We start from the raw sequence: 225,186 nt of genomic DNA on the forward strand, positions 1-225,186 counted from the left end.
CCACCAGGCTTTCGTACTCGGCAAACAGCACGGCGATGATCGCCTGCTTGTTGGGGAAGTGGTAGTACAGGTTACCCGGGGAAATCTCCATGTGCGCCGCAATATGGTTGGTGCTGACGTTACGCTCGCCCTGCTGGTTGAAGAGTTCGAGGCTGAACTGGACGATGCGTTCGCGGGTTTTTATGCGTGGGGCCATGGGCGTGGGCTTTAATTCAGAAGGCTGGCGTGCATCTTACGTTCTATCCCCCCGGGGATAAATCGCCACTGGCGCAGGAGGGCAATTGACATTTTAGAGCATAAGCTCTAAAAAACTAGCCACCTTACAAAGACGGAGCCCGTCCATGTCTGCCGAAATCGCTTACCTGCAGGATTCCCTTCAGCAACAGGACGAGCTGCTTGAGCTGTTCGAAGCCCAGCGCCGGGCCTTTGCCGCCAACCCGATGCCCCCCGCAGCGCAGCGCCAGCAATGGCTGAAGGCACTGCAGGAACTGCTTAACAACGAGCGCCAGGCCCTGATCGATGCCATCAGCCAGGACTTCAGCAACCGCAGCGCCGACGAAACCCTGCTGGCCGAGCTGATGCCCAGCCTGCACGGCATCCACTACGCCAGCAAACACCTGAAGAAATGGATGAAGCCGTCCCGCCGCGCCGTGGGCCTGGCCTTCCAGCCGGCCTCGGCCAAGGTGGTCTACCAGCCCCTGGGGGTGGTCGGGATCATAGTGCCGTGGAACTACCCGCTGTACCTGTGCATGGGCCCGCTGGTGGGGGCGCTGGCCGCCGGCAACCGAGTGATGCTCAAGCTCAGTGAGTCCACCCCCGCCACCGGGCAACTGCTCAAGCAACTGCTGGCCCGGGTCTTCCCCGAGGACCTGGTGTGCGTGGTGCTGGGCGAGGCCGAGGTGGGCATGGCGTTTTCCAAGCTGCGCTTCGACCACCTGCTGTTCACCGGCGCCACCAGCATCGGCAAGCACGTGATGCGCGCCGCCGCGGAAAACCTGACCCCGGTGACCCTGGAACTGGGCGGCAAATCCCCGGCCATCGTCTCCAGCACCGTGCCCCTCAAGGACGCTGCCGAACGCATCGCCTTCGGCAAGACCCTCAATGCCGGGCAGACCTGCGTCGCCCCGGACTACGTACTGGTACCGGAAGAGCGCGTCGGCGCCTTTGTCGAAGCCTATCGCCAGGTGGTGCGCGGTTTCTTCCCGACCCTGGCAGACAACCCCGACTACACCGCCATCATCAACCAGCGCCAGCTGGCGCGGCTCAACGGTTACCTGAGCGACGCCACCAGTAAGGGCGCGCTGCTAGTGCCACTGTTCGAGCAGAACCAGGAACGACGCCTGGGCCACAGCCTGCTGCTCAATGTCAGCGATGACATGACCGTGATGCAGGACGAGATCTTCGGCCCGATCCTGCCCATCGTGCCCTACCGGACCCTGGACCAGGCCTTCGCCTATATCACCCAGCGTCCGCGCCCGCTGGCGCTGTACTACTTCGGCTACGACAAGGCCGAGCAGCAACGGGTGCTCAACGAAACCCACTCCGGCGGCGTGTGCCTCAACGACACCCTGCTGCATGTGGCCCAGGACGACCTGCCGTTCGGCGGCATCGGCCCTTCCGGCATGGGCCACTACCACGGGCATGAAGGCTTCCTGACCTTCAGCAAGGCCAAGGGGGTGTTCATCAAGCAGCGGTTCAACGCCGCCCGCCTGATCTACCCGCCGTATGGCAAATCGATCCAGAAGCTCATCCAGAAGCTGTTCATTCGTTAACCAGTACAACGCCGGGTAATAACAACAATGACCCCTAGCCTGTCTGAAACACCCGCGCTGTCACGGCGCGGCCTGCTGAAAATCGGCCTCTGCGCCAGCGCTTTCCTGGCCACTGCCGGGCTCGGCGCCAGCCTCAGCGGTTGCTCCGCCAGCACGCCCGCCAGCGGTTTCACCATGCTGCGCAGCAATGACCTGCCGTTCCTGCGGGCGCTGATCCCGGTGATGCTCGAAGGCGCCGTACCGGCGGACAAGATGCCCGCCGCCATCGAGGGCACCCTGGCCAATCTGGACAACGCTCTCAATCACCTGTCGACCGAGATGTTCAAGCTCACCCAGCAGCTGTTCGATGTACTGGGCATGGCGGTCACCCGCGGCCCGCTGACGGGGATCTGGGGCAGTTGGGAAAACGCCAGCGCGGATGACATCCGCAATTTCCTCAGCCGCTGGGAAAACAGCTTCCTGGCCCTGCTGCGCATGGGCCATGCCTCGTTGCTGCAACTGGTGATGATGGCTTGGTACACCCGGCCCGAGTCCTGGGCCCATTGCGGTTATCCAGGGCCACCGAAGGTCTGACCGGCCTTTGTAGCCGCTGCCACAGGCTGCGAACGAGCGGGACGCTCGCGTGGCACTGGGGGTTCGGCTGCAGATCGTCAAGCAAGGCCCTGGGGGCCTTTTCGCAGCTTCGCAGGCTCAGCAGCGGCTAAAGTGGATACGCGCCGAGCCATCAATAATAAGAGAGCACCCGATATGCCTGTACCTGATCTGTTCCGCGAAGGCCTGAATCGTGGCTGGAAAACCTACAACGGCTCGCAGTTGGAGCAGGACCTGACCCTGGAAGCCGATGTCGCCATCATCGGCAGCGGCGCCGGGGGCGGCACCACTGCCGAGATCCTCAGCGCCGCCGGCTACAAGGTGCTGCTGATCGAAGAAGGCCCGCTCAAGACCAGCGACGACTTCAAGATGCTCGAAGACCAGGCCTACACCAGCCTCTATCAGGAAGGCATCGGGCGCATGAGCAAGGATGGCGCCATCACCATCCTCCAGGGCCGCGCCGTGGGCGGCACTACCTTGATCAACTGGACGTCCAGCTTCCGCACGCCTGACCCGACCCTGGAGCACTGGGCCCGTGAGCACGGGGTGGTGGGCCACAGCTCGGCCGAAATGGCGCCCTGGTTCGAGAAAATGGAACAGCGCCTGGGCGTCGCGCCCTGGGTCATGCCGCCCAACGCCAACAACGACGTGATCCGCAAGGGCTGCGAAGCCCTGGGCTACAGCTGGCATGTGATTCCGCGCAACGTGCGCGGCTGCTGGAACCTGGGCTACTGCGGCCTGGGCTGCCCGACCAACGCCAAGCAGTCGATGCTGGTGACCACCATTCCGGCGACCCTGGAGAAAGGTGGCGAGCTGCTGTACCTGGCCCGGGCCGAGCGCCTGCAAATAAAGGACGACAAGGTCACCAGCCTGCAATGCCAGGCCATGGACGCCCGCTGCGTGGCCCCCACCGGGCGCACCATCACGGTCAAGGCCAAGCATTACGTGCTGGCCGGTGGCGGCATCAACAGCCCGGCCCTGCTGTTGCGTTCCGATGCGCCGGACCCGCATTCGCGGCTGGGCAAACGCACCTTCCTGCACCTGGTCAACTTCTCCGCCGGGCAGTTCGACGAGGTGATCAACCCGTTCTACGGCGCGCCGCAGTCGATCTATTCCGACCACTTCCAGTGGCAGGACGGCACCACCGGCAAGATGTCCTACAAACTTGAAGTGCCGCCCCTGCAGCCGGCCCTGGCCAGCACCCTGCTGGGCGGCTTCGGGCCGCAGAGCGGGCTGTCCATGGAGCAACTGCCCCACACCCACGCCATGCTTGCCCTGCTGCGGGACGGCTTTCACCCCGACAGCACCGGCGGCAACGTCGAACTGCGGGGTGACGGCACCCCGGTCCTCGACTATCAGGTTTCACCCTACGCCTGGGACGGACTGCGCCGGGCCTTCCACAGCATGGCCGAGATCCAGTTCGCTGGCGGCGCCAAGGCGGTCAAGCCGCTGCACAGCGATGCACGCTTCGCCAAGAGCCTCGACGAAGTGCGGGCGCAGATCGACGGCCTGGACCTGGCCCTGTACCGCACCCGCCTGGGCAGTGCCCACGTGATGGGCGGTTGCGCCATGGGCGAAGATCCGAAAACCGCGGTCACCGACAGCCTCGGGCGCCACCATCAACTGCACAACCTGTCGGTCCACGACGGCTCGCTGTTTCCCACCAGCATCGGCGCCAACCCGCAGCTGTCGGTCTATGGGCTCACGGCGCAATTGGCCAGCGCCTTGGCGGAGCGCCTGAAAGCAGTGTGAAAAAGTGGGATATTCTCGTCGTCTATAGTGCTTTCTTCCCTAAAAGGCGACTTGGCCGACCGGGAAGGCTGCGATACCATCCGACTCCCCAACGGATTCCCGCCAGGACGACGCGATGAACCGAGTGTTGTACCCAGGTACCTTCGACCCTATTACCAAGGGCCATGGCGATCTGGTCGAACGCGCTTCGCGCCTGTTCGACCATGTGATCATCGCCGTTGCCGCCAGCCCCAAGAAAAACCCGCTGTTCCCCCTGGAGCAGCGCGTGGAACTGGCGCGCGAGGTGACCAAGCATCTGCCCAACGTTGAAGTCGTCGGTTTCTCCACCCTGCTGGCGCATTTTGCCAAGGAGCAGAACGCCAATGTCTTCCTGCGCGGCCTGCGGGCGGTTTCGGACTTCGAATACGAATTCCAGCTGGCCAACATGAACCGCCAGTTGGCCCCGGACGTGGAAAGCCTGTTTCTCACTCCGTCGGAGCGCTACTCGTTCATTTCCTCGACCCTGGTCCGTGAAATCGCTGCTCTGGGCGGTGATATCACCAAGTTCGTGCACCCGGCGGTCGCCGACGCGCTGACCCTGCGCTTCAAGAAATAAGCCGCGCGGCCCCGCACCGGGGCCCTCGCCTGACGTCAGCCATCGCGCCCGCGTGCACTGTGGGCGTCAATACGGCACAATTGCGCGCATTCGTTTTTACATGCCCGGGCCTGCCGCCCAGGCCGGAGTACCCCATGTCCCTGATCATCACCGACGATTGCATCAACTGCGACGTCTGCGAACCCGAGTGCCCTAACGCGGCGATTTCCCAAGGCGAAGAGATCTACGTCATCGATCCGAACCTGTGCACCCAGTGCGTCGGCCACTACGACGAGCCGCAGTGCCAGCAGGTGTGCCCGGTGGATTGCATTCCGCTGGACGAAGCCCGCCCGGAAACCGAAGAAGAGTTGATGGCCAAGTACCGGAAGATCACCGGCAAGGCTTGAGTGATATGGCGCCCTTTAGGCTCCCACAAACACCTGTAGGAGCCGGCTTGCCGGCGAAGCTTCTCAGCTCTGGCAACGCGGGCAATAGACACTGGCCCGCTGGCCCAGCTTGATTTCCCGCAGCCCGGTGCCGCAGACCTTGCAGTTCTCCCCGCCACGCCCGTAGACGAACAGTTCCTGCTGGAAGTAGCCCGGCTGACCATCGCCACCGATAAAGTCGCGCAAGGTGGTGCCGCCGCGCTCGATAGCGGCCGCCAGGATGCGTTTGATCTCGATCGCCAGCTTCAGGTAGCGCGCCCGGGAAATCCCCTTGGCTTCGCGGCGCGGGTCGATGCCCGCGGCGAACAGCGCCTCGGTCGCATAGATATTGCCCACCCCCACCACCACCGCGTTGTCCATGATGAACGGCTTGACCGCCATGGAACGTCCGCGGGACAGCTGATACAGGCGCTCGCCGTCGAACAGGTCGGTCAGCGGCTCGGGCCCCAGGCGCACCAGCAATTCGTGATTCAGCGGGTCGTGGCTCCAGAGCATGGCGCCAAAGCGCCGCGGATCGGTGTAGCGCAGGGCCAGGCCGGACTCCAGCTCGATATCCACATGTTCGTGCTTGGCCGCCGGCAGCCCAACCTCCACCAGACGCAGGTTGCCGGACATTCCCAGGTGGCTGATCAGGGTGCCGACTTCGGCATTGATCAAAAGGTATTTGGCCCGCCGCTCCACCAGCACAATGCGCTGCCCGGACAGGCGCACGTCCAGATCTTCGGGGATCGGCCAGCGCAAGCGCCGGTCACGGACAATGACCCGGCTGACCTTCTGGCCTTCCAGATGCGGCGCGATTCCACGCCGGGTGGTTTCGACTTCCGGTAATTCAGGCATATGCGCCCCTGGTACTCATCGCGAAATGAACGATCAGTGCGCGCCCAGCTCGCGCACGGTTTCCTTGAGGTTCTCGAAGTCGTAGTCCGACAGGCCGACATAATCGAGAATCAGGTGGCCGATGCTGTTCCACTCGTGGTCTTCCACCTGGTTGCCCAGCACCCGGTAGGACGCGCAGATGTGCTCGGCCATCTTGAGGATCGCCAGCAGGTTCTTCAGCTGGCTGTTGCGCGAGGACTCGTCGCTGAAGATCGCCAGGGCGTTGTGGTGGTTGGCAATGGCGTTGGTCACGTGCTCTGGCAGGCGCCAGGACTTGGCCGTGTAGTAGCCGACCACCGCGTGGTTGGTATTGAAGGCACGGTTTTCCGTGTCCACCACCCGCTGCTCCGGGCCGGCGCTGCCGTAGGCCTCTTCCAGCACAGTCATGTAGTCGGGGAAGCGCTTGAGCATCAGCGGCACGCCGCAGTCATGGAACAGGCCCAGGGCATAGGCCTCGTCCACGGCCTGGGAGCCGGTGCGCTTGGCCAGGGTCAGGCAGGTCATGGCCACATCCTGGGCGGTGTCCCAGAAGCGGTTGAGGGTGACGATGGTTTCATCGCTCATCTCGCCCTTGATCGACTGCGCATTGATCAGGTTGATGATCGAACGGCTACCCAGGAGATTCACCGCCCGCTGGATCGAAGCAATCTTGTTGCTCAGCCCGTAATACGGTGAATTGACGATCTTCAGCAACGCGCCGGACAGGCCCGGGTCCTGGGAGATCAGCTTGGCGATCACCTCCAGATCGGGATCGGGCATGTACTGCTCCATCTGCAAATCCACCATGATTTGCGGTTGGGGCGGCACGCTGATGCCTTGCAGGGCCTGTTGAATCTGTTCGGCTGATAGCTCTTGGGACATAAGTACACGCTCTGGGTGAGCCGGGGATTCTAACCTCTAACACGGGAATGTTGGGCGACCGGACAGGAACTTTACCCAATGGTTGCGGCAAAGGGCTCCCGCCGCAGGTCCATTGGCCATCGCTTGCGCCCCGCGACGGGGTATAATCGCGCCCTTTTTTCCGGAGCGACGTCATGTCCCTGCCAAGCCTGCGCCTCAAAGCCAACGCCGATCGCCGCCTGCGCGCCGGCCACCTGTGGGTCTACAGCAACGAAATCGATGTAGCCGCCACCCCTCTGCACGGCTTCAAGGCAGGCGACCAGGCAGTGCTGGAAGCCGCCGGCGGCAAGCCCCTGGGCGTGGTCGCCATGAGCCCGAACAACCTGATCTGCGCCCGCCTGCTGTCGCGCGATGCCAAGCTGGCCCTGGACAAGTCGCTGCTGGTGCACCGCCTGAACGTGGCCCTGTCCCTGCGCGAGCGCCTGTTCGACAAACCGTTCTACCGCCTGGTGTACGGCGACTCCGACCTGCTGCCGGGCCTGGTGGTCGATCGTTTCGGCGACATCCTGGTGGTACAGATCGCCTCCGCGACCATGGAAACCCACAAGGACGACATCATTGCCGCCCTGACCCAGGTGCTCAAGCCCAGCGGCATCCTGTTCAAGAACGACTCCGCCGCCCGTGACGCCGAAGGCCTGGGACGCTACGTCGAAACCGTGTTCGGCCTGGTGCCGGAGTGGGTCGCCCTGGAAGAGAACGGCGTGAAGTTCGAAGCCCCGGTGATCCAGGGCCAGAAAACCGGCTGGTTCTACGACCACCGCATGAACCGTGCCCGCCTGGCGCCTTATGCCAAGGGCAAGCGCGTGCTGGACCTGTACAGCTACATCGGCGGCTGGGGCGTGCAGGCCGCGGCCTTCGGCGCCAGCGAAGTGTTCTGCGTCGACGCCTCGGCCTTCGCCCTCGACGGCGTGGAGCGCAACGCCGCGCTGAACGGCTTTGCCGAGAAAATGACCTGCATCGAAGGCGACGTCTTCGAAGCCCTGAAGGAACTCAAGGCCAGCGAAGAGCGCTTCGACGTGATCGTTGCCGACCCGCCCGCCTTCATCAAGCGCAAGAAAGACCTGAAGAACGGCGAAGGCGCCTACCGCCGCCTTAACGAGCAAGCCATGCGCCTGCTCAACAAGGACGGCATCCTGGTCAGCGCTTCGTGCTCGATGCACCTGCCCGAAGACGACCTGCAGAACATCCTCCTGACCAGCGCCCGCCACCTGGACCGCAACATCCAGCTGCTGGAGCGCGGCGGCCAGGGCCCGGACCACCCGGTACACCCGGCCATTCCGGAAACCCGCTACATCAAGAGCATCACCTGCCGCCTGCTGCCCAACAGCTGAGCCACTGCCTGCCCAGGGACGCCACAGCATCCCTGGGCAACCGCTCGAGCGCCTCGCTCCCCTCTCGCCTCTCGCCGCCCGGGCCATTGGATAACACAGGGAAACCCGCGCCCATATATCTATGATCCATCAAAGTAACTAGCCAATATCCTACAGTGCTCTAGGCAATCACTTACCTAATAGCTACTTGATTCCTCTCTATTGCTGTCTACTCTTCGGAAGTCGCTTAGGAAGCGACATTCATTCAAATCGTTTAGGAGCAATAACAATGAAAGCTATCTCCCTCGAATCGAAAAAGATCGCCAACCTGGCTTGCCTCGCAGCGGCTAAATCCCGCTAAGTAATTGATGAACTGGGGAGTGCCGGCTACCCAGCTTCATCTTTGGTCAAGTTCAGAGCTTTAAAAGAACATGCAAATAAACCCGAACTTTTTCATACTTGCCCGCCCGCCCTTCACTGTTATCTGGAACTATAAAGATCACACTCAGTTCGAACTGGACTCGATCTATTCCACACGCCTCATACAACTTGTCGAAGACCCTTCGCAGTATGACGACAAGAATGAAATAGATAGTGCATTCGCCGCCGCCGGGCTCCTGTCCAACGAGACTTTCGAGCCGCTTGAATGGGGCTGGGATGAACTGTCGCGGATCTTCCACATCGGCACCAAGAACCTGCCCTTCGAGCAAGTGCCCCAGGATATTCATGAGTGGTCCGCCCAATACCTCGAGCATTGCGATCAGGTACTGGACACCCCGGCCCCCTCAGCCCGCTTTGCCGAAACCTCCCACAATGGTCTGATCCGCCTGCCCGCGCCGGTACTGGAAACCGCCAGCTCCCTGAACCAGGTGCTGCTGCAGCGCAAGACTTCACGCTCCTTTTCCCAGCAGGCCGTGGCCCTGGAAGAGCTCAGCACCCTGCTCTACCTGTCCCTGGGCTACCTCAAGGAACGGGAAGCCGACACGGACGAGACCGTCCCCAAAGCCCTGCGGCCAAGGCGCAGCAGCCCTTCCGGCGGTGGCCTGAACGCCTGCGAGGGTTACGTCTATGCCGCCAGGGTCCGCGGCCTGGAGCCGGGCCTCTATTACTACCACCCGGAGCTGCACGCCTTGCGGCCCGTGCACCCGCTTCCCGAAGAGCCCCTGGGCCTGCTGCTGGCTGGCCAGCACTTCGTCAACGAACTGCCCCTGGGCCTGTTCCTGACCTGCCGCTTCGACAAGCTGTGGTGGAAATACGAACACTCCCGGGCCTACCGCATGGCCTATGTCGAGGCCGGGCATATCTCGCAAACCTTCCAGCTCGCGGCCACTGCCCTGGGCCTGGACACCTGGCTGACGGGAGCCCTGAGCGACGAGCGCGTGGAGCAATTGCTGGGGCTGCAGGACGCCGCGGAGCAGCCGCTGTTCTTTGTCGGCTGCGGCCAAGGTGATGGCCAGGTGCAATGCAAGGAACTCAAGGCCCTGATCGAACAGCGGGAGCGCGAACAGTAATGCACCCCGCCGCATCGTCCAAAGAGGCCCCGGCAGGCCGGCGTCCCTACTCCCTCGGCGACTGGGACAACCGCTCCGCGGTGCGCTCGCGCAAGAGCAGCTACCAGCTACCGCCCCACAGCGAGCTCGCACAGGAACTGCAGACCCGTGACTGGTTTCCGCCGGCCTTCATCCCCTACTTCGCCGACCCGGCCGTCCAGCACGCCGGGAGGACGGTACAGCAGCGCCTGGCGGCCAACCACCTGGTGTACTTCCTGCACTACACGACGATCCTGGAGCACAAGATCGTCAACCGCTCGGTGGAAACCCTGATCCACGGGGAACTGGCGATCGAGCTGCCGGAGACGATGAAAATCGCGGCCCTGCAGTTGTATACCGACGAGGGCTATCACGCCCTGTTCTCCTTCAAGCTGGCGGAGCAGGTGGCGAATGGTTACGCCATGCCAGCCTGGCAGCCACTGCCCAGGCGCATCCGCCTGATGCACGACCTGCTGGCCCGCTGCGCCGATTCTCAACGGCCCCTGGCCTGGTTCCTGCTGGGTTTCGTCTCCGAAACCATCATTGCCAAGGAGTTGCTGAGCATCACCGATGACGGGCTGGTGTCCACGGTCTACCAGATGTTCAGGGAGCACCTGGAAGACGAGGCCCGGCACAGTCGTTATTTCAGCGAAGTGTTCGACTATGTCTGGGCACGACTGTCGCCGCAGCAGCAGGTTTTTTCCGCCAGCCAACTGATCGATATCATTTTCATCTTCGCTGCCGTGGACCAGGAGTGGCTGAGCGCAAGCCTGAACGAGGCCGGCATTCCCCTCGCCGCGGCACATGCCGCCATCCACAGCCTGATTCAGCCGAGTGCAGAAGTGCTGCGCGCCCGCTCGATCGCCGGCGCCACCCTGCAAGCCATGAGGCGCGCAGGTTTCTTCGAGCACGATGACAACCGCCGACTCTTCACCCAGACGGGACTGATCGATGCCTGAAATCAGGGATGACTCTGCCTCCACGACCAGGAAGGTCGGCGCCATCGTCTTGCTCATGGCCATGGTCATGCTCGGGGTGTTCCCGATCGACGTGCTCTTGCCTTCTTTTCCTGCACTGTCCCAACACTTTGCTACCAGCGCCGCCGACATCGCCCTGTCCGTCAGCCTGTTCGCCATCGGCATCTCGATGTCCCAGTTGCTGATCGGCCCGCTGTCGGATGCCCTGGGCCGCAAGACCCTGCTGCTGGCCGGCATGGCCGTCTCGGTCGGCGGCGCTCTGGGCTGCGTCTGGGCCAGGGACTACAACTGGTTTCTGGTGTTTCGCGTGGTCCAGGCACTGGGCTGTGGCTGCTTCGTGCTGTCCCAGGCGCTGGTCCAGGACCTGTTCGTCGGCCAGGAGCGCGACCGCCTGCGGATCCTCATGGTCACCGCCAGCGGCCTGTGCATTTCCCTCTCGCCCCTGGCCGGGACCCTGCTGCAAAGCCTGATGGGCTGGCCAGGTAGCTTCTATGTGTTCAGCGCGATTGCCGTCCTGGTGTTTCTCAAGGCGCTGGTCACCCTGGAAAACCCGCCGATCGTCAGGAGCGGCCCGCGCACCGGCATCCTCCAGGCCTACCGACGGGTCTGCAGCAACTTCAGTTTCGTCGCCTACTGGCTGATCTCGGCCATCGTCTTCGCTTGCCACTTCTCGTTCATCGTGGTCTCGCCGCTGATCTTCCTGGAGCAACTGCAGCTCAGCAGCTACGAGTTTTCCCTGACCCTGCTGCTCTACGGCGCGGCCTACGTGATTGGCGGGGTGGTAGCCGGGGTGCTCAACAAATACCTGGAGCCCGGCACCCAGATCATTACCGGGTTGTGCCTGATCTTCCTCGCCGGGCTGGTCATGCTGTTGTTGGCCAGCCAGTTCGGCCTGTCCATCAGCACGGTGCTGGTGCCGATGATCATCTGTACCGCCGGCACCACCATCACCCGGCCCGCCGCCACGTCCAGGGCCATGGAACTGTTCCCGGACAATGCCGGCGCCTCGGCCTCGGCCGGCAACACGCTGATTTTCGTCATGGGCGGGCTGATCAGCGCCGTGATCAACCTCAGCGACAGCGACCTGCAGACCACCCTGGCCCTGAGTTTCATCGCCCTGAGCAGCGTCGGCCTGCTGGTCAACCAGCGCATCAGCCGCCGCGCCCGGAACCTGCGCCTGGCCTGAAGCCCGGATTGGCCCGGGTCCTGGTGGCCATCAGGCGGTTGTGGCAGCTCCCTCGCTGAAACGGGCCAGCCCGCGGCCAGTCAGGCACAGGCCAAGGGAGAAGGCCAGGGTCGGGCCGGCAAAGAACAGCAGGGACATCCACCCGCTCTTGAAAGGGTCGAGATGACGGTAAGCGAGCCACAGCTCGAACAGCTTCAGCACCAGCCAGGGCCATGGCAAGGCCAGCACCAGCCAGAGGACATTGCCCAGCAGGCGCCGGCCCAATCGTGCCCGCCCTTGCACCCGGCTCACCACAGCCACGGCGACCAGCAGCCCGGCCGCCACGCAGTACTCCATCCGTGGGCTGGAGGGTAGCTCGTCATACAGCCGTACCAGCCCCGCCGCCCCCAGGCCCAGCAGCAACATGAGCCCCCAGGTGCGCCACTGGTGCTGCTGCCCGGCCAACATTTGCACCCCCCCGCCGCCCACCAGTAGCGCAGCGCCCGTTGCGACAATGCCCAGGCCGGACCAATCGCTGTACAACACCAGCCACATCAGCAACAGCCCCTGCAGCAGGCCGACGCCCAGGCAGAACTTGAAGGATTGCAGAGTCGCGGACATTCCAGCTCCATTGGAAGGTAATCGAAGGGCGGCGAGTCTAAACCAGGATGGCAGCGTCCGGTGATATCCAGGCAATCAATGCCACAGAGCGGCCCCGGCATTCCTTCCTGACGCCAGCGGTGTAGAATCGGCGAATTCATCGCCAGTCATCCCCCGGCGGGTTTATGAGCTCAGGCTGAGGCGCGCGGCGATCCCGCGGCGTCATCGGCAGCTTTCGGACACACGGCCATTTCTGAGTGTTCCCAAGGTCAATAGAAGCTCACTCCCCATTTGTTACCTGATTAGCCGCCCGGAGTGCTCCATGCCTGATTACCGCTCGAAAACATCCACCCATGGCCGCAACATGGCCGGCGCCCGCGCCCTGTGGCGCGCCACGGGGATGAAAGATGCCGACTTCAAGAAGCCGATCATCGCCATTGCCAACTCCTTCACCCAGTTCGTCCCGGGGCACGTGCACCTGAAGGACCTGGGCCAGTTGGTGGCCCGTGAGATCGAACGCGCCGGTGGCGTGGCCAAGGAATTCAACACCATCGCCGTGGACGACGGCATCGCCATGGGCCACGACGGCATGCTGTATTCCCTGCCGAGCCGCGAGATCATCGCCGACTCCGTGGAATACATGGTCAACGCCCATTGCGCCGACGCCATCGTGTGCATTTCCAACTGCGACAAGATCACCCCCGGCATGCTGATGGCCGCCCTGCGCCTGAACATCCCGGTGATCTTCGTCTCCGGCGGCCCGATGGAAGCCGGCAAGACCAAGCTCGCCAGCCATGGCCTGGACCTGGTGGACGCCATGGTCATCGCCGCCGACTCCAGCGCTTCTGACGAGAAGGTTGCCGAGTACGAGCGCAGCGCCTGCCCGACCTGCGGTTCGTGCTCCGGCATGTTCACCGCCAACTCCATGAACTGCCTGACCGAAGCCCTGGGGCTCGCCCTGCCGGGCAACGGTTCGACCCTGGCCACCCACAGCGATCGCGAAGAGCTGTTCCTGCGGGCCGGGCGCACCATCGTCGAGCTGTGCCAGCGCTACTACGGCGACAACGACGAGTCGGTCCTGCCGCGCAACATCGCCAACTTCAAGGCGTTCGAGAACGCCATGACCCTGGACATCGCCATGGGCGGTTCCACCAACACCATCCTGCACCTGCTGGCCGCCGCCCAGGAAGCCGAGATCGACTTCGACCTGCGGGACATCGATCGCCTGTCGCGCCACGTGCCGCAGCTGTGCAAAGTGGCGCCGAACATCCAGAAGTACCACATGGAAGACGTGCACCGCGCCGGCGGCATCTTCAGCATCCTCGGCGAACTGGCCCGTGGCGGCCTGCTGCACACCGACCTGCCCACCGTGCACAGCAAGAGCATGGCCGAAGGCATCGCCCAGTGGGACATCACCCAGACCAGCGACGAAGCCGTGCATCACTTCTTCAAGGCCGGCCCGGCGGGCATCCCGACCCAGACGGCGTTCAGCCAGTCGACCCGTTGGGACAGCCTCGACGATGACCGTGAAAACGGCTGCATCCGCAGTGTCGAGCATGCCTACTCGAAAGAAGGCGGCCTGGCCGTGCTCTACGGCAACATTGCCCTGGACGGCTGCGTGGTGAAGACCGCCGGTGTCGACGAGTCGATCCATGTCTTCGAAGGCAACGCCAAGATCTTCGAGAGCCAGGACAGCGCGGTGCGCGGCATCCTCGCCGACGAGGTGAAGGAAGGCGACATCGTGATCATCCGTTACGAAGGTCCGAAAGGCGGCCCGGGCATGCAGGAAATGCTCTATCCGACCTCCTACCTGAAGTCCAAGGGCCTGGGCAAAGCCTGCGCCCTGCTCACCGACGGCCGCTTCTCCGGCGGCACCTCGGGCCTGTCCATCGGCCACGCCTCGCCCGAAGCGGCAGCCGGCGGCGCCATCGGCCTGGTGCAGGACGGCGACAAGGTACTGATCGACATTCCCAACCGCTCGATCAACCTGTTGGTCAGCGACGAGGAACTGGCGGCCCGCCGTGTCGAGCAGGACAAGAAAGGCTGGAAACCGGTGGAAGCGCGCCCGCGCAAGGTGACCACCGCGCTGAAGGCCTACGCCCTGCTGGCCACCAGCGCCGACAAGGGTGCGGTGCGCAACAAGGCCATGCTCGACGGCCTGTGATCGTAGCCCGCCAATGAAAATGCCCCGCCAAGTGCGGGGCATTTTTTTTGACCTAGCCGGCGCTTGCGCTGGCAGCCTGGCCCCGTAGGAGCCGGCTTGCCGGCGAAGGCAGCGTTGAACCTTGCATCGCCCTTGACCGCGCCTTCGCTGGCAAGCCAGTTCCTGCAGCAGCATTCAAGGTGGTGGCGCCGCCGCTGAAGCGGTGCCGGGAGCTCAAGGCATGCGTTCGCCCAATTGCCCGCGCAGGAAGCGATACAAGCCATCGGCGCTCTTGCGATAACCATCGGCGGTCAGGTGGATCAGGTCGTTGCGGGCCAGGTCGCTGCCCTGCCATTTGCTGATGGAGCAGTCCCCCCCCATGAACGCCTGCCAGTCCCAGAACAGGGTGCGACTGTTCTTCGCCACGTCCTTCTGGATCTGGATGATCTGCCGCAACGGCTGGGGCTGGGAGGCCGCGCAACTGCCAGCATTGCGACGCTTGATGGAATCCGGCGGCCCCACCAGCAAAATCACGGTCTTGGGCAGGTTCTTGCGCAACAGCGCGACCTTCTCCTGCAACTGGCTGCGGTACAGCTGCAGATCCAGGTCGTCGTCGAAGGCTTCGTTGGTGCCGTAGGCCAGCACCACCATGTCCGGGCGCAGGGCCTTGAGGGCTTCCAGCCAGCCGGGCTGCCACTTGTCCAGCACGTCCAGGCGTGCACCGTTGATCCCCAGGGCGGAATAGATCACCCCGGCGCTCTTCTGCCCGAGGATGTTCCAGCCGCCCAGGGCCAGTCCCTGGTTGCTGGCCACGTTCAGGTCCAGGGGCAGGGTCAGGTTGTTGAACGGCGGGCTGAAGCGCCATTGCCCCCCCGTAGCGGCCAGCATGCGGCTGCTTTTGTTGAGGTTGTCCCGGGCGGTCAGGGTGCTGTTGCTGGACGCCTGGTACAGCGCGGAAATCCGGTACTGCTGGTTGCTCGGCTGGCGTTCGGCGATATGCACCCGCGCGCCTGGGGTCAGGGGCAGCGACAGGTAGCCGCCCAGGGGAAACTGGTTGCTCTGCTGGTTGCGTGCCGATACCAAGGACCACTGGCGCTTGGCGGCGCCGAGAATCACCCGCTCATAGCGGGTGCCGGGCACCGGCGTGGCTGCCACGAAACCGATGCCGCCATCGCCGTATTGCGCCTGCAGCAGGCGCCGCACCTCACCGCTGAACAAGTCGGCGGCGGTGTGGGAGTCGCCCAGTTGCACAATGGTGATGGGGGTGCGGTTGGAAGTGCTGAATTTGCGTGCCAGCAGCGCCAGGTTCGGGTCGGTCCCGGTGGTCAGGACTTTTTTCGCCTTCATCCCGGACTTGGCCAGCGCCGAAGCGGGAGTGGCCTGGACCTCGGTGGTCGGGCTGCAACTGCTCAGCAAGGTGATGCCCAGCAACAGCGCAATGCCTTGCAGTCGCCCCATAGTCAGTGCTCCGTCAATTGTTGGCTGGGAAAGTTGATCAGCGAGATCACACGCTCAGCGATCAGCTTCTGCCCAGTGGTGGTGAAATGGATACCGTCGTCGACCCGGGTCTTGACCTTCTTGCCATCGCCGGTGGTGCGGTAATAGGAGAATTCGTCGCTCTGGTAACCGAGAATCTCGTTGGCCGAGACGTAGTGCTGGTGGTACTGCTCGATCTGGCCCTTGTACAGCTGGCTCAGGTAGGCCATGGCTGTAGACAGCTTGGGCTTCTCCATGTTCGGCGGCCCGACCCAGATCACCTGCACATTATGCGCCTGGGCGGTGTCGAGGATCGAATCGATGCGCTGGCGATAGGCTTCTTCCCAGTCCGGGGTCTTGAAGCGCAGGAACGGCTTGCCCTTGACCACCGGCATGTCCCAGGGGTCGTTGGGGCCGAGGAAAATCACCATCAGGCGAATGTTGGGGTTGCTGGCCAGGGTGCTTTCAACCGTCTTGGGCCAGTTGAAAAAGCTCGGGTAGGCAAGGCCGGTGCTCTGCTTGCTGAGGTTCAGGCTCTTGACGTTGTAGCGTTTGCGCAAGGTGTTGGCCATGTGTGGCGCCACGCCCTGCATCAGGGAATCACCGACGAAGAACACTTCATCCCCGGTGGCCAGGCTGGCCTTCAGAGGCGTGGTTGCCCCCGGCTCGACCTTGGGCGGATGGCTGACCACCGGGGCCACGGCCACCGGCTGCGGGTGCACTGCAGCCGGCGCCTGCGGAGCGGGATGCACGGGGGCCGGATGCACCGGCGCAGCATGGTCGGTCGCAACCGGCGCAGGTACGGGCGCAGACACCTCGGCCAGCGTAGGCAAAGGAGGCAGCTCTTGCTCCGCGGCGGCCTCGGCCACCATCACCTGGCCGGTAAAGCTGCCGACAAAGGCCACCCGGGCATTTTCCAGGGCCTGGTTGAGTTGCGCGCCAAAGCGCCACTGCGGGTTCTGCGACAACCCCGGGACCTCGCAGTCGTCGTGGTACTTCTGCTGGCAGTAGAGGCGGATCGACTGCTGGTTGAACCACACCAGCAGCAGGCTGGTGACCACCAGGGCGTAGAAGACCTTGGCCGCGCTACCGAGGCTGATCGACAAGGGCGAACGGTTAGAAACTGGCATAGATGAACCCCGGCACGCCCGACGGAGAGGCGAAGATGACCACGCAGATAAACAGCCCCAGCGGCACTGGATAGAACAGCCACGGCAAACCGGTGGCGGCATCGAACAGGCGGCGCAGCAGCGCCACGATCCGTGGGTAGAACGCAACGAACAGCAGGCAGCCCAGCAGGCTGGCGCCGCCGCCGAGCAGGCCGCCCAAGGACAGCTCGCCCAGGCCCTTGAGCATGTCCATGGCATCGGACAGGGTCGCGCAGCGGAAGAAGATCCAGGCGAACGCCACATAGTGGAACGTCAACAGCCGCGCCATGAGGTCGGCGCCGATCCAGCTCGGCCCCCGGGCCAGCAGCGGGCTGCACAGCTTGTACAGGGCCAGGCCGATACCGTGCAGCGCGCCCCAGATAATGAAGTTGGCGCTGGCGCCGTGCCACAGGCCGGAAATCAGCATCGCCAGCAGCATGTTCAGGTTGCCGCGCCACACCGGGCCACGGTTGCCCCCCAAGGGGATGTACACATAGTCACGGATGAAGGTCGACAGGCTGATGTGCCAGCGGCCCCAGAATTCCTTGAGGTTGCGCGCCGCGTAGGGGTAGTTGAAGTTCTGTGGCAGGCGGAAGCCCAGCAGCAGGGCGATGCCCGTCACCAGGTCGGTGTAGCCGCTGAAGTTGAAGTAGATCAGGAACGAATAACCGTAGACCGCACGCAGGATCTGCTCGGCAGAATAGGCCACCGGGCTGTCGAATACCGGGTCGACCCATTCGTTGGCCAGCCAGGAACTGAGGAAGAACAGCTTGACCACCGCCACCGCGATCAGGCCCAGGGCGCGCTGCGGCTCCAGCACCTGGCGCAACTGCGGCGGGTTGATCTGCGCCAGCATGGGAATCGCCCGGTTCACCGGACCGGCGATCAGGCTGGGGAAGAAGGCCAGGTAAAGCGCCAGGTCGAAGGGCGAGCCCGGGGTCAGCTCACGGCGGTTGATCGACACCAGGTAACTGACCGAGTGGAAGGCATAGAACGACAGCCCCACCGGCAGCAGCACCTCCAGCAGCGGCAGCGACACCTCGACACCGAACTGGGCGAAGGCGTTCTGCACCGTACTGGTGAAGAAATCCTGGTACTTGAACAGGTAGAACGCTCCGAGCACCAGCAGCAGCATCAGTCCGTTGACCCAGCCGCGCCCGGGGTAACGCTGGCTCAACAGGCCGAGCAGGTACACCAGGGCCGTGTAGCCCAGCAGGATGTAGAGGAAGTTCAGGCTGAAGCTGGCAAGGATCGCGTAACTGGCGACCAGCAGCAGGACGTTCTGCAAGCGCAGGCTGAAGCCCAGGCCCCAGTACAGAACGAAGAACAGGATGAAGCAGAGGCCGAATTCGATCGAGAGATAGCTCACAACGTAGTCCATTACGTGCAGTCGGGGACAAACCCGGCACAAGGGAGAGCAGGCGGGGGGATGGGAAACGGACGCGATTATGGCAGAGGGGGTTTGGCAGTCACAAGTTGAAACATTCTCCGCCTATAACGGACGCCGGCTCCGCACCGAACGACAGACACCCCTTGCAGGAGCTGGCTTGCCAGCGAAGGCGTCCGCGAGGGCGACGCCCGGCCCAATGGCCTCTTCGCCGGCAAGCCGGCTCCTACAAATAGATCGCCGGCCTACCGTAGGAGCTGGCTTGCCAGCGAAGGCGTCCGCGAGAGCGACGCCCGGCCCAATGGCCTCTTCGCCGGCAGCCGGCTCCTACAGAGGGGCGGTGTAGCGGGCAGGCTTACTGGATGTCTTCGGGCTTGACGATCACCCAGTTCTTGTCGGCAGTCACCGGCAACCCTTCCTTGGCCTGGGCCGCGGCGTGCTTGGCGATCATGCCGTTGAGCTGGGTCATGTACTTGTCCTTGCGGTTGATCCACAGGTGAATGCCGCCCTTGGCCACGTCAACATCGTGGAACAGCATGTAGCCGTCGCTGGTGGGGGTGTCGCCGCCCACCAGCACCGGTTTCTTCCACTCGTCGATGTAGGTCAGGATCGCCGCATGCTTGCCCGCCATCCAGGTGGCCGGGGTCCACAGGTAGGGGGTCAGTTCAAGGCCGAGGTTGGCCTTCTCGTCATATTTGCCTTCGCTGATCTGCTTGCGCGCGGTGGTCAGGGCGCCAGTCTTGCGATCCTTGAGCAGGGTGGTCACGCCGATGACGTTCTGCGGCTTGACGTTGTAGCCGTACTTGGGATCGGCGGCGACCATGCGCACCAGCTCTTCGGAGGCGGCGGTCATCACATAGACCTCGATACCGTTCTCCATCAGCTTGTTGTACAGCTCGACCTGGCCGGTGAAGACCTTGGGCGGGTTGACCTCGATGGTCTTGACCACATCACCGTCGTAATAGGTGCTCGGCACCGGCTTGCCGGAAGCCATCAGCTCATCGACATAGCCCTTGAGCTCCTTGAGGGTAAAGCCGGAGAACACCTGGGCGACCCAGGGGTAGCAGACCATGTCGTCGATTTCACAGAGGCGGTAGTAGTAGCTGAACAGGCTTTCCTTGTGCTCGGCGGTGTCCTTGAACGGGATCAGCTTGAGCGACGGGTCAAGCGTGTCGCGGGTAATCAGGCCCTTGTTTTCCATGAAGGGCAGCAGGGATTCTTCCAGGTCGTAGCGGTAACTGGTGTTGTCCATGTCGAACACCGCGTAGTTACCCTTGTTGGCATTGGCCGCGATCATAGCGTCCAGCTGCTTGGCCTGTTCCGCGGGCCAGTGCTTCAACTCGGTGGCCAGGGCCTGGCCGGCGAGGCCCAGGCAGAGTGCGACTGCGAGCAATTTCGGAGCGAGTTTCATCGGCGGTTTTCTCCCTGAGTGAAAGCCTTCGACGCTAACAAATCCCTGTGACAGTTCTCGTCTCCACGCGACCGCTTGCGTCCCGTAAGCGCCAGCCACATGCGCCTGAACGTCAATCGCTTATTCCAAAAACGACAGTTGCCATGCGATATCGTTATTAATTCAATAGATTTCAAGCTGTTAGGCTTGCCGGTTCGCAATCGCCCTGAGCCGCGATTGGCACAAGCCTTATCGGAGCCCCAATGAATCTGCCGCTGTTCCTCAACCTGCTGGTGTTCCTGGCCTTGCTGCTGGGCCTGGCACAAACCCGCCATACCACCTGGAGCCTGGCCAAGAAAGTCCTGCTGGCCCTGGTGCTGGGCGTGGTCTTCGGCATCGCCCTGCACAGTATCTACGGCGCCGGCAACCCGGTGCTCAAAGCCTCCATCGCCTGGTTCGACCTGGTGGGCAACGGCTACGTGCAATTGCTGCAGATGATCGTCATCCCCCTGGTGTTCGCCTCGATCCTCAGCGCCGTGGCCCGCCTGCACAATGCTTCGTCCCTGGGCAAGATCAGCTTCCTGACCATCGGCACCCTGCTGTTCACCACTGCCATTGCCGCGCTGGTGGGCATCGGCCTGACCAACCTGTTCGGCCTGACCGCCGAAGGGCTGGTGGCCGGCACCCAGGAAATGGCCCGCCTGCAAGTGATCCAGAGCGATTACGCAGGCAAGGTGGCCGACCTCAACGTGCCGCAGCTGCTGCTGTCGTTCATCCCGCAGAACCCCTTCGCCGACCTGGCCCGGGCCAAGCCGACCTCGATCATCAGTGTGGTGATCTTCGCCGCCTTCCTCGGCGTCGCGGCGCTGCAGCTGCTCAAGGACGATGCCGACAAGGGCCAGAAAGTGCTCAACGCCATCGACACCCTGCAAGCCTGGGTGATGCGCCTGGTGCGCCTGGTGATGAAGCTCACGCCCTACGGTGTGCTGGCGCTGATGACCAAGGTGGTGGCCGGTTCCAACCTGCAGGACATCATCAAGCTGGGCAGTTTCGTGGTGGTGTCCTACATCGGCCTGGGGCTGATGTTCGTGGTCCATGGCCTGCTGGTGGCACTGGCCGGGATCAACCCGCTGCGCTTCTTCCGCAAGGTCTGGCCAGTGCTGACCTTCGCCTTCACCAGCCGCTCCAGCGCCGCCAGCATTCCCCTGAGCATCGAGGCCCAGACCCGGCGCCTGGGCATTCCCCAGTCCATCGCCAGCTTTGCCGCCTCGTTCGGCGCCACCATCGGCCAGAACGGCTGCGCCGGCCTGTACCCGGCCATGCTGGCTGTGATGGTTGCCCCGACCGTGGGCATCAACCCGCTGGACCCGCTGTGGATCGCCACCCTGGTGGCCATCGTCACCCTGAGTTCCGCCGGCGTTGCAGGCGTGGGCGGCGGCGCGACCTTCGCCGCGCTGATCGTACTGCCGGCCATGGGCCTGCCGGTGTCTCTGGTGGCGCTGCTGATTTCCGTGGAGCCGCTGATCGACATGGGCCGCACCGCGCTCAACGTCAGCGGTTCGATGACCGCAGGCGCGATCACCAGCCAGGTGATGCAGCAGACCGACAAGGCGCTGCTGGACGCCGATGAGCACGAAGAACTGGCTCAGGCCTGATTGATCTCTTCGCCGGCCCGCCGGTTCCTTCGGGAGCCCGGCTGGCTGGCGGAGCGCTCAGCGCTTCTCCCACACCTCGAAGCTGTACGCCGGCTTGTCCCCTTCCGCCGGGTTCGGCACCTCTGACACCCGCTTCCACTGTTGCTCATCGAATTCCGGAAACCAGGCATCGCCCTGCGGATTCAGCGCTACCCGCGTCAGGTACAGGCGATCCGCCTGCTCCAGCCCCTGGCTGTAAAGCTGTGCGCCACCGATCAGCATCAGCTCGCTGGCGCCCTGCTCCAGTGCCCACTCCTCGGCCCGGGCCACTGCCGCCTCCAGGGAGGGGTAGACCTCGGCACCTTCGAGCACCAGGCCGGTCTGACGACTGACCACGATATTCAACCGCCCCGGCAACGGCCGGCCGAGAGAATCCCAGGTCTTGCGCCCCATGATGATGGGCTTGCCCAGGGTGGTGGCCTTGAAGAATTTGAAATCCCCCGGCAAATGCCAGGGCATGCTGTTGTCGACGCCGATCACGCGGTTTTGTGCGAGGGCCGCGATCAGGCTGAGAGGGAGAGATTTTTTCATGCCGACGAGGATACCAGAGGACCAGGACCTGGCAACGTACCCCGATCCGCGCTGCAGCAGTTATGCTCAGCGCACTTTTGAGCGATGGAATGACGCGTGACTGCACTGACTCCCCTGCAACGCCTGTGGCTGACCGAAACCGTGCGCCTGCGCGAGGAACACGCCGGCCCGCTGGAAGATCAGGAAGCCAATCGCCTGGCCCGCAACCAGGGCGGCGACCTGGCGACCCGGATCCAGAACCGCGCCCTGTGGCTGGCCCAGCGTGACGGCCTGCACAGCGCCCTGCTGCACTGGCACCAGGGCGCACGCCTGGCCCTGCTGGCGCTCTCGGTTCTGGCGGTGATCAGCGGTGCCGGCCTGGCCTTCAGCGCCCTGGGCAGCACCCAGCAACCGGTGAACGTGTTCTGGGCCCTGGGCAGCCTGCTGGGAATCAACCTGATCCTGCTGCTGAGCTGGCTGGCAGGCCTGCTGTTCGCCGGCGAGCACGGCGCCAGCCTGGGCCGCCTGTGGCTGTGGCTCAGCGAGAAATTCTCCCGCGATGCCAAGGCCGCGCAGTTGCCGCCGGCCCTGCTGCTGTTGCTGCAACGGCGCAAGCTCAACCGCTGGGCCCTGGGCAGCCTGATCAACGGCCTGTGGTGCCTGGCCCTGTTCAGCGCCGTGGTCATGTTGCTGTTGCTGCTGACCACCCACCGCTACAGTTTTGTCTGGGAAAGCACCCTGCTGGGCAGCGATGCCTTCGTGGCCATTACCAACACCTTGAGTGCCCTGCCCCGTGGCCTGGGCTTTGGCGCGCCGAGCGTGGCGAGCATCCAGGCCAGCACCCGGGATGTCTACAACACCGAACTGATCCGCCAGTCCTGGGCCATCTGGCTGGTGGTGCTGGTGACGATCTACGGCGTGCTGCCGCGCCTGCTGCTGATGCTGTTCTGCCGCTGGCGCTGGAAACACGGGCAGGCGCGCCTGCAACTGGACCTCAACCTGCCGGGCTACGCCCAATTGCGTGAGCGCCTGATGCCCAGCAGCGAGCGCCTGGGGGTCAACGATGCGGCCCCCGAGCAGTTGCACCGGGTCGAAGGCGGCGTCAGTGCCCAGGACAGCAGCGGCGCCCTGCTGGTGGCCATCGAACTGGACAACCAGCGCCCCTGGCCGCCGCAACTGCCCGAGAGCGTCAAGGACGCCGGCATCCTCGACAGCCGCGAGTCGCGCAGCCGCCTGCTGGAGCAGATGAGCCGTTTCCCCCCGGCGCGCCTGGTGATCGCCTGCGACCCGCGGCGCTCGCCGGACCGAGGCAGCCTGGGGCTGATCGCCGAACTGGCGCGCAACGCCAGCGCCACCCGGGTCTGGCTGCTGCAAGCCCCGCCCGGCCAGGCCCTGGACGCCGATCGCCTGGGCGACTGGCACAGCGCCCTGCACCAGCTGCAGCTGCCCTTCGCCGATTGCGCCCCCCTCGACTGGCTGGAGAACGGTCATGACTGATACCCGCCACAAGCCACTGAAACTCGCCGTGGTCGGCCACACCAACGTCGGCAAGACCTCGCTGCTGCGCACCCTGACCCGGGACGTGGGTTTTGGCGAGGTTTCCCATCGCCCCAGCACCACCCGGCATGTGGAAGGCGCCCGCCTTTCGGTGGATGGCCAAGCCCTGCTGGAGCTCTACGACACCCCCGGCCTGGAAGATGCCATCGCCCTGCTGGATTACCTGGAGCGCCTGGAGCGCCCGGGCGAACGCCTGGACGGCCCGGCGCGGATGGCGCGGTTTCTCGACGGTAGCGAGGCTCGCCAGCGCTTCGAACAGGAAGCCAAGGTCCTGCGCCAGCTGCTGGCCTCGGACGCCGGCCTGTATGTGATCGACGCCCGCGAGCCGGTGCTGGCCAAGTATCGCGATGAGCTTGAAGTGCTCACCGGTTGCGGCAAGCCGCTGCTGCCAGTGCTGAACTTCGTCAGCAGCGCCGACCAGCGCGAAGGCGACTGGCGCGATGCCCTGGCCCGCCTGGGGCTGCACGCCCTGGTGCGCTTCGACAGCGTGGCGCCACCGGAGGACGGCGAACGGCGCCTGTATGAAAGCCTGGCGCTGCTGCTGGAGCACGCACGCCCGGCCCTGCAACGCTTGATCGACGACCAAGAGGCCCAGCGCCTGGCCCGCCAGCACAGCGCAGCGCGGCTGATTGCCGAGCTGCTGGTGGACTGCGCCGCCTGCCGCCGCAGCGTAGCCAGCGACGCCCAACAGGAACAACAGGCCATAGGCGAACTGCGCCAGGCCATCCGCCAGCGCGAGCAGCGCTGCGTCGAGGCCTTGCTCAAGCTCTACGCCTTCCGCCCCGAGGATGCGTCGGCCAGCGACCTGCCGCTACTGGACGGGCGCTGGGGCGACGACCTGTTCAACCCGGAAACCCTCAAGCAACTGGGGGTGCGGGTGGGCAGTGGCATCGCCGCCGGAGCCGCGGCCGGCGCTGGGGTGGATTTGCTGGTGGGTGGCTTGACCCTGGGGGCCGCGGCGCTGGCCGGGGCTATTGCCGGCGGCGCCCTGCAAACCGCCCGCAGCTACGGCAGCCGCCTGCTGGGCAAACTCAAGGGCCAGCGCGAGCTGACCGTGGACGACAGCGTGCTGCGCCTGCTGGCCCTGCGTCAGCGCCAGCTGGTACAGGCCCTGAACCTGCGCGGGCATGCGGCCATGGACAGCATTCGCCTGGCCACGCCGGAGGACAAGAGCTGGCGCGAAGGCAAGTTGCCAGAGGCCCTGAACAAGGCCCGGGCGCACCCGCAGTGGTCATCGCTCAACCCGCAGAAGCGCCTGAGCCAGGCCGAGCGCCAGGAGCAGATCGAGGCGCTGGCTCAACATCTGCTGTAGCCGCTGCCGAGCCCGCGAGGCTGCGCAAAGGGCCGCAGGACCTTCAACAACCCCAAAAGCGGCACCTGCTGCGGAGCCGCTCGCAGCCTACGGCAGCGGCTACAAAAACCAAGCCTGTACCCGCTAAAGCAATGCCAGCGCCTTGTCCTTGAGCACCTGCAAATCCATCACCGGCACCCACATTTCCTTGGCCTGCTCGTCCCAGTGGCGCATGCGCAAACTCACCGCCCACAACGGGTCGAGTTCGAAGGCTGCCGCCTCTGCCGCGCTCATCACCCCACCCTGGTATTCCAGGGTGCGCCGGCTGGCTTCGCTCAGCCGCTGGTAATAACCGGGGTCCTTGAAGGTCAGGTAGCGCTTGGCCTGGACGTGGTATTCCACCAGCCGCGCCAGGCGTTCGCTGAAACCCGCCCGGCGCAGGTAGTCCGCCCCCAGGCGCTCATGGCTGACCACGCCGAAGCCGCCCATGTTCTCGGCATCCTGCTGGCAGATATGCCCGATATCGTGGAAGAACGCCGCCAGCACCACCTCGTCGTCATAACCTTCCGCCAGGGCCAACTGAGCAGCCTGGGACATGTGCTCGATCTGCGACACCGGCTCGCCGATGTAGTCGCAGTCGCCGAAACGCTCGTACAGGCCGAAGACCTCGTCGACCACCTGCTGTCGCCGCTCCATCACGCTTCCTCCAGCAGTCGGGCGATATTGCCCTCGGCCATGGCCGGGCCAACGCTCATGCCGACCCCGGTGTGCATCAGGGCCACATGGACCCCGGGGGCCGCCTCCAGGAAGGAGAACGGCGCCGGGCCGCGCGCGCCGTAGACACCCTGCCAGCGCTCCACCACCCGGACCCTGCAACCCAGGGTCTGCTCGGCCAGTTCGAGCAGCCAGTTGTCCACCTGTTCAGCATTGAACGGTGAAGGATCGCTACCGTAATCGTGGGAATCGCCGATGATCAGCTCACCGTAGGGAGTCGGGCTTATCAACAAGTGGATACCATGCTCGTGCAGATGGGGCGCCTCGCGCAGAATCTGCGTTTGCACCGCGGCGGCTTCCGGCAGGTCGGCGAAGGCCCCGTAGTGCACGCAACTCAGACCGGTCAGCAAGGCATGTTGCAGGTTGAGATTGGCCTCGGGCCGCGCCCGGAGCATCTGCAAGCGGCAGATCTGTGGCTGCAAGGCAGCGATCTGATCCGCCAGTAGGGTCTGATAATCGTGCCCCGAACACAGCACGATCCGCGGCGCGTGGAAGTTGCCGGCGGTGCTGCGCAACTGGCCCGGCTGGATATCCCGCACCAGGGTCGAGAAGTGAAACTGCACCCCCAGGTCCCGGCGCAGGTAGTCGATCAACTGCGGGATCGCTTCACGGGAATACAGCTGCTGGTCGTCCAGGCCGTGCAAGGCCGCCCGGTGATGGCGGAACTGGCCGCCGTACAGATCATTCAGCGCCGCGCCCTGGAGCAGCTCGACGCGGTAGCCGTGCTCCAGCGCACGCCCGGCGCAGAAGGCTTCGAGCAACTGCTCCTCGGCTTCACTGCGGGCGAACAGGAAAGAGCCGTTGCGCTTGAGTTGCAGGCCCGCCAACTGCTGCCAGTCGGACCAGATCTCGCGGCTGGCCCTGGCCAGCTCCAGCATGGTGCCCGGCGGCTGGCCGGTGACCAGGGCCTGACCGAAGTTGCGCACCGAAGCGCCCAGGGGCGTGGCGCTGCGCTCGAAAACGTGCACCCGCAGACCGCGTTTGGCGGCGGCATAGGCATGGGACAGGCCCAGGATGCCGGCGCCGACGATCAGCAGATCGCTGTGATTGGTCATGAGTTGTTTCCTGGATGGGGAGCGCCTTCGCCGGCAAGCCGGCGAAGGCGATTGATCGGCTACTGCTTGGCAACCTTTTCCGACTTGCCGTCATAGCGCTTGCGCCATTCGGCGAGGATCTCGTCGCGGTTCTTCGAGGCCCAGGCAAAGTCGTTCTTGATCAAGCGCTGCTCGTAGTCGGCCGGCAGTTCGGTCTGCGGCTTGGCGATGCCCGGCTGGGCCAGCACGGCGAAGTTTTCCTTGTACAGCTCCATGGCCTCGGGGCTGGCGGAGAAGTCGGCGAGTTTCTTCGCCGCCTCTTCATGAGGCGTGCCCTTGATCACCGCGGTGGCTTCGATTTCCCAGCCCAGGCCTTCCTTCGGCAGGACGATGTCCAGCGGCGCGCCCTGGCGCTTGAGCTGCACGGCCGGGTACTCGAAGGAGATGCCAATCGGGAATTCACCGGCGGCGGCCAGCTTGCAGGGCTTGGAACCGGAGTGGACGTACTGGCCGATGTTCTGGTGCAGCTCATCCATGTACTGCCAGCCCTGCTTCTCGCCGAAGGTCTGCAGCCAGGCGCTGACGTCGAGGAAGCCGGTGCCCGAGGAGGCCGGGTTGGGCATGACGATCTTGCCCTTGTACTCGGGCTTGGTCAGGTCCTGCCAGCTCACCGGCTTGGTCAGGCCCTGCTTTTCGGCCTCCACGGTGTTGAAGCAGATGGTGGCGGCCCAGACGTCCATGCCGACCCAGGCCGGTGGGTTGGCGGCGTCGCGGTAGTTCGGGCCGATCTTGCCCAGATCCTTGGGCGCGTAGCTTTGCAGCATGCCCTGCTGGTCGAGGATCGCCAGGCTGGACGCGGCCAGGCCCCAGACCGCATCGGCCTGCGGGCGGGCTTTTTCCGCCAGCAGTTTGGCGGTGATGATCCCGGTGGAGTCACGCACCCACTTGATCTCCACGTCCGGGTTGGCCTTTTCGAAGGCTTGCTTGTAGGACTTCAGTTGCTCGGCTTCAAGGGCCGTGTAGACCGTCAGCTCGGTTTTCGCAGCAAAGGCGTTCAGGCTGACAGCAGAGAGGACGGCAGCGGCAAGAGCCAGGGGCTTGAACATGGTGCGGTTCCTTAGTGAGTGCAGATCAGAGTGGGGGTGGGTGAAGCGCATCAGTGGCCCGGCGTGCCCTGGCGCCAGGCCTGGGAACGGCGCAGCAGGCCGCGCGAAGCCCAGGCCAGGAGCAGCGAGACGCCGGCCGAAGTGAACAGGATCAGAGTCGACATCGCCGCGGCACCGCCGACGTTGCCGGCGTCGTCCATGTTCAGCACGGCGACGGCGGCAAGGATGGTGTCCGGGCTGTAGAGGAAGATCGCCGCCGACACCGTGGTCATGGCCGAAACGAACAGGTAGCGCACGATATCCAGCAGCGCCGGCAGGCAGATCGGCACGGTAACCCGCAGGTAATGCCGGTACAGCGGCGCCTTGAGCGACAGCGCGGCCGCCTCGAATTCGGCATCCAACTGACGCAGGGCGGTGGTGGCGGTCATCTGCGCGGTGGTCAGGTAGTGGGCGATGGCGCACACCACCAGCAGGGTCATGGTGCCGTAGAACACATGCAGCGGGTTGCCATTGAGGTTGAAGAAGAAGACGTAGCCCAGGCCCAGCACCAGCCCGGGCACCGCCATGGGCACGAAACTGAGCATGCGCAGCGCCAGGTTCAAGCCGCGCTGGCCGTTGGTCTTCTCCATCAGGTAGGCGCCGGTAAAGATCACCACGCTGCCGATCAGCGCCGTGCACAGGGCCATGGTCAAGCTGTTGCGGTAGGCCAGCCAGCCACCGCCGGCGGTGTCGTTGAACTGGTAGTGGTTCAGCGACAGCGACAGGTTGTAGGGCCAGAATTTCACCAGCGACGAAAACACCGCCATGCCGAACACCAGCAGCAGGGCCGCGCAGATCAGCAACACAATGGCCAGGTAGCAGCCATCGCGCAGCCGCGACGGCGCTGGCTTGAATACCTGGGCACGGCCGCTCATGGAGTCGCCATGGCGCCGGCGCAGCCAGGCGTCGACACCGAAGCTGAACAGGGCCGGCAACAGCAGGACCATGCCGATCAACGCGCCGCGGCCGAACTGCTGCTGCCCCACCACCGCCTTGTAGGCTTCCAGGGCCAGCACCTGATAGTCGCCACCCACTACCACTGGCACGCCGAAGTCGGTGATGGTCAGGGTGAACACCAGGCAGAAGGCGGCGAACACCGCCTGCCGAGTGGCCGGCCAGGTGATACTGCGAAAGGCCTTGGCGGGGCTGGCGCCCATGCTCGACGCGGCGTCGAACAGCCGCGCGTCCGCCAGGGACAGCGCCGAGAGCAGGATCATCAGGGCATGGGGAAAGGTGTAGATGACCTCGCCGAGGACGATGCCCCAGAAGCCGTAGATGTTCTCGGCGAACAGGCCACGCAGCATCCCCTGATTGCCAAACAGATAGACCAGGGCAATGCCCGGGAGCATCGACGGCGCCATCAGCGGCAACAGCGACAGGCCGCGCCAGATGCCCTTGCCGGGAATCAGCGTGCGTTGCAGGGCGTAGGCGAACAGGTAGGCCAGGGGCACGACGATAGCGGCCACACTGAGGGAGACTTTCAGGCTGTTGCCCAGCAACCAGTGGAAGTTTTCGCTGGCCACCAGCTCGCGAGCCGCCAGCCAGCCTCCACCCTGCCCGGCCTCGGCGCTGAAGCCGCGCCAGAAGATCGCCAGCAGGGGCAACAGCACCGCTACACCCAACAGGACCAGAAGCAGGACCTTGCCGCCGACGACAAAAATACGGTCGCCGATCTCGGCACGAGAAGCCTGGCGCGCCAGCTTGGCAGGTAGCGGCAGGGACATTGGCACGCTCATCTTAGGCAAACACCTGAAGGCTGCGCGGCGGCAAGGCGACCCAGATGTCCTGGGCGCCCAGACGCGGCATGGCTTCCGGGGCCAGCTCGGCCAGCAGCGCATGCCCCGGCAGCTCGTTGAGTTCGAAGCTCATGCGGCAGCGATTGCCGAGGAAAGTGATCTCGCGGACCTTGGCCGGGAACAGGTTTTCCTCGTGCACCAGCGGATTCACGCTGATGGCTTCCGGACGGCAGAACAGCCGGCCCGAGGCGGTCTTGGCCGAGCCGTCGGCCAGGCGCACATTCATGCCGCCAACCTGGGCATGGCTGTCGCTGTTGCGACTGAAGGGTAGCCAGTTGCCCTGGCCGACGAATTCGGCGACGAACGGCGTGGCCGGACGGTCGTAGATTTCCTGGGGCGTGGCGTACTGCTCGACCTTGCCGTTGTTCATCACGGCAATGCGGTCGGCCATCAGCATGGCTTCGTCCTGGTTGTGGGTAACCATCAGGGTGGTGATCCCCAGGCGCCGCTGCAGCTGGCGCAGCTCGGTGCACAGGTGCTCGCGGACCCGGGCGTCCAGGGCCGACATCGGCTCGTCCAGCAGCAGCAACGACGGCGCCGGTGCCAAGGCACGGGCCAGGGCCACGCGCTGCTGCTGGCCGCCGGACAGCTGGCCGGGGTACTTCTTCTCGCTGCCGGTCAGCCCCACCAGTTCCAGCATCTGCGCCACGCGCTTGCGCGCTTCTTCGCGGCCACTGCCGGACAGGCCGTAGGCGATGTTGGCTTCTACCGTGAGGTTGGGGAACAGCGCGTAGGACTGGAACAGGATCCCGTAGTCCCGGGCCTGGGGCGCGAGCAGCGACACGTCCCGATCCCCGAGGTACAACTCGCCCTGGTCCTGGCGCTCCAGGCCGGCGATGCAGCGCAGCAAGGTGGTCTTGCCGCAGCCGGACGGCCCCAACAGGCACACCAGCTCCCCGGCGGCGACGTCCAGGGACACGTTATCCAGCGCGTTGAAGGCACCGAAGCGCTTGTGGATACCGCGCACCTTCATCGGCGCACCGGGGTTGCTCAGGGCAGTTGCAGCACAGTTGTTCATGGACGCACCTCATCTAGCAGATGAGGCAAATCCTAGAGTTGCAATGCGTCGGTCATATGGCAGTAAGGCAAAAACGACCGATAGTGGTATTCAGGGATTTGGGTTCACTTGTGAATCATGTGCTCACGAAGGCATCGGCATGGCCGATGCAGATCTTTCAGGCGGGAGCCATTTCCTGGGCCAGGCCGAGAAAGGCGGCGGGCAGGCGCGCGTTCTTGCGCTCCTTGAGGCAATACAGGTACTCGGCGATCTGCGGCGCGTTTTCGATGGTCAGTACCCGCAGCTGCGGGTCGTGGGGCACTTCCTGGCGGGCAATGATGCTGATGCCGATATTGCGCAGCACCGCCTCGCGGATCGATTCACGGCTGCCGATCTCCAGCAGCGGACCAAAACTGACGTTGGCGTTCTTCAGCAGACCTTCGGTGAGGCTGCGGGTGGTGGAGCCGGGTTCGCGCATCAGCAGCGTATGCCCGGCCAGGGCGTTGAGGGGCACGTGATCCAGCGCTGCCAGGGGGTGGTTGCGGTGTACCGCCAGCACCAGCGGGTCGCTGCCCAGCACCCGACGGACCAACCGCGAATCCTCCAGCAGTTGCGAGGAAGCGGCCACATCCACCCGATAGTCTTCCAGCGCCTCCAGGACCTGCTGGGAGTTGCCGATTTCCACCGAGACCTCCACCTGGGGCAGACGCTGGCGAAAAGTCTTCACCAGATCGAGGATGTAGTACGGCGCGGTGGCGGCGATGCGCAATGTGCCCTGCACCTGCCCGCAGTTGCGCAGGAAGAATTCGATGTCCGACTCTTTCTGCAGCAGCTCCTTGACCATCGGCAGCAAGCGCGCGCCCTCATCGCTCAGGCTCAGGCGGCGACCGCCTCGGTAGAACAGCTCCACCGCGTACTGGCTCTCCAGGTTGCGGACCTGGGTAGTCACCGTGGGCTGGCTGAGGCCGAGCTTCTTCGCCGCCTGGGTAATGCTGCCCAGGCGGGCGACCATGTAAAAAGCCTTCAGCTCGGCACTCAGCACAGGGTTCTCTCGTTGCTTATTTGCGCAGCAGGCGCAGACCGTTGAACACCACCAACAGGCTCACGCCCATGTCGGCGAACACTGCCATCCACATGGTGGCCAGCCCGGCAAAGGTTACCCCAAGAAAGATCGCCTTGATGACCAGGGCCAGGACGATATTTTGCTTGAGCACCACCGAGGTCTGGCGCGACAGGCGGATAAACGCCGGGATCTTGCGCAGATCATCGTCCATCAGGGCCACATCCGCGGTCTCGATGGCAGTGTCGGTGCCCGCCGCAGCCATGGCGAAACCGATTTCGGCGCGGGCCAGGGCCGGTGCGTCGTTGATCCCGTCGCCCACCATGCCCACCCGGTGGCCCTGGGCGTACAGGTCTTCGATGGCCTGCAGCTTGTCGGTGGGCAGCAGGTCGCCCCGGGCCTGGTCGATACCCACCTGGGCCGCGATGGCCTGGGCGGTATGCGGGTTGTCGCCGGTGAGCATCAGGGTCTTGATCCCCAGCTCATGCAATTGCTGGATGGCTTCGCGGCTGGATTCCTTCACCGTATCGGCCACGGCGAACAGCGCCAGCGGGCCATTGCGGTCCAGCAGCAGGACCACGGTCTTGCCCTGCTTCTCCAGGGCGAAGAGTTTTTCTTCCAAAGCCGGGGAGCACAGGCCCAGCTCTTCCACCAGACGATGGTTGCCCAGGTGGTACAGCTCGCCGTTGATCTCGCCGCGTACGCCTCGGCCGGTCAGGGCCTCGAAGTTATCCACAGGGTGCATGGCCAACTGCTTATCCACAGCCGCCTGGGCAATGGCCAGGGACACCGGGTGGTCGGAACGCCCCGCCAGGCTTGCGGCCAGGGCCGGGGCGGTGTCCTGGGCCAGCGGGTCCAGGGACAGGAAGTCGGTCTGTACCGGCTTGCCGTGGGTGATGGTGCCGGTCTTGTCCAGGGCCAGGTAGTCGAGCTTGTAGCCGCCCTCCAGGTAGACCCCGCCCTTGACCAGGATGCCCTTGCGCGCGGCAGCCGCCAGGCCGCTGACAATGCTTACCGGGGTGGAGATCACCAGGGCGCAGGGGCAAGCCACTACCAGCAGCACCAGGGCGCGGTAGATCCAGTCGAACCAGACGCCGCCCATGAATAGCGGCGGAATCAGCGCCACCGCCAGGGCGAAGGCGAATACCGCCGGGGTGTAGATTTTCGAGAAGCTGTCAACGAAGCGCTGGGTCGGAGCCCGGGCGCCCTGGGCCTGTTCCACAGCGTGGATGATCCGCGCCAGGGTCGAATTGTTGGCGGCGGCAGTCACTCGGTATTCCAGGGAGCCGGCCTGGTTGATGGTGCCGGCGAAAACCTTGTCGCCTACAGTCTTTTCCACCGGCAGGCTTTCACCGGTGATCGGCGCCTGGTCGATGGTGGAGTTGCCGGACACGACCTCGCCGTCGAGGCCGATGCGCTCGCCGGGACGCACCCGCACCAGTGCGCCCAGTTCGACGCTTTTCGCTTCCTGTTCGCTCCAGTTGCCGTCTGCCTGCTGCACCGTAACCCGTTCCGGGGTCATCTGCATCAGGCCGCTGATGGCGTTGCGCGCCCGATCCAGGGAACGGGCCTCGATCAATTCCGCCACAGTGAACAGGAACATCACCATCGCCGCTTCCGGCCATTGGCCGATCAGCACGGCGCCGGTCACGGCGATGCTCATCAGGGCATTGATGTTGAGGTTGCGGTTCTTCAGGGCGATCCAGCCCTTCTTGTAGGTGGTCAGGCCACCACTGAGGATCGACACCAGGGCCACCAGGGCAATCACCCAGTCGGGCGCGGCATTGGTGAAATGGATGACCTCGGCAGCCAGCGCGCCGATACCGGACAGGGCCAGCGGCCACCAGGGCTTCTTCACGGGCGCTGCGGCAGGCGCGGCTTGGTCACCCTCCTGTTCCAGGGGTTCGGCGTGCATGCCCAGTGACTTGACCGCCTCGATGATAGGCGCGGTGCTCGGCAGGTCGTGGGTCACCCCCAGCACGCGGTTCATCAGGTTGAACTCCAGCGCCTGGACCCCGGCCAGCTTGCCCAGCTTGTTCTGGATCAGGGTCTGTTCGGTGGGGCAGTCCATGGCTTCGATGCGAAAGCTGCTCAAGCGCGCGCCGGCGGTCGGGGTCTCGCTCAGGGTGACCCTGGACGGCGCCAGGTCGGCGGAACCGCAGCAGGATGCGCCGTGGGCGGCATGATCGTGTGCCTTGACCGGCTGCAACTTGCCCGCGGGCGCATGGGAATGGCTGTGGCCATGGCTGTGATCGTGATCGTGATCGTGATCGTGATCGTGATCAGCCTGGGGCTGCTGATCCGCGGTTTTGCGCGGGCTGTGGAGAGAATCGCTCATTAGGGTCCCTTCCGAATTAAGGTGCTTGTTGCCAAGTGAACACCCTGTAGCCACTATAGGGTCAAGCACCCATTCGGAGACGACGGCAATGAAGATTGGCGAACTGGCGAAACTCACCGACTGTCAGGTCGAGACCATCCGTTACTACGAGCGCGAAGGGCTGCTGCCGGAACCGGCCCGCAGTGAAGGCAACTATCGCCTCTACACCCAGGCCCACACCGAGCGCCTGACCTTTATCCGCAATTGCCGCAGCCTGGACATGACCCTCGAGGAGATCCGCAGCCTGCTCAACCTGCGCGACAGCCCCCAGGACCAGTGCGCCAGCGTCAACGCCCTGATCGACGAACATATCCATCACGTCAAGGCACGCATCGACGGCTTGCTGGCCCTGCAGGAACAACTGCTGGACCTGCGCCAGCGCTGCAGCGAGGGCCCGGACCTTGAGCACTGCGGAATTCTCCAGCGCCTGGAAGTCAGCGGCTCGGTGGCCCCCAATGAGAGCGAGCCCTCCCATGTCGGGCGCAGCCACGGGCACTGAACCCCTGGCGCGGTTTCAGGCGCCGCGCCGAACGCTGGCCGTCAGCCGCAGATAAGCCCCTTCGAGGATTGCCAGCAGCCGCTGGTCCAGTTGCTGCCAGGCCAGCCCCTGGCGCACCAGCCAGGCGCTGAGCCCTCCCACCAGGCAGCCACCCAGAATGTCGAAAGGGAAATGCACGCCCAGGTAGACCCGTGCCCAACTCACCAGGAGCGCCAGGCCCAACATCACCAACCCGGTCTTACGCAGGCTGGCCAGGATCAGCGCGAAAGCCATGGCGAACATGCCACTGGCGTGGTCGCTGGGGAAAGACGCCCCGGGCGCGTGGGCGAGGAAGTTCTGACCCAGGCCGATCATGAACGGCCGCGGATGGAACCACAGCTCACGGACCAGCAGGTTGCAGACCAGGGCCAGGACAATGCTCAGGCCGGTGAGCAACACGATCATGCGCTGGCGGCGCTCGCCGAAAACCCAGAACACCACCAGCAGCAGCGGCACGCTGAGTACCACCCATTGCGCGAGGAAAACCGCCAGTGCACGTATTGGCATGGACGCCCCGGCACTGGCGTTGATGGCCAGGAACAGGCTGTGATTGAGTTCTTCCATTCGGGGCTCACGTTGAATGCCACAAGGACCACACCCCGCACCTGGCAGGACCGCTACTCAGAGCGTAGCTGGCCGCCGGGCACAGCCATGCCCGGAACGGCTCCGGGCACAGGTCGATAATGGCAACAGGATCAATCGACAAGGGCCGCGCGGCCCTTGCTGCAGTAGCTGGATGCTCAGACCGCCATCGGCGCCGTCATGGGCGCGTGGTGCTCATAGCCTTCCAGGGAGAAGTCGCTCGGTTCGATCAGCTCCAGCCACTCCGGCTGGTAGACGCCGGTCTTGGCGAACTCCGGCACACGCTCGGAAATCACCAGCTTGGGCATCGGGAACGGCTCGCGCTTGAGCTGTTCGTTGAGCATGTCCAGATGGTTTTCATAGACGTGGGCATCACCGATGAAATAGGTGAACCAGCGCGGCGTGTAGCCGGTCAGGCGACCGATCAGGCTCAGCAGCGCAGCACCCTCGGTGAGGTTGAACGGCGTGCCCAGGCCCAGGTCGTTGGAGCGGATGTAGAGGGTCAGGGAGATTTCCCGGGTCTCGACATTGGGGTGGAACTGGTACAGCAGGTGGCACGGCGGCAAGGCCATTTCATCCAGCTGGGCGCAGTTCCAGCCGTGGAACAGGATCCGCCGGCTGCCCGGGTCGTTGATGATGGTGTCGACGCACTGGCGCACCTGGTCGATGGCCTTGTACAGCACCACGTAGCCCTGGCCGTCTTCCTCGCCCGCGGCGATCTGCCGGTAGCCCTGGCTCAGCGCCAGGTCGATGGCCGCCTGGTTGCTGGTCTTGATCTGTTTGTAGGCCGGCCACTTGCGCCACTGCACGCCGTAGATCTCGCCCAGGTCGTCGTCGCCCTGACGGAACGGGTTGGCCAGCCACTGGGCGTTTTCGTTGGCGTTCTGGTCCCAAACCTTGCAGCCCAGCGCACGAAACTCGGCGGCGTTGTTCACCCCGCGCAGGAAGCCGACCATCTCGCCGATGGCCGACTTGAAGGCCATCTTGCGGGTGGTGATGGCCGGGAAACCTTCCTTGAGGTCGTAGCGCAGCATGGCCCCGGGGAAGCTGATGGTGTTCACACCGGTGCGGTTGGCCTGCTTGGTGCCGTTGTTGATGACGTGGGCCACCAGATCAAGATATTGCTTCATGAATTACCTGCATCCTTGAACCCGGGGCACGCCCCGGGGTTCGAATTTATTGCGCCGCGCTCTTGGCCGAAGCGCGATGATAAGCCAGCCAGATCAACCCCAGGCCACCGAGAATCATCGGCACGCACAGGACCTGACCCATGGTCAGCCAGTTCCAGGCCAGGTAGCCCAACTGGGCGTCCGGCACCCGGACGAACTCGACGATGAAACGGAAGATCCCGTAGAACAGGGCGAACATACCGGAAACCGCCATGGTCGGCCGTGGTTTGCGCGAGAACAGCCAGAGGATCAGGAACAGCGCCACGCCTTCCAGGGCGAACTGATACAGCTGCGAGGGATGGCGCGGCAATTGCGCCGGATCGCTGAACGGCGGGAACACCATGGCCCAGGGCAGATCGGTGGGCTTGCCCCACAATTCAGCGTTGATGAAGTTGCCGATGCGCCCGGCACCCAGGCCGATCGGCACCATCGGCGCGACGAAATCCATCAGCTCGAAGAAGGTCTTGTTGTTGCGCTTGCCGAACCACCAGGCCGCCAGCATCACCCCGATGAAACCACCGTGGAACGACATGCCGCCCTTCCACACTTCGAAGATCAGGGTCGGGTTGGCCAGGTAGGCACTCAGGTCATAGAACAGCACATAACCCAGGCGACCACCGACTATCACCCCCATGGACATCCAAAACACCATGTCCGAGAGCTTCTCCTTGCTCCAGGTCGGATCGAAACGGTTCAGGCGACGCGACGCCAGCAACCAGGCACCGCCAATGCCGATCAGGTACATCAGGCCGTACCAGTGGATTTTCAGCGGGCCGATGGCCAGGGCCACCGGATCAATCTGCGGGTAAGGCAGCATTGCGACTCCTCGTAAGGGTTAGAACTTCAGATTCCCGGGGCAAACTGCCAGCCCAGGATTAAGCCAGGATTGCGTCACCACTCAGAACAGGAAGCTGAGCCCCACGCAGAACAGTAGCGCGGCGAACATGCGTTTCAACAGGCGTGGCGACAGTTTGTGGGCCAGGCGCGCGCCGATGCGGGCGAACACCATGCTGGTCAGGGCAATGCCCAACAGGGCCGGCAAATAAACGAAACCGAGACTATGGGCCGGGAGCTGCGGATCATGCCAGCCCAGAATAATGAAACTTGAGGCACTGGCCAGGGCAATGGGCAAACCGCAGGCCGATGAGGTAGCCACCGCCTGCTGCATGGGCACGCTGCGCCAGGTGAGAAAAGGCACGGTGAGGGAGCCCCCGCCAATGCCGAAGATCGCCGAGGCCCAGCCAATCACACCGCCGGCGGCCGTCAGGCCCAGCTTGCCGGGCACCTGACGGCTGGCCTTGGGCTTGAGCTCCAGGGTCATCTGCAGGGCCACCACGAGGGCAAACACACCGATGATTTTCTGCAGGTGCGGGCCGGAGATCGCCTCGGCGGTCAGTGCGCCGAAACCGGCGCCCAGAAGGATACCCACGGTCATCCAGGCGAAGATAGGCCAGCGCACAGCGCCACGCCGATGGTGCTCGCGCACCGCATTGACCGAGGTAAAGATGATGCTGGCCAGGGAGGTGCCGACCGCCAGATGAGTCAGCACCGAGACATCGAAGCCTTGCAGGGTGAAGCTGAACACCAGCACCGGGACTATGATGATCCCGCCGCCCACGCCGAACAGCCCGGCCAGCACGCCCGCACAGGCGCCCAGCAGCAGATAGAGCAGAAATTCCATGGGAGCATCCGAAAAATAGATCGGCATGGTAACGGAAGCGCCGCCCCGGACTCCACTGAATGGCGATGGATACCCGCCGGATCTGTGCGTAAAGTGGGCAAAACACACAGGGGGCCACCTTAATGTGCTTGATCGTTTTCGCCTGGCGGCCGGGTCATGCTCAGCCACTGATCGTCGCGGCCAACCGTGATGAATTCTACGCGCGGCCGAGCCTGCCCCTGGGGCAGTGGCCGGAACTGCCGCAGATCCACGCCGGTCGCGACCTGGAAGCCGGCGGCACCTGGCTCGGGGTCGGCGCCGAGGGCCGCTTTGCCGCCCTGACCAATATCCGCAACCCGCACCAGCCTCCGGCGCGGCGCTCGCGGGGTGAACTGGTGGCGCGCTTTCTCGCCGGCGACGTGCCCCTGGATGATTATTTGCGCGATGTAGTCGGGCGCTCGGTGGAGTACGCCGGGTTCAACCTGCTGTTGGGCAATGCCGAGCAACTGTGGCACTACAACGCTCGGGACCCGCAGCCGCAACAGCTGGAGCCTGGGGTCTACGGCCTTTCCAATGCCGGGCTGGATACGCCCTGGCCCAAGCTGCTCAAGGCCAGGGCGGCATTGCAGGAGGTGTTGCATGATCCACAGCCCCAGGCACTGCTGGCGCTATTGAGCGACCCGCAGACAGCACCCTTCGCCGACCTGCCGGACACCGGCGTGGGCTTGGCCACCGAAAGCCTGCTGTCCAGCGTGTTCATCGCCAGCCCCAGCTACGGCACACGAGCCAGCACGGCCCTGATCGTCCACGCCGATGGCTCGCGGCATCTGCTGGAGCGCAGCTTTGGCCCCTATGGCGGGCATCTGGGAGAGGTCGAACTGAAGGTCTGAAGCGTTCCCCGGCACGCCGACTCCCACGAACGCTTCTGTAGGAGCCGGCTTGCCGGCGAAGAAAACAACCCGGTTACAGGGTCTTGCTCGAAGCCGGATTGATCATCCGCGCCAGCCCGAGTTTCTTCAGCGCCAGTTGCAGCGAACTGTGGATAACTTGCGGGTTGTCGATGGTCATCATTTCCGCCAGCAGTTCCTTGGCCTTGGTCATGCTGACCTGACGCAGCATCCACTTCACCTTCGGCAGGTTGGTGGCGTTCATCGACAAGCTGTCGAAGCCCATCGCCATCAACAGCACCGCCGCCGCCGGATCACCGGCCATCTCGCCGCAGATGCTCACTGGCTTGCCTTCGGCATGGGCATCACGCACCACGTTCTGCAGCGCTTGCAGCACTGCCGGGTGCAGGTAGTCGTAGAGATCGGCCACCCGTGGGTTGTTGCGGTCCACCGCCAGCAGGTACTGGGTCAGGTCGTTGGAGCCCACCGAGAGGAAGTCCACCTGGCGCGCCAGTTCCTTGGTCTGGTACACCGCGGCAGGGATTTCGATCATCACCCCCACTGGCGGCATCGGTACGTCAGTGCCTTCATCGCGCACTTCGCCCCAGGCCCTGTGTATCAAGTGCAAGGCTTCTTCCAGCTCGTGGATGCCGGAAATCATCGGCAGCAGGATGCGCAAATTGTTCAGGCCTTCGCTGGCCTTGAGCATCGCCCGGGCCTGTACCAGGAAGATCTCCGGGTGGTCGAGGGTCACGCGGATCCCGCGCCAGCCAAGGAAGGGGTTGTCTTCCTTGATCGGGAAGTACGACAGCGACTTGTCGCCGCCGATGTCCAGGCTGCGCATGGTCACCGGTTGCGGGTGGAAGGCCGCCAGTTGTTCGCGATAGATCGCCAGCTGTTCCTTCTCGCTGGGGAAACGCTGGTTGATCATGAACGGCACTTCGGTGCGATACAGGCCCACGCCTTCGGCCCCGCGCTTCTGCGCCCGGGCTACATCGGCCAGCAGGCCGGTGTTGACCCACAGCGGCATGCGATGGCCATCGGGGGTAATGCAAGGCAGGTCGCGCAGGGCATCCAGGCCCTGGGCCAGTTGCCGTTCTTCTTCCACCACATCGGCGAACTGCTTGCGCAGCACGTCGCTGGGGTTGGTGTAGACCTCGCCGTGGTAGCCGTCGACGATCATCTGGATGCCGTCGACCTTGGAGTACGGCAGGTCCACCAGGCCCATCACCGTCGGGATGCCCATGGCCCGGGCCAGGATCGCCACGTGGGAGTTGCCCGAACCCAGCACCGAGACCAGGCCCACCAGCTTGCCTTCCGGCACTTCGCCGAGCATGGCCGGGGTCAGTTCTTCACTGACCAGGATGGTGTTGTCGGGATAGACCAGGGTCTGCTGGCGCTCTTCCTGCAGGTAGGCCAGGAGCCGGCGGCCTAGGTCCTTGACGTCCGAGGCCCGCTCGCGCAGGTAGGCATCGTCCATCAGTTCAAAACGGTTGACGTGATCGGTGACCACCTGGCGCAACGCGCCCTGGGCCCATTGCCCGGTCTTGATCACGGCCTTCACTTCACTGCCCAGGGAGGCGTCGTCAAGCATCATCAGGTAGACGTCGAACAGCGCGCGCTCTTCAGGGCGCAATTGGGTGGCGAGCTTTTCCGACAGCGCGCGCATATCGGCCCGCACCCCTTCCAGGGCGCTCTTGAACAGGGCCAGTTCGGCATCGATGTCGGTGACGTGCTTGTCCGGCACCACATCCAGGTCGGCTGGCGGCAGCATCACCACCGCGCTGCCCACCGCCGCGCCGGGCGAGCCCGGTACGCCGACGAACTTGGCTTCCTGAATGCCCTTGCCCTGGCGACCCAGGCCACGGATCGAACCGGTGGCCTCGGCATGGGCGATAACCCCGGCCAGTTGGGCGCTCATGGTCACCAGAAAGGCTTCTTCGCCTTCGTCGAACTGGCGGCGCTCCTTTTGCTGGATAACCAGCACGCCCACCACCCGGCGGTGGTGAATGATCGGCGCACCGAGGAACGAGGCGTAACGCTCCTCACCGGTTTCGGCGAAGTAGCGATAGCGCGGGTGGTCGGCGGCGTTTTCCAGGTTGAGGGGTTCTTCGCGAGTGCCCACCAGGCCTACCAGGCCTTCGTTGGGCGCCATGCTGACCTTGCCGATGGAGCGCTTGTTCAAGCCCTCGGTGGCCATCAGGACGAAACGGTTGGTTTCCGGGTCCAGCAGATAGACCGAGCAGACCTGGCTGCCCATGGCCTCTTTGACGCGCAATACAATAATCCCCAACGCCGCCTTGAGATCCTTGGCGGAGTTAACTTCCTGGACGATCTTGCGCAGCGTATTGAGCATGGCTCGGGGTCGAACTCCGTCGTCAGTCGCGCACTAGCAGGCGCGGGGCAAGCTCTTTGAGAGCGCGGCGATACACTTCGCGCTTGAATGTCACCACCTGGCCCAACGGATACCAATAACTGACCCAGCGCCAGCCATCGAACTCCGGTTTACCGGTCAAATCCATCCGCACCCGCTGCTCGTTGGAGATCAGGCGCAGGAGAAACCATTTCTGCTTCTGGCCGATGCACAGCGGTTGGCTGTGGGTCCGGACCAGACGCTGCGGCAAACGATAGCGCAACCAGCCCCGGGTGCAGGCGAGAATTTGCACATCTTCGCGCTCCAGCCCCACTTCTTCGTTCAGCTCGCGATACAAGGCGTCTTCCGGCGTCTCATCGGGGTTGATTCCCCCTTGAGGAAACTGCCAGGCATCTTGATTGATACGGCGAGCCCATAGCACCTGTCCGGCATCATTGGTCAGAATGATCCCGACATTGGGGCGGAAACCATCGGGGTCGATCACGGCTACAACCTCGCAAACGCATGTCGCCGCATTGTTCCACAAAGCTTGGGAATGCAGCAACGAGGCTGCTTACCTTATGTGCACTCTTGTGAAAAGACCGTATTCTGGGCACCTTTTTCCGCGACTTTTCAGCGAGTAACTGCAATGCGCCTGGCTTTATTCGACTTGGACAACACGCTTTTGGGCGGCGACAGCGACCACGCCTGGGGCGACTATCTGTGCGAGCGGGGCTTCCTCGACGCCGTCGCCTACAAGACCCGCAACGACGAGTTCTATCAGGATTATCTGGCCGGCAAGCTCGACAATGCCGCCTACCTGAACTTCTGCCTGGAAATCCTCGGCCGCACCGACATGGCCGTGCTTGAAGAGTGGCACCGCGACTTCATGCGCGACTGCATCGAGCCGATCCTCCTGCCCAAGGCCCAGGCCCTGCTGGACAAGCATCGCGCTGCCGGCGACAAGCTGGTGATCATCACCGCGACCAACCGTTTCGTGACCGCGCCGATCGCCGAACGCCTGGGCGTGGAAACCCTGATCGCCACCGAATGCGAAATGCAGGATGGCCGCTACACCGGGCGCAGTACCGATGTACCGTGTTTCCGTGAAGGCAAGGTCACCCGCCTCAACCGCTGGCTGGAAGAGACCGGCCATAGCCTGGAAGACAGCTACTTCTACAGCGATTCGATGAACGACCTGCCCCTGCTGGAGCAAGTGACCACCGCCGTGGCCGTTGACCCGGACCCGAACCTGCGGGCCGAGGCCGAGAAACGTGGCTGGCAGGTCATCAGCCTGCGCGACTAGACAGCTCGCCGGCGGGCCGGCTGTAGGCGCTGGCTTGCCAGCGAAAAAACCTACGCCGGCTTGGCCACCATCAGATAGAAAATCGCCATGAAGGCCAGGAACGCCGGCCAGCCCAGGGCAAACCACCAGCGCATATAAAGGGTTGCCCGCAGCGGCATCGGCGTCCCGTCCTGCAGGGCCTGCTCGGCTATCTTGTGCACTCGGATCTGCAACCAGACCACCGGCAGCCAGCACAGCCCCGCCACCACATACAGCCCCAGGCTCCACATCAGCCACGCCTGCTGCAGCGACCAGCCTGCCAGGTGCACCAGCCCCAGCCCGCTCAACGGCTGGAACACCGCCGTGGTGGCGGTAAAGGCCCAGTCGGCGAACACCAGGTGCTTGAAGGTCACGGCAATCACTTCCACCCGGCCACTGCGCCAGGCCCGCAGGGCGTAATAGGCCGACCCCGCGCCGAGGCCGAACAGCACGGTGGAGGACAGGATATGCAGGGTTTTCAACAGCAGGTAAGCGCTCATTGGCGGGGTTCGGTCCACAGCAGCCATAGGGTCGCCACCATCAGCACCAGGTTCTTGGCGACGGCGGCATAAGGGTCAAACCAGAAGTGCGGCAGGATCAGGCTGATGATCAGGGTGTAGCCGAGCATCAGCCCCAACTGCGCCTGCAAGGCCCGCCGGCGCCAGCGCCGCAGCAGCAGGCCGACACCCAGCAGCGCATCACAGAGTGAACCGCCGATCACCGCCAGGGCCGCCCAGACGCCCTGCACGCCAGCCTCGGCCATGATCCGCAGGCCCCAGTCGTAACCCGGGCCAATGCACACCAGCGCGGTACCCAGCCAGATCAGCACCATCACTGCCAGCAACAGGGGGCGCAGGGCCAGTTGGGTGCTTTGCGCCGCCTGCGGCCAGTCCTGCAAGCGGGCCGCCAGCGGCGCCGCGTGATACCCGCAGACCGAGGCCAGCACCTGCGGATCCGCCAGGTTGTCGTGGCGGGCCATGGCCAGGCTCTGCCGGTTCAAGGCTCGCCAGCCCAGGCGATCGCCAGCAGCGGCCACCAGCCGCAGCAAGACCGCTGGCAGCTTGAAATAGCGCGCCGGGGCCCAGCCCTGGGCCGACCGCAGGCGATCGAGCAGTTGCGCCATGGTCATGCGTTCCGGGCCGACCAAGGGCAGAACCATGGATTCCTGCGGCCACTGCCTGAGCAGCGCCAGCACCGCGGCACTCAAGTCCTCTATATGCAAGGGCTGCATCTGCGCCTTGGCGGACAGCAAGGGAATCAGCGGCCAGGGCGACAGCCTCGTCAGCCAGCCACTGCTGGCACCGCCAGCGCCGAGCACCAGCGAGGGCCGCAGCACCACCGCCGGTACCCCCAACTGCAGCAGGTAATCATCCGCCGCCGCCTTGCTGGCAAGGAACGGCACTTGAGGCAGGATCCCGGCCCCCAATGCGGAAATCTGCAGTACCCGCACGCCCCGGGCCGCCGCCAGATCGAACAGCGCGCGGGTACCCAGGTCCTGGGTCAGGCTCAACGCCCGCGCATCAGTGCTCAACAGCCCCGCGGCGTTGATCAGCAGGTCGGTGTCGGCAGGCAGGGCAAAGGGCTGGGGCTCGCGGCCCAGGCAATCGAGATCCAGCTGGCGCCACTCCACCCCGGGCAACCCCTGGGGCTGAGGGCGACGGCTGGTGGCAATCAGTTGATGGCCGGCAGCGTGCAATGCCGCCAGCAGATGACGGCCGACAAACCCTGTGGCCCCCACCAGAACGACCTTCATGGCAATCCTTGAGAGTTAGACTGGCTTGGCGCCCATAAGACCGGCAATGGTCACGAAACATGCGGCGCTGAACACCGCCAGCACCAGGGTGAACGCCAGGCCGCTGGCAACCTTGGCCACCCGCAGGCGGTTGAGGCGCACCATCAGCCACAGCCAGGCCAGAGCCCCCAGGGTGTAGAGCACACTGGAACCCAGGACCCAGGTCTGCCCCAGCGGCCAACCCACCAGATGCACCAGCCACCAACCGCTGAACGGCAATGTCAGCATGCCCAGCGCCAGCAACAACCAGCCGAACAGGCCCGGACGGTGCAGCACCCGGCTATAAACCGTGGCATCCCCCTGGCGGCGCAGGCGCCAGACCCAGATCGCCAGTCCCAGCGCACTGCCCAATAGCAGTACGGTGGCCAGTACATGAAGCGTCTTCAGCGTGGTCAGTGTTTCCATGTTTTCGCTTCCTTAAGGCTCCGATCCTCAGCGTAGTCGTTCAGCCGAGGAACAGCTGGTAGGCCGGGTTGTCGCTTTCATCCCAGTACGGATAGCCGATCTGCTCCAGCGCCGCGGGCACCAGGTGACGTTCATCGGCCGGCACTTGCAGGCCGGCGACTACCCGGCCATCCGCCGCACCATGGTTGCGGTAGTGGAACATCGAGATATTCCAGCGCCCGCCCAGTTTATTGAGGAAGTTGAACAGCGCCCCCGGACGCTCCGGAAATTCGAAACGCAGCACCACTTCGTCGCTGACCTTCTCGGCATGGCCGCCGACCATGTAGCGGATGTGCAGCTTGGCCAGCTCGTTGTCGGTCAGGTCGATCACCGGAAAGCCCTGCTCGGTCAGACTGGCGATCAGGGCGCTGCGCGGATCGTTTTCCGGGTGGGTCTGCACGCCGACGAAGATGTGCGCCTCGCTGCCGGTGTTGTAGCGGTAGTTGAATTCGGTGATCTGGCGCTTGCCCACCGCCTCGCAGAAGGCCTTGAAGCTGCCGGGCTTCTCGGGAATGGTCACGGCGATGATGGCTTCGCGGCCTTCGCCCAGTTCGGCGCGCTCGGCGACGTGGCGCAGGCGGTCGAAGTTGACGTTGGCCCCGGAGTCGATGGCTACCAGGGTCTGCCCGCTGATACCGCGCTGCTCGACGTACTTCTTGATCCCGGCAACGCCCAGGGCGCCGGCAGGTTCGGTGATCGAGCGGGTATCGTCGTAGATATCCTTGATTGCCGCACAGATCTCGTCGGTACTGACGGTAATCACTTCATCCACATAATCCTTGCAGATGTCGAAGGTGTGCTGGCCAATCTGCGCCACCGCCACGCCGTCGGCGAAGATCCCCACGGTCGGCAGCACCACGCGCTCACCGGCAGCCATGGCCGCCTGCAGGCAGTTGGAGTCGTCCGGCTCGACGCCGATGACCTTGATCTCCGGGCGCAGGTACTTCACATAGGCCGCAATGCCGGCGATCAGGCCGCCGCCGCCGACCGGAACGAAGATCGCATCCAGCGGGCCGGGGTGTTGGCGCAGAATCTCCATGGCCACCGTGCCCTGCCCGGCAATGGTGTGCGGATCATCGTAGGGATGGATGTAGACGTAGCCCTTCTCGTCCACCAGCTTCAGGGAGTAGGCCAGCGCTTCAGGGAAGGTATCGCCGTGCAGCACCACCTTGCCACCACGGGAGCGCACGCCCTCGACCTTGATCTCGGGGGTGGTCTTGGGCATCACGATAGTAGCCTTGACCCCCAGCACCTTGGCCGCCAGGGCCAGGCCCTGGGCGTGGTTGCCCGCCGACGCAGTGACCACGCCCCGGGCGCGCTCGGCATCGCTGAGCTGGGTCAGCTTGTTGTAGGCACCACGGATCTTGAACGAGAACACCGGCTGCAAGTCTTCACGCTTGAGCCAGATCTGATTGCCCAGCCGCTCGGAGAGCTGGCGGGCAGTCTGCAATGGGGTTTCTACGGCAACGTCATAAACGCGCGAGGTGAGGATCTTCTTGACGTACTGTTCGAGCATCGGAAAGCATCACTGAGCGGGTTGGGCAGGGCCAGGGAGTCTAACCCAGCGTTTGCCCGGGCGACCACACGAATACAGAGGTTTTAGCCGCCCCCCTCGCCTTCTCTGAAGCCCGGCCGATTAGCCAAACGGGCAATGACCTGATCTGCTGCGGCGCCTATAATGCCGGCCTTTGTGCCCCCCTTGCCCGCTTCGGAGCCCGCATGACCCAGGATCAACTCAAACAGGCCGTTGCCCAGGCCGCCGTCGACCTTATCCTCCCGAAACTCGATGACAAGAGCATCGTCGGGGTCGGCACCGGCTCCACCGCCAACTGCTTCATCGACGCCCTGGCCCTGCACAAGGGAGCCTTCGACGGCGCCGTGGCCAGCTCCGAAGCCACCGCCGCGCGCCTCAAGGGCCACGGGATTGCGGTCTACGAGCTCAACACCGTGAGCGACCTGGAGTTCTACATCGACGGCGCCGACGAAAGCGACGAGCACCTGAACCTGATCAAGGGCGGCGGCGCCGCCCTGACTCGGGAAAAGATCGTCGCCGCCGTGGCCAAGACGTTTATCTGCATCGCCGACGCCAGCAAGCTGGTGCCGGTGCTGGGCAACTTCCCGCTGCCCGTGGAAGTGATCCCCATGGCCCGCAGCCACGTGGCCCGTGAACTGGTGAAACTGGGCGGCGATCCGGTGTACCGCGAAGGCGTGATCACCGACAACGGCAACATCATCCTCGATGTGCACAACATGCAGATCACCAATCCGGTGGAACTGGAAAGCCAGATCAATGCCATTGTCGGCGTGGTCACCAATGGCCTGTTCGCTGCACGCCCCGCTGATGTGCTGCTGCTGGGTACCGCCGAAGGGGTGAAGACCCTCAAGGCCTGAGCCTGCCCTACAGATAGGAGCCGGCTGGCGGGCGAAGGCGGTTTTGAAGACCTCTTCGCTGGCAAGCTGGCTCCTACATCGGTTTCTTGAAGACGTAGAACAGGTTCGGTTCGCTCACCAGGTACAGGGTGCCGGCGTCATCCATGGCCATCCCTTCCGCCTGAGGCACCGCCTTGCTCAGACCCTGGCGCCACTTGCCCAAGGCCAGGGTACTCAGCGGGCGCCCCTCGACATCCAGCTCCACCACCAGCCGCGACTCGTCCGACAGTGCCAGCAGGTGGCCACTGCGCTCGTCGTATTGCAGGCTGGAGAGATCACGCACGAACAGGCCGGCATCGCGCTTGGGGTTGTTCACCACATGCATCCCGTAGGACTGTTCCGGATCTTGATGGGGGAAGCCCTGCACTTCATAGATCAGCATCGGGTCGCGCTCCTTGGCGACGAACAGGCGCTTGCCCTGGGAGTCGTAGGCCAGCCCCTCGAAGCCTTTGTTGCCGGCAAGGTGCACGCCCAGGGTGATCTGCTCGGCTTCTGTCGCATCCACCGCCGTGGTTTCATCGTCCAGCTGGATCTTGATCAGCCGGTGCTGGCGCTCGTCACTGATCACATAGGTATTGGCACTGATGAACTCCACCGCTTCCGGATCGCCAAAGCCCACCAGAGCGATGCGGCGCAGGATCTGCCCGTCCAGGGATAGCTCGATCAGTTCGGAATTCTTGTTGGTCACGGTGAACAGGCTGTTGCGCAGCGGATCGTAGGTCAGCGCCGAGACCTCATCCAGGCCCTCGATGGGCTGCGCCTCCAGCACGACACGATAATCGCCCAACCCCAGGGATTGGGGGGCCGCCACCTGCCAGTAGGATTGCCAGTCGAACCAGGCGCGCTGCCACAACCTGTGGTTATGGACAAACACCGCCAGCAGCACGGCCATCAGGCAGAGGATCAGGTAAAGGGGTTGCAGGCGGGTGAGGCGATACATGGCGGGCAGGCTCGAAATCAGGACAGGCTGATGAAATATCACAGCCGCCTGAATTCAAGCTTAATGCCCTGAATGGCCCGGCTCGGGTGCCAGGCCGGGGTTCACTGCTTCTCGAAGCGATAGAACAGGTTGGGCTCGCTGACCATATACAGGTTGCCGGCCTCATCCATGGCCACGCCTTCGGCCCGGGGAATGGTTTTTTCCAGGCCATTGAAGCCACCGAGCAGGGCCATGAAGCTGACCTGCTCGCCCTGCTCGTCCAGCTCCAGCAGCAGATGGGAATCAGCCGACAGCACCAGGGTATGCCCGGTGCGCGGGTCGATACCCAGGGCCGACAGGTTGCGCAAGTCGAGTTCGTCGCTGGCCAGCTTCTGCTTGTTGCCCTTGAGTACCTGGCTACCGTCGCTGCTCCAGGTAAACAACGCCGGCGGGCGCTCCTCCCCCAGCAGCAACTGTTGCTTGCGCGGGTTCCAGGCAATGGCTTCGAACGCCTTGTTCTGGTCTGCCGAAGGGCCCAGGTCGTATTTGGGGAAGTCCGCGACATTCAGCGACCGGGTACTGCCATCGACCTTGACGATCACCAGCGAATGCTCGCGCTCATCGACAATCGCCAGCAGGCCATTTTCCAGGACCGCGACCCCTTCCGGGTTGCTCCAGCCCACCAGAGGCATCTTGCGCAGGACGTCGCCTTGCAGCGACAGCTCCACCAGGAATGGGTATTTGCCCATTACCGAAAACAGGGTCTTGGTCTGGGGGTTATAGGAAAGATCGGAGGCTTCGTCCCGCTCCATGCCTGGCAGGACCTTGGCATCGATCACCGCCCGGTAGCTGGGCAGCCAGATACTGGAGCTGCGTTCGGCGGTACTGACAAAACCTTCCTGGACCCAGAGAGCCCCACGGTCATCCCAATGCATGAGGCTGGCTACGCCATAGCAGATCACGCCCGCCAACAGCAGCCAGGAATACCAGCGCATACGCAATCGCAAGTGGCGGATGAGGCGAGGTTTAGGTAGAGGGTGGGCGTCCATCACACAGATTCCAGAAACGCGGCCAAAGTTAATAGCACAGGGATTTTAGATCCGCGAACCATAAACTTCGGAATTATCCGGGAAAAATGTGAAAAAACGGTTAAAGCCGCTGATCTCTCTGCGCCGGGCCCTGGATTACCGGGCCCAGCGCAGAAAGATTCGGATCAACGGACGCTGCTGGTGAAACGGCTGGCACCGGGAAGCTCCAGCACCAGCTCATCGCCGACATTCAGCGGCCCAACCCCGACCGGCGTGCCCGTGAGGATCACATCGCCGGCCTGCAGGGAGAAACAACCGGCCATGTACTGGATCATCGGCACTATGGGGTTGAGCATGATGGCGCTGTTGCCGTCCTGGCGTACTTCACCGTTGATGGTCAGGCGGATGCCGATGTCGGTCAGGTCGGCGAAGGTGCTGCCCACCACAAAGGGCGCGATCACCGCCGCGCCGTCGAACGACTTGGCGATTTCCCAGGGCAGGCCCTTGGCTTTGAGTTCGGCCTGCTTGTCCCGCAGGGTCAGGTCCAGTGCCGGGGCAAAGCCGGAAATGGCATCCAGCACTTCTTCACGGCTGGGTTTGGTGGAGAGCGGCTTGCCGATCAACACCGCGATTTCCGCTTCGTAGTGCACCGAACCACGCTCGGTGGGAATGGCGAACCCACCTTCCAGGGGTACCACACAACTGCCCGGCTTGATAAACAGCAGGGGTTCGGTAGGTACCGGGTTGTCCAGCTCCTTGGCGTGCTCGGCGTAGTTGCGACCGATGCACACCACCTTGCCCACCGGAAAATGGATCCGGGTACCGTCGACATACTGGTGCTGATAGCTCATTACCGACTCCTGCTTGTGTGCTTTATCTGGACACTACCCGGCTTCAGATCGCGAAGATCTTGCCCGGATTCATGATGCCGTTCGGGTCGAACGCGGCCTTGACCGCCTTCATGTACTCGATCTCCACCGGCGAGCGGCTGTAGGTCAGGTAATCACGCTTGGTCATGCCCACGCCGTGTTCCGCGGAAATCGAGCCGTTGTACTTCTCGACCGTCTCGAACACCCACTTGTTGACCGTCGCGCACTTGGCAAAGAACTCGTCCTTGCTCAGGTTGTCCGGCTTGAGGATGTTCAGGTGCAGGTTGCCGTCGCCGATGTGGCCGAACCAGACGATTTCGAAGTCCGGGTAATGCTTGCCGACGATGGCGTCGATTTCCTGAAGGAAGGCCGGGACTTTCGACACAGTGACCGAAATGTCGTTCTTGTACGGCGTCCAGTGGGAAATGGTCTCGGAGATGTATTCGCGCAGCTTCCACAGGTTGTGCAACTGGGTTTCGCTCTGGCTCATCACGCCGTCCAGGACCCAGCCCTGCTCGACACAGTGCTCGAAGGTTTCCAGGGCGTGGTTGGCCACTTCCTCGGTGGTGGCTTCGAATTCCAGCAGCGCATAGAACGGGCATTCGGATTCGAATGGCGCCGGCACGTCGCCACGGGCCAGGACCTTGGCCAGGGCCTTGTCGGAGAAGAACTCGAAGGCGGTCAGATCAAGCTTGCTCTGGAAGGCGTGCAGCACCGGCATGATGGAATCGAAGTCGGCGGTGCCGAGCACCATCGCGGTGAGGTTCTTCGGCGCCCGATCCAGGCGCATGGTGGCCTCGACCACGAAGCCCAGGGTGCCCTCGGCGCCGATGAACAGTTGGCGCAGGTCATAGCCGGTGGCGTTCTTGATCAGGTCCTTGTTCAACTCCAGCAGGTCGCCCTTGCCGGTGACCACCTTCATGCCGGCCACCCAATTGCGGGTCATGCCGTAGCGAATGACCTTGATCCCGCCGGCATTGGTACCGATATTTCCGCCAATCTGGCTGGAACCTGCAGAAGCGAAATCCACCGGGTAGTACAGGCCGTTTTCTTGCGCCAGGTTCTGCAACTGCTCGGTGACCACGCCCGGCTGGCACACTGCGGTGCGGTCAGTCAGGTTCAGGTCGAGGATCTGGTTCATATAGTCGAAGGACACCACCACTTCGCCGTTGGCTGCCACCGCTGCCGCCGAAAGCCCGGTGCGACCGCCCGAAGGCACCAGCGCAACCTTGTGCTGATTGGCCCAGCGCACAATGGCCTGGACCTGCTCGATGGTTTTCGGAAACACAATGGCTGTCGGGGCCGGGGCGAAATGCTTGGTCCAATCCTTGCCGTAAGCATTCAGGGAGTCAGCGTCGGTCAGCACCTTGCCAGGCTCAACCAGGGTCTTCAGCTCATCAATCAGGGCAGGATTGGTCATCGACAGAACTCTCGAACAATTCATGGTCATCCTGAGAACGCTTCACGTCGCAGGAATGAGTGTTTAGCGGGGCGCGTATGCTAGCATACCGCCCCCGCAGGAGAGTGCCCAAGGGCCTTTCTGCGGTGTCGGCCCAGTGCCGCCCAGGTCAGCTCAAGCTGTCCACTTCCCTGCCATTTTTCTCCGGGACACAGGTTTACGCAGATGAGCAAGACTTCTCTCGATAAGAGCAAGATCAAGTTCCTTCTCCTCGAAGGCGTCCACCAATCCGCTGTCGACGTCCTCAAGGCCGCCGGCTACACCAGCATCGAGTACCTCACCGGTTCTCTGCCGGAAGCCCAGCTCAAGGAAAAGATCGCCGATGCACACTTCATCGGCATTCGCTCCCGCACTCAACTGACCGAAGAGATTTTCGACCACGCGAAGAAACTGGTCGCAGTGGGCTGCTTCTGCATCGGTACCAACCAGGTTGACCTGTCCGCCGCTCGCGAGCGCGGCATCGCGGTGTTCAACGCGCCGTACTCCAACACCCGTTCGGTTGCCGAGCTGGTACTGGCCGAGGCCATCCTGCTGCTGCGCGGCATCCCCGAGAAAAACGCTTCCTGCCACCGTGGCGGCTGGATCAAGAGCGCGGCCAACTCCTTCGAAATCCGTGGCAAGAAGCTGGGTATCGTCGGCTACGGCTCCATTGGTACGCAGTTGTCGGTCCTGGCTGAAGGCCTGGGCATGCAGGTGTTTTTCTACGACACCGTGACCAAGCTGCCACTGGGCAACGCCACCCAGGTGGGCAACTTGCACGAACTGCTGGGCATGTCCGACATCGTCACCCTGCACGTGCCGGAAACCGCGGCCACCCAGTGGATGATCGGCGAGAAGGAAATCCGCGCCATCAAGAAGGGCGGCATCCTGATCAACGCCGCCCGCGGCACCGTGGTCGAGCTGGACGCCCTGGCGGACGCGATCAAGGACAAGCACCTGATCGGCGCGGCCATCGACGTATTCCCGGTGGAGCCGCGCTCCAACGACGAAGAGTTCGAAAGCCCGCTGCGCGGCCTGGACAACGTGATCCTGACCCCGCACATCGGCGGTTCCACCGCTGAAGCCCAGGCCAACATCGGCCTGGAAGTGGCAGAAAAACTGGTCAAGTACAGCGACAACGGTACCTCGGTGTCCTCGGTCAACTTCCCCGAAGTGGCGCTGCCGGCCCACCCGGGCAAGCACCGTCTGCTGCACATCCACGAGAACATTCCGGGCGTGATGAGCGAGATCAACAAGGTCTTCGCCGAAAACGGCATCAACATCTCCGGTCAGTTCCTGCAGACCAACGAGAAGGTCGGCTACGTGGTGATCGACGTCGACGCCGAGTACTCGGACCTGGCGCAAGAGAAGCTGCAGCACATCAACGGCACCATCCGTTGCCGCGTGCTGTTCTAAGCCTCGACTGCGGCACAAAAAAGGGAGCCCTCTGGGCTCCCTTTTTTATCGTGTTTACGATTATTTCACTGTTACTGTGATTTTCTTGGAAACGATCACCGGGTTGAAAGGCACGTGGTTCTTGTCCCCCAGTTCCAGTTGCAGGGTGTGCTTGCCGGGTGTCAGGGTCACTTCGGTTTCAGTCTGGGCCTTGCCGAAGTGCAGGTGGTTGGCGTCCATCGGGATCGGCAGGTTCTCGGCAGGCAACTGATCGACATCGATCAGCAGGTGATGGTGGCCGGTGTTGGCGGTCTGATCGCCCGCCGGAGCCAGGGCGATGCCTTCAACGCCGAACTTGACCTTGAAGGTCTTGTCCACGGTGGCCCCGTCGGCCGGGGAAACGATAGTCACCTTGGCGCCAGCAGGTGCTTCGGTACGCGGAATTTCCGCTGCGCCGGCCAGCATCGAGGTTCCCAGCAACAGACCGGCCAAAGCAGCACGCGACATAAAAATTTTCATTATCTTCTCCAGTTTTTCCGCAAATCTTTTACGGTTATAACAACTTCGTGGCAATTCGTTGTCGAAGGCACTCAACACCTTAGCAAAGCGAGCCTGAACGGCGCATCGCTCATATAAATTCAAGGAGTGACCATGCGTTTCCTGCCTGGCCTGTTACTTTTGCTGCCCCTTGCGAGCACTTGCGCTCAAGCCGAACTGATGGACGATATCAATGACCGCGGCGAGCTGCGCATCGCCCTGGAAGCCGATACGCCGCCCTTCAATTTCAAGGACGACGGCAAACTCACCGGTTTCGAGGTGGAGTTGGGGCAACTGCTGGCCAGTGAACTGGACGTACGCGCGGACTTCGTGGTGACCGAGGCCGCCGAACTGCTCCCGGGAGTGGAAAGCGGCAAGTTCGACGTGGCGATCAACCACATAGCAATGACCCCGGAACTCAAGGATCGTTTCGATTTCAGCGAACCCTACAGCTATTCCAGTGCGCAGTTGATTGTGCGCAAGGAAGAGCAGCGTCCGCTGTTTTCCCTACAGGCCCTGCGCGGCCAGGCACTGGGCGTGGCCCAGGGCAGCCAGTTCGTCGATCAGGCGCGGACTGTGGAAGGGATCAACCTGCGCAGCTACGCCGATGCCCAGCAGCCGATCAAGGACGTGGCGGACAAGCAGATCGACGCTGCCATCAGCGATCGCCTGCTGATTCCCTACGCTATTCGCGACAGCCGCCTGCCGGTGAAAGAAGGCGCCAAGGTCGGCCCGACCCTGAGCCTGGCGATCCCCTTCCAGAAAGGTAACCCGGCGTTTCGCGCGAGCCTGGACAGCGCCTTGCAGCGGATCAAGGCCGACGGGCGCCTGATGGCCCTGTCGGAGAAATGGTTCGGCATGGACGCGAGCAAACCGCCGAAGGCCGAAGCCGGGCAGTAAACGACACAAGCTGCCTGGATTGACCTGTAGCCGCAGCCTGCGAACGGCCCCAGGGGCTTCATGGCCGTCAGAGGTCGGCGGGAAATCGTCAAGCAAGGCCCTTAGGGCCTTTTCGCTGCCTCGCTAAAGCTCGGCAGCGGCTACGAGGACAATGCGGCCAGGGCGCTGGCGGCCTCGGGCAGTTGCAGCTCGCTGAAGACTTGCACCCCGTGCTGCTTGAGCAACGCAGCGGTGACGCCCTCCCCCGAAACCTTGACCCCGCTGAAGCTACCGTCATAGGTCAGCAGGTTGCCGCAGGATGGGCTGTGGGCCTTGAGCACGGCAACGCGGATCCGGTGCTTTTCCACCAGTTCCAGGGCCTGGCGGGCGCCAGCCAGGAACTGGGCGCTGACATCTTCACCTTCGCAGGTCATCACCGGTGCCCGCCCCTCAAGCACATCGACACCCTGCCCGCCGGGGATCTCCGCCGGCGCCCGTGGTGTGGGCAAACCACCAGCAACCTCCGGACACAAGGCAACCACTCGTCCCTCTTGCTGCCAGGCGGCCAGTTGATCGAACGGGCCGCTGGCACCGCCGTCGTAGCGTACGCGGTGGCCCAACAGGCAGCGGCTGACCAGGATCTTGTGCATATTCAGAACGGCTCGTTACCACGGCGCCGGAACCAGCCGGTCAGGGACAGGCGTTCCCGGGTCGCGGGCATGACTTCATGGGGGACTTCGCCGGAAAGAAACACCACCAGCCGCCCCCCGACAGGGACTACATCGTATTGCCCCCGGTCATTGAGGTACATGCGCAATTGCCCGCCCTGCTCGGGCAGCCACTCCTCGTTGAGGTAGACCACCGCCGAGACCATGCGCCGGTCGTCATCGCGAAAGCGATCCACGTGGCGCTTGTAGAAGGCTCCCGGCGGGTACATCGCGAAATGGCATTCGAAATCTTCAAGCCCCAGGAACAGGCCTCGGTTCAGAGCCTCGCGCAGGCTGTCCATCAGTTCCAGGTAGCTATCACAGGCCTGGGCCTGACCGGGTTCGAGCCACTGGATATGGTCGCCGCGAATACCCTCGCGGATCTCCTGGGCCGGCCCGCGCCCTACCGCCGCCGGCGCCAGTTCACCTTCAGCCGCACGTTTACGGCACTCAGCCGCCAGTTCGAGGGTCAGAGCCTCGGACAGGAAGACATTCTGCTGCGACCAGCCACAGGCGGCCAGGTCGTCGACAATGTTCAACAACAGCGGATGATCAGAGGGTATTTGCATGGCGCGCATAGTATCCAGCCTCAGAAAAATCTGACAGAGCCGCAGAGCGGAGGATGAAGCATTTTTTTCAATGGGCTTACACATCATCGGTTTGCCGAGGGATGCTGATACGAATTCTCGACAACCACCCTCTTGCCCCGGAGAATAGTCGCCTGCTGACAGGAGTCCTTATGCGCCGTTTGCTTTTCTCACTGTTGATCTTCTGCGCCTTGCCTGCCTGGGCAGACAGCCACGACCAGTTGTACCAGGTCGCCGGTTGGGCGCAACAGCGCGCGCATTTCAACGATGCTCTCAGCGCCGCCCAGCAGCGCTACCAGAGCAGCCTGCCGCCGGCGGTCTATCAAGCCCTGGTGGACAACAGCAACCAGCGCTTCGCACCCCAGGCCGTTGACCGTCGCGCCGAGGCCCAACTGCGGCAGAACCTGGCGGACCCCGCACCGGCCCTGGCCTTCTTCCAGTCGCCCCTGGGCCGCAAGATCGTTGCCGCCGAACTGCTGGCGACCCGCCGCGACCAGCTGGCCAAGAACGCCCAGGGCCTGCCGAAGATGCAGGCCAGCGACAACCGCCAATTGATCATCGGCCACTTGGCCCAGGCCCTGCCGGCCCGGGAAGCGGGTGCAGAGGTGAGCCTGGCGATTGCCGGTGTCGCCGCCGACAGCCTGAGCCAGATGATTCCCGGCCTGCTGGGGGGCGGCCAGGCCCAGGGCATGCTCAACGGCCAGCGCCAGCGGCTGATGCAGCAGATCGGCAACGACCTGAACAACACCTTGCTGTACGTCTATCGGGATCTGTCCGACACCGAGCTGGAAGAGTTCGCCACCTTCGCCGAGTCCAGCGAAGGCAAGGCCTACTACCAGGCCGCCCTGGCGGCGATTCGTGCCGGCCTGGCGGTCGGCCAGAGCACTTCCAGCCTCGCCCCCTGACCCGGCAACTCGCCTGTGACCGCTGCCGAGCCCGCAGGCCCTTGCCTGGCAATCGCCTGACGAGCCTGCAGTAGCCTGGGGCTCTTGCGTCCCTCAGGGCTGTTCGCAGCCTGCGGCAGCGGCTGCACCAATCTCTAGAGGTGCTGGGTCAGAAAGGCGAAGCACTGATCGCGATACAACGGGATTTCATTGGCCAGGTGGTGCCGCGCATCGGGCAGCATCAATAGCTCGGGCGCGGCGAACTTGCCGCGAATCACCTGCAGATTGTGCTGCCAGTCCACGGTCATGTCCGCATCCCCCTGAACGATCAACGGCTGCCTGGAACTGCGGGGCGCCGCCTCCAGACGCTTGATCCAGCGCGACAGCGCTCCCACCCAGGCCGTCGGCAAGCGTTGCGGCTGCAACGGGTCGACCTGCAGGAACGCAAGGAAATCCGGGTCGTTGGAGTTTTCGCTGAAGCGCCGGGCAATGCCGGTGACGAAGGGCCGCAGCGCGTAATAACTGAGCATCGACCAGCCCCAGGCCCGCGGCCGCACCAGCGGCGAGAGCAGCATCACCTGGCCCTGGGCCGGGCTCTCGGCACCCTGGTTGAGCAGGTGGTCCATGATGATCGCGCCGCCGGTGCTTTGCCCGAACAGGTGCCAGGGCTCGGGGAGTTCCAGGGACCGGGCCTCGGCGAACAGGCCCTGCAGCACCCGCTGGTACACCGCGAAATCATCGATACTGGCCCGCTCGCCACTGGAAAGGCCGTGCCCGGGCAGGTCGCAGGAAATCACCACGAAACGCCGTTGCAGCGCCCACTCGATCACATGCCGGTACAAGCCCATGTGGTCGTAGAAGCCGTGGAACAGAAACAGCGTGGCCCGTGGCTGCTCCGGCCACCAGACCTGGCTCACCACGTCGTAGCCGTCCACCTGGAAACGCCCCAGGCGGCTGCGCGGCACCAGCGCCCGCCCGGCGAAATCCAGCCCATAGAAGCGCTGGTAGGCCTGCCCCTCCACCGACAAAGGCTGCCCGGCGACCAGAGGTTGCAGGCTGGCACGCAGGTGGTCGGGGTCGAAAGTGGCGGGCATAGAGAATTCCAAAGCGGGGGTACCGGCGACAAAACGGGCTTTCTGGGCCTGCGATATTCATCTGTCGCGGCAAGCATGGCAAGCTACGCGACCTTCGAGGACCGATCTTAATGCGCCAGTCTTACCGCACGCCCCTGCTTGCCAGCCTGCTCGTCCTGATCTGCGCCGTGGTGCTGTGGAACGCCTACGAATGGTTCCAGGGCCGCTATCTGCGGGCGTTCAGCGAGCACACCGCGATGTTCTCCGGCGACCCGTTGCAACTGCCCGCCGAACTGGCCGGCCCCGGGGCGATCCGCTTGGTGCATTTCTGGGACCCGGCCTGCCCCTGCAATGTCGGTAATCAGCAGCACCTGGCCGAGCTGATCGAAACCTATGGCCCGCGGGGCGTGGAGTTCTATGCCGTACAGAAGCCCGGCAGCCACGGCCAGCTACCCACCACCCTGAGCCGCCTGAAGCACCTCGACAGCCTGCCCGGAGCGGAACAGATCCCCGCCAGCCCGGCAGTGGCGATCTGGGACCGCAACGGCAAGCTGGCCTACTTCGGCCCCTACAGCGAAGGCCTGACCTGCAATTCCAGCAACAGCTTCATCGAGCCCATCCTCCAGGCCCTTGAGGACAATCGCCCGGTCAGCGCCACCCACACCCTGGCCATCGGCTGCTACTGCCCCTGGCCGACCGAACAAGGCATTCGCGACTAATCAAGGACTGCCTCCTGCGCGGGGCCCCTGACTTGTGCTAAATCTCTGCAGCTCTCCCAAGGCGGCATTGAATACAACAACAGCAAGGAGCCCGCATGAAACGCAGCCTGACCGTCGTCGCCGTACTGATCCTCGCCCTGCTGGCAGGGCTTGCCGGCTACCTGTACAGCAAGCAGCCGACGCGTCAGGGCCAGGTCGAGCTCAATGGCCTGCAAGGCTCGGTCACCGTGCGTTACGACGAACGCGGGGTGCCGCACATTCGCGCCGAAAACGAAGCCGACCTGTACCGCGCCCTGGGCTACGTGCACGCCCAGGACCGGCTGTTCCAGATGGAAGTGCTGCGGCGCCTGTCCCGGGGCGAGCTAGCAGAGGTGCTGGGGCCCAAGCTGGTGGACACCGACAAACTGTTCCGCAGCCTGCGGATTCGCGAACGGGCCGACAGCTATATCGCCGGGCTCGACCATCAGTCACCCGCCTGGAAGGCCCTGGAAGCCTATCTGGACGGCATCAACCAGTATCAGGACAGCCACGCCAGCCCCATCGAGTTCGACGTCCTGGGTATCCGCAAGCGGCCTTTCACCGCAGAAGACACCGTCAGCGTCGCCGGTTTCATGGCCTACAGCTTTGCCATGGCCTTTCGCACCGAGCCGCTGCTGACCTACATCCGCGACGAACTGGGCAATGACTACCTAAAGGTGTTCGACCTCGACTGGCAGCCCAAGGGCGTGCTGGCCAAGGGCAAGACCCCACCTTCAGCGCCACTGGCCACCGTCGACTGGCAGGGCCTGGGCCGGATCGCCCGCCTGAGCCTGCAAGCCCTGGAAGAAGCCGGGCTGCCGCAATTCGAGGGCAGCAATGCCTGGGTGGTTTCCGGCTCGCGGACCAAGAGCGGCCGCGCGCTGCTGGCCGGCGACCCGCATATCCGCTACTCGCTGCCGTCGGTGTGGTACGAGGCCCAGCTCTCGGCCCCTGGCTTTGAACTCTACGGTCATCACCAGGCGCTGGTGCCCTTCGCCTTCCTCGGCCACAACCTGGACTTCGGCTGGAGCCTGACCATGTTCCAGAACGATGACCTCGACCTGATCGCCGAAAAGGTCAACCCGGAGAACCCCAATCAGGTCTGGTTCCACGACAAGTGGGTGGACCTGATCACCAGCGAGCAGCAGATCGCCGTCAAGGGCCAGGCCCCGGTGACCCTGACCCTGCGCCAGTCGCCCCACGGCCCGATCATCAACGACATGCTCGGCACCACCGTGGGCAAGGCGCTGATCGCCATGTGGTGGGGTTTCCTGGAAACCCCGAACCCGATCCTCGACGGCTTCTACCAGCTCAACCGCGCAGACACCCTGGCCAAGGTCCGCGCTGCGGCCGCCAAGGTCCATGCACCGGGCCTGAACATCGTCTGGGCCAACGCCAAGGGCGACATCGGCTGGTGGGCGGCGGCGCTCCTGCCCAAGCGCCCGGCGGGGGCCAAGCCGGCCTTCATCCTCGATGGCAGCACCAGCCTGGCGGACAAGGAAGGCTTCTACCCCTTCAGCGCCAACCCCCAGGAAGAGAACCCGGCCCGGGGCTATATCGTCTCGGCCAACTTCCAGCCGGTATCCCCCACCGGCATGGAGATCCCCGGCTACTACAACCTGGCCGACCGTGGTCAGCAACTGGATCGGCAGCTCAGCGACAAGAGTCAGAAATGGGACCTGGAGAACACCCAGAAACTGCAGTTGGGCACCACCACCGCCTACGGGCCGCGCCTGCTGGCGCCGCTGTTGCCGGTGTTGCGTGAAGTGGTCAGCGACCCCGAGGAACTGAAGCTGGTGGAGCAACTGGCGAAATGGCAGGGCGACTATCCACTGGAATCCACCAGCGCGACGCTGTTCAACCAGTTCCTGTTCAACCTGGCCGATGCCACTTTCCATGAAAAACTCGGCGACGCCTATTTCGACGCCCTGATCCAGGCCCGGGTGGTGGACGCCGCCCTGCCCCGGCTGGCGGCGGACCCCGACTCGCCCTGGTGGGACAACCGCACCACGCCCCAGCGCGAAAGCCGCGCCGACACGGTCAAGCTGGCCTGGCGCGCCAGTATCGACCACCTGCGCCTGACCCTGGGCGCCAACCCGGCGCAATGGCGCTGGGGCCAGGCCCACACGCTGACCCACGGCCACCCGCTGGGCATGCAGAAACCCCTGGACCGGCTGTTCAACGTCGGCCCCCTGGACGCCCCCGGCAGCCACGAAGTGCCGAACAACCTCACCGCCAAGATCGGCCCGGCGCCCTGGTCAGTGGTCTACGGGCCCTCGACCCGGCGCATCATCGACTTCGCCGACCCGGCCCACAGCCTGACCATCAACCCGGTGGGCCAGAGTGGCGTGCTGTTCGACAAACACTACGACGATCAGGCCGAAGCCTATATCGAAGGGGTCTACCAGCAGGCGCACTTCAGCGACGAGGAAGTCACCGCCAACACCCGCAGCACCCTGAAGCTGCTGCCGGCACGCCCCCGGGTCCCCGCGCCTTGACCAGCGGCGGGTGTAGAAGCGAGCTGGCCAGCGAAGAGGCCCGCAAGCCCTGCACTCCGCTGAAGGACGCCTTCGCCGGCAAGCCGGCTCCTACAAGGGTACGGTGCTGAAGTTCAGGCGGAACTGTTGCGGGGTCAGCCCCAGGCGCCGGTTGAACACGCTGCGCATGTGCTGGGCATCGCGAAAACCGCAGGCGTAGGCCACGGTCTTGAGCGGCGCCGCGCTGCGTTCGAGCATCCCCCGCGCCGCATCCATCCGCGCGCCTTCGACAAATTCCGCCGGAGTCACCCCCGCTTCTCGAACGAACACTCGGGCAAAGTTGCGCGGGCTCATGTTCACCGCCCGGGCCAGCTCGGCAATGCTCAGGTCCGCCTGCAACCGGTCCTGCACATGCTGCTGGACCCGAGCCACGGTGGAGGTGGTCTCGGCCTGGGGCAGCAGAAACGGGCTGAACTGCGACTGCCCCCCCGTGCGCTGGGTGAACACCACCAGACGCTTGGCCACGCTCAGGGCCACCCCCGCACCATGATCCTGGGCCAGCAGGTACAGCGACAGGTCGATGCCGGCGGTGACCCCCGCCGAAGTGAACAGCCTGCCGTCCCGGACGTACAGGCGATCAGCCTCGACCCGGGTGCCAGGGCACAGCGCAGCCAGCGCCGGTGCATCGCTCCAGTGGGTGGTCACCGTGCGCCCTTCCAGCAACCCGGCCCGGGCCAGGATGAACGCGCCGTTGCAGATCGAGCCGAAGCCCTTGGCCCGGGCGCAGGCCTCGCGCAGCCAGGCGTAGAAGGCCGGGCTGAACTGGCTGCCAGGCACCTGTGGGCCGCCCGCCACCAGCAACAGGTCAAAGGGCTCCAGGGCCTGGGTGAAGGAACAATGGGCCTGCAACAGCAGGCCATTGGAACAGGCCTGCGCCCCAGCCTCGACGCCAATCACCCGCAAGCGGTAATGATCCTCGGCCGGCAGAAACCGGTTGGCTTCGCAAAACACATCCATGGGCCCGGTGACATCGAGGGCCTGGACACCCGGAAAAACCAGCACGGCAACGCTTCTACCCATGGTGCAAACAGCCCTCTATGACCCGCGCCCGGCAACCCCGAGCGGCGGGCAATTGTCGCAAGCAAAGCTCGGGGGAACATAGCACTGGCAGGAAATGCGCGCAGGTTGGCCGGGATCACAGCCCCGGTGCGATTGTGGGCCGAAAGGCCCGGTAACAGACTGAAGGCTCCAGCGCCAGCACGGCGCCCGCCACGAGGAACGCCCCATGAGCTCCACCATCGCCGGGATCCGGATACCCGACAGCGCCCTGGCCCGGGCCACCACCGAGTACATCCGCGATGTCGAATCCGACCTGCTTTATCACCACTCGCGCCGGGTGTTCCTGTTCGGCGCCCTGAGCGGCGAACGCCGGCAGCTGGCTTACGACCCGCAGTTGCTCTACGTCGGCGCCATGTTCCACGACCTGGGGTTGGTGGAGGGCCTGCGCAGCGCCGACCAGCGCTTCGAAGTCGACGGCGCCAACGCCGCACGCGACTTTCTCCAGCCCTACGGCCTCAGCGCCGACGATATCGAGCAGGTCTGGCTGTCCATCGCCTTGCACACCACCCCAGGCATCCCCCAGCACCTGCGCCCTACCGTGGCCCTGGTCACCGCCGGGGTCGAGATGGATGTGCTGGGCATCGACTACGCCGCGTTCCCCGCGGCCCAGCGTGAAGCCGTGGTCCACGCCCACCCGCGCGGTGAAGGCTTCAAGGAATGCATCATCTGCGCCTTCGCCGACGGCCTGCGCCATCGCCCGCAAACCACCTTCGGCAACGTCAAGACCGACGTCCTGGCCGACCAGCAGCCAGGGTTCAAGGCGTTGAATTTCGTCGAGGTGATTCGCCGTTCACCCTGGCAATCCTGACCCATCACCAGCGCTGCAGGAGCTGGCTGGCCAGCGAAGAGACCCGCAAGCCCAATCCCCTTCTGAAGGACGCTTGCCCCGGCAAGGGCCAATAAAAAACCTCGCTCCCGGAACCCGGGGCGAGGTTTTTGGATGACACAACCGCAACTCAGGCGGTTTCCGGCGCCTGGGCCCGACGCACGTCCGGCTGCTTCCAGGAATCGGCGGCGCTTTCCTCGATGGCCTGCTGGATCGCCCGCTTGCGGGCTTCTTCGGCGCGCCGGCTGAAGAACCAGACCAGGAAGGTCACCAGGGACACCGCCAGCAGGATCAGGCTGGCCACGGCATTGATCTCCGGCTTCACCCCCAGGCGCACCGCCGAGAACACTTCCATCGGCAAGGTGGTGGAACCCGGGCCGGAGACGAAGCTGGCCAGTACCAGGTCATCCAGGGACAGGGCGAAGGACATCATGCCGCCCGCCGCCAGCGAGGGTGCGATCATCGGGATGGTGATCAAGAAGAACACCTTCCACGGCCGCGCGCCCAGGTCCATGGCCGCCTCTTCAATGGACAGGTCCAGCTCACGCAGGCGAGCCGACACCACCACAGCCACATAGGCGGCGCAGAACGTGGTGTGGGCGATCCAGATGGTGACGATGCCGCGCTCCTGAGGCCAGCCGACCGCCTGGGCCATGGCCACGAACAGCAGCAACAAGGAAAGACCGGTGATCACTTCCGGCATCACCAACGGCGCGGTGACCAGGCCACCGAACAGGGTACGGCCCTTGAAGCGGGTGATCCGGGTCAGCACGAACGCCGCCAGGGTGCCCAGTGCCACCGCCGCTACAGCGGTGTAGCAGGCGATTTCCAGGGAGCGCATCACCGAGCCCATCAGTTGCTGGTTATCCAGCAGGCCGATGTACCACTTGATCGACCAGCCGCCCCACACCGTCACCAGCTTGGAGGCGTTGAACGAGTAGATCACCAGGATCAGCATCGGCAGGTAGATGAACAACAGGCCGAGCACCAGCATCAAGCTGGAGAAACTGAAGCGCTTCATTCCTTGCCCTCCATTTCCTTGGCCTGACTGCGGTTGAACAGGATGATCGGCACAATCAGGATCGCCAGCATCACCACCGCCAGGGCGGATGCCACCGGCCAGTCACGGTTGTTGAAGAACTCTTGCCACAGCACCTTGCCGATCATCAGGGTTTCCGGACCGCCCAGCAGTTCCGGAATCACGAACTCACCCACCACCGGGATGAACACCAGCATGCAGCCGGCGATGATGCCGTTCTTGGACAGCGGCACGGTGATTTTCCAGAAGCTGTTGAAGGTACTCGAACCCAGGTCGGCCGCGGCCTCCAGCAGGCTGGTGTCGTGCTTCACCAGGTTCGCGTACAGCGGCAGGATCATGAACGGCAGGTAGGAATAGACCACACCGATATACACCGCGATGTTGGTGTTGAGGATCTGCAGCGGCTCGTTGATCCAGCCCATGGACATCAGAAAGCCATTGAGCAGGCCGTTGTTGCTGAGGATGCCCATCCAGGCGTAGACGCGGATCAGGATCGCGGTCCAGGTCGGCATCATGATCAGCAGCACCAGCACCGTCTGCAATTCCTTGCGGGCACTGGCGATGGCGTAGGCCATCGGGTAGCCGATCAGCAGGCAGAGGATGGTGCTGAAGAACGCCATCTTCAGCGAACCGAGGTAGGCGGCGATATAGAGTTCGTCGTCGCCGAGCATCGCGTAGTTGCCCAGGTTGAGCAGCAACTGCAGCTTCTGGTCGACGTAGCTGTAGATCTCGGTGTACGGCGGAATGGCCACGTCCGATTCGGCGAAGCTGATCTTCAGGACGATGAAGAACGGCAGCATGAAGAACAGGAACAGCCAGATGAACGGAACCCCGATGACCAGCTGACGGCCACCGGGAATTATTCGATTGAGTCGGCGCTTGAGCTTTCGCATGTTCATGAGCGCAGTACCACGCCGCTGTCGTCTTCCCACCAGACGTAGACCTGGTCACCCCAGGTCGGCCGCGCACCACGGCGCTCGGCGTTGGCGACGAAGGATTGCACCAGTTTGCCGCTCGGCAGCTCGACGTAGAACACCGAGTGGCCGCCCAGGTAGGCAATGTCGTGGACCTTGCCGCTGGACCAGTTGTACTCGCAGGTCGGCATCTCGGCAGTCACCAGGAGCTTTTCCGGGCGGATCGCGTAGGTCACCGATTTGTCCTGCACCGAAGTGCTGATGCCGTGGCCGACATAGATGCTGCGGTCCAGGTCCTTGCAGGTGATCAGGGCGTGGCCCTCGGCATCGTCCACCACTTCACCCTCGAAGATGTTGACGTTGCCGATGAACTCGCAGACCAGGCGGCTGACCGGGGTCTCGTAGATGTCGATCGGGCTGCCGATCTGGGCGATCCAGCCCAGGTGCATGATGGCGATGCGTTCGGCCATGGTCATGGCCTCTTCCTGGTCGTGGGTCACCATTACGCAGGTCACGCCCACGCGCTCGATGATCTCCACCAGCTCCAACTGCATCTGCGAGCGCAGCTTCTTGTCCAGGGCGCCCATGGGTTCGTCCAGCAAGAGCAGCTTGGGGCGCTTGGCCAGGGAGCGGGCCAGGGCCACGCGCTGGCGCTGGCCACCGGAGAGCTGGTGCGGCTTGCGCTTGGCGTACTGGCTCATCTGCACCAGCTTGAGCATCTCTGCCACCCGGGCGTCGATCTCGGCGGCAGGGATCTTGTCCTGCTTGAGGCCGAAGGCGATGTTCTGGGCCACGGTCATGTGGGGGAACAAGGCGTAGGACTGGAACATCATGTTGATCGGCCGCTCGTAGGGCGGCATGTCAGTGATGTCTACACCATCGAGGAAGATTCGCCCCTCCGTTGGCCGTTCGAAGCCGGCCAGCATCCGCAGCAAGGTGGACTTGCCTGAACCCGAACCGCCGAGCAGGGCGAAGATCTCGCCCTTCTTGATTTCCAGGGACACATCGTCCACGGCAACCGTCTCGTCGAACTTCTTCGTGACCCGGTCGATTTTGACCAGCACCTGCTTAGGTGTCTGGTCGCCCTCGAGGGCTTTCTTATAGGCGCCGGAGGCAACTGCCATTTGCGAAACTCCCAACAAAATTTGCAGCCCGCCCCATGCGGGCGGACCTTGGATAGTTTGAGCCTGTGGAACTATTTACCCGTCTTGACCTTGGTCCAGCTGCGGGTCATCAAGCGTTGGATATTGGGTGGCAACTCGGTGGACACGTAGGTCTTGTCGAGTACTTCCTGCGGTGGGTAGACCGCTTCGTCGGTGCGGATGGACTGCTCCATCAGCTTGTCCGACCCGGGGTTGGGGTTGGCATAACCGACATAGTCACTGACCTGAGCGATCACTTCAGGTTGCAGCAAATAGTTGATGAAGGCGTGGGCTTGCTTGACGTTGGTCGAATCCTTGGGGATCGCCAGCATGTCGAACCACAGGGCACCGCCCTCCTTCGGAATCGCATAGGCGATGTTCACACCCTTGCCGGCATCGGCGGCCCGGGCCTTGGCCTGGAACACATCGCCGGAAAACCCGATGGCCACGCAGATATTGCCGTTGGCCAGGTCCGAGATGTACTTGGACGAATGGAAGTAGGTCACGTAAGGACGCACTGCCAGCAACGTGGCCTCGGCCTTCTTGTAGTCCTGGGGGTTGGTGCTGTTGGCGTTCAGGCCCAGGTAGTTGAGGACCGTGGGCATCATCTCGTCGGCGGAGTCGAGGAAGGCCACGCCGCAGCTGTTGAGCTTTTTGATGTTCTCCGGCTCGAACAACACACTCCAGGAGTCGATCTTGTCCACCCCCAGGACCGCCTTGACCTTGTCGACGTTGTAGCCGATGCCGTTGGTACCCCACAGGTACGGCACCGCGTACTGGTTGCCCGGATCGTTCATTTCCAGACGCTTGAGCAGTACCGGGTCAAGGTTCGAATAGTGGGTCAGCAGGCTCTTGTCGAGCTTCTGGAAAGCCCCGGCCTTGATCTGCTTGCCCAGGAAGTGGTTGGACGGCACCACCACGTCATAACCGGTACGGCCGGCCAGCAACTTGCCTTCCAGGGTTTCATTGGAATCGAATACGTCATACACCGGCTTGATACCGGTGGCCTTTTCAAACTCGGCCAGGGTGTTCTGACCGATGTAATCGGACCAGTTATAAATATGCACGGTCGGTGCAGCCTGGACGCCAGCCATCAGCGTCAGGCCGGCGGCGGCCAGCATGGCTTTGCGAAATAAAGAAATAGGCAAGTGGAGGTCCTCTTAAATAGTTGGGCCCAAGTTGCCCCGCGCTACCTGACAGCCTCCAAGCTGCCCAGCAACAAAACCGGCGCGCAACTTACCCTCGATAAACCAATCCAGCAAAACTTTCTGTCATTTAATTGTTTCCTGTTGCCGCCCTCGCCACGACGACGGCAACAGGGAGTGCTGCAAATCGGCTTATTTACCAGATTTGATCTTGGTCCAGCTGCGGGTCAGGATGCGCTGGGTCGCGGCCGGCAGGTCGGCGATCGCGTACAGCTTGGCCTGCACCTCAGCTGGCGGGTAGACGCCCGGGTCGCTGGTGATGTCTTTATCGACCAATGGGGTTGCAGCCGCGTTACCGTTGGGGAAACGCACGGCGTTGGTGATTTCGGCCATGACTTCAGGCTTTTGCAGGAAGGTCATGAACTTGTAGGCGCCTTCGACGTTTTCCGCGTCTTTGGGGATGGCCACCATGTCATAGAAGCTGCCAGCACCTTCCTTGGGGATGTTGTAGCTGACCTTGACCTTGTCACCGGCTTCGGCGGCACGGGCCTTGGCCTGGTAGATGTCGCCCGAGTAACCCACGGCGACGCAGATGTTGCCGTTGGCCAGGTCGGAGATGTACTTGGAGGAGTGGAAGTAGGCGATCGAAGGACGGATCTTGAGGAACAGCGCTTCGGCTTCAGCCAGTTGCTTCTTGTCCTGGCTGTCGGTCGGGTAGCCCAGGTAGTGCAGCGCCACCGGAATCATCTCGGTTGGCGAATCGAGGAAGCTGACGCCGCAGGCCTTCAGCTTCTCAGCGTTCTCAGGCTTGAACAGCAGGTCCCAGGAGTTGGTCGGTGCATCGGCACCCAGTGCGGCCTTGACCTTCTCGGCGTTGAAGCCGATACCGATCGAGCCCCACATGTAAGGGAAGGCATGCTTGTTGCCCGGGTCGCTCACCGAAACCGCCTTGAGCAGCGATTCGTTGAGGTTCTTCCAGTTCGGCAACTTGGAGCGGTCCAGTTCCTGGTAGACACCGGCCTTGATCTGCTTGGCCAGGAAGTTGTTGGAAGGCACCACAACGTCATAACCGGACTTGCCGGCGAGCAACTTGGCTTCCAGGGTTTCATTGCTGTCGAACACGTCGTAGACAACCTTGATGCCCGACTCGGCTTCAAACTTCTTGATAGTGTCCGGCGCGATGTAATCGGACCAGTTGTAAACGTGCAGCACTTTATCGTCCGCTTGTGCCGCCGCCGCCATCACGCCCATCAGGGACATGGCGAGGAGGGTCTTGCCAGCTAACTTCATACCTAATGCCTTCATGCGTAATGCTCCAATTATTCTTTTTAACCACTCGCTCAGCGGCCAATATCCGGGCAACCAAAACGGCGGGTAGTCTGGCAAGATCCAAGGCCGGCTTTCAAGAAAAGACCAGGCTTTTACATCTGCTTTGAACGCAGTGCCCGCAAGCACCGCGCTCAAAGCCTAGCACTCAGCCCTCGAGCACACTCAAGGTCAGGTCCAGACACTTGCGCGCCTTGGCCACCAGCTCGTCGATCTCCGCCTCGCTGATCACCAGGGGCGGCGCAATGATCATGGTGTCACCCACCGCGCGCATGATCAGGCCGTTGTCGAAGCAGAACTGCCGGCAGATCATGCCCACGCCTCGGCCTTCGTAACGCGCCCGGGTGGCCTTGTCCTTGACCAGTTCGATGGCCCCCAGCAGCCCTACTCCGCGAACCTCGCCCACCAGCGGGTGGTCGCTCAACTCGCGCAGACGTTTCTGCAAATACGGTGCCGCTTTTTCATGGGCGCGCTGGATAATTTTCTCTTCGCGCATGATGCGGATGTTTTCCAGGGCCACGGCAGCGGCTACCGGGTGCCCGGAATAGGTGAAACCGTGGTTGAAGTCGCCGCCCTCGTTGAGCACCGCCACCACTTCGTCGCGCACGATCAGCCCACCCATGGGGATGTAGCCGGAGGTCAGGCCCTTGGCGATGGTCATCATGTCCGGCTTGAGATCGTAGAAATCGCTACCGAACCACTCACCGGTGCGCCCGAAGCCACAGATCACTTCATCGGCAACGAACAGGATGTCGTACTTGGCAAGGATTTCCTTGATCCGCGGCCAGTAGCTGTCCGGCGGCACGATCACGCCACCGGCGCCCTGGATCGGTTCGGCGATAAAGGCCCCGACATTGTCCACGCCCAGTTCGAGGATCTTCTCTTCGAGCTGGTTGGCGGCCCAGATACCGAACTCTTCGGGGCTCATGTCGCCGCCTTCGGCGAACCAGTAAGGCTGCGGGATGTGGACGATACCCGGGATCGGCAAATCGCCCTGCTCGTGCATGTAGGTCATGCCACCGAGGCTGGCACCGGCCACAGTGGAACCGTGGTAGCCATTGACCCGGCTGATGATGGTTTTCTTGTTCGGCTGGCCCTTGATCGCCCAGTAGTGGCGGACCATGCGCAGCATGGTGTCGTTGCCTTCGGAGCCGGAACCGGTGAAGAACACGTGGTTCATGCCTTCTGGCGCGATATCGGCGATCGCCTTGGACAGCTCCAGCACCGGGGGGTGGGCAGTCTGGAAGAACAGGTTGTAGTAGGGCAGTTCGCGCATTTGCTTGCTGGCGGCTTCCGCCAGTTCGTCACGGCCATAGCCGATGGCTACGCACCACAGGCCGGCCATGCCGTCGAGAATCTGATTGCCTTCACTGTCCCAGAGGTACACACCCTTGGCGTGGGTGATGATCCGCGGGCCCTTTTCCTTCAGTTGCTTGAAGTCACTGAACGGTGCCAGGTGGTGATCACTGCTGAGGGTTTGCCACTCGCGGGTTTGCGGGTTTTTATGAGTCATCAATCTCTCCTTAGTGTCAGTGAAGGCGCCACTGGCGGGCAGTGGCGCCCGGCGGATCAGACGGCGAACAACAGGAACTCCCGCTCCCACGAACTGATCACGCGCTTGAAGTTTTCGTGCTCGGCCCGCTTCACCGCGACATAGCCGGTGATGAACTTCTGGCCCAGGTACTTCTCGATGGTCTTGCTGTTTTCCATACGCTCCAGCGCGTCTTCGATGGTCAGTGGCAGGCGCAGGTTGCGGCGCTCGTAGCCACGGCCCACCACGGGCGCGCTCGGGTTGTGGCCTTCGACCATGCCGATGTAGCCACACAGCAGGCTGGCGGCGATGGCCAGGTACGGGTTGGCGTCGGCGCCCGGCAGGCGGTTTTCCACGCGACGGTTCTGTGGCCCGGCATCTGGCACCCGCAGGCCCACGGTGCGGTTCTCTTCGCCCCACTCGACGTTCACCGGCGCCGAGGTATCGGGCAGGAAACGACGGAACGAGTTGACGTTGGGGGCGAACAGCGGCAGCAGCTCGGGAATGAACTTCTGCAAACCACCGATGTGGTTGAGGAACAGCTGGCTCATGGTCCCGTCTTCATTGGAGAAGACGTTCTTGCCGGTGTTGATGTCGATGATGCTCTGGTGCAGGTGCATGGCGCTGCCGGGCTCGCCGGTCATGGGCTTGGCCATGAAGGTGGCGGCCACGTCGTGCTTGAGCGCGGCTTCGCGCATGGTGCGCTTGAACACCAGGATCTGGTCGGCCAGGGACAGGGCATCGCCGTGACGGAAGTTGATCTCCATCTGCGCCGTGCCGTCCTCGTGGATCAGCGTGTCCAGGTCCAGCTCCTGCAGTTCGCACCAGTCGTAGACATCTTCGAACAGCGGGTCGAATTCGTTCGCAGCTTCAATGGAGAACGACTGGCGCCCGGTTTCCGGGCGGCCGGAGCGGCCGATCGGCGGCTGCAGCGGGTAGTCCGGGTCGTCACTGCGTTTGGTCAGGTAGAACTCCATCTCCGGCGCCACGATGGGCTGCCAGCCGTGGTCGGCATAGAGTTTCAGGACCTTCTTCAGGACGTTGCGCGGCGACAGCTCGATGGGGTTGCCCTGCTTGTCGTAGGTGTCATGGATCACCTGGGCAGTAGGCTCGATGGCCCAGGGCACAAGGTAAACCGCGTTCTGGTCCGGGCGGCAGACCATGTCGATGTCGGCCGGGTCCAGCAGTTCGTAATAGATGTCGTCTTCGACATAGTCGCCGGTCACGGTCTGCAGCAGCACGCTCTCGGGCAGGCGCATGCCTTTTTCGGCAATGAACTTGTTGGTCGGCGAGATCTTGCCCCGGGTGATCCCGGTCAAATCGCCGATCATGCATTCGACTTCTGTGATCTTGTGGTCTTTCAACCAATCGGTGAGCTGGTCGAGGTTGTTACTCATAAATGCCTCTAGGCTGAGTTTCCTGACTCTCTATTAAGTCAGGCCTTGTGTGACGCTTCGGCGTCGCGTTGTCTTGCCCGCTTGCGGCAGGCATCACCAAAAGCCTGGAAGATGGCCAGGTAGTGAGGGTTGCAGCTTACCTGCCATTCGGGGTGCCATTGCACCCCTAGTGCAAAAGCCTTGCTGGCTTCTACCGAGACCGCCTCCACCAACCCGTCGGGAGCCAGCGCCTCGACCCGCAGCCCCGGGGCCAGACGCTCGACGCCCTGGGCATGGATCGAGTTGACTTGAATCCGCTCCGGCAGGCCCAGCTCCGCCAGAACACCACCGGCCTTGATATGCAGGTCGTGGGCCGGCGCGTACCAGGCGTCCAGGGGCTGGCCGGGCTGTTCGGTGTGCCGGTGGTCCATGAAAGGCTGCACCTGCTGCACGTTCTGATGCAGGCTGCCGCCCAGGGCCACGTTCATTTCCTGGAAGCCGCGGCAGATGCCCAGCACCGGAACACCACTTGCGACGGCGGCGCTCAGCAGCGGCAGGGTGGCAGCATCCCGTGCAGAATCATGAGCAGTGCCCGGCGCGCTGGCAGGACCCTGGTAATGGAAAGGCTCGATATTGGAGGGAGAGCCGGTAAAGAGAATGCCGTCCAGACCGTCCAGAATATCGGACGGGGAAAGCAGTTCCGCCATGGACGGGATAATCACCGGCACGCCCTGGGCTGCGCTGGCTACTGCGTGGACATACTCGTCGCCACTGATGTGATAAGCATGCAGACCGATCTGCCTGGAGCAGGCGGTGACGCCGATTAACGGCAGGCGAGACATGAAACACCCCGGTATTATTGCTGTTATGGGTTTGATTCGAGCTTAGCCTTGTTCATTTTTTTACACAACACCCCCGTAAAAAATACAACACGGCCTGCTCAAGCCTGCGGTACCCAAGGCGGCCGAGCCCCAAAAAACGCCCTGTTTTGCCCCAAAAGAGCCTTGCCAGCCCTTTATTAGGGCATAAAAGGCCTTACTTGACTTCGGCATGCCGTTCGGGTTGACTGAAACCAGAAAAGATCAATGATTGATATTTTTAACAACAAAGGTGTTGCATCATGTCGGTACCCCCGCGTGCCGTTCAGCTCAACGAAGCGAACGCGTTCCTTAAGGAACATCCTGAGGTTCTGTACGTTGACCTTCTGATTGCGGATATGAATGGTGTGGTGCGCGGCAAGCGCATCGAACGCACCAGCCTCCACAAGGTTTACGAGAAAGGCATCAACCTGCCGGCCTCCCTGTTTGCCCTGGATATCAATGGCTCTACGGTGGAAAGCACCGGCCTGGGTCTGGACATCGGCGACGCCGACCGGATCTGCTATCCAATCCCCGATACCCTGTGCAACGAGCCCTGGCAGAAGCGCCCTACCGCGCAATTGCTGATGACCATGCACGAACTCGAAGGCGACCCCTTCTTTGCCGATCCACGGGAAGTCCTGCGCCAGGTGGTGACCAAGTTCGACGAACTGGGCCTGACCATCTGCGCCGCTTTCGAGCTGGAGTTCTACCTGATCGACCAGGAGAACGTGAACGGCCGGCCACAGCCACCACGCTCGCCGATTTCCGGCAAGCGCCCGCACTCCACCCAGGTCTATCTGATCGACGACCTCGACGAATACGTGGACTGCCTCCAGGACATCCTGGAAGGTGCCAAGGAACAAGGCATCCCAGCCGACGCCATCGTCAAGGAAAGTGCCCCGGCACAATTCGAAGTCAACCTGCACCACGTGGCCGACCCGATCAAGGCCTGCGACTACGCGGTCCTGCTCAAGCGCCTGATCAAGAACATCGCCTACGACCATGAGATGGACACCACCTTCATGGCCAAGCCTTACCCGGGCCAGGCGGGCAACGGTCTGCACGTTCACATTTCGGTTCTGGACAAAGATGGCAAGAACATCTTCGCCAGCGAGGATCCCGAGCAGAACGCCGCACTGCGTCACGCGATCGGCGGTGTGCTCGAGACCCTACCGGCGCAGATGGCCTTCCTCTGCCCGAACGTCAACTCCTATCGCCGTTTCGGCGCGCAGTTCTATGTGCCGAACTCGCCGAGCTGGGGCCTGGACAACCGTACCGTGGCCATTCGCGTCCCCACCGGCTCGGCCGATGCAGTGCGCATCGAACACCGGGTCGCCGGCGCCGACGCCAACCCCTACCTGCTGATGGCTTCGGTCCTGGCGGGCGTGCACCACGGCCTGACCAACAAGATCGAGCCGGGGGCGCCTACCGAAGGCAACTCCTACGAGCAGAACGAGCAGAGCCTGCCGAACAACCTGCGTGATGCCCTGCGCGAGTTGGACGACAGTGAAGTGATGGCCAAGTACATCGATCCGAAATACATCGATATCTTCGTCGCCTGTAAGGAAAGTGAGCTGGAGGAGTTCGAACACTCCATCTCCGACCTCGAGTACAACTGGTACCTGCACACCGTGTAAGCGCCAGCTGCATTGAAGAACGCCGCAGGGTTTATCCCGGCGGCGTTTTTTTATGCCCGTGATTCGGATGCGCCCAGGCTGCGGCTACAGGGACAACGGCCCACTCGCGTACAATGCCCGCTGCCCTGTAGGAGAGACTGATGACGCGCACCGCCCCGCTTCGCAAACCCCGTGCACGCAGCCAGGCCCGGATCGACTCCATACTCGACGCCGCACGGACCCTGCTGGCGGCCGAGGGCGTGGCCAGCCTGTCGATCTACAGCGTGGCCGACAAGGCGCAGATCCCGCCATCCTCGGTCTATCACTTCTTTGCCAGCGTCCCGGCCCTGTTGGAAGCCCTTACCGCCGATGTCCACGCGGCGTTCCGCGCCTGCCTGCTGGAACCTATCGACCATGAGCGGCTCAGCAGCTGGCGCGACCTGTCGCGCCTGGTGGAGCAACGCATGCTCGACATCTACGGCGAGGACGCGGCGGCCCGCCAACTGATCCTCGCCCAGCACGGCCTGACCGAAGTCACCCAGGCCGACCGCCAGCACGACATCGAGCTGGGGGACCTGATGCACAAGCTGTTCGATCATCATTTCGAGTTGCCGCCGCTGCCCGTCGATGTCGACGTGTTCGCCCTGGCCATGGAGCTGGGAGATCGGGTGTACGCCCGCTCCGTGCAGCAGCACGGGCAGATCACCCCGCGCATGGCCGAGGAAGGCATGCGCGTCTTCGATGCCTACCTGGGCCTGTACCTGCCGCCCTACCTAGCCAAGCGCCCCACCCCGCTCTGAACGCCAGCTCAGGCCTGACGCAGCAGCAACCGGTCGATGCTGTGGTCCGCCGACTTGTGGATGATCAGGTTGGCTCGCTCCCGAGTCGGCAGGATGTTTTCAACCAGGTTCTTCAGGTTGACCCGGTCCCAGGTATCGGAGGCCACTGACAGCGCCTCGGAATCGGACAGGCCCTTGTACTTGTTGAAGTAGGAATCCCCCGACTGGAAGGCAGTGTTCTTCAGGTAGACGAACCGCTCCAGGTACCAGGTCTTGATGGTCGCTTCGGGAGCATCGACATAGATCGAGAAGTCGATGAAATCCAGGGCGTTCAGGCCCTCGCCCTGCTCCCCCTGCAACACATTCAAGCCTTCCAGGATGATGATGTCCGGCGCCTCCACCGACTGCGCCTCATCGGCCAGGATGTCGTAGCGCACATGGGAATAGATGGGAATCCGCGCCGCTTCGCCCCGGCGGCACACCGCCTGGAGAAAATCCAAGAACAGCGGCTCGTCATAGGACTCGGGAAAGCCCTTGCGGTGCAGGATGTTTTTTTCCTGCAGGGTGGCCAGCGGGAACAGGAACGAATCCGTGGTCACCAGATGCACATTGGGCTTGTCCGGCCAATAGGCCAGCAGCGCCGCCAGGACCCGGGCAAAACTGCTCTTGCCCACCGCCACGCTGCCGGAAACACCGATCACGTAGGGGGCCTTGAAACCGGTCTGCGGCACCTTCAGCGATTGCACCTGCGCCGCATGCAAATGCAGCAGGCGCGACAGCGGCAGGAGGATCTGCCGCACTTCTTCGGACGCCATGGGCTGGGTCGGACTGGCCAGCGTCTCCATCTCGGATGGCGCAAGACTCATCGGCTCACCGGCCCGCAGAGCGGCCCAATGGTCGCGATCGAACTCCAGATACCCCACATTTGGACCCTGCTCTGTTGTCATGTTTACTGTTCAGGTCTTGCCGAAAGCAGGGAAAGTATCAAATCTGACCGGTATTTACAGCGCCCATGAAAAAGCCCCGAAGGGCTCGCACCGTTCGGGGCCGTGATCGGGCGCCGTTCACAACTTGGCGATCGATACCTCGGTGGACTTCACAAAGGCGATCACTTCGCTGCCAATCGACAGCTCCAGCTCTTTCACCGAGCGGGTGGTGATCACCGAAGTGACAATGCCGGAAGCGGTCTGCACGTCGATTTCCGACAGCACGTCGCCTTCGACGATTTCCTTGATGGTGCCCTTGAACTGGTTGCGTACGTTGATGGCCTTGATGGTCATGGTGTTTCTCCTGGGGTCGAAATGAGCGGCTGTTTTAAAGTGCCCAGCGCAGTTGCGTGGGCAAGGGTGAAACGGGTTCCGGCTCCGGCGGCGAGCCGGGCAATGACAGCACGCGGTTGAGGACTTCGGTTTCCAGCGCCGCCAGGCGATGGGAACCTCGTACCCGCGGGCGTGGCAGCTCGACGTGCAGGTCGAGACCGACCTCGCCGTCTTCGATCAGGATCACCCGATCGGCGATCGCCACCGCTTCGCTGACATCGTGGGTGACCAGCAGCACGGTGAAGCCATGCTGCTGCCACAAGCGTTCGATCAACTGCTGCATCTCGATCCGCGTCAGGGCATCCAGCGCCCCCAGCGGCTCGTCCAGCAGCAACAGCCGCGGCTGGTGGATCAGGGCGCGGGCCAGGGCCACGCGCTGCTTCTGCCCACCGGACAGGGCCGCCGGCCATTCCTGGGCGCGGTCCGCCAGGCCCACGGCTTCCAGAGCTTGCAGGGCTTGGGGGCGCCAGTTGCCCTTGAGCCCGAGCCCGACGTTATCGATGACCTTTTTCCAGGGCAGCAGGCGCGCCTCCTGGAACATCAGCCGGGTGTCTTCAATGGCAGCGCTCAAGGGCGCGGAACCGGCCAGCAGTTCGCCGGCGCTGGGCTGGTCGAGACCGGCCAGCAGGCGCAGCAAGGTACTTTTGCCGCAGCCGCTGCGCCCCACCACCGCCACGAACTGGCCGGCGGGAATGTGCAGGTCGATTTCCCGCAGCACCTGCCGCGAGCCGAAGGTCTTTTGCAGTTTGCGCACCGCCAGGGGAATGCCCTGCAGCAGCCGCGGAGGTTGTTGAGCCGTCATTGGGCACCGCCTTTAGTGACCTGGTAGGCCGGATGCCAGCGCAGCCAGACCCGCTCCAGGCCACGCGCGGCCAGGTCCGCCAGCTTGCCGAGCACCGCGTACAGAACGATCGCCAGCACCACCACGTCGGTCTGCAGGAACTCCCGGGCGTTCATTGCCAGGTAGCCGATGCCGGAGCTGGCGGAAATGGTTTCGGCGACGATCAGGGTCAGCCACATGAAGCCCAGGGCAAAGCGTACCCCCACCAGGATCGAAGGCAGGGCGCCGGGCAGGATCACCTGGCGGAACAGGGCGAAGCCGGACAGGCCGTAGCTGCGCGCCATCTCCACCAGTGCCGGGTCGACGTTGCGGATGCCGTGGTAGGTGTTGAGGTAGATCGGGAACAGCGTGCCCAGGGCCACCAGGAAAATCTTCGCCGACTCATCGATGCCGAACCACAGGATCACCAGGGGAATCAGCGCCAGGTGCGGCACATTGCGGATCATCTGCACCGAGCTGTCCAGCAGCCGCTCACCCCATTTCGACAGGCCGGTGATAAAGCCCAGCGCCAGGCCGATGCCGCCACCAATGACAAACCCCAGGCCGGCGCGCCAGCCGCTGATGGCCAGGTGGGTCCAGATATCGCCACTGCGTACCAGGCTGACCCCGGCCTCGATCACCGCGCTGGGGGCCGGCAGGATGCGGGTCGACAGCCAGCCCGCCGACACCGACAGTTGCCACACCGCCAACAACAGCAGCGGCAGGCCCCAGGGCGCCAGACGCTGCACTATGCGTTGTCCGTTCATGGCCGCACCTCAGCTCTGGGACACGGCTTTGGGAATGATGTCGTTGGCGACCATCTCCCCGAACGGGCTGACGTAGCCCGCCGCCTCAGGCAGCTTGGGGCGTTCGATGTCCAGGTGCGGGAACAGCAGTTCGGCCACCCGGTAGGCCTCTTCCAGGTGCGGATAGCCGGAGAAGATGAAGGTGTCGATGCCCAGGTCCGCATACTCCTGCATGCGGGCCGCCACGGTCGGGCCGTCGCCCACCAGGGCCGTACCGGCACCGCCGCGCACCAGGCCGACCCCGGCCCAGAGGTTGGGGCTGACTTCCAACTGGTCGCGACGGCCGCCATGCAAGGCGGCCATGCGCTGCTGGCCTACCGAATCGAAGCGCGCCAGGGACGCCTGGGCCCGGGCGATGGTGTCGTCGTCCAGATGGGAAATCAGCCGCTCGGCAGCCTGCCAGGCCTCGGCGTTGGTTTCCCGCACAATCACATGCAGGCGGATGCCGAAGCGTACGCTGCGCCCGAGTTTGGCGGCCTTGTCCCGCACCTGCTGGATCTTCTCGGCTACTGCGGCCGGCGGCTCGCCCCAGGTCAGGACCATCTCCACCTGCTCGGCGGCCAGGTCCTGGGCCGCTTCCGAGGAGCCACCAAAATACAGCGGCGGACGGGGTTGCTGCAGCGGCGGATAGAGCAGCTTGGCGCCCTTCACGCTGATGTGCTGGCCGTCGTAGTCCACGGTTTCACCTTCCAGCACCCGGCGCCAGATACGGGTGAACTCCACCGAAGCCTGGTAACGCTCCTCATGGTCGAGGAACAGGCCGTCGCCGGCCAGTTCGTCCGGATCCCCCCCGGTCACCAGGTTGAACAGCGCCCGGCCGCCGGACAACCGGTCCAGGGTCGCTGCCTGGCGCGCCGCTACCGTCGGGGAGATGATCCCCGGGCGCAGGGCCACGAGGAACTTCAGACGCTGGGTCACCGGGATCAGCGACGCCGCCACCAGCCAGGAATCCTCGCAGGAGCGTCCGGTGGGGATCAGCACGCCGCCGAACCCCAGGCGATCAGCGGCCTGGGCGATCTGCTGCAGGTAAGCATGATCGACGGCGCGAGCGCCTTCGGCGGTGCCAAGGTAATGGCCGTCGCCGTGAGTAGGCAGGAACCAGAAGATATTGAGGCTCATGGAGTTGTCTCCTAAGGGGTCGAATTACGGCGCTTTGGCCACGGCGGCGGTGGGCGTCCAGATCACGTCTTTGATGCTCAGCGGCTTGGGAATCAACTTGAGCTGGTAGAAGCTGTCGGCGATTTTCTGCTGCGCGGCGATCACTTCCGGGGTCAGGAAGCCCGCGCCATAGCCCTGGCGCTTAACCGAAGTGAGGGTGATGTCGGCCGGCAGGCCCAAAAGCGGTGCCACCTGTTGGGTGACTTCCTGCGGGTTGCCCTTGGACCACTCGCCCACCGCCCGCACTTCTTCCACCAGGGCGGTAATCACCTCGGGATGCTGTTGCGCGTAGGGTTTGGTGGCCAGGTAGAACTGGTGGTTGTCGACGATGCCCGAGCCGTCACGCAAGGTACGAGCCTGTAGCTGCTGCTCGGCGGCTGCCTGGTAGGGGTCCCAGATGGCCCAGGCATCGACGCTGCCCCGCTCGAATGCGGCGCGGGCATCAGCCGGCGGCAGGAACACGGTCTGGATATCACTGTATTTCAGGCCGGCGTCTTCCAGAGCGCGGACCAGCAGGTAATGGACGTTGGAGCCCTTGTTCAGCACCACCTTCTTGCCCTTGAGGTCCTGCACCGACTGGATCGGCGAACCCTTGGGCACCAGGATCGCTTCGCTATGGGGGGCCGGCGGCTCGTAGGCCACATACAGCAGGTCGGCACCGGCGGCCTGGGCAAAGACTGGCGGGGTCTCGCCGGTCACGCCGAAGTCGATGGACCCGACATTGAGGCCCTCCAGCAACTGTGGGCCTCCGGGAAATTCAGTCCACTGCACCTCGACGCCCTGCTGCGCCAGGCGCTTCTCCAGGGAACCCTTGGCCTTGAGCAGCACCAGGGTGCCGTACTTCTGGTAACCGATCCGCAAGGTCTCGGCCTGAGCTTGAACAATGGCGCCGAAGGACACAGCCGCAGCAAACAGAGCGACCAGACCGCGACGCAAAATGACAGGGCGCATGGCGCTCTCCTTTTTGCTGTGGGGTTGTGGCTGCACCTGCTTGCCCGTTGGCGGGCGAGTAAGGCGAGTATTTCAATCGGGGGTGAGGCTCAAATACTCCAGCGAGCACTCAACAGGCGTTCATTGAGCAGATGCGGATCCAGCGGTTTGGGGCGACGGGCCATGGCGCTGTGGAACTGCTCGAGCGCTTCCTTCAAGCGTTGCTCCAGGGCCTCGGCCAATTGCGGCTGGGCGCTGCCCTCGCCGTAGGCGATCTGGCTGTCCTCGGCAAAGATGCCCTGGAGCATCTCCTGGGCCTTGAGGGCCGAAAGCACCGGCTTCAATGCGTAATCCACCGCCAGCATGTGGGCAATGCTGCCGCCGGTAGCCATGGGCAGCACCACCTTGTGGCTCAGGGCCCGCTCGGGCAGCAGGTCGAGCAGGGTTTTCAGGGCCCCGGAAAACGACGCCTTGTACACCGGCGTCGCAATCAGCAGGCCGTCGGCCTGTTCGATCTGTTGCAGCAGGTCGATGACTTTGGGGCTGTCGAAGCGCGCGTGGAGCAGATCCTCGGCCGGGAAGTCCCGTACCTGGTAGCTGAGCACTTCCACGCCTTGCTGCTGTAACCAGCGCTTGGCCAACTCCAGCAGCACCCCGGAACGGGAGCGTTGGCTGGGACTGCCACCGAGAGAGACCACCAGCATGCAGAGAATTCCTTGAACGAAGAAAGCGATTCGCGGGATGCGATCTCGCCGAATTGGAGAGACCTTAACAGCCTATTTTTATATCTATAAATCTTATTTATTCATTTGTTTATTCCTTAAAAATATATAAGGAAGTATTTTCCGCAGGCAAAAAAATAGGCCGTCGAAACGGCCTTAAACCCCTGCTTTATGGATCTTTTGCTCCTGCGTGCTCCGTAGGAGCGGGCTTGCCCGCGAAAGGGTCCGCGAAACTTGCGTCGGCCTCACGACCGCCTTTGTCGGCAAGCGGGCTCCTACGGCGGTTGGTGTATCAGCGGTTGGGTTGCGGCGTCAGGCGCAGATAGGGCTTCACTGCGCGATAGCCCTTGGGAAAGCGACGCTTGATCTCTTCCTCGTCCTTGAGCGAAGGCACGATCACCACTTCGTCACCGTCCTGCCAGTTGGCCGGGGTGGCCACCTTGTAGTTGTCGGTGAGTTGCAGCGAATCGATTACCCGCAGGATTTCGTGGAAGTTGCGCCCGGTGCTGGCCGGGTAGGTGATGGTCAGGCGAATCTTCTTGTTCGGGTCGATGACGAACAGCGAGCGTACGGTCAGGGTGTCGTTGGCATTGGGGTGGATCAGGTCATAGAGGTCCGAGACCTTGCGATCGGCATCCGCCAGGATCGGGAAGTTGACCCGGGTGTTCTGGGTCTCGTTGATGTCTTCGATCCACTTGTGATGGGAGTCCACCGGGTCCACCGAGAGGGCAATGGCCTTCACCCCGCGTTGAGCGAATTCGTCCTTGAGCTTGGCGGTAAAGCCCAACTCGGTGGTGCACACCGGCGTGAAGTCTGCGGGGTGGGAAAACAGCACGCCCCAGCTATCGCCCAGCCACTCGTGGAAACGAATCTTGCCGGCACTGGAATCCTGTTCGAAGTCGGGGGCGATGTCGCCCAGTCTGAGGCTCATGGGTGCTGCTCCTGTGAGTGCGTGATGAAGCTACTCTGCCTTCACGGGAGAATATTTAAAAAGAATATATATCGATTTATTAATAACTGAATTGAATATTAAAAATCTCTTCACTGGACTCGCGGACAAGCGAAGACCACCCTTCTCAACAAGGTTCGAGAAGGCCTTGAGTAGCTGTAAAAAGAGGGGGATTCAGGAAGGGCTCACGGGGGTGGGCCTGACTTGAAACAACACCTCGCCCGGCATTGCGCCGGGCGAGGCTTTATCACGCTATTACAGCAGCGGGATCGAATAGCTGACGATCAGGCGGTTTTCGTCCTGGGAACGAGTCGAAGCCAGGTCGGTACGCCACATAGCGTTTTTCCAGGCAAAGCCGAGGTTTTTCAGCGGGCCTTCCGGAATAACGTAAGCAACAGTCAGGTCACGTTCCCACTCAGTCTTGTCGCCGACGGTGGTCTCGATGTTGTTGCCGCGCAGGTAGATCACGTTAGCGGTCAGGCCTGGTACGCCAACCTTGGCGAAGTCATAGCCGTAGCGAGCCTGCCAGGTACGCTCGCCAGCACGGGCGAACTTCTGGATCTGCATGTCGGTGATGGTGCTGTTGGACGAACCATCACCCTGGTTCAGCCAAGGGAAATCGCTGTCGCCGTTGGTGTATTGATAACCGCCACCGAAGGTATGACCTTCAACCGAGTACAGAGCCAGGTAGCTGTACAGGTTGTTGTCGACCTTGCCCTTGGTGATGTTGCCGCCGTAGTAGCCTGGGGAGAAATAAGTGGCGGTGTCACCGTTGGCGCCGTTGTCACGGCTGCGGTAGTAACGCAAGTCGCTTTTCAGGACGCCCGGGCCGATAGCCCAGTTGTGCACCAGGCCCAGGAAGTTCTGGGTGTAGAAGTCTTTCAGCTCGCCGTAGTAGTAGGAAGCGGTCAGATCCTTGGTGATCTTGTAGTCCGCACCGGCGAAATAGAACTTGTTGGTGAACTCACCTTTGCTGTAGTTGGAACCAGCGTTGGCGTTGGCGATCGACAGACCTTCGTTGTTAGTCGAGTTACGGCCTTTGGCGTGCTCGATCTGACCTGCGGTCAGGGTCAGGTCCTTGATCTCGTTCGAAGTGATCTGGCCACCCTGGAAGGTTTGTGGCAGCAGACGACCATCGTTGGTCTTGATAACCGGGTTGTTCGGCTGGAGGGTACCGATCTTCAGTTCGGTCTGGGAAATCTTGACCTTGCCGGTCAGGCCCAGGCTGGCGAAGTCAGGAACTGCACGGTTGCCGTCGCTTGGAAAGATGGTGCCACCGGAAGCACTCCCGCTGGAGTTACCACTCTTGGCAGGGCTGGAATCCAGACGAACGCCGTACAGGCCAATAGCGTCAACACCGAACTGAACGGTACCTTGGGTGTAACCCGAGATGAAACGCAGATCGAAGCCTTGGCCCCATTCTTCGTTCTTGTTCGCGCCAGGACCGTCACGGTTATCAGTATTGATATAGAAGTTGCGCAAGCCCAGGGTGGCCTTGCTGTCTTCGATGAAACCGGCGGCGCCTGCCTGCTGCGCCAAAACCCCTACGGCCACAGCCAGGGCCAAGGTGGACTTGTTCATGTTTCGCTCCTCTCGTTTCTAATTCTTGTGGTTCCTGGCCCCGGATCGAACGCCCGGGTGCCACAGATGCGCGATTAGCGCCAGACCGTGACTGATAAGTCAATCGTAACGACCTGTGTCTACGACCATGGTCTAATCGCAGTGATTTGGTCCATGCAGGGTAATGAATTACTCATAAACCCAAAAAGAATTGTTTAATTCTTTTTCATACCTTTCAGGAATAAAGCTCGCCATTATCAAACGGCGAATCGCAGCGTAGACGCTCGCAAGCTTATTTCTGAAAAATATTCCCCTGACTCAGCCCCCAAGATCCCCTGCGTGTAGCAAGCGCAAAACGTCATTCAGGATCAAAAAAGCGACGCAATCATGGCTAAGAGCCTATCCTCCCGTCAATTTGTTACAGTTTTTGTATCGAAATGAAATTTTTCTGACATGTGCAACTGGCCGCCACGGTTCGATCAATTGATCGGGCCGTGGCGGCCAGTTGTGCAAAGAGGCGGGTTCAGAGGGCTTTTTCGAAGATCTTCGAATTGCGCTGGTAGTTGTACAGCGAGGCCCGGGCCGATGGCAGGCGCTCGACACTGCTGGGCACGAAACCCCGCTCGCGGAACCAGTGAGCGGTACGAGTGGTGAGGACGAACAGCGTCTTCAAGCCCTGGGCCCGAGCGCGGGTCTCGATCCTTTCCAGCAACTCGTCGCCACGCTTGCCATGGCGGTACTCGGGGTTCACCGCCAGGCACGCCAGCTCACCGGCATCGGAATCGGCAATCTGGTACAGGGCCGCGCAGGCGATGATCATGCCCTCGCGCTCCACCACACTGAACTGCTCGATCTCGCGCTCCAGCACCTCGCGGGAACGCCGCACCAGGATGCCCTGCTCTTCCAGCGGGCTGATCAGCTCCAGCAAGCCGCCCACGTCCTCGATCGCCGCCTCGCGCACCCGCTCGAACTGTTCCTGGGCCACCAGGGTGCCGCCGCCGTCGCGGGTGAAGAGTTCGGTCAGCAAGGCGCCGTCCTCGGCGTAGCTGACGATATGGCTGCGTCCGACTCCGCCGCGGCACGCCTCGGCGGCGGCATCCAGCAGCTCGGCCTGATAGTTGCCCCCCAGGCGCTGCAAATGCGCCGGCACCTGTTGCGGGCGCAATTCGCGCACCAGCTTGCCGTTTTCATCCAGCAGGCCCGGGTCGGCGCCGAACAGCAGTAGTTTGTCGGCCCCAAGGTCGATGGCGGCGCGCGTGGCCACGTCTTCGCAGGCCAGGTTGAAGGTTTCCCCGGTGGGGGAATACCCCAGGGGCGAGAGCAGGACGATGGAGCGCTCGTCCAGCAGGCGATTGATGCCCTTGCGATCGACCCGGCGCACTTCGCCGGTGTGGTGATAGTCGACGCCTTCCAGCACGCCGATCGGACGGGCAGTCACCAGGTTGCCGCTGGCCACCCGCAACCGCGAGCCCTGCATCGGTGAAGAGGCCATGTCCATGGACAGGCGCGCCTCGATAGCAATGCGCAACTGGCCCACGGCATCGATCACGCACTCCAGGGTTGCCGCGTCGGTGATCCTAAGGCCGTGATGGTAATGGGGCGTCAGGCCACGGGCCGCCAGGCGGGCTTCGATCTGTGGGCGCGAGCCGTGCACCAGCACCAGGCGCACCCCCAGGCTGTGGAGCAGCACCAGGTCGTGGACGATATTGCCGAAGTTGGGGTGTTCAACGCCGTCGCCGGGCAGCATGACCACGAAGGTGCAGTCGCGGTGGGCATTGATATAGGGAGACGCGTGGCGAAGCCAATTGACGTATTCGGGCATGAACCTGAGCCTGTAAATAAAAAGCAGCCTATGAAAGGACGAAACGGAAAACTCACAGCGGGCTGATGGTTATCGTCGGAACAGGCTTGGCAACACGCTTACTCTCCTCATGGGTACGGACAAGGCCACCGGCAATTTACTGAAATTGGGCCGGCGTCAGGCAGTAATGTTCAATCAATTCACGTAATAGATGCACGGTAGGCTGCAAGCGTGACATTTCGAGGTACTCCCCCGGCTGGTGGGCACAGGCGATATCACCCGGGCCGAGCACCAGGGTCTCGCAGCCAAGGCGCTGAAGATAAGGTGCTTCGGTGCCAAACGCTACTGCTTCGGCACGATGCCCGGTCAACCGCTCTGCCACTCGCACCAACTCGGCATCCTCGGGCTGCTCGAAAGGCGGGACCGCGGGGAACAGCGGCGCATAGTCGATCTTCACTTCATGGCGTTCGGCAATCGGCTTGAGCTTCTGCCGGATGGCCTCGCGCAGCACATCCGGATCCATGCCCGGCAGGGGCCGCAGGTCGAACTCCAGGGAACACTGGCCACAGATGCGGTTGGGGTTGTCGCCGCCATGGATGCAGCCGAAGTTCAGGGTCGGTTGCGGGACGCTGAACTGCGCATTGCGGTACTCGCGCTGCCACAGCAACCGCAGGCCCCGCAGCTCGCCAATGGCATCGTGCATGGCTTCCAGGGCACTGCGACCCAGGCTCGGGTCCGACGAATGACCGCTGCGGCCGAGGATATCGATGCGCTCCATCATCACCCCCTTGTGCAGGCGGATCGGCTTGAGCCCCGTAGGCTCGCCGATGACCGCCGCGCGCCCCAGGGGCCGGCCGGCTTGCGCCAAGGCCCGCGCCCCGGCCATGGAGCTTTCTTCGTCGCAAGTGGCGAGGACCAGCAGCGGCTGCTTGAAAGGCTGATCCAGCAGGGGCCACACTGCCTCGATGATCAGGGCGAAGAAACCCTTCATGTCGCAACTGCCCAGGCCGACCCAGCGGCCGTCGACTTCGGTCAGCTTCAAGGGGTCGGTCTGCCACAGCGCGCTGTCATAGGGCACGGTGTCGCTGTGCCCGGCCAGTACCAGGCCGCCAGGGCCACTGCCGAAACTGGCCAGCAGGTTGAACTTGCCGGGGCTGACCTGCTGGATATCACAGGCAAAACCCAGGTCGCCGAGCCAACCGGCCAGCAGGTCGATCACCGCACGGTTGGATTGATCCAGTGCTGCTTGAGTGCAGCTCACCGATGGCGCGGCGATCAGCGCGGCAAACTGATCCTTCATGGACGGCAGGGGCATGAGCTGTCTCCGGGAATCCCAATGTGAGGCCCATCATAGAGGCATCCCGCAAGCGGAAGGAACCGCCGCGGCACCTGCGGGCGCCTTGTCCTGTACACTGCACGGCCTTGGCAGCCAACTCTTCCCCGGCTGCGCTCCCGATCCTGGATTTTCCGGCCATGCAGAAAGAAACCGAAATCAAACTCCGCGTCAGCCGCGAAACCCTCGCCGCCCTGCGCGAGCACCCGCTACTGAAAAAACGCAACAAAAGTGGCTGGGAACGCCGTGAACTGATGAATCAGTACTTCGACACCCCAGAACGCGACCTGGCCCGGGCCAAAGTCGCCCTGCGCCTGCGTCGCGACGGTGATGCGGTGATCCAGACCCTGAAGACCAGCGGCCAGAGCGTCGCCGGCCTGTCCGAACGCAACGAGTACGACTGGCAACTGGCCAAGGCCAAGCTGGACGTGAAAAAGCTCGAAGGCCAATGCTGGCCCGAAGCCCTGGCCGAACTGGACAAGAAGACCCTCAAGCCATTGTTCACCACGGATTTCGTCCGCGAGCGCGCAGAAATCGCCTGGGGCCGCGGCAAGGCCAAGGTGGTGATCGAAGCCGCCCTGGACTTGGGCCAAGTCATCGCCGGCAAGCAAAAGGAAGAAATCTGCGAGCTGGAACTGGAGCTGCGTGAAGGCGAACCGGCTGCCCTGCTGGAGTTGGCAGCGGAGCTGGCCCTGACCCTGCCGCTGATGCCCTGCGACATCAGCAAGGCCGAGCGCGGCTATCGCCTGTTCGACGCCGGCAGCTACTCCCTGAGCCTGCCCGCGCCGCAATTGAGCGCCGAGACGCCCCTGGACGAAGCTTTCGCCGCTCTGGCCTGGCACCTGCTGGGCAGCAGCCAGCGCCTGGCCGAGCAGTACCGCTTCAATGGCCACTGGCGCCTGCTGCAGGACTGGGTGGACAACCTTGCCGAGCTGCGAGCCCTGGCCAGCAGCCTGGGCCAGGCCGCACCGCGCCAGTCCACCGCTGAGTTGCGCAGTGCCCTGGACGCCCTGCTGGAAGACTGGCGTCCGCTGGTACAGGCCGGTCTTGATGACGAAGACGTGCGCAAGGCCGCGCCGGAGCAGTTCATCGAAGAGTTGCAGGACGTGCGCTGGGGCCTGTTCTCGCTGAATACCTCGCGCTGGCTGCTGGCCCGGGCCTGGACCGCTGACCGCAACACCCGGGGCAACCGCCAGGGCGCCGCACAGCTGGGCAGCTGGTTGCCACGCCTGCTGGCCGAGGAAGCCACCTCCCTGCAACTGCCGCGCTATCAGCAGCAACCGGAAGACCTGGCCGAGCAGTTGCCGCGCATTGAACGCATCCAGGCCTGGTTGCACCACGCCCGCTCCGCGCTGGAGATCCCGGAGCTGGACCGTCTCTATGGCGAGCTGAACAAACTGGCCCAGCTGGCCAATGAGCCGATCACCGACGAAGCCCTCGACGCCCGCAAGCAGCAGGCCATCGCGGTGTTCCAGAACCGTGCCTGGAAAACCCTCCTGCGCCTGTAACCCCGCCCCTCAGCGCATGACCGGCAGGCTGGTGGTGGACTTGATCTCCGACAGGGCAACGATCGAGTTCACCTCCTGGATACCCGGCACCATGGACAGCTTCTCGAAGAAGAAGCGTTCATAGGCTTCGATATCCGCGGTCACGATACGCAGCAGAAAGTCCACCGCGCCCATCAGCACATAGCACTCCAGCACTTCCGGAAAACCGCGGATCGCCTCGGTGAATTCGGTGAAGTTGGAGCGCCCGTGAGCGTTGAGCTTGATCTCGGCGAAGATCTGCGTGTTGAGGCCGATCTTCTTGCGGTCCAGCAGGGTCACCTGGCCGCGGATCACCCCCTCCTCCTTCATCCGCTGGATCCGTCGCCAGCATGGCGACTGGGACAACCCCACCTGCTCGGCGATCTGCGCACTGGAAAGCGAGGCGTCCTCTTGCAGCAGCGCGAGGATGCGGCGGTCATAGGCGTCCAGGTCGCTATGCATAATAAATATCCATAAATATTAAAAATTGAATTGAACAATTCATATTCAAGCAAACAAACCCAATCTTAGATAAGAAATACCCGAAACCGAATGTAAAAATTTCTCCACTGACCTGGAGACCGCCATGCCCCCTTTCGAGCCAGCCCCCCGCACCGATGCCTGGAACCTCAACAATGCTCACTGTCGCGTGCACTACCGGATAGTGGCCGACGCCGAGGCCGATGTGCTGTGCCGCATCCTCAACCACTTCGCCCTGCAGTTCCTGGTGCCGCAGCGGGTGTCGATGCAGCAGCAGGACGCCACGCTGTATATGGAGGTGGAACTCGACGACCTGAGCTGGCATCGGGCCCAGGTGATCGGCGCAAAGCTGCGCAACCTGATCAGTGTCTGTGACGTGGAGCTGGAGCTGGCGGAACCTTCGCGCCTGCAGGCCGCGGGTTGATCCCGGCAAAACCCTGCAACCCTTGGCAAGCATTCCCTTGAGGCCCCGGGGACTATTCTTGGCTGTTCGTGGTCAGAGACCCACATCTGGACAACAGCCCCAAGGAATCGCCCATGAGCGCCGCGCACCTTCCCCAGGACCGCTGGCTGGACCTCAGCGAACTGCTGCGTGAATTGCTGGCCCAGGGCCGCATCAGCCAGGATGCCGCCGAACAGGCCATGAGCGTCCGGCATCAGGCAGCCGGTAACCTGCTGCATCCCCTGGAAGTGATCGCCGGCCAGCAATTGCCCGACCTGCAGCATCCCGGCGCACATCTGGACCTGGACAGCCTCACGGCCTGGCTGGCCCGGCAAGCCGGCCAGCCTTACCTGCGTATCGACCCCCTGCGCATCGACGTGGCCAGCATCACGCCGCTGATGTCCTTCGCCTTCGCCCAGCGGCACAAGATCCTTGCCGTGGCCGTGGATGGGCAGAGCGTTACCGTGGCCAGCGCCCAACCTTACGTCAGGGCCTGGGAAACAGACCTGGCCCATGTTCTCAAGCGCACGGTGCGACGGGTGGTGGCCAGCCCGCTGGACATCCAGCGCCTGACACTGGAGTTCTATCGCCTGGCCAAGTCGGTCAGCGGCGCCAGCAGCGAACAGAAAGCCAGTGGCCTGGGCAACTTCGAGCAACTACTGAAACTGGGGGCCAGCGACCAGGAGCCGGATGCCGACGATGCGCACATCGTCAATATCGTCGACTGGCTGTTCCAGTACGCCTTTCAGCAAAGGGCCAGCGACATCCATATCGAACCCCGCCGCGAGCACGGCACCCTGCGCTTTCGCATCGATGGCGTATTGCACAACGTCTACCAGTTCCCGCCCCAGGTCACCCTGGCCATCGTCAGCCGCCTCAAGAGCCTGGGGCGCATGAACGTCGCGGAAAAGCGCAAGCCCCAGGATGGCAGGGTCAAGACGCGCACCCCCGACGGCAGTGAAATCGAGTTGCGGCTCTCGACCCTGCCCACGGCGTTCGGTGAAAAGCTGGTGATGCGCATCTTCGATCCCCAGGTCCTGCTCAAGGATTTCGACCAGTTGGGCTTTGGTAGCGATGACCTGAGCCGCTGGCAAGCCATGACCGCCCAGGCCCACGGCATCATCCTGGTCACCGGGCCCACCGGCTCGGGCAAGACCAGCACCCTCTACACCACCCTGAAGAAGCTCGCGACCCCCGAGGTCAACCTGTGCACCATCGAGGACCCGATCGAGATGATCGAACCGGCGTTCAACCAGATGCAGGTCCAGCACAATATCGACCTGAGTTTTTCCAGCGGCGTACGTGCACTGATGCGCCAGGACCCCGACATCATCATGATCGGTGAGATCCGTGACCTTGAGACTGCGGAAATGGCCATCCAGGCCGCACTTACCGGGCACCTGGTGCTGTCTACCCTGCACACCAACGACGCCCCCGGCGCCATCAGCCGACTGCTGGAACTGGGCGTGCCCCATTACCTGATCAAGGCCACCCTGATCGGGGTCATGGCCCAGCGCCTGCTGCGCACCCTCTGCCCGTACTGCAAGGTTCCCGCCGAGCTGACGGCGGATGACTGGGAAAGCCTGACCGGAACCCGGCACCTGCCACCCGCTGCCGGCGGCCAGCGCGCGGTGGGCTGCGCCGAATGCCGGGGTACCGGTTACCACGGGCGCACCGGGGTCTACGAAATCATGCCCTTGGGCTCCCCCCTCAAGGCCCTGATCCATCGCGACCTGGATCTTGCCCGCCTGCACCACCAGGCCTGTGCGGACGGCATGCGCAGCCTGCGCCTGGCTGCCGCGCACAAGGTTGCCCAAGGCCTGACCAGCCTTGAGGAAGTGCTACGGGTCACGCCCGGCAACCAGCCCCCATAGCGGCACAGGAGGCGAACCCCAGGCGCTGGACTACGCTTGAGTCACCGCCGAGATAAGCAGGGAGCCCGGTATGAACATTCGTCAAAACATGCTCGCCACCGGGGTTGTCAGCCTCCTGGCCATTGCCCTGGTGGCCGGGCTGGGTTTATGGGGCCAGTCACGCCTGGCGCGGGCACTGGTGGACAACGAGCTCAACGCCAGCGCCCTGCGCAACCACCTGGAGGCCGACATGATGCACGACGCCCTGCGGGCCGATGTGCTGGAGGCCCTGAGCAGCCAGCCCGGCGATGCCGCCGCTGGCGAAGAGGTCCGCAATAGCCTGCGCGAACACGGCGACTGGTTCCGCAAGGCCCTGGCGGAAAACGCCAAGTTGCCCCTGGCACCGGAAATCCGCAACGCCATCACCGAGCTGCAGCCGGTGCTGGAAAACTACATTCATGCCGCCGAGAACATCGCCGGGCAGGCCCTCAAGGACCCACAGGCCGCGCGCCTGCAAATGCCGGAGTTCTCCCAGCGCTTCAGCGAAGTGGAGAGCCGCAACGCCGCCCTCAGCAGCCAGATCGAAGCCAGCACCGCCCAAACCCGCGAACTCAGTGAAAGTGCGGTCCGCCAGGCCGCCTGGTGGCTGATCGGCGGCAGCCTGCTGGCCGCCCTGGCACTGGCCCTGTTGACCCGGCAGCTGCTCACCCGGGTGCTCAAACCCCTGGAAAAATCCGTGGCCACGGCCCGGGCCATTGCCCAGGGCAACCTGACCACGCCCATCAGCGTCGACAGGCATGACGAGGCCGGCCAACTGCAACAGGCCCTTGGAGAAATGCAAGACAACCTGCGGCAGATGATCACCACCATCCGCCATGAAAGCGAAGAGTTGCGCGGCCGCTCCCACAGCCTCAGCGACACGTCGCTGAGCATTGCCGACGGCGCCAGCGAGCAGGCCGACGGCGCCACCAACATGGCCGCCGCCATGGAGCAGATGATCAGCAATATCGCCCAGGTGGCCGAACACGCGCGCAATGCCCAGGGCATTGCCGCCCAGTCCGAATCCCTGGCCGGTAGCGGCGGCCAGGTAATCCTCGGGGTCGTGGACGGCATGAGCCATATTGCCGAGGCGGTAAACCAGTCTTCCCGCAGCATCACCGCCCTGGGCCAGTCCTCGGAAGAAATCCACTCGATCATCCAGGTGATCAACGGCATCGCCGAGCAGACCAACCTGCTGGCCCTGAACGCCGCCATCGAAGCCGCCCGGGCCGGGGAAGCCGGCCGGGGGTTCGCCGTGGTGGCTGACGAAGTGCGCAATCTGGCAGCCCGCACCGCACAGTCCACCCGGGAAATCACCGGCATGATCGAACGCATCCGGGAAACCACCGAACAAGCCGTGAACAGCATGCAAACCGGGGTCAGCCGGGTCAACGACGGGGTCCAGATGGCCCAGCAAGCGGGCACCTCGATCAATGAGATCCGCCAGGGCGCCCAGCGCTCGGCGGTGATGGTGGAGGAGATTTCCCTCACCATCGGCGAGCAGTCCAAGGCCAGTAGCGAAGTGGCGCAACGGGTGGAGATGATCAGCCTGGTAGCCCGGCGCAACAGCCAGGCCATGCGTGAGCTGACCCAGACCGTGGAGCAGATGGAAAACTCCGTGGCCACCTTGCAGACCTCGGTCACCCGCTTCCAACTGTGAGGCCACGGGCGCGCCGGTGATGTGTGTCCTGATGATGCAAGGGCCACGGTATCTCTGCGCACGACCGGGCGCCGCCGTACACTCGCCCCCCTGTGCCCCTTGATTACATCTGAGCAGGAGAATGTTATGCAGATCGGAAGCGTGTTGTTACTTTTCGTAGGCCTCGCCGTGGCCATCGTCTTCATGGGTTTCAAGGTCGTGCCCCAGGGCTACCAATGGACCGTGGAACGCTTCGGCCGCTACACCAACACCCTGAAGCCGGGGCTGAACATCATCATTCCGGTGATGGATCGCATCGGGCGCAAGATCAACGTGATGGAAAGCGTGCTGGATATCCCACCGCAGGAAGTCATCACCGCCGACAACGCCACGGTGCAGATCGACGCCGTGTGTTTCTTCCAGGTGGTCAACACCGCCCAGGCCGCCTATGAGGTCAACAACCTCGAGCACGCCATCCGCAACCTGCTGCAAACCAATATCCGTACGGTGCTCGGTTCCATGGAACTGGACGCCATGCTCAGCCAACGTGACGGCATCAACGAGAAACTCCTGCGAACCGTCGATGAGGCCACCGCTCCCTGGGGGATCAAGATCACCCGGATCGAAATCAAGGACATCAGCCCACCCGCCGACCTGATGGCGGCCATGTCCGGGCAGATGAAGGCCGAGCGGGTCAAGCGTGCGCAGATCCTCGAAGCCGAAGGCCTGCGGGCCGCCGCCATCCTTACCGCAGAAGGCAAGAAGCAGGCACAGATTCTTGAAGCCGAGGGCGAACGCCAGGCGGCATTCCTCGAATCCGAAGCCCGGGAGCGCCAGGCCGAAGCCGAGGCCCGGGCGACCCAAGTGGTGTCCGAGGCGATTGCTACCGGCAACGTCCAGGCGATCAACTACTTCGTCGCGCAGAAATACATCGATGCCCTGGGCAAACTGGCGTCGGCCAACAACAGCAAGGTGATCCTGATGCCCCTGGAGGCCAGCCAGGTCATCGGCGCCGTGGGCGGCATCGGCGAGATCGTCAAGGCCACGTTCGACAGCAAGAAGGTCTGAGGCAGGCTTCATGTTGGCATTTGTGCAAGCTCTATCGTTCTGGGACTGGCTGGCCCTTGGCACCATCCTGCTGATCTTCGAAGTATTCGGGGCCGGCGGCTACCTGCTGTGGATCGGCCTCGCAGCCGCCACAGTCGGGGTCCTGACCTTTCTCATTCCCGGCCTTTCATGGGAGGTGCAGTTCCTCCTGTTCGGCCTGCTGTCGGTGCTCACCGCACTGTATTGGTGGCGCCGCCAGCGCAGTGTGGTACGCCCCAGCGATCAGCCGAACCTCAACCTGCGGGGCCAGGAGCTGATCGGCAAGACCTTTGTGGTGCACCAGGCGATTGTCGACGGCCGCGGGCGGATCAAGGTGGCCGACGGCGTGTGGATCGCCAAGGGGGCCGACGCCCCCGTGGGCGCCCGAGTACGGGTGGTGGGCCAGGAAGGCGCAATTCTGTTGGTCGAAAAGCTTGACTGATGAGTCACGGAACTCCGCGGGGTTATCTAGAATCAAACGATGCAGATACCCCCTTTCGGAGTCACCCATCATGCGTCTGAAAATTGCTGTCGCCACCCTTGCCCTGCTGTCTCTTCCCGTTGGTTCGGCAATGGCCGACACCTTCTGGCGTAACGTCATTTCCTCCGGGGCCACCACCGGCTCCACCTACCTGACCTTCAAGGACCACAAGTTGATCGTCGCCGCCCAGGATGACGCCGGCAGCTTCGTTGCCAGCGACGGCAGCATTCGCGGCCCCTACCTGGAAGCCGCCATGCAGAAAGTCCGCGCCGACAACCCCGGCCTCAAGGCCACCGACATGGAACTGGCCAACGCCATCCTGGCGAAGAACGCTGTCGCTCAGGAGTAACCGTCGCCCCAGGGATGGCCGACAGCAAACGCCGACCCCAGGGTCGGCGTTTTTGTGTGCCCGATCAGCCGGCTAGACCCCAGGTGTGCGGGACACTGCAGCCAGGCCGGCCAGGGCATAACTCATCATGTGCTCGATCAACGCCGGTGGATCCAGCTCCAGGCCGGGCAACACATTGCGCGCCAGCGGCTGATGGGCGATCAGCAGGAACAGGCAGGGCGCAAAAACGCTGACGGCGCTGCGCAGGGTAACCGGGTCCTCAGGCGATAGATCCATGATCTGGCCGAGGATGGTGCGCACGATCTTCGCCTTGGGAAACGCCTGCTCCTCCAGGATCGCCGGCAGCACCGCGGAGGGTGACAACAGTTCGCGGGTCAGGACTTTCAGCGCCCAGCCCTCACGCTGGTTGCCCAGCCCCTCGATGAGCACGGTGATGATCGCCCGCAGCTTGTCCTCGGGGCTGCCCTGGCTTTCACTCAGGCTGATCATGGTCTCGATCCGCACCAGGCGGTCATGGGCCTCGCGCAGCACCGCCCGATACAAGCCGTCCTTGTTCTCGAAGTGGTAGTTGACCGAGGCGTTGTTGGCCCTGGAGTTCTCGCAGATCTGCTTGCTGGTGGTGTTGGCGTACCCCAGCTCAGCAAAAAGCTGGCCGGCCGTTTCCAGGATCTGTTGGCGGGTGGCCTGGCCATCCTGACGCGGCGCACGGGCCGCAGTTGGCTGCGGGGAAGCGGAAACGGCCATAGACGCTCTCACTAAGTTAAATTCAAATTTGACTTTTGTTTATGGACTGCTTAGCTACAAAGCGCCAGTTTCTCGTTCAATTCCGTTAAGGGTTGCAGCGAAATGGCGGCTATTTGTCAATTCACGCCAAAGGATATCAGCATGGAAGCGCGCAACATGACTCCCTTCACCTACTTCTCACTGCCCATGCAGAAGCTGTTCCTACGCAACCAGGCGGCGGTCCGGAACAAGCCCTATGCCAAGTATTTCCGGTCGGAAATGCGCGTGCCGCTGTCCGCAGTCCGCAAGATTCAACAAGGCCCCATGGCCCTGGAAGACACCCTGACCCCGAGCATCGAGGACATCAATCGCCTGCTCGAACCGGACTTCGTAAGCGAGGAATCCGGTTACGCCCTGCTACCGGGCCCGATGGCCTACGTGCAAAGCCGCAAGTTCTTCCCCGGCTGCACCGCGCAGATGTTCAAGTGGTGGTTCATCTGGCACCCCGCGGAATCGGAGCGCTACACCCTGTGGTTCCCCTATGCCCATGTCAGCAATCCATGCGTGCACCACCAGCGCCTGTGCGATGAGTCCCTGAGTTTTGAGGAACGGCTGTATGGCAACACCTTCTGCGCATCGGAATATGTCGGCGATCGCCTGATGCACCTGCATATCGACTTCCAGGAGCCGGCCAGCCTGGGCCTGAACACTGATCTGTATCGCGAAGCGAAAATCGACGGCAGTGTCAGCGCCCTGATGAGCCTGGCGGATCATCCTGAGGTGCCGGTGTCGTTGATGGTGCATCTGTTCAAGGAAGTACCGGACGGCATGTACCTGACCAGCCGTTACTGGGTCGGGGCGCACCCGTCGATGGCCCGCTTTCCCGGGGCACAAAAGGCTGCATCGCTGCTGAAGGAAAATGGCTTTGGCGAGGCCGAACTGGAGACCCTGGCCTACGAGTTCGCGGTGCACGACATGTGCGAGTTCAATCATCTGGCCAGCTTCCTGCCGGACCTGTATCGAGAATTCAGCACTCCCGCGGCCTGAAACAACAGCCATTAAGCCCGAGGAACTCCAGGGCTTAATGGCTCGAAAGGATCAACGTTGCGTACCAGCACAAACACCGTTGATCAGCAGAGAAGTGAACTCCTCGATGTCCTGTTCCACCGTCAGTTGCTCAGTCAACAGCCGATACCAGCAAAAGCCGAAGATCATATCCAGCAGCAATTCACGGTTGGTGTCCTTGGGCAGCTCGCCGTTGCTGATGGCATTTTCCACCAGTTTTTTCGGCAATTCCCTTCTGCGCTCCATGAACTGATCCTTGAGCTGGGTCAAGGTTGCGGGATCCAGTTGCGCTTCTGCGATCACACAGCGAAAGGCCTCGCCGCAAATAGTCTCCCTCCAGACTTTCCAGAGATTTCGCAGCAAAAAGTCGAGATCTGCCTTGAACGAGCCGAGATCAGGAAACTTTCTGACTTGTTCGCTCTCGTTTTCATAAACCTCGGCGATCAACGCCGCCTTGTTCGTCCACCAGCGATAGATAGTTGGCTTGCTGGCCCCCGCCCGGCGGGCGACGGACTCGATACTGAGCCCGGAATAGCCGCATTCCTTAAGGATTTCGATGGTGGAAGTGAGAATGGCTTTATGAGTATGGGGACTTCGCAAAGAGCCGATGGAGCTGCGAGAGGGGGTACGAGCCACAATAAAAAATCTCCAGGCAGGGCGCTTGACAAACGCAACGCAGGGTATAGGATTCCCTCGAATCGAAATGAAACGGTCCGTTTCGTTTCATTCTTGAAAGAATCATGAATTTCTTACACCGATCTATCTAGTTTTTAAAATATCGCGTAAGGGTTGAGCAGCTCAGGCCTTGTAACTTGGAGTTCCTCGAATTCGAGGCTTCGGCCCTTTTCCCTTAAGAGACTAGATCGCCTTAAATTATTACTAAACGAAACGTTCCGTATCATAGCACAGTGAGGTGAATAAAAACAGCTTTCGAGTGGGTTTTCCCCTATTTGGAGTCTGCTGTTAAACCGCTCTGGCCTGCAGGTTTCATCAGGTGTGGCCAGGAGAAAGGCAGCAAAACTGTTTTCCGTATGTTTCAAGGGTGCTTCTGAGCAGGCACGACCCAGTTTTCTGAAAAGAATGGAATCAAGAGGAAAATGAACGTGAAAAAGATAGGTATTGTCAGCTATGGCGCGGGTATTCCGGTATGCCGCCTGAAAGTCCAGGAAGTGATCAACGTCTGGAAGAACACCGACCTCAAGCTGGTGGAGGAAAACCTCGGCGTCACGGAAAGAGCCGTGCTGCAACCGGATGAAGATGTCATCACCCTCGGGGTGCTGGCGGCGCAACGGGCCCTGGATAAAGTCCCCGGTCATCAGATCGAAGCCCTGTACCTGGGCACCTGCACCAACCCCTATGATTCACGGGCCTCGGCTTCGATCATCCTGGAAATGCTCGGCAGCGGCTACGACGCCTATTGCGCCGACGTGCAGTTCGCCGGCAAATCCGGAACTTCTGCCCTGCAGATCTGCCAGGCGCTGGTGGCTTCCGGCATGACGGGAAGTGCCCTGGCCATCGGCGCCGACACCATCAACCGCAACACCGCGCCGGGCGACCTGACTGAATCCTATGCCGGGGCCGGAGCCGCTGCGCTGCTGATCGGTAGCCAGAATGTCATCGCCGAATTCGACGCCAGCTTCTCCTGCGCCGCGGATGTCGCCGACAACATCCGCCCCCAGGGCGATCGCTACATTCGTTCGGGCATGGGCCTGGGCTCGGACAAGAACAGCATCGGCCTGGAAGACCAGACCCGCCGCGCCGCCGAAGGCCTGATGGCCAAGCTGCACACCAGCCCCGCCGACTATGACTATGTGGTGTTCCAGCAAAACCTGGTGTCCACACCCTACTCCCTGGGCAAGCACTTGGGCTTCAACCCCAAGCAGGTGGAGCCGGCCATCTATGCCGGCAGCGTTGGCGATGCCGGATCGGCCAGCCCGCTGCTCGGCCTGATCAACGTGCTGGACCAGGCACGCCCGGGGCAGAAAATTCTTCTGGTGTCCTACGGTTTCGGCGCCGGCAGTGACGCCATCGCCCTGACCGTCACCGACGCCATCGAGCAGTACCAGAAGCACAACAAGCCTCTGCGCGAACTGCTGGAATCCAAGATCTACGTCGACTACGGCACGTCCATCAAGTACGAGTTCAAGTACCTGCGGGCTGACTACGCCCTGACCGCCTATCTCTGATTACGCCTGTCTACGCAAGGAGCATGCACATGTGCGCACGTCGTGTTGCAATCGTTTCGGCCGCCTATACGCCGAAACCCGGAAGTTCACGAGTTCGGCAGACGTTCAAGGAAATGATCGTCGAGTCCGCCTACAAGGCTCTCAAGGACGCCAAGATGCACCCCCGGGAAATCCAGGCCGTGGCCTATGGTTATCACGGTGAAGGCATTTCCGAGTATGGCGGCCTGGGCCCGACCATTTCCGACGCCCTGGGCATCAGCCCGGCGCCGACCTTCATGAGCACCGCCAACTGCACCAGCAGCTCGGTGTCGTTCCAGATGGGCCACCAGATGGTGGCGTCCGGGGAGTACGACATCGTCCTGTGCGGCGGCTTCGAGAAGATGACCGATCACTTCAACTACGCCGAATACATCGGCTCCAGCACTGAATGTGAATACGATTATTTCCTCGGCATTTCCCACACCGATGCCTTCGCCCTGGCCACCGCCGAGTACTTCCAGAAGTTCGGCTATGCCGGTCGCGAGGCCGACGTACTGGCCACCTTCGGCCGGCAGATGCGCATCTACGCACAGAACACCCCCACCGCCACCCGTTATGGCCAGCCGATTCCATCCCTGGAAGCGTTGAAGAACAGCGAAGCCTGCGGCTCGATGCTGGCCTGGGGCGAAGCCAGTGGCTGCGCGATCCTGGTGGCCGAACACCTGGCCCACAAGTACACCGATAAACCGGTGTTCGTACGCGGGTGCGCCTATACCGGGGTCTCCCACTATTTCGGTACGCGCTTTCACAACCCGACCCTGCATCATCCGGGCCTGCCCAAGGATGTGGGCATGGCGGTTTCGGCCAACTCCATCGCCTGTGCGGAGATCGCCTACAAAAAAGCCGGGATCACCGCCAAGGACATCGACGTGGCCCAGGTCTACGACCTGCTCGGCGCCGGGCTGATCCAGATGGAATCCATGGGCATCTGTGGCAAGGGCCAGGCCGGCGACTTCGTGCTCGAAGGCGGCATCGCCCTGGATGGCCAGCTGCCGCTCAATACCGACGGCGGCAACATCGGCCGCGGCCATGCCTCCGGCTGCGACGGCATCCTGCACATCACCGAGCTGTTCCGGCAGCTGAGGGGTGAATCCGACAACCAGGTCAAGGGCGCGCGCATCGGCGTGTCGCAGAACCTTGGCGGTTACGCGGCGCACAACTCAGTGATTGTCCTCTCGAACGACTAAGGAGCCCGGACCATGTCCATGTACCCAGAACAGATCCACAGAATGACCACCGCCAGCATGCTTCGCGAATGGCGCGAGCATGGCGGCAAGTACCGCCTCGAAGGCAGTCAGTGCGAAGAATGCAACGAAATCTTCTTCCCCCGACGCACCGTCTGCGGCGCTTGCAACTCCCTGAGTGTGAAGCCGTATCGCTGCGCGCGCAGTGGCAAGATCGAGGTCATGGCCCCGGCCGAGAACCCGATCCTGGCCGCCATGGGCTATGGCGAAACCGTGCCGCGCGTCATGGCCATGGTGCGCCTGGACGACGGCCTGGTGATCGCTTCGGAAATCGTCGATGTGTGCGATCAGCAACAGCTGAAAGTCGGTGCGCCGGTGCGCATGGTGATCCGCAAGCATGTGCGCGAAAGCAACCTGGCCTGGCAATACGCTTATAAGTTCGTACTCGATATATAAGTTGTTATTCAAGGTGCCTTTATATAAGGCACCTTGAAGTTAGCCATTAAAATAAAATCCAACTTAAAAGTTACATCAACGGCAACTTCACGCCTCGAAGTTGCCTTAAGGCCCTGATTTCCTTTAGGGCCTACAGATTCCTGTGCCTATAACGGGGACTATCCCCACCCCTTAACTTGTTGGCTTACTTAAAGCCAAGGACCCATCATGTCTACACTTTGCCTTCCACACGTTATGTTTCCGCAACACAAGATCACCCAGCAACAGATGGTCGATCACCTGGAAAACCTGCACGCCGACCATCCACGCATGGCCCTGGCCAAGCGCATGATCGCCAACACCGAAGTCAACGAGCGCCACCTGGTGTTGCCGATCGATGAACTGGCAGTGCACACCGGTTTCACCCACCGCAGCATTGTCTACGAGCGTGAAGCCCGGCAGATGTCGTCGGCCGCGGCGCGCCAGGCCATCGAGAATGCCGGGCTGCAGATCAGCGACATTCGCATGGTGATCGTCACTTCCTGCACCGGCTTCATGATGCCGTCGCTGACTGCGCACTTGATCAACGACCTGGCCCTGCCGACCTCCACCGTGCAGTTGCCGATCGCCCAGCTGGGCTGCGTGGCCGGTGCCGCGGCCATCAACCGCGCCAACGACTTCGCCCGGCTCGATGCCCGCAACCACGTACTGATCGTGTCCCTGGAGTTCTCCTCGCTGTGCTATCAGCCGGACGACACCAAGCTGCACGCCTTCATCTCCGCCGCGCTGTTCGGCGATGCGGTATCAGCCTGCGTGCTGCGCGCCGATGACCAGGCCGGCGGCTTCAAGATCAAGAAGACCGAGTCGTACTTCCTGCCCAAGAGCGAGCACTACATCAAGTACGACGTGAAGGACACCGGCTTTCACTTCACTCTCGACAAGGCGGTGATGAACTCCATCAAGGACGTGGCACCGGTCATGGAGCGGCTCAACTACGAGAGCTTCGAACAGAACTGTGCACACAACGACTTCTTCATCTTCCACACCGGTGGTCGCAAGATCCTCGACGAGCTGGTGATGCACCTGGACCTGGCATCCAACCGGGTCTCGCAATCGCGCAGCAGCCTGTCGGAAGCCGGCAACATTGCCAGCGTGGTGGTGTTCGACGTGCTCAAGCGGCAGTTCGATTCCAACCTCAATCGCGGCGACATCGGCCTGCTGGCAGCCTTCGGCCCGGGGTTCACCGCGGAAATGGCGGTGGGCGAGTGGACCGCCTGATGTGACTGCCTGTGCCTGTCCCACCTGACGTTGCCGGGCTGCATGGCAACGTCAGGTTGCCTCCCACGGCGCTTGCGTCGGGTTCATGGTTTCACAAGGAAGCTGAGCGATGAACACTGGAATACCAACCACGGCTGCCAACAGCCGTTACGAAAGATCCATGGTGCTGTTGCTGTCACTGAGTTTCGGGCTGGTGGGGCTGGATCGCTTCATCATCCTGCCGTTGTTTCCGGTGATCATGCACGACCTGCAACTGGACTATCAGGACCTGGGCTACCTGTCCGCCGCGCTGGCCTTCACCTGGGGGCTGTCCGCCCTGGGCATGGGCAGCGTGATCGAGCGCCTGGGCACCCGCCGCGTGCTGGTGACCTCGATTGCCGTGCTTTCGCTGCTGTCCGGTTTTTCCGCGCTGGCCACCGGCGTGCTGGGGCTGGTGATTCTGCGCGGGCTGATGGGCATCTGCGAGGGTGCCTTCACCCCCACCAGCATCATTGTCACCAATGAAGTCTCGCGCCCCGACCGGCGCGGGCTGAACCTGGGTATCCAGCAGGCGCTGTTCCCGATTCTCGGCCTGTGCCTGGGGCCGCTGATCGCCGCTTACCTCCTGCAAATCACTGGCTCGTGGCGCGCGGTGTTCGCCATCATTTCCCTGCCGGGCCTGCTGCTGGCCGGCTACCTGTGGAAAATCTACCGACCGCTGCCGGCGCCCCAGGCCGACCGCACCGCAGGCACCTGGCTGGCGGCCTTCAAGAGCGGCAACGTGAGCCTGAACATCCTGATCATGTTCTGCATCCTCACCTGCCAGTTCGTGCTGTGCGCCATGCTGCCCAGCTACCTGACCGACCATATGCACCTGGAAACCCTGTCCATGGCCTTCGTCATCTCGGCCATCGGCCTGGGCGGCTTCATCGGCCAATTGATCATCCCCGGCATGTCCGACCGTCTCGGGCGCAAGCCGGTGGTGTCGGTGTGCTTCATGACCAGCAGCACCCTGGTGGGCCTGCTGATCGTCAGCCCCCCACTTCCCTGGCTGCTGTTCCTGTTGCTGTTCCTGCTGTCGTTCTTCAACTTCAGCCTGATCTGCATGACGGTCGGCCCGCTGACCAGCGAATCGGTCACCCCGGCCCTGCTGCCGGCGGCGACCGGAATCGTGGTGGGGTTCGGCGAGATCCTGGGTGGCGGGTTGTCACCGGCCGTGGCCGGGTTCGCCGCCAGCCATTTCGGCCTGCCATCGATCCTGTACGTGGCCCTGAGCGGCAGCCTGGCCGGCTTGCTGCTGTCATTCCTGCTCAAGGAACAGGCCCTCGAACCGCGCCGTTCGCGCATGCGCGAAGCGCTGCCCATCCTCCCCGCCCCCTTGCCCCTGAAGGACTAGAGAATCATGGACGATTACCTGCTGTTGCTGGATGTCTGCCACAAGGACCAGCGCGCCATCGGGCTGTTCGACTTTCACAATGGCCGCAGCGTGCGGGCCTATTCCGAACACGGCGGGCTGTACGAGACCCTGCTGTTCTGCAGCCGTCGCCATCTGGGCTGGAGCGAACACCTGCGCAGCCTCGCGCCCCACCCGCAATTGCCCGCGGACGGCCCCCAACAGGGCCCGTTGCGCCCACCGCTCAAGCCTCGGGACAACCTGCTGGTGCAGGTCAGCGAAGTCACCCTGAACACCCCGCACACCCGCCAGGGCTGGTTCTACAAGGGCAATGGCAGCCTGCTGAAGACCGACGGCGAGCCGCTGATGATTCCGTACCACGCCCAGAGCATTTCCAGCCAGCCCGGGGTGGTGTGCGTGTACCTGGTGGACCCCTTCGGCCAGTTGCGCTTTGTCGGCTTCAGCCTCGGCCACGACATTCACGACCCTTTGCTGAGCCATCAGGACGCCAGTTCCTGCGCGCAATCGCGACTGCGTCAGTGCGCCATCGCCCCGGCGCTGATCCTCGGCGAACTGCAGAGCAGCCTGTCACTCAATGTCCGGGTCGAACGCCAGGGCGCGCCGTTGCCGCAGCGCAGCTATCGCCTCGACCTGCAGAACTGGTGGGCTATTCGCAAATACTCCCAGGCCTTCCTCGAACAGCACGAACAGTTCCTGCAACCGGGCATGGTCCACTATGTGTTCCACAGCGCCAGCCGGCGCGAGAGCGACCTGCAGTTGCAGCACGGTGACTGGCTGGACCTGGACTGCCCGGAGCTGGAACTGGGCCTGAGCAACCAGGTGATCGAGGAAGAGTTGCTGCACCTCTATCCCCTGGAAACCCAACCAGCCCGTGCCAGCACCCATGGTAACCAGCCGGTGCGGACGCGCCACCACTACTGAGGCCCGTTCAGCGGTAGTCCGCCAGCGGCACGCAGGCGCAGAACAGGTTGCGGTCGCCATAGACGTTGTCCACCCGGTTCACCGCCGGCCAGTACTTGTGGGCCCGGGTATGGGCGGTGGGCAGCACCGCCTGTTCGATACTGTAGGAGCGCTCCCAGACTCCGGTGATATCCGCCAGGGTATGGGGAGCGCCCTTGAGCGGGTTGTCCTCGGCCGGCCAGTTGCCCTCCTGCACCTGGGCGATCTCGGCGCGGATGCTCAGCATGGCTTCGATAAAACGGTCGAGCTCGGCCTTGGATTCGCTTTCCGTGGGTTCCACCATCAGGGTGCCCGGCACCGGGAAGGACATGGTCGGGGCATGGAAGCCGTAGTCCATCAAGCGCTTGGCCACGTCTTCCTCGCTGATCCCGGTCTGGGCCTTGAGCGGGCGCAGATCGAGGATGCATTCGTGGGCCACCCGGCCGTTGCGGCCGCTGTAGAGCACCGGGAAGGCACCGCTCAATTGCTCGGCCAGATAGTTGGCCGCAAGGATCGCCACCTCGCTGGCATCCGCCAGCTGCGGCCCCATCAGGGCGATGTACATCCAGCTGATGGGCAGGATGCTCGCACTGCCCCAGGGCGCGGCGCTGACGGCGCCGTTCTCCGGTAACGGTCCGTCGATGGGCACCACCGGGTGGTTGGCGACAAACGGCGCCAGGTGCGCGCGCACGCCAATCGGGCCCATGCCCGGGCCACCGCCGCCATGGGGAATGCAGAAGGTCTTGTGCAGGTTCATGTGCGAGACATCGGCGCCAATGTCCGCCGGCCGCGCCAGGCCTACCTGGGCGTTGAGGTTGGCGCCGTCCATGTACACCTGGCCTCCGTGGCTGTGGATAACTTCGCAGATCTGGCTGATGCCCTCTTCGTACACGCCGTGGGTCGAAGGGTAGGTAGCCATCAGGCACGACAGGCGCTCGCCGGCCGCCTGGGCCTTGGCCTTCAAGTCTTCCAGGTCGACGTTGCCGGCCTCGTCGCACTCGACGATCACCACCTGCATCCCGGCCATCTGCGCCGAGGCCGGGTTGGTGCCGTGGGCCGACGCCGGGATCAGGCAGACATGCCTACCGCCTTGCCGGCGGCTCTCGTGGTAGCGACGAATCGCCAGCAGCCCGGCGTACTCGCCCTGGGCCCCGGAGTTGGGCTGCATGCAGATGGCGTCGAAACCAGTGATGGCGCACAGCCAACGCTCCAGCTCCGCGATCAGCAGGCCATAGCCGGCAGCCTGCTCCCGGGGCGCGAAGGGATGCAGGTTGGCGAATTCCGGCCAGGTGATGGGGATCATCTCGCTGCTGGCATTGAGCTTCATGGTGCAGGAGCCCAGGGGAATCATCGACTGGTTGAGCGCCAGGTCCTTGTTCTCCAGCTGCTTGAGGTAGCGCAACATTTCGGTTTCGCTGTGATGGGCACTGAACACCGGGTGGGTCAGGTAGCGCGTGCGTCGCAGCAGCGGGTCGGGAATCCCCGACTCCAGCGCCTCGGCGTCCAGGCTGCTGACCTCCAGCCCGTGGTCGGCACCCAGGAACACGTCGAACAAACGGGCCACGGTGCTTTCGTCACAGGTTTCATCCAGGCTCAGCCCCAGCCGGCCACGGCCGAGAATCCGCAGGTTGATCTGCTGCGCCCTGGCGCTTTCGATGATCGCCGTCTGGCTGCCGCCGACCTCCAGGGTCAGGGTGTCAAAGAAGTGCCGATTGACCCTGGCAATGCCGTGGCGCTCCAGGCCGACCGCGAGGATGCAGGTCAGCCGGTGTACCCGCTGGGCAATGCGCTTGAGCCCGGCCGGGCCGTGATAGACGGCGTAGAAACCAGCAATATTGGCCAGCAGCACCTGGGCGGTGCAGATGTTCGAGTTGGCCTTCTCGCGGCGAATATGCTGCTCGCGAGTCTGCAAGGCCATGCGCAGGGCCACCTGGCCACGGGCATCCTTGGACACGCCAATGATGCGTCCGGGCATCGCCCGCTTGTACTCGTCGCGGCAGGCGAAAAACGCCGCATGGGGGCCGCCGTAACCCATGGGCACGCCGAAGCGCTGGGACGAACCGAGCACCACGTCGGCCCCCAGTTCGCCCGGCGGGGTCAGCAACAACAGGCTGAGCAGGTCGGCCGCGACACAAGCCAGGGCCTGCTGGGCGTGCAATTGGTCGATCAGCGGCCGCAGGTCGCGGATCTCGCCATGGGTGTCCGGGTACTGCAACAACGCGCCGAACACCTGGTGCCCGGACAGTTCGTCAACCCCACCGACCACCAGTTCGAAACCGAAGCCTTCGGCCCGGGTGCGGACCACGGAAATGGTTTGCGGGTGGCAGTGTTCATCGACAAAGAACAGGTTGCTCGAAGACTTGCTCACGCGCTTGGCCAGGGCCATGGCTTCGGCGGCGGCGGTGGCTTCGTCCAGCAACGAGGCGTTGGCCAGGTCCAGGCCGGTGAGGTCGATGGTCATCTGCTGGAAATTCAACAAGGCTTCGAGCCGGCCTTGGGCGATTTCCGGCTGGTAGGGGGTATAGGCGGTGTACCAGCCGGGGTTCTCCAGCACGTTGCGCAGGATCACCGTCGGCGTCAGGGTGCCGTGATAGCCCATGCCGATCAGGCTGGTCCAGACCTGGTTCTGCCCGGCATACCCCTTGAGCCTGGCCAGGGCGGCCGCTTCGTCCAGGGCCGGCGGCAGGTCCAGTGCACGATTGAAGCGGATACCCGGTGGCACCGTCTGCTCGATCAGTTCGGCCCGGCTGCCCAGCCCGAGGCTGGCGAGCATCGCTTGCTGCTCCTCGGCGTCGGGCCCCAGGTGCCGGTTGAGAAAAGCGTTGGGCTCGCGTAACTGGCTCAAAGATAGCAACTGGGACATGACCGGCTCTCTCCGATAAACGGCGCTCAGCGTCGCTGCAACAGGGTGCCAAGCAGCATAGCAGTCGATTTCCCGCGTCGATGCTCTGGCGTCCCGGGGCAATCGGTACCATCATGCTCGACGTCAACGCGCCAGCCCCGGCGCATCGCAACCTGTGCCCCTATCGTCCGCTTATCGGGTGTCCCATCGTCATGAGCCAACTGCCTTTCCTGCCGTTCTCCAAACCCACCATCGATGAACCCACCATCGCCGCTGTCGGCGAAGTCCTGCGTTCGGGCTGGATCACCAGCGGCCCCAAGGTCCAGGCCTTCGAAGCCCAGCTCTCGGAGTTTTTCGGCGGGCGCACGGTACGCACCTTCAACTCCGGCACCTGCACCATGGAGATCGCCTTGCGCATTGCCGGCATCGGTGCCGGTGATGAAGTCATCACCACGCCGATTTCCTGGGTGGCCACCGCCAACGTCATCCTCGAAGTCGGGGCCACGCCGGTGTTCGCCGATATCGACCCGGTCACCCGCAATATCGACCTGGCCCAGGTCGAAGCCGCCATCACCCCGCGCACCAAGGCCATTATCCCGGTGTACCTGGCTGGGCTGCCGGTGGACATGAGCCGCCTCTACGCCCTGGCCAACAAGCACGGCCTGCGGGTAGTGGAAGATGCCGCCCAGGCCCTGGGCTCCAGCTGGAACGGCCAGCGCATCGGTGCCGGTGGCGACTTCGTATCCTTCAGCTTCCAGGCCAACAAGAACGTCACCTCGTCCGAGGGCGGCTGCCTGGTGCTCAACACGCCAGAAGAAGTGCGCCTGGCCGAGAAGTACCGCCTGCAGGGCGTGACCCGCAACGGCTTCGACGGCCTGGATGTGGATGTGCTCGGCGGCAAGTTCAACATGACCGACGTGGCGGCCGCCATCGGCCTGGGGCAGTTCGCCCATATAGAGGCGATCACCGCCCATCGCCGTGAGCTGGCCCGGCACTACTTCGAATGTTTTGGCAGCGATTTCGGGGCCCGCTATGGCGCCCAGCTACCGCCGGCGGACTTCACCAACAGCAACTGGCACCTGTTCCAGCTGGTACTGCCAGAGCGCAAGGATGGCAAGCCGGCCCGCGCCACCTTCATGGAGCAGATGCAGGAACGCGGGATTGGCATCGGCTATCACTACCCGCCGATTCATTTGCTGAGCCTGTACCGCGAGCGCGGCTTCAAGGAGGGGATGTTCCCGGTAGCAGAACGGGTCGGTCGGCTGATCGTCTCGTTGCCGATGTTCACCGCCATGAGCAAGGCCGACGTGGAACGCGCGGTGGCGGCGGTGAAAGAGGTGTTGCAAGCCTGAGGGGCTTCGCCAGCCAGCTTGCTCCTGCAACGGGAGTGGGCTGGCTGGCGAGAACGGCTTACTCGCCGATGGCGGCCTTGTAGCCGGCGGCGTCCAGCAGCTTGTCCAGATCGCCCGGGTTGCTTGGCTTGAGCTTGAAGATCCAGGCACCGTACGGATCGCTGTTGAGCAACTCGGGGCTGGCGCTCAGCTCTTCGTTGACCGCAATCACTTCACCGGCCACCGGCGCATAGATGTCGGAAGCGGCTTTCACCGACTCCACCACACCGGCCTGGTCCCCAGCGCCGAACACGTTGCCGACTTCAGTCAGCTCGACGAAAACCACATCGCCCAGGGCTTCCTGAGCGTGGTCGCTAATACCTACGGTCACGCTGCCGTCGGCTTCCAGGCGGGCCCATTCGTGACTGTCGGCAAAACGCAGGTGGGCAGGGATATCGCTCATGTTCTGTGTCCTCAAGAAGAAGTGTCAGCGGCGCAATGCCTGCTGGAAATAGTTAGATCAGGGTTTTGCCGTGACGCACGAAGGTCGGTTTGACCACCCGGACCGGGTACCACTTGCCGCGGATTTCCACTTCGGCACGGTCGGTGGTGGCCATTGGCACCCGCGCCAGTGCGATCGATTTGCTCAGCGTAGGGGAGAAACTACCACTGGTGATCTCACCTTCGCCAACATCGGCGATGCGAACCACCTGATGCGCACGTAAAACCCCGCGTTCTTCGAGCACCAGGCCCACCAGTTTCTGCTTCACCCCGGCCGCCCGTTCGGCTTCCAGGGCACTGCGACCGATGAACTGGCGTGACGCCGGTTCCCAGGCAATGCTCCAGGCCATGTTCGCCGCCAGGGGCGAGACATCCTGATGGATGTCCTGGCCATAGAGGTTCATGCCGGCCTCCAGGCGCAGGGTGTCCCGGGCGCCCAGACCGATGGGCGAGATCCCCGCCCCCACCAGGTCGTTGAAGAAGGCCGGGGCCTGGTCGGCAGGGAGGACGATCTCCAGACCGTCCTCGCCGGTGTAGCCGGTCCGGGCAATGAACCAGTCGCCGTCAAAGCCGGCTTCGAATGGCTTGAGCTGCTGGATCAGGGTGCCGCGGGACTGGGTTACCAGCTCGGCAATCTTGTGCCGCGCCTGAGGGCCCTGGATCGCCAGCATCGCCAGCTCCGGGCGCTCGTGCAGCTGCACCTGGAAATCCCCCAGCTGCGCCTGCATCCAGGCCAGGTCCTGATCACGGGTGGCGGCATTGAGCGCCAGGCGATAAGCGTCTTCGAGGCGATAGACGATCATGTCGTCAACGATGCCGCCCCGTTCATTGAGCATGGTGCTGTACAGAGCCTGGCCGGGGTTGTGCAGGCGTTCGACATCATTGGCCAGCAACCGCTGGAGCCAGGCCTTGGCCTGGGTACCGCTGACATCGATCACGGTCATGTGGGATACATCGAACACACCGCAATCACGTCGCACCTGATGGTGCTCCTCGACCTGCGAGCCGTAATGCAAGGGCATATCCCAACCGCCAAAATCGACCATTTTCGCGCCGAGGGCGAGATGCAGGTCATACAGAGGCGTACGCTGTCCCATGGGTTTCTCCTTCCGGGCGTGGCGAGGGTGCGGACTGGCGCTGTTGGTGTGAAAGCCTTGAAATAGATGGCTTTCAGCCGATTTCAGCGTCCCGGCCAAACAACAGGCCGCACCGAATGCCGCGCATTGTAGCTGCAAGGTGCAAGGCTGGCACCTAACCGATTCGATGGGCCGAGCGGCGGATCAGGCCAATCACCGGCAGCAGGCCCACCAGCACCAGGGTCAGTGCCGGCAGCGAGGCCCGGGCCCACTCCCCTTCACTGGTCATCTCGAAGATCCGCACCGCCAGCGTGTCCCAGCCAAACGGGCGCATCAGCAAGGTGGCGGGCATTTCCTTGAGCACATCGACGAACACCAGCAAGGCGGCGCTCAAGGTCCCGGGCAGCAACAACGGCAGATACACTTTGAAAAACAGTCGCGGGCCAGCGACCCCCAGGCTGCGCGCCGCTTCGGGGAGCGACGGGCGGATCCGCTCCAGGCTGTTTTCCAGCGGCCCGTAGGCCACGGCGATAAAACGCACCAGATAGGCCAGCAACAAGGCGGACAGGCTGCCCAGCAGCAGCGGCTTGCCGGCCCCGCCCAACCAGCCGGACAGCGGGATCACCAGCTCGCGATCCAGGTAACTGAAGGCCAGCATGATCGATACCGCCAGTACCGAGCCGGGCAAGGCGTAGCCCAGGTTGGCCAGGCTGACCCCGGCGCGGATGCCCCGGGTCGGCGCCAGGCGTCGGGCAAAGGCCAGGAGCAGAGCCACACTGACAGTGATCAGCGCCGCCATGCCGCCCAGGTACAGGGTGTGGATGATCAAGCCGGCATACCGCTCATCCAGGTCGAAGCGCCCGCGCTGCCAGAACCACGCCAGCAACTGCAGCAGCGGAATCACGAAGGCACAGGCGAATACCAGCAGGCACCAGCCCGTGGCCGCCAACGCCTTGAGCCCGCGCAAGTGGTACAGCGCCTTGCCCCGGGGCCGCTCGTTACCGGTACGGCTGGCGCCACGGGCGCGGCGCTCGCCGTACAGCACCAGCATCACCGCCAGCAGCAGCAGGCTGGCCAGCTGGGCGGCGCTGGAAAGGCTGAAGAAGCCGTACCAGGTCTTGTAGATAGCGGTGGTGAAGGTATCGAAGTTGAACACCGACACCGCACCGAAATCCGCCAGGGTTTCCATCAGCGCCAGGGCCACCCCGGCGCCGATGGCCGGCCGCGCCATGGGCAGCGCCACCCGCCAGAACGCCTGCCAGGGCGATTGTCCGAGGACCCGTGCAGCTTCCATCAACCCCTTGCCCTGGGCCAGGAAGGCGTTGCGCGCCAGCAGGTAGACATAGGGATAGAACACCAGCACCAGCACCAGGATCACCCCACCGGTGGAACGTACCCGCGGCAGTCGCAGGCCGCTGCCGAACCATTCCCGCAGCAGGCTTTGCACCGGCCCGGAAAAATCCAGCAGGCCGACAAAGACGAAAGCCAGCACATAGGCCGGGATCGCAAAGGGCAGCATCAAGGCCCAGTCCAGCCAGCGCCGTCCGGGAAACTCGCAGAGACTGGTGAGCCAGGCCAGGCTCACGCCCAGCAGCGTGACGCCAACGCCCACCCCAAGCACCAGGGTCAGGGTATTGCCCAACAGCCGCGGCATTTGCGTGTCCCACAGGTGGGACCAGATCTGCTGGTCGACGGCCTGCCAGGACAACAGCAGCACGCTCAGCGGCAAAAGGACCAGGGCCGCTACGGCAAAGACCAGGGGATACCAGCGACGTTGAGCGGGATGGGCCACAAAAAACTCTCGGGCAGGTGGAACAGACAAAAATACTTGCGCAAAACGCGTGGGGCCAGGGAGCGGCACCCGCTGGGCGCCATGGCCGCCCCAACGGCTGCAACCACGTTACGCCAGTTGAATCACGTATTCAGGGCTGGCCACCGCTGCGCGGTGGAACGGGAGCCAGCTCCCTCGCCACAAAAGCCCAGCCGCTAAAGAAAACGCCCCGCAAAAGCGGGGCGCAGTATAACGGCAGGCTCAGTTCCAACCAGCGCGGTCCATCAGGCGAATGGCTTCGGCCTGGCGCTTGCCGGCGATTTCAACCGGCAGGGTGTCGGCTACGAACTTGCCCCAGCTGGCCACTTCCGCGGAAGGCGCTACCGCCGGGTTGGCCGGGAACTCCTGGTTGACGTCGGCGAAGATCTTCTGCGCCTCAGGCGTGGTCATCCACTCCACCAGGGCCTTGGCCGCTTCCGGGTGCGGTGCGTGTTTGGTCAGGCCGATGCCCGACAGGTTGACGTGCACCCCGCGATCGCCCTGGTTCGGCCAGAACAGCTTCACCGCCAGGTTCGGTTTCTGCTTGTGCAGGCGGCCGTAGTAGTAGGTGTTGACGATGCCGACGTCGCATTGCCCGGCGTTGATCGCCTCGAGCACCGCGATGTCGTCGGAGAACACATCGGTAGACAGGTTGTTGACCCAACCCTTGATGATCTCTTCGGTCTTCTCGGCACCGTGGGTCTCGATCAGCGTGGCGGTCAGCGACTGGTTGTAGACCTTCTTCGCCGTGCGCAGGCACAAGCGGCCTTCCCACTGCTTGTCCGCCAGGGCTTCATAGGTGGTCAGTTCTGAAGGTTTGACCCGGTCGGTGGAGTAGGCCAGGGTCCGCGCCCGCAGGCTCAGGCCGGTCCAGGCGTGGTTGGAGGAGCGGTATTGCAGGGGAATGTTGCTGTCGATGACCTTGGAGGTGAACGGCTGCAGGATGCCCATCTGCTCGGCCTGCCAGAGGTTGCCGGCATCCACGGTGAGCAGCAGGTCGGCGGTGGCGTTCTCGCCCTCGGCCTTGATCCGCTGCATCAGCGGCGCTTCCTTATCGGTGATGAACTTGATCTTCACCCCGGTCTTCTGGGTGTAGGCATCGAACACCGGCTTGATCAGCTCATCGATACGCGAGGAGTAGACCACGACTTCATCGGCGGCGTAGGCGGTGCCACCGATGAGTGTGAGGGCCAGGGCGGTCAGTAGACGCTTCGGTGCCAACATGGGAGCGGTCTCTCGATTTCAAAGTGAGGCGAAATGATAAGGACTCCCATTTGCCATCTCAACCGAACCCGGCGCTGAGGAGTTACCAGATGTTGCGTAGGCTCGTCCTCGCGACGCTTGGCCAGCAAGCCGGCGCCTAGGCTCTGGCCAGTTCCGGCAAGTCGCCGCTCAGGCCCAGGGCCTGGCGCACGAACAGGGCCTTGGCCTCGGGCATCTGGTCGATCACCTTGAGGCCGGTGTTGCGCAGCCAGCGCATGGGCAACGGGTCGGCCTGGAACAGCCGCTCGAAGCCCTCCATGGCCGCCATCAGCGCCAGGTTGTGGGGCATGCGCCGGCGCTCGAAGCGGCTCAGCACCTTGACCTCGGCCAGGCGCTCGCCGCGGCTGGCCGCTTGCAGCAGCACTTCGGCCAGCACGGCGGCATCGAGGAAACCCAGGTTGACCCCCTGCCCCGCCAACGGGTGGATGGTGTGGGCGGCGTCGCCGATCAGCGCCAGGCCTTCGGCCACGTAGCGCTTGGCATGGCGTTGGCGCAACGGCACGCAGAGCCGCGGGTCGGCGCTGATCACCGAACCCAGGCGGCCTTCGAAGGCGCGCTCCAGTTCGGCGCAGAAGCTCTCGTCGTCCAGCGCCATCAGGCGCTCGGCCTCACTCGGGGTGGTCGACCAGACAATCGAACACCAATCATGCTGCCCGTCCCGTACCAGGGGCAGGAAGGCCAGCGGGCCGGTATCGGTGAAGCGCTGCCAGGCGGTCAATTGATGAGGCTGGCTGCTGCGCACGCTGGTGACGATGGCGTGATGCAGGTAATCCCACTCGCGGGTGGTACAACCGGTGAGCCGGCGCACCGCCGAGTTGGCGCCATCGGCAGCGATCACCAGCGGCGCACGCAATTGCCGGCCATCCGCCAGGGTCAGCAGCCAGTCGTCGCCGGAGCGGCGCATCTGCTCCAGACGGGCATTGGCCAGCAGGCCGATATCGCATTCATGCAGGCGTTCGAGCAAGGCGTCCTGAACCACCCGGTTCTCGACGATATGACCCAGCACCTCGGCATGCACGCTGGACGCCGAGAAGTGGATCTGCCCGGTGCCGCTGCCGTCCCAGACCTGCATGTCGCAGTAGGGGCTGCTACGGCGCCGGGCAATGCCGTCCCAGGCGCCCAGGCGCTCCAGGATGCGCTGGCTGGCCGCCGACAAGGCACTGACCCGAGGCTCGAACGGCGCCTGGTCATCAAAGGGTTTGACACTCAGGGAACCGCCATCGAGCAGCAGCACTTCCAGGCTGCTGCCCTGCAACGCCAACGCCAAGGCACTGCCGACCATTCCGGCTCCGACAATCAGCACATCTGCGCGCATTTCCATGCTTTAGGCCTGTCTCACTGGCGGCTTGAGCCGCACATAAAGGGTTTTATCGACCCGCGCCACCAGGGTGCCGGAGCCGTCATGAATCTCTACCTGCCACTGCGGCAGGTACTTCTCGCCCGTTGCGGTCTGCTGGCGAACATCGTCGAGCAGCGCCTGGTCGATACTGAGCCGGGCAAACACCGGCCCTCTGCCCGGGGCGATGAAATCGATGGTCGCGGCCTTGTCCCAGACGATGTAGTCGGGGCCCAGGTTCTCCATCAGCATCAGCATGAAGAACGGATCCACCATGGAATACAGGCTGCCGCCGAACTGGGTGCCGACATAGTTGCGGTTGTACCAGCCCAGGCCCATGCAGACCTGGACGTCACGGAAATCCGCACTGATGTGCCGAACCCGCACGCCAGCCCCGAGGTAGGGCGGGTACAGGTTCAACACCCAGCGCAACAGGCGGGCCTTGCCGAACCGCCGGGTCAGCCAGTCACGCATCCGGGCGAGTGCCCAGGCCCATGGCCTGGCGAGCGAACCAGCGTTTGGCCGGTGGCAGCAGGTCCAGGCCGAGCAGGCCCAGGTTGCGCCCCACGGACAGCAGCGGCAGTTTGCTGCCGAACAGCCGGGTGACCTGATCGGAGAAGCCCACGGTCAGGTTCTGGTCCAGGCGCTGACGTTCGCGGTAGGCCTGCAGCACGGCAAAATCCCCCGGCAGCGCTTCGCTGGCCAACAAGGCGTCCGCCAGGGCCTGGGCATCGCGCAGCGACAGGTTGAAACCCTGGCCGGCGATCGGATGCAGGCTGTGGGCCGCATTGCCCAGCACCACCAGGTGCGGGCGTACCTGTTCCTCGGCTTCCACCAAGGACAGCGGGTAGAGATGGCGGGCGCCGACTTGTTTCAGGGTTCCCAGGCGGTAGCCGAACACGCCCTGCAATTCACTGAGGAAGCTGCGCTCGTCCAGGTCGGCCAGACGCTGTGCATCCATGCCCTGGCGGGTCCAGATCAGTGCACAGCGATTATCCGGCAGCGGCAGCAAGGCCATTGGGCCATCGTCGGTGAAGCGCTCGAAGGCCATGCCGTTGTGGGCTTCGCTGGGGGTGATGTTGGCAATCAGCGCACTCTGGTTATAGGGGCGGTTCTTGACCCCGATGCCCAGTTGTTCGCGCAGGCCGGAGCGGCCGCCGTCGGCCAGCACAGCGAGATCGCATTCCAGGGTGGTTTCGTCGTTCAGGGTCAGGCGATAGCCGCCTGCCAGGGGCTCCAGACGGGTGACTTCGGCCGGGCAGCGCCAACTGATCACGTCCTTGTCCAGCCCTTGCCACAGGCATTGGCCGAGCCAGGCGTTTTCCACCACATAGCCCAGGGCCGGCACCCCTTCTTCCATGGCCGACAGGCGCGCGGTGGAGAACCGCCCACGGTCGGACACGTGAATCTGCTTGATCGGCTCGGCACGCCGGGAGATCGCCTGCCACAGCCCCAGGCGCTGGTAGATCTGCCGGGCGCCAAAGGACAGGGCCGAGGAGCGGGCGTCGTAGCTGGGCTGGAAACTGTCGCCCGGCGCGAAGGGCTCGATCAGCACGATCTTCCAGCCCCGGGCCTTGGCCCCGGCCTGCAGCGCCAGGGCCAGGCTCGCGCCTACCAGACCGCCACCGATGATGGCCAGATTGACCCGGCTCATGACGCCTGGGTCCGCGCAGCGGCCATCAAGGCCTCGATCTCGGCCACGCTCTTGGGCACGCCACCTGTCAGAATTTCACAGCCCTGCTTGGTCACTACCACGTCGTCCTCGATGCGCACGCCGATGCCGCGCCACTTCTTCGCTACCTGCTGGTTGTCCGGGGATATGTAGATGCCCGGCTCCACAGTCAGCGCCATGCCGACCTCCAACACCCGCCACTCACCGCCGACCCGGTACTCGCCGACGTCGTGTACATCCATGCCCAGCCAGTGTCCGGCACGGTGCATGTAGAACGTCTTGTAGGCCTCGCTGGCAATCAGCTGGTCCACATCGCCTTCCAGCAGGCCCAGTTGCACCAGGCCGGCGGTGATCACCTGGACCGTCGCCTCATGAGCCTGGTTCCAGTGCTTGTTCGGGGCGATCTGGGCAAAGGCCGCTTCCTGGGAAGCCAGCACCAGTTCGTAGATCGCCTTCTGCTCCGGCGAAAACTTGCCGTTGACCGGCCAGGTGCGGGTGATATCGCTGGCATAGCAGTCGATCTCGCAACCGGCGTCGATCAGCACCAGGTCACCGTCCTTGAGCACGGCGTCATTCTGCTGGTAATGCAGGATGCAGCTGTTGCGGCCCGCCGCGACGATCGAGCCATAGGCCGGCATCTTCGCCCCGCCCTTGCGGAATTCGTAATCCAGCTCGGCTTCCAGGCTGAACTCATGCAACCCGGGACGGCTGGCCTGCATTGCGCGGATATGGGCCTGGGCGGAGATCCGTGCGGCCTCGCGCATCACCTTCACTTCTGCCGCCGATTTATACAGGCGCATGTCGTGCAGCAGATGATCCAGGGCAACGAATTCGTTCGGCGGCTGGGCGCCGAGGTGCGCTTTAGAGCGGATCACGTTGATCCAGTCCATCAGGTGACGATCGAATTCGGGGTTGCTGCCCATGGCCGAGTAAACCCGGTCGCGGCCTTCGATCAAGCCCGGCAGGATGTCGTCGATATCGGTGATGGGAAATGCGTCATCGGCACCGTAGTCGCGAATCGCGCCCTCCTGGCCGGCCCGCAAACCGTCCCAGAGTTCACGCTCCGGGTTGCGCTCGCGACAGAACAGCACGTACTCGCCGTGCTCCCGGCCGGGGATCAGCACGATCACCGCCTGGGGCTCGGGAAACCCGCTGAGGTACTGGAAATCGCTGTCCTGGCGGTAGACGTGCTCCACATCGCGATTGCGAATGGCCACGGCCGCCGCCGGCAGGATCGCGATGCTGTTGGGCTCCATCTGCGCCATGAGCGCCTTGCGGCGACGGCTGTATTCCGCTTTCGGGATATGAATCATGGGCGGACGCAGTTCCCTGTCAGTCAGTGCAGAGAAGGCTTGGCAGCCGGCGCAACGGTCTTGTTGGTCTCGGTGAACAGCAGCAGAGGCGCAACCCGCAGGTACTCCATCACTTCCATGTAGTCGCTTTCACCGTCATCGGATTCCTCCAGCGCGTCCTGGACCTGAGCAATGGCTGCAAGGTCCTGCAACACTTCCGTGGCCTCGACGCTCAGGGCACTGCTGTCACGGGAGTTGAGGCCGAAACCGGCGAGGAAGCCCTGGCACCACTGGCCCAGGGCAGCGGCACGCTCGGCCAGGGGGGCGTCGTCGCTGGGCAGCAGCAGGACCACGGTCATGTCATCGCTGGTGAGCTCGCCCTTGACCATCTCCTGCAGGCCGATCAAGGCGCTGCGCACGTTGTCTTGCGGCTCGCCTTCGAGCAGTTCGGCGGCGTCCACCAGCCAGCCGTCGACTTCGAAGCCGGCGCCGGCGCAGCTGCGACCCAGCAACAGGCCGTGCAGCTCGGCAGGAGAAACAGGATGACCGCTGCTGCTGAGCAGGGTGGCGAAGGCGTTGTACGGGGAATTCTGAATGGGCATGGGCAGCTAGGCGCCAAGCGGCGCAATGTCTAGAATGAAGGCCTTGTATCGTAGGGCGTGTCATCATTCATTGCCAGCGCCGCGTTGTGCTTTGCGCCCCGTTACAGTGGCCCGCAGGGCCTCGGGCGACAGACAGATTGCCGACCGGACAACGCCAGATGCGCCACGACTGCTCAGGCCATTGAGGCGCTGCCCAGCCAGTTGCCACTCATCAGACCAACTTCAGTGGGACACAATGGAAGACACCGACCTGCACGCACTGATGGCCAGACTCGAACTGCTTATTACCCGGGTCGAGCAACTAAAGAGTCAAAACGCACTCTTATTAGCTCAGGAAAAGACCTGGCGCGAGGAACGCGCGCACCTCATTGAAAAAAACGAAATCGCCCGGCGTAAGGTCGAATCGATGATTTCGCGCCTCAAGGCCCTGGAGCAAGACTCATGAGTTCAAGCAATAGCGTTACCGTGCAGATCCTCGACAAAGAGTATTCGATCATCTGCCCCCAGGAAGAGCGCAGCAATCTGGTGAGCGCCGCCCGTTACCTGGACGGCAAGATGCGCGAGATCCGCAGCAGCGGCAAAGTCATCGGCGCCGATCGCATCGCGGTCATGGCCGCCCTGAACATCACCCACGACCTGCTGCACCGCCAGGAGCGTCCGGATGTGCAGGCCAGCGCCACCACCCGGGAACAGGTGAGGGATCTGCTGGAGCGTGTTGACCTGGTTCTGGCCACCGATTCGGACACAAGCAAAGCTGATTCCTGACAGCGGTTGCGGTATACTCCCGCCACTCCCTGGGGTGCTTGCCAGTTGGCGATGTCCCTGAGCCGATTCGCACTACCCTGGAAGTTGCACGTTGGGCTGGTGTGCATGTCCGCTAGACGGAAAGCCTTAAAGCCTGCTGCATCTTCCGCCTTGAACTTTCGGGTTCAAGGGCTAAGTCGACAGCGGTTCGCCTGGGGAGCCTGAATTGTCAGCCAATGCCAGTTATCCATGCTGGCATTGGTTTTTCCGGGTAGGCTGTTCTGCCAAATCCGACCTTCTCATAGCCTCTTTCATGACCGAACCTGCGCCGCTTTCCCGCCCGCAACTTCGCCGCATGCTGCGCAAGGCCCGTCGCGCCCTGAGCCCTGCCGAGCAACGCCAGGCAGCCCTCGGCCTGTACCGCCAACTGGCTCAGGACCCGGTGTTTCGTCGGGCACGGCACCTGTCCCTGTATCTGCCCACCGACGGTGAAATCGACCCGCGCCTGCTGCTGCGTGCCGCCCAGCGCCGGGGCAAGGCCACCTACCTGCCGGTGCTCAGCGCCTGGCCCCGGACCAAGATGGTTTTCCAGCGCGTCCTCCCGGGAGAAACGCTGCGGCCCAATCGTTTTCGCATTCTCGAGCCCCGGGTCAATTGCGCGCGGCAACGCAAAGTCTGGGCCCTGGACCTGGTGCTACTGCCCCTGGTTGGCTTTGATGAAGAAGGTGGACGCCTGGGGATGGGTGGCGGCTTTTATGACCGCAGCCTGGCCTACCTTGCGCGGCGCCAGAACTGGCGCAAGCCGAAGCTGCTGGGGCTGGCCCATGAATGTCAGAAAGTCGGAAAGCTGGACCAGGCCAGTTGGGATGTACCCTTGCACGGTACGGTGACGGATCGGGGGTGGTACTTCGCTCGATAGGTGCCGCGTTCGATCAGCGGCACCCGAGCTGGTTCAGCGCTTGAAAGGCTGCGGCTGCTGTTGTGCGATTTCGATGGGGGCATCGGTCTTGCTGGCCCATAAGCTCTGCGCATAACCGGTGGTCACAACGCCCAAACCGAACAAAATAACCAAAATCCATAGTAAATCCGGTTGGCGTTTCATCGATTGCCCCCCCTCAGGCAAATCACACACGCTCCAAGCATGGTTTCCATAACAGGCCATGCAGCAGCGTCAAGCTTAAAATCCCGGCATTCTGCGATAACGTGAACCGACACGCAAATGCTGACGTCAACCGACCGTCGGTTTGTCATAAAATTGCCCGACAACCTGCCCAATCACCCTTTGGAGGGTAAGAAAGATGGCCTATTGGCTGATGAAATCCGAGCCCGACGAACTCTCGATCCAGGGTTTGCAGCAACTCGGCCAAGCCCGTTGGGACGGGGTGCGCAATTACCAGGCGCGCAACTTCCTGCGCGCCATGGCGGTAGGCGACGAGTTCTTCTTCTACCACTCCAGCTGCCCGGAACCGGGTATCGCCGGCATCGGCCGGATCATCAAGGCCGCCTACCCGGACCCCACCGCCCTGGAGCCGGACAGCGTCTACTTCGACCCCAAGTCCAGCGCCGAAAAGAATGCCTGGAGCGCCATTGACGTGGCCCATGTGGAAACCTTCACCCAGGTGCTGCGCCTGGACTACCTCAAGCAGCAGGCAGCTCTCGCCGAAATGCCTCTGGTGCACAAAGGCAGCCGCCTGTCGGTCATGCCGGTCACCGCCGAACAATGGGCTGCCGTACTCGCCCTGCGCTGACCACCCAGCCCCCTGGCGCCGGGAGTCGGATCTGTCCACGGCGCCAGCCCGAACGTTTTTTTGCCCCGATCATCATGCAGCCTGCAAACAATAGGTTTAGGCTTGGCCCTTTCATTTGACGGGCATCAAGCCGTAGAAAGCCTTGAGCCGTCAGACTTGGACGCTATTGCCGCAGGACGCAGAACACATGTCGACGAACCGCCGTTCCTCCCGCCTTTTTGCTGTTTCCCTGTTGATTCTGTTACTCGCCGCCGGTGCTTTCGGCTACTGGAAATCCCTCCAGGATCGCCTGCCCGAAGGCCTGAGCATGGGCAACGGCCGGCTCGAAGCCACTGAAGTGCAGATCGCCAGCAAGATTCCCGGGCGCCTGGCGGAAGTGCGGGTCAACGAAGGCGACAAGGTACTTCAAGGCCAGTTGCTGGCACGCATGGACACCCGCACCCTGGAAGCCCAGCGCAATCAGGCCGAGGCCGAAGTGCTGCGCGCCCGAGAGAACCTGTCTGCAGCCGAAGCCAATGTGCAGTTGCGCCAGAGCGAACTGCTGCTGGCCAATCAGGAACTCAGGCGCTCTCAGGAGCTGTTCAAGCGCGGCTTCGCCAGCCAGCAAATCATCGACCAGCAGCAGGCCCGCCTGAACACCGGCAACGCAGCAGTCCTGGCGGCCCAGGCCCAAGTCGCAGCGGTGAAGGCCGCCATCGGCGCCGCCCAGGCCCAGGTTGCCCAGCTCACCAGCGAAATCGACGACAGCAGCCTGCGGGCGCCCATCGACGGCATCATCCAGCTACGCCTGGCCGAACCCGGCGAAGTGCTGGGCGCCGGCGGCCGTGTGCTGCTGCTGATCGACCCCAATGACCAGTACATGAACCTCTACCTGCCGGCTTCGGTCACCGGCCGCCTGACCGTTGGCGACGAGTCGCGGATCCTCCTCGACGCCCTGCCCAACCAGCCCCTGCCGGCGAAGATCAGCTTCGTCGCGGCCAAGTCCCAATTCACCCCCAAAGAGGTGGAAACCCGGGACGAGCGCCAGAAGCTGGTGTTCCGGGTCAAGGTGCGCCTGACTCAACCCGCCGCCGTGCCCCAGGCCAAACCGGGCATGCCCGGCGCCGGCTATGTGCGCACCGCCCCCGTGGACTGGCCGGCCAATCTGCAATGAGCGCCCTGGCGCTGCAAGCGAACGGCATCAGCCATCGCTACGGTTCACAGCAGGCCCTGAGCGACATCAGCTTCAACCTGCCAGCGGGCACCCGCTGTGGCTTGATCGGCCCGGACGGTGCCGGCAAGTCGAGCCTTCTGGGGCTGATCGCCGGGGTCAAGAAACTTCAGCAGGGCGAACTCGACGTACTCGGCGGGCCGATCTCGCAACGGCGCCACCGCAGCAGCCTCTATCCGCGCATCGCCTTCATGCCCCAGGGCCTCGGGGGCAACCTGTATCCCGAGCTGTCCATCAGCGAGAACATCCGCTTCTTCGCCACCCTGTTCGGCCTGCCCAAGGATGAATGCGAACAGCGCATGCACAGCCTGTTGCTGGCCACCGACCTGCTGCGCTTCGCCGAACGCCCGGCGGGCAAGCTGTCCGGCGGGATGAAGCAGAAGCTTGGCCTGTGCTGTGCGCTGATCCACGAACCGGACCTGCTGATCCTCGACGAGCCCACCACCGGGGTCGACCCCCTGTCGCGCCGGCGTTTCTGGGAATTGGTCGAAGACGTACGCCGGCAACGCCCGCAACTGACCCTGCTGGTGGCAACTGCCTACATGGAGGAGGCCGAACAGTTCGAACACTGCCTGATGCTCGACCAGGGCAAGTTGATCGCCCAGGGCCTGAGCCAGGAGCTGGCGCAGATCACCGCCAGCGGCAAGCTGGACGACGCCTTCACCCATTTCCAGGGCGACAGCGGTCATGACAACCAGCCCCTGGTGATTCCGCCGCGTTCCGGCGACAACCAAGACATCGCCATCGAGGCCCATGAGCTGACCCTGCGCTTCGGCGACTTCACCGCGGTCAACAAGGTCAGCTTCGCCATCGGCCGCGGGGAGATCTTCGGTTTCCTCGGTTCCAACGGCTGCGGCAAGACCACCACCATGAAGGTCCTCACCGGGCTGATGCCCGCCAGCGAGGGCAGCGCCAAGCTGTTGGGCAACCCGGTGGACGCCAAGGACCTGGCCACCCGCAAACGGGTCGGTTTCATGTCCCAGAGCTTTTCCCTGTATGGCGAGCTCAGCGTGCGCCAGAACCTGGAACTGCACGCCCGCCTGTTCGACCTGCCGAAAGCCGAAAGCGGCCCGCGCATTGAGGAACTGATCCAGCGCTTCGACCTCGGGGCGATTGCCGAGCAACAGTCCGGCGCCTTGCCTCTGGGCCTGCGCCAGCGCCTGTCGCTGGCAGTGGCGGTGCTGCACCGCCCGGAAGTGCTGATCCTCGACGAGCCCACTTCCGGGGTCGACCCGGCGGCCCGAGACGACTTCTGGCGCCTGCTGATCGAGCTGTCCCGGGAACAGGGAGTGACCATCTTCTTGTCCACGCACTTCATGAACGAGGCCCAGCGCTGCGACCGCATTTCGCTGATGCACGCCGGCAAGGTGCTGGCCTGCGACACCCCGGCGGCGCTGCAGCAACAGTTTGCCGGCGACACCCTGGAGGCCGCCTTCGTCCGCTGCCTGGAAGAGGCCCAGGGCACGCCGGACACACCTGCGCCATCACCGGAGGCGGCTACACCCACCGCTGCCGGCACCCTAGCCGCCCCGCGCTCGGGCCTGAGCCTGGCGCGCCTGCTGGCGGTGGCCAGCCGCGAGGGCAAGGAACTGCTGCGAGACAAAGTGCGCCTGGGCTTCGCCCTGCTGGGGGCAATCTTCATGATGGTGATCTTCGGCTATGGCATTTCCCTGGACGTGGAGAAACTGGCCTTCGCCGTCTACGACCAGGATCAGACGCCACAGAGCCGTGCCTACCTGGAAGCCTTCCGCAGCTCACGCTACTTCGAGGAGAAACCGACCATCCGCAGCTCCGCCGAACTGCATCGGCGCCTGCAACGCTCGGAGATCAAGCTGGCCCTGGAGATTCCTCCCGGCTTTGGCCGTGACCTCTATGCCGGACGCCAGCCCGCGGTGGCGGCCTGGCTGGATGGCGGCATGCCGTTTCGTGCGGAAACCAGCCGCAACTATGTCGAGGCCGTGCACCAGGCCAACCTCGAGCTACTGGCGGAACAAAGCAGCCCGGCCCTCAGCACCAGGCCGGCGGCCAAGCTGGAAACGCGCTTTCGCTACAACCAGGACGTGGTCAGCGTGAATGCCATCGGCCCCGGGGTCATGGCGCTGATCCTGGCGTTCATTCCGGCGATGCTCACGGCCCTGGGCATCGTCCGCGAAAAGGAGCTGGGCTCGATCACCAACTTCTACGCCACGCCCCTGACTCGCCTGGAGTTCCTCCTTGGCAAACAGGCGCCCTACCTGGCCGTCAGTCTGATCAACCTGGCCCTGCTGGTGGCCATGAACCGCTGGCTGTTCGGCGTGCCCTTCAAGGGCAGCGGCCTGACCCTGGCCCTGGGCGGCGTGCTCTATGTACTGGCCACCACCAGCATGGGGCTGCTGATCTCGGCGTTCACCCGCACTCAGATCGCAGCGATTCTGGGCACCATGATCATCACCAGCCTGCCCACCATCCAGTTTTCCGGGCTGATCGTGCCGCGCTCGTCCCTGGAAGGCTCGGCGGCGGTCATGGGCCAGCTGTTTCCCGCCGGTTACTTCCTCGACATCGCCGTCGGCACCTTCACCAAGGCCCTGGACCTGCGCGAACTCTGGCCCCAGTGCCTGGCCCTGGTGGGCTTTTTCCTTGGTTTCACCGGGCTCAGCCTGGTCATGCTGAAAAAGCAGGAGGTCTGATGAATCGTCTCGCCCATATCCTGCGCCTGGGCTTGAAGGAGCTCACCAGCCTGCGCCACGACAGCGTGCTGCTGCTGTTCTTGATGTATGCCTTCACCGTGGCCATCTACCTGCCCGCCGCCGGCTCGGTGATCGGCGTGCACAACGCCAGCGTGGCCCTGGTGGACGAAGATCACAGCGCCCTGTCCCGGCAACTGGCCGAAGCGCTGCAACCCCCCGAGTTCCAGGTCCCGGTGCCGCTGCCCTATGACCTGCTGGACTCGGTGATGGACAGCGGCCAGTACACCTTTGTGATCAATGTCCCGGCCAACTTCCAGAGCGACTTGCTGGCCGGGCGCCAGCCTGCGGTACAGGTCAACGTCGATGCCACCGCCATGAGCCAGGCCTTCATGGGCGCCGGCTACATCGGCCGGATCTTCCAGCGCGAGCTGCTCACCTACGCCAACCAGGCGGACGCCACCAGCAAGGCCCCGGCACTGCTGACGACCCGTGCCCTGTTCAACACCAACCTGGAGGGCGGCTGGTTCCTGGCGGTGATCCAGATCGTCAACAACATCACCATCCTGGCCATCGTGCTCACCGGCACCGCGCTGCTGCGCGAACGCGAGCACGGCACTCTCGATCACCTGCTGGTACTGCCGCTGACAGCGCTGGAGATCATGCTGGCCAAGGTCTGGAGCAACATGCTGGTGGTGGTGCTGTGCACCTGGGTATCGCTGGAGGTGATAGTCAAGGGTGTGCTGGGGGTGCCGCTGGCGGGGTCCATGGCGCTGTTCCTGATGGTCACCGCGCTCTATCTGTTCGCCAGTACCGCCCTGGGGATCTTCCTCGCCACCCTGGCCCGCTCGACCCCGCAGTTCGGCCTGCTGGCGATTCCGGTGATCATCCCGATGCTGCTGCTATCCGGCGGCAGTACGCCGCTGGACAGCATGCCGCAGTGGCTGCAGTGGGTAATGCAGGGTTCGCCGTCGACGCACTTCGTCAGCCTCAGCGCGGCGATCCTGTTCCGCGATGCGGGAGTCAGTGTGGTCTGGCCCGACCTACTGGCCCTGGCGACCATCGGCCTGGTGTTCTTCGCCATCGCCCTGGCGCGCTTTCGCAAGAGCCTGGCTTCATGACCCACACCGCGTAGGAGCCGGTTTGCCGGCGAAGGGCCGCAAGGACGCCTTCGCTGGCAAGCCAGCTCCTACGCCTGTAGCGGGGGCAGGCTTACTGAATGATCAGGTTGTTGAACAGCAGGTCTTCAACCACCGGCTTGCCGGTTTCGTCGTTCATGACTTGCTGCACCTGCTTAAGGGCTTCCTGGCGCAGCTTTTCCTTGGCTTCGACGTTATTCATCGTGTCGCTGGTCTGCTGGGCGAACAGCGCCACCAACTGGTTGCGGATCAGCGGCTCGTTGGCCTTGACCGCCTGGGCCGAGGCGTCGCCGGTTACCCGCAAGGCCACGTCGGCCTTGTAGACCTTGAGTTTAGGGCCGCCGTCCAGGCCGTAGTTGCCCACGAAGGGTGGGTTCAGGCTGATGTAGCTGACTTTCGGTGCTTCACCTTCTTTGGCCTCTTCGGCCATCGCTGCCATGGGCAGGGAGAGGGCCAGCAGCAACATGATCCACGCTTTCACAATTCGCTCCTTAATCCGGTTTGCGGTCTAGCATAAAGGCCCGCCCGCCTGAGCCCAAGCACAAGCTTATGGCTGGTCATCAGGACCGGGCATGCTCGTTGACCGCCTGATTCACACTCCTACACTTATCGGCCACCACTCCCAAAGGAATAGCCCTGATGAAAGCCGTGCTGTGCAAAGCCTTCGGCCCTGCCGAAACGCTGGTGCTGGAAGAGGTCGCAAGCCCCGTGCCGAAGAAGAACGAGATCCTGCTGGAAGTGCATGCCGCAGGCGTCAACTTCCCGGACACGCTGATCATCGAGGGCAAGTACCAGTTCAAGCCGCCATTCCCCTTCTCCCCGGGGGGCGAAGCGGCCGGCGTAGTCAGCGCAGTGGGTGAAAAAGTCGGCCACCTCAAGGCCGGTGACCGGGTCATGGCCCTGACCGGCTGGGGCAGCTTCGCCGAGCAGGTGGCCGTCCCCGGTTACAACGTGCTGCCGATTCCCGCCGCCATGGACTTCAATACAGCCGCCGCCTTCAGCATGACCTACGGCACCTCGATGCACGCCCTCAAGCAGCGTGGCAACCTTCAGCCCGGTGAAACCTTGCTGGTGCTTGGAGCCTCGGGCGGAGTCGGATTGGCAGCGGTGGAAATCGGCAAGGCCATGGGCGCCCGGGTGATTGCCGCTGCCAGCAGCGCGGAAAAGCTCGCCGTGGCCAAGGCCGCCGGTGCCGATGAGCTGATCAACTACAGCGAAAGCAGCCTGAAGGACGAGATCAAGCGCCTGACCGGCGGCAATGGCGCGGACGTGATCTACGACCCGGTGGGCGGCGACCTGTTCGACCAGGCCATCCGCTCCATCGCCTGGAACGGCCGGTTGCTGGTGGTGGGGTTCGCCAGCGGGCGCATTCCTGAACTGCCCGTTAACCTGGCGTTGCTCAAGGGAGCGGCTGTGGTGGGAGTGTTCTGGGGCTCCTTCGCCCAACGCCAACCCCAGGACAACGCCGCGAACTTCCAGCAACTGTTCGGCTGGTTCGCCGAAGGCAAGCTGAAACCGCTGGTATCCCAGGTCTACCCACTGATCGAAGCCGCCCGGGCCATCGATGATCTCGGCCAGCGCAGAGCGGTGGGCAAGGTCGTGGTGCAGGTGCGCTAAGACCGGCTACAGGGCCTCAATGGGCGACCGCCCCCTTGCAGCGCTTGAGCCGCGCCTCCAGGTTGCGATCCGGCATGGCGTGGCTGCGCAGGGCCTGAACCGTCTGTTCGACATAATCGCGGGTGGTGCCATACCGCCCGCAAGCGCTTTCGAACACCTGGTTCAGCACATCGTCCGGCAGATTGCCGGCATAGCTGGGCAGGTGTCGCTCCAGCACAAAGCCCAGGGCCTGAACCTGGCTGCCATCCTCAAGGCGGCAGTTGAGCCAGTGCGGGCGATAGGAGGGATAAGGCATTTCACGCTGCCACAGGGCGTACAGCGAGGCGTCCAGTTGCTCTTCCGGCAGCCGATAGGCGAAGCCGCTGCAGGAGCCGCCACGATCCAGGCCAAATACCAGCCCCGGCAGCTCCGGCGTGCCGCGATGCTCATGGGACCACAGGTACAGGCCGCGATGATAACCATGCACCCTGCCCCGCTTGCGTTCGACCGCCGAGCATTCCGGGCGCCAGATGAGTGAACCGTAGGCGAACAGCCACACCGGCCCACCCTTGTGCCGGGCCATGGTGGATTGCATGGAACTGCGAAGTTGGTCGTGCGTCAGCTGCGGGCCCAGATCGAGCCGCGGAGGGTAAGCCAGATTCAGATAACTGGATTCAAGGGCTGTCATGGCGAATAGCGTTCGGCTCCCCGCGTAAAAGAAGTTACTTAATAGAACGCTTGGCAGTAACTGCAAGACACATGAGTTTCAAGGCAAGTTAAGTGCCACTAAGCAGTGGCACTTAAGTTGGAGGCTTATATATAACCTACCGGCATTTATTTAATTAGATAAATACCGATAGGCTATATACAGAGTTATAACGCGCCGCGCAGGCCCGATGCAGTCAGGGCCGCGGGGCGTAGGCAAACACGTCGGCCCGCATTTGGTGGGCATCCATCCCGGCACTCACCAGCGCATCCAGGGTGGCGTAGATCATCGCCGGCGAGCCGCTGGCATAAACGTGTACCGCCGACAGGTCGGTAATATCCTCGCACACCGCTTCATGCAGCATGCCGCAGCGCCCCTCCCAGCCACACAGGTCGCTGACCACTTTGTGCAGGTAGAGGTTGGGCAGTTGCTGCCACTCGTTCCATTCTTCGATCCGGTAGAAATCTTCCGGCCGGCGCACGCCCCAATACAGGTGTACCGGATGCTTGAAGCCCGTGGCTCGACAATGTTCGATCAGGCTATGCATCTGCGCCATGCCAGTCCCGGCGGCGATCAAGACCAGTGGCCCGTCGGGCAGCTCCGCCAGGTGGGTATCACCGAAAGGCAACTCGACACGCACGATACGATTGCGCTGCAACTGCTCCATGAGGCTTTGCGCACTGTTCTCACGCACCAGCACATGCAGCTCCATATCGCGGCCGCAGTGGGGCGCCGAAGCCAGGGAAAAGGCCGATTTCTCGCCATTCTCGCGCTCCAGCATCAGGTACTGGCCGGCGTGGTAGCGCGGCGGCTTGCCAGCGGGCGCGCGCAGCCAGACCCGCCACACATCGCCACCGACTTCCACACACTCAATGACCTGACACGACAGGCTGCGCACTGGCAGTTCTCCCAGCGCAAGGACGCCATCCCACAGCACGATGCAGTCTTCCAGCGGCTCTGCAATGCAAGTGTAGAACTCGCCGTGATCACGCACGTCGCCAGCTTGCTGCACGCTGCCCTCCACCAGCAGCGCCGCACAGACATGACAGTTGCCATTGCGGCAGCTCTGCGGGCATTCACAGCCCAGGCGCCGCGCCGCATCGAGAATCCGCTCGCCGGGCAGCGTCTCAAGCACGGCTCCGGAGGGCTGCAAGGTTACACGCATCAATCTATTCCTAATTGATTCCAGATGGCATCGATCCGGCGGGTGACCGCCTCATCCTTGACGATGACCCGGCCCCACTCTCGGGTGGTTTCTCCAGGCCACTTGTGAGTCGCATCGAGCCCCATCTTCGAACCCAGGCCAGACACCGGCGAGGCGAAGTCGAGGTAGTCGATCGGGGTGTTGTCGATCATCACCGTGTCGCGCTTGGGGTCCATGCGCGTGGTGATGGCCCAGATCACATCGTTCCAGTCCCGGGCATTGATATCGTCGTCGGTGACGATAACGAACTTGGTGTACATGAACTGTCGCAAAAACGACCAGACACCCAGCATCACGCGCTTGGCGTGGCCCGGGTACTGCTTCTTCATGGTCACCACCGCCATGCGGTAGGAACAGCCTTCGGGCGGCAGGTAGAAGTCGGTGATTTCCGGAAACTGCTTCTGCAGGATCGGCACGAAGACCTCGTTCAGCGCGACGCCGAGGATCGCCGGCTCATCGGGCGGGCGGCCGGTGTAGGTGCTGTGGTAGATCGGCTTGATGCGGTGGGTGATGCGCTCCACGGTGAACACCGGGAAGCTGTCGACCTCGTTGTAGTAGCCGGTGTGGTCGCCGTACGGGCCTTCATCGGCCATCTCGCCGGGATGGATCACCCCTTCAAGGATGATTTCAGCCGTGGCCGGAACCTGCAGGTCGTTACCGCGGCACTTCACCAGCTCAGTGCGGTTGCCCCGCAGCAGGCCGGCAAAGGCGTATTCGGAAAGGCTGTCCGGCACCGGGGTCACGGCGCCGAGAATGGTCGCCGGGTCCGCGCCTAGCGCCACCGACACCGGGAACGGCTGGCCCGGGTGCTTCTCGCACCACTCGCGGTAATCCAGCGCGCCGCCGCGGTGGCTCAGCCAGCGCATGATCACCTTGTTGCGGCCGATCACCTGCTGACGATAGATACCCAGGTTCTGCCGGTCCTTGTTCGGGCCCTTGGTCACGGTCAGGCCCCAAGTGATCAGCGGGCCGACATCGCCCGGCCAGCAGGTCTGCACCGGCAGCATGCCAAGGTCGACGTCGTCGCCTTCGATCACCACTTCCTGGCACACCGCATCCTTGACCACCTTGGGCGCCATGGAAATGATCTTGCGGAAGATCGGCAGCTTGGACCAAGCGTCCTTGAGCCCCTTGGGCGGCTCCGGCTCCTTGAGGAACGCCAGCAGCTTGCCGATCTCGCGCAGTTCGCTGACCGCTTCGGCGCCCATGCCCAGGGCCACGCGCTCGGGGGTGCCGAACAGGTTGCCGAGCACGGGGATGTCATAACCGGTGGGGTTTTCAAACAGCAGGGCCGGGCCTTTGGCACGCAAGGTGCGATCGCAGACCTCGGTCATTTCCAGCACTGGGGACACCGGAACCTGGATGCGCTTGAGTTCCGAGCGCTGTTCCAGGCCGCTGATAAAGTCGCGCAAGTCGCGATACTGCATGCGTGAGCCTCGTTTTCGCCGTGGCATTCGGGGCAGGCAGTTTAGCGCCGAACCCACAGGTTCAGAATAGAGAATGTCAGATAGCAAAAAGCCGGGTTTCCCCGGCTCTTGCTGGCCTGATCGATTTACTTGCGTTTCATCGACAGGAAGAACTCATCGTTGGTCTTGGTCTGTTTCAACTTGTCGACCAGGAATTCGATGGCAGCGACTTCATCCATGGGATGCAGCAGCTTGCGCAGGATCCACATGCGCTGCAGCTCGTCGTCGGCGGTCAGCAACTCTTCGCGGCGGGTGCCGGAACGGTTGATGTTGATGGCCGGGAAGACGCGCTTTTCAGCGATCTTGCGGTCCAGGGGCAGTTCCATGTTGCCGGTACCCTTGAACTCTTCGTAGATCACTTCATCCATCTTCGAGCCGGTTTCAACCAGCGCGGTGGCGATGATGGTCAGCGAGCCGCCTTCCTCGATGTTCCGCGCGGCGCCGAAGAAACGCTTCGGTTTCTCCAGGGCGTGGGCATCGACACCACCGGTCAGGACCTTGCCGGAGCTCGGGATCACGGTGTTGTAGGCACGGGCCAGACGGGTGATGGAGTCCAGCAGGATCACCACGTCCTTCTTGTGTTCGACCAGGCGCTTGGCCTTCTCGATCACCATCTCGGCCACTTGCACGTGGCGGGTTGGCGGCTCGTCGAAGGTGGAGGCGACCACTTCGCCGCGCACGGTGCGCTGCATTTCGGTCACTTCTTCCGGACGCTCGTCGATCAGCAGCACGATCAGATGAACTTCAGGGTTGTTGCGCGTGATGTTCGACGCGATGTTCTGCAGCATGATGGTCTTGCCCGCCTTTGGCGGAGCAACGATCAGACCACGCTGGCCTTTACCGATCGGGGCGCACAGATCGATCACACGACCGGTCAGGTCTTCAGTGGAACCGTTGCCGGCTTCCATCTTCATGCGCACGGTCGGGAACAGCGGCGTCAGGTTTTCGAACAGAATCTTGTTCTTGGCGTTCTCTGGGCGGTCGTAGTTGATGGTATCGACCTTGAGCAGCGCGAAGTAACGCTCGCCTTCCTTGGGAGGGCGGATCTTGCCAACGATGGTGTCACCGGTGCGCAAGTTGAAGCGACGGATCTGGCTTGGCGAGACGTAGATATCGTCCGGGCCAGCGAGATAGGAGGCGTCAGCAGAGCGAAGGAAGCCGAAGCCGTCCTGGAGGATCTCCAGCACGCCATCACCGGAGATTTCCTCACCGCTTTTCGCGTGCTTTTTCAGCAGGGAGAAAATCACGTCCTGCTTGCGCGAACGGGCCATATTTTCTATGCCCATCTGTTCGGCCAATTCGAGCAGTTCGGTAATCGGCTTTTGCTTGAGTTCAGTCAGATTCATATAGGAATGACGTAATCATTTATAGAGGGGGGAAATTAAGCTTTTGGCTTAATGAGGCCGCGCCGCAGAGAAGGCGACAGGATCGCGTACTAATTCGAAAAGGAGAGCGTCGGCGACGGCTTGCAGGGGGCAATGGAGAAACCAGTGCGGGGCCGAATGTAACACTTGAGTTTCGGAGCGTCTAGCCCTCAATTACGAAAAAGCCCCGCATTTTGCGGGGCTTTTCCAGGGCACTGAAAATCGACGCTTAGATGTTGGCGTCGAGGAAGGCAGCCAGTTGCGACTTCGACAGTGCGCCAACCTTGGTAGCTTCGACGTTGCCGTTCTTGAACAGCATCAGGGTCGGGATACCACGCACGCCATGCTTGGCCGGGGTTTCCTGGTTCTCGTCGATGTTCAGCTTGGCAACGGTCAGCTTGCCCTTGTAGGTTTCAGCAATTTCGTCCAGAACCGGAGCGATCATTTTGCATGGGCCACACCACTCGGCCCAGTAGTCGACCAGTACAGCGCCTTCGGCTTTAAGTACGTCGGCCTCGAAGCTGGCGTCGCTGACGTGTTTGATAAGATCGCTGCTCATGGAATTCTCCAGGTTGTAAGCAAAAAAACGTGGCCCATCATATCTGCCCTTCCCGCGTTCAGGAAGCCGGAGATGATTGACTCTAACTATGGTGCCCCACGAGTTTGGGTATAGCTCAGCTGGGGACTTTGCGCGGGTTGCACAGGCCATTCGGCAACCCCGGCCGGCACCGCGCACCTGTTGCAGCAGGGTCTTTGCCTGGCTGCCAAGGAGCGGCTCGCCCGATTGAACGGGATCTTTACTGGCCAGGGAACCGCCGGCCCACCGCCCCGGCGCAGGCTTTTATGCGTTGAATCAACGCATTGGACACTGCGCGTTGGCGCGAGCCGTTGATCGTGGCAGGATGGCGAGGTTATCGACCGAGACCCCCAACCATGCCCCAATCCCAAGCCAAGAATCTGTCCCTGATCGCCGCGATCGATCTGGGCTCCAACAGCTTTCACATGGTCGTGGCCAAGGCCCGGAACGGTGAAATCCGCATTCTCGAGCGGCTCGGAGAAAAGGTTCAACTGGCCGCCGGCATCGACGAAGAACGCCAGCTCAACGAAGAATCCATGCAGCGCGGTCTCGACTGCCTCAAGCGCTTCGCCCAACTGATCAACGGCATGCCCCAGGGCACGGTGCGCATCGTCGGCACCAACGCCCTGCGCGAAGCCCGCAACCGCGGCGAGTTCATTCGCCGTGCCGAGGAAATCCTCGGCCACCCGGTGGAAGTCATCTCCGGCCGTGAAGAAGCCCGCCTGATCTACCTCGGGGTGTCCCACACCCTCGCCGACACCCCAGGCAAGCGCCTGGTGGCCGACATCGGCGGCGGCAGTACCGAATTCATCATCGGCCAGCGCTTCGAACCCCTGCTGCGCGAGAGTCTGCAGATGGGCTGCGTAAGCTTTACCCAGCGCTATTTCCGCGACGGCAAGATCACCCCTGCCCGCTATGCCCAGGCCTACACTGCCGCGCGCCTGGAGATCATGAGCATCGAACATGCCCTGCATCGCCTGACCTGGGACGAAGCCATCGGCTCGTCCGGAACCATTCGCGCCATTGGCCTGGCCCTCAAGGCTGGCGGCCAGGGCAGCGGCGAGGTCAACGCCGAAGGGCTGGCCTGGCTCAAGCGCAAGCTGTTCAAGCTCGGCGACGCCGAGAAGATCGACTTCGAAGGTATCAAGCCCGACCGCCGAGCGATCTTCCCCGCCGGCCTGGCAATTCTCGAAGCGATCTTCGACGCCCTGGAACTGCAACGCATGGATCACTGCGAAGGCGCCCTGCGTGAAGGCGTGCTCTACGATCTGCTGGGCCGCCATCATCACGAAGACGTCCGTGAACGCACCCTCAGCTCGCTGATGGAGCGCTACCACGTCGACCTGGAACAAGCCTCGCGCGTAGAAGGCAAGGCCCTGCGCGCCTTCGACCAAGTTGCCGCGGACTGGGACCTGGAAGACGGCATCTGGCGCGAACTGCTGGGCTGGGCGGCCAAGGTCCATGAAGTGGGGCTGGACATCGCCCACTATCACTACCACAAGCACGGTGCCTACCTGATCGAGCACTCGGACCTGGCGGGTTTCTCTCGGGAAGACCAGCAGATGCTGGCTCTCCTGGTGCGCGGCCACCGCCGCAACATCCCCAAGGAAAAATTCGCCGAGTTCGGCGACGACGGCATCAAGCTGATCCGGCTGTGCGTGCTGCTGCGTTTCGCCATTCTCTTCCATCACATCCGTGGCACCCAGCAGATGCCTCAGGTGAGCCTCAGCGCCCTGGGCGATCAGCTGGACGTGGAGTTCCCGGAAAACTGGCTGGATGAAAACCAGCTGACCCAGGCCGACTTCGCCCTGGAGGCCGAATGGCTGACCCGGGTGGGCATCGTGCTCAACGTCAACTGACCCTGCCACGGAGCTGCAGGAGCCGGCTTGCCGGCGAAAAGGCCGCGAACCCTTGCATCGCCCTCAGGGGCGCCTTCGCTGGCAAGCCAGCTCCCACAGTTATTGCAAGCCGCACAAAAAAGGCCAGCCCGGTGATCGGGCTGGCCTTTTTATTATCGGCGACGCCTGACGCGCTTAGCGCACCGGCAGCACCGGGCTGCCAAGGCGCTCCAGCAGGGTTGCCTGGGCACTGCGCGGGTTCTGGTTGCCGGTCGGCGTGTTGCGGATATAGCGGCCGTCGGACTGCAGGCTCCAGCTGTGGGTGTTGTCGGTGAGATAGCTCTCCAACTCTTTCTTGACCCGCAGAATCAGCTTCTTGCCCTCCACCGGGAAGCAGGTTTCGACCCGCTTGTCGAGGTTGCGCTCCATCCAGTCGGCGCTGGAAAGGAACATCTGTTCCTCGCCGCCATTGAGGAAGTAGAACACCCGGGTGTGCTCCAGGAAGCGGCCGATGATCGAGCGCACGTGGATGTTGTGCGAGACCCCGGCAATGCCCGGACGCAGGCAGCACATGCCACGCACCACCAGGTCGATGCGCACGCCCGACTGGCTGGCCTTGTACAGCGCGCGAATGATCTTCGGATCGGTCAATGAGTTGAACTTGGCAATGATGTGCGCCGGTTTGCCGTCCAGGGCGAACTGAGTCTCCCGGGCGATCATGTCGAGCATGCCCTTCTTCAGGGTGAACGGCGCATGCAGCAACTTCTTCATGCGCAGGGTCTTGCCCATGCCGATCAGCTGGCTGAACAGCTTGCCCACGTCCTCGCACAAGGCATCGTCGGAGGTCAGCAGACTGTAGTCGGTGTACAGACGGGCGTTGGCCGCGTGGTAGTTGCCGGTGCCCAGGTGCGCATAACGCACGATCTCGCCGGCTTCGCGACGCAGGATCAGCATCATCTTGGCGTGGGTCTTGAACCCCACCACGCCGTAGATCACCACCGCACCGGCCGCCTGCAAACGGCTGGCCATCTGCAGGTTGGACTCTTCGTCAAACCGCGCACGCAATTCGATCACCGCGGTGACCTCCTTGCCGTTGCGCGCCGCGTCCACCAGGGCGTCGACGATCTCCGAGTTGGCGCCGCTGCGGTACAGGGTCTGGCGCACTGCCAGCACATGCGGGTCCTTGGCAGCCTGGCGCAGCAGGTCGACCACCGGGGTGAAGGATTCGAACGGATGCAGCAGCAGGATGTCCTGCTTGCAGATGACGCTGAAGATGTTCTCGCTGTTCTGCAGCAGCTTGGGGATCTGCGGAGTGAACGGGGTGTATTGCAGCTCCGGGTGGCTGTCCAGGCCGGTGATGCTGAACAGCCGCGTCAGGTTCACCGGGCCGTTGACCTGGTACAGCTCGGTCTCGTGCAGGTTGAACTGCTTGAGCAGGTAGTCCGACAGGTGCTTGGGGCAGGTGTCGGCCACTTCCAGGCGCACCGCGTCACCGTAGCGACGGGAGAACAGCTCGCCTCGCAGCGCACGGGCCAGGTCTTCGACGTCCTCGGTGTCCACTGCCAGGTCGGCGTTTCGGGTCAGGCGGAACTGATAGCAGCCTTTTACCTTCATGCCCTGGAACAGGTCATCGGCGTGGGCGTGGATCATCGACGAGAGGAATACATAGTTGTCACCAGGACCGCCGACTTCTTCCGGCACCTTGATGATCCGCGGCAGCAGGCGCGGCGCGGGGATGATCGCCAGGCCCGAATCGCGACCGAAGGCGTCGATGCCTTCCAGCTCGACGATGAAGTTCAGGCTCTTGTTCACCAGCAATGGGAAAGGGTGCGTCGGGTCCAGGCCGATGGGGGTGATGATCGGCGCGATCTCGTCGCGGAAATAGCGGCGAACCCAGGTCTTGAGCTTGGTGGTCCAGTAGCGGCGACGGATGAAACGGATCTGATGTTTTTCCAGTTCCGGCAACAGGATGTCGTTGAGGATCGCGTACTGGCGGTCGACATGCCCGTGCACCAGTTCGCTGATGCGCGCCAGCGCCTGGTGCGGCTGCAGGCCGTCGGCACCGGCCTGTTCGCGAGCGAAGGTGATCTGCTTTTTCAGGCCCGCCACGCGGATCTCGAAGAACTCGTCCAGGTTGCTGGAGAAGATCAGCAGGAACTTCAGGCGCTCCAGCAACGGATAGGACTCATCCAGTGCCTGCTCCAGCACGCGGATGTTGAATTGCAGCTGCGACAGCTCGCGGTGGATGTACAGGCTGCTGTCATCCAGGTTGGGAATGACGATGGCCGGTGCCTGTTGCGTCTCGGCCACCGCGGCCGGGGCCACTGGCTCCAGTTCCGGCGGGGTCTCCACCACTTGCTCGACCACCGGCTGAGCTTCTTTTACGGCAACTTCTGAGAGTCCTTCAGTATTCATCGCGTGTTCCTGGGAGGGCTATTTTTGCTCTCGTAACAATTGAGCAGCACGAACGGCAAAGTAAGTCAGGATGCCATCGGCACCTGCACGTTTAAAAGCGGTCAGGGATTCAAGAATAACCCCCTCACCCAACCAACCATTCTGGATTGCTGCCATGTGCATGGCGTATTCGCCGCTGACCTGATAGACAAAGGTCGGCACCTTGAATTCATCTTTGACCCGCCAGAGGATGTCCAGGTACGGCATGCCCGGCTTGACCATGACCATGTCCGCGCCTTCGGCGAGGTCCGCCGCCACTTCATGCAGGGCTTCCTGGCCGTTGGCCGGGTCCATCTGGTACGAGGCCTTGTCGGCCTTGCCCAGGTTCAGCGCCGAGCCCACCGCATCGCGGAAGGGGCCGTAGTAGGCGCTGGCGTACTTGGCCGAGTAAGCCATGATGCGCACGTTGACATGCCCGGCCAGTTCCAGGGCCTCGCGGATCGCCTGGACCCGCCCGTCCATCATGTCCGACGGTGCCACCACCTGGGCGCCGGCCTCGGCATGGGACAGGGCCTGGCGCACCAGGGCGTCGACGGTGATGTCGTTCTGCACATAACCCTGTTCGTCGAGGATGCCGTCCTGGCCATGGGTAGTGAACGGGTCAAGGGCAACGTCGGTGATCACCCCCAGGGCCGGAAAGCGTTCGCGCAGGGCGCGGGTGGCACGCTGGGCGATGCCGTCCGGGTTCCAGGCCTCGGCCGCATCCAGGGACTTGAGCGCCCCGGGCGTCACCGGAAACAGTGCCAGTGCCTGAATTCCCAGTTCGACCCAGCTCGCCGCCTCTTCCAGCAGCAGGTCGATGGTCAGGCGCTCGACCCCGGGCATCGAAGCCACCGCCTCGCGGCGATTCTCACCCTCGAGCACGAACACCGGCAGGATCAGGTCATCCACGCTCAGGCGGTTTTCCCGCACCAGACGGCGGGAAAAATCATCGCGACGGTTGCGTCGCAGACGAGTGGCTGGAAACAGACGGTTGGCGGGGGTAAAGCTCACGGCGGACTCCAGGGCTCGCGCTGGCGGACGAGCGGGACAGTTATAAGCGGGCATTATGACGAACAGATGACAGTTGTGCTCAAGCTGTTGACCGGCAGCAACACTCATTGTCATTGGCCGGATTGTTCACGTCGAGACACATTTCGATACTTTCCCGAACGTCGTCGAAGGGGTAGGCTGCGCGTTCATTTCGCCAGCATCCAGACAATGCTCCAACAATTTCTTCAGGATTTCGGCTACTTCGCCCTCTTTCTCGGCACGTTTTTCGAAGGCGAAACCATTCTGGTTCTTGCCGGATTTCTCGCGTTCCGCGGATACATGGATATCAACCTGGTGATGGTGGTTGCCTTCTTCGGCAGCTACGCCGGTGACCAGCTGTGGTACTTCCTGGGGCGCAAGCATGGCCGCAAGCTGCTGGCGCGCAAACCGCGCTGGCAAATGATGGGTGACCGGGCGCTGGAGCATATCCGCAAGCACCCGGATATCTGGGTACTGAGCTTTCGCTTCGTCTACGGGCTGCGCACCGTGATGCCGGTGGCCATCGGCCTGTCCGGCTATCCGCCGGGCCGCTACCTGCTGCTCAACGGTATCGGCGCAGCGATCTGGGCCATAGCCCTGGCCCAGGCGGCCTACCATTTCGGCGCAGTCATGGAAGGCATGCTCGGCAGCATCAAGAAGTACGAGCTGTGGGTGCTGGGCGCCCTGCTGGTCCTGGGTTTCGGCCTGTGGCTGCGCCGGCGCTTCAAGAACGCACGCCTGGCCAAGCAGATCTACGAAGCCGAACAGGCCTCCGCCCGGGAACCTAAGACGCCAGCCGAGTAACACGCGAGCCGCAGCAATACAGCCCGCAGACACTCAGCAGGCTGTAGCTGCCCAGCGCGCCCCAGGCCAGGGGGCTGGCCGGCCACAGACCGACCAGCGGCGCCAGCCGGTGCGCATGAACCAGATCCGCAGCTTGTCCCGCACATGCTCGGTGCGCCGGGCATCATTCCAGAGCTGGGCATAGAACTGCAGATTGGCCCACAGCGGGTTCCAACTGGCCAGCGGGGTCGTCACGCCGAACACCACGGGCTCGTTGTCGTCCTCTTCCTGGTAGGTGCCGAACAGCCGGTCCCAGAGAATGAACACCCCGCCGTAGTTGCGATCCATATAAAGAGCGTTCTGCGCGTGATGGGCCCGGTGATTGGAGGGGGTCACGAAGAACCATTCATACCAGCCCAGCTTGCCGATGTGCCGGGTATGCACCCAGAACTGATACAGCAGATTGAGGGCTGCCACTGTGACGAACACCACCAGCGGCACCCCGAGTACCGCCAGGGGCAGATAGAAGATCCAGCTCAACAGGAAGCCGGTGCTGGTCTGGCGCAGAGCCGTGGAGAGGTTGTAGTCCTCGCTCTGGTGGTGCACCGAGTGAGCGGCCCAGAGGATATTGCGTTCATGACCGCAGCGATGCAGCCAGTAGTAGCAGAAGTCGTACAGGACAAAGGCCCCGATCCACACCCAGAGGCTGTGCGCCGGCAGCTCGAACAGCCCCCAGTGCTGGAGGGCGAAGGTATAAGTGACCAGGCCCAGCCCCTTGGTCAGCAGGCCCGTGGTGGTGGACAACACGCCGGTGCTGATGCTATTGACCGCATCGGCAACCCGGTAGTTATTCACTCCCCGCCAGCGATCGGCCAACAATTCAGCAACAATCAACACAAAGAAAAACGGCACCGCATAGAGGATGAGGTTCATGGCGCGACCCGATCGATATCGATAACCAAGATTAGGTCCGACGACTCCATCCCCCTATGGCCAGGTGTGACAAACAGGCGGACATTTAGCGCCATGAATCTGGAGAAAAACCCATGAGCAAAAAAGTTGCAGTGATCCTTTCCGGTTGCGGCGTGTTCGACGGCGCCGAAATCCACGAAAGCGTGATCACCCTGCTGCGCCTCGACCAACGCGGCGCCCAGGTGCAGTGCTTCGCCCCGAACATCCCCCAGATGCATGTGCTCAACCACCTGACCGGCGAAACCATGGCCGAGACCCGTAACGTGCTGGTGGAATCGGCGCGCATCGCCCGGGGTGAGGTCAAGGACCTGCGTGAAGCCCGCGTCGAAGACTTCGATGCGCTGATCATTCCCGGTGGCTTCGGGGCAGCCAAGAACCTCTCCAGCTTCGCCACCGAAGGCGCTGCCTGCACAGTCCAGGCCGACGTCCTGGCCCTGGCCGAAGCCTTTGCCGAAGCCGGCAAGCCGGTGGGCCTGATGTGCATCGCCCCGGCCATGGCCGCGAAGATCTACGGCCCCGGCGTGACCTGCACCATCGGCAACGATGCCGACACCGCAGCCGCCCTGGGTAAGATGGGCGCCACCCACGCCGAATGCGCAGTGGGCGAGATCATCGAAGACAAGGCGCGCAAACTGGTGAGCACCCCCGCCTACATGCTGGCGAAATCCATCAGCGAAGCGGCCTCGGGCATCAACAAGCTGGTGGACCGGGTGCTGGAGCTGACCCACGAAGGCGACAAGTGAGCCTCTAGCGAGCGCCCCTCAGGCCTGGCGCGCCAAGCGCGTCAGGATGCGGTCCAGGGCGTTGGCGAAGGCCTGTTTTTCCCGGTCGCCATAGGGCGCTTGCCCACCACTGACCTGCCCCTGTTCACGCAGGTCGGTAAACAGGTTGCGCACCGCCAGGCGCTCGCCCATGTTCTGTGCGTCGAACTCCTTGCCCCGCGGGTCCAGGGCCGCCACGCCCTTTTTCACCAGGCGGTCGGCCAGCGGCACGTCACTGCAGATCACCAGTTCACCGGGCACTGCGTGCTCCACCAGGTAATCGTCGGCGGCATCCGGGCCGCTGGGCACCACGATCAGCCTGACGCAGGCGAAGGCCGGCTTGATCTGCGCCTGTCCGGCCACCAGCACCACTTCGAACTGGCGCTTCAGGGCGAAGCGCACTATTTGATCCTTGGCCGCCTTGGGGCAGGCATCGGCATCGATCCAGACACGCATTGAATGTTCTCCCTCCAGAATGCAGAACGGGCAAGCCGCCCCTTCAGGAGCGGGCTTGCCCGCAATCAACTACGCCGGCTCAGGAAGCCTGCACGCGGCGCTTCTCACTCATGCGGCTGCGGCTGTAGAGCACCACGATCGCCAGGATCGCCACCGCCTGGGCACCCAGCGAGTAGGCGTCGGCATGAATACCCAGCCAGTCGAAGTCGAAGAACGGCACTGGCCGCGTACCGAAGATACCCGCTTCCTGCAACGCCTTGACGCCGTGCCCGGCGAACACCACCGACAAGGCGCAGAGCAGTGCCGCGTTGATGCCGAAGAACAGCGCCAGGGGCAGCTTGGCCGAGCCCCGCAGGATCACCCAGGCCAGCCCCACCAGCAGCACCAGGGCGGTGGCGCCACCGGCCAGTACCGCGTTGTGCCCGGCAGGGCCGGCCTGCAGCCACAGGGTTTCGTAGAACAGGATCACTTCGAACAGCTCGCGATAGACCGAGAAGAACGCCAGCACCGCAAAGCCGAAACGCCCGCCGCCGCCCACCAGGCTGCTCTTGATGTAGTCCTGCCAGGCCGCCGCATGCCGGCGGTCATGCATCCACACCCCGAGCCACAGCACCATGACACTGGCGAACAGCGCGGTGGCGCCTTCGAGCAGTTCACGCTGGGAACCGCTGACATCGATCACGTAGGCCGCCAAGGCCCAGGTACCCAGGCCGGCCAGCAAGGCCAGTCCCCAGCCGACGTTGACACTGCGCACCGCCGATTGCTGGCCGGTATTACGCAGGAAGGCGAGGATGGCCGCCAGCACCAGGATCGCTTCCAGGCCTTCGCGCAGCAGGATCAGCAGGCCGGAAATAAAGCTCAGAGACCAGCTCAGGCTGTCGCCGCCCAGAAGCTCGGCGGACTCCTTGAGCTTGGCCTTGGCCGCGTCCAGACGCTGCTCGGCCTGGGCCACCGGCAAACCGTCCTGCAACGACTGCCGGTAGGCCATCAGGGCCTTTTCGGTGTCTTTGCGGACGTTGGCATCGACGTTGTCCAGGGAGCTTTCTACCAGCTCGAAACCTTCCAGGTACGCCGCTACCGACAGATCGTAGGCCTGTTCGTGATCACCGCTGCGATAGGCCGCCAGGCTCTTGTCCAGGGTCGATGCGGTGTAGTCCAGCAACTGCGCCGGCCCCCGCTTGACCTGAGGCGGCTGGGCCCGCTGGGCGCGGAAAGTCGCTGCTGCCTGAGGGCCCTGGGCGGCCAGTACTTCACCCGGTGTCTGCCGGGCCAGGTCGGCCAGATTGAAGCTCTGCTCGCCCTTGGCGGCCGCAGGGTCGGCGCTGAAACTGGCGATGTAGGTGGCCAGGTCCCAACGCTGGCGATCATCCAGTTGATCAGCGAAGGACGGCATGTCGGTGCCTTCCACGCCCAACCCCAGGGTGTTGTAGATGGCATACAGGCTCAGGCGATCGAGACGTTCGGCATCCCGCAGGTTGGCCGGTGGTGGGGTCATGCCCACGCCCGCCGGACCATCGCCGGCGCCCTGCTCGCCATGGCACACCGAGCAGTGCTGGGCGTACAACGGCGCGCCACGGGTCGGATCCGGGGTGATGATCGGCGCCTGGCTGACCTCATAGGCTACCGCCAGCCGGGCCCCCATCTGCCGCGCCTGGCGAGCTACCTGATTGCCATCGACGCGGTCATCCACCGCTTTGCGCAGGTTGACAACGCCTTGCTCCAGTTCAGCCTTTTCCGGTTTGGCCGGAAGATCGGCGATCAACCCCTGCAGGACGCCGAGAAACTCCACCTGCTCACGGTACTCGGACTCGTCAATGACCTTGCCCCCCTCGACCGTGGCGGGATAGTCCGCGCCAATGTAATCCAGCAGATGCAGGGCCTTGGGCGCGCCGTCGACGGTATCGGCCAGCAGGTTGAAGCTGAAAAGCGCCAGCACCGGCAACACTAGCAACGCCAGTAAACGGGAAGGGGCAATCATGAATAAATCTCAAAGGGAAATAAGAAGTAACATATTGTTCCCTCCCAACGAGTTTCACTCAAGGCTTATCAGCCCCGCTGAAACATCTTCGCTCACAGGCCACCAGCCTCACGCCCAGCTAGCACCCGCTCCCCTGCGTGCGCAAAGTGTCCAAGCCCCTGGGCGAAGACGTCACCCGGCAGTTGGGTCGTGACAGCTGCGAGCAACCGCGCCAAGCGCCGATGCGCAACAACCAGCCGCCGGACACGGCGCCAGTGATCCTGCGCTAAACCGCACGCAAACGAAAAAGGCGACCCGGTGGGTCGCCTTTTCTTGTTCCTGCAAACCTAGGCCGCCGCTTTGCGGATAGTTGCCAGAAAACCCGCAGCGCCGAGGAACAGGCCGGCGAAGGTGCGGTTCATCCGCCGCTGCTGGACCGGGGTGCGCAACAGGCGCAGGACCTTGGACGCCAGCCCCGTATAGCCGGCCATGACGATCAGGTCGACCACGATCATGGTGGCGCCGAGAATCAGGTACTGCTTGACCAGGGGGGCATGGGGGTCGATGAACTGCGGCAACACCGCCAGCATGAACACCAGCGCCTTGGGGTTGCTGATGTTTACCAGGAAACCGCGAAACACCAGGGCCAGGGGTTTGCCGATGGGGCGAATGGCGGCGTCATCACTGAGGTCGCTGGGCAGCGCGCGCCACTGCTTGACCGCCAGGTACACCAGGTAGGCGACACCGAACCACTTGATGGCATAGAAGGCAGTGGCAGAGGCCGCGAGAATGGCCCCGACACCGGCCGCGACAATGGCAATCTGCATGGCCAGGCCCAGTTGCAGCCCCAGGGCGTTCCAGTAGCCGCGCCAGAAACCGTATTGCAGGCCGCAGGACATCGACGCAATGGCGCCGGCGCCCGGAGAAAGACTGATTACCCAACTGGCGGCAAAGAACGCCAGCCATGTCTCAAGCACCATCGCACACCTCGGATCGAATTGGTCGTGACTGCCTAAGCTAATCCTCCGCTTGGCGGCTGACCATATTTTTTTCGCCCAAAGGTGATGCAACGGCTACAGAGGAAGGGGTTACTTTTCGCCGCTGCCCACGGGCAGCACATCAGTGCCACGCCAGCGGCGCACCGAGCGCTGGAAGAACAGGCTGTTGGGCACCTGGACCATGGCGCTGCCGGTGCCGGCTTCCTCGGCTTCGATCAGGGTGGTGTACAGCAGGTTGATCGCCACGACCCGGCCCTTGACCCCAGGCTTGTCGACGGTGTCCACCAGCTCCACCACGTCACCCAGGCGGAACGGACCAACCGTGAAGATCAGGATCGCGCAGAGCAGGTTGGAGAGCACGCTCCACATGGCGAAGAAGGCCACCGCCGCCACGGCGACGAAGCCTGAAAGGGCGGTCCACAGCACCGTGGCGGAAACCCCCAGCCGCTCCAGCACGAAGATCACCGCGCTGCCCATGATCAGCCAGCGCAGGCCGCCCCGCAGGGGCATCAACAACTGCGGCGGGAACGGGTAGCGCTCGCCCAGGCGGGTCAGGCCACGGGCCACGAAGCGCTGGGCCAGGTAGCCCGCCAGGAGGATCAGCAGGATCTGCACGCCAATCCACAACGGGCCGATCCACTGGGCCGGCAACGGTAATTGCAGCGCCTCCATCAGGACAGCGCCTCCAGCTCGGCCTGCATGCTTTCCAGCAGTTCCAGGGCCTCCATCCAGGCTTCTTCCAGCTCGGACTCACGGGTCTTGAGCTTGGCCTGCTCGGCCAGCAGATCCCGCAACTCATCCTTGCGCGCAGCCTCGTACAAACCGCTGTCGCCCAGGCTGGCCTCGATCTTGGCCAGGCGCTCATGCACCTTGCCCAACTCGGCTTCCAGCTTGTCGGCCTCGCGCTTGTGCGGTGCCAGTTGCTGACGCAACGCCGCGGCGGCCTGGCGCTGGGCCTTCTTGTCGGTCTTGTCCGGGTTCACCGGTGTGTTGCTGACCGGGGCATTGCGCTGGCGGTAATCCACCAGCCAACGGGTGTAGTCGTCCAGGTCGCCGTCGAACTCTTCGACCTTGCCGTCGGCCACCAGGAAGAAGTTGTCGGTGGTGCTCTTGAGCAGATGGCGATCGTGGGAGACCACCAGCACCGCACCACTGAACTCTTGCAGGGCCATGGTCAGGGCCAGGCGCATCTCCAGGTCCAGGTGGTTGGTGGGTTCGTCGAGCAGCAACAGGTTGGGCCGCTCCCAGGCGATCAGGGCCAGGGCCAAACGGGCTTTTTCACCGCCGGAGAAGTTCAGCACCGGCTCGTCGATCCGTGCGCCGCGGAAGTCGAAACCGCCGAGGAAGTCGCGCAGGGTCTGCTCGCGCTCGGTGGGCGCCAGGCGCTGCAGATGCAGCAAGGGGCTGGCCTTGGAGTCCAGGGAATCGAGCTGATGCTGGGCGAAGTAACCGACAACGGTGTTCTCGCCCCGGGTCAGGCGCCCGGACAGCGGCTGGAGTTCGCCGGAGAGGTTCTTGATCAGGGTCGACTTGCCGGCGCCGTTGGGCCCCAGCAGGCCGATCCGCGCGCCCGGAGTCAGCTGCAGCTTGACCTTCTCCAGGACCGCACGCTCGCCATAGCCCAGGCGGGCATCGGAGAGGTCGATCAGCGGGCTGGAGATCTTCGTCGACTCACGGAAGGTGAAATCGAAGGGCGAATCGACGTGTGCCGCCGACAGCTCCTCCATGCGCTCCAGGGCCTTGATCCGGCTCTGTGCCTGCCGGGCCTTGGTGGCCTGGGCCTTGAAGCGGGCGATGTAGCTTTCCATGTGCGCGCGCTGCGCCTGCTGCTTCTCGTAGGCTTGCTGCTGCTGGGCCAGACGCTCGGCACGGGCGCGTTCGAAGGCGCTGTAGCCACCGCGATAGAGGGTGATCTTGCGCTGGTCGACGTGGGCCACGTGATCGACCACGGCATCAAGGAAGTCCCGGTCGTGAGAGATCAGGAGCAAGGTGCCGGGGTAACCCTTGAGCCACTCTTCGAGCCAGATGATGGCGTCGAGATCCAAGTGGTTGGTAGGTTCGTCGAGCAGCAGCAGGTCCGAGGGACACATCAGCGCCTGCGCCAGGTTCAGGCGCATCCGCCAGCCCCCGGAGAAGTCGCCGACCTGACGGTCCATCTGCTCGTTGGTGAAACCCAGGCCAGCCAGCAGCTTGCGCGCCCGCGCGTCGGCGGTGTAACCGTCGGCGCTGTCCAGCTCGGCATGCAAGCGCGCTTGCGCGGCGCCGTCCTGGGCCGCTTCTGCAGCGGCCAGGTCACGCTGCACCTGGCGCAGGCGCAAGTCGCCGTCGAGCACATAGTCCACCGCCAGGCGCTCGAGGGTATCGACCTCCTGGCGCATGTGGGCGATGCGCCAGTCGGCCGGCAGGAAGCAGTCACCCGAGTCCGGGTGCAGCTCACCGCGCAGCAAGGCAAAGAGGCTGGATTTGCCGGCGCCGTTGGCACCGATCAGGCCGGCTTTCTGGCCGGCGTGCAGGGTTAGCTCGGCGTCTTCTAGCAGACGTTGCGGGCCACGCTGTAAAGTCAGGTTCTGAAGTCGAATCATAATGGCGGCGGAGTCTACCAGCTTCGTTAGCAACTGGCGCGAGTAGCAATATGTCCCCTGACCTGTGGAGCTTTGCCCTGAAGACCTACGCCCTGCCCGGTGTGCAGGAGGCCTGCCTGCAGCTGCAGGATGGCGGGGCCAATGTCTGTCTGCTGCTCTGTGGCGCCTGGCTTGGCCAAAGGGGGGTCGACTGCGATAAGCAGCGCCTGCAAGCGCTCGAAGAGTTGGCTGCGCCCTGGTATCAGGAGGTGGTCGAACCCCTGCGCAAACTGCGGATTGAGTGGCGAGCCGCCGCGGCCAGCGACGTGCAACTGAGCACCTTGCGCGAACAACTCAAGGCCCTGGAGCTGGATGCCGAACGGCAGTTGCTGCTGCGTCTGCAGGAAGGGGCACGAAAGTGGCCCGAAGCTCAGGCCCGGAGCCTGAATGACTGGCTGGAAGGACTGGCGGCCGAAGCCGCCGTCCGGAACCGCAATGCGCTGCAGGTACTGCGCATCGCGGTGGCCGGCGCTTAGGAAGCGCTGGAAGGGTTGCTGGCTGGAGCCGACGCAGGAACAGCAGGTGCACTTGCAGCTGGTGCCGGCGAGGCAGCCGGAGCAGGAGTTGCAGGCTTGGCCGCTGCGGGCGCGGGAGCTGCAGGTTTGGCAACTGGAGCAGTTGGCTTGGCTACAGCAGGCTTGGCGGCTGCGGGCTTGGCAGCAGGCTTTTTCGCGGCCGGCTTGGCAGCGGGTTTTGCTGCGGGTTTGGCGGCAGCAGGCTTGGCGGCAGGCTTGGCCGCCGATGCCGCGGCTGGCTTGGCAGCTGCAGGTTTGCTCGCGGGTTTGGCCGGAGCTTTTGCAGCGGCGGGTTTCGCTGCTGGTTTAGCGGCCGGTTTGGCGGCAGCCGGTTTAGCCGCAGCGGTCTTGGTGGCAGCAGGTTTCGCTGCTGGCTTGGCGGCTACGGGCTTGGCGGCAGGTTTAGCAGCTGGCTTGGCCGCAGCGGCTTTGGTCGCAGGCTTCGCAGCGGGCTTGGCGGCTGGCTTGGCAGCTACCGGTTTGGCAGCCGCCGCTTTGCCGGCAACAGGCTTGGCCGCTGGTTTGGCAGCAGGCTTGGCGGCTGCGGTTTTGGCCGCGGCGGGCTTGGCTGCACTGGCAGCAACAGGCTTTTTCGCCGCCGGCTTGGCAACAGGTTTGGCCGGTGCCTTGGCAGCAGGCTTGGCCGCTGGTTTTTTAGCTGCTACCGCTGCCGGCTTGGCATCACGAGAGCTCAATGCCTTGCCTACCGCTTCCTTCACACGACCCACGCCTTGAGCCAGTTTCAGGCTTTCCTGGGCATCGCGCTTGAGTTGCAGAATGTAGCTGCGGGTTTGTGCCTGACGCTCTTTCAGGGCGTCCAGCAAATCTTCGAGTTCCTTGACCGCGGTCTTCGCCTTGGCTTGTGCCTTGGCCTTGCCGGCCGCCGCAGCGTCCTGCAGTTTGGTGCGCGATTTGTGCAGTTTTTCCTGCGCCTTGCCCCGTTGTTTTTCCAGCTTGGCGAGCAGTTTTTCAGCATCAGCCAAGGCTTGGGAACAAGCGTTTTCCAAATGTTCGAGCAAGCTGCCCGACAGCTGTTGGAGCAAATGCAACGGAGTATTTACAGGCTTCTTATTGGCCGACATGGTTTACCTCCTGGCTGACGTGAGTTGCGGCTCATACTAGACCTCTGCTGCTACCGCCGCTAGGGCATGTTGACAGTATCGAAAGCCTGGCGTTGCAGCCGAACGAAAATGTTCTTCGCCCCCATCGAAGTTGCTCACCAACGAGCGCTTTGTCGCTGGCATAATCCACCGCAACTCAGGCCGGAGAGTGCCCATGTCGCGTTACCTGTTTTTATCCTTGAGCCTGTTCTTGCCACTGGCTCAGGCGGCTGCCGAAGCACCATCCAACAACGCTCACGATCTTGCCTACAGCCTGGGGGCAAGCCTCGGTGAGCGCCTGCGCGATGAGGTGCCCGACCTGCAGATCCAGGCCCTGGTCGAAGGCTTGAGGGCCGCCTATCAAGGCAAGCCTCTGGCGCTGAAAAGCGAACGCATCGAACAGATCCTTGCCGAGCACGACGCACAGATCAGCGAACAGTCGGCCAAGTCTCAGACAGAGATCGCGCTGAAAAACGAACAGCGCTTTCTCGATGAAGAAAAGGCCAAGCCCGGGGTCCGCCAACTGGCAGACGGCATCCTGCTGACCGAGTTGAGCCCTGGCAGCGGCAACAAGGCCAGCCCCAACGGCTCGGTCCAGGTGCGCTACACCGGGCGCCTGCCAGACGGCACCGTGTTCGATCAGACCCAGCAGCCGCAATGGTTCCGCCTCGACAGCGTGATCGCCGGCTGGCGTAGCGCACTGTCGCAGATGCCCACCGGAGCCCGGTGGCGCCTGGTAATCCCGTCGAACCAGGCCTATGGCACCGAAGGCGCCGGGGACCTGATCGCGCCCTACACCCCACTGGTGTTCGACATCGAATTGCTCGGTGTCGCTGGCTGAAGCGCCACAACGAAAAACGGCACGCCGAGGCGTGCCGTTTTTCCTGGTAGGTTCCTGTTCTCAGGCCTGAGCCACAGCTTCCTGCTTGTGGGCGTTGTGCAGCACTTCGATCAGACAGTCTTCCAGCTCGAAGCGTTCGTGCAGCAGGCCACCGAGTTCCTTGAACTTCTGCGCCACGCACTGGCCGGCGTCGCACAGGTCATTGAACGCCAGAAGCTTTTCGGTGATCACGTCGATGCGTGGGTAGAGGGTGTCGGCCAACTCCAGCCCGCGCTTGTCGCCAAACGCCTTGGCTTCGCTGGTCAGCTGTTCGTAGATTTCAAAATGGCCGGCGGAAACGTAGTCCACCAGGATCCCGCAGAATTCCTGCAGCGGCTTCTTGCTCTCACTCAGTGCCTCGGGCTCCGCGCCCAGCGCATCATAGGCTCGAACCAGTTCGTGACGCTCCTGCAACCAGCGGTCGATCAGCAGATGCACTCCACCCCAGCGTTCCTGAGCATTCTGACAACTTTCGAGCATGGTGATCTCTCTTCCCTTATGGGTCATGCCGCTTGCCCGCCGCTCCTTTCTGGAGACTCTGGATCCGGTCAGGCACAACAGCATCGAGCAACATAATTCCAGTGACAGGTGCGGGCCAGATTATGCCCGCTCGACTACAGCATCAAGGTACGCAGGAGATAAAGTTCATACAAGCGTTTAATCCCCGCCCTCCTGCCAAACACTGACTCAGGGCAACGCCACGGCCTTGCGCACGCCCCGTAGCTGACGCCACAGGCGGTAGCCGCTAAAGATCAGCATGATCACGAAAAACAGCAGGCTCCACTCCGGCAAGCTCATGTCCAGCAGGGTCCAGGTGACCTCAGCGCAATCGGAGGTGCCCATGAAAGTCAGCTTCAACGCCTGCCACCAGGACAGCTGGCGGAGCATGAAGGACATGTCCGGCAGGCAGGCCAGCAACTGTTCGGAGGGAATGTTCTGCAACAGCACATGGCGTCCCGCGCTGACCACCCCCAGCAGGCCCAACAGCAGGTTGAGCCCCCAGTAGACCGCCCGCCCCACGCGCCCAGGCCCCTGGATCACGGCCAGCAGATTGACCCCACCCAATGCCAGCAACAGCAGGCGCTGCACGCCCCACAGCGAACAGGACTCGAGGCCGCCACCCGTTTGCAGGTTGAACGCCGCCCACGAGGCCAAGGCCCCCACCAGGAACACCAGGGAGAACAGCAAGCGGGAGCCGGCCAGCGACATGAGATATCCGTAACGGGAGAAACAGGCAGCCACGGTAGAGAAAGCGCTCGCTGCTTTCAAGAAGCGCTATGTCGCAACTGATCGACAACAGCGCCGCAGGTACAACAGCAAAAGGGCCGGTTGCCTGAAACAGGCAACCGGCCCCGGGACACCTCAGGCCCGCACCGGGACCGGCAGCGGTGAGGCCAGCAGGCGCTCATCGAGCATGCCCAGACCTTCCTGGAACAGTTGGTTACTGCGCTCGGTATCCCCCAGCTGAGCCAGCAGGCGTGCCAGCTCCGCACAGGCTTCGGGGTTGCGTTGCAAGCGCAGGCTGCTTTCCAGATAGTCCCGGGCCTTGCCCCACAGGCTGTTCTGCAGGCACAGGCGGCCTAGGGTCAGCAGCAGGCTCGGATCATCCGCATGCTCTTTCAGCCAGTGCTCAGCGGTCTGCAACTGACGCGACGGATCGCTGCCACGCACCAGGCCATAGAGCCGTGCCAGGTGGCTTTCGTACTTGCGCTTGATTGCCGTGCGCAGGGCCTCTTCCGCCTCGGCCCCCGCGCCCAGTTGACGCAGTTGTTCGGCATAGGCCAGCACCAACTGCGGCTCCTGGCGCTGTGCCGAGGTCAACTGTTGCCAGGCACGATTGAGAGATTGCAGGCCGGCAACCTCATCTTCTTCACGACGCGCGGCCAGGGACAGGTTTTCACCCCAGGCCCGACGCTCCAGTTCCTGCAATTCGCTGGCCGGCAGCGCCTTGTCCTTGCGCAACTCGGGCAACAGACGGATCAGGGCCGACCAGTCGCCGCGCTGCTGATGCAGGCGCTGCAACTGGCGCAACACCTGAACGCTATGGGGATGGCGCTCATGCATGGCCTGCAGGGTGCTCAGGGCTCCCTCGGTATCGCCGCGATCCGTCTGCAGTTGGGCGTGGCTCAGGGCCACGGCCAGCTCTGCCTGGGGCTGGCGGGTCAGCGCCCGCTCCAGCAACCGGTCGCATTCTTCATAGTGGCCCTGCTCGTTGGCCGCCCGGGCAGCGCCGAGGTAGTAGAGCAGTGGCTGGCGCTCGGCCTCGGCGGCACGCTGCAGGTGCTTCTGCGCGCTGGCCCAGCGCCCTTCGGCGAGGTCCATCTGACCCTGCTCGATGGCGATCTGCACCCGGCGGCTGCGATTGCGCCGTGACCAGGGATTGACCACACCACCGGACACCATCACCAGTTCGATCAGCAGCTTGATGCCCCAGACCACCAGCCAGACCAGCGCCACCAGGGCCAGGGTTGCCCACAGGCTCGATTCGTAACGGAAGTTGCTGTAGGCGATCAGTACGTACCCGGGATGCTCGGCAATGGCCAGACCCAGCAGGCCGATGGCCGCAATGACCAGCAGGACGATCACATAGGTACGCTTCATGGGCTCGTCTCCTGGGCGTTGTTCGCCGCAGGTTTGGCCAGAGGCTTGACCGACTCTTCGACATTCAGGTTACGCCGCTCCAGGTAGGCCTGGACCGTACTCAGGGTCTTGGCCAGGTCCGGGGTGACGACCGTCACCGGCTGCTTGCTCAGCTCGGCCAGGCGCTCGAGCATGATCTTGCTTTGCGGGTTGTCCTGATTGAAGTTGCCGGTGAGCACGTCGCGGGCTTCGGTCAACGCCTGGGTATAGACCGCGGCCTGGCCGTTCAGGGCAGCCCACTGCGCCTGCTCCAGCGCCAGGCTCAGGGCCAGGCGCACTTGGGTCAGGCCCTGACCGGCCAGCAAGGGACGGATGTTCTTGTCGGCGTTGAAGTCGATGCGGAAATAGCGCGAGATCTGATCCCACCACTGGGCCCAGCGGCTGGCGCCGTCACCATCGGCTGTCAGGCCGAGCAGCGATTCACCGCGGTCCTTGTACTCCGGAGCCACGGCGCTCAGTTCCAGCACCTGGTCACGCAAGGCCCCCAGTTGCAGGAACAGCCCGGTGCGGTCCGGCTGCTCGGTGCTGCGCAGGGCCGCCAGGCTCTTGGCCAACTGCTCGCGGGCTGCGAAGGCTCCCGGATCGTTTTGTTCCCGCAGGATATCGTCGGCGCCCTGGACCAGTGCCCTAGCGCTGCTGATGTCCTGCAGCGCCGAAAGACGCAGGCTGGCCAAGCGCAACAGGTGCTCGGCCTCCGCCAGGCGCCAGTCCTTGCGGCTAGCGCCCAGTACGGTTTCCAGGCGCTGGTTCAGGCGCTGCTGGTCAGCCTGCAACTGGGCCACCAGACGCCGCCGGTCTTCCAGCTCATCGGCCGCGGGCAGTTGTTCCAGGCGTTCACTCAAGCGCTGTTCGCTGAGTTTGAGACTCTGGGCCTGATCCCCCAGGGCCTGCAACTGACTGAACTGCTGCTGGTTATTGGCTTGCAGGTGGCGCACCTGCCAGATCCCCCAGCCACCAACGGCGACGCCCGCCGCCCCCAGCAGCAGGGCCAGAATTGCCAACCCGTTGCCACGACGCTCAACGGTGGGTTTCGTGGGTTCAGCAGGTGTCTCGGGCACCGGCTGGGCTTCATCTTTAGGCAAGGCTGTTTCGCTCACGTATCCATCCTTTGCGTTTAGAGAACGGGCACGGGTTGCTCCCGTAACGCCGTTAGCAAAGCCGCGGCACTGGCGCCGCGACAATCCACAACTTTTTCCGCCCCTGCGGCGTGCGCCATGTCGGCGACCCGGGGGCTTGGAACAAACAACGGCATCTTCGCCAGTTGCGGCCAGGCGGGCCCCGCCAGCTGCCGCAAGTGGCTGAAACCTTGTCCACTGCTGACCACCAGCCCGTTCAAGCGTTCCACTTCAATCCGCTGGAGCAACGCGCCTTCGGCGTAGTGCGGCAGGCAGCGGCGGTAGAGTTCCAGATAATCGACACTAGCACCTAGGGCGCGCAAGCGCTCAGAGAGCAGCTCGCGCCCACCCTCCCCGCGCACGATCAACACCCGTGGATCAGGCCGGCGGATAGCCTCGCGCAATTGGGGAAGTTCAAGCAAGGCTTCACTGTCATCGCCCTGCTGGGGATAGGCCACTGGCAAGCCGGCATCCGCAAGGATCTGCGCGGTAGCGGCGCCTACGGTGAACCAGGCCTGGTCTGGTGGTTGCGGCCAATACTGGCGCAACAGCTCCAGGCCAAGATGCGCCGCCGGCTTGCTGACCACGATCACCGCACAGTACTGGTCGAATGCCAGCAGGGTAGCCCGCTGCGAGTCACTGACCGGCAACGCCTGGATTTCCAGCAATGGCAGGCTGCTGCTCAAGATCTCGGACTGCGCCAGGATCGCCGCCAGCGCGGCGCAGTCCTCGGCCGGCCGAGTGAGCAGCAGGCGCCAGCCAGTCACTCCTCGCCCGCCTCGCCGTAGACCGCGCGCAGAATGTCATCGGCGCCCTGGGCCAGCAGGGCATCTGCCACTTGCACACCCAGTTGGGCGGCCGATGCGCGAGGGCCACGAGCTTCGGCGCTGAGCAGCAGGCCGCCGCTAGGCTCGCCCACCAGGCCGCGCAGCCAGATCTGCTCGCCTTCCAGCACCGCATAGCAGGCAATCGGCACCTGGCAACCACCGTTGAGGTGCTTGTTCAGTGCGCGCTCGGCGGTTACCCGGCTGGCCGTGTCGGCGTGATGCAGGGGGGCCAGCAAGGCGTGGATTTCAATATCGGCACTGCGGCACTCGATGCCGACGGCGCCCTGGCCACCGGCGGGCAGGCTGTCGTCGACACTGATGGAGGAGCTGATGCGATCCTCGAATCCGAGGCGGATCAGGCCAGCGGCCGCGAGGATGATGGCGTCGTATTCGCCGGCGTCCAGCTTGGCCAGACGGGTATTGACGTTGCCCCGCAGAAAACGGATCTGCAGGTCGGGGCGACGGGTCAGTAACTGAGCCTGACGGCGCAGGCTGGAGGTGCCCACCACGCTGCCTTCAGGCAACTCGTCGAGGCTGGCGTAGGTGTTGGAAACAAAGGCATCACGCGGGTCTTCGCGCTCGCAGATGCAGAACAGACCCAGGCCTTCCGGGAAGTCCATGGGCACATCTTTCATCGAGTGCACGGCGATATCGGCCTGGTTTTCCAGCAGCGCGGTTTCCAGTTCCTTGACGAACAGACCCTTGCCACCGATTTTCGACAAGGGCGAGTCCAATAGTTTGTCGCCGCGGCTGACCATGGGCACCAGGGTCACGACAAGACCCGGATGGGCCTCTTGCAGACGGGCTTTGACGTATTCGGCCTGCCACAAGGCCAGAGCACTTTTGCGGGTAGCGATGCGGATTTCGCGAGAGGACATGGATCAATCCGTACTGAATAGATACGGCAGATAATAACAGCTCAACCAAATCAGCTTTGACTTGTATCAGAAACCTAGCCTCCTCCCGACGCCAGGCTTCACCCATTGCAGGGGTCAAACCCTGGCCTAGAGCTGTTGCATCATCTTGCGCACGCCCGCCACATGCCGCCGGCTGACAATCAGCGCATCGCCATTGAGGCCCTTGAGGTACAACTGGAAGTGCCCCAACGGTGTGCGCTGCAGACGCTCGATACGCTCGCGGGCCACCAGCGCATTGCGGTGGATACGCACAAAGCGGTCACCGAATTCATCTTCCAGAGCCTTCAGGGGCTCATCCAGAAGCACCTCGCCGCCCTCGTGGCGCAGGGTCACGTATTTATGGTCGGCGATGAAATACACCACCTGGGCCAGGGGGATGAGCTCGATGCCTTTGCGCGTACGGGCGCTGATATGGCTGCGCGGGCCGTTACCGCTTTCGGCCGCGGGCCGGGTCAGTGCCGCCAGTTGTACACGGTTGGGCTTCTCGGCCTTTTTCAAGGCCTCCAGCAACAGCTCGGAGCGCACTGGCTTGACCAGGTGAACGACGCCGCTGGTATCGAAGGCCTCCAGGGCGAATTCGTCCGGCGCAGCGCAGAACACCAGCGCCGGAGGCGTCTCGCGCTCGCACAGCTTGCCGGCGACCTGCAGACCGTCCAGCCCTGGCATGCGGACGTCGAGCAAGACGATATCCGGCTTCAGGCTGTCGATCAGGCTCAACGCCTCTTCGCCATTGGTGGCGCTGGGCTCCAGGACACTGTATCCCTCGAGCTCACTGACCATCCGGCTCAGGCGCTCGCGGGCTAGGGGTTCGTCATCAACGATCAGGACATTCATATTGCGCTGGATTCCTGCGTGAGTCTCGCACAAGGATAGCGTAGACAGGTGGAGTGACGTCCGTCACCGCGATCCACGCTAAGACTAGTGCGAAGGCCAAAAAGTGCCGCAAGTCGGGCACCAATATTTGCCCGTGCCTGCCCGATACCGCTCAAGGTCGGCTGATGCGCGACGACGTCGCAGGGAATGCTGGTATTCAACACAAAGCCCCCCTCGTGATTGTGGTCGCCGCCCACCCTGCCCGCACCCGTCTCGTTTAGTGGACGGATTGCCTGGCCCTGCGCGATGTGAACTTGCTGGAGGGGGCCACCGCGAACACGCGAGGGGTGTTACGCAATTGTGCCGGTCCTCCTGTCCAACTGTAGACGGTTGCCAAGACGATATTGCTCAATCGATAAATATCGTTTGACCGATATCACCTTCCGCACTCAAGGCGCTCACCTCGCAGGAAGCACCTTCGACTGCGCCGACCTCAGTCTCTGCGCCCCCGAGGCCGGCGACAAGCCGCCCAGGTGTCCGGCGCAGAAAAAAGCTGCCGACCAGCGCCAGCGACAGCCCGGGCAACCCTGTTATTATCGGCGCCTGTTTTTCACGCCATCTTCCTTCAGCAGATCACGAGCGAATTCATGAGCACTGACAAGACCAATCAGTCCTGGGGCGGCCGCTTCAGTGAACCCGTCGACGCCTTCGTCGCCCGCTTCACCGCCTCTGTCACTTTCGACCAGCGCCTGTATCGCCATGACATCATGGGCTCCATCGCCCACGCCACCATGCTGGCCAAGGTCGGCGTGCTCACCGATGCCGAGCGCGACAGCATCATCGACGGCCTGAAGACCATCCAGGGCGAGATCGAGGCTGGCCATTTCGACTGGCGCGTGGACCTCGAAGACGTGCACATGAACATCGAAGCGCGCCTGACCGACCGCATCGGCATCACCGGCAAGAAACTGCACACCGGCCGCAGCCGCAACGACCAGGTGGCCACCGACATCCGCCTGTGGCTGCGGGACGAGATCGACCTGATCCTCGGTGAAATCACCCGCCTGCAAAAAGGCCTGCTGGAGCTGGCCGAGCGTGAAGCCGAGAGCATCATGCCGGGCTTCACCCACTTGCAGACCGCCCAACCGGTGACCTTCGGCCACCATATGCTGGCCTGGTTCGAGATGCTCAGCCGTGACTACGAGCGCCTGGTGGACTGCCGCAAGCGCACCAACCGCATGCCCCTGGGCAGCGCCGCGCTGGCCGGCACCACCTACCCGATCGACCGCGAGCTGACCTGCCAGTTGCTGGGCTTCGAAGCCGTGGGCGGCAACTCCCTGGACAGCGTTTCGGACCGGGACTTCGCCATTGAATTCTGCGCCGCCGCCAGCGTGGCGATGATGCACCTGTCGCGGTTTTCCGAAGAGCTGGTGCTGTGGACCAGCGCGCAATTCCAATTCATCGACCTGCCGGACCGCTTCTGCACCGGCAGCTCGATCATGCCGCAAAAGAAAAACCCCGACGTGCCAGAACTGGTACGGGGCAAGAGCGGCCGGGTATTCGGCGCGCTGATGGGGCTGTTGACCCTGATGAAAGGCCAGCCCCTGGCCTACAACAAGGACAACCAGGAAGACAAGGAACCGCTGTTCGACGCCGCCGACACCTTGCGCGACTCGCTGCGGGCCTTCGCCGACATGATCCCGGCCATCAAGCCCAAGCACGCCATCATGCGCGAGGCGGCCCTGCGCGGTTTTTCCACCGCCACTGACCTGGCGGACTACCTGGTACGCCGTGGCCTGCCGTTCCGCGACTGTCACGAAATCGTCGGCCATGCGGTGAAGTACGGTGTGGAAACCGGCAAGGACCTGGCGGAAATGAGCCTGGAAGAGCTGCGCAAGTTCAGCGACCAAATCGAACAGGACGTGTTCGCCGTGCTGACCCTGGAAGGCTCGGTGAATGCCCGTAACCACATCGGCGGCACCGCACCGGCCCAGGTCCGGGCGGCAGTGGCCCGCGGCCAGGCCCTGCTGGCCAGCCGCTAAGCCCTTGCGAGCCTGCCCACACCGGCATCCTCTGCCGGTGCGAGCAGGCTCCTAGCGCCCTGACCTTCTGGCGGCCATCAGTGCCGCCTTGTCAGCGGCGATGCGCCGAGCGTTGGGGGTCTGCTCCAGGCGCTCGAGCAAGGCCCGGGCCTCGGGCATCTCGGCCAAAAAATCGATTCCGAACAACTTGTCCCCGACTATCAGGGCAAGGTTCACGCTGTACTGAAAATACAGGTCCGCCACACTCAGGCTGGCGCCCGCTACATAAGGGGCGAACCGGGCATGCCGGCGCAATGCGGCAAAGCCTTGTAGCAATTCGATCCCGGCCTTCTCCTTGATCGCCTCGGGCAGGGTCGCGCCGAAGAACGCTTCGGGGAAACAGGCCCGGGCCGGCAGCTCTATGTACAGTTCGATCTCCTTGGCCAGTGCCAGCACCTGGGCACGTTCGAACGCGTCCTTCGGCAGCAGCGCCGGCGCCGGCCGCACCTGCTCCAGGTAATCGAGAATCGCACTGGTTTCGCTGATGAAGCCCTGTTCCACCTCCAGTACCGGAACCTTGCCCCGAGGGCTGATAGCCAGCGCCTCGGGGCTCTGGCCGGCGTAGAACAGCACCTCTTCGAAAGGCAGCCCCTTCTCCAGCAAGGCCAGCTTGACCATGTTGTAGTAGTTGCTGATGGCGAACCCATAGAGCTTGAACATCCCGTAGCCTCCAGGCCGTGCAGGGGTTGGCAGGGGGTTTTTATAGAAGGTTAATCCCACTCTGGCCAGCAGCATCGAGCCGCTGAATACGAGTAAACTGGCGACCTTTCCTTGAGGAGCCTGCCATGAGCGAGCCAACCGATATCGACACCGACGAAGAAGAGTTCGCCGAAAATACCCTGATCGAAGCGATCGAGAACCAGATCGAAAGCGACAACCCACCAGCGGCCAAGGCCACGTTCAACAAGCTCACCCTGGTGGGCTACGAGCGCGAGGAAATCCTCAATCTGATGGCCCATGTACTGGCGATCGAGATCGACGCGATCCTCGAACAGGACCGCGCCTTCGACACCCAATGGTACGAAGCCGCCCTTCGCGCCCTGCCGGAACTGCCTCCCGAAAAGTAGTGACACCGCACTGCCGGAGCCCAGGCTCCGGCACTCTTTCCCGCCCGTGCCTCGCGCCCCGACTACACTGCCACCACCCTGCGGCCAAATACCGCTGCACCCGGGGATAAAACTCCTCAGCGAACGCTGGACACGCCGCCTTTCTGCGTTCACCTTAAGAACGCTGACCTCTAATTCCTAGAAAGTCTGGAGTCCTTATGTCGTATACCCCTGAGTTGGTTGCCGAACTGGAAATCCTTGCACTCTTCAACCTGGACAACTTCCAGGAAGGCCTGAAAATCCATCAGACCGCCGCCCCTTCTGCCATCGCCGCCGCCCAACGCCTGTTTGACAAAGAACTAATCACCCAACCCGATGGAGGCTATCTGACCAGCCTCGGGCGGGACGCCGCTGAACATGCCCAGGGCCTGCTGACCATCCTGAACGTCAAAGAAGTCGCCTGAACAACCTGCATCGGCCTGCGGGGTTCCCGTCTGTCGGATTCCGTAGGCGCCTCCTTCTGAATACGCTAGAAATCTGGCGTCAAAAAATAAAATCAGTTTAAGGCTGAGCCCTGTCTGACGGTAAACTGCTCGCCGTCTTCAATACCGCCACGTTCGAGCTCCGCTTGAAATGCCCCATACCCATGAAATCCGTCCCGATCTGGATGAAGGAATCGATCGCAAGGTTCTCAGCCAACTGCGCGCGCGTTTCCTGAAACTCAATGAAGGGCGCATGGCCCGGGCAATGGAAGGGCTGTCGACACGCCAGCAGTTGGTCCTCAACCTGCTGCCGCTGTTCTTTCACGTCAATCACCCGTTGTTGCCCGGCTATGTATCCGGAGCCACCCCGGCGGGGCTTTCCTGCTACGAACCCGACCCCCAGGCCCTGGCCGAAGCCCAGCGCCTGACCCGATCGTTTTCCTACAAGCCGCGCCACGGCAACCCGCCACGGCCGATTCATGGCCTGTTTCTCATGGGCAGCCTGGGGACCCTGGCCCAGGCAGACCAGAGCGACATGGACGTGTGGGTGTGCCATGCGCCGGATCTGGGCGAAAACGAGCTGGCCGAGTTGCAGAAGAAGTGCCAATTGCTGGAGACCTGGGCGGCCGGCCAGGGTGCTGAAGCTCATTTTTTCCTGATCGACCCCAACCGCTTTGTCCGCGGGGAGCGGGACACTCAGCTGAGTTCGGACGACTGCGGAACCACCCAGCACTACCTGCTGCTGGACGAGTTCTACCGCACCGCGATCTGGCTGGCCGGGCGCACGCCGTTGTGGTGGCTGGTACCGGTGTACGAAGAACGCCGTTACGAACAGTACATCGACACCCTGCTGTCCAAGCGCTTTGTCCCCGCCGAGGAAAACCTCGACCTGGGCCACATGGCACGCATTCCGCCCGGCGAGTTCATCGGCGCCGGGCTCTGGCAACTGTTCAAGGGCATCGAGTCGCCCTACAAGTCCGTACTCAAGCTGCTGCTGATCGAGGTCTATGCCAGCGAGCATCCCAAGGTCCAGTGTCTGAGCCTGCGCTTCAAGCAGGCGGTGTTTGCCAACCGTCTGGACCTGGATGAGCTGGACCCCTACATCGTGGTCTACCGGCGCATCGAGGAATACCTCAAGGCTCGCGGCGAGCCGGAGCGCCTGGAGCTGGTACGGCGCAGCCTGTACCTCAAGGTCAACCGCAAGCTTACCGTCGGCAACACCACCCGCAGCCCGAACTGGCAGCGCGCTCTACTGGAGCGCCTGGCCAGTGAATGGGGCTGGGACCAACGCCAACTGGCCTTGCTGGACAGCCGCAGCCAGTGGAAGGTGCGCCAGGTCAGCAGCGAGCGCCGGGCCCTGGTCAACGAGCTCAACTACAGCTATCGCTTCCTGACCCAGTTCGCCCGCACCGAGCAGGCCGCCAGCCTGATCAACAAGCGTGACCTGAATGTCCTGGGCCGGCGCCTGTACGCGGCCTTCGAGCGCAAGGCCGGGAAGATCGAGTTCATCAACCCCGGCATTGCCCCGGACCTGGCTGAAGACACCCTGACCCTGGTGCAGTCGCCGAACAAGAAGGAACCCGGACAGAACCATTGGGGGCTGTACAACGGCAGCCTGACCGCCCTGGAGTGGGAGCATTTCGCCCCGATCAAGCGCAGTCGCGAGCTGCTGGAGCTGCTTACCTGGTGCCATCGCAACGGCGTGATCGACAGCAGTACCCGCCTGGCCCTGCACCCGGGCAGCAGCGACCTGAGCGAATTCGAACTGTTCAACCTGCTGGGCAGCCTGCAGCAGACCGTGCCACTGCCTTTGACGACGGTCAGCGAGGAACAATTGCTGCACGCCGCCGTGCCCTGCGAAGTGCTGATCCTGGTGAACGTCGGGGTCGACCCCCTCAAGCACCACCGCGACCTGAACATTCTGATGACCACCGAGCGCACCGACTCCCTGAGCTATGCCGGGGTACGCGAGAATCTGGTGCTGACCCTGGATCAGGTCACCCTCAATAGCTGGAACGAGGTAATGGTCGGCCGCTACGACGCCGAGCATGCGCTGCTCGACTGTCTGCGGGACTACCTGAACAATCTGCCGGGCGGCACGCAGCCGCGGCTGCGGGTACGCTGCTTCTGTCACAACCGCGCGCAATTCATTGCCCGCCGGGTGGAAGAACTGTTCGAAACCGCGCACAACCTGTTGCTCAGCCAGCTCAACTACCGCTACCTGATCCAGGTGCAGCAGCACTACCACGTGCTTGAACTGGTGCCCGGGCAGGTTCGGCACCGGGCCATGGCAACCCCTGCCGCATTGCTGGAGTACCTGGGGCAGGAGCAGAGCCGCTACAGCCCACTGCACCTTGACCCGATGGCCCTGGAAGACCACGACCTGGCGCTGATCCTGCCCATGGGCCAGCCGGACTGCATCCAGGTGTTCTATCGGATCATCGACGAGTACGCGGAGCTTTACGTGCTCGATGAGTACAACGCGCTGTGGCAGCAGACCCTGCCCTATCACGACGAACACAGCCTGCTGGTGCCCCTGCAGCGCTTCCTGCAGTCGATTCTCTACCGCCGCGAGGCGCTGCTGCCGATGGACAGCAACCAGCCCGAGAAACCTTTGGACACACTCTACTTGCAGATTCTGCCCTCAGGCACGGGCCGCGCACGTCGGGTAGAGCCGCGGCCAGCCCCACCGACGCCGGTGGACAAAGCCTTCTATGACGTACAGGCGATCATCGGCAAGGCCGCACCGGGCCAGGTGCAGGTCTCGCTGTACTGCAATCAACGGGAGTTTTCCGATCTGGAATATGGCGATCAACTGTTCGCCGCGGTGGCCCAGGAAATCGTCGGGCAGCGCCATGAAACAGAGCGCTATCGCTGCTACATCACTGACCTGGATCTTTCAGGGCTGCTCGGTGACGTGCAAAGCCCGAGCATCCTGTATCTGCGCTACAAGGCCAGCCTGGAGCGCGCACTGAACGACGCGCTCGAGCAGGTCTAGCCAAGGATCAGAGGTGGTAGTCGCCTGCGGCTTCCGGCTGGTATTCAACTTCCAGCAGGGTCAGCTTCAAGGTCTTGCCACCCGGAGCCGGCCAGTCGATGTACTGGCCTACCTGCAGGCCCAGCAGAGCGCTGCCCACCGGTGCCAGGATGGAAATCTTGCCTTCGTCGGCGTTGGCGTCCTGTGGATACACCAGGGTCAGGTGGTAGTCCTTGCCGCTGCTTTCTTCACGGCAATGCACACGCGAATTCATGGTTACGACACCGGCCGGTACTTCATCGTGACCCACCAGCGTTTCGGCACGATCCAACTCGGTTTGCAGTGCAATGACACCTGGCAGCGAGTCGTCCAGACTGTCGATCAGGCGCTCCAGACGTTGCACGTCAAGGCGGGTAAGGATGATGGATGGTGCAGTACTCATGATCCTGGCTGACTCCTATTTTTTCTGCACAAAAAAGCAAAACCCCGCCAAATAAGACGGGGTTCTCACCGGCCTCGATGTAGCGAGGCGAAGCTGGACACTATCACAGCACACTGAATAAACAAACCGTACGAGTACGAAGCTAAATCTCGCCTGCCGCCGCACTCTGTTTGCGCTGCAGCGCCTGGGCGCAGATCACTCGCCGGCGCTGATCATCGGCCGAACGCCATTCACGGATATCCTCCACATGGCGAAAACAGCCGCGACAGACCTTCTCCTCATCGAGGCGACAAAGGCTGATGCACGGTGAACTCACCGCCGGGCTGACGTTGCTGTAGAGCGGCTTGGGCGGTCGGGCCGGGGCGGGCTGGGTCACGGTATCAGAGCCCTTCGAACTCGAGCTTGATGTCGGCCTGCTCCAGGACAATGCGTTCCAGCATTTCCCCCAACTGCTCTTCGCTCTTGTCGCACATCCAGCGCTCGCTTTCCTCGTCGTAGTCGAAGTGGAAACCACCCGAACGCGCGGCCAGCCAGAGTTGGCGCAAAGGCTCCTGGCGACTGAAGATCACCTGGCTGCCGTTGTCGAACTTGACGGTGAGCACCCCGGCCGAGCTTTCCAGGTCGATGTCCAGGTCGCTCTCATCGAAAATATCCTCCAGCGTCTGCTGGGTGGCATCCACCAGGTCGTGAAAACGGGCTTCGGTCAAACTCATTGCGGGAACCTCGAAAAGTGTCTACTCACGCTCAAGCGCCGCAAGATACGGGCGCTCCCCGGCGAATGCAAAGGATACCGAACGAGGAAATAAATGCGACGCCCATTGCACGACCGCCCGACCAAAGCCACCGGCCGGGCCTTGGCAAAGGCCCGCTGGACGGGAGTTACGCTGCATAGGCAAGCTGCCGGGTGGCCGGTATACTCGGGCGCAATTTACGCATTCTCAAGGATTTCGCCATGAAGCGCCTGATCTCTTCCCTTGCTGCGCTCGTCGCGGTTGCTTGCCTCGTTACCGCCTGCGGCCAGAAAGGCCCGCTGTACCTGCCTGATGACAGCAAATCCCCTGAAGAGCAGGCGAAGTCGCAATCGCAGTCGCACAAGCACGACACCTACTAAGGGCAAACCATGGACGCTTTTAACTACCGCGACGGGGAGCTGTTCGCGGAAGGCGTAGCCCTGTCCGCCATTGCCGAACGTTTCGGTACGCCCACCTACGTCTATTCCCGTGCGCACATCGAAGCCCAGTACCAGGCCTATGCCCAGGCCCTGTCCGGCATGCCGCACCTGGTTTGCTTCGCGGTAAAAGCCAACTCCAACCTGGGCGTACTGAATGTCCTGGCGCGCCTGGGCGCCGGTTTCGACATCGTCTCCCGGGGCGAGCTGGAGCGGGTCCTGGCTGCGGGCGGGCAAGCCGACAAGATTGTCTTCTCCGGTGTTGGCAAGACCCGTGACGACATGCGTCGTGCCCTGGAAGTCGGCGTCCACTGCTTCAACGTCGAGTCCGCCGAGGAGCTGGAGCGCCTGCAGCTGGTAGCGGCCGAGCTGGGCGTTCGTGCACCGGTCTCGCTGCGGGTCAATCCGGACGTGGATGCCGGCACTCACCCCTATATCTCCACCGGGCTCAAGGAAAACAAGTTCGGCATCGACATTGCCACCGCCGAGGATGTGTACATCCGCGCCGCGCAGCTGCCGAACCTGGAAATCGTCGGTGTCGACTGCCATATCGGCTCGCAACTGACCACCCTGGAACCCTTTATCGACGCCCTCGACCGCCTGCTGGACCTGGTGGACCGCCTCGGTGAATGCGGCATCTACCTGCGCCACATCGATCTGGGTGGCGGCCTGGGCGTGCGCTATCGCGACGAAGAGCCACCGCTGGCCGCCGACTACGTCAAGGCCGTGCGCGAGCGCCTGGACGGTCGCGACCTGGCCCTGGTATTCGAACCGGGCCGCTTCATCGTGGCCAACGCCGGCGTCCTGCTGACCCGGGTCGAATACCTCAAGCACACCGAACACAAGGATTTCGCCATCGTCGACGGCGCCATGAACGACCTGATCCGCCCGGCGCTGTACCAGGCCTGGATGGATGTCAGCGCCGTGCGCCCGCGAGATACCGAACCCCGTACCTACGACATCGTCGGCCCGATCTGTGAAACTGGCGACTTCCTCGCCAAGGAACGCACCCTGGCCCTGGCCGAGGGTGACCTGCTGGCGGTGCATTCCGCTGGTGCCTATGGTTTCGTCATGAGCTCGAACTACAACACCCGCGGCCGTGCCGCAGAAGTACTGGTCGATGGTGACCAGGCTGTTGAAGTACGTCGCCGCGAGACGGTAGCCGAGTTATTCGCTGGCGAAAGCCTGCTGCCGGAGTAAGACCATGCTGCTGCGTTTTACCAAGATGCACGGCCTGGGCAATGACTTCATGGTTCTCGACCTGGTCAGCCAGCACGCGCATATTCTGCCCAAGCACGCCAAACAATGGGGTGATCGCAATACCGGGATTGGCTTCGATCAGTTGCTGATCGTCGAGGCCCCGAGCAACCCGGATGTGGATTTCCGCTACCGGATCTTCAACTCCGACGGCTCCGAAGTGGAACAGTGCGGCAATGGTGCACGCTGCTTTGCCCGCTTCGTGCTGGACAAGCGCCTGACCACCAAGCGCCAGATCCGCGTCGAGACCAAGAGCGGCGTGATCGAGCTGGATATCCGCAACGACGGCCAGATCAGCGTCAACATGGGCGCGCCGCGCCTGGTACCGGCGGACATTCCGTTCCAGGCGCCGGCCCAGGCCGACAGCTACACCCTGGACGTCGATGGCCGCCAGGTGCAGTTGGCCGCGGTGTCCATGGGCAACCCCCACGCCGTGTTGCGGGTGGATGACATCAACAGCGCGCCGGTGCACGAGCTGGGTCCGAAGATCGAACACCACCCGCGCTTCCCGGCGCGGGTCAACGTCGGTTTTCTCCAGGTCCTGGACCGCCAGCGCGCGCAACTGCGGGTCTGGGAACGCGGCGCCGGGGAAACCCAGGCCTGCGGCACCGGTGCCTGCGCTGCTGCTGTGGCCGCGATCAGCCAGGGGTGGATGGATTCGCCCCTATTGATCGACCTGCCGGGCGGGCGCCTGTCCATTGAATGGGCAGGCCCTGGCCAACCGGTGATGATGACCGGCCCGGCAGTGCGCGTATACGAAGGACAGGTGCGTCTTTAAGTGAGCGAAATCCATGACTGATCAGCCGCAGGTTCCTGCCGAAACGCCCGACCAATCACCGTCCGAAAACCTGGAGGCGGCAGCCGTCGCCGCCTACCTGGAGGCCCATCCGGACTTCTTCGTCGAACACGATGAACTGCTCCCGGCCTTGCGCATTCCCCATCAGCGCGGCGACACCGTATCGCTGGTGGAGCGGCAGATGAAGATCCTGCGCGAGCGCAACATCGAGATGCGCCATCGCCTGTCGCAGCTGATGGACGTGGCCCGGGACAACGACCGGCTGTTCGACAAGACCCGCCGCCTGATCCTCGCGCTGATGGACGCCACCAGCCTGGAAGAAGTGGTGATGAGCGTCGAAGACAGCCTGCGCCAGGATTTCCAGGTGCCCTTCGTCAGCCTGATCCTGTTCAGCGACAGCGCCATGCCGGTGGGTCGCTGGGTCTCCGCCGCCGAAGCCCAGGGCGCCATCGGCGGCCTGTTGTCCGAAGGCAAGAGCGTCAGCGGCAGCCTGCGCGAACACGAGCTGGATTTCCTTTTCGGCGAAGAGCAGCGCAAACAGATCGGTTCTACCGCTGTGGTGGCCCTGGCGCATCAGGGCATGCATGGCGTACTGGCGATCGCCAGCCGTGATCCGCAGCACTACAAGAGCTCGGTGGGCACCCTGTTCCTCAACTACATCGCTGAAGTCACCGGCCGCGTTCTGCCGCGCTTCACCCACTCGCTGCGCTCGGTACGCTGACCATGCAACAACAGCTGGACGCCTACTGCGCGCATCTGCGCAGTGAGCGCCAGGTGTCGCCCCACACCCTGCAAGCCTACCGGCGCGACCTCGAGAAGGTGCTGGGGTTCTGCGAGAAAATGCAGGTGCGCAGCTGGACCGACCTGGACATCCAGGGCCTGCGCAGCCTGATTGCCCGCCTGCACCAGCAGGGGCAGTCGTCCCGCAGCCTGGCGCGCCTGCTGTCAGCGGTACGCGGGCTCTACCACTACCTGAACCGCGAAGGCTTGTGCACTCACGACCCGGCCAACGGCCTGGCGCCGCCCAAGGGCGAACGACGCCTGCCCAAGACCCTGGACACCGACCGTACCCTGCAGCTGCTCGATGGCGCCGTGGAAGACGACTTCCTGGCCCACCGCGACCAGGCGATTCTCGAACTTTTCTACTCCTGCGGCCTGCGCCTTTCCGAACTGACCAGCCTCAACCTCGATCAGTTGGACCTGGCGGACGGCCTGGTGCAGGTCCATGGCAAGGGCAGCAAGACCCGGGTCCTGCCGGTGGGCAAGAAGGCTCGGTCAGCCCTGGAGCAGTGGCTCCCCCTGCGCGCCCTGAGCAACCCGCCTGATGCTGCCCTGTTCGTCAGCCAGAAGGGCCGGCGCCTGGGGCCGCGGGCCATCCAGCTGCGGGTCAAGGCCGCGGGCGAGCGCGAACTGGGGCAGAACCTGCACCCACACATGCTGCGCCATTCCTTTGCCAGCCATTTGCTGGAATCCTCCCAGGACCTGCGCGCCGTGCAGGAGCTGCTGGGGCATTCGGACATCAAGACCACGCAGATCTACACCCACCTGGACTTCCAGCACCTGGCGGCGGTCTACGACAGCGCCCACCCACGGGCCAAACGCAACAAAGGCGGTGAGTAATGACCATCAAGCTGATCACCTTCGACCTCGACGACACCCTGTGGGATACCGCCCCGGTCATCGTCAGTGCCGAAGCCACCCTGCGCCAGTGGCTGACCGAACACGCACCCAATCTCGGAGGCGTGCCGGTGGAGCATCTGTGGGCCATTCGCGAGCGGGTGCTGCTCGCCCAGCCGAACCTCAAGCACAGGATCAGCGCCCTGCGCCGCCAGGTGCTGTTTCATGCCCTGGAAGAAGCCGGGTATGACCATGCCCAGGCCAACCAGTTGGCCGACCAGAGTTTTGAAGTTTTCCTGCATGCCCGGCATCAGTTGGAGATCTTTCCAGAAGTCCAGCCGACCCTGGAAGCCCTGGCCAATCACTTCGCCCTTGGCGTGGTCACCAACGGCAACGCCGACGTGCGCCGCCTGGGCCTGGCGGACTATTTCAAGTTCGCGCTGTGCGCCGAGGACATCGGCATCGCCAAGCCCGACGCCCGACTGTTCCACGAAGCCTTGCAGCGTGGCGAAGCGACTGCCGACACCGCCGTGCATATCGGCGACCACCCGGGGGATGACATTGCCGGCGCACAGCAGGCAGGGCTGCGTGCGATCTGGTTCAATCCCAACGGCAAGACCTGGGAAGCCGAACGCGCGCCAGACGCCGAGATCCGCAGCCTGATTGAACTACCCGGGCTACTTGCCCGCTGGCATCGCGGCGCCTGAACCAGCGCTTTCGCGAGCAAGCTCGCTCCTACAGCTGGCGCCGGCGCTCGGGGCCATTTCCGAGAAGGGTGCCCATGAAAAAGCCCGCAGCGACGGCGGGCTTTTTCAGCAAGCAAGGTGCAAGGCTCAGATAGGCCGGCTGCCGTACTTGTTATCAGGCTTCTTGGGCGGATCGGCGACCACGTTGGCCTCGACTTCCTGCACTTTGCCGCCACGGGCCAGGAACTCTTCCATGGCACGCGCCAGTGCATCACGCTCCTTGTTCTTGGCTTCGACACTCGGCAGCTCGTCTACCGAGACGGCAGCCTTGGCCTTGCCTTTGGCGGTTGGAGCAGGAACATCACTGCCATCGTCTTCCGCCACATCGTCGGCGGCCGCTTCAAGACCTTCTTCGGTTTCGTCTTCGTCACCTACTTCGAGGTCGTCGTTTTCCAGATCATCGTCGCTCATGTTCTACCTCATGACTTGCGAAAAGCAGATTAGTTATAGCCCAGCTGTGCCGACTGTCGAAGGCCGCTGGAAAAAAATCAACGTCCACTGATACTCAGCGGCTTATGCCTTATCACCGTGCAAGGTGGCAAGGACTTTGCGAGCACCGCCATGATCGCGATGCTCGCCCAGATAAACGCCTTGCCAGATGCCCAACGCCAGACGCCCCGCCGCTACCGGCAAAGTCAGCTGACAGCCTAGCAAACTGGCCTTGAAGTGCGCCGGCAGGTCATCCGCGCCTTCGTCGTTATGTTCGTACCCGGCCATGCCTTGAGGCACCAGGGTGTTGAAGTAACGCTCGAAGTCACGCCGTACCGCCGGATCGGCGTTCTCGTTGATGGTCAACGAGGCCGAGGTATGTTGCAGCCACAGATGCAGCAGACCAACCCGACATGCCTTCAACTCAGGCAGGCCGGCGAGCAACTCGTCCGTCACCAGATGAAAGCCCCGGGGCCTGGCCCGCAGGGTAATCAGGGTCTGTTGCCACATACCGATCTCCACGCTTCGGCGCGCATTCTAGCGCGCTCAGGGAAAAAACAAAGCGCCGAATAATCCTGCTTTAGTGTAAGCATTTGCCCTGCCGGAAATCGTCACGGCAAACACGCCAATGCTTGTCAGAAAATCCTTTCAGCCTTTCTCAATGACAAACATCAGGCAAAAAAATGCCCGGCCGGAGCCGGGCTATTTTTCTTGCGCGATTACAGGTTGTAACCACGCTCGTTGTGTTGTGCCAGATCGAGGCCGACCGCCTCTTCTTCCTCGCTCACCCGCAGCCCCATGACCGCGTCCAGAACCTTGAGGATGATGAAGGTGACGATCGCGGTGTAGATCACCGTAAAACCCACGCCCTTGGCCTGGATCCAGACCTGAGCGGCAACATCGGTCACGGTGCCGAAGCCACCCAGGGACGGAGCAGCGAACACACCGGTGAGGATCGCACCGAGAATACCGCCGATGCCGTGCACGCCAAAGGCGTCCAGGGAATCGTCATATCCCAGCTTGCGCTTGAGGCTGGTGGCGCAGAAGAAGCACACCACACCGGCCGCCAGACCGATGATCAGGGCGCCCATCGGGCCAACGGTACCGGCAGCCGGAGTGATTGCCACCAGGCCTGCGACCACACCCGAAGCGATGCCCAGCGCGCTAGGCTTGCCGTGGGTGATCCACTCGGCAAACATCCAGCCCAGGGCGGCGGCAGCCGTCGCGATCTGCGTGACCAGCATGGCCATGCCGGCGGTGCCGTTGGCGGCAGCGGCGGAACCGGCGTTGAAGCCGAACCAGCCGATCCACAGCATGGCTGCGCCCATCAGGGTGTAACCCAGGTTGTGTGGCGCCATCGGCGTAGTCGGGAAACCCTTGCGCTTGCCCAGCACCAGGCAGGCCACCAGGCCCGCGATACCGGCGTTGATGTGCACTACGGTGCCGCCGGCAAAGTCCAGCACGCCCCAGTCGCCCAGCAGCGAGCCCGGACCGCTCCAGACCATATGGGCGATCGGCGCATACACCAGGGTGAACCACACGCCCATGAAGATCAGCATGGCGGAGAATTTCATCCGCTCGGCGAAGGCACCGACGATCAGCGCTGGAGTGATGATGGCGAAGGTCATCTGGAAGGTGACGAACACCGCTTCAGGGAACAGCGCAGCCGGGCCGGTCAGGCTGGCCGGGGTGATGCCCGCCAGGAAGGCCTTGGAGAAGCCGCCCACGAAGGAATTGAGGTTGACCACGCCGGCTTCCATCCCGGTGGTGTCGAACGCCATGCTGTAGCCATAGATGAACCACAGGACAGTGATCAGGCCGGTAATGGCGAAGCACTGCATCATTACCGAAAGAATGTTTTTCGACCGCACCATGCCGCCGTAGAACAGCGCCAGGCCAGGAATGGTCATGAACAGCACCAGGGCTGTGGAGGTCAGCATCCAGGCGGTATCGCCGGAGTTGAGGACTGGAGCCGCCGCTTCGTCTGCCGCCATGGCCAGGCCTGGCATTACGAGGGACAAAAGGGCTCCTAGCCCTGCGAATTTACGCAGAGTCATATTGTTTTCTCCTGGGGCGTTGGGTTTGGCGGCTTAGATTGCGTCGGTATCGGTTTCGCCGGTACGGATGCGAATAGCCTGTTCCAGATTGACCACGAAGATCTTGCCGTCACCGATCTTGCCGGTGTTGGCGGCCTTGGTTATCGCCTCGATAACCCGGTCAAGATCCTTGTCGTCAATGGCGACATCGATCTTCACCTTGGGCAGGAAATCCACCACGTACTCCGCACCGCGATACAGCTCGGTGTGACCCTTCTGCCGGCCGAAGCCTTTGACTTCAGTGACGGTAATGCCCTGCACGCCGATCTCGGACAGCGACTCGCGCACGTCGTCCAACTTGAACGGCTTGATGATGGCAGTGACTAGCTTCATGAAACTCTCTCCCGAATTGGTGGACTTGCCCCAGGAAAACAAACCCGACTCAAGTCTAAGCGCAGTGCCTGGCTTTGTAACGCACCGTCGGCCTTCCTCAGCCCGACCGACGCCAGCTAACCGCTGTCTGACGAAACACTCCCCGCTCCGCCTGCCGCACTGCATTCGTCACAGCGACTGCATCAGTGCATGGGTCACCAGGGTCTAAGCAGAAAGCTTGCCAGCTCGGGAAAAATCAGTGATTTCAGTCCCTTGCCCCGAGCCGGCAGGGAATGCGGGAAAACGGCACCCGGGATACGCACAAAAACAGTGCGCTGGCGCCCGGCCAGATGCGCGAAAAACGTGCAACCCGGGGCCACCTGGAGCGTCGTTGCTGCGTGATACACTGCGGGCCGACTGCAATTCAGGACTCTCCCATGCTCGCGCCCAAAGACCTTCTCGACGCCCTGAGCGGCCACGCCTCGCGGTTGCTCAGCGGTGAAACACCCCTGCCCCGCAATGAAATCGAAAGCCAGTTCAAGGCCCTGCTACAAAGCGGCTTCAGCAAGCTGGACCTGGTCAGCCGGGAAGAATTCGACAGCCAGATGGTGGTCCTGGCCCGCACTCGCGCGCGCCTGGAAAGCCTCGAAGCCAAGGTGGCGGAGCTGGAAGCCCGGCTGAACCCGGCAGCGCAATGATCTGAATCCGGGTTCGCCGGCAGGCCGGCTCCTACAGACCTGTCCTGTAGGAGCCGGCCTGCCGGCGAAGGCTCGTGCACCGACGACATATCCTGTGCCCATTCGGGCGCTCCTCTGGCCAGCCCCCTCATCTATCCTTGCAGCACCGCAGGACGCGGTTCCCGCTGTCGCAAGGAAGCTCTCCCCATGTCCCTGGCAATCATCCACAGCCGTGCCCAGGTCGGCGTCCAGGCTCCGGCTGTCAGTGTTGAAGTACACCTGGCCAACGGCTTGCCGAGCCTGACCCTGGTGGGCCTGCCGGAAGCCGCGGTCAAGGAAAGCAAGGACCGGGTGCGCAGCGCTATCCTCAATGCCGGGTTCAACTTTCCGGCCCGGCGCATCACCCTCAACCTGGCGCCGGCGGACCTGCCCAAGGACGGCGGGCGCTTCGATCTGGCCATCGCCCTGGGTATCCTTGCCGCCAGCGTGCAGGTGCCGGCCCTGGCCCTAGACAACATCGAATGCCTGGGGGAGCTGGCACTCTCCGGCGCGGTGCGCCCGGTACGCGGCGTACTGCCCGCCGCACTGGCGGCACGCGACGCCGGGCATACCCTGCTGGTGCCCCGGGCCAATGCCGAAGAAGCCTGCCTGGCCAGCGGCCTAAAGGTGATCGCGGTGGATCATCTGCTGGAGGCCGTTGCCCATTTCAACGGCCACGCGCCGATTGCGCCCTATGTCAGCGACGGCCTGGTGCAGAGCCACTTCCCCTACCCCGACCTCAGCGAAGTGCAAGGCCAGCTGGCCGCCAAGCGCGCCCTGCTGATCGCCGCGGCGGGCGCCCACAACCTGTTGTTCAGCGGCCCACCAGGCACCGGCAAGACCCTGTTAGCCAGCCGCTTGCCCGGCCTGCTGCCACCGCTGCAGGAAGATGAAGCCCTGGAAGTCGCGGCGATCCAGTCGGTGGCCAGCCACAAGCCCCTGCGCTACTGGCCACAGCGGCCGTTTCGCCAGCCCCACCATTCGGCTTCGGGTGCGGCGCTGGTCGGAGGCGGCTCGAAACCCCAGCCTGGGGAAATCACCCTGGCCCATCACGGCGTGCTGTTTCTCGATGAACTGCCGGAGTTCGACCGCAAGGTCCTGGAAGTGCTGCGCGAGCCCATGGAGTCCGGGCAGATCGTTATTGCCCGAGCCCGGGACCGGGTGCAGTTCCCGGCACGCTTCCAATTGGTGGCAGCGATGAACCCCTGCCCCTGTGGATATCTTGGCGAGCCCAGCGGACGCTGCCGTTGCACACCGGAGCAGATCCAGCGCTATCGCAACAAGTTATCCGGGCCGCTGCTGGATCGCATCGACCTGCACCTGACCGTGGCCCGCGAAGCCACCGCCCTCAACCCCGAGCCGCAACCGGGCAATGACAGCGCCGCAGCCGCCACCAGGGTCGCCGGGGCTCGCGAGCTGCAACGCGAGCGCCAGGGCTGCGCCAACGCCTTTCTCGACCTGCCCGGCCTGCGTCGCCACTGCAAATTATCCACAACCGACGAGCGCTGGCTGGAAGCGGCCTGCGAACGCCTGGGCCTGTCGTTGCGGGCCGCTCACCGTTTGCTCAAGGTGGCGCGTACCCTGGCAGACCTGGAACAGGCCGCGCGAATCAGCCGCGAGCACCTGGCTGAAGCCCTGCATTACCGGCCCAGCGCCGATTGAAGGTTCATTCCCGGGACAGGTCTACCAAGGGTGTTGGCCGCACTTCGGTCTGACGCCCATCCTGGATCTGGCTGACACGGCTCAGGGCTTTATCCACCGCGGCTTTATCGGCCAACAGGCTGTAGCGAATCTGGAATTGCCGCTGCTCCTTGGCGCCAATGCTCGGCACTAGATTCAACGGGCGCTGGTAACGGCGGTTGTAGGAAAAGCTGGTGCCCGGTTCCAAACCCGTCACATAACCCTGGCCCTGGGTGTCGGTGTTTTTCCACAGGGAAAACACCGGCAGTTGACGAGTGTTGAAGCCCAGGGAAACACCCAGGCTCCCGGCCTTGTTGTGCAACACCGCCAGGGTCTCGCCCTGGGCGTCGGCGTAGGGCACGAGGTTGTACACGGTTTCGTCGTAGTCGCGGGTCGGGCCGCGATAGGTCTGCCAGTCCGCCAGGTCGGCCCGGGCCTTGTCATTGAACGGCGAAACCTGCTTCACCGGCGCGGCGAACTTCGCCCCCTGCTCCAGGAACGGCGTACTGAAGTTACTGTGGTAGAGCGCCTGGTATTCCTTGGGGTAGTCGCCGTTGTTGGTCAGGGTGTCGTTGAGCGCAAACCGGGTGCTGCCGGGTTCGGTCACCAGTTCGGTGGCGACGCTGAAATCCACTTTCTTGAACGCCTGCTCCTTGAGCTCGCCCCGCAGGTGAATGGCATAGGGCGGTTGCTCGTCGATATGCAGCGTGACCTTGCTCGCCGGGATGTTGGCCGCGCGGCCGTGCAGGGTCAGCAGCTCGCCATTGTCCAGGCCCGGGTGCCCGACCCACTCATAGCCACAGCGGGCCACCAGTTCGTTGAAGCCCTCCAGCCAGCCCAGGCCGCCGCGGCCGTTAAGCTCGATGAAGGCCGGGTTGACCACCTCCTTGACCGGCGAATCCCAGCCCAGGCGCACATCGCCCACCGAGGCCTGCAGCACGTTCATGCCCCGGGTCGGCACCACCGAGAGCTGCATCACGCCGTTGTCGATGTCGACGATGCTCACCCCCTCCTGGCGTCCGCCATGCAGGGTGCGCAGGGTCACGGAAAACGGCCGCTCGGTCTTGACCCCCAACTGCTCACTGGTCAAGTGCAGGTTGCGGGGAGCCTCGTCGGTATCTAGCAATACATAGTCCCAGGCCATGGCGTGGGAGGTGGCGGCCAGCGCGCCAAGGGTGACCAGCAGTTTCAGCGGAGTCATGCAGGAGTGCCTTTTTTGGAGTTGTACGGTTTTTATAGCCCTGAAGAATCGTTTCAGCAAGGCAAAAAAACCCAATTAGCCGGACAAACTCCACTCCGCTGGCCGTTTCCTGTCAGCCCTCGAACCCCAGCAGCAGGCCCGCCACTTCCATGACTTCCTGCAACGCCGCCTGGGCAGCTTCGGGGGAAGCCCGCAGCAACAGGTCATCGGCGTAACCCATGGTCTGGGCGAACAGTTGCCTTGCCGCGCGCTCGGGGCTGGCGCAGCGGAATACCCCCGTGCGGACCCCATCGGTAATGATCGCCGCCAGCATGTCCCGCCACTGGCCGTTGATCCTCAGGTAGGCCTGCGCCAGCTCGGCGTCATGCATGGCTTCGTCCCAGGCATCGAGCCACAGCGCCCAGCCGGCTTCGGCGGAATCGGGCAGGCAGTCACGGAGAAACCCCAGCAAGGCGTCCATGGGCGCGGCACCGCGCAGGGGCTGGCCCACCGCCTCCAGCTGGTCATCGGCAAACCGCACGAAGGCTTCGCGGCGCAGCCCCTTCCAGTCACTGAAGTAGTGATAGACGTGGCTGCGAGACAGCCCCGCATGCTCGGCCAGGTCTCGGGTGGAAACCTCGGCGAAACCCTTGCTGCGGAATAATTCCAGGGCCGCCTGGATGATCTGGTCTTTACGGTCGTTACGCGACATGTGCAATCAGGCCTCTTGGCGCCAGGATGGACGGCGCTTGCATTTTGAGCGTTCGCTCAAAGATAATTGAGCAGTCGCTCAATATTAACCGTTATCACTCTTGTGGTGCACTCATGTCCGCCGTCACCCCACTCATCGTCGTGGATCCAACCCAGAAAATCGGCCAGCAGACCGCCAGCCAGACCCTCAAGGCCATTGCCCGGGCCTATCCGGGCAAGCTGTTCGTCACCTTGTCCCTGGTGGCCCTGGAAAACGCCCTGCTGCTGGCCTACCCGCTGTTCGCCGGCTTCGCCGTGGATTCGATCCTGCGGGGCGACGCTGCCCATGCGCTGATCTATGCCCTTGTGGTGCTGGGCTTCTGGGTGGTGGGCGCGGCGCGGCGTGCAGTGGACACCCGTACCTTCACCCGCATCTACGCGGACCTGGCGGTGCCGGTGATTCTCAACCAGCGCCTGCAACAGCAGGACACCTCCACCGCCGCGGCGCGGGTGGTGCTGGCCCGGGAGTTCGTCGACTTCTTCGAAAAGCACGTGCCGACCATCGCCACGGCCCTGGTGTCGATCGTCGGGGCGGCAGTGATGCTGCTGGTGATCGAACCCTGGATCGGCCTCGCCTGCCTCACGGCGCTGTTGCTGTGCATGACCCTGCTGCCACGTTTTGCCCGGCGCAACCAGCAACTGCACGAACGCCTGAATAACCGGCTGGAAAAGGAAATCGGCCTGGTGGCCAGGGTCGGCGCGGTCTCGCTGCAGCGTCACTATCGCCTGCTGTCGCGGCTGCGCATCGGGCTCTCGGATCGGGAAGCCGCGGCCTATCTGTTCCTTGGCGCTGTGGCAGCGGTGCTGTTCGTCATTGCCATCAGCCAGTTGGCGTTGTCGCCCGAGATCAAGGCCGGCCATGTGTATGCGGTGATGACCTACCTGTGGACCTTTGTCAGCAGCGTCGATGAAGCACCGACCATGGTCGATCAACTGGCGCGCCTGCGGGACATCGGCAAGCGCGTGGACCCGGGGCTCGGTGAACCGACCGAACCCCGGTGAAGCTCAGAACGGCCGGATGCGATAGCCGCCGGCGTTCTGCTCGGCGAACTTGTAGTAGGCCGAGAGGTTGACCTTCTCGCTGATGTGCTGGGCGAACGACACCCCGTCATCGCCCCAGACCCGGCCCACATGGCTGTAGGCAAAGGCCTGGGCCGCCCACTTCTTGTCGCCCTTGGACATGTTGTTCATGGCCACGTAGCCGGACGACTGGCCGGACATGCCACTGACCTTGCCGCTGACATCGTTCTGGCCATTGGTCACCGGCGAGATGAAGACCTTGGCGCTGGAAGTCCGGGCCTCGGCGTACTGCGAGAGCTTCTGGTTTTCCGAGTGGTTGAGCACCAGCAGGACCTTGCCCTGAAGCTGGCTGGCGGTGGGCCAGGACTTGCCCTTGAGGCTGCCCTGCAAGGCGCCCGCGCTGCTGCCGATGTGCGTGGCCAGGTCCTGGGGGGTATAGAGCTTGCCCTGGAAGACCCGGGTCACCAGCTCATCGAAATCCTTGGGCGTGCGCCCCGAGCTTTCCTTCGACCAGCCCTGCTTCTTGTCGAGGATCACCGTAATGGGAAAGTGCCCGGGGTGGTTGTCGCTCCAGTTCTTCACGTCGTTGAGGCAGGCTTCGAGATCGTTCTTGCCGGTGCCATCGCCCGTGCAATTGTTGTCGTTGCCGGACTGGAACAGGGTGCCGGGGTTGTGCCGCACGAACCAGTGCCGGGGCGAGCCGCCGGTCACCGCATCGCGCTGGTCCCAGAAGTCCAGTTCCAGGGTGCGCACACTGTCGAGCACGCTGCTGAAGGTGCTTGCGTACTGCTTCTCGTAGCAGTTGTGACAGGCCACCTGGGCGATGCCGTTGAACGGGGTACTCCAGGTAGCCGGGGCGATGAACGCCGGGCTTTCCTGGCTGAACGCCGCCGGGCTGAGCAGGAGTGCCGACAGCGCCAGGGCGCGGGGGACGAAACGGGAAAGATGAGTCATGCCAGCTCCTGCTGAAAGGGAGGTCCTTGGGGCAAACCACTGCTCATCTGTTTTAGTCGAATCAGGCCTCATTGCAACTTTCGCCCCCCAACCCGGATTGAGGGGCGAGGCGGCAGCCGTCAGCGGAAGCGATCGACTTCCTGGCGCAGGTCCGCGGCCAGGGTTTCCAGCTCACGGGCAGTGACCGCCAGGTTGGACACCACTTCACGCTGCTCGCTGTTGGCCTGGGCAATGCTCTGCAGATTGCTGCTGAGTACCGTGGCGGTGCTGCTCTGCTCCTGAGTCGCGGTAGTGATGGCGGCAAACTGCTCGCCGGCGCTGCGGCTCTGCTCGTCGATCAGGGCCAGGGCCGAGGCCACGTCGGCGTTGCGCGACAGGCCTTCCTGCATCAGGCGGTTGCCCTGCTCCATGGTCTGGATGGCGTGGCCGGTTTCCTGCTGAATGCTGGTGATCATCTGGGAAATTTCATCCGTGGCTTCACGGGTACGCGAGGCCAGGTTGCGTACCTCATCCGCCACCACGGCAAAACCGCGGCCCTGCTCACCGGCCCGGGCGGCCTCGATAGCGGCATTCAGGGCCAGCAGGTTGGTCTGGTCGGCAATCGCGGTGATCACTCCGACAATTCCGCCGATCTCCTGGGAGCGCTGGCCCAGGGTGTTGATCACTGTGGCCGTGCTGTTGAGGGCTCCGGCGATCTGCTCCAGGGAAGACGAGGCCTCTTGCATGGAGGTGCGGCCAATATGGGTCTGCTGGGCGTTTTCCTGGGCCAGGCGCTGGGTACTGCCCATGTTGTCGGCGATGTTCAGCGAAGTGGCGCTGAACTCCTCCACCGCCCCGGCCATGCTGGTGATCTCGCCGGACTGCTGCTCCATGCCCTCATATGCACCGCTGGACAAGCCGGACAGCGCCTGGGCCCGACCGTTGACCTCGGCGGCAGAGCGGCGGATGTGCTCGACCATGGTCGACAGGGCTTCGCCCATCTGGTTGAAGCTGCGGGCCAACTGGCCGATTTCGTCATGGCTGGCAACGTTCAGCCGTGCGCTCAGGTCACCGCCGCCCAGGGCCTGGGCCTGGCGCACCAGGTCGCTCAGCGGTGCCAGCTTGCTGCGCAGCAGCCAGACCGTAGCGCCCACCGCCAGCAGCATGGCCAGCAGGCTGCCGATCACCAGCCGAATACCAACGCTCCAGGTCACCGCGCGAATCTCTGCCTTGGGCATGCTCGCCACCACCGACCAGGGGCCACCCTCGAACGGCACTGCCAGGCTGTAGAAGTCTTCGCCCTGATCACTCCAGAAACGCCCCTTGCCCGGCTCCTTGGCCGCTTGCGCCATGACCTGCGCCGCCTGCTCCGGCGCCTGCACGCCGGCCGGTGGCACCAGCCACTTGTTCTGCTCGTCGAGCAGGGCCAGGGAGCCGCTGTGGCCGATACGGAAGCGCTTGAGGTTGGCGAACTGGGCATTTTGCGCATCGGTGTAATCGAAGCCGACAAACAGCACCGCGATGACCTTGCCGCTGCGGTCCAGCACCGGAGTGTACTGGGTCATGTAGAAGCGTTCGAAGAGCAAGGCCCGGCCCACATAACCCTGGCCCGCCATGAGTTTCTGATAGGCCGGGTGGGCATGGTCGAGCAAGGTGCCGATGGCACGGCTGCCATCCTGCTTGCTCAGGGAGGTACTGACCCGCACGAAGTCATCGCCACTGCGCACGAACAAGGTCGCCACACCGGCGGTCATCTGCTTGAACTGGTCGACTTCGGCGAAGTTGTTGTTCAGCACCACATCCCCCAGGTGCAATCCCGGGGTCTGCACCCCGGCCACGCTCACCGGTTGTTCCGGATGCAGGCTCAGGCCGCTGCTGAAGCGGTTTTCGAACAGGCCGCTGAGGCGCTGGGTGCTCTCGCGCAGGCTGCCGTGGAACGTGTTGAGCTGATCGGCCAGCAGACGGGCTTCACTGGCCAGGTGTTCCTCTCGGGTGTCGAGGTTCGCCGAGTCCAGCGAACGCAAGGCGAACAGGGTGCTGCCGCTGATCACCAGGGCGAGTATCAAGGCAAGGGCGAGCCCTAGCTGAGAGGCTATGCGGGCACGGGGTTGGGACATGATGGCTCCTTGCCGAGAAGGCGGATCATCCTGATCGGTCAGCACCCTCGGCAGTCATAATTCTAAGATTTTTAATCAGTTAGGACCTTCCTGAACGCTGGTTCCATAACCCATGGATTCGGCGGCACGAGCCAATACTTGAGCGCTTTGCAGGGATATTTGCACGCCCCGCCAGCCAGGTACTGCAACGTTTCAGCCCAGGCGCTCTACGGCGGGCAGTTGCATGGCCTGGACCTCGCCCTGAAGGAAGTCGCTGAGGCGCCGCAAACGCTCGCCTCCGGGCCGGGTCCTAGGCCACACCAGATAGTAGTTCAGGCCACTGGCCACCGCTGTCGGCCAGGGCAGGCTCAAGCGACCCTGGGCCACATCCTCGGCCACCATCAGCAAGTCCCCCATGGACACGCCGTAACCCCGCGCGGCGGCAATCATCCCCAGCTCCAGGGTGTCGAACACCTGCCCGCCCTTGAGGGACACCTGGTCGGTCAGGCCCATGTGCTCTAGCCAACTGCGCCAGTCGCGGCGGTCCGGGGTCGGGTGCAACAGCTCGGTGGCGGCCAGGCGCGCCACGTCCCAGGGCTGATCATTGAGCAGGTTCGGCGCGCCCACCGGAATCAGCAGTTCGGGAAACAGGTAGCTGGCCTCCCAGTCCGGGGGGAAGTGGCCGTTGCTCAGCAGCACCGCGCAGTCGAAGGGCTCCTGGTTGAAGTCCACCGAGTCCACGTCCATCCAGGCACTGGTGAGCTGCACCTCATTGCCCGGCTGCAAATGGCGGAAGCGGCTGAGCCGCGCCAACAGCCAGCGCATGGTCAGGGTCGAGGGCGCCTTCATGCGCAAGATGTCATCTTCGGCACGCAGGGTATTGCAGGCCCGTTCCAGGGCACCGAAGCCCTCGCGTATCCCCGGCAGCAGCAAGCGCGCCGCCTCGGTCAGTTGCAAGTTGCGCCCGCTGCGCTGGAACAGCCGGCAAGCGAAGTGATCCTCTAGGGTCCGGATATGCCGGCTGACCGCGCTCTGGGTGATCGACAGCTCTTCGGCTGCCCGGGTGAACGAGCTGTGCCGAGCCGCTGCCTCGAAGGCGCGCAGGGCATACAGCGGAGGAAGACGACGGGACATGCAGGCACTCCAGGACGGGACAGGGCCACGCTACCAGAAAGTGCTTCGCATGAGTTTTAATCATGCCAGCAATCGTTTTTATCCCTTTGTGCTATGGGCCAAGAGCACCGAGAATCAGCGCTCTCCCGGACTTTCCCCTGATCGAGCCTGATGACCATGCAGCATCCAGCACGTACCGAACTCTGGGCCATCCTGCGGCTGGCGGGGCCGCTGATCGCCTCGCAGCTGGCGCACATGCTGATGGTCCTCACCGACACCCTGATGATGGCCCGCCTGAGCCCCGAGGCCCTGGCCGGCGGCGGCCTGGGTGCGGCCAGCTACTCCTTCGTATCAATCTTCTGCATCGGCGTGATTGCCGCGGTGGGCACACTGGTAGCTATCCGCCAGGGCGCTGGCGACATCGAGGGCGCCGCGCGCCTGACCCAGGCCGGGCTCTGGCTGGCCTGGCTGATGGCCCTGGTGGCCGGCCTGCTGCTGTGGAACCTCAAGCCGCTGCTGTTGCTGTTCGGCCAGACCGAAAGCAACGTCCACGCCGCCGGCCAGTTCCTGCTGATCCTGCCGTTCGCCCTGCCCGGCTACCTGAGTTTCATGGCCCTGCGCGGCTTCACCAGCGCCATCGGCCGGGCCACGCCGGTGATGGTCATCAGCCTGGGCGGCACCGTGGCCAACTTCCTCCTCAACTACGCGCTGATCACCGGCATGTTCGGCCTGCCCAAGCTCGGCCTGGTGGGCATTGGCCTGGTGACCGCCATCGTCGCCAACTGCATGGCCGTGGCCCTGGCCTGGCACATCAAGCGCCACCCGGCCTACGCCGCCTACCCGCTGCGCCAGGGCCTATCCCGGCTGAACACCCATTACCTGCGGGAGCTGTGGCGCCTGGGCCTGCCCATCGGCGGCACCTACGCGGTGGAAGTCGGGCTGTTTGCCTTCGCCGCCCTGTGCATGGGCACCATGGGCAGCACGCAACTGGCAGCGCACCAGATCGCCCTGCAGATCGTCTCGGTGGCGTTCATGGTGCCGGCGGGGATTTCCTACGCCATCACCATGCGCATCGGCCAGCATTACGGCGCCGGGCAATTGCTCGATGCACGATTGGCCGGTCGCGTGGGCATCGCCTTTGGCGCGGTGGCGATGCTGGGGTTCGCCATGATCTTCTGGCTGCTGCCGAACCAACTGATCGGGCTGTTCCTCGACCACAACGACCCGGCCTTCGCCGAGGTGATCCGACTGGCCGTTAGCCTGCTGGCGGTGGCCGCCTGGTTCGAGCTGTTCGACGGCACCCAGACCATCGCGATGGGCGCGATCCGTGGCCTCAAGGATGCCAAGACCACCTTCCTGGTGGGCCTGGGCTGCTACTGGCTGATTGGCGCACCTTCGGCCTGGCTGATGGCCTTCACCCTGGGCTGGGGGCCGACCGGTGTCTGGTGGGGCCTGGCCCTGGGGCTGGCGTGTGCGGCCATCAGCCTGACCCTGGCATTCGAGTGGCGGATGCGCCGCATGATCCGGCGTGAGCCGCCCGTGCCGGCCATGACTCTCCAGGCCGGCCAGGCGGATTGAGCCCGAACCGGCGCCGGTTTAAACCGTCCCTTCCTGCAGCGCCTGCTGGCTGCTGCCGAAGGTCAGATATTCCATCAGTTCCGCCAGGGGCAGCGGCTTGCTGATCAGATAGCCCTGGGCCTGGTCGCAACCAAAGCCCCGCAGCAAGGCCAGCTGTTCCGCCGTCTCCACGCCTTCGGCCACCACATTCAGGTTCAGGTTATGGGCCAGGTTGATCATGGCGTGGACCAGCTTGCGGTTCTCTTCGCGCTGCTCCATGCCGCCGACAAAGCTCTTGTCCACCTTGAGCAGGGTAATGGGCAGGCTGTTGAGGTGGACGAAGGAAGAGAAGCCGGTACCGAAATCGTCCAGGGAGAAACGCACTCCCAGGCGCCCCAGGGCATCCATGGTCTGCTTCACCAGGTCACTGCGGCGCATCACTGCGGTCTCGGTCAATTCGAATTCCAGCCACTGGGCCTCGACTCCGCGCTCGGCAATCAGGCGGCTCAGGGTCGAGAGCAGTTGGCTGTCCTGGAACTGGCGGAACGACAGGTTCACCGCCATGTGCAACGGCGGCAGGCCGCGTTCACGCAGGGCCTGCATGTCCCGCAGAGCACGGGAAATCACCCAGTAGCCCAGAGGCACGATCAGCCCGCTCTGCTCGGCCAGGGGCACGAACTCGCTGGGCGGCAGCAGGCCTCGCTCGCCATGGCGCCAGCGCACCAGGGCTTCGAGGCCTACGATCTTGCCGTCATGCAGGTTCAGCCGGGGCTGGTAGTGCAGCTCCAGTTCGTCGCGGCGCAGGGCACGGCGCAGTTCGCTTTCCAGGTCGGCCAGGCTGCGAGCATTGCGATTGATCCGCTCGTTGAAGATATGAAAGGTGCAGCCCTGGGTGCTCTTGGCCTGTTGCATGGCGATGTGTGCATGCCACATCAGCGGGTCGGCGCCGGCATTGGCCCGGGCATGGGCAATCCCCAGGCTGCAGCCGATCAGCAAGCTTTCGCCATCGACCCAATAGGGCTCGGCCATGGCTTCGGTGATGCGCTCGGCCATCCACTCGGCCCGCTGTGGGGCGCGGCGGGTGTCGATGAGCAAGGCAAACTCATCACTGCCCAGGCGGGCCAGTTGATCGCCGGCCTCAAGCTGGCTTTTCAGGCGCGAGACCACCTGCAGGATCAGCCGGTCGCCGGCCTGGTGGCCCAGGGCGTCGTTGGCGTGGCGGAAATTGTCCAGATCGAGATGGCCCAGGGCCAGGCCACGACCTTCGTTTTCCGCCAGGCGCGCGGCCAGCAAGGTCTGGAACCCCTGGCGGTTGGCGATGCCGGTCAGGGGGTCCTGTTCGGCCAGGCGCTGCAGGGTGTTTTCCAGCAGGCCGCGCTCACGTACATGGCGCAGGCAACGGCGCAGGGCATCGGTACTCAGGCAGGAACTCACCAGCCAGTCGCTGACGCCTACAGGGGCTACGGGCGGTTCCTGGTCCAGCAGCAACACGGTGGGCAGGCTGCAACGCCCGGGGCCGGGCTGCAAATGAGGAAGGGTCAACAGGACCGCGTTGCGGTCGTCTTCAAACAAACGGCTGACAGACTCCCAGCTGGGAGCACTGATCAATACCACCGAGTCTCCCAACGGAGCGACACACTCGCGCAACAACGCTGTCCACACCGGCTCTTCAGCCAGTAGCAGCAAACGCAAGGGTTCGACAGGCTTAGACAAGCTAGCTCCCTAGACTCTGCAAATTAAGTTGGCGGCGGGCATTATGGCGCGCAAATAAACAATAACAATTGATATTGATTATCATACGCAATTTCTTGTACCGCTCTAACTCGAACATTAGACGCATATTCAGCGCGCATCCTGAGGGAAAGTATCAAAACCGGCAAATTTAGATCGCGTTGTGCGTCACAAGTCGGACAGAGGCAGCAGAATCCGTCCAGCCTGTTAAAATGCCCGCCCTTTTCGTAACCGATCCCTTTTTACCGTCATGTCCCGACTCAATCCCCGGCAGCAAGAAGCCGTGAACTATGTCGGCGGCCCTCTTTTGGTGCTCGCCGGCGCAGGCTCCGGCAAGACCAGCGTGATCACCCGCAAGATCGCGCACCTGATCCAGAATTGCGGCATCCGCGCCCAGTACATTGTCGCCATGACCTTTACCAACAAGGCCGCGCGGGAAATGAAGGAGCGGGTCGGCACCCTGCTGCGCAGTGGCGAAGGCCGTGGCCTGACGGTCTCGACCTTCCACAACCTGGGCCTGAACATCATCCGCAAGGAACATGTGCGGCTGGGCTACAAGCCGGGCTTCTCGATCTTTGACGAGACCGACGTCAAGGCCCTGATGACCGACATCATGCAGAAGGAGTATTCCGGGGACGACGGCGTCGACGAGATCAAGAACATGATCGGCTCGTGGAAGAACGACCTGATCCTGCCCGCCGAGGCCCTGGAAAACGCCCGCAACCCCAAGGAACAGACCGCCGCCATCGTCTACACCCACTACCAGCGCACGCTCAAGGCGTTCAACGCAGTGGACTTCGACGACCTGATCCTGCTGCCGGTGAAGCTGTTCGAAGAGCACGCCGACATCCTGGAGAAATGGCAGAACAAGGTGCGCTACCTGCTGGTGGACGAATACCAGGACACCAACGCCAGCCAGTACCTGCTGGTGAAGATGCTGATCGGCAAGCGCAACCAGTTCACCGTGGTGGGCGACGATGACCAGTCGATCTACGCCTGGCGCGGCGCACGCCCGGAAAACCTGATGCTGCTCAAGGACGACTACCCGTCCCTGAAAGTGGTGATGCTGGAGCAGAACTACCGCTCCACCAGCCGTATCCTGCGCTGCGCCAACGTGCTGATCTCCAACAACCCCCACGAATTCGAAAAGCAGCTGTGGAGCGAGATGGGCCACGGCGACGAGATCCGCGTGATCCGCTGCCGCAACGAAGATGCCGAGGCCGAACGGGTGGCCATGGAAATCCTCAGCCTGCACCTGCGCACCGACCGCCCCTACAGCGACTTCGCCATTCTTTACCGGGGCAACTACCAGGCCAAGCTGATCGAACTGAAGCTGCAGCACCACCAGGTGCCCTATCGCCTGTCCGGCGGTAACAGCTTCTTCGGACGCCAGGAAGTAAAGGATCTGATGGCCTACTTCCGCCTGATCGTGAACCCGGATGACGACAACGCCTTCCTCCGGGTGATCAACGTGCCGCGCCGGGAAATCGGCTCCACGACCCTGGAAAAACTCGGCAACTACGCCACCGAACGCAAGATCTCGATGTACGCCGCCACCGACGAAATCGGCCTGGGCGAACATCTGGACAGCCGTTTCACCGACCGCCTGGCGCGCTTCAAGCGCTTCATGGACCGGGTCCGCGAACAGTGCGCCGGCGAAGACCCGATTTCCGCCCTGCGCAGCATGGTCATGGACATCGACTACGAGAACTGGCTGCGCACCAACAGCTCCAGCGACAAGGCGGCGGACTACCGGATGGGTAACGTCTGGTTCCTGATCGAGGCCTTGAAGAACACCCTGGAAAAAGACGAAGACGGCGAGATGACCGTCGAAGACGCCATCGGCAAGCTGGTCCTGCGCGACATGCTGGAACGTCAGCAGGAAGAGGAAGACGGCGCCGAGGGCGTGCAGATGATGACCTTGCATGCCTCCAAGGGTCTGGAATTTCCCTACGTGTTCATCATGGGCATGGAAGAGGAAATCCTCCCGCACCGCTCCAGTATCGAAGCCGATACCATTGAGGAAGAACGGCGCCTGGCCTACGTGGGCATTACCCGCGCGCGTCAGACCCTGGCCTTTACCTTTGCCGCCAAGCGCAAGCAGTACGGTGAAATCATCGACTGCGCGCCGAGCCGCTTCCTCGATGAGCTGCCCCCGGACGATCTGGCCTGGGAAGGCAACGACGACACCCCGACCGAAGTGAAGGCCGTTCGCGGCAATAGCGCCTTGGCGGATATACGCGCGATGTTAAAGCGTTAAAATCGACTATTTTTTAACAGACCTTTGGCCCATACGTGGCCAGTAGAGGAAGCTCCGTGGAAGCACTGCACAAGAAAATTCGCGAAGAAGGCATCGTGCTTTCCGATCAAGTACTGAAGGTCGACGCCTTTCTGAACCATCAGATCGACCCGCAGTTGATGAAGTTGATCGGCGACGAATTCGCCACGTTGTTCAAGGATTCGGGCATCACCAAGATCGTCACCATCGAAGCCTCAGGGATAGCCCCGGCGATCATGACCGGTCTGAACCTGGGCGTGCCGGTGATCTTCGCCCGCAAGCACCAGTCCCTGACCCTGACCGAGAACCTGCTGTCGGCCACCGTGTACTCCTTCACAAAGCAGGTGGAAAGCACCGTCGCCATTTCCCCGCGGCACCTGACCAGCAGCGACCGCGTGCTGATCATCGACGACTTCCTGGCCAACGGTAAGGCGTCCCAGGCACTGATCTCGATCATCAAGCAGGCCGGCGCCACCGTGGCCGGCCTGGGCATCGTCATCGAGAAGTCGTTCCAGGGCGGCCGTGCCGAACTGGACTCTCAGGGCTACCGCGTGGAATCCCTGGCCCGGGTCAAATCCCTGGCCGGCGGCGTGGTCACCTTCATCGAGTAACCCCGCCCGCCAGAGCAACAGACTTGTGTAGGAACTGGCTTGCCAGCGAAGACGCCCTTGAGAGCAGCGCAAGACTTGAAGGCCCATTCGCCGGCAAGCCGTCTCCTACGACAAGGTGGGTGCCGTGGCCTGCAGACCCGCCAGCAGGAACCGCTGGTACAGGTCTTCACGCAGGCCTTCGGGTTTCTCCAGCCCCATGCGCTCCAAGTGCTCGGCAAACGCCGCGGGCTCCGGTGCATCGAGTGCCGCCTTGCCCAGCTCGAGGATCTCGCTGAGCTTGAACTTGCTCTTGAGCCAGTTCAGCGCCCGCAGCAGGTCGCGCTCCTGGGCGCTGAAATCACTGCCCAGCGGATACTCCGGGAACAGGTGGCTGTGACGTGCCTGAATGTTCTGCAAACGCTGTGGGCTGTTGTCGGCAAAACGCGGCTCCAGACGAAAGTCCTTCGCCAGCTTGCCGGCTTTCTGTGCCTGCTCGATCAATCCGGCCTGGAAGCGTGAATCGCTGATATTGAGCAACGCCTCGATCACCTTGGCGTCCGTCTTGCCCCGCAGATCGGCGATGCCGTACTCGGTGATCACGATGTCCCGCAGGTGACGGGGGATGGTGCAGTGGCCGTATTCCCAGACAATGTTGGAGCTCACTTCCCCTGCCGACTCGCGCCAGCTGCGCAGGATCAGCACCGAGCGGGCATCCGCCAGGGCATGGCCCTGGGCGACGAAGTTGTATTGCCCGCCCACCCCGCTCAGCACGCGCCCGCCCTGCAACTGGTCGGACACCGCCGCACCCATCAGGGTCATGGTGAAGGCGCTGTTGATAAAGCGCGCATCCCGGCGTTGCAGACGCTTGAGCTCCTCATGGCCATACAGCTCGTTGATGTAGCTGATGGCGGTCATGTTGAACTGCGCCAGCCTGCTCTTGGGCAGCTCCCGCAGGCGCTGATAGAAGCTGCGCGGGCCAAGGAAGAAACCGCCATGGATCGAGACCCCGCCGACAGCCGAATCCGGATCCAGGGTGCCGGCATTGGCTTGCTCTTGCAGCGCCACGGTCGGGTACACCTTGCGCCGCACGATGCCCGCGTCGGCCAGGGCCAGCAGGCCGTTGACGAACATTTCGCTGCAGCCGTAGAGCCCTTGGGCAAAGGGCTCGACACCCCCTTCGCGATCGATCAGCGGCTGCCAGTAATCCACCTGCAGGTCTGCCAGCAGCGCGCGGTAGCCCTCGTTGTCCGCCTGCCGTGCGAGCAAGGCCGCGGTCAGCGCATCGCCCATGGAGCCAATGCCGATCTGCAGGGTGCCGCCGTCGCGCACCAAGGTGCTGGCGTGCAGGCCTATGCAATGGTCCTGGATGCCCACGGGCATGTTCGGCGTGGAGAACAACGTACTGCGCTCCTCCTCGTCGATCAGCAGGTCGAGGTCCGCGGCATCGATTTCCGAGTCCCCCGGCATATAGGGCAGGTCGCTGTGGACCTGGCCGAGGATCAAGATGGTTTCCCCCTGCGCCCGGCGCTTGGCAATCATCGGCAACATGTCGAGGGTGATGTCCGGGTTGCAGCTCAGGCTCAGGCGTCCCGGGTCTTGCGGGTCCCTGGCCAGCAGTTGCGCCACCAGGTTCAGACCGGCTGCGTTGATGTCCCGGGCGGCATGGCTGTAGTTGCTGCTGACGTAGTCCTGCTGCGCCGGGGCACTGTGCAGGAGGCTGCCGGGCTGCATGAAGAACTGCTCGACGCGAATGTTCGCCGGCAGGCTGTCGCGATGCAGGTCTGCGAGAAAATCCAGCTCCGGGTAGTCACCGAATACCCGTTCGACGAAGGGTTCGAGGAAGCGCTTCTGCAAACCGTCGCCCAGGGCCGGCCGGCCCAGGCTCAAAGCGGTGTAAATGGTCAGCTGGCGTTCCGGCATCCCGGCGATGCGCCGGTACAGGGCATTGGCGAAACGGTTGGGTTTACCCAACCCCAAAGGCATGCCCATGTGAATGTGTTGCGGCAAACGCGCGAGCACTTCATCCACCGCATGCTCGATAGAACAGGATTGCAGCATCTGACCCTCCGGGGACCGTCCTTGAATTGAGGTTGGACCGAGCTTGCCGGGAGTTTGCTGCATTGACCAGTACACAGGGCAAATTACGCCCACAAAAAAGCCGCTCGTAAGCGGCTTTTTCGCTGAAGATGGCGGCTTATTTCAGGCCGGACATCTTCTGGATTGCACCTTTGAGCTCGTCATCGGAGCAATCGGCGCAAGTGCCTTTAGGCGGCATTGCGTTGATCCCGGTGATGGCCTTGGCCAGGATGCCGTCGAGGCCGCCCTGGTGATCGGCGCGCTCTTTCCAGGCAGCGGTGTCACCGATTTTCGGTGCGCCCAACAGGCCGGTGCCGTGGCAAGCGTTGCAGTGCTTGGCGATCACGTCATCCGGGGATTTCGCGCCACCGCCACCGCCCGCAGAGGCGGCCACTTCCATACCCTTGCATTCCTGCCCCTGGACGCAGACCTGGCCGACAGGCTCAAGACGCTTGGCAATATCATCATTAGTCGCAGCTTGAGCGCTGACTGCCCAAAGGGCCAATACGGTTGCTGGTGCGGCCAGCATTTTCATAATTAGGTTCACGCGTACACCCTCAATGGTGGCTAGTCACGCCTGCGGCCACGGTTTCGCAGGCGGGCGAAAGTATAACGGTTAGCCCGCCACACTGAAACAACCCCAAAGTCGAAGGGGTCTTATTCGCGGCAAAATGTCGCTGGGGGCCTCTCTGCAAGCCTTGCAGGACGCCTCTTGATCTAGAAGTTCGCCGGAGTGGCTGCGCTGATTAGCCGCGCCGGAACATCGAACGGATTACGGAAACGGTGCGGCTTCGTACTCTCAAAGTAGTAGCTGTCGCCGGCTTCGAGGACAAATGTTTCAAGCCCTACCACCAGTTCCAGGCGCCCCTCGAGGAGAATCCCGGTTTCCTCGCCGTCGTGGGTGAGCATCTCTTCACCGGTATCGGCACCCGGCGGATAGATCTCGTTGAGGAAGGCAATGGCGCGGCTCGGATGAGCCCGGCCCACCAGCTTCATGGTCACCGCACCATCGGAGATGTCGATCAGTTCGTGGGCCTTGTAGACGATCTGAGAAGGCGTTTCCTGGAGAATTTCCTCGGAAAAGAACTCCACCATGGACATGGGAATGCCGCCCAGCACCTTGCGCAGCGAGCTGATCGAGGGGCTGACGCTGTTCTTTTCGATCATTGAAATGGTGCTATTGGTGACGCCCGCACGCTTGGCGAGTTCACGCTGGGAAAGACCTTTCAGTTTACGGATGGATTGCAGTCGTTCACCGACGTCCAATGCGGCAGCCTCCTAGGCGGGAATCAGGCGTTGTTGTAATTGAGCGTTATCATGGCGACAGCGTTCAGTATTTACAACACTTGCTCCCGATTCCCCCCGGGAAGGCGACTTTCGGTACAGCCCACGCAATCTCAGCCTTCGCAGTACACCAACGGCACCCGGCGCAGGTTGCAGAACAGCTGATAAGGGATGGTATCGGCGGCCTGCGCAACATCGCTGGCGAGGATGTTCTTGCCCCACAACTCCACGGTCGAACCAAGACCGGCCTGGGGCACGTCCGTCAGGTCGACACACAGCATGTCCATGGACACCCGGCCCAGCAGGCGGCTGCGCTGGCCGGCCACCAGTACCGGCGTACCAGTAGGCGCATGGCGCGGATAACCGTCGGCATACCCCATGGCAACCACGCCGATGCGCATTGGCCTGTCGGTGATGAACCTGGCGCCGTAGCCCACCGGCTCGCCGGCCGGCAGTTCACGCACGCAGATCACCTTGGACTCCAGGGTCATTACCGGCTGCAAGCGCGCGGCCACCGAGTTGTTTTCTTCGAACGGCGTCGAACCGTAGAGCATGATGCCCGGGCGCACCCAATCGCTGGGTACGGCGGGCCAGCCCATGACCGCCGGCGAATTGCGTAGGCTGATTTCCGCTCCGAGGCCCTGGCGAGCCGCTTCGAATACCGCCACCTGCTCGCTGCTACGCGGGCAGTCCAGTTCATCGGCGCGGGCAAAGTGGCTCATCAGCACGATCTTCTCGACCTTGCCGCTGGCCTGCAGGCGCTGATACGCCGCCTGGTAATCCTTGGGATGCAGGCCGACCCGGTGCATGCCCGAGTCCAGCTTGAGCCAGACCGTCAGTGGCTTGGCCACGGCCGCCTGCTCGATGGCTTCGAGTTGCCACAGCGAATGCACCACGCACCAGAAATCATGCTCGACGATCAGCGCCAGCTCGGATGCTTCGAAAAAACCTTCCAGCAGCAGCACCGGCGCACGAATGCCCGCGGCGCGCAGCTCCAGGGCTTCTTCGATGCAGGCCACGGCGAAACCGTCGGCCTCGCCTTCCAGTGCCTGGGCGCAGCGCACCGCGCCATGGCCGTAGGCATCGGCCTTGATCACCGCGAGAGCACGAACTCCCGAGGTTTCACGGGCCAGTTGGTAGTTGTGACGCAGGGCTTGGAGATCGATCAGGGCACGGGCAGGGCGCATGGCGGCAGACTTCTAGGCGGTCATGGGGAATAAAAAACCGGTGCTGGATAACGGCGAGCCGCTACCGGCACCGGGAGAGGGATCTTGTCGCTTAAGGCAGAGCAGCCACTACCGACAGCTCAACCAGAATTTCCGGCTCGCAGAGCTTGGCTTCGACCGTGGCCCGGGCCGGCGCCACGCCTTTTGGCAGCCACTGGTCCCAGACACTGTTCATGCCTGCGAAGTGGGCATCGATGTCCTTCAGGTAGATGGTCACCGACAGCAGCTTGCTCTTATCGGTGCCGGCCAGGTCCAGCAGGCGCTCGATATTGGCCAGGGTCTCGCGAGTCTGCTGTTCGATCCCGGCCTGCATGTCATCGCCGACTTGCCCAGACAGATACACCGTACCGCCGTGAACAACGATCTGGCTCATGCGCTCATTGGTGAGCTGGCGCTGGATTGACATGTTTAGCTGACTCCTGAGGGTTGCCATAACGGGAAATATCGAGGCCTTCGGCGCTGATCTGCGGCTTTTTCTTGGCCATCAGATCCGCCAGCAGGCGACCGGAACCGCAAGCCATGGTCCAGCCAAGGGTGCCGTGACCGGTATTGAGGAACAGGTTCTTGAACGGCGTCGCGCCAACAATCGGCGTGCCATCCGGTGTGGTCGGACGCAGGCCGGTCCAGAAACTGGCCTCGGCCAGATTGCCGCCCTGAGGATAAAGGTCGTTGACGATCATCTCCAGGGTTTCGCGCCGGCGCGGGTTCAGCGAGAGGTCAAAACCGGCTATTTCAGCCATGCCGCCAACACGGATGCGGTTGTCGAAACGGGTGATCGCGACCTTGTAGGTTTCGTCGAGGATGGTGGAAGTCGGGGCCATGGCCGGGTTGGTGATCGGCACGGTCAGGGAGTAACCCTTGAGCGGGTACACCGGCGCCTTGATGCCCAGCGGTTTGAGCAATTGCGGCGAGTAGCTGCCCAGGGCCAGCACGTAGCGGTCGGCGGTTTCCAGCTTGCCGTCGATCCACACGCCGTTGATCCGGTCACCGGCAAAGTCGATGCGCTGGATGTCCTGGCCGAAGCGGAACTCCACACCCAGCTTGCTGGCCATTTCCGCCAGGCGCGTGGTGAAGATCTGGCAGTCGCCAGTCTGGTCGTTGGGCAGGCGCAGGGCACCGGCGAGGATGTCAGTGACGTTGGCCAGGGCCGGCTCGACCCGGGCGATGCCTTCGCGGTCCAGCAGTTCGAACGGCACGCCGGACTCCTTGAGCACGGCGATGTCTTTCGCCGCACCGTCCAGCTGCGCCTGGGTGCGGAACAGCTGGGTAGTGCCCAGGCTGCGGCCTTCGTAGGCAATGCCGGTTTCCGCTCGCAACTCGTCGAGGCAGTCACGGCTGTATTCGGACAGGCGCACCATGCGTTCCTTGTTCACCGCATAGCGGCTGGCGGTGCAGTTGCGCAGCATCTGTGCCATCCACAGGTACTGGTCGATGTCGGCCGTGGCCTTGATCGCCAGTGGCGCGTGGCGCTGCAGCAGCCATTTGATGGCTTTGAGCGGTACACCCGGAGCGGCCCAGGGCGACGCATAGCCAGGCGAGACCTGGCCGGCGTTGGCGAAGCTGGTTTCCATGGCGGCGGCCGGCTGACGGTCCACTACGGTCACTTCAAATCCGGCTCGAGCCAGATAATAGGCACTGGTGGTTCCGATAACGCCACTGCCCAAGACCAGAACGCGCATTTTCATATCCTCATCGCGGCTTGACCGCTGACGTTTGTTATTCAGAGCAAAGATGGGCGCAGTGTAAGAAACATTGAGCAGTGATTTTCACTATATAACCGCCTATATTTGGCGAGAATTCTCGGCGATATTGCTTTTCACGGAGGGGCATCCCCTATGCGCACCAATCATCAGACCCGTCGGGCCCTGGACAAGATCGATCGCAATATCTTGCGGATACTCCAGGCCGACGGACGCATTTCCTTCACCGAGCTGGGGGAGCGAGTGGGTCTCTCCACCACCCCCTGCACCGAGCGCGTGCGCCGCCTGGAGCGCGAAGGGATCATCATGGGCTACAACGCGCGGCTCAATCCGCAGCACCTCAAGGGCAGCCTGCTGGTGTTCGTCGAGATCAGCCTGGACTACAAGTCCGGCGATACCTTCGAGGAGTTTCGCCGGGCGGTGCTGAAGCTGCCCCACGTACTGGAGTGCCACCTGGTGTCCGGCGACTTCGACTATCTGGTCAAGGCGCGGATCTCGGAAATGGCGTCCTACCGCAAGTTGCTGGGGGACATCCTGCTCAAGCTGCCCCACGTGCGCGAGTCCAAGAGCTACATCGTCATGGAAGAGGTGAAGGAGAGCCTGAGCCTGCCGATTCCGGATTGAAGCGAGAGGGTGAAGCCTTCGCCGGCAAGCCGGGGGCGCGGGGCTAGACCAGGACCTGGCGAGTGCTGGCCATGTAGTCGTGGATCTGTTTTTCGACCCGGGGGTGGATCATCTCCATCGGGCGCCGGCCGTTGGGGCAAGGCAGGCTCGGCGTGGTGCCGAACAGGCGGCAGATCAGCGGACGCTCGTCATATACGGTGCAACCGTTGGGCCCCAGGTGCACGCAGTTGAGCTCGTCCATGGCAGCTTCCTGCTCGGCAGCGGTCTTGCGCGGCAGGCGGGACATTTCCTCCGGCGAGGTAGTCACCGGGCCGCAGCAGTCGTGGCAGCCGGGAACGCACTCGAAAGAGGGAATCTGCTGACGCAGGCTGCGGACGATTTGACGGTTACAGCTCATGAAAAAGACTACCGGGGCATGAATAGCCGTGAATTCTGCCCTAAATGCCTGGCGGCAGACAGGACCGGGCGTCCTGCGGTTGCCCCGGCGCAAAGGCCCGACTTATGCTCCGCGCATTTTTACCGACACCATCATCAGGACGCATCCCATGCCCGCCAGCCTTCAGCACGCCGCTTCCTACTATGCCGCCAGCAGCCTGCCGCAACCTGACTACCCAGCGTTGGCGGGCGATCTGACAGCCGATGTGTGCGTGGTCGGGGGCGGTTTTTCCGGGCTCAACACCGCGCTGGAACTGGCCGAGCGTGGCCTCAGCGTGGTCCTGCTGGAGGCGCACAAGATCGGCTGGGGCGCCAGCGGGCGCAATGGCGGGCAGTTGATTCGCGGCGTCGGCCACGGCCTCGACCAGTTCACCAAGATGATAGGCGAGGACGGAGTGCGGCAGATGAAGCTCATGGGGCTGGAGGCGGTGGAGATCGTCCGCCAACGCATCGAGCGTTTCCAGATCCCTTGCGACCTGACCTGGGGCTACTGCGACCTGGCCAACAAGCCGGCCGACCTTGCCGGCTTCGCCGAAGACGCCGAGGAACTACGCAGCCTCGGCTATCGCCACCAGACCCGGCTGCTGCAGGCCGATGACATGCACAGCGTGGTGGGTTCCAAGCGCTATGTTGGCGGCTTGATCGACATGGGCTCTGGCCACCTGCACCCGCTGAACCTGGCCCTGGGCGAAGCCCGGGCGGCGCAGCAGTTGGGGGTGCAACTGTTCGAGCACTCTGCGGTGACCCGCATCGACTACGGCCCCGAGGTCAAGGTCCACAGCAGTCGCGGCACCGTCCGGGCCAAGACCCTGGTACTGGGCTGCAACGCCTACCTCAACGATCTCAATCCGGAATTGGGGGGCAAGGTGCTTCCGGCCGGCAGCTACATCATCGCCACCGAACCCTTGAGCCCGGCCCTGGCCCAGGAACTGCTGCCGCAGAACATGGCGGTCTGCGACCAGCGCGTGGCCCTGGACTACTACCGCCTTTCGGCTGACCGGCGCCTGCTGTTCGGGGGTGCCTGTCATTATTCGGGGCGTGACCCCAAGGACATCGCCGCCTACATGCGGCCGAAGATGCTGGAAGTGTTCCCGCAACTGGCCGCAGTGAAGATCGACTACCAGTGGGGCGGCATGATCGGCATCGGCGCCAACCGCCTGCCGCAGATCGGCCGGCTCAAGGACCAGCCCAATGTGTATTACGCCCAGGCCTATTCGGGCCACGGCCTGAATGCCACGCACCTGGCGGGCAAGCTGCTGGGCGAGGCCATCAGCGGCCAGCACGGCGGCGGTTTCGACCTGTTCGCCAAGGTTCCGCACATCACCTTCCCGGGCGGCAAGCATCTGCGCTCGCCGCTGCTGGCCCTGGGCATGCTCTGGCACCGCTTGAAGGAACTGCTCTGACCCTCCCCGTGGCTGCGCGGCGTCGGCCTACAGCCGCCAGAACGGCTTGAGACCTTCGGCCCGCGCCTCCTCCCGGCTCAGGCCGACATCGCGCAACTGCTCGGCAGTCAGCTCCAGCAACGCCTTGCGCGTGCGCAGCCGATGCCAGTACAGACCCAGCGGGCTCAGCCCGGGCGGTGCGGAGCGTGGCAGGCGTGCCGCCAGTGCCTGTTCCTGCTCTGCCTGCAGCTCCTGACTCCGTAACGACAGACGCACATCGCTCAAGCCGTTCATCTGTATTGCTCCTGTTTGCTCAAAGTTGCCATGAGCCAATAGGATGCTTGGTGCGCAAAAACCATTACAGACTCAATACAGCGGTATTAACTCCATACAGTTTTGCCAAAAATCCTGCTGAATCCTGTATTTTTGCCCCATCTGTACCGGTCTTCGCGCCCCCCCACTACGAGCCAATGCCATGACCCTCTACGTCAACCTCGCCGAACTCCTGGGCACCCGCATTGAGCAGGGCTTCTACCGCCCCGGCGATCGACTGCCCTCAGTGCGCGCCCTGAGCGTCGAGCACGGGGTCAGCCTGAGCACCGTGCAGCAGGCCTACCGCCTGCTGGAAGACAACGGCCTGGCGATGCCCAAGCCCAAGTCCGGCTACTTCGTGCCGCCCAGCCGCGAACTGCCCGCCCTGCCCGCCGTTGGCCGCCCGGCCCAGCGACCGGTAGAGATCTCGCAGTGGGACCAAGTGCTGGAACTGATTCGCGCCGTGCCGCGCAAGGACGTGGTGCAACTGGGCCGCGGCATGCCGGACATCACCACCCCCACCCTCAAGCCTCTGCTTCGGGCCCTGGCCCGCCTCAGCCGGCGCCAGGACATGCCCGGCCTGCACTATGACAACATCTACGGCGTGCTGGAGCTGCGCGAGCAGGTCGCGCGGCTGATGCTGGATTCCGGCTGCCAGCTGGGGGCCGGCGACCTGGTGATCACCACCGGCTGCCACGAGGCGCTGTCCACCAGCATTCGCGCCATCTGCGAACCGGGGGATATCGTTGCCGTGGACTCTCCGAGCTTCCACGGCGCTATGCAGACCCTCAAGGGCCTGGGCATGAAGGCCCTGGAGATCCCAACCGACCCCATTACCGGAATCAGCCTGGAAGCCCTGGAACTGGCTTTGGAACAGTGGCCGATCAAGGCCATACAGTTGACGCCCAACTGCAACAACCCCCTGGGCTACATCATGCCGGAGCCGCGCAAGCGGGCACTGCTGACCCTGGCCCAGCGCTTCGACGTGGCGATCATCGAGGACGATGTGTATGGCGAACTGGCCTACACCTACCCGCGCCCGCGCACCATCAAGTCCTTCGACGATGATGGCCGGGTGCTGCTGTGCAGCTCGTTCTCGAAAACCCTGGCCCCAGGCCTGCGCATCGGCTGGGTGGCGCCCGGCCGCTACCTGGAACGTGTACTGCACATGAAATACATCAGCACCGGCTCCACGGCCCCGCAGCCCCAGGTAGCCATCGCCGAGTTTCTCAAGAGCGGCCACTTCGAGCCGCATTTGCGCAAGATGCGCACCCAATACCAGCGCAATCGTGACCTGATGCTCGATTGGGTCAGCCGCTACTTCCCCGCCGGCACTCGCGCCAGCCGGCCACAGGGCAGTTTCATGCTGTGGATCGAACTCCCCGAGGGCTTTGATGCTCTGAAGCTCAACCGAGTGCTGCTCGAGCAAGGGGTGCAGATTGCCGTGGGCAGCATCTTTTCCGCCTCGGGCAAGTACCGCAATTGCCTGCGGATGAACTACGCTGCCAAGCCAACCGCGCAGATCGAAGACGCGGTACGCAAGGTCGGCGCTGCAGCCATCAAGCTGCTCAGTGAAACCTCGGACTGACCCCGATCCGAAGCAGGAAGCCAGCCGTCCCATGCCAACCCGTGCCGTGATGCGAGATGACCTGACTTGAACCCTATACAGGCCTTCACCTGGCTTCTGCTGCTGAGCCTCGGGCTGGGCGGCTGCGCTACCCGCGAGGTGCCGTACCAACCCAGCCAGGCCCTGCCCGCCCGTGATTCGGGCTTTGCCCAGTCGATCCGGGCCCAGGCCGCGCCCTACCAGGGGCGTTCCGGCTTTCGCCTGCTACCCAACAGCACCGAAGCGTTCATGGCTCGCGCCGAGCTGATCCGCAACGCGCAAAGCAGCCTCGACCTGCAGTACTACATCGTCCACGACGGCATCAGCACCCGCATGCTGGTGGACGAACTGCTCAAGGCCGCCGACCGTGGCGTGCGGGTACGCATCCTGCTGGACGACACCACCAGCGACGGCCTGGACCAGATCATCGCCACCCTGGCCGCCCACCCGCAGATCCAGATCCGTCTGTTCAACCCTCTGCATCTAGGCCGCAGCACCGGCCTGACCCGGGCCATGGGCCGCCTGTTCAACCTGTCGCAGCAGCATCGGCGGATGCACAACAAGCTCTGGCTGGCAGACAACAGCGTGGCCATCGTCGGCGGGCGCAACCTGGGGGATGAATACTTCGACGCCCAGCCCAACCTGAATTTCACCGACATCGACATGTTCAGCGTGGGGCCGGTGGCCGAGCAACTGGGCCACAGCTTCGACCAGTACTGGAACAGCGCCCTGAGCCGCCCCATCGGCGAGTTCCTGTCCAGCACACCTTCCGCCAAGGCGCTGGACAACACCCGGCTGCGCCTCGAGGAATCCTTGCAGGACAGCCGCCGGCAGAACCAGGCGCTGTACCGGCAGTTAATGACCTACCAGACCCAGCCGCGCATGGACATCTGGCGCAAGGAACTGATCTGGGCCTGGAACCAGGCCCTGTGGGACGCTCCGGCCAAGGTCCTGGCCAAGGGTGACCCCGACCCGCACCTGCTGCTCACCACCCAGCTGGCACCGGAACTGAGCGGGGTCGGCAAGGAGCTGATCATGATCTCGGCCTACTTCGTTCCGGGGCAGCCTGGGCTGGTGTACCTGACCGGGCGCGCGGACGCCGGGGTCTCGGTGAGCCTGTTGACCAACTCCCTGGAAGCCACCGACGTGCCCGTGGTGCATGGCGGCTATGCGCCCTATCGCAAGGCATTGCTGGAACATGGAGTGAAGCTCTACGAACTGCGCCGACAACCCGGCGAGCGCGGTGGCAGCGGGCCGCACCTGTTCCACAGCGGCTCCTACAAGGGCTCCGACTCCAGCCTGCACAGCAAGGCGATGATCTTCGACCGACGAAAGAGCTTCATCGGCTCGTTCAACTTCGACCCCCGTTCGGTGCTGTGGAACACCGAGGTCGGGGTGCTGGTGGACAGCCCCGAGCTGGCTGAACATGTCCGCGCCCTGGCCCTGCAGGGGATGGCGCCGGCCCTGAGCTACCAGGTCAAGCTGCTGGACGGCAAGCTGGTCTGGGTGACCGAAGACCAGGGCCAGTTGCACAGCCTGGGCCATGAACCCGGCAACTGGTGGCGCCGCTTCAATGCCTGGCTGAGCACCCGCATCGGCCTGGAACGCATGCTCTGAGCAGCTACAACGCAGCCTGGGCTTCGCCAAAGGCCCCCTGGCGCAGCAGCAGGACAAGCAAGCCAAGAGCCCCGGCCGCCACCAGCAGCAACATGGCATGGCCGCTGACCCACTGGCTGCCGGCCCCTGCCACCAGCGGCCCGATCAGGCAGCCAATGCCCCAGAGCTGCGCCACATGGGCATTGGCCCGCACCAGTGCGTCATCGCGGTAACGCTCGCCGATCAGGATCAGCGACAAAGTGAACAAGCCCCCGGCGCTAGCCCCGAACAACACCCACAGTGGCCAGATCAGCACGGTGCCCAGCAACAGCGGAATGGCCAGGCTGGAACACAACAGGATCACCGCGCAGCCGGTGAACAGGCCGCGCCGGGAAATCCGATCCGCCAGGGCGCCAATCGGCAGCTGCAAAAGTGCATCCCCCACCACCACGGTGCTGACCATGGCCAGGGCAATGTCTTCGGTGAACCCCTGGCTCAAGCAATACACCGGCAGCAGGGTCAGAATCAGCGCCTCGAAAGTAGCGAACAATGCAACTGCCCAGGCAATCGCCGGCAACTTCTGACAGAAGTGCCACAGGTCAAACAGGGTCACGCTGCACGACTCGGTGCTCGGCGCCCCGCTGCGCCCCAACAGCAGGAGCGGTGATACCACCAGCAAACCCACCGCGGTCCAGAAGCCGTAATCATGCTCAGTACCCAGCACGCCCAACAGCAGGGGCCCGGCCAGCTGGCTCAAGGCATAGCTTGCGCCATACAGCGCCACCAGCCGGCCACGCCACTGCTCCACCACCAGCTGATTGATCCAGCTTTCCCCCAGAATGAAGATGATGGTCAGGACCACTCCCAGTATCAGGCGCAGCACCAACCACAACGGATAGCTGGGCAGCAGCGCCAGCAAGGCAATGGAGATCGCCCCACCCCACAGGCACAGGCGCATCAGGCTGGCGGTGCCGAGGCGCGCCGCCAGGCGGCTGGAGATCTTCGCCCCGAGCAACACGCCAATGGCCGGCATCGCCGCCACCACGCCAATTGCAAAAGGCCCGTAGCCCCAGCTTTCGAGACGAAATGACACCAGGGGCATGGTCACGCCCAAGGCCAGGCCGACACTCAAGACTGCGGCCAAAACGGCGAAATAGGTCGCCCAACGCATTTCCACGCTCCTGTGGATCATTGTTTCGCAAGGCACAGACAACACAGCCGGACTCCCCTTGCGGAAAGTCCGGCTGCGCTATGGATCGACATCAGGCGGGGCACTGCCCCGCCTCAAACGACAAGACTCAGAGCTTGATCCAGGTGGCTTTCAGCTCGGTGTACTTGTCGAACGCATGCAGCGACTTGTCGCGACCGTTGCCCGACTGCTTGAAGCCGCCGAACGGCGCGGTCATGTCGCCGCCGTCGTATTGGTTGACCCAGACGCTGCCGGCACGCAGGGCCTTGGCGGCCTGGTGGGCCTTGGAGATGTTGGCGGTCCACACCGCAGCTGCCAGGCCGTAAGGCGTGTCGTTGGCAATCTGGATCGCCTCTTCCACGCTGTCGAAGGCGATCACCGACAGTACGGGGCCGAAGATCTCTTCCTGGGCGATTTTCATCGCGTTGCTGACACCATCGAAAATGGTCGGCTCGACGTAGGTGCCACCGGTTTCTTCCAGGGTGCGCTTGCCACCGGCCACCAGTTTGGCGCCATCGGCATGCCCGGCTTCGATGTAGGACAGCACGGTGTTCATCTGCTGGGTGTCCACCAGGGCACCGACATTGGTGGCCGGGTCCAGCGGGTTGCCCGGCTTCCAACCCTTGAGGGCCTCGATCACCAGCGGCAGGAATTTGTCCTTGATGGAGCGCTCCACCAGCAGGCGCGAGCCGGCGGTGCAGACTTCGCCCTGGTTGAAGGCAATGGCGCTGGCGGCGGATTCAGCGGCGGCCTGCAGGTCCGGAGCATCGGCGAACACGATGTTCGGGCTCTTGCCGCCGGCTTCCAGCCACACGCGCTTCATGTTGGATTCGCCGGAGTAGACCAGCAACTGCTTGGCGATCTTGGTGGAGCCGGTGAACACCAGGGTGTCCACGTCCATGTGCAGGGCCAGGGCCTTGCCGACGGTGTGGCCGTAGCCTGGCAGTACGTTGAACACGCCCGCCGGAATCCCGGCTTCCACTGCCAGAGCAGCGATGCGGATGGCGGTCAGCGGGGATTTTTCCGAAGGCTTGAGGATCACCGAGTTACCGGTGGACAGCGCCGGGCCCAGTTTCCAGCAAGCCATCATCAGGGGGAAGTTCCACGGCACGATGGCCGCGACCACGCCTACCGGCTCACGGGTGACCAGGCCCAACTGGTCGTGAGGGGTGGCAGCGACTTCATCGTAGATCTTGTCGATCGCCTCGCCGCTCCAGCTCAGGGCCTGGGCGGCGCCGGGAACGTCGATATCCAGGGAGTCGCTGATGGGCTTGCCCATGTCCAGGGTTTCCAGGAGCGCGAGTTCTTCAGCGTGCTGCTTCAACAGGCCGGCAAAGCGGATCATCACCGACTTGCGCTTGGCCGGCGCCAGGCGCGACCAGGCGCCGGAGTTGAAGGTGGCGCGGGCGTTTTCCACGGCGCGCTGGGCATCGGCGGCATCACAGCTGGCGATGGTCGCCAGTACGCGACCGTCTACCGGGCTGATGCATTCGAAGGTATCGCTGGAAGCCGATGCGGTGTATTCGCCGTTGATGTAGGCACGACCTTCGATTTTCAGGTCGCGGGCACGTTGTTCCCAGTCGGCACGAGTCAGGGTGGTCATACGAGTGTCCTCCTCTTATTTGTATACAAGCGCCATGCGAACTACGCCGGCACTGCTGAAGAATTCTGCCCGGCCAGCCTGTTTTCGGCCAAAGGCACCCGCCACCCTAAACCAGCGACCCCTGTACTTTCAATATATTTGACAAAGCCCGGGCAAACGCCATTGCTATGTGCATTTTAATAAACATAGACTTTGGCCTTCATAGCCACTCGCGCCGCAATCACGGGGGAATACAACAATGAGCATCCACAACGTCGTCGACTTCAGCCAGGCCACCACCGAGGGCGAACGCTACCGCCCCGCTGCGGAAAAAATCCTCAAGGGCGACCCCGAGCAGGCGGTGTTCAACCATTACGCCAGCCCGTGCGGCCAGCTCAATGCCGGGGTCTGGGAAGGCGCCGTGGGCCAGTGGACGGTGAACTTCACCGAACACGAATACTGCGAGATCCTCCAGGGCGTATCGGTACTGCGCGATCACGACGGCAATGCCAAGACTCTGCGGGTCGGCGACCGCTTCGTGATCCCGGCCGGCTTCAAGGGCACCTGGGAAGTGCTGGAGCCCTGCCGCAAGGTCTATGTGGCCTTCGAACAGAAGGCCTGAATCCCGGGCACAAAAAAACCCGCTTGAAGGCGGGTTTTTTTGTCAGAAGAAAAATCAATTACTTGATTTTGCCTTCCTTGTAGATCACGTGCTTGCGAACAACCGGATCATATTTCTTGATCTCGATTTTGTCCGGAGTAGTACGCTTGTTCTTGTCGGTAGTGTAGAAGTGACCAGTACCGGCGCTCGAGATCAAACGAATCAATTCACGCATGATTAGCTCCCTTAAACCTTGCCGCCATCGCGACGGATTTCGGCCAGCACGACATCAATGCCGCGCTTGTCGATGATACGCATGCCTTTGGCAGATACGCGCAGACGCACAAAACGTTTCTCGGACTCAACCCAGAAGCGGTGATGCTGCAGGTTCGGCAGGAAACGACGACGGGTTTTGTTGTTTGCGTGGGAAATGTTATTCCCAGTCACCGGACCCTTACCGGTAACTTGACAGACTCTAGACATGCCTCAGCCCTCTAAAACCACATGCCCAACCCGGCATGGGTTGGCCGCTTAATCTCTCAGTCATTTGGCGCCAGGCGCCGCGTTTCTTTAGGGTCTTACCGGCTACACCTACAAGCGAAGGAACCGGGCCCCTAGAAAAGAGCGCTGCTTTATACCAGAAAGACCCCAGAGCAACAACAACCGCTGTGCCAAGGATGACGAAAAGTCCTGATTTTCTTGCGCCGGACGCCTGCGGCAAAGGCTACCGCAGAAATCTACCGCTCGTCGCAGAATATATTTCTCCCGAAACCCCAGGCACAAAACCGCCATTGGGCGCGGTCATGCCTGCGGAAAATCACGCCTGGAACCCCGGCCAAGCCCGAGGTTTCGTCACTCGATACAAAAGGGATAGTCATTTTACAAAGAGGCCACTAGGGTAAGGCATTTCCAGACTGCACTCGCAGATGGGCTTTCGATCTGCACAAGGAACCCGACCATGCGTCTTGCCGCCCTCCCGCTCCTGCTCGCCCCTCTCCTGAGCCCCCTGGCCCAGGCTGCCGCGCTGAGCGTCTGCACCGAAGCCAGCCCGGAGGGCTTCGACGTGGTGCAGTACAACTCACTGACCACCACCAACGCATCCGCCGACGTGCTGATGAACCGCCTGGTGGAGTTCGACGCCGATAGCGGCAAGGTAGTCCCCAGCCTTGCCGACAGCTGGGAGGTCTCTGCCGACGGCCTGACCTACGTGTTCAAGCTGCACCCCAAGGTCAAGTTCCACCGCACCGAGTATTTCAACCCCAGCCGCGAGCTGACCGCCGAAGACGTCAAGTTCAGCTTCGAGCGCATGCTCGATCCGGCCCATCCGTGGCACAAGATCGCCCAGAGCGGCTTTCCCCACGCCCAATCCCTGCAGTTGCCCAGCCTGATCAAGAAGATCGATGCCCTGGACCCGCTGACCGTACGCTTTACCCTGGACCACGCCGATTCGACCTTCCTCGCCACCCTGAGCATGGGCTTCGCCTCGATTTACTCGGCGGAGTACGCCGAGCAACTGCTCAAGGCCGGCACCCCGGAGAAGCTCAACAGCCAGCCGATCGGCAGCGGCCCGTTCATCTTCGGGCGCTTCCAGAAAGACGCCTCGATCCGCTACAAGGCCAACCGCGACTACTTTGCCGGCAAGCCGGCGGTCGATTCGCTGATCTTTGCCATTACCCCGGACGCCAACGTGCGCTTGCAGAAGCTGCGCCGCAACGAGTGCCAGATCGCACTGTCGCCCAAGCCCCTGGATGTCCAGGCCGCCAGCGAGGATCCGGCACTGAAGGTCGAGCACACCGCAGCCTTCATGACCGCCTTCGTCGCCATCAACAGCCAGCACCCACCCCTGGACAAACCCGAGGTACGCCAGGCAATCAACCTGGCCTTCGACAAGGGCAGCTACCTCAAGGCGGTCTTTGAAGGCACCGCCGAAGCCGCCAACGGCCCTTACCCGCCCAATACCTGGAGCTACGCCAAGGACCTGCCCGGGTACACCCACGACCCGGAAAAGGCTCGCCAACTGCTGGCCAAGGCTGGCCTGAAGAACGGCTTCCAGACCACCATCTGGACCCGCCCTTCTGGCAGCCTGCTCAACCCCAACCCCAGCCTGGGCGCGCAGTTGCTGCAATCGGACCTGGCCCAAGTGGGGATCCAGGCGGAAATCCGCGTGATCGAATGGGGTGAACTGATCCGCCGCGCCAAGGCCGGCGAACACGACCTGCTGTTCATGGGCTGGGCTGGCGACAACGGCGACCCGGATAACTTCCTCTCGCCACAGTTCACCTGCGCCGCCGTCAAGTCCGGCACCAACTTCGCCCGCTACTGCGACCAGAACCTGGACAAGCTGATCACGGCCGGCAAGACCACCAGCGAACAGGGTGTGCGCAGCAAGCTGTACCAACAGGCCCAGACCCAGATCCAGCAGCAGGCGCTGTGGCTACCCCTGGCACACCCGACCGCTTTCGCCCTGACTCGCAAGCAGGTCGAGGGCTACCAGGTGAGCCCCTTCGGGCGCCAGGACTATTCGAAAGTCAGCACCAAGTGAACTGCCGGCCGGCTTCAAGGCCCACCCAGGCCTTGAAGCCGGCCGCATTCAGATCCAGCCGTACTCGGCCATCGACAGCGGGTCGCCCTCCCCCACGATGAAGTGGTCCAGCACCCGCACATCGATCAACTCCAGTGCCTCCTGCAAACGTCGGGTCACCACCCGGTCGGCCGGGCTGGGCTCGCAAATGCCTGACGGGTGGTTGTGGCAGAGGATCACCGCCGCTGCATTGTGCGCCAAGGCGCGCTTGATCACCTGCCGCGGGTACACCGTGGTGCTGTCGATGGAGCCCTGAAACAGCACTTCGAAGGTCAGTACACGATGCCGCGTGTCGAGAAACAGGCAACCGAACACTTCATGGGGCTCGTGGCGCAGCATCGACTTCAGGTAATCGCGCACCACCAGCGGGTTCTCCAATGCGGACTGGCGATGTAGTTTCTCCGCCAGATGCCGGCGGGCCATTTCCAGCACCGCCTGCAACAAGGCGTACTTGGCCGGGCCCAGCCCCAGCTGGCGGGTGAAGGTCAGTTGATCGGCCTCCAGCAGCCCGCGCAGGCTACCAAAGCGCCGCAACAGATGCCGCGCCAGGTCCACCGCGCTTTTACCGGCCACCCCGGTGCGCAGGAAAATAGCCAGTAGCTCGGCGTCGGAAAGGCTGATGGCGCCCTGCTCCAGAAGCCGTTCCCGCGGACGCTCCGCCGCGGGCCAGTCACGAATACTCATCACACCTCCCTGTGCATGGCGCCGCTGTTCGACAGCGGGCGCTGTGCTATCTTAGCCCCCTCTTTTTTGCGTGGTATTTCACCTGGGGAGGGGGCATGCCACGCAGCAATCACTGAACGGAAAGACAGGCCTATGCAGCGGCTGTATCGGAAACGCATCGTGCTCGGCGTCGGCGGCGGCATTGCCGCCTACAAGAGCGCGGAGCTGGTTCGCCGACTCCTCGACCAGGGCGCCGAAGTGCGCGTGGTCATGACCCGGGGCGGCAGTGAGTTCATTACCCCGCTGACCATGCAAGCGCTCTCCGGGCACCCGGTCCACCTCGACCTGCTGGACCCGGCTGCCGAAGCCGCCATGGGCCATATCGAGCTGGCCAAGTGGGCCGACCTGGTGCTGATCGCGCCAGCCACCGCGGACCTGATTGCCCGCCTGGCCCAAGGCATTGCCGACGATCTGCTGACCACCCTGGTGCTGGCCACCGATGCCATCGTCGCCGTCGCCCCGGCGATGAATCAGGCCATGTGGCGCGACCCTGCCACCCAGGCCAACACCCAACTGCTGCAAAGCCGTGGCCTGAAGGTCTTCGGCCCGGCTTCCGGCAGCCAGGCCTGTGGCGATGTCGGCCTGGGCCGCATGCTGGAGGCCAACGACCTGGCCCAGTGCGCAGCCGATTGTTTCCAGCATCTGGCGCTGACCGGCAAGCACCTGCTGATTACCGCCGGGCCGACCCAGGAAAACATCGACCCGGTGCGCTACATCACCAACCATAGCTCAGGAAAAATGGGCTTCGCCCTGGCCGAGGCCGCGGTTGAAGCCGGTGCCCGGGTGACCCTGATCACCGGGCCGGTACACCTGCCAACCCCCGATAGAGTCACGCGGATCGACGTTGTCAGCGCCCGGGACATGCTCGCGGCCTGTGAGTCGGCGATCCCATGCGACGTTTTCATCGCCTCTGCAGCGGTCGCGGACTACCGACCGGAAGTCGTCGCCCCACAGAAATTAAAGAAAGACCCTACGAAAGGTGACGGCCTGTTGCTGCAGATGGTGCGCAACCCGGACATCCTGGCCACCATTGCCAGCCGTCCGGATCGGCCTTTCAGTGTCGGTTTCGCTGCAGAAACCGAAAACTTGCTCGACTACGCTGCACGCAAATTGAAGGACAAGAACCTCGACCTGATCGTCGCCAACGACGTTGCCAACCCGAGCATTGGCTTCAACAGCGAGGAAAACGCCTGCAGCGTGATTGACCGGGAGTTGCACGCAACTCTCTTCGCCCAGACCAGCAAGGGCAAGATTGCCCGCCAGCTGATCTCTTTTATCGCCGAACGGCTGAACCAGGTTTAACTCGCATGCACGCTTTACAAGCCAAGATCCTCGACCCACGCATCGGCAACGAATTCCCTCTGCCGCAGTACGCCACGCCGGGCTCCGCCGGCCTCGACCTGCGAGCCATGCTCAAGGAAGACACCCTTCTGCAGCCAGGCCAGACGCTGCTGATCCCTACCGGGCTGTCGGTCTACATTGGCGATCCGGGCCTGGCGGCGCTGATCCTGCCGCGCTCCGGCCTGGGCCATAAGCACGGCATCGTGCTGGGCAACCTGGTGGGCCTGATCGACTCGGACTACCAGGGCGAACTGATGGTGTCCTGCTGGAACCGTGGCCAGACCGCCTTCAACATCGCCGTCGGCGAGCGCATCGCCCAACTGGTGCTGGTGCCTGTGGTCCAGGCGCATTTCGAAGTGGTCGAAGCCTTTGATGAAAGCCAGCGTGGCGCAGGTGGCTTCGGCCACTCCGGCAGCCACTGATCTGCCTCTCGGAGTGGGCAGCCTGCCTGCTCCGCCCCCTTGCGAGAGCAATCAAGGACCGAGGACCAGCATTTTTTTGCAGGGCGCCTGGCCCCCGCCAGGCCGGGCTGCTGACCGGTTCCGGAGGGGACGGAGCCCGTCAGATGGCACTTTCGCAGTACGAACTCTATGCTGAAAACGCCGTCATACCCTTCAGTTTGAGCCTGCCGACCTGTCCTCCCACGGCCGTACTGCACCCCTTCAGATGGAGCACCCTCAGTGATGAGCAACGCAGCTAAAGTCGCCCCGAAATTCCCCGACAGCATCTTCCGCGCCTACGACATCCGCGGCGTTGTACCGCAAACCCTGACTGCTGAAACCGCCTACTGGATCGGCCGCGCCATCGGCTCCCAGAGCCTGGCCCAGGGTGAACCGAACGTCTCCGTGGGCCGCGATGGCCGCCTGTCCGGGCCGGAACTGGTGGCGCAACTGATCCAGGGCCTGCACGACAGCGGCTGCCACGTCAGCGACGTCGGCCTGGTGCCCACCCCGGCCCTGTATTACGCGGCCAACGTACTGGCCGGCAAGTCCGGCGTAATGCTCACCGGCAGCCACAACCCCTCGAACTACAACGGTTTCAAGATCGTCATCGCCGGCGACACCCTGGCCAATGAACAGATCCAGGCCCTGCACGAGCGCCTCAAGAGCAACAACCTGAGCAGCGCCCAGGGCAGCGTCACCCAGGTCGACATCCTGCCGCGCTACGCCGAGGAGATCATCCGTGACGTCAAGCTGGCCCGCCGCCTGAAAGTCGTGGTGGATTGCGGCAACGGCGCCGCCGGGGTGATTGCCCCACAGTTGATCGAAGCCCTGAACTGCGAAGTGATCCCGCTGTTCTGCGAAGTGGACGGCAACTTCCCCAACCACCACCCGGATCCGGGCAAGCCCGAGAACCTCGAGGACCTGATTGCCAAGGTCAAGGAAACCGGCGCCGACCTGGGCCTGGCCTTCGACGGCGACGGCGATCGTGTCGGCGTGGTGACCAACACCGGCAGCATCGTCTTCCCCGACCGCCTGCTGATGCTGTTCGCCAAGGACGTGGTGGCGCGCAACCCGGATGCGGAGATCATCTTCGACGTCAAATGCACCCGACGCCTGATTCCGCTGATCAAGGAATATGGCGGTCGCCCGCTAATGTGGAAGACCGGTCACTCGTTGATCAAAAAGAAAATGAAGCAGACCGGTGCACTGCTGGCCGGCGAAATGAGCGGCCATGTGTTCTTCAAGGAACGCTGGTTCGGCTTCGACGACGGCATTTATAGCGCCGCACGGTTGCTGGAGATCCTCAGCAAGGAAAAATCCACCGCAGAAGAGTTGTTCGCGACCTTCCCGAACGATATTTCTACGCCGGAAATCAATATCCATGTGACCGAAGAGAGCAAATTCAGCATCATTGATGCCCTGCACGACGCGCAGTGGGGCGCAGGCGCCGACCTGACCACCATTGACGGCGTGCGAGTCGACTATGCCAAGGGCTGGGGCCTGGTTCGCGCCTCCAACACCACCCCTGTGCTGGTGCTGCGCTTCGAGGCTGATGACGAAGCCGAGCTGCAGCGGATTAAGGACGTGTTCCACGTCCAGCTGAAACGTGTTGCACCTGATCTCCAACTACCGTTTTGACTGTTTGAAGCACCGGAGCCCTGAATGACCATCGAACGCGATGCCGCCGCCAATACCGCCAAGGTCCTATCCGAAGCGCTGCCTTATATTCGCCGTTATGTCGGCAAGACCCTGGTGATCAAGTACGGCGGCAACGCTATGGAAAGCGAGGAACTGAAAACCGGCTTCGCCCGCGACATCGTGCTGATGAAGGCTGTCGGGATCAACCCGGTGGTGGTGCACGGTGGCGGCCCGCAGATCGGTGACCTGCTCAAGCGCCTTTCCATTGAAAGCCACTTCGTCGATGGCATGCGCGTGACCGATGCGCAAACCATGGACGTGGTGGAGATGGTCCTCGGTGGCCAGGTCAACAAGGACATCGTCAACCTGATCAACCGTCACGGTGGCAGCGCCATCGGCCTGACCGGCAAGGATGCCGAGCTGATCCGGGCAAAAAAACTCACCGTGACCCGCCAGACGCCGGAAATGACCACCCCGGAAATCATCGATATCGGCCATGTGGGCGAAGTGGTCGGGATCAACACCGACCTGCTGAACCTGCTGGTCAAGGGTGATTTCATCCCGGTGATCGCACCGATCGGGGTCGGCGCCAACGGCGAGTCCTACAACATTAACGCCGATCTGGTGGCTGGCAAGGTGGCCGAAGCATTGAAAGCCGAAAAGCTGATGCTGCTGACCAACATCGCCGGCCTGATGGACAAGTCGGGCAAGGTCCTCACCGGCCTGAGCACCCAGCAGGTCGACGAGCTGATCGCCGACGGCACCATCTACGGCGGCATGCTGCCGAAAATCCGCTGCGCGCTAGAAGCCGTGCAAGGCGGGGTCGGCAGCTCGCTGATCATCGACGGTCGCGTGCCCAACGCGATCCTGCTGGAGATCTTCACCGACACGGGTGTCGGCACCCTGATCAGCAACCGCAAGCGTCCTTAAGCACCAGGCACAAAAAAGCCCCCGCCCGGGATCCCGGGCAGGGGCTTTTTTATCGACGCAATCTTTGTGGGAGCCGGCTTGCCGGCGAAGGCACTCACGCGGGCAACTCAAGGCCCAAAGGCCTCTTCGCCGGCAAGCCGGCTCCTACAGGTCAGATTCCGTACTGCGCGCGGTAGGCTTCCACCGCTGGCAGATGCTGCTTGAGCGCCGGATCATCCGCCAGGAACTGCAGGACCTGGGTCAGGGAGACAATGCTCACCACCGGAATGCCGAAGTCACGCTCGACTTCCTGGATCGCCGACAACTCGCCGTTGCCGCGTTCCTGACGGTTCAGGGCGATCAGCACCCCGGCCGCCTTGGCGCCGTCCTGGGACTCGATGATCTGCATCACTTCGCGGATCGCCGTGCCGGCGGTGATCACGTCGTCGATGATCAGCACATCGCCAGTCAAGGGAGCCCCCACCAGGCTGCCGCCTTCGCCGTGAGCCTTGGCTTCCTTGCGGTTGAAGCACCAGGGCAGATCGCGCTGGTGATGCTCGGCAAGCGCCACCGCAGTGGCCGCCGCCAGAGGAATGCCTTTATAGGCCGGGCCAAACAGCACATCGAAGGGAATGCCGCTTTCGACGATCGCCGCGGCGTAGAAACGCCCCAGCTGGGCCAGCGCCGAACCGCTGTTGAACAGGCCGGCATTGAAGAAGTAAGGGCTGGTGCGCCCGGACTTCAGGGTGAACTCACCGAAGCGCAAAACCCCGCGATCGATGGCAAAACGAATGAAATCGCGCTGATACGCCTGCATGAAAAAACCCCAGATACCACGGATTTAGCTAATTAGGTAGAGCTCGGGTATCATACACGCACGTGATTTTTGGGGCCATTTATGCGGATCATCAGTGTGAACGTCAATGGTATTCAGGCTGCAGTGGAGCGTGGTTTGCTCAGTTGGCTGCAGGCACAGAATGCCGACGTCATCTGCCTGCAGGACACCCGCGCCTCTGCCTTTGAACTGGACGACCCAGCCTTCCAACTGGATGGCTACTTCCTTTATGCCTGCGATGCCGAAGTCCCTGCCCAAGGCGGTGTGGCTTTGTATTCGCGGTTGCAGCCGAAGGCGGTCATCAGCGGCCTCGGCTTCGAGACAGCCGATCGTTACGGGCGCTACCTGCAAGCCGATTTCGACAAGGTCAGCATCGCGACCTTGCTGCTTCCATCAGGGCAGAACGGCGATGAAGACTTGAACCAGAAGTTCAAGCTAATGGACGATTTCGCCCGTTATCTGGATAAACAGCGGCGCAAACGTCGCGAGTACATTTATTGTGGCTCGCTGTACGTGGCGCAACAGAAGCTGGATATCAAGAACTGGCGCGACAGCCAGCAATCTCCGGGCTTCCTGGCACCTGAGCGTGCCTGGATGGACGAGATCATTGGCAACATGGGTTATGTCGACGCATTGCGTGAAGTCAGCCGTGAAGGCGACCAGTACAGCTGGTGGCCGGACAACGAACAGGCCGAGATGCTCAACCTGGGCTGGCGTTTCGATTACCAGTTGCTGACTCCCGGCCTGCGTCGCTTTGTCCGCAGCGCTCGCCTGCCGCGCCAGCCGCGCTTCTCGCAGCACGCACCGCTGATCGTGGACTATGACTGGACGCTGACCATCTAAGCGTCCTTTCACCGCCACAAAAAAGCCGACATCGCTGTCGGCTTTTTTGTGCTTGCTCGAGCTACTTGATCAGGCGCCAGGTAAAGGGGTAGCGATAAGGCACCCCTTCGCCAGCCTTGACTCCGCCGATGATGGTCAGCACCAGGGCTCCGATCGCCAGCAGGCCGAACATAAAGAACCCGATCACCACGATCATCAACAGGAAGCACACCGCCGACGCAATGGCGACGGTCAGCTGGAAGTTCAGTGCTTCCTTGCCCTGGGCATCGATAAAGGGATCGGTTTCGCGCTTCATCTGCCAGAGAATCAACGGTCCGATCAGTGTGCCGAAAGGAACCCAGATCCCCAGTAAGGCGGACAGGTGACAAAACATCGCCCATTGCCGGACTTCGTGGCTCGGCGTAGGCAGCGGCAGTTGTTCATCACTCATGGTGCTCTCCTTGCTGAAGACCTGCGCCCATCAATCGGCGAGCGCGGCTTGCTGCAGTTGGAAAATCTCGTTCATGCCTTGCTGGGCCAGGGCCAGCATCGCATTCAGTTCAGCCGGCTGGAACGGCGCACCTTCGGCAGTGCCCTGCACTTCGATGAAACCACCGGTGCTGGTCATCACAACGTTGAGGTCGGTTTCGGCAGCCGAGTCTTCCAAATAATCCAGGTCCAGGACCGGTTCGCCCTGGTACATGCCGACGGATACCGCGGCGATCATCTGCTTCAGCGGATCGCCGCCTTTCAGGCCACCGCGCTTCTTGATCACTTTCAAGGCGTCGACCAGAGCCACCATGGCGCCAGTGATCGATGCGGTACGAGTACCGCCGTCGGCCTGGATCACGTCGCAATCGACATACAGGGTGACGTCGCCCAGCTTGGACATGTCCAGCGCGGCGCGCAGCGAACGGCCGATCAGGCGCTGGATCTCCAGGGTCCGACCGCCCTGCTTGCCACGGCTGGCTTCGCGCTGGTTACGCTCGCCGGTAGCCCGCGGCAGCATGCCGTACTCGGCAGTCAGCCAACCCTGACCCTGGCCCTTGAGGAAGCGCGGCACACCATTCTCGACGCTGACCGTGCAGATCACTTTGGTATCACCGAACTCGACCAGTACAGATCCCTCGGCGTGTTTGGTGTAGTTGCGGGTGATGCGGATCGAGCGGAGCTGATCGGCGGCGCGACCACTTGGACGTTTCATAGGGGAACACCTGTACGGGGACGGAAAACTGCCGAGCATTATAAAGCCCGCAACCGCGCCAGGGCACGCCTAAAAAGGTCAAAGGAGCATTTACACCGCGGATGAGTCCTGTTGCGACGAGCTGCAATGCATTGGCAGCACCAGGGTTTGGGGGCTCCGACCGCACTGCGCTACAATCCTGCGCCTTCGCAGCCTGTCGGCTTCAATTCATCTTTATCAGGCCCGCCCAACCCCCTCACGGTTGGTGCCGGCGCTGAATCGGAGGTACCTCCATGGTGCACAGCATGACCGCCTTCGCCCGGGTAGAACGGGCAGGCACTCAGGGCACCCTGAGCTGGGAACTGCGCTCGGTCAACAGCCGCTACCTGGAGCCGCACCTGCGTTTGCCGGAAGCCTTTCGCGACCTTGAAGGCGCGGTCCGCGAAGCCCTGCGCCAGGGCCTGTCCCGCGGCAAGGTCGAGTGCACCTTGCGCTTCATCGAGGAAACCGCCGGCAAACCGCTGCAGGTAGATCGCGAGCGCGCCGCGCAACTGGTCGCCGCCGCCGAGTCCGTCGCCAGCCTGATCAAGCAGCCGGCCGCGCTCAACCCGCTGGAAGTCCTGGCCTGGCCGGGCGTACTGGTGGCCGACGCCACTGACCCGCAAGCCTTGAACAGTGACGCCCTGGCCCTGTTCAACCAGGGCTTGAAGGAACTGAAGAACGGCCGCGAACGGGAAGGCGCCGAACTGGCCAGGCTGATCGACGAACGCCTGTCCTCCATCGAGGAAGACGTGGCGACCCTGCGTGAACTGGTCCCGCAGATGCTCGCGACCCAGCGCCAGAAGATCCTCGACCGCTTCGCCGACATGCAGGCCGAGCTGGATCCGACCCGTCTCGAACAGGAGATGGTGCTGCTGGCACAGAAAAGCGACGTCGCCGAAGAACTGGACCGCCTGAGCACCCACATCATTGAAGTACGTCGCGTGCTTAAGTCCGGCGGCGCGGCCGGGCGGCGCCTGGACTTCCTGATGCAGGAACTCAACCGCGAAGCCAACACACTGGGCTCCAAGGCCTTCGACCCGCGCAGCACCCAAGCTGCGGTCAACCTCAAGGTGTTGATCGAGCAGATGCGCGAACAAGTGCAGAATATTGAGTAAGGCAACTGACATGACCCACAGCACCGGCACCCTGTACATCATTTCCGCGCCGTCGGGCGCGGGCAAGAGCAGCCTGGTCAAGGCCCTGACCGACGCCAAACCGGAGATTCGCGTCTCGGTCTCCCACACCACCCGTGCCATGCGCCCCGGTGAGGTGGACGGCGTGAACTATCACTTCGTCTCCCGCGAGACGTTCGTGAAGATGGGTGAGCACGGGGACTTCCTGGAGCGCGCCGAAGTGTTCGGCAACCTCTACGGAACCTCGCAAAGCCACCTGCAGCAAACCCTGGACGCAGGCCACGATCTGATTCTGGAAATCGACTGGCAAGGCGCGGAACAAGTACGCAAGCTGATGCCCCAGGCCCGTTCGATCTTCATCCTGCCACCGTCCTTGCAAGCCCTGCACCAGCGCCTGACCAACCGTGGGCAGGACAGTGACGAGGTCATCGACGGGCGGATGCGCGAAGCCGTCAGCGAAATGAGCCACTACGTCGACTACGACTATCTGATCATCAACGACGATTTCGCCCACGCACTGGGCGACCTGAAGGCGATTTTCCGCGCCAATCAGCTGCAACAGAAACGCCAGCAGCAGCGTTTCGGCAAATTGCTGGCTGAACTCCTGGGTTAAAACAGCACTTCCCAAAACCGCTGCAAGCGCTTTACATTGGCACTTGCAGCGCGTTGAAGGGCTTGGTTAAAAAATCAGCGCTTCCCTTAACGCTGGTGATTTTTTAAACTGTCGAGTCCGCTCGCCCATCCGGGCAGCGCGCATATTGCATTTGCTACGAGGAAGACCATGGCCCGCGTAACCGTTGAAGACTGCCTAGAACACGTGGATAACCGCTTTGAGCTGGTCATGCTCTCTACCAAGCGTGCCCGTCAACTGGCCACCGGCGGCAAAGAGCCGAAAGTAGCATGGGAAAACGACAAACCTACCGTTGTCGCCCTGCGCGAAATCGCTGAAGGCCTGATCGACTACGCAGCCATCGCCGAAGCCGAAATCGTTGAAGATGAGCCGCTTTTCGCTGCTTTCGAGGACGAGTCCAACGAGGCCGTCTGAGCCTATGCCTGGTCGACGTAGCACGGCGCGGGATCACAGCTTACGGCAGGAGACATCATGCCGAGCATAGACGCCCTCGCCGATCGCTTATCGACCTATCTCGGCACGGACCAGGTCAATCTGGTCCGCCGAGCGTATTTCTACGCCGAACAAGCCCATGACGGTCAACGCCGTCGCAGCGGCGAGGCGTACGTCACGCACCCACTCGCGGTAGCGAACATTCTTGCCGACATGCACATGGACCATCAGAGCCTGATGGCCGCGATGCTGCATGACGTCATCGAAGACACCGGCATCGCCAAGGAAGCGCTCAGCGCGCAGTTCGGCGAAACCGTGGCCGAATTGGTGGATGGGGTCAGCAAACTGACCCAGATGAACTTCGAAACCAAGGCCGAAGCCCAAGCGGAAAACTTCCAGAAGATGGCCATGGCCATGGCCCGCGACATTCGCGTGATCCTGGTCAAGCTGGCCGACCGCCTGCACAACATGCGCACCCTGGAAGTACTTTCCGGCGAAAAGCGTCGGCGGATCGCCAAGGAAACCCTGGAGATCTACGCCCCCATCGCCAACCGCCTGGGCATGCACGCCATCCGCATCGAATTCGAAGACCTGGGCTTCAAGGCGATGCACCCGATGCGTTCCGCGCGGATCTACCAGGCGGTCAAGCGCGCCCGGGGCAACCGCAAGGAAATCGTCAACAAGATCGAGGAATCCCTCAGCCACTGCCTGGCCATCGACGGCATCCAGGGCGAGGTCAGCGGTCGCCAGAAGCACCTGTACGGCATCTACAAGAAGATGCGCGGCAAGCGTCGAGCCTTCAACGAGATCATGGACGTTTATGCGTTCCGCATCATCGTCGACAAGGTAGACACCTGCTATCGCGTACTCGGCGCTGTACATAATTTGTACAAGCCGCTACCGGGACGCTTCAAGGACTACATCGCCATTCCCAAGGCCAACGGCTATCAGTCGCTGCATACCACGCTGTTCGGCATGCACGGAGTACCGATCGAGATCCAGATTCGTACCCGGGAAATGGAAGAAATGGCCAATAACGGCATCGCCGCCCACTGGCTGTACAAATCCAGTGGCGACGAACAACCCAAAGGCACTCACGCCCGCGCCCGCCAATGGGTCAAGGGCGTGCTGGAAATGCAGCAACGCGCCGGCAACTCCCTGGAATTCATCGAGAGCGTGAAGATCGACCTGTTCCCGGACGAAGTCTACGTGTTCACGCCCAAAGGCCGGATCATGGAGCTGCCCAAAGGCTCCACCGCGGTGGACTTCGCCTACGCGGTTCACACCGACGTCGGCAACAGCTGCATCGCCTGCCGGATCAATCGTCGCCTGGCGCCGCTGTCCGAACCCCTGCAAAGCGGTTCCACAGTGGAAATCGTCAGCGCCCCGGGCGCGCGCCCGAACCCGGCCTGGCTGAATTTCGTGGTCACCGGCAAGGCCCGCACTCATATCCGCCATGCTCTCAAGCTGCAGCGCCGCTCCGAGTCCATCAGCCTCGGCGAACGCTTGCTGAACAAGGTGCTCAACGGCTTCGACAGCTCCCTGGAAAAGGTCCCGGCCGAACGCATTCAGGCGATTCTCCAGGAATACCGCCTGGAACTGATCGAAGACCTGCTGGAAGACATCGGCCTGGGCAACCGCATGGCCTACGTTGTGGCGCGCCGCCTGCTGGGCGAAGGCGAACAGCTGCCAAGCCCGGAAGGCCCGCTGGCAATCCGCGGCACCGAAGGCCTGGTGCTGAGCTACGCCAAGTGCTGCACGCCGATCCCGGGCGATCCGATCGTCGGCCACCTGTCCGCCGGCAAGGGGATGGTGGTGCACCTGGACAACTGCCGCAATATCAGCGAAATCCGCCATAACCCGGAAAAGTGCATCCAGCTCTCCTGGGCCAAGGATGTCACCGGCGAATTCAATGTCGAACTGCGCGTCGAACTGGAACACCAACGCGGCCTGATCGCGCTGCTGGCCAGCAGCGTCAACGCCGCCGACGGCAACATCGAGAAAATCAGCATGGACGAACGCGATGGTCGCATCAGCGTGGTCCAACTGGTGGTCAGCGTGCACGACCGCGTACACCTGGCCCGCGTGATCAAGAAACTGCGCGCCCTGACCGGGGTCATCCGCATCACCCGCATGCGTGCGTAGCCCGTCCATTACAAGGAGTCATTCATGACCAAGACTGTTATCACCAGCGACAAGGCACCTGCTGCCATCGGCACCTACTCCCAGGCGATCAAGGCTGGCAACACCGTCTACATGTCCGGCCAGATCCCTCTGGACCCCAAGACCATGGAGCTGGTGGAAGGCTTCGAAGCCCAGACCGTCCAGGTGTTCGAAAACCTCAAGTCGGTAGCCGAGGCCGCTGGCGGTTCGTTCAAGGACATCGTCAAGCTGAACATCTTCCTCACCGACCTGAGCCACTTCGCCAAGGTCAACGAGATCATGGGCAAGTATTTCCAACAGCCTTACCCAGCCCGCGCCGCCATTGGCGTGGCCGCCCTGCCAAAGGGTGCACAGGTTGAAATGGATGCCATTCTGGTCATCGAGTAACACCCGCGGCGCAGCCCTCAAGGCTGCGCCGTTTTCGTTCTGAAAGGATTTCGTCATGCGCCAAGCGCTAGCTGTTTCGCTGCTCGCCGTACTGCTCGGCGGTTGTGCCAGCGACCCCGCCAAAAACGATGTGGGCGGCATCTGGATCAATCAGGTAGCGATCGACGCAGCCTCCAAGGGCGGCCCTTTGCGTGAAGCCCTCCAGGCCTACGGCCCGAACCTGGAATGGGAGCTCAATACCAAGGCTGGCCAGGCCCGCTACACCAACGGTTTCGAAACCGTCGAAGGCAAGATCATCGGCGACGGTTCCAGCACTGCAAAAGTCGAGTTCTATGGCAGCGCCGCCACCGACTTGAAGCGCAACGGCAAGCAACTGCTGCAAGTGGCCAACGACAATGAGCCCGAGCAGGTCTTCGACCGCCCCAAAGACCCCGCCCCCGAAGGCGCGCCGCTAGGCGCCAACTTCGAGCGCGCCTTGTACTCGGCGTATCTGGGTGGCAAGTGGAAGATCGTCAACGGACCGGGCCTGGGCAACGAGGTGCAGTTCCAGGCAAACGGCGCCGTCCAGGGCCTGCCGGGCGCCGATCGCTACGCCTTGTGCCTGGCTGGCGACTGCGCCTCGATGAGCGGCGGCAACGATAGCATCTGGCTGCAGCTCAACGGCCAGGGCAACTCCTGGATCTTCGTGCGCAAGGATCAACAGCTGGAGATCTTCCAGGCGGTGAATACCGCCCTGGCGGATGAAGTGCCCTCGCTGACGCCGGGCAGCCAGCAGTGGTTGCTGGAAAAGCAGTAACTACCCTGTAGCCGCTGCCGCAGGCTGCGACAAGGTCCACAGGACCTTCGGCCTGTCGGCAGCGACGCCCTCGGGAAGCCGGTCGCAGCCTTCGACCGCGACCCCAAGCTGCTCGGGCAGCTTAGCCCTGCGTCGTCAGAATCGCTGCATAACCTTCGCGATAACTCGGATAGCGCGGCACCCAGCCCAGCGCCCTGGCCCGGGCATTGCTGCAACGCTTGCTGCCGGTACGACGCACGCTGGCATCGTCCGCCCATTCGGTGACGCCCAGGTAATCGCGCAGCCAGTCGACGACCTCTGCCAGGGGCGCGGGCGCATCGTCCACGCCGATATAGCAATCATCCAGCGCCGTGCCACTGCGGTCCGCCTTGATCAGGAACGCCAGCAGGCCCGCGGCATCGTCCGCGTGAATACGGTTGCCGTACAACGGCGGCTCGATCGCCACGCGATAACCCCGGCGCACCTGGGTCAGCAGCCACTCGCGACCCGGGCCATAGATGCCGGTCAAGCGCACCACAGTGGCGGGAATATCGCTGCCCAGAGCCACCTGCTCGGCTTCCAGCATCATGCGTCCGGAGTAGGCCTGGGCCTCGGCCACGGAAGTCTCGTCGACCCACTCACCGTCCTTCTGCTCATAAACGCTGCTGCTGGAGACAAACAGCAAACGCTTGGGCGCCTGGCCGCGCTGCTTGAGCCAGCCCAGTACATGCTGCAGACCATCGACATAAGCTGCGCGATATCCGGCTTCGTCATGCTCGGTGGCCGCCGCGCAATACACCAGATAGTCCGGCGACTTCTGCGGCCATTGCCCGGGGCATTGCTCGCTGAACAGGTCACCTGCAATGCCCACCACCCCCTGTGGCAAGCGCGATACGTTGCGACGCAGGCCGTAAACCTGCCATTGCTCGGCCAGCAGTTGAGTCGCCAGGCGACTCCCGACATCACCGCAACCGGCGATCAATACAGAGGGGGAGGACATCAGAAAACTCCTTTGGGAAAGGTCAAGACTAGCCCTCGCACTGGACGAACGGCTAGCAATCAAGGAAAAAAAGATACTCTATTACTTCTGTTAACAAGAATTACTTGCAATAATAACCGCCCATTTTGTTCTCGGCCCTGCGAGGCCTAGAAGGACATTTCACCCTTTTCTCCTCTCAGGTCCGGCCAGCATGACAAGCAACCAACTCTCCGTCTCGCCAACCAAACGCCCAAGCCCGCTGCGCGCCATGAGCGCGGTTGCAGCGCTGTTGTGCAGCCTGCTGCTGGCACCGACCGCAGCCTTTGCCGACCAGCACGCCCCAGCCACCGCCGCAGCCCCTGCCGCGACCGCTCCAGCCGCTGAACATACGGCCACCGACCCGACCGCTCCAGCCGCAGCCCCAGTGGCCGGCGAGCCAGTCCAGGCCGAAGGCCAGCCCGCTATCGGCGAAGACGCTCCTGAAGTCCTGGAGGCCGACAACACCCTGGGCATGGCCCATGACCTGTCGCCGTGGGGCATGTACCAGAACGCCGACATCATCGTGAAACTGGTGATGATCGGCCTGGCCATCGCCTCGATCATCACCTGGACCATCTGGATCGCCAAAGGCTTCGAGCTGATGGGTGCCAAGCGCCGCCTGCGCACTGAAATCGCCGCGCTGAAAAAGGCCACCACCCTAAAGGAAGCCAGCGCCACCGCCACCAAGGAGGGCACCCTGGCCAACCTGCTGGTGCACGACGCCCTGGAAGAGATGCGCCTCTCGGCCAACAGCCGCGAGAAGGAAGGCATCAAGGAGCGCGTCAGCTTCCGCCTGGAGCGCCTGGTGGCTGCCTGCGGCCGCAACATGAGCAGCGGCACCGGCGTGCTGGCCACCATCGGTTCCACCGCGCCGTTCGTCGGCCTGTTCGGCACCGTGTGGGGCATCATGAACAGCTTCATCGGCATCGCCAAAACCCAGACCACCAACCTTGCCGTGGTTGCCCCGGGTATCGCCGAAGCCCTGCTGGCCACAGCCCTGGGCCTGGTTGCCGCGATTCCCGCGGTGGTGATCTATAACGTCTTCGCCCGCTCCATCACCGGCTACAAGGCCCAGGTCACCGACGCCTCGGCCGAGGTCCTGCTGCTGGTCAGCCGCGACCTGGATCACCAGCCGAACGAGCGCTCCGCACAACCGCACATGGTGAAAGTGGGGTAATCAGCCATGGGCTTGCATTTGAAAGAAGGCGCAGGCGACGACCTGGCCGAAAACCACGAGATCAACGTCACGCCGTTCATCGACGTGATGCTGGTGCTGCTGATCATCTTCATGGTGGCCGCACCGCTGGCCACCGTGGACATCAAGGTCGACCTGCCCGCCTCCAGCGCCAAACCGGCGCCGCGTCCGGAAAAACCGGTATTCCTCAGCGTCAAGGCCGACAAGCGCCTGTTCCTCGGCGAAGACGAAGTCAAGGCTGAAACCCTTGGCGCCATCCTCGACGCCCGGACCCAGGGCAAGAAAGACACGACCATCTTCTTCCAGGCCGACAAAGGTGTGGATTACGGCGACCTGATGAGTGTGATGGACACCCTGCGGGCGGCCGGCTACCTGAAAGTCGGCCTGGTCGGACTTGAGACGGCAGCCAAGAAATGATCACGACGCGCCAAAGACTGACGCGTTACAGCGGTAGCCTGGCAGTGGTGTTGGGCGTCCATGGGTTGGCGATCCTGCTCGCCCTCAACTGGTCCAAGCCACAGCCCATGCCCATCCCCCCCCAAGCCATGGTGGTGGAATTGGCACCTGCCCCTGTGCCGCCTCCACCGGCGCCGCCGAAAGTGGTGACCCCGCCACAACCGCCGGCCCCCGTGGAAGAACTGCCGTTGCCGAAACTGGCCGAAGCGCCGAAGCCGACCATCTCGGTACCCAAGCCGGTGAAGCAGAAGCCCAAGCCGCAACCGCCAAAGCCGGTGGTCAAGCCTGAGCCGCCCAAGGAAAAGCCTTCCGAGGAAAAGCCCAGCGACGCCCCGGTCACACCGGCTCCGTCCAAGCAGCCCGCGCCTGCGACCCCTGGCCCGTCACCGGCCCAGGCCGCCGCCAAGGCTAACTGGCAGGGGGAATTGCAGGCGCACCTGGCCAAGTACAAGCGCTATCCGAGCGAGGCTCAGCGTCGAGGCAAGGAAGGCACCAATTCCCTGCGCTTCGTCGTCGATGCCGAAGGCAAGGTGCTGTCCTATGAGCTGGTAGGCAGATCGGGCAATGCCGATCTGGACCGGGCCACGCTGGACATGATCCGTCGTGCCCAGCCGCTGCCCAAGCCACCGGCAGACATGCTCAACAACGGCAGCGTGGAAATCACCGCCTCGTACAACTACGAGATCGACCGCAGCCGCGGCCGCCGCTGATCCACCGCAAGGGCACCTTCAAGGTGCCCTTAGCGTTTGTGCCGCCTGGAGCAGGCATTGGCGGGTGTCGCATTCCACCCTCGGTCTGATAACGTGCGTCTATCGATTGCAGCCGTTATGCTTGGCCGCAACCTCACGGACGCCCGCTATGACTCTTACAGAATTGCGCTACATCGTTACCCTCGCCCAAGAGCAGCACTTCGGCCATGCCGCCGAGCGCTGCCATGTCAGCCAGCCCACCCTGTCGGTCGGCGTGAAAAAGCTTGAAGACGAACTCGGCGTGCTGATTTTCGAGCGCAGCAAGAGCGCCGTGCGCCTGACCCCGGTGGGCGAGACCATCGTCGCCCAGGCGCAAAAGGTCCTGGAGCAGGCCCAGGGCATCCGTGAGCTGGCCCAGGCCGGCAAGAACCAGCTGACCGCACCGCTCAAGGTCGGGGCGATCTACACCGTCGGCCCCTACCTGTTCCCGCACCTGATTCCCCAGCTGCACCGGGTCGCCCCGCAGATGCCGCTGTATATAGAAGAGAACTTCACCCACGTACTGCGCGACAAACTGCGCAACGGCGAGCTGGACGCGATCATCATCGCCCTGCCGTTCAACGAGGCCGATGTCCTGACCCTGCCGCTGTACGACGAACCCTTCTATGTGCTGATGCCCAGCGGCCACCCCTGGACCAAGAAGGAAACCATCGACGCCAACCTGCTCAACGACAAGAGCCTGTTGCTGCTGGGCGAAGGCCACTGCTTCCGCGACCAGGTCCTGGAGGCCTGCCCGACCCTGACCAAGGGCAACGACGGCGCCAAGCACACCACCGTGGAATCCAGCTCCCTGGAAACCATCCGCCACATGGTCGCCTCCGGCCTGGGCATCTCGATCCTGCCGCTGTCGGCCGTGGACAGCCATCACTACGCCCCCGGGGTGATCGAAGTCCGCCCCCTGACCCCGCCCGTGCCGTTCCGCACCGTGGCCATCGCCTGGCGCGCCAGCTTCCCGCGGCCCAAGGCCATCGAGATCCTCGCCGACTCGATCCGCCTGTGCTCGGTGGCCAAGCCGCCCGCCGCGAGTTAAGCGCTCGCAATGACTGAGCTGTCGAAAGTGCCGGTCACGGCACTCAAGGGCGTCGGCGAAGCCATGGCCGAGAAGCTGGCCAAGGTCGGCCTGGAAAACCTTCAGGACGTGCTGTTCCACCTGCCCCTGCGCTACCAGGACCGCACCCGCGTGGTGCCGATCGGCGCCCTGCGCCCTGGCCAGGATGCTGTGATCGAAGGCACCGTCAGTGGCGCCGATGTGGTCATGGGCAAGCGCCGCAGCCTGCTGGTGCGCTTGCAGGACGGTACCGGCGGCCTGAGCCTGCGCTTCTACCATTTCAGCAATGCGCAGAAGGACGGCCTGAAGCGTGGCACCCGCGTGCGCTGCTATGGCGAAGCCCGGCCCGGCGCCTCGGGCCTGGAGATCTACCACCCGGAATACCGTGCCATCAGCGGCGACGAGCCGCCGCCGGTGGACCAGACCCTGACACCGATCTACCCCCTGACCGAAGGCCTGACCCAGCAGCGCCTGCGCCTGCTGTGCCAACAGAGCCTGGCCCTGCTGGGCCCGCGCAGCCTGCCCGACTGGCTGCCGGAAGAGCTGGCCCGGGACTATCAGCTGGCGCCCCTGGACGATGCGATCCGCTACCTGCATCACCCGCCGGCGGACGCCGATGTCGACGAACTGGCCCTGGGGCACCACTGGGCCCAGCACCGCCTGGCGTTCGAGGAATTGCTGACCCACCAGCTGTCCCAGCAGCGTCTGCGCGACAGCCTGCGCTCCCAGCGCGCTCCGGTGCTGCCATTGGCCAGGAAACTGCCGGTCAAGTACCTGAAGAACCTGGGCTTCGCTCCCACCGGCGCGCAACAGCGCGTGGGCAACGAGATTGCCTACGACCTGAGCCAGCCCGAGCCCATGCTGCGGCTGATCCAGGGCGACGTGGGCGCCGGCAAGACCGTGGTCGCCGCCCTGGCCGCCCTGCAGGCACTGGAGGCAGGCTACCAGGTGGCACTGATGGCGCCGACGGAAATCCTCGCCGAGCAGCACTTCATCACCTTCAAGCGCTGGCTCGAGCCCCTGGGCCTGGAAGTCGCCTGGCTGGCTGGCAAGCTCAAGGGCAAGGCCCGCAGCGCAGCCCTGGAACAGATTGCCGGTGGCGCACCGATGGTGGTGGGCACCCACGCGCTGTTCCAGGACGAAGTGCAGTTCAAGAACCTGGCCCTGGTGATCATCGACGAACAGCACCGCTTCGGCGTGCAGCAGCGCCTGGCCCTGCGCCAGAAAGGCGTGGGCGGCCGCCTGTGCCCGCACCAGTTGATCATGACCGCCACGCCAATCCCGCGAACGCTGGCCATGAGCGCCTACGCCGACCTGGACACCTCGATCCTCGACGAACTACCTCCCGGTCGCACCCCGGTGAACACCGTGCTGGTGACCGACAGCCGGCGCATCGAAGTCATCGAGCGGGTACGCGCCGCCTGCGCCGAAGGGCGCCAGGCCTACTGGGTCTGCACCCTGATCGAAGAGTCCGAGGAACTGACCTGCCAGGCCGCGGAAACCACCTTCGAAGACCTTTCCAGCGCCCTGGGCGAATTGCGCGTAGGGCTGATCCACGGCCGCATGAAGGCCCCCGAGAAAGCCGCGGTGATGGCCGAGTTCAAGGCCGGCAACCTGCAACTGCTGGTGGCCACCACGGTGATCGAGGTCGGGGTCGACGTACCCAATGCCAGCCTGATGATCATCGAAAACCCCGAACGCCTGGGCCTGGCCCAGTTGCACCAGCTGCGCGGCCGGGTCGGGCGCGGCAGCGCCGCCAGCCACTGCGTGCTGCTCTACCACCCACCGCTTTCACAGATCGGTCGCCAGCGCCTGGGCATCATGCGTGAAACCAACGACGGTTTCGTCATCGCCGAAAAGGACCTGGAGCTGCGCGGCCCCGGGGAAATGCTCGGCACCCGGCAGACCGGGCTCCTGCAATTCAAGGTCGCCGACCTGATGCGCGACGCCGACCTCCTGCCGGCGGTACGCGATGCCGCCCAGGCCCTGCTGGAGCGCTGGCCGGACCATGTCAGCCCGTTGCTGGAGCGCTGGCTGCGCCACGGACAGCAATACGGCCAAGTGTGAACCAACACTCAGTTAGTGAACCCTCGCCATAACCAAGCTGGTTATACTCGTCAAATTGTAGAAAAACGGATACCAGACCATGACAGAAGTTGCCCTCGACATTGCAACCCCACACGCTCCGTCTGTTATCCGGTTGCTGCTCGGCAAGCTGGCCATCAGCTACAACGAAGTGATCGACCAGCCGGGCCTGCCGGCTGCGCGCAAGGTCCAGGCGGTACTGCTGGACGACGCCGTCGGCGCGCTGATGGTGCTGTTCCCGCAGAGCCAGTTACTGGACCTCAACCGCCTGGCCGAACTCACCGGGCGCCGCCTGACCGCCGTTTCCACCGAACGCCTGGAGCGCATGCTCGGCAAGCACAGCCTGAGCCTGCTGCCCGGCCTGCCGGCGCTCACCAGCTCACCGTGCCTGTACGAAGAAAGCCTGCTGCGCGAGCCCTGCCTGCTGATCAACTCCGGCGAGCCCGGGGTACTGCTGGAGATCACCAGCGAAGCCTTCAAGAGCATGCTCAGCAAAGCCAGCGCCGGCAACTTCGGCGAGCCCCTGAGCAGCATTCGCCCCAACCTCGACCGCCCGGACGATGACCGCGAGGAAATCTCCCAGGCGATGCAGGCCTTCACCGCGCGGCGCATCCAGCAGCGCCTGGAAGCCACCATCGAGATCCCGCCCCTGGCGGAAACCGCGCAGAAGATCATCAAGCTGCGGGTCGACCCCAACGCCACCATCGACGACATCACCGGTGTGGTGGAAACCGACCCGGCCCTGGCCGCCCAGGTGGTCAGCTGGGCCGCTTCGCCCTACTACGCCTCGCCCGGCAAGATCCGCTCGGTGGAAGACGCCATCGTCCGCGTGCTGGGTTTCGACCTGGTGATCAACCTGGCGCTGGGCCTGGCCCTGGGCAAGACCCTGAGCCTGCCCAAGGACCAGCCGCAGCACGCCACGCCTTACTGGCAGCAGTCGATCTACACCGCCGCGGTGATCGAGGGCCTGACCCGCGCCATGCCCCGTGCCCAACGCCCGGAAGCCGGCCTGACCTACCTGGCCGGCCTGCTGCACAACTTCGGCTACCTGCTGCTGGCCCACGTGTTCCCGCCGCACTTCTCGCTGATCTGCCGGCATTTGGAGGTCAACCCGCACCTGTGCCACAGCTATGTCGAACAGCACCTGCTGGGTATCAGCCGCGAACAGATCGGCGCCTGGCTGATGCGGTACTGGGACATGCCGGAAGAGCTGTGCACCGCCCTGCGCTTCCAGCACGACCCGAGCTACGACGGCGCCTATGCCGAGTACCCGAACCTGGTGTGCCTGGCCGTGCGCCTGCTGCGCAGCCGGGGCATCGGCTCCGGGCCCCACGAGGATATCCCCGACGCCCTGCTGGAACGCCTGGGCCTGACCCGGGACAAGGCGGACGACGTGGTGAGCAAGGTGCTGGAAGCCGAAGTACTGCTGCGGGAACTGGCTTCGCAGTTCAGCCAAGCCTGAGCCCATTCGCCGGCCAGCCCGCTCCTGCAGGAGGCGGCTTGCCGGCGAAGTTTCCCGGTCAAGCCTTGGGCTTGGCCTTTTTCGGTTTCAGGTACTTGGTCAGCCCCTGGAACCAGATCACCAGGGCCGGGTTGCCCTTGATCTGGATCGACTTGTCCTGAATACCGGTCATGAATGCCAACTGCTTGTTCTTCGCCTGCAGGGTGGCGAAGCCGTAGGCGGCATCCTTGAAGGCGATGGCGAATGCCGGCTCGGGATAGAACCCCGAACGGCTGGTGACGCGCTGGTCCTTGACGAAAAAATGCCGAGCAACCTTGCCGTCGAGCGTCTGCAGCTGGAACACCAGCTCCTTGTCACCCAACTGTTGCTGGAAAGCAGGATTGTTGCGGCTGGCTTTGCCCATCAACAGGCCAAGCACCCAGAGAAGAAAACGGAATTTCA

General features: G+C 63.2%; 212 protein-coding genes, 1 other RNA gene and 4 pseudogenes (2 of these 217 only partly in view). 94 read left to right on the plus strand and 123 right to left on the minus strand.

From position 1 onward, the window contains the following. Positions 1-196 carry the 5' end (the start) of a TetR/AcrR family transcriptional regulator gene (locus ABCR88_RS31025; protein ID WP_011064038.1) on the minus strand. It extends 476 nt beyond the left edge of the window, so 196 of the gene's 672 nt are visible here — the first part of the coding sequence; it begins with the start codon at positions 194-196; its stop codon lies off the left edge, out of view. A 100-nt stretch (positions 197-296) separates the two neighbouring features. Between ABCR88_RS31025 and ABCR88_RS31030 the strand changes: the two genes are divergently transcribed. The 5 genes from ABCR88_RS31030 (at position 297) to ABCR88_RS31050 (ending at position 5,096) form a co-directional block, all read left to right on the plus strand. Next, positions 297-1,772 carry a coniferyl aldehyde dehydrogenase gene (locus ABCR88_RS31030; protein WP_350404918.1) on the plus strand — a complete coding sequence of 492 codons (1,476 nt, stop codon included), beginning with the start codon at positions 297-299 and terminating at the stop codon, positions 1,770-1,772. 27 nt (positions 1,773-1,799) lie between these two features. Then, positions 1,800-2,345, plus strand: coding sequence for a hypothetical protein (locus ABCR88_RS31035; RefSeq protein WP_011064040.1), 546 nt, complete (start codon positions 1,800-1,802; stop codon positions 2,343-2,345). A 174-nt stretch (positions 2,346-2,519) separates the two neighbouring features. Next, complete coding sequence (locus ABCR88_RS31040; protein WP_053154363.1) at positions 2,520-4,115, plus strand: GMC family oxidoreductase; 1,596 nt, start codon at positions 2,520-2,522, stop codon at positions 4,113-4,115. Between the two features lie 115 nt (positions 4,116-4,230). Beyond that, the gene (gene coaD, locus ABCR88_RS31045) at positions 4,231-4,710 is read left to right on the plus strand and encodes a pantetheine-phosphate adenylyltransferase (RefSeq protein WP_003176711.1); all 480 of its coding nucleotides are present in this window, start codon (positions 4,231-4,233) and stop codon (positions 4,708-4,710) included. 134 nt (positions 4,711-4,844) lie between these two features. After that, a complete protein-coding gene (locus ABCR88_RS31050) occupies positions 4,845-5,096 on the plus strand; it encodes a YfhL family 4Fe-4S dicluster ferredoxin (protein WP_011064042.1) in 252 nt (83 codons plus the stop codon). Between the two features lie 63 nt (positions 5,097-5,159). Here the strand turns inward: ABCR88_RS31050 and mutM are convergent, their stop codons facing one another. Continuing rightward, complete coding sequence (gene mutM / locus ABCR88_RS31055) at positions 5,160-5,972, minus strand: bifunctional DNA-formamidopyrimidine glycosylase/DNA-(apurinic or apyrimidinic site) lyase (RefSeq protein ID WP_011064043.1); 813 nt, start codon at positions 5,970-5,972, stop codon at positions 5,160-5,162. Between the two features lie 33 nt (positions 5,973-6,005). Then, complete coding sequence (locus ABCR88_RS31060; protein ID WP_162865006.1) at positions 6,006-6,818, minus strand: HDOD domain-containing protein; 813 nt, start codon at positions 6,816-6,818, stop codon at positions 6,006-6,008. Between the two features lie 227 nt (positions 6,819-7,045). Here ABCR88_RS31060 and ABCR88_RS31065 point away from each other — a divergent pair, with 227 nt between their 5' ends. The 4 genes from ABCR88_RS31065 to ABCR88_RS31080 all read left to right on the plus strand — a co-directional run bounded on the left by ABCR88_RS31065 (position 7,046) and on the right by ABCR88_RS31080 (position 11,913). After that, the gene (locus ABCR88_RS31065) at positions 7,046-8,242 is read left to right on the plus strand and encodes a class I SAM-dependent rRNA methyltransferase (protein WP_011064045.1); all 1,197 of its coding nucleotides are present in this window, start codon (positions 7,046-7,048) and stop codon (positions 8,240-8,242) included. Between the two features lie 410 nt (positions 8,243-8,652). After that, positions 8,653-9,732: a SagB family peptide dehydrogenase gene (locus tag ABCR88_RS31070; RefSeq protein WP_236187030.1), complete on the plus strand. Its 1,080-nt coding sequence runs from the start codon at positions 8,653-8,655 to the stop codon at positions 9,730-9,732. After that, the gene (locus ABCR88_RS31075; protein WP_350403832.1) at positions 9,732-10,709 is read left to right on the plus strand and encodes a diiron oxygenase; all 978 of its coding nucleotides are present in this window, start codon (positions 9,732-9,734) and stop codon (positions 10,707-10,709) included. Before ABCR88_RS31070 ends, ABCR88_RS31075 begins: the two co-directional genes overlap by 1 nt. Next, on the plus strand, positions 10,702-11,913 hold the full coding sequence (locus ABCR88_RS31080; protein ID WP_350403833.1) for a multidrug effflux MFS transporter: 1,212 nt from the start codon (positions 10,702-10,704) through the stop codon (positions 11,911-11,913). The genes ABCR88_RS31075 and ABCR88_RS31080 overlap by 8 nt, the downstream gene beginning before the upstream one ends. 30 nt (positions 11,914-11,943) lie before the next feature. On the opposite strand, the gene ABCR88_RS31085 is transcribed toward ABCR88_RS31080, so the two are convergent. Next, entirely contained in the window at positions 11,944-12,513 is a 570-nt protein-coding gene (locus ABCR88_RS31085; protein ID WP_350403835.1) for a hypothetical protein, read from the minus strand. A 301-nt stretch (positions 12,514-12,814) separates the two neighbouring features. On the opposite strand from ABCR88_RS31085, the gene ilvD reads away from it, so the two are divergent. Next, the gene (ilvD, locus tag ABCR88_RS31090) at positions 12,815-14,656 is read left to right on the plus strand and encodes a dihydroxy-acid dehydratase (protein WP_072443548.1); all 1,842 of its coding nucleotides are present in this window, start codon (positions 12,815-12,817) and stop codon (positions 14,654-14,656) included. Between the two features lie 213 nt (positions 14,657-14,869). Here ilvD and ABCR88_RS31095 read toward each other — a convergent pair whose 3' ends face one another. The 4 genes from ABCR88_RS31095 to ABCR88_RS31110 all read right to left on the minus strand — a co-directional run bounded on the left by ABCR88_RS31095 (position 14,870) and on the right by ABCR88_RS31110 (position 20,057). After that, entirely contained in the window at positions 14,870-16,093 is a 1,224-nt protein-coding gene (locus tag ABCR88_RS31095) for an SGNH/GDSL hydrolase family protein (protein ID WP_015637386.1), read from the minus strand. A gap of 2 nt (positions 16,094-16,095) precedes the next feature. After that, positions 16,096-17,241, minus strand: a complete 1,146-nt coding sequence (locus tag ABCR88_RS31100) for an SGNH family hydrolase (protein ID WP_015637387.1) — start codon at positions 17,239-17,241, stop codon at positions 16,096-16,098. Further along, positions 17,228-18,628: an MBOAT family O-acyltransferase gene (locus ABCR88_RS31105; RefSeq protein ID WP_026020235.1), complete on the minus strand. Its 1,401-nt coding sequence runs from the start codon at positions 18,626-18,628 to the stop codon at positions 17,228-17,230. Before ABCR88_RS31105 ends, ABCR88_RS31100 begins: the two co-directional genes overlap by 14 nt. 373 nt (positions 18,629-19,001) lie before the next feature. Next, complete coding sequence (locus ABCR88_RS31110) at positions 19,002-20,057, minus strand: haloacid dehalogenase-like hydrolase (RefSeq protein WP_210671499.1); 1,056 nt, start codon at positions 20,055-20,057, stop codon at positions 19,002-19,004. A gap of 242 nt (positions 20,058-20,299) precedes the next feature. Between ABCR88_RS31110 and ABCR88_RS31115 the strand changes: the two genes are divergently transcribed. Further along, positions 20,300-21,691, plus strand: coding sequence for an L-cystine transporter (locus ABCR88_RS31115; RefSeq protein ID WP_041120276.1), 1,392 nt, complete (start codon positions 20,300-20,302; stop codon positions 21,689-21,691). Between the two features lie 57 nt (positions 21,692-21,748). On the opposite strand, the gene ABCR88_RS31120 is transcribed toward ABCR88_RS31115, so the two are convergent. Next, positions 21,749-22,261: a dihydrofolate reductase gene (locus ABCR88_RS31120; RefSeq protein WP_041120278.1), complete on the minus strand. Its 513-nt coding sequence runs from the start codon at positions 22,259-22,261 to the stop codon at positions 21,749-21,751. Positions 22,262-22,357: 96 nt separating this feature from the next. Between ABCR88_RS31120 and ABCR88_RS31125 the strand changes: the two genes are divergently transcribed. Both ABCR88_RS31125 and ABCR88_RS31130 read left to right on the plus strand, forming a co-directional pair. Then, positions 22,358-23,737 (plus strand): DUF2868 domain-containing protein, encoded by a 1,380-nt coding sequence (locus ABCR88_RS31125; protein WP_041120280.1) that lies wholly within the window; start codon positions 22,358-22,360, stop codon positions 23,735-23,737. Further along, positions 23,730-25,109: a GTPase/DUF3482 domain-containing protein gene (locus ABCR88_RS31130; protein ID WP_041120281.1), complete on the plus strand. Its 1,380-nt coding sequence runs from the start codon at positions 23,730-23,732 to the stop codon at positions 25,107-25,109. Before ABCR88_RS31125 ends, ABCR88_RS31130 begins: the two co-directional genes overlap by 8 nt. A 123-nt stretch (positions 25,110-25,232) precedes the next feature. Here ABCR88_RS31130 and ABCR88_RS31135 read toward each other — a convergent pair whose 3' ends face one another. The 7 genes from ABCR88_RS31135 to ABCR88_RS31165 all read right to left on the minus strand — a co-directional run bounded on the left by ABCR88_RS31135 (position 25,233) and on the right by ABCR88_RS31165 (position 34,232). Continuing rightward, positions 25,233-25,784: a phosphonate degradation HD-domain oxygenase gene (locus tag ABCR88_RS31135; protein ID WP_019095932.1), complete on the minus strand. Its 552-nt coding sequence runs from the start codon at positions 25,782-25,784 to the stop codon at positions 25,233-25,235. Further along, positions 25,784-26,917 (minus strand): TIGR03364 family FAD-dependent oxidoreductase, encoded by a 1,134-nt coding sequence (locus tag ABCR88_RS31140; protein ID WP_041120283.1) that lies wholly within the window; start codon positions 26,915-26,917, stop codon positions 25,784-25,786. The genes ABCR88_RS31135 and ABCR88_RS31140 overlap by 1 nt, the downstream gene beginning before the upstream one ends. Before the next feature lie 59 nt (positions 26,918-26,976). After that, entirely contained in the window at positions 26,977-28,002 is a 1,026-nt protein-coding gene (locus ABCR88_RS31145; RefSeq protein ID WP_011064061.1) for a putative 2-aminoethylphosphonate ABC transporter substrate-binding protein, read from the minus strand. Positions 28,003-28,052: 50 nt separating this feature from the next. Continuing rightward, positions 28,053-29,777, minus strand: a complete 1,725-nt coding sequence (locus ABCR88_RS31150) for a putative 2-aminoethylphosphonate ABC transporter permease subunit (protein WP_350403837.1) — start codon at positions 29,775-29,777, stop codon at positions 28,053-28,055. A gap of 1 nt (position 29,778) precedes the next feature. Further along, the gene (locus ABCR88_RS31155; protein WP_041120287.1) at positions 29,779-30,855 is read right to left on the minus strand and encodes a putative 2-aminoethylphosphonate ABC transporter ATP-binding protein; all 1,077 of its coding nucleotides are present in this window, start codon (positions 30,853-30,855) and stop codon (positions 29,779-29,781) included. Between the two features lie 157 nt (positions 30,856-31,012). Next, a complete protein-coding gene (locus ABCR88_RS31160) occupies positions 31,013-31,876 on the minus strand; it encodes a LysR family transcriptional regulator (RefSeq protein WP_011064064.1) in 864 nt (287 codons plus the stop codon). 16 nt (positions 31,877-31,892) lie between these two features. After that, positions 31,893-34,232 carry a heavy metal translocating P-type ATPase gene (locus tag ABCR88_RS31165; RefSeq protein ID WP_161466795.1) on the minus strand — a complete coding sequence of 780 codons (2,340 nt, stop codon included), beginning with the start codon at positions 34,230-34,232 and terminating at the stop codon, positions 31,893-31,895. An 88-nt stretch (positions 34,233-34,320) separates the two neighbouring features. On the opposite strand from ABCR88_RS31165, the gene cadR reads away from it, so the two are divergent. Continuing rightward, positions 34,321-34,770 (plus strand): Cd(II)/Pb(II)-responsive transcriptional regulator, encoded by a 450-nt coding sequence (gene cadR / locus ABCR88_RS31170; protein ID WP_011064066.1) that lies wholly within the window; start codon positions 34,321-34,323, stop codon positions 34,768-34,770. Between the two features lie 15 nt (positions 34,771-34,785). Here cadR and ABCR88_RS31175 read toward each other — a convergent pair whose 3' ends face one another. The 4 genes from ABCR88_RS31175 to ABCR88_RS31190 form a co-directional block, all read right to left on the minus strand. Continuing rightward, positions 34,786-35,373 carry an undecaprenyl-diphosphatase gene (locus ABCR88_RS31175; protein WP_041120291.1) on the minus strand — a complete coding sequence of 196 codons (588 nt, stop codon included), beginning with the start codon at positions 35,371-35,373 and terminating at the stop codon, positions 34,786-34,788. 176 nt (positions 35,374-35,549) lie between these two features. After that, complete coding sequence (locus ABCR88_RS31180; protein WP_015637397.1) at positions 35,550-36,521, minus strand: thymidylate synthase; 972 nt, start codon at positions 36,519-36,521, stop codon at positions 35,550-35,552. 46 nt (positions 36,522-36,567) lie between these two features. Then, positions 36,568-37,377, minus strand: coding sequence for a prolipoprotein diacylglyceryl transferase (lgt, locus tag ABCR88_RS31185; RefSeq protein WP_053154406.1), 810 nt, complete (start codon positions 37,375-37,377; stop codon positions 36,568-36,570). A gap of 81 nt (positions 37,378-37,458) precedes the next feature. Continuing rightward, complete coding sequence (locus ABCR88_RS31190) at positions 37,459-38,241, minus strand: sulfite exporter TauE/SafE family protein (RefSeq protein ID WP_350403838.1); 783 nt, start codon at positions 38,239-38,241, stop codon at positions 37,459-37,461. A 122-nt stretch (positions 38,242-38,363) separates the two neighbouring features. Here ABCR88_RS31190 and ABCR88_RS31195 point away from each other — a divergent pair, with 122 nt between their 5' ends. After that, the gene (locus ABCR88_RS31195; RefSeq protein WP_015637399.1) at positions 38,364-39,110 is read left to right on the plus strand and encodes an NRDE family protein; all 747 of its coding nucleotides are present in this window, start codon (positions 38,364-38,366) and stop codon (positions 39,108-39,110) included. 73 nt (positions 39,111-39,183) lie between these two features. Here the strand turns inward: ABCR88_RS31195 and ptsP are convergent, their stop codons facing one another. Both ptsP and ABCR88_RS31205 read right to left on the minus strand, forming a co-directional pair. Further along, positions 39,184-41,463 carry a phosphoenolpyruvate--protein phosphotransferase gene (gene ptsP, locus ABCR88_RS31200; RefSeq protein WP_011064072.1) on the minus strand — a complete coding sequence of 760 codons (2,280 nt, stop codon included), beginning with the start codon at positions 41,461-41,463 and terminating at the stop codon, positions 39,184-39,186. A gap of 22 nt (positions 41,464-41,485) precedes the next feature. Further along, the gene (locus tag ABCR88_RS31205) at positions 41,486-41,965 is read right to left on the minus strand and encodes an RNA pyrophosphohydrolase (RefSeq protein WP_011064073.1); all 480 of its coding nucleotides are present in this window, start codon (positions 41,963-41,965) and stop codon (positions 41,486-41,488) included. A gap of 144 nt (positions 41,966-42,109) precedes the next feature. Here ABCR88_RS31205 and ABCR88_RS31210 point away from each other — a divergent pair, with 144 nt between their 5' ends. Next, positions 42,110-42,766 (plus strand): HAD family hydrolase, encoded by a 657-nt coding sequence (locus tag ABCR88_RS31210; RefSeq protein WP_019093432.1) that lies wholly within the window; start codon positions 42,110-42,112, stop codon positions 42,764-42,766. Between the two features lie 50 nt (positions 42,767-42,816). Here the strand turns inward: ABCR88_RS31210 and ABCR88_RS31215 are convergent, their stop codons facing one another. The 4 genes from ABCR88_RS31215 to ilvA are packed head-to-tail and all read right to left on the minus strand — an operon-like array spanning position 42,817 to position 46,536. After that, positions 42,817-43,284 (minus strand): DUF2269 domain-containing protein, encoded by a 468-nt coding sequence (locus tag ABCR88_RS31215; protein ID WP_350023346.1) that lies wholly within the window; start codon positions 43,282-43,284, stop codon positions 42,817-42,819. Beyond that, positions 43,281-44,537 (minus strand): SDR family oxidoreductase, encoded by a 1,257-nt coding sequence (locus ABCR88_RS31220; protein WP_350403840.1) that lies wholly within the window; start codon positions 44,535-44,537, stop codon positions 43,281-43,283. Before ABCR88_RS31220 ends, ABCR88_RS31215 begins: the two co-directional genes overlap by 4 nt. Positions 44,538-44,552: 15 nt before the next feature. Next, a complete protein-coding gene (locus ABCR88_RS31225) occupies positions 44,553-44,981 on the minus strand; it encodes a DUF2269 family protein (RefSeq protein WP_011064077.1) in 429 nt (142 codons plus the stop codon). Between the two features lie 40 nt (positions 44,982-45,021). After that, positions 45,022-46,536: a threonine ammonia-lyase, biosynthetic gene (gene ilvA / locus ABCR88_RS31230; protein ID WP_011064078.1), complete on the minus strand. Its 1,515-nt coding sequence runs from the start codon at positions 46,534-46,536 to the stop codon at positions 45,022-45,024. Between the two features lie 203 nt (positions 46,537-46,739). On the opposite strand from ilvA, the gene rpiA reads away from it, so the two are divergent. Further along, entirely contained in the window at positions 46,740-47,411 is a 672-nt protein-coding gene (gene rpiA / locus ABCR88_RS31235; protein WP_015637403.1) for a ribose-5-phosphate isomerase RpiA, read from the plus strand. A 73-nt stretch (positions 47,412-47,484) separates the two neighbouring features. Here rpiA and ABCR88_RS31240 read toward each other — a convergent pair whose 3' ends face one another. The 4 genes from ABCR88_RS31240 to ABCR88_RS31255 all read right to left on the minus strand — a co-directional run bounded on the left by ABCR88_RS31240 (position 47,485) and on the right by ABCR88_RS31255 (position 51,686). Next, positions 47,485-48,390 carry an SdiA-regulated domain-containing protein gene (locus ABCR88_RS31240; protein ID WP_041120726.1) on the minus strand — a complete coding sequence of 302 codons (906 nt, stop codon included), beginning with the start codon at positions 48,388-48,390 and terminating at the stop codon, positions 47,485-47,487. A gap of 101 nt (positions 48,391-48,491) precedes the next feature. Continuing rightward, the gene (locus tag ABCR88_RS31245) at positions 48,492-49,418 is read right to left on the minus strand and encodes an SdiA-regulated domain-containing protein (protein ID WP_041120298.1); all 927 of its coding nucleotides are present in this window, start codon (positions 49,416-49,418) and stop codon (positions 48,492-48,494) included. A gap of 164 nt (positions 49,419-49,582) precedes the next feature. Then, positions 49,583-50,248 (minus strand): fumarylacetoacetate hydrolase family protein, encoded by a 666-nt coding sequence (locus ABCR88_RS31250; protein ID WP_011064082.1) that lies wholly within the window; start codon positions 50,246-50,248, stop codon positions 49,583-49,585. 43 nt (positions 50,249-50,291) lie between these two features. Further along, positions 50,292-51,686: an FAD-binding oxidoreductase gene (locus ABCR88_RS31255; RefSeq protein ID WP_041120301.1), complete on the minus strand. Its 1,395-nt coding sequence runs from the start codon at positions 51,684-51,686 to the stop codon at positions 50,292-50,294. Between the two features lie 204 nt (positions 51,687-51,890). Between ABCR88_RS31255 and serA the strand changes: the two genes are divergently transcribed. Beyond that, a complete protein-coding gene (serA, locus tag ABCR88_RS31260; RefSeq protein WP_011064084.1) occupies positions 51,891-53,120 on the plus strand; it encodes a phosphoglycerate dehydrogenase in 1,230 nt (409 codons plus the stop codon). 60 nt (positions 53,121-53,180) lie between these two features. Here serA and ABCR88_RS31265 read toward each other — a convergent pair whose 3' ends face one another. Next, positions 53,181-53,618, minus strand: coding sequence for a DUF4399 domain-containing protein (locus ABCR88_RS31265; protein WP_011064085.1), 438 nt, complete (start codon positions 53,616-53,618; stop codon positions 53,181-53,183). A gap of 132 nt (positions 53,619-53,750) precedes the next feature. Here ABCR88_RS31265 and ABCR88_RS31270 point away from each other — a divergent pair, with 132 nt between their 5' ends. Further along, a complete protein-coding gene (locus ABCR88_RS31270) occupies positions 53,751-54,536 on the plus strand; it encodes a transporter substrate-binding domain-containing protein (RefSeq protein WP_011064086.1) in 786 nt (261 codons plus the stop codon). Positions 54,537-54,676: 140 nt separating this feature from the next. Here ABCR88_RS31270 and ABCR88_RS31275 read toward each other — a convergent pair whose 3' ends face one another. Both ABCR88_RS31275 and ABCR88_RS31280 read right to left on the minus strand, forming a co-directional pair. Continuing rightward, positions 54,677-55,165, minus strand: coding sequence for a DUF523 domain-containing protein (locus ABCR88_RS31275; protein WP_011064087.1), 489 nt, complete (start codon positions 55,163-55,165; stop codon positions 54,677-54,679). Between the two features lie 2 nt (positions 55,166-55,167). Then, entirely contained in the window at positions 55,168-55,800 is a 633-nt protein-coding gene (locus ABCR88_RS31280) for a 2OG-Fe(II) oxygenase (RefSeq protein WP_011064088.1), read from the minus strand. A gap of 161 nt (positions 55,801-55,961) precedes the next feature. Between ABCR88_RS31280 and ABCR88_RS31285 the strand changes: the two genes are divergently transcribed. Beyond that, on the plus strand, positions 55,962-56,714 hold the full coding sequence (locus ABCR88_RS31285; protein ID WP_011064089.1) for a DUF2059 domain-containing protein: 753 nt from the start codon (positions 55,962-55,964) through the stop codon (positions 56,712-56,714). A gap of 134 nt (positions 56,715-56,848) precedes the next feature. Here ABCR88_RS31285 and ABCR88_RS31290 read toward each other — a convergent pair whose 3' ends face one another. Continuing rightward, complete coding sequence (locus ABCR88_RS31290; RefSeq protein ID WP_350403843.1) at positions 56,849-57,787, minus strand: alpha/beta hydrolase; 939 nt, start codon at positions 57,785-57,787, stop codon at positions 56,849-56,851. 110 nt (positions 57,788-57,897) lie between these two features. Between ABCR88_RS31290 and ABCR88_RS31295 the strand changes: the two genes are divergently transcribed. Together ABCR88_RS31295 and ABCR88_RS31300 are read left to right on the plus strand one after the other, a co-directional pair. Continuing rightward, positions 57,898-58,485 (plus strand): DUF6436 domain-containing protein, encoded by a 588-nt coding sequence (locus tag ABCR88_RS31295; protein ID WP_350023351.1) that lies wholly within the window; start codon positions 57,898-57,900, stop codon positions 58,483-58,485. A gap of 95 nt (positions 58,486-58,580) precedes the next feature. Next, positions 58,581-61,001: a penicillin acylase family protein gene (locus ABCR88_RS31300; protein WP_350023352.1), complete on the plus strand. Its 2,421-nt coding sequence runs from the start codon at positions 58,581-58,583 to the stop codon at positions 60,999-61,001. 90 nt (positions 61,002-61,091) lie between these two features. Here ABCR88_RS31300 and ABCR88_RS31305 read toward each other — a convergent pair whose 3' ends face one another. Beyond that, positions 61,092-62,060, minus strand: coding sequence for a GlxA family transcriptional regulator (locus ABCR88_RS31305; protein WP_015637411.1), 969 nt, complete (start codon positions 62,058-62,060; stop codon positions 61,092-61,094). A gap of 205 nt (positions 62,061-62,265) precedes the next feature. On the opposite strand from ABCR88_RS31305, the gene ABCR88_RS31310 reads away from it, so the two are divergent. Further along, positions 62,266-62,907, plus strand: a complete 642-nt coding sequence (locus ABCR88_RS31310; protein WP_011064094.1) for an HD domain-containing protein — start codon at positions 62,266-62,268, stop codon at positions 62,905-62,907. 148 nt (positions 62,908-63,055) lie between these two features. On the opposite strand, the gene ABCR88_RS31315 is transcribed toward ABCR88_RS31310, so the two are convergent. The 8 genes from ABCR88_RS31315 to ABCR88_RS31350 form a co-directional block, all read right to left on the minus strand. Next, on the minus strand, positions 63,056-63,946 hold the full coding sequence (locus ABCR88_RS31315) for an ABC transporter permease subunit (protein WP_011064095.1): 891 nt from the start codon (positions 63,944-63,946) through the stop codon (positions 63,056-63,058). Beyond that, a complete protein-coding gene (locus tag ABCR88_RS31320) occupies positions 63,943-64,824 on the minus strand; it encodes an ABC transporter permease subunit (protein ID WP_350404919.1) in 882 nt (293 codons plus the stop codon). The genes ABCR88_RS31315 and ABCR88_RS31320 overlap by 4 nt, the downstream gene beginning before the upstream one ends. 35 nt (positions 64,825-64,859) lie before the next feature. Further along, the gene (gene potA / locus ABCR88_RS31325) at positions 64,860-66,002 is read right to left on the minus strand and encodes a polyamine ABC transporter ATP-binding protein (protein ID WP_041120308.1); all 1,143 of its coding nucleotides are present in this window, start codon (positions 66,000-66,002) and stop codon (positions 64,860-64,862) included. Positions 66,003-66,073: 71 nt separating this feature from the next. Next, positions 66,074-67,168: a polyamine ABC transporter substrate-binding protein gene (locus ABCR88_RS31330; protein ID WP_041120310.1), complete on the minus strand. Its 1,095-nt coding sequence runs from the start codon at positions 67,166-67,168 to the stop codon at positions 66,074-66,076. 189 nt (positions 67,169-67,357) lie between these two features. Then, on the minus strand, positions 67,358-68,455 hold the full coding sequence (locus tag ABCR88_RS31335) for a polyamine ABC transporter substrate-binding protein (RefSeq protein ID WP_026020018.1): 1,098 nt from the start codon (positions 68,453-68,455) through the stop codon (positions 67,358-67,360). A gap of 184 nt (positions 68,456-68,639) precedes the next feature. Next, a complete protein-coding gene (locus ABCR88_RS31340) occupies positions 68,640-70,004 on the minus strand; it encodes an aspartate aminotransferase family protein (RefSeq protein WP_011064100.1) in 1,365 nt (454 codons plus the stop codon). Positions 70,005-70,060: 56 nt separating this feature from the next. Further along, on the minus strand, positions 70,061-71,419 hold the full coding sequence (locus ABCR88_RS31345; protein WP_011064101.1) for a glutamine synthetase family protein: 1,359 nt from the start codon (positions 71,417-71,419) through the stop codon (positions 70,061-70,063). 38 nt (positions 71,420-71,457) lie between these two features. Further along, positions 71,458-72,240, minus strand: coding sequence for a gamma-glutamyl-gamma-aminobutyrate hydrolase family protein (locus ABCR88_RS31350; protein ID WP_041120312.1), 783 nt, complete (start codon positions 72,238-72,240; stop codon positions 71,458-71,460). Positions 72,241-72,518: 278 nt separating this feature from the next. On the opposite strand from ABCR88_RS31350, the gene ABCR88_RS31355 reads away from it, so the two are divergent. Beyond that, positions 72,519-73,895, plus strand: a complete 1,377-nt coding sequence (locus tag ABCR88_RS31355; protein ID WP_011064103.1) for a glutamine synthetase family protein — start codon at positions 72,519-72,521, stop codon at positions 73,893-73,895. 140 nt (positions 73,896-74,035) lie between these two features. Next, a complete protein-coding gene (locus ABCR88_RS31360) occupies positions 74,036-74,674 on the plus strand; it encodes a TetR/AcrR family transcriptional regulator (protein WP_041120314.1) in 639 nt (212 codons plus the stop codon). 8 nt (positions 74,675-74,682) lie between these two features. Here the strand turns inward: ABCR88_RS31360 and coaA are convergent, their stop codons facing one another. From coaA to argE, 11 genes are all read right to left on the minus strand, one after another. Further along, a complete protein-coding gene (gene coaA / locus ABCR88_RS31365) occupies positions 74,683-75,600 on the minus strand; it encodes a type I pantothenate kinase (RefSeq protein ID WP_041120316.1) in 918 nt (305 codons plus the stop codon). 117 nt (positions 75,601-75,717) lie between these two features. Continuing rightward, positions 75,718-75,933: a TOBE domain-containing protein gene (locus tag ABCR88_RS31370; protein ID WP_011064106.1), complete on the minus strand. Its 216-nt coding sequence runs from the start codon at positions 75,931-75,933 to the stop codon at positions 75,718-75,720. A 34-nt stretch (positions 75,934-75,967) separates the two neighbouring features. Beyond that, positions 75,968-76,774 carry an aliphatic sulfonates ABC transporter ATP-binding protein gene (ssuB, locus tag ABCR88_RS31375; protein ID WP_011064107.1) on the minus strand — a complete coding sequence of 269 codons (807 nt, stop codon included), beginning with the start codon at positions 76,772-76,774 and terminating at the stop codon, positions 75,968-75,970. Continuing rightward, positions 76,771-77,559 carry an aliphatic sulfonate ABC transporter permease SsuC gene (ssuC, locus tag ABCR88_RS31380; RefSeq protein WP_350023354.1) on the minus strand — a complete coding sequence of 263 codons (789 nt, stop codon included), beginning with the start codon at positions 77,557-77,559 and terminating at the stop codon, positions 76,771-76,773. The genes ssuB and ssuC overlap by 4 nt, the downstream gene beginning before the upstream one ends. 9 nt (positions 77,560-77,568) lie before the next feature. Further along, positions 77,569-78,717 (minus strand): FMNH2-dependent alkanesulfonate monooxygenase, encoded by a 1,149-nt coding sequence (gene ssuD / locus ABCR88_RS31385; protein WP_232643711.1) that lies wholly within the window; start codon positions 78,715-78,717, stop codon positions 77,569-77,571. A gap of 24 nt (positions 78,718-78,741) precedes the next feature. Further along, a complete protein-coding gene (locus ABCR88_RS31390) occupies positions 78,742-79,707 on the minus strand; it encodes a sulfonate ABC transporter substrate-binding protein (RefSeq protein WP_011064110.1) in 966 nt (321 codons plus the stop codon). Positions 79,708-79,796: 89 nt separating this feature from the next. Next, positions 79,797-80,390: an NADPH-dependent FMN reductase gene (gene ssuE / locus ABCR88_RS31395; protein WP_350403844.1), complete on the minus strand. Its 594-nt coding sequence runs from the start codon at positions 80,388-80,390 to the stop codon at positions 79,797-79,799. Positions 80,391-80,700: 310 nt separating this feature from the next. Continuing rightward, on the minus strand, positions 80,701-81,339 hold the full coding sequence (locus ABCR88_RS31400) for a peroxiredoxin (protein ID WP_011064112.1): 639 nt from the start codon (positions 81,337-81,339) through the stop codon (positions 80,701-80,703). A gap of 273 nt (positions 81,340-81,612) precedes the next feature. After that, on the minus strand, positions 81,613-82,938 hold the full coding sequence (locus ABCR88_RS31405; RefSeq protein ID WP_015637416.1) for an OprD family porin: 1,326 nt from the start codon (positions 82,936-82,938) through the stop codon (positions 81,613-81,615). 502 nt (positions 82,939-83,440) lie between these two features. Beyond that, a complete protein-coding gene (argA, locus tag ABCR88_RS31410; RefSeq protein WP_011064114.1) occupies positions 83,441-84,739 on the minus strand; it encodes an amino-acid N-acetyltransferase in 1,299 nt (432 codons plus the stop codon). Between the two features lie 136 nt (positions 84,740-84,875). Beyond that, positions 84,876-86,033, minus strand: a complete 1,158-nt coding sequence (gene argE, locus ABCR88_RS31415) for an acetylornithine deacetylase (RefSeq protein WP_320335633.1) — start codon at positions 86,031-86,033, stop codon at positions 84,876-84,878. Positions 86,034-86,191: 158 nt separating this feature from the next. On the opposite strand from argE, the gene ABCR88_RS31420 reads away from it, so the two are divergent. Further along, a complete protein-coding gene (locus tag ABCR88_RS31420; protein WP_047289842.1) occupies positions 86,192-87,559 on the plus strand; it encodes a CYTH domain-containing protein in 1,368 nt (455 codons plus the stop codon). Between the two features lie 9 nt (positions 87,560-87,568). Here ABCR88_RS31420 and ABCR88_RS31425 read toward each other — a convergent pair whose 3' ends face one another. Continuing rightward, positions 87,569-88,039 (minus strand): Lrp/AsnC family transcriptional regulator, encoded by a 471-nt coding sequence (locus ABCR88_RS31425; RefSeq protein ID WP_011064117.1) that lies wholly within the window; start codon positions 88,037-88,039, stop codon positions 87,569-87,571. Positions 88,040-88,163: 124 nt separating this feature from the next. On the opposite strand from ABCR88_RS31425, the gene ABCR88_RS31430 reads away from it, so the two are divergent. The 6 genes from ABCR88_RS31430 to ABCR88_RS31455 all read left to right on the plus strand — a co-directional run bounded on the left by ABCR88_RS31430 (position 88,164) and on the right by ABCR88_RS31455 (position 93,946). Continuing rightward, the gene (locus tag ABCR88_RS31430) at positions 88,164-88,481 is read left to right on the plus strand and encodes a hypothetical protein (RefSeq protein ID WP_041120325.1); all 318 of its coding nucleotides are present in this window, start codon (positions 88,164-88,166) and stop codon (positions 88,479-88,481) included. A gap of 113 nt (positions 88,482-88,594) precedes the next feature. After that, positions 88,595-90,373 carry a GspE/PulE family protein gene (locus ABCR88_RS31435; RefSeq protein ID WP_053154431.1) on the plus strand — a complete coding sequence of 593 codons (1,779 nt, stop codon included), beginning with the start codon at positions 88,595-88,597 and terminating at the stop codon, positions 90,371-90,373. 70 nt (positions 90,374-90,443) lie between these two features. Continuing rightward, positions 90,444-92,051: a methyl-accepting chemotaxis protein gene (locus tag ABCR88_RS31440; protein WP_011064120.1), complete on the plus strand. Its 1,608-nt coding sequence runs from the start codon at positions 90,444-90,446 to the stop codon at positions 92,049-92,051. A 126-nt stretch (positions 92,052-92,177) separates the two neighbouring features. Further along, a complete protein-coding gene (locus tag ABCR88_RS31445) occupies positions 92,178-93,098 on the plus strand; it encodes an SPFH domain-containing protein (RefSeq protein ID WP_011064121.1) in 921 nt (306 codons plus the stop codon). 10 nt (positions 93,099-93,108) lie between these two features. Continuing rightward, a complete protein-coding gene (locus ABCR88_RS31450) occupies positions 93,109-93,558 on the plus strand; it encodes an NfeD family protein (RefSeq protein ID WP_041120327.1) in 450 nt (149 codons plus the stop codon). 70 nt (positions 93,559-93,628) lie between these two features. After that, complete coding sequence (locus tag ABCR88_RS31455; RefSeq protein ID WP_011064123.1) at positions 93,629-93,946, plus strand: DUF2388 domain-containing protein; 318 nt, start codon at positions 93,629-93,631, stop codon at positions 93,944-93,946. A gap of 72 nt (positions 93,947-94,018) precedes the next feature. Here ABCR88_RS31455 and ABCR88_RS31460 read toward each other — a convergent pair whose 3' ends face one another. Then, positions 94,019-94,690 carry a TetR/AcrR family transcriptional regulator gene (locus tag ABCR88_RS31460; RefSeq protein ID WP_041120329.1) on the minus strand — a complete coding sequence of 224 codons (672 nt, stop codon included), beginning with the start codon at positions 94,688-94,690 and terminating at the stop codon, positions 94,019-94,021. A 141-nt stretch (positions 94,691-94,831) separates the two neighbouring features. Between ABCR88_RS31460 and ABCR88_RS31465 the strand changes: the two genes are divergently transcribed. Further along, positions 94,832-95,716, plus strand: coding sequence for a 2,4-diacetylphloroglucinol hydrolase (locus ABCR88_RS31465; RefSeq protein WP_325985341.1), 885 nt, complete (start codon positions 94,832-94,834; stop codon positions 95,714-95,716). Positions 95,717-95,767: 51 nt separating this feature from the next. Here ABCR88_RS31465 and ABCR88_RS31470 read toward each other — a convergent pair whose 3' ends face one another. Further along, positions 95,768-96,370 (minus strand): TetR/AcrR family transcriptional regulator, encoded by a 603-nt coding sequence (locus ABCR88_RS31470; RefSeq protein ID WP_041120332.1) that lies wholly within the window; start codon positions 96,368-96,370, stop codon positions 95,768-95,770. A gap of 461 nt (positions 96,371-96,831) precedes the next feature. On the opposite strand from ABCR88_RS31470, the gene ABCR88_RS31475 reads away from it, so the two are divergent. The 6 genes from ABCR88_RS31475 (at position 96,832) to ABCR88_RS31500 (ending at position 103,170) form a co-directional block, all read left to right on the plus strand. Then, entirely contained in the window at positions 96,832-97,920 is a 1,089-nt protein-coding gene (locus tag ABCR88_RS31475) for a hydroxymethylglutaryl-CoA synthase (protein WP_350403845.1), read from the plus strand. 29 nt (positions 97,921-97,949) lie between these two features. Continuing rightward, positions 97,950-99,146 (plus strand): thiolase family protein, encoded by a 1,197-nt coding sequence (locus ABCR88_RS31480; protein WP_047338090.1) that lies wholly within the window; start codon positions 97,950-97,952, stop codon positions 99,144-99,146. 12 nt (positions 99,147-99,158) lie between these two features. Continuing rightward, a complete protein-coding gene (locus ABCR88_RS31485; protein ID WP_350403846.1) occupies positions 99,159-99,599 on the plus strand; it encodes an OB-fold domain-containing protein in 441 nt (146 codons plus the stop codon). A 207-nt stretch (positions 99,600-99,806) separates the two neighbouring features. Continuing rightward, on the plus strand, positions 99,807-100,856 hold the full coding sequence (locus ABCR88_RS31490) for a type III polyketide synthase (RefSeq protein WP_011064130.1): 1,050 nt from the start codon (positions 99,807-99,809) through the stop codon (positions 100,854-100,856). A 109-nt stretch (positions 100,857-100,965) separates the two neighbouring features. Then, positions 100,966-102,231, plus strand: a complete 1,266-nt coding sequence (locus ABCR88_RS31495; protein WP_232643703.1) for an MFS transporter — start codon at positions 100,966-100,968, stop codon at positions 102,229-102,231. Between the two features lie 6 nt (positions 102,232-102,237). After that, positions 102,238-103,170 carry a fumarylacetoacetate hydrolase gene (locus ABCR88_RS31500; protein WP_350403847.1) on the plus strand — a complete coding sequence of 311 codons (933 nt, stop codon included), beginning with the start codon at positions 102,238-102,240 and terminating at the stop codon, positions 103,168-103,170. 7 nt (positions 103,171-103,177) lie between these two features. On the opposite strand, the gene gcvP is transcribed toward ABCR88_RS31500, so the two are convergent. After that, positions 103,178-106,051: an aminomethyl-transferring glycine dehydrogenase gene (gene gcvP, locus ABCR88_RS31505; protein ID WP_041120340.1), complete on the minus strand. Its 2,874-nt coding sequence runs from the start codon at positions 106,049-106,051 to the stop codon at positions 103,178-103,180. 191 nt (positions 106,052-106,242) lie between these two features. Here gcvP and ABCR88_RS31510 point away from each other — a divergent pair, with 191 nt between their 5' ends. Further along, complete coding sequence (locus ABCR88_RS31510) at positions 106,243-107,382, plus strand: DegT/DnrJ/EryC1/StrS aminotransferase family protein (protein WP_350023360.1); 1,140 nt, start codon at positions 106,243-106,245, stop codon at positions 107,380-107,382. A gap of 58 nt (positions 107,383-107,440) precedes the next feature. Here the strand turns inward: ABCR88_RS31510 and gcvH are convergent, their stop codons facing one another. From gcvH to ABCR88_RS31555, 9 genes are all read right to left on the minus strand, one after another. Beyond that, entirely contained in the window at positions 107,441-107,824 is a 384-nt protein-coding gene (gene gcvH, locus ABCR88_RS31515; RefSeq protein ID WP_011064135.1) for a glycine cleavage system protein GcvH, read from the minus strand. Between the two features lie 52 nt (positions 107,825-107,876). Beyond that, on the minus strand, positions 107,877-108,959 hold the full coding sequence (gene gcvT, locus ABCR88_RS31520) for a glycine cleavage system aminomethyltransferase GcvT (RefSeq protein ID WP_077934936.1): 1,083 nt from the start codon (positions 108,957-108,959) through the stop codon (positions 107,877-107,879). Positions 108,960-109,113: 154 nt separating this feature from the next. Then, positions 109,114-110,730, minus strand: a complete 1,617-nt coding sequence (locus tag ABCR88_RS31525; protein WP_019095408.1) for an iron ABC transporter permease — start codon at positions 110,728-110,730, stop codon at positions 109,114-109,116. 240 nt (positions 110,731-110,970) lie between these two features. After that, positions 110,971-111,972 (minus strand): extracellular solute-binding protein, encoded by a 1,002-nt coding sequence (locus ABCR88_RS31530; protein WP_011064138.1) that lies wholly within the window; start codon positions 111,970-111,972, stop codon positions 110,971-110,973. Between the two features lie 136 nt (positions 111,973-112,108). Then, complete coding sequence (locus ABCR88_RS31535; protein ID WP_350404920.1) at positions 112,109-113,326, minus strand: 2-octaprenyl-3-methyl-6-methoxy-1,4-benzoquinol hydroxylase; 1,218 nt, start codon at positions 113,324-113,326, stop codon at positions 112,109-112,111. Between the two features lie 9 nt (positions 113,327-113,335). Continuing rightward, a complete protein-coding gene (locus ABCR88_RS31540; RefSeq protein WP_011064140.1) occupies positions 113,336-113,821 on the minus strand; it encodes a DUF4442 domain-containing protein in 486 nt (161 codons plus the stop codon). Continuing rightward, on the minus strand, positions 113,814-115,001 hold the full coding sequence (gene ubiH / locus ABCR88_RS31545) for a 2-octaprenyl-6-methoxyphenyl hydroxylase (RefSeq protein ID WP_011064141.1): 1,188 nt from the start codon (positions 114,999-115,001) through the stop codon (positions 113,814-113,816). Before ubiH ends, ABCR88_RS31540 begins: the two co-directional genes overlap by 8 nt. Then, positions 114,998-116,332, minus strand: a complete 1,335-nt coding sequence (pepP, locus tag ABCR88_RS31550; RefSeq protein WP_015637430.1) for a Xaa-Pro aminopeptidase — start codon at positions 116,330-116,332, stop codon at positions 114,998-115,000. The genes ubiH and pepP overlap by 4 nt, the downstream gene beginning before the upstream one ends. A gap of 23 nt (positions 116,333-116,355) precedes the next feature. Then, positions 116,356-116,913: a YecA family protein gene (locus ABCR88_RS31555; RefSeq protein ID WP_011064143.1), complete on the minus strand. Its 558-nt coding sequence runs from the start codon at positions 116,911-116,913 to the stop codon at positions 116,356-116,358. A gap of 235 nt (positions 116,914-117,148) precedes the next feature. Here ABCR88_RS31555 and ABCR88_RS31560 point away from each other — a divergent pair, with 235 nt between their 5' ends. The 4 genes from ABCR88_RS31560 (at position 117,149) to ABCR88_RS31575 (ending at position 118,576) form a co-directional block, all read left to right on the plus strand. Beyond that, the gene (locus ABCR88_RS31560; protein WP_011064144.1) at positions 117,149-117,358 is read left to right on the plus strand and encodes a TIGR02449 family protein; all 210 of its coding nucleotides are present in this window, start codon (positions 117,149-117,151) and stop codon (positions 117,356-117,358) included. Further along, positions 117,355-117,678, plus strand: a complete 324-nt coding sequence (locus tag ABCR88_RS31565; protein ID WP_011064145.1) for a cell division protein ZapA — start codon at positions 117,355-117,357, stop codon at positions 117,676-117,678. The genes ABCR88_RS31560 and ABCR88_RS31565 overlap by 4 nt, the downstream gene beginning before the upstream one ends. Positions 117,679-117,701: 23 nt before the next feature. Then, a non-coding RNA gene (ssrS, locus tag ABCR88_RS31570) (6S RNA) lies at positions 117,702-117,880 on the plus strand. Between the two features lie 90 nt (positions 117,881-117,970). Then, on the plus strand, positions 117,971-118,576 hold the full coding sequence (locus ABCR88_RS31575; RefSeq protein WP_011064146.1) for a 5-formyltetrahydrofolate cyclo-ligase: 606 nt from the start codon (positions 117,971-117,973) through the stop codon (positions 118,574-118,576). Positions 118,577-118,609: 33 nt separating this feature from the next. Here ABCR88_RS31575 and ABCR88_RS31580 read toward each other — a convergent pair whose 3' ends face one another. Next, on the minus strand, positions 118,610-118,759 hold the full coding sequence (locus tag ABCR88_RS31580; RefSeq protein ID WP_015637431.1) for a hypothetical protein: 150 nt from the start codon (positions 118,757-118,759) through the stop codon (positions 118,610-118,612). 196 nt (positions 118,760-118,955) lie between these two features. Between ABCR88_RS31580 and ABCR88_RS31585 the strand changes: the two genes are divergently transcribed. The 4 genes from ABCR88_RS31585 (at position 118,956) to ABCR88_RS31600 (ending at position 124,399) form a co-directional block, all read left to right on the plus strand. Beyond that, positions 118,956-119,405 carry an EVE domain-containing protein gene (locus ABCR88_RS31585; protein WP_041120350.1) on the plus strand — a complete coding sequence of 150 codons (450 nt, stop codon included), beginning with the start codon at positions 118,956-118,958 and terminating at the stop codon, positions 119,403-119,405. Between the two features lie 187 nt (positions 119,406-119,592). Next, entirely contained in the window at positions 119,593-120,558 is a 966-nt protein-coding gene (locus ABCR88_RS31590) for an HlyD family efflux transporter periplasmic adaptor subunit (RefSeq protein WP_041120352.1), read from the plus strand. Then, a complete protein-coding gene (gene rbbA, locus ABCR88_RS31595; protein WP_041120353.1) occupies positions 120,555-123,281 on the plus strand; it encodes a ribosome-associated ATPase/putative transporter RbbA in 2,727 nt (908 codons plus the stop codon). The genes ABCR88_RS31590 and rbbA overlap by 4 nt, the downstream gene beginning before the upstream one ends. Further along, positions 123,281-124,399 carry an ABC transporter permease gene (locus tag ABCR88_RS31600; protein WP_041120354.1) on the plus strand — a complete coding sequence of 373 codons (1,119 nt, stop codon included), beginning with the start codon at positions 123,281-123,283 and terminating at the stop codon, positions 124,397-124,399. The genes rbbA and ABCR88_RS31600 overlap by 1 nt, the downstream gene beginning before the upstream one ends. A gap of 91 nt (positions 124,400-124,490) precedes the next feature. Here the strand turns inward: ABCR88_RS31600 and ABCR88_RS31605 are convergent, their stop codons facing one another. Next, positions 124,491-124,898 carry a flagellar basal body-associated protein FliL gene (locus ABCR88_RS31605; protein ID WP_011064151.1) on the minus strand — a complete coding sequence of 136 codons (408 nt, stop codon included), beginning with the start codon at positions 124,896-124,898 and terminating at the stop codon, positions 124,491-124,493. Positions 124,899-125,056: 158 nt separating this feature from the next. On the opposite strand from ABCR88_RS31605, the gene ABCR88_RS31610 reads away from it, so the two are divergent. After that, the gene (locus ABCR88_RS31610) at positions 125,057-126,034 is read left to right on the plus strand and encodes an NADPH:quinone oxidoreductase family protein (RefSeq protein ID WP_041120356.1); all 978 of its coding nucleotides are present in this window, start codon (positions 125,057-125,059) and stop codon (positions 126,032-126,034) included. A 16-nt stretch (positions 126,035-126,050) separates the two neighbouring features. Here ABCR88_RS31610 and ABCR88_RS31615 read toward each other — a convergent pair whose 3' ends face one another. The 5 genes from ABCR88_RS31615 to trxA form a co-directional block, all read right to left on the minus strand. Continuing rightward, positions 126,051-126,701, minus strand: a complete 651-nt coding sequence (locus tag ABCR88_RS31615; protein ID WP_041120357.1) for a gamma-glutamylcyclotransferase — start codon at positions 126,699-126,701, stop codon at positions 126,051-126,053. A 214-nt stretch (positions 126,702-126,915) separates the two neighbouring features. Beyond that, complete coding sequence (locus tag ABCR88_RS31620) at positions 126,916-127,884, minus strand: CDP-6-deoxy-delta-3,4-glucoseen reductase (RefSeq protein ID WP_350403850.1); 969 nt, start codon at positions 127,882-127,884, stop codon at positions 126,916-126,918. Continuing rightward, positions 127,884-129,350, minus strand: a complete 1,467-nt coding sequence (gene ubiD / locus ABCR88_RS31625; protein WP_011064155.1) for a 4-hydroxy-3-polyprenylbenzoate decarboxylase — start codon at positions 129,348-129,350, stop codon at positions 127,884-127,886. Before ubiD ends, ABCR88_RS31620 begins: the two co-directional genes overlap by 1 nt. 125 nt (positions 129,351-129,475) lie before the next feature. Next, positions 129,476-130,735 carry a transcription termination factor Rho gene (gene rho / locus ABCR88_RS31630; RefSeq protein ID WP_011064156.1) on the minus strand — a complete coding sequence of 420 codons (1,260 nt, stop codon included), beginning with the start codon at positions 130,733-130,735 and terminating at the stop codon, positions 129,476-129,478. Between the two features lie 247 nt (positions 130,736-130,982). Beyond that, positions 130,983-131,312 (minus strand): thioredoxin TrxA, encoded by a 330-nt coding sequence (trxA, locus tag ABCR88_RS31635; protein ID WP_003206727.1) that lies wholly within the window; start codon positions 131,310-131,312, stop codon positions 130,983-130,985. A 374-nt stretch (positions 131,313-131,686) separates the two neighbouring features. On the opposite strand from trxA, the gene ppx reads away from it, so the two are divergent. Then, the gene (gene ppx, locus ABCR88_RS31640) at positions 131,687-133,189 is read left to right on the plus strand and encodes an exopolyphosphatase (protein WP_011064157.1); all 1,503 of its coding nucleotides are present in this window, start codon (positions 131,687-131,689) and stop codon (positions 133,187-133,189) included. A 174-nt stretch (positions 133,190-133,363) separates the two neighbouring features. On the opposite strand, the gene ppk1 is transcribed toward ppx, so the two are convergent. Together ppk1 and hemB are read right to left on the minus strand one after the other, a co-directional pair. Beyond that, complete coding sequence (gene ppk1 / locus ABCR88_RS31645) at positions 133,364-135,583, minus strand: polyphosphate kinase 1 (protein ID WP_350403853.1); 2,220 nt, start codon at positions 135,581-135,583, stop codon at positions 133,364-133,366. 18 nt (positions 135,584-135,601) lie between these two features. Continuing rightward, positions 135,602-136,615 (minus strand): porphobilinogen synthase, encoded by a 1,014-nt coding sequence (gene hemB, locus ABCR88_RS31650; protein ID WP_350403854.1) that lies wholly within the window; start codon positions 136,613-136,615, stop codon positions 135,602-135,604. Positions 136,616-136,822: 207 nt separating this feature from the next. Between hemB and ABCR88_RS31655 the strand changes: the two genes are divergently transcribed. Next, positions 136,823-137,437 (plus strand): DedA family protein, encoded by a 615-nt coding sequence (locus ABCR88_RS31655; RefSeq protein WP_011064160.1) that lies wholly within the window; start codon positions 136,823-136,825, stop codon positions 137,435-137,437. Here the strand turns inward: ABCR88_RS31655 and ABCR88_RS31660 are convergent. Beyond that, positions 137,418-138,349: pseudogene (locus ABCR88_RS31660) on the minus strand (sterol desaturase family protein). The gene ABCR88_RS31655 and the pseudogene ABCR88_RS31660 sit on opposite strands and share 20 nt — an antisense overlap. Positions 138,350-138,462: 113 nt before the next feature. On the opposite strand from ABCR88_RS31660, the gene elbB reads away from it, so the two are divergent. Beyond that, complete coding sequence (elbB, locus tag ABCR88_RS31665) at positions 138,463-139,131, plus strand: isoprenoid biosynthesis glyoxalase ElbB (RefSeq protein WP_015637442.1); 669 nt, start codon at positions 138,463-138,465, stop codon at positions 139,129-139,131. 18 nt (positions 139,132-139,149) lie between these two features. Here the strand turns inward: elbB and ABCR88_RS31670 are convergent, their stop codons facing one another. Both ABCR88_RS31670 and ABCR88_RS31675 read right to left on the minus strand, forming a co-directional pair. Beyond that, on the minus strand, positions 139,150-139,605 hold the full coding sequence (locus ABCR88_RS31670; RefSeq protein WP_350403855.1) for a YaiI/YqxD family protein: 456 nt from the start codon (positions 139,603-139,605) through the stop codon (positions 139,150-139,152). Positions 139,606-139,684: 79 nt separating this feature from the next. Then, the gene (locus ABCR88_RS31675) at positions 139,685-141,583 is read right to left on the minus strand and encodes a cytochrome c/FTR1 family iron permease (protein WP_041120360.1); all 1,899 of its coding nucleotides are present in this window, start codon (positions 141,581-141,583) and stop codon (positions 139,685-139,687) included. A gap of 137 nt (positions 141,584-141,720) precedes the next feature. On the opposite strand from ABCR88_RS31675, the pseudogene ABCR88_RS31680 reads away from it, so the two are divergent. Further along, positions 141,721-141,852, plus strand: a pseudogene (locus tag ABCR88_RS31680) (penicillin-binding protein activator LpoB); the annotation flags it as partial. A gap of 57 nt (positions 141,853-141,909) precedes the next feature. On the opposite strand, the gene ABCR88_RS31685 reads toward ABCR88_RS31680, so the two are convergent. The 3 genes from ABCR88_RS31685 to ABCR88_RS31695 all read right to left on the minus strand — a co-directional run bounded on the left by ABCR88_RS31685 (position 141,910) and on the right by ABCR88_RS31695 (position 145,142). Beyond that, a complete protein-coding gene (locus ABCR88_RS31685) occupies positions 141,910-142,542 on the minus strand; it encodes a LysE family transporter (RefSeq protein WP_011064164.1) in 633 nt (210 codons plus the stop codon). 108 nt (positions 142,543-142,650) lie between these two features. Beyond that, a complete protein-coding gene (locus ABCR88_RS31690; RefSeq protein WP_011064165.1) occupies positions 142,651-143,232 on the minus strand; it encodes a mechanosensitive ion channel family protein in 582 nt (193 codons plus the stop codon). Next, positions 143,232-145,142, minus strand: coding sequence for an ATP-binding cassette domain-containing protein (locus tag ABCR88_RS31695; RefSeq protein ID WP_011064166.1), 1,911 nt, complete (start codon positions 145,140-145,142; stop codon positions 143,232-143,234). Before ABCR88_RS31695 ends, ABCR88_RS31690 begins: the two co-directional genes overlap by 1 nt. A 50-nt stretch (positions 145,143-145,192) precedes the next feature. On the opposite strand from ABCR88_RS31695, the gene ABCR88_RS31700 reads away from it, so the two are divergent. After that, positions 145,193-145,657, plus strand: a complete 465-nt coding sequence (locus ABCR88_RS31700) for a TIGR02444 family protein (protein ID WP_011064167.1) — start codon at positions 145,193-145,195, stop codon at positions 145,655-145,657. Here ABCR88_RS31700 and ABCR88_RS31705 read toward each other — a convergent pair. After that, entirely contained in the window at positions 145,654-146,778 is a 1,125-nt protein-coding gene (locus tag ABCR88_RS31705) for an AlgP family protein (protein ID WP_081007171.1), read from the minus strand. The genes ABCR88_RS31700 and ABCR88_RS31705 overlap by 4 nt on opposite strands. Before the next feature lie 193 nt (positions 146,779-146,971). Between ABCR88_RS31705 and ABCR88_RS31710 the strand changes: the two genes are divergently transcribed. Further along, entirely contained in the window at positions 146,972-147,637 is a 666-nt protein-coding gene (locus tag ABCR88_RS31710; protein ID WP_015637447.1) for an FKBP-type peptidyl-prolyl cis-trans isomerase, read from the plus strand. Positions 147,638-147,697: 60 nt separating this feature from the next. Here the strand turns inward: ABCR88_RS31710 and ABCR88_RS31715 are convergent, their stop codons facing one another. From ABCR88_RS31715 to ABCR88_RS31750, 8 genes and pseudogenes are all read right to left on the minus strand, one after another. Further along, entirely contained in the window at positions 147,698-148,156 is a 459-nt protein-coding gene (locus ABCR88_RS31715; protein ID WP_011064170.1) for an Rsd/AlgQ family anti-sigma factor, read from the minus strand. 207 nt (positions 148,157-148,363) lie between these two features. After that, on the minus strand, positions 148,364-148,885 hold the full coding sequence (locus ABCR88_RS31720) for a disulfide bond formation protein B (protein WP_236186500.1): 522 nt from the start codon (positions 148,883-148,885) through the stop codon (positions 148,364-148,366). A 153-nt stretch (positions 148,886-149,038) separates the two neighbouring features. After that, on the minus strand, positions 149,039-150,277 hold the full coding sequence (locus ABCR88_RS31725) for a heme biosynthesis protein HemY (protein ID WP_011064172.1): 1,239 nt from the start codon (positions 150,275-150,277) through the stop codon (positions 149,039-149,041). Further along, positions 150,274-151,413 carry a uroporphyrinogen-III C-methyltransferase gene (locus tag ABCR88_RS31730; protein ID WP_041120364.1) on the minus strand — a complete coding sequence of 380 codons (1,140 nt, stop codon included), beginning with the start codon at positions 151,411-151,413 and terminating at the stop codon, positions 150,274-150,276. Before ABCR88_RS31730 ends, ABCR88_RS31725 begins: the two co-directional genes overlap by 4 nt. Before the next feature lie 17 nt (positions 151,414-151,430). Further along, positions 151,431-152,198: a uroporphyrinogen-III synthase gene (locus ABCR88_RS31735; RefSeq protein WP_011064174.1), complete on the minus strand. Its 768-nt coding sequence runs from the start codon at positions 152,196-152,198 to the stop codon at positions 151,431-151,433. Beyond that, positions 152,195-153,136, minus strand: a complete 942-nt coding sequence (gene hemC, locus ABCR88_RS31740) for a hydroxymethylbilane synthase (protein WP_236186503.1) — start codon at positions 153,134-153,136, stop codon at positions 152,195-152,197. Before hemC ends, ABCR88_RS31735 begins: the two co-directional genes overlap by 4 nt. Positions 153,137-153,262: 126 nt before the next feature. Next, the gene (locus tag ABCR88_RS31745; RefSeq protein ID WP_041120367.1) at positions 153,263-154,009 is read right to left on the minus strand and encodes a LytTR family DNA-binding domain-containing protein; all 747 of its coding nucleotides are present in this window, start codon (positions 154,007-154,009) and stop codon (positions 153,263-153,265) included. Continuing rightward, positions 154,006-154,416: pseudogene (locus tag ABCR88_RS31750) on the minus strand (sensor histidine kinase); the annotation flags it as partial. The pseudogene ABCR88_RS31750 and the gene ABCR88_RS31745, both read right to left, overlap by 4 nt. A gap of 219 nt (positions 154,417-154,635) precedes the next feature. On the opposite strand from ABCR88_RS31750, the gene argH reads away from it, so the two are divergent. Next, on the plus strand, positions 154,636-156,030 hold the full coding sequence (gene argH, locus ABCR88_RS31755; RefSeq protein WP_041120368.1) for an argininosuccinate lyase: 1,395 nt from the start codon (positions 154,636-154,638) through the stop codon (positions 156,028-156,030). A gap of 51 nt (positions 156,031-156,081) precedes the next feature. Here argH and ABCR88_RS31760 read toward each other — a convergent pair whose 3' ends face one another. Then, a complete protein-coding gene (locus tag ABCR88_RS31760) occupies positions 156,082-156,729 on the minus strand; it encodes a glutathione S-transferase (RefSeq protein ID WP_011064178.1) in 648 nt (215 codons plus the stop codon). Positions 156,730-156,854: 125 nt separating this feature from the next. On the opposite strand from ABCR88_RS31760, the gene ABCR88_RS31765 reads away from it, so the two are divergent. From ABCR88_RS31765 to ABCR88_RS31775, 3 genes are all read left to right on the plus strand, one after another. Next, entirely contained in the window at positions 156,855-157,136 is a 282-nt protein-coding gene (locus ABCR88_RS31765; RefSeq protein WP_236186505.1) for a hypothetical protein, read from the plus strand. 197 nt (positions 157,137-157,333) lie between these two features. Then, on the plus strand, positions 157,334-157,579 hold the full coding sequence (locus ABCR88_RS31770) for a TIGR02647 family protein (RefSeq protein ID WP_350403858.1): 246 nt from the start codon (positions 157,334-157,336) through the stop codon (positions 157,577-157,579). Between the two features lie 169 nt (positions 157,580-157,748). Further along, complete coding sequence (locus ABCR88_RS31775; protein WP_258718071.1) at positions 157,749-160,595, plus strand: class I adenylate cyclase; 2,847 nt, start codon at positions 157,749-157,751, stop codon at positions 160,593-160,595. 7 nt (positions 160,596-160,602) lie between these two features. On the opposite strand, the gene rnk is transcribed toward ABCR88_RS31775, so the two are convergent. The 3 genes from rnk to cyaY form a co-directional block, all read right to left on the minus strand. Next, complete coding sequence (gene rnk / locus ABCR88_RS31780) at positions 160,603-161,016, minus strand: nucleoside diphosphate kinase regulator (RefSeq protein ID WP_011064182.1); 414 nt, start codon at positions 161,014-161,016, stop codon at positions 160,603-160,605. Between the two features lie 142 nt (positions 161,017-161,158). After that, positions 161,159-161,392: a DUF1289 domain-containing protein gene (locus tag ABCR88_RS31785; RefSeq protein WP_015637452.1), complete on the minus strand. Its 234-nt coding sequence runs from the start codon at positions 161,390-161,392 to the stop codon at positions 161,159-161,161. A gap of 4 nt (positions 161,393-161,396) precedes the next feature. Beyond that, positions 161,397-161,729, minus strand: coding sequence for an iron donor protein CyaY (cyaY, locus tag ABCR88_RS31790; protein WP_011064183.1), 333 nt, complete (start codon positions 161,727-161,729; stop codon positions 161,397-161,399). Positions 161,730-161,968: 239 nt separating this feature from the next. Between cyaY and ABCR88_RS31795 the strand changes: the two genes are divergently transcribed. Genes ABCR88_RS31795 through ABCR88_RS31820 form a run of 6 tightly spaced genes read left to right on the plus strand, consistent with a single transcriptional unit; the run spans position 161,969 to position 166,561 of the window. Beyond that, positions 161,969-162,127 (plus strand): lipoprotein, encoded by a 159-nt coding sequence (locus ABCR88_RS31795; RefSeq protein ID WP_011064184.1) that lies wholly within the window; start codon positions 161,969-161,971, stop codon positions 162,125-162,127. Positions 162,128-162,136: 9 nt separating this feature from the next. Then, entirely contained in the window at positions 162,137-163,384 is a 1,248-nt protein-coding gene (lysA, locus tag ABCR88_RS31800; protein WP_015637453.1) for a diaminopimelate decarboxylase, read from the plus strand. A gap of 4 nt (positions 163,385-163,388) precedes the next feature. Then, positions 163,389-164,219 (plus strand): diaminopimelate epimerase, encoded by an 831-nt coding sequence (gene dapF, locus ABCR88_RS31805; protein WP_011064186.1) that lies wholly within the window; start codon positions 163,389-163,391, stop codon positions 164,217-164,219. A 13-nt stretch (positions 164,220-164,232) separates the two neighbouring features. Next, entirely contained in the window at positions 164,233-164,958 is a 726-nt protein-coding gene (locus ABCR88_RS31810; RefSeq protein WP_350403862.1) for a DUF484 family protein, read from the plus strand. Positions 164,959-164,960: 2 nt separating this feature from the next. After that, a complete protein-coding gene (gene xerC, locus ABCR88_RS31815) occupies positions 164,961-165,857 on the plus strand; it encodes a tyrosine recombinase XerC (RefSeq protein ID WP_174395285.1) in 897 nt (298 codons plus the stop codon). Next, entirely contained in the window at positions 165,857-166,561 is a 705-nt protein-coding gene (locus tag ABCR88_RS31820; RefSeq protein WP_015637455.1) for an HAD family hydrolase, read from the plus strand. Before xerC ends, ABCR88_RS31820 begins: the two co-directional genes overlap by 1 nt. Before the next feature lie 126 nt (positions 166,562-166,687). Here ABCR88_RS31820 and sutA read toward each other — a convergent pair whose 3' ends face one another. The 4 genes from sutA to glnK form a co-directional block, all read right to left on the minus strand. Further along, the gene (sutA, locus tag ABCR88_RS31825) at positions 166,688-167,011 is read right to left on the minus strand and encodes a transcriptional regulator SutA (protein ID WP_007926654.1); all 324 of its coding nucleotides are present in this window, start codon (positions 167,009-167,011) and stop codon (positions 166,688-166,690) included. Positions 167,012-167,113: 102 nt separating this feature from the next. Next, a complete protein-coding gene (locus tag ABCR88_RS31830; protein ID WP_011064190.1) occupies positions 167,114-167,539 on the minus strand; it encodes a secondary thiamine-phosphate synthase enzyme YjbQ in 426 nt (141 codons plus the stop codon). A 209-nt stretch (positions 167,540-167,748) separates the two neighbouring features. Continuing rightward, positions 167,749-169,086, minus strand: a complete 1,338-nt coding sequence (locus ABCR88_RS31835; RefSeq protein WP_011064191.1) for an ammonium transporter — start codon at positions 169,084-169,086, stop codon at positions 167,749-167,751. Between the two features lie 33 nt (positions 169,087-169,119). Further along, positions 169,120-169,458 (minus strand): P-II family nitrogen regulator, encoded by a 339-nt coding sequence (gene glnK / locus ABCR88_RS31840; protein ID WP_002555808.1) that lies wholly within the window; start codon positions 169,456-169,458, stop codon positions 169,120-169,122. 416 nt (positions 169,459-169,874) lie between these two features. On the opposite strand from glnK, the gene ABCR88_RS31845 reads away from it, so the two are divergent. Together ABCR88_RS31845 and ABCR88_RS31850 are read left to right on the plus strand one after the other, a co-directional pair. Next, positions 169,875-170,135: an accessory factor UbiK family protein gene (locus ABCR88_RS31845; RefSeq protein ID WP_072451854.1), complete on the plus strand. Its 261-nt coding sequence runs from the start codon at positions 169,875-169,877 to the stop codon at positions 170,133-170,135. Between the two features lie 186 nt (positions 170,136-170,321). Next, positions 170,322-171,815, plus strand: a complete 1,494-nt coding sequence (locus tag ABCR88_RS31850) for a YifB family Mg chelatase-like AAA ATPase (protein ID WP_011064193.1) — start codon at positions 170,322-170,324, stop codon at positions 171,813-171,815. Positions 171,816-171,819: 4 nt separating this feature from the next. On the opposite strand, the gene ABCR88_RS31855 is transcribed toward ABCR88_RS31850, so the two are convergent. Continuing rightward, positions 171,820-173,034, minus strand: a complete 1,215-nt coding sequence (locus ABCR88_RS31855) for an aldose 1-epimerase family protein (protein ID WP_041120373.1) — start codon at positions 173,032-173,034, stop codon at positions 171,820-171,822. Positions 173,035-173,146: 112 nt separating this feature from the next. Next, on the minus strand, positions 173,147-173,725 hold the full coding sequence (locus tag ABCR88_RS31860; protein WP_041120374.1) for a TetR family transcriptional regulator C-terminal domain-containing protein: 579 nt from the start codon (positions 173,723-173,725) through the stop codon (positions 173,147-173,149). A gap of 113 nt (positions 173,726-173,838) precedes the next feature. On the opposite strand from ABCR88_RS31860, the gene ABCR88_RS31865 reads away from it, so the two are divergent. Further along, positions 173,839-174,765, plus strand: coding sequence for an ABC transporter six-transmembrane domain-containing protein (locus ABCR88_RS31865; protein WP_170866332.1), 927 nt, complete (start codon positions 173,839-173,841; stop codon positions 174,763-174,765). A 3-nt stretch (positions 174,766-174,768) separates the two neighbouring features. Here ABCR88_RS31865 and ABCR88_RS31870 read toward each other — a convergent pair whose 3' ends face one another. From ABCR88_RS31870 to ABCR88_RS31880, 3 genes are all read right to left on the minus strand, one after another. Continuing rightward, positions 174,769-175,737 (minus strand): Ca2+-dependent phosphoinositide-specific phospholipase C, encoded by a 969-nt coding sequence (locus tag ABCR88_RS31870; RefSeq protein ID WP_041120375.1) that lies wholly within the window; start codon positions 175,735-175,737, stop codon positions 174,769-174,771. A 119-nt stretch (positions 175,738-175,856) separates the two neighbouring features. Further along, a complete protein-coding gene (locus ABCR88_RS31875) occupies positions 175,857-177,833 on the minus strand; it encodes a methyl-accepting chemotaxis protein (protein ID WP_232643682.1) in 1,977 nt (658 codons plus the stop codon). A gap of 192 nt (positions 177,834-178,025) precedes the next feature. After that, entirely contained in the window at positions 178,026-178,946 is a 921-nt protein-coding gene (locus ABCR88_RS31880; RefSeq protein ID WP_011064199.1) for a LysR substrate-binding domain-containing protein, read from the minus strand. Positions 178,947-179,096: 150 nt separating this feature from the next. Between ABCR88_RS31880 and ABCR88_RS31885 the strand changes: the two genes are divergently transcribed. Further along, entirely contained in the window at positions 179,097-180,503 is a 1,407-nt protein-coding gene (locus ABCR88_RS31885) for a NorM family multidrug efflux MATE transporter (RefSeq protein WP_011064200.1), read from the plus strand. An 18-nt stretch (positions 180,504-180,521) separates the two neighbouring features. Here ABCR88_RS31885 and ABCR88_RS31890 read toward each other — a convergent pair whose 3' ends face one another. Beyond that, the gene (locus tag ABCR88_RS31890; RefSeq protein WP_236186523.1) at positions 180,522-182,195 is read right to left on the minus strand and encodes a bifunctional diguanylate cyclase/phosphodiesterase; all 1,674 of its coding nucleotides are present in this window, start codon (positions 182,193-182,195) and stop codon (positions 180,522-180,524) included. A 268-nt stretch (positions 182,196-182,463) separates the two neighbouring features. On the opposite strand from ABCR88_RS31890, the gene rep reads away from it, so the two are divergent. Then, on the plus strand, positions 182,464-184,473 hold the full coding sequence (gene rep / locus ABCR88_RS31895; RefSeq protein ID WP_011064202.1) for a DNA helicase Rep: 2,010 nt from the start codon (positions 182,464-182,466) through the stop codon (positions 184,471-184,473). A gap of 56 nt (positions 184,474-184,529) precedes the next feature. Further along, positions 184,530-185,102, plus strand: a complete 573-nt coding sequence (locus tag ABCR88_RS31900; RefSeq protein WP_011064203.1) for a xanthine phosphoribosyltransferase — start codon at positions 184,530-184,532, stop codon at positions 185,100-185,102. A 105-nt stretch (positions 185,103-185,207) separates the two neighbouring features. Here the strand turns inward: ABCR88_RS31900 and ABCR88_RS31905 are convergent, their stop codons facing one another. From ABCR88_RS31905 to dadA, 6 genes are all read right to left on the minus strand, one after another. Further along, positions 185,208-187,139, minus strand: coding sequence for an acetyl-CoA hydrolase/transferase C-terminal domain-containing protein (locus ABCR88_RS31905; RefSeq protein ID WP_041120379.1), 1,932 nt, complete (start codon positions 187,137-187,139; stop codon positions 185,208-185,210). 136 nt (positions 187,140-187,275) lie between these two features. After that, positions 187,276-187,692, minus strand: a complete 417-nt coding sequence (locus tag ABCR88_RS31910) for a c-type cytochrome (protein WP_011064205.1) — start codon at positions 187,690-187,692, stop codon at positions 187,276-187,278. Positions 187,693-187,874: 182 nt separating this feature from the next. Then, complete coding sequence (locus ABCR88_RS31915) at positions 187,875-188,423, minus strand: cupin domain-containing protein (RefSeq protein ID WP_015637462.1); 549 nt, start codon at positions 188,421-188,423, stop codon at positions 187,875-187,877. A 131-nt stretch (positions 188,424-188,554) separates the two neighbouring features. Beyond that, complete coding sequence (gene alr / locus ABCR88_RS31920) at positions 188,555-189,628, minus strand: alanine racemase (protein ID WP_236204054.1); 1,074 nt, start codon at positions 189,626-189,628, stop codon at positions 188,555-188,557. Positions 189,629-189,719: 91 nt separating this feature from the next. Further along, positions 189,720-190,073, minus strand: a complete 354-nt coding sequence (locus ABCR88_RS31925) for a RidA family protein (RefSeq protein WP_011064208.1) — start codon at positions 190,071-190,073, stop codon at positions 189,720-189,722. Next, a complete protein-coding gene (gene dadA, locus ABCR88_RS31930; protein WP_232643679.1) occupies positions 190,045-191,346 on the minus strand; it encodes a D-amino acid dehydrogenase in 1,302 nt (433 codons plus the stop codon). Before dadA ends, ABCR88_RS31925 begins: the two co-directional genes overlap by 29 nt. A gap of 156 nt (positions 191,347-191,502) precedes the next feature. On the opposite strand from dadA, the gene ABCR88_RS31935 reads away from it, so the two are divergent. After that, entirely contained in the window at positions 191,503-191,991 is a 489-nt protein-coding gene (locus tag ABCR88_RS31935) for an Lrp/AsnC ligand binding domain-containing protein (protein WP_011064210.1), read from the plus strand. A 43-nt stretch (positions 191,992-192,034) separates the two neighbouring features. Here the strand turns inward: ABCR88_RS31935 and ABCR88_RS31940 are convergent, their stop codons facing one another. Then, positions 192,035-192,388 (minus strand): YkgJ family cysteine cluster protein, encoded by a 354-nt coding sequence (locus ABCR88_RS31940; RefSeq protein WP_350403869.1) that lies wholly within the window; start codon positions 192,386-192,388, stop codon positions 192,035-192,037. Between the two features lie 148 nt (positions 192,389-192,536). Between ABCR88_RS31940 and ABCR88_RS31945 the strand changes: the two genes are divergently transcribed. After that, positions 192,537-193,829 carry an FAD-binding oxidoreductase gene (locus ABCR88_RS31945; protein ID WP_350403871.1) on the plus strand — a complete coding sequence of 431 codons (1,293 nt, stop codon included), beginning with the start codon at positions 192,537-192,539 and terminating at the stop codon, positions 193,827-193,829. Positions 193,830-193,856: 27 nt separating this feature from the next. On the opposite strand, the gene ABCR88_RS31950 is transcribed toward ABCR88_RS31945, so the two are convergent. Next, positions 193,857-194,102 (minus strand): DUF1127 domain-containing protein, encoded by a 246-nt coding sequence (locus ABCR88_RS31950; RefSeq protein WP_011064213.1) that lies wholly within the window; start codon positions 194,100-194,102, stop codon positions 193,857-193,859. A gap of 181 nt (positions 194,103-194,283) precedes the next feature. Here ABCR88_RS31950 and ABCR88_RS31955 point away from each other — a divergent pair, with 181 nt between their 5' ends. Then, positions 194,284-195,708 carry a PLP-dependent aminotransferase family protein gene (locus ABCR88_RS31955; protein ID WP_011064214.1) on the plus strand — a complete coding sequence of 475 codons (1,425 nt, stop codon included), beginning with the start codon at positions 194,284-194,286 and terminating at the stop codon, positions 195,706-195,708. A gap of 66 nt (positions 195,709-195,774) precedes the next feature. Continuing rightward, positions 195,775-197,343, plus strand: a complete 1,569-nt coding sequence (locus ABCR88_RS31960) for a phospholipase D family protein (protein ID WP_011064215.1) — start codon at positions 195,775-195,777, stop codon at positions 197,341-197,343. 4 nt (positions 197,344-197,347) lie between these two features. On the opposite strand, the gene ABCR88_RS31965 is transcribed toward ABCR88_RS31960, so the two are convergent. Next, a complete protein-coding gene (locus ABCR88_RS31965) occupies positions 197,348-198,493 on the minus strand; it encodes an MFS transporter (RefSeq protein WP_041120382.1) in 1,146 nt (381 codons plus the stop codon). Between the two features lie 127 nt (positions 198,494-198,620). Further along, positions 198,621-200,114 (minus strand): aldehyde dehydrogenase, encoded by a 1,494-nt coding sequence (locus ABCR88_RS31970; RefSeq protein WP_350403873.1) that lies wholly within the window; start codon positions 200,112-200,114, stop codon positions 198,621-198,623. A gap of 238 nt (positions 200,115-200,352) precedes the next feature. On the opposite strand from ABCR88_RS31970, the gene ABCR88_RS31975 reads away from it, so the two are divergent. Further along, positions 200,353-200,715 (plus strand): cupin domain-containing protein, encoded by a 363-nt coding sequence (locus ABCR88_RS31975; protein ID WP_041120383.1) that lies wholly within the window; start codon positions 200,353-200,355, stop codon positions 200,713-200,715. A 58-nt stretch (positions 200,716-200,773) separates the two neighbouring features. Here ABCR88_RS31975 and rpmG read toward each other — a convergent pair whose 3' ends face one another. After that, entirely contained in the window at positions 200,774-200,929 is a 156-nt protein-coding gene (rpmG, locus tag ABCR88_RS31980) for a 50S ribosomal protein L33 (protein ID WP_003177274.1), read from the minus strand. 11 nt (positions 200,930-200,940) lie between these two features. Then, complete coding sequence (rpmB, locus tag ABCR88_RS31985; protein ID WP_011064219.1) at positions 200,941-201,177, minus strand: 50S ribosomal protein L28; 237 nt, start codon at positions 201,175-201,177, stop codon at positions 200,941-200,943. Positions 201,178-201,652: 475 nt separating this feature from the next. Between rpmB and ABCR88_RS31990 the strand changes: the two genes are divergently transcribed. Further along, complete coding sequence (locus ABCR88_RS31990; protein WP_350403876.1) at positions 201,653-203,236, plus strand: ABC transporter substrate-binding protein; 1,584 nt, start codon at positions 201,653-201,655, stop codon at positions 203,234-203,236. Positions 203,237-203,284: 48 nt separating this feature from the next. On the opposite strand, the gene radC is transcribed toward ABCR88_RS31990, so the two are convergent. Then, positions 203,285-203,959, minus strand: a complete 675-nt coding sequence (radC, locus tag ABCR88_RS31995; protein WP_041120385.1) for a DNA repair protein RadC — start codon at positions 203,957-203,959, stop codon at positions 203,285-203,287. Between the two features lie 132 nt (positions 203,960-204,091). Between radC and coaBC the strand changes: the two genes are divergently transcribed. From coaBC to argB, 4 genes and pseudogenes are all read left to right on the plus strand, one after another. Continuing rightward, positions 204,092-205,300 (plus strand): bifunctional phosphopantothenoylcysteine decarboxylase/phosphopantothenate--cysteine ligase CoaBC, encoded by a 1,209-nt coding sequence (gene coaBC / locus ABCR88_RS32000; RefSeq protein ID WP_041120386.1) that lies wholly within the window; start codon positions 204,092-204,094, stop codon positions 205,298-205,300. A 5-nt stretch (positions 205,301-205,305) separates the two neighbouring features. Further along, positions 205,306-205,761 (plus strand): dUTP diphosphatase, encoded by a 456-nt coding sequence (dut, locus tag ABCR88_RS32005; RefSeq protein ID WP_041120387.1) that lies wholly within the window; start codon positions 205,306-205,308, stop codon positions 205,759-205,761. Between the two features lie 300 nt (positions 205,762-206,061). Continuing rightward, positions 206,062-207,420: pseudogene (locus ABCR88_RS32010) on the plus strand (phosphomannomutase/phosphoglucomutase); the annotation flags it as partial. A gap of 24 nt (positions 207,421-207,444) precedes the next feature. After that, on the plus strand, positions 207,445-208,350 hold the full coding sequence (gene argB / locus ABCR88_RS32015) for an acetylglutamate kinase (RefSeq protein WP_011064225.1): 906 nt from the start codon (positions 207,445-207,447) through the stop codon (positions 208,348-208,350). Positions 208,351-208,501: 151 nt separating this feature from the next. Here argB and pyrE read toward each other — a convergent pair whose 3' ends face one another. After that, entirely contained in the window at positions 208,502-209,146 is a 645-nt protein-coding gene (pyrE, locus tag ABCR88_RS32020; RefSeq protein WP_011064226.1) for an orotate phosphoribosyltransferase, read from the minus strand. Positions 209,147-209,227: 81 nt separating this feature from the next. Between pyrE and ABCR88_RS32025 the strand changes: the two genes are divergently transcribed. Then, a complete protein-coding gene (locus tag ABCR88_RS32025; protein ID WP_011064227.1) occupies positions 209,228-210,007 on the plus strand; it encodes an exodeoxyribonuclease III in 780 nt (259 codons plus the stop codon). A gap of 61 nt (positions 210,008-210,068) precedes the next feature. Here the strand turns inward: ABCR88_RS32025 and ABCR88_RS32030 are convergent, their stop codons facing one another. Both ABCR88_RS32030 and rph read right to left on the minus strand, forming a co-directional pair. Continuing rightward, the gene (locus tag ABCR88_RS32030) at positions 210,069-210,437 is read right to left on the minus strand and encodes a DUF4870 domain-containing protein (protein ID WP_011064228.1); all 369 of its coding nucleotides are present in this window, start codon (positions 210,435-210,437) and stop codon (positions 210,069-210,071) included. Between the two features lie 30 nt (positions 210,438-210,467). Continuing rightward, positions 210,468-211,190, minus strand: a complete 723-nt coding sequence (gene rph, locus ABCR88_RS32035; protein WP_011064229.1) for a ribonuclease PH — start codon at positions 211,188-211,190, stop codon at positions 210,468-210,470. Between the two features lie 272 nt (positions 211,191-211,462). Here rph and ABCR88_RS32040 point away from each other — a divergent pair, with 272 nt between their 5' ends. The 6 genes from ABCR88_RS32040 to ABCR88_RS32065 all read left to right on the plus strand — a co-directional run bounded on the left by ABCR88_RS32040 (position 211,463) and on the right by ABCR88_RS32065 (position 216,753). Next, entirely contained in the window at positions 211,463-212,326 is an 864-nt protein-coding gene (locus ABCR88_RS32040; RefSeq protein ID WP_015637471.1) for a YicC/YloC family endoribonuclease, read from the plus strand. Positions 212,327-212,336: 10 nt separating this feature from the next. Next, on the plus strand, positions 212,337-212,957 hold the full coding sequence (gene gmk / locus ABCR88_RS32045) for a guanylate kinase (RefSeq protein WP_011064231.1): 621 nt from the start codon (positions 212,337-212,339) through the stop codon (positions 212,955-212,957). A 168-nt stretch (positions 212,958-213,125) separates the two neighbouring features. Continuing rightward, a complete protein-coding gene (rpoZ, locus tag ABCR88_RS32050; RefSeq protein ID WP_007921129.1) occupies positions 213,126-213,389 on the plus strand; it encodes a DNA-directed RNA polymerase subunit omega in 264 nt (87 codons plus the stop codon). Between the two features lie 57 nt (positions 213,390-213,446). After that, the gene (spoT, locus tag ABCR88_RS32055; protein WP_011064232.1) at positions 213,447-215,552 is read left to right on the plus strand and encodes a bifunctional GTP diphosphokinase/guanosine-3',5'-bis pyrophosphate 3'-pyrophosphohydrolase; all 2,106 of its coding nucleotides are present in this window, start codon (positions 213,447-213,449) and stop codon (positions 215,550-215,552) included. Positions 215,553-215,576: 24 nt separating this feature from the next. Further along, complete coding sequence (locus ABCR88_RS32060) at positions 215,577-215,957, plus strand: Rid family detoxifying hydrolase (RefSeq protein WP_007921133.1); 381 nt, start codon at positions 215,577-215,579, stop codon at positions 215,955-215,957. Positions 215,958-216,012: 55 nt separating this feature from the next. Continuing rightward, positions 216,013-216,753, plus strand: coding sequence for a hypothetical protein (locus tag ABCR88_RS32065; RefSeq protein ID WP_011064233.1), 741 nt, complete (start codon positions 216,013-216,015; stop codon positions 216,751-216,753). A 121-nt stretch (positions 216,754-216,874) separates the two neighbouring features. Here the strand turns inward: ABCR88_RS32065 and ABCR88_RS32070 are convergent, their stop codons facing one another. After that, complete coding sequence (locus ABCR88_RS32070) at positions 216,875-217,732, minus strand: SDR family oxidoreductase (RefSeq protein WP_350403877.1); 858 nt, start codon at positions 217,730-217,732, stop codon at positions 216,875-216,877. A 190-nt stretch (positions 217,733-217,922) separates the two neighbouring features. Here ABCR88_RS32070 and exbB point away from each other — a divergent pair, with 190 nt between their 5' ends. The 6 genes from exbB (at position 217,923) to ABCR88_RS32100 (ending at position 224,745) form a co-directional block, all read left to right on the plus strand. Beyond that, on the plus strand, positions 217,923-218,927 hold the full coding sequence (gene exbB / locus ABCR88_RS32075; RefSeq protein WP_015637473.1) for a tonB-system energizer ExbB: 1,005 nt from the start codon (positions 217,923-217,925) through the stop codon (positions 218,925-218,927). 6 nt (positions 218,928-218,933) lie between these two features. Next, positions 218,934-219,362 (plus strand): TonB system transport protein ExbD, encoded by a 429-nt coding sequence (exbD, locus tag ABCR88_RS32080; protein ID WP_011064236.1) that lies wholly within the window; start codon positions 218,934-218,936, stop codon positions 219,360-219,362. Beyond that, the gene (locus ABCR88_RS32085) at positions 219,359-220,111 is read left to right on the plus strand and encodes an energy transducer TonB (RefSeq protein ID WP_011064237.1); all 753 of its coding nucleotides are present in this window, start codon (positions 219,359-219,361) and stop codon (positions 220,109-220,111) included. The genes exbD and ABCR88_RS32085 overlap by 4 nt, the downstream gene beginning before the upstream one ends. Before the next feature lie 148 nt (positions 220,112-220,259). Beyond that, complete coding sequence (locus ABCR88_RS32090) at positions 220,260-221,180, plus strand: hydrogen peroxide-inducible genes activator (protein ID WP_011064238.1); 921 nt, start codon at positions 220,260-220,262, stop codon at positions 221,178-221,180. A 9-nt stretch (positions 221,181-221,189) separates the two neighbouring features. Continuing rightward, positions 221,190-223,265, plus strand: coding sequence for an ATP-dependent DNA helicase RecG (gene recG, locus ABCR88_RS32095; protein ID WP_015637474.1), 2,076 nt, complete (start codon positions 221,190-221,192; stop codon positions 223,263-223,265). Positions 223,266-223,344: 79 nt separating this feature from the next. After that, on the plus strand, positions 223,345-224,745 hold the full coding sequence (locus ABCR88_RS32100; RefSeq protein ID WP_011064240.1) for an aminoacyl-tRNA deacylase and HDOD domain-containing protein: 1,401 nt from the start codon (positions 223,345-223,347) through the stop codon (positions 224,743-224,745). A 58-nt stretch (positions 224,746-224,803) separates the two neighbouring features. Here the strand turns inward: ABCR88_RS32100 and ABCR88_RS32105 are convergent, their stop codons facing one another. After that, positions 224,804-225,186: the 3' portion of a hypothetical protein gene (locus ABCR88_RS32105; protein ID WP_015637475.1), read on the minus strand. Its footprint extends 1 nt past the window's final position; the window shows 383 of its 384 coding nt (coding positions 2-384); the start codon is cut by the window's right edge — 2 of its three bases fall inside, at positions 225,185-225,186; it ends in the stop codon at positions 224,804-224,806.

The organism is Pseudomonas sp. W17 (genome assembly GCF_040268305.1).
GTDB classification, from domain to species: domain Bacteria; phylum Pseudomonadota; class Gammaproteobacteria; order Pseudomonadales; family Pseudomonadaceae; genus Aquipseudomonas; species Aquipseudomonas protegens.

Bases quoted from the DNA above. Each gene is read 5' to 3' on its own strand.
- ABCR88_RS31035 (WP_011064040.1), top strand. From the start codon at position 1,800: ATGACCCCTAGCCTGTCTGAAACACCCGCGCTGTCACGGCGCGGCCTG.
- ABCR88_RS31040 (WP_053154363.1), top strand. From the start codon at position 2,520: ATGCCTGTACCTGATCTGTTCCGCGAAGGCCTGAATCGTGGCTGGAAA.
- coaD (WP_003176711.1), top strand. From the start codon at position 4,231: ATGAACCGAGTGTTGTACCCAGGTACCTTCGACCCTATTACCAAGGGC.
- ABCR88_RS31050 (WP_011064042.1), top strand. From the start codon at position 4,845: ATGTCCCTGATCATCACCGACGATTGCATCAACTGCGACGTCTGCGAA.
- mutM (WP_011064043.1), bottom strand. From the start codon at position 5,972: ATGCCTGAATTACCGGAAGTCGAAACCACCCGGCGTGGAATCGCGCCG.
- ABCR88_RS31065 (WP_011064045.1), top strand. From the start codon at position 7,046: ATGTCCCTGCCAAGCCTGCGCCTCAAAGCCAACGCCGATCGCCGCCTG.
- ABCR88_RS31070 (WP_236187030.1), top strand. From the start codon at position 8,653: ATGCAAATAAACCCGAACTTTTTCATACTTGCCCGCCCGCCCTTCACT.
- ABCR88_RS31075 (WP_350403832.1), top strand. From the start codon at position 9,732: ATGCACCCCGCCGCATCGTCCAAAGAGGCCCCGGCAGGCCGGCGTCCC.
- ABCR88_RS31080 (WP_350403833.1), top strand. From the start codon at position 10,702: ATGCCTGAAATCAGGGATGACTCTGCCTCCACGACCAGGAAGGTCGGC.
- ABCR88_RS31085 (WP_350403835.1), bottom strand. From the start codon at position 12,513: ATGTCCGCGACTCTGCAATCCTTCAAGTTCTGCCTGGGCGTCGGCCTG.
- ilvD (WP_072443548.1), top strand. From the start codon at position 12,815: ATGCCTGATTACCGCTCGAAAACATCCACCCATGGCCGCAACATGGCC.
- ABCR88_RS31095 (WP_015637386.1), bottom strand. From the start codon at position 16,093: ATGGGGCGACTGCAAGGCATTGCGCTGTTGCTGGGCATCACCTTGCTG.
- ABCR88_RS31100 (WP_015637387.1), bottom strand. From the start codon at position 17,241: ATGCCAGTTTCTAACCGTTCGCCCTTGTCGATCAGCCTCGGTAGCGCG.
- ABCR88_RS31110 (WP_210671499.1), bottom strand. From the start codon at position 20,057: ATGAAACTCGCTCCGAAATTGCTCGCAGTCGCACTCTGCCTGGGCCTC.
- ABCR88_RS31115 (WP_041120276.1), top strand. From the start codon at position 20,300: ATGAATCTGCCGCTGTTCCTCAACCTGCTGGTGTTCCTGGCCTTGCTG.
- ABCR88_RS31120 (WP_041120278.1), bottom strand. From the start codon at position 22,261: ATGAAAAAATCTCTCCCTCTCAGCCTGATCGCGGCCCTCGCACAAAAC.
- ABCR88_RS31130 (WP_041120281.1), top strand. From the start codon at position 23,730: ATGACTGATACCCGCCACAAGCCACTGAAACTCGCCGTGGTCGGCCAC.
- ABCR88_RS31135 (WP_019095932.1), bottom strand. From the start codon at position 25,784: ATGGAGCGGCGACAGCAGGTGGTCGACGAGGTCTTCGGCCTGTACGAG.
- ABCR88_RS31140 (WP_041120283.1), bottom strand. From the start codon at position 26,917: ATGACCAATCACAGCGATCTGCTGATCGTCGGCGCCGGCATCCTGGGC.
- ABCR88_RS31145 (WP_011064061.1), bottom strand. From the start codon at position 28,002: ATGTTCAAGCCCCTGGCTCTTGCCGCTGCCGTCCTCTCTGCTGTCAGC.
- ABCR88_RS31150 (WP_350403837.1), bottom strand. From the start codon at position 29,777: ATGAGCGTGCCAATGTCCCTGCCGCTACCTGCCAAGCTGGCGCGCCAG.
- ABCR88_RS31155 (WP_041120287.1), bottom strand. From the start codon at position 30,855: ATGAACAACTGTGCTGCAACTGCCCTGAGCAACCCCGGTGCGCCGATG.
- ABCR88_RS31165 (WP_161466795.1), bottom strand. From the start codon at position 34,232: ATGAGCGATTCTCTCCACAGCCCGCGCAAAACCGCGGATCAGCAGCCC.
- cadR (WP_011064066.1), top strand. From the start codon at position 34,321: ATGAAGATTGGCGAACTGGCGAAACTCACCGACTGTCAGGTCGAGACC.
- ABCR88_RS31175 (WP_041120291.1), bottom strand. From the start codon at position 35,373: ATGGAAGAACTCAATCACAGCCTGTTCCTGGCCATCAACGCCAGTGCC.
- ABCR88_RS31180 (WP_015637397.1), bottom strand. From the start codon at position 36,521: ATGAAGCAATATCTTGATCTGGTGGCCCACGTCATCAACAACGGCACC.
- lgt (WP_053154406.1), bottom strand. From the start codon at position 37,377: ATGCTGCCTTACCCGCAGATTGATCCGGTGGCCCTGGCCATCGGCCCG.
- ABCR88_RS31190 (WP_350403838.1), bottom strand. From the start codon at position 38,241: ATGGAATTTCTGCTCTATCTGCTGCTGGGCGCCTGTGCGGGCGTGCTG.
- ABCR88_RS31195 (WP_015637399.1), top strand. From the start codon at position 38,364: ATGTGCTTGATCGTTTTCGCCTGGCGGCCGGGTCATGCTCAGCCACTG.
- ptsP (WP_011064072.1), bottom strand. From the start codon at position 41,463: ATGCTCAATACGCTGCGCAAGATCGTCCAGGAAGTTAACTCCGCCAAG.
- ABCR88_RS31210 (WP_019093432.1), top strand. From the start codon at position 42,110: ATGCGCCTGGCTTTATTCGACTTGGACAACACGCTTTTGGGCGGCGAC.
- ABCR88_RS31215 (WP_350023346.1), bottom strand. From the start codon at position 43,284: ATGAGCGCTTACCTGCTGTTGAAAACCCTGCATATCCTGTCCTCCACC.
- ABCR88_RS31220 (WP_350403840.1), bottom strand. From the start codon at position 44,537: ATGAAGGTCGTTCTGGTGGGGGCCACAGGGTTTGTCGGCCGTCATCTG.
- ABCR88_RS31225 (WP_011064077.1), bottom strand. From the start codon at position 44,981: ATGGAAACACTGACCACGCTGAAGACGCTTCATGTACTGGCCACCGTA.
- ilvA (WP_011064078.1), bottom strand. From the start codon at position 46,536: ATGCTCGAACAGTACGTCAAGAAGATCCTCACCTCGCGCGTTTATGAC.
- rpiA (WP_015637403.1), top strand. From the start codon at position 46,740: ATGACCCAGGATCAACTCAAACAGGCCGTTGCCCAGGCCGCCGTCGAC.
- ABCR88_RS31240 (WP_041120726.1), bottom strand. From the start codon at position 48,390: ATGTATCGCCTCACCCGCCTGCAACCCCTTTACCTGATCCTCTGCCTG.
- ABCR88_RS31245 (WP_041120298.1), bottom strand. From the start codon at position 49,418: ATGGACGCCCACCCTCTACCTAAACCTCGCCTCATCCGCCACTTGCGA.
- ABCR88_RS31250 (WP_011064082.1), bottom strand. From the start codon at position 50,248: ATGAGCTATCAGCACCAGTATGTCGACGGTACCCGGATCCATTTTCCG.
- ABCR88_RS31255 (WP_041120301.1), bottom strand. From the start codon at position 51,686: ATGACCAATCCTGCCCTGATTGATGAGCTGAAGACCCTGGTTGAGCCT.
- serA (WP_011064084.1), top strand. From the start codon at position 51,891: ATGAGCAAGACTTCTCTCGATAAGAGCAAGATCAAGTTCCTTCTCCTC.
- ABCR88_RS31265 (WP_011064085.1), bottom strand. From the start codon at position 53,618: ATGAAAATTTTTATGTCGCGTGCTGCTTTGGCCGGTCTGTTGCTGGGA.
- ABCR88_RS31270 (WP_011064086.1), top strand. From the start codon at position 53,751: ATGCGTTTCCTGCCTGGCCTGTTACTTTTGCTGCCCCTTGCGAGCACT.
- ABCR88_RS31275 (WP_011064087.1), bottom strand. From the start codon at position 55,165: ATGCACAAGATCCTGGTCAGCCGCTGCCTGTTGGGCCACCGCGTACGC.
- ABCR88_RS31280 (WP_011064088.1), bottom strand. From the start codon at position 55,800: ATGCGCGCCATGCAAATACCCTCTGATCATCCGCTGTTGTTGAACATT.
- ABCR88_RS31285 (WP_011064089.1), top strand. From the start codon at position 55,962: ATGCGCCGTTTGCTTTTCTCACTGTTGATCTTCTGCGCCTTGCCTGCC.
- ABCR88_RS31290 (WP_350403843.1), bottom strand. From the start codon at position 57,787: ATGCCCGCCACTTTCGACCCCGACCACCTGCGTGCCAGCCTGCAACCT.
- ABCR88_RS31295 (WP_350023351.1), top strand. From the start codon at position 57,898: ATGCGCCAGTCTTACCGCACGCCCCTGCTTGCCAGCCTGCTCGTCCTG.
- ABCR88_RS31300 (WP_350023352.1), top strand. From the start codon at position 58,581: ATGAAACGCAGCCTGACCGTCGTCGCCGTACTGATCCTCGCCCTGCTG.
- ABCR88_RS31305 (WP_015637411.1), bottom strand. From the start codon at position 62,060: ATGGGTAGAAGCGTTGCCGTGCTGGTTTTTCCGGGTGTCCAGGCCCTC.
- ABCR88_RS31310 (WP_011064094.1), top strand. From the start codon at position 62,266: ATGAGCTCCACCATCGCCGGGATCCGGATACCCGACAGCGCCCTGGCC.
- ABCR88_RS31315 (WP_011064095.1), bottom strand. From the start codon at position 63,946: ATGAAGCGCTTCAGTTTCTCCAGCTTGATGCTGGTGCTCGGCCTGTTG.
- potA (WP_041120308.1), bottom strand. From the start codon at position 66,002: ATGGCAGTTGCCTCCGGCGCCTATAAGAAAGCCCTCGAGGGCGACCAG.
- ABCR88_RS31335 (WP_026020018.1), bottom strand. From the start codon at position 68,455: ATGAAGTTAGCTGGCAAGACCCTCCTCGCCATGTCCCTGATGGGCGTG.
- ABCR88_RS31340 (WP_011064100.1), bottom strand. From the start codon at position 70,004: ATGACTCATAAAAACCCGCAAACCCGCGAGTGGCAAACCCTCAGCAGT.
- ABCR88_RS31345 (WP_011064101.1), bottom strand. From the start codon at position 71,419: ATGAGTAACAACCTCGACCAGCTCACCGATTGGTTGAAAGACCACAAG.
- ABCR88_RS31350 (WP_041120312.1), bottom strand. From the start codon at position 72,240: ATGTCTCGCCTGCCGTTAATCGGCGTCACCGCCTGCTCCAGGCAGATC.
- ABCR88_RS31355 (WP_011064103.1), top strand. From the start codon at position 72,519: ATGTCGGTACCCCCGCGTGCCGTTCAGCTCAACGAAGCGAACGCGTTC.
- ABCR88_RS31360 (WP_041120314.1), top strand. From the start codon at position 74,036: ATGACGCGCACCGCCCCGCTTCGCAAACCCCGTGCACGCAGCCAGGCC.
- coaA (WP_041120316.1), bottom strand. From the start codon at position 75,600: ATGACAACAGAGCAGGGTCCAAATGTGGGGTATCTGGAGTTCGATCGC.
- ABCR88_RS31370 (WP_011064106.1), bottom strand. From the start codon at position 75,933: ATGACCATCAAGGCCATCAACGTACGCAACCAGTTCAAGGGCACCATC.
- ssuB (WP_011064107.1), bottom strand. From the start codon at position 76,774: ATGACGGCTCAACAACCTCCGCGGCTGCTGCAGGGCATTCCCCTGGCG.
- ssuC (WP_350023354.1), bottom strand. From the start codon at position 77,559: ATGAACGGACAACGCATAGTGCAGCGTCTGGCGCCCTGGGGCCTGCCG.
- ssuD (WP_232643711.1), bottom strand. From the start codon at position 78,717: ATGAGCCTCAATATCTTCTGGTTCCTGCCTACTCACGGCGACGGCCAT.
- ABCR88_RS31390 (WP_011064110.1), bottom strand. From the start codon at position 79,707: ATGCGCCCTGTCATTTTGCGTCGCGGTCTGGTCGCTCTGTTTGCTGCG.
- ssuE (WP_350403844.1), bottom strand. From the start codon at position 80,390: ATGCTGGTGGTCTCTCTCGGTGGCAGTCCCAGCCAACGCTCCCGTTCC.
- ABCR88_RS31400 (WP_011064112.1), bottom strand. From the start codon at position 81,339: ATGAGCCTCAGACTGGGCGACATCGCCCCCGACTTCGAACAGGATTCC.
- ABCR88_RS31405 (WP_015637416.1), bottom strand. From the start codon at position 82,938: ATGAACAAGTCCACCTTGGCCCTGGCTGTGGCCGTAGGGGTTTTGGCG.
- argA (WP_011064114.1), bottom strand. From the start codon at position 84,739: ATGCCCGAATACGTCAATTGGCTTCGCCACGCGTCTCCCTATATCAAT.
- argE (WP_320335633.1), bottom strand. From the start codon at position 86,033: ATGCCCCTGCCGTCCATGAAGGATCAGTTTGCCGCGCTGATCGCCGCG.
- ABCR88_RS31420 (WP_047289842.1), top strand. From the start codon at position 86,192: ATGCAGAAAGAAACCGAAATCAAACTCCGCGTCAGCCGCGAAACCCTC.
- ABCR88_RS31425 (WP_011064117.1), bottom strand. From the start codon at position 88,039: ATGCATAGCGACCTGGACGCCTATGACCGCCGCATCCTCGCGCTGCTG.
- ABCR88_RS31430 (WP_041120325.1), top strand. From the start codon at position 88,164: ATGCCCCCTTTCGAGCCAGCCCCCCGCACCGATGCCTGGAACCTCAAC.
- ABCR88_RS31435 (WP_053154431.1), top strand. From the start codon at position 88,595: ATGAGCGCCGCGCACCTTCCCCAGGACCGCTGGCTGGACCTCAGCGAA.
- ABCR88_RS31440 (WP_011064120.1), top strand. From the start codon at position 90,444: ATGAACATTCGTCAAAACATGCTCGCCACCGGGGTTGTCAGCCTCCTG.
- ABCR88_RS31445 (WP_011064121.1), top strand. From the start codon at position 92,178: ATGCAGATCGGAAGCGTGTTGTTACTTTTCGTAGGCCTCGCCGTGGCC.
- ABCR88_RS31450 (WP_041120327.1), top strand. From the start codon at position 93,109: ATGTTGGCATTTGTGCAAGCTCTATCGTTCTGGGACTGGCTGGCCCTT.
- ABCR88_RS31455 (WP_011064123.1), top strand. From the start codon at position 93,629: ATGCGTCTGAAAATTGCTGTCGCCACCCTTGCCCTGCTGTCTCTTCCC.
- ABCR88_RS31460 (WP_041120329.1), bottom strand. From the start codon at position 94,690: ATGGCCGTTTCCGCTTCCCCGCAGCCAACTGCGGCCCGTGCGCCGCGT.
- ABCR88_RS31465 (WP_325985341.1), top strand. From the start codon at position 94,832: ATGGAAGCGCGCAACATGACTCCCTTCACCTACTTCTCACTGCCCATG.
- ABCR88_RS31475 (WP_350403845.1), top strand. From the start codon at position 96,832: ATGAACGTGAAAAAGATAGGTATTGTCAGCTATGGCGCGGGTATTCCG.
- ABCR88_RS31480 (WP_047338090.1), top strand. From the start codon at position 97,950: ATGTGCGCACGTCGTGTTGCAATCGTTTCGGCCGCCTATACGCCGAAA.
- ABCR88_RS31485 (WP_350403846.1), top strand. From the start codon at position 99,159: ATGTCCATGTACCCAGAACAGATCCACAGAATGACCACCGCCAGCATG.
- ABCR88_RS31490 (WP_011064130.1), top strand. From the start codon at position 99,807: ATGTCTACACTTTGCCTTCCACACGTTATGTTTCCGCAACACAAGATC.
- ABCR88_RS31495 (WP_232643703.1), top strand. From the start codon at position 100,966: ATGAACACTGGAATACCAACCACGGCTGCCAACAGCCGTTACGAAAGA.
- ABCR88_RS31500 (WP_350403847.1), top strand. From the start codon at position 102,238: ATGGACGATTACCTGCTGTTGCTGGATGTCTGCCACAAGGACCAGCGC.
- gcvP (WP_041120340.1), bottom strand. From the start codon at position 106,051: ATGTCCCAGTTGCTATCTTTGAGCCAGTTACGCGAGCCCAACGCTTTT.
- ABCR88_RS31510 (WP_350023360.1), top strand. From the start codon at position 106,243: ATGAGCCAACTGCCTTTCCTGCCGTTCTCCAAACCCACCATCGATGAA.
- gcvH (WP_011064135.1), bottom strand. From the start codon at position 107,824: ATGAGCGATATCCCTGCCCACCTGCGTTTTGCCGACAGTCACGAATGG.
- gcvT (WP_077934936.1), bottom strand. From the start codon at position 108,959: ATGGGACAGCGTACGCCTCTGTATGACCTGCATCTCGCCCTCGGCGCG.
- ABCR88_RS31530 (WP_011064138.1), bottom strand. From the start codon at position 111,972: ATGTTGGCACCGAAGCGTCTACTGACCGCCCTGGCCCTCACACTCATC.
- ABCR88_RS31535 (WP_350404920.1), bottom strand. From the start codon at position 113,326: ATGCGCGCAGATGTGCTGATTGTCGGAGCCGGAATGGTCGGCAGTGCC.
- ABCR88_RS31540 (WP_011064140.1), bottom strand. From the start codon at position 113,821: ATGCGTGACTGGCTGACCCGGCGGTTCGGCAAGGCCCGCCTGTTGCGC.
- ubiH (WP_011064141.1), bottom strand. From the start codon at position 115,001: ATGAGCCGGGTCAATCTGGCCATCATCGGTGGCGGTCTGGTAGGCGCG.
- pepP (WP_015637430.1), bottom strand. From the start codon at position 116,332: ATGATTCATATCCCGAAAGCGGAATACAGCCGTCGCCGCAAGGCGCTC.
- ABCR88_RS31555 (WP_011064143.1), bottom strand. From the start codon at position 116,913: ATGCCCATTCAGAATTCCCCGTACAACGCCTTCGCCACCCTGCTCAGC.
- ABCR88_RS31560 (WP_011064144.1), top strand. From the start codon at position 117,149: ATGGAAGACACCGACCTGCACGCACTGATGGCCAGACTCGAACTGCTT.
- ABCR88_RS31565 (WP_011064145.1), top strand. From the start codon at position 117,355: ATGAGTTCAAGCAATAGCGTTACCGTGCAGATCCTCGACAAAGAGTAT.
- ABCR88_RS31575 (WP_011064146.1), top strand. From the start codon at position 117,971: ATGACCGAACCTGCGCCGCTTTCCCGCCCGCAACTTCGCCGCATGCTG.
- ABCR88_RS31580 (WP_015637431.1), bottom strand. From the start codon at position 118,759: ATGAAACGCCAACCGGATTTACTATGGATTTTGGTTATTTTGTTCGGT.
- ABCR88_RS31585 (WP_041120350.1), top strand. From the start codon at position 118,956: ATGGCCTATTGGCTGATGAAATCCGAGCCCGACGAACTCTCGATCCAG.
- ABCR88_RS31590 (WP_041120352.1), top strand. From the start codon at position 119,593: ATGTCGACGAACCGCCGTTCCTCCCGCCTTTTTGCTGTTTCCCTGTTG.
- rbbA (WP_041120353.1), top strand. From the start codon at position 120,555: ATGAGCGCCCTGGCGCTGCAAGCGAACGGCATCAGCCATCGCTACGGT.
- ABCR88_RS31600 (WP_041120354.1), top strand. From the start codon at position 123,281: ATGAATCGTCTCGCCCATATCCTGCGCCTGGGCTTGAAGGAGCTCACC.
- ABCR88_RS31610 (WP_041120356.1), top strand. From the start codon at position 125,057: ATGAAAGCCGTGCTGTGCAAAGCCTTCGGCCCTGCCGAAACGCTGGTG.
- ABCR88_RS31615 (WP_041120357.1), bottom strand. From the start codon at position 126,701: ATGACAGCCCTTGAATCCAGTTATCTGAATCTGGCTTACCCTCCGCGG.
- ABCR88_RS31620 (WP_350403850.1), bottom strand. From the start codon at position 127,884: ATGCGTGTAACCTTGCAGCCCTCCGGAGCCGTGCTTGAGACGCTGCCC.
- ubiD (WP_011064155.1), bottom strand. From the start codon at position 129,350: ATGCAGTATCGCGACTTGCGCGACTTTATCAGCGGCCTGGAACAGCGC.
- rho (WP_011064156.1), bottom strand. From the start codon at position 130,735: ATGAATCTGACTGAACTCAAGCAAAAGCCGATTACCGAACTGCTCGAA.
- trxA (WP_003206727.1), bottom strand. From the start codon at position 131,312: ATGAGCAGCGATCTTATCAAACACGTCAGCGACGCCAGCTTCGAGGCC.
- ppx (WP_011064157.1), top strand. From the start codon at position 131,687: ATGCCCCAATCCCAAGCCAAGAATCTGTCCCTGATCGCCGCGATCGAT.
- ppk1 (WP_350403853.1), bottom strand. From the start codon at position 135,583: ATGAATACTGAAGGACTCTCAGAAGTTGCCGTAAAAGAAGCTCAGCCG.
- ABCR88_RS31655 (WP_011064160.1), top strand. From the start codon at position 136,823: ATGCTCCAACAATTTCTTCAGGATTTCGGCTACTTCGCCCTCTTTCTC.
- elbB (WP_015637442.1), top strand. From the start codon at position 138,463: ATGAGCAAAAAAGTTGCAGTGATCCTTTCCGGTTGCGGCGTGTTCGAC.
- ABCR88_RS31670 (WP_350403855.1), bottom strand. From the start codon at position 139,605: ATGCGTGTCTGGATCGATGCCGATGCCTGCCCCAAGGCGGCCAAGGAT.
- ABCR88_RS31675 (WP_041120360.1), bottom strand. From the start codon at position 141,583: ATGATTGCCCCTTCCCGTTTACTGGCGTTGCTAGTGTTGCCGGTGCTG.
- ABCR88_RS31685 (WP_011064164.1), bottom strand. From the start codon at position 142,542: ATGGTGCTTGAGACATGGCTGGCGTTCTTTGCCGCCAGTTGGGTAATC.
- ABCR88_RS31690 (WP_011064165.1), bottom strand. From the start codon at position 143,232: ATGGAGGCGCTGCAATTACCGTTGCCGGCCCAGTGGATCGGCCCGTTG.
- ABCR88_RS31695 (WP_011064166.1), bottom strand. From the start codon at position 145,142: ATGATTCGACTTCAGAACCTGACTTTACAGCGTGGCCCGCAACGTCTG.
- ABCR88_RS31700 (WP_011064167.1), top strand. From the start codon at position 145,193: ATGTCCCCTGACCTGTGGAGCTTTGCCCTGAAGACCTACGCCCTGCCC.
- ABCR88_RS31705 (WP_081007171.1), bottom strand. From the start codon at position 146,778: ATGTCGGCCAATAAGAAGCCTGTAAATACTCCGTTGCATTTGCTCCAA.
- ABCR88_RS31710 (WP_015637447.1), top strand. From the start codon at position 146,972: ATGTCGCGTTACCTGTTTTTATCCTTGAGCCTGTTCTTGCCACTGGCT.
- ABCR88_RS31715 (WP_011064170.1), bottom strand. From the start codon at position 148,156: ATGCTCGAAAGTTGTCAGAATGCTCAGGAACGCTGGGGTGGAGTGCAT.
- ABCR88_RS31720 (WP_236186500.1), bottom strand. From the start codon at position 148,885: ATGTCGCTGGCCGGCTCCCGCTTGCTGTTCTCCCTGGTGTTCCTGGTG.
- ABCR88_RS31725 (WP_011064172.1), bottom strand. From the start codon at position 150,277: ATGAAGCGTACCTATGTGATCGTCCTGCTGGTCATTGCGGCCATCGGC.
- hemC (WP_236186503.1), bottom strand. From the start codon at position 153,136: ATGTCCTCTCGCGAAATCCGCATCGCTACCCGCAAAAGTGCTCTGGCC.
- ABCR88_RS31745 (WP_041120367.1), bottom strand. From the start codon at position 154,009: ATGAATGTCCTGATCGTTGATGACGAACCCCTAGCCCGCGAGCGCCTG.
- argH (WP_041120368.1), top strand. From the start codon at position 154,636: ATGAGCACTGACAAGACCAATCAGTCCTGGGGCGGCCGCTTCAGTGAA.
- ABCR88_RS31760 (WP_011064178.1), bottom strand. From the start codon at position 156,729: ATGTTCAAGCTCTATGGGTTCGCCATCAGCAACTACTACAACATGGTC.
- ABCR88_RS31765 (WP_236186505.1), top strand. From the start codon at position 156,855: ATGAGCGAGCCAACCGATATCGACACCGACGAAGAAGAGTTCGCCGAA.
- ABCR88_RS31770 (WP_350403858.1), top strand. From the start codon at position 157,334: ATGTCGTATACCCCTGAGTTGGTTGCCGAACTGGAAATCCTTGCACTC.
- ABCR88_RS31775 (WP_258718071.1), top strand. From the start codon at position 157,749: ATGCCCCATACCCATGAAATCCGTCCCGATCTGGATGAAGGAATCGAT.
- rnk (WP_011064182.1), bottom strand. From the start codon at position 161,016: ATGAGTACTGCACCATCCATCATCCTTACCCGCCTTGACGTGCAACGT.
- cyaY (WP_011064183.1), bottom strand. From the start codon at position 161,729: ATGAGTTTGACCGAAGCCCGTTTTCACGACCTGGTGGATGCCACCCAG.
- ABCR88_RS31795 (WP_011064184.1), top strand. From the start codon at position 161,969: ATGAAGCGCCTGATCTCTTCCCTTGCTGCGCTCGTCGCGGTTGCTTGC.
- lysA (WP_015637453.1), top strand. From the start codon at position 162,137: ATGGACGCTTTTAACTACCGCGACGGGGAGCTGTTCGCGGAAGGCGTA.
- dapF (WP_011064186.1), top strand. From the start codon at position 163,389: ATGCTGCTGCGTTTTACCAAGATGCACGGCCTGGGCAATGACTTCATG.
- ABCR88_RS31810 (WP_350403862.1), top strand. From the start codon at position 164,233: ATGACTGATCAGCCGCAGGTTCCTGCCGAAACGCCCGACCAATCACCG.
- xerC (WP_174395285.1), top strand. From the start codon at position 164,961: ATGCAACAACAGCTGGACGCCTACTGCGCGCATCTGCGCAGTGAGCGC.
- ABCR88_RS31820 (WP_015637455.1), top strand. From the start codon at position 165,857: ATGACCATCAAGCTGATCACCTTCGACCTCGACGACACCCTGTGGGAT.
- sutA (WP_007926654.1), bottom strand. From the start codon at position 167,011: ATGAGCGACGATGATCTGGAAAACGACGACCTCGAAGTAGGTGACGAA.
- ABCR88_RS31830 (WP_011064190.1), bottom strand. From the start codon at position 167,539: ATGTGGCAACAGACCCTGATTACCCTGCGGGCCAGGCCCCGGGGCTTT.
- ABCR88_RS31835 (WP_011064191.1), bottom strand. From the start codon at position 169,086: ATGACTCTGCGTAAATTCGCAGGGCTAGGAGCCCTTTTGTCCCTCGTA.
- glnK (WP_002555808.1), bottom strand. From the start codon at position 169,458: ATGAAGCTAGTCACTGCCATCATCAAGCCGTTCAAGTTGGACGACGTG.
- ABCR88_RS31845 (WP_072451854.1), top strand. From the start codon at position 169,875: ATGCTCGCGCCCAAAGACCTTCTCGACGCCCTGAGCGGCCACGCCTCG.
- ABCR88_RS31850 (WP_011064193.1), top strand. From the start codon at position 170,322: ATGTCCCTGGCAATCATCCACAGCCGTGCCCAGGTCGGCGTCCAGGCT.
- ABCR88_RS31855 (WP_041120373.1), bottom strand. From the start codon at position 173,034: ATGACTCCGCTGAAACTGCTGGTCACCCTTGGCGCGCTGGCCGCCACC.
- ABCR88_RS31860 (WP_041120374.1), bottom strand. From the start codon at position 173,725: ATGTCGCGTAACGACCGTAAAGACCAGATCATCCAGGCGGCCCTGGAA.
- ABCR88_RS31865 (WP_170866332.1), top strand. From the start codon at position 173,839: ATGTCCGCCGTCACCCCACTCATCGTCGTGGATCCAACCCAGAAAATC.
- ABCR88_RS31870 (WP_041120375.1), bottom strand. From the start codon at position 175,737: ATGACTCATCTTTCCCGTTTCGTCCCCCGCGCCCTGGCGCTGTCGGCA.
- ABCR88_RS31875 (WP_232643682.1), bottom strand. From the start codon at position 177,833: ATGTCCCAACCCCGTGCCCGCATAGCCTCTCAGCTAGGGCTCGCCCTT.
- ABCR88_RS31880 (WP_011064199.1), bottom strand. From the start codon at position 178,946: ATGTCCCGTCGTCTTCCTCCGCTGTATGCCCTGCGCGCCTTCGAGGCA.
- ABCR88_RS31885 (WP_011064200.1), top strand. From the start codon at position 179,097: ATGACCATGCAGCATCCAGCACGTACCGAACTCTGGGCCATCCTGCGG.
- rep (WP_011064202.1), top strand. From the start codon at position 182,464: ATGTCCCGACTCAATCCCCGGCAGCAAGAAGCCGTGAACTATGTCGGC.
- ABCR88_RS31905 (WP_041120379.1), bottom strand. From the start codon at position 187,139: ATGCTGCAATCCTGTTCTATCGAGCATGCGGTGGATGAAGTGCTCGCG.
- ABCR88_RS31910 (WP_011064205.1), bottom strand. From the start codon at position 187,692: ATGAAAATGCTGGCCGCACCAGCAACCGTATTGGCCCTTTGGGCAGTC.
- alr (WP_236204054.1), bottom strand. From the start codon at position 189,628: ATGCGCCCTGCCCGTGCCCTGATCGATCTCCAAGCCCTGCGTCACAAC.
- ABCR88_RS31925 (WP_011064208.1), bottom strand. From the start codon at position 190,073: ATGTCAATCCAGCGCCAGCTCACCAATGAGCGCATGAGCCAGATCGTT.
- dadA (WP_232643679.1), bottom strand. From the start codon at position 191,346: ATGCGCGTTCTGGTCTTGGGCAGTGGCGTTATCGGAACCACCAGTGCC.
- ABCR88_RS31935 (WP_011064210.1), top strand. From the start codon at position 191,503: ATGCGCACCAATCATCAGACCCGTCGGGCCCTGGACAAGATCGATCGC.
- ABCR88_RS31940 (WP_350403869.1), bottom strand. From the start codon at position 192,388: ATGAGCTGTAACCGTCAAATCGTCCGCAGCCTGCGTCAGCAGATTCCC.
- ABCR88_RS31945 (WP_350403871.1), top strand. From the start codon at position 192,537: ATGCCCGCCAGCCTTCAGCACGCCGCTTCCTACTATGCCGCCAGCAGC.
- ABCR88_RS31950 (WP_011064213.1), bottom strand. From the start codon at position 194,102: ATGAACGGCTTGAGCGATGTGCGTCTGTCGTTACGGAGTCAGGAGCTG.
- ABCR88_RS31955 (WP_011064214.1), top strand. From the start codon at position 194,284: ATGACCCTCTACGTCAACCTCGCCGAACTCCTGGGCACCCGCATTGAG.
- ABCR88_RS31965 (WP_041120382.1), bottom strand. From the start codon at position 198,493: ATGCGTTGGGCGACCTATTTCGCCGTTTTGGCCGCAGTCTTGAGTGTC.
- ABCR88_RS31970 (WP_350403873.1), bottom strand. From the start codon at position 200,114: ATGACCACCCTGACTCGTGCCGACTGGGAACAACGTGCCCGCGACCTG.
- ABCR88_RS31975 (WP_041120383.1), top strand. From the start codon at position 200,353: ATGAGCATCCACAACGTCGTCGACTTCAGCCAGGCCACCACCGAGGGC.
- rpmG (WP_003177274.1), bottom strand. From the start codon at position 200,929: ATGCGTGAATTGATTCGTTTGATCTCGAGCGCCGGTACTGGTCACTTC.
- rpmB (WP_011064219.1), bottom strand. From the start codon at position 201,177: ATGTCTAGAGTCTGTCAAGTTACCGGTAAGGGTCCGGTGACTGGGAAT.
- ABCR88_RS31990 (WP_350403876.1), top strand. From the start codon at position 201,653: ATGCGTCTTGCCGCCCTCCCGCTCCTGCTCGCCCCTCTCCTGAGCCCC.
- radC (WP_041120385.1), bottom strand. From the start codon at position 203,959: ATGAGTATTCGTGACTGGCCCGCGGCGGAGCGTCCGCGGGAACGGCTT.
- coaBC (WP_041120386.1), top strand. From the start codon at position 204,092: ATGCAGCGGCTGTATCGGAAACGCATCGTGCTCGGCGTCGGCGGCGGC.
- dut (WP_041120387.1), top strand. From the start codon at position 205,306: ATGCACGCTTTACAAGCCAAGATCCTCGACCCACGCATCGGCAACGAA.
- argB (WP_011064225.1), top strand. From the start codon at position 207,445: ATGACCATCGAACGCGATGCCGCCGCCAATACCGCCAAGGTCCTATCC.
- pyrE (WP_011064226.1), bottom strand. From the start codon at position 209,146: ATGCAGGCGTATCAGCGCGATTTCATTCGTTTTGCCATCGATCGCGGG.
- ABCR88_RS32025 (WP_011064227.1), top strand. From the start codon at position 209,228: ATGCGGATCATCAGTGTGAACGTCAATGGTATTCAGGCTGCAGTGGAG.
- ABCR88_RS32030 (WP_011064228.1), bottom strand. From the start codon at position 210,437: ATGAGTGATGAACAACTGCCGCTGCCTACGCCGAGCCACGAAGTCCGG.
- rph (WP_011064229.1), bottom strand. From the start codon at position 211,190: ATGAAACGTCCAAGTGGTCGCGCCGCCGATCAGCTCCGCTCGATCCGC.
- ABCR88_RS32040 (WP_015637471.1), top strand. From the start codon at position 211,463: ATGGTGCACAGCATGACCGCCTTCGCCCGGGTAGAACGGGCAGGCACT.
- gmk (WP_011064231.1), top strand. From the start codon at position 212,337: ATGACCCACAGCACCGGCACCCTGTACATCATTTCCGCGCCGTCGGGC.
- rpoZ (WP_007921129.1), top strand. From the start codon at position 213,126: ATGGCCCGCGTAACCGTTGAAGACTGCCTAGAACACGTGGATAACCGC.
- spoT (WP_011064232.1), top strand. From the start codon at position 213,447: ATGCCGAGCATAGACGCCCTCGCCGATCGCTTATCGACCTATCTCGGC.
- ABCR88_RS32060 (WP_007921133.1), top strand. From the start codon at position 215,577: ATGACCAAGACTGTTATCACCAGCGACAAGGCACCTGCTGCCATCGGC.
- ABCR88_RS32065 (WP_011064233.1), top strand. From the start codon at position 216,013: ATGCGCCAAGCGCTAGCTGTTTCGCTGCTCGCCGTACTGCTCGGCGGT.
- ABCR88_RS32070 (WP_350403877.1), bottom strand. From the start codon at position 217,732: ATGTCCTCCCCCTCTGTATTGATCGCCGGTTGCGGTGATGTCGGGAGT.
- exbB (WP_015637473.1), top strand. From the start codon at position 217,923: ATGACAAGCAACCAACTCTCCGTCTCGCCAACCAAACGCCCAAGCCCG.
- exbD (WP_011064236.1), top strand. From the start codon at position 218,934: ATGGGCTTGCATTTGAAAGAAGGCGCAGGCGACGACCTGGCCGAAAAC.
- ABCR88_RS32085 (WP_011064237.1), top strand. From the start codon at position 219,359: ATGATCACGACGCGCCAAAGACTGACGCGTTACAGCGGTAGCCTGGCA.
- ABCR88_RS32090 (WP_011064238.1), top strand. From the start codon at position 220,260: ATGACTCTTACAGAATTGCGCTACATCGTTACCCTCGCCCAAGAGCAG.
- recG (WP_015637474.1), top strand. From the start codon at position 221,190: ATGACTGAGCTGTCGAAAGTGCCGGTCACGGCACTCAAGGGCGTCGGC.
- ABCR88_RS32100 (WP_011064240.1), top strand. From the start codon at position 223,345: ATGACAGAAGTTGCCCTCGACATTGCAACCCCACACGCTCCGTCTGTT.